The organism is Gramella sp. MAR_2010_147 (genome assembly GCF_900105135.1).
GTDB lineage: Bacteria > Bacteroidota > Bacteroidia > Flavobacteriales > Flavobacteriaceae > Christiangramia.
The window spans coordinates 1,441,783-1,672,468 of record NZ_LT629741.1 but is presented as its reverse complement, the minus strand read 5'-3'; the positions used below and the strand labels follow the sequence as shown (position 1 = coordinate 1,672,468).

186 protein-coding genes, 3 tRNA genes, 1 pseudogene and 1 riboswitch (2 of these 191 running past the window's edge) are annotated in these 230,686 nt (G+C 37.3%); of the genes and pseudogenes, 110 read left to right on the top strand and 80 right to left on the bottom strand.

What is annotated here, in order from left to right; all coding sequences use genetic code 11:
• From BLT95_RS07530 to BLT95_RS07500, 7 genes are all read right to left on the bottom strand, one after another.
• On the bottom strand, positions 1 to 85 hold the start of the coding sequence (locus tag BLT95_RS07530) for an energy transducer TonB (protein WP_089665493.1). The gene continues 293 nt to the left of window position 1, outside the view; only the first 85 of its 378 coding nucleotides appear in the window; its start codon is at positions 83 to 85; its stop codon lies beyond the left edge, outside the window.
• Between the two features lie 27 nt (positions 86 to 112).
• Positions 113 to 937, bottom strand: coding sequence for a thymidylate synthase (locus tag BLT95_RS07525; RefSeq protein WP_089665492.1), 825 nt, complete (start codon positions 935 to 937; stop codon positions 113 to 115).
• 102 nt (positions 938 to 1,039) lie between these two features.
• Positions 1,040 to 2,029 (bottom strand): YihY/virulence factor BrkB family protein, encoded by a 990-nt coding sequence (locus BLT95_RS07520; RefSeq protein WP_089665491.1) that lies wholly within the window; start codon positions 2,027 to 2,029, stop codon positions 1,040 to 1,042.
• A gap of 133 nt (positions 2,030 to 2,162) precedes the next feature.
• The gene (locus BLT95_RS07515) at positions 2,163 to 3,869 is read right to left on the bottom strand and encodes a nucleoside transporter C-terminal domain-containing protein (protein WP_089665490.1); all 1,707 of its coding nucleotides are present in this window, start codon (positions 3,867 to 3,869) and stop codon (positions 2,163 to 2,165) included.
• A gap of 6 nt (positions 3,870 to 3,875) precedes the next feature.
• Positions 3,876 to 4,502: a bifunctional nuclease family protein gene (locus BLT95_RS07510; RefSeq protein ID WP_089665489.1), complete on the bottom strand. Its 627-nt coding sequence runs from the start codon at positions 4,500 to 4,502 to the stop codon at positions 3,876 to 3,878.
• Positions 4,503 to 4,587: 85 nt separating this feature from the next.
• Complete coding sequence (locus BLT95_RS07505; RefSeq protein ID WP_089665488.1) at positions 4,588 to 5,556, bottom strand: electron transfer flavoprotein subunit alpha/FixB family protein; 969 nt, start codon at positions 5,554 to 5,556, stop codon at positions 4,588 to 4,590.
• A 53-nt stretch (positions 5,557 to 5,609) separates the two neighbouring features.
• On the bottom strand, positions 5,610 to 6,356 hold the full coding sequence (locus tag BLT95_RS07500) for an electron transfer flavoprotein subunit beta/FixA family protein (protein ID WP_089665487.1): 747 nt from the start codon (positions 6,354 to 6,356) through the stop codon (positions 5,610 to 5,612).
• 309 nt (positions 6,357 to 6,665) lie between these two features.
• On the opposite strand from BLT95_RS07500, the gene BLT95_RS07495 reads away from it, so the two are divergent.
• From BLT95_RS07495 to BLT95_RS07480, 4 genes are all read left to right on the top strand, one after another.
• Positions 6,666 to 7,643: a pyruvate dehydrogenase complex E1 component subunit beta gene (locus BLT95_RS07495; RefSeq protein ID WP_089665486.1), complete on the top strand. Its 978-nt coding sequence runs from the start codon at positions 6,666 to 6,668 to the stop codon at positions 7,641 to 7,643.
• A gap of 56 nt (positions 7,644 to 7,699) precedes the next feature.
• Entirely contained in the window at positions 7,700 to 10,195 is a 2,496-nt protein-coding gene (locus tag BLT95_RS07490; protein ID WP_172822610.1) for a DUF5686 and carboxypeptidase-like regulatory domain-containing protein, read from the top strand.
• 68 nt (positions 10,196 to 10,263) lie between these two features.
• Positions 10,264 to 10,776 carry an inorganic diphosphatase gene (locus BLT95_RS07485; RefSeq protein WP_089665484.1) on the top strand — a complete coding sequence of 171 codons (513 nt, stop codon included), beginning with the start codon at positions 10,264 to 10,266 and terminating at the stop codon, positions 10,774 to 10,776.
• A gap of 133 nt (positions 10,777 to 10,909) precedes the next feature.
• Positions 10,910 to 13,327, top strand: a complete 2,418-nt coding sequence (locus BLT95_RS07480; protein WP_089665483.1) for a sodium-translocating pyrophosphatase — start codon at positions 10,910 to 10,912, stop codon at positions 13,325 to 13,327.
• Positions 13,328 to 13,381: 54 nt separating this feature from the next.
• On the opposite strand, the gene BLT95_RS07475 is transcribed toward BLT95_RS07480, so the two are convergent.
• The gene (locus BLT95_RS07475) at positions 13,382 to 13,849 is read right to left on the bottom strand and encodes a hypothetical protein (protein ID WP_089665482.1); all 468 of its coding nucleotides are present in this window, start codon (positions 13,847 to 13,849) and stop codon (positions 13,382 to 13,384) included.
• A gap of 319 nt (positions 13,850 to 14,168) precedes the next feature.
• On the opposite strand from BLT95_RS07475, the gene BLT95_RS07470 reads away from it, so the two are divergent.
• The 4 genes from BLT95_RS07470 (at position 14,169) to BLT95_RS07455 (ending at position 18,726) form a co-directional block, all read left to right on the top strand.
• Entirely contained in the window at positions 14,169 to 14,417 is a 249-nt protein-coding gene (locus tag BLT95_RS07470; RefSeq protein ID WP_089665481.1) for a Rho termination factor N-terminal domain-containing protein, read from the top strand.
• The gene (locus tag BLT95_RS07465) at positions 14,418 to 15,194 is read left to right on the top strand and encodes a Ku protein (protein WP_089665480.1); all 777 of its coding nucleotides are present in this window, start codon (positions 14,418 to 14,420) and stop codon (positions 15,192 to 15,194) included.
• A 3-nt stretch (positions 15,195 to 15,197) separates the two neighbouring features.
• The gene (gene ligD, locus BLT95_RS07460; protein ID WP_089665479.1) at positions 15,198 to 17,606 is read left to right on the top strand and encodes a DNA ligase D; all 2,409 of its coding nucleotides are present in this window, start codon (positions 15,198 to 15,200) and stop codon (positions 17,604 to 17,606) included.
• A gap of 82 nt (positions 17,607 to 17,688) precedes the next feature.
• The gene (locus BLT95_RS07455) at positions 17,689 to 18,726 is read left to right on the top strand and encodes a phosphatase domain-containing protein (RefSeq protein WP_089665478.1); all 1,038 of its coding nucleotides are present in this window, start codon (positions 17,689 to 17,691) and stop codon (positions 18,724 to 18,726) included.
• A gap of 70 nt (positions 18,727 to 18,796) precedes the next feature.
• Here the strand turns inward: BLT95_RS07455 and BLT95_RS07450 are convergent, their stop codons facing one another.
• On the bottom strand, positions 18,797 to 19,465 hold the full coding sequence (locus tag BLT95_RS07450) for a sterol desaturase family protein (protein WP_231896342.1): 669 nt from the start codon (positions 19,463 to 19,465) through the stop codon (positions 18,797 to 18,799).
• 12 nt (positions 19,466 to 19,477) lie between these two features.
• Entirely contained in the window at positions 19,478 to 20,092 is a 615-nt protein-coding gene (locus BLT95_RS07445) for a deoxynucleoside kinase (RefSeq protein ID WP_089665476.1), read from the bottom strand.
• Between the two features lie 179 nt (positions 20,093 to 20,271).
• Between BLT95_RS07445 and BLT95_RS07440 the strand changes: the two genes are divergently transcribed.
• Positions 20,272 to 21,216, top strand: coding sequence for a DUF302 domain-containing protein (locus BLT95_RS07440; RefSeq protein WP_089665475.1), 945 nt, complete (start codon positions 20,272 to 20,274; stop codon positions 21,214 to 21,216).
• Here BLT95_RS07440 and BLT95_RS07435 read toward each other — a convergent pair.
• From BLT95_RS07435 to metK, 9 genes are all read right to left on the bottom strand, one after another.
• Entirely contained in the window at positions 21,213 to 21,566 is a 354-nt protein-coding gene (locus BLT95_RS07435) for a DUF6122 family protein (RefSeq protein ID WP_089665474.1), read from the bottom strand. The genes BLT95_RS07440 and BLT95_RS07435 overlap by 4 nt on opposite strands.
• A 6-nt stretch (positions 21,567 to 21,572) precedes the next feature.
• Positions 21,573 to 21,905 carry a DUF202 domain-containing protein gene (locus BLT95_RS07430; protein ID WP_089665473.1) on the bottom strand — a complete coding sequence of 111 codons (333 nt, stop codon included), beginning with the start codon at positions 21,903 to 21,905 and terminating at the stop codon, positions 21,573 to 21,575.
• A 2-nt stretch (positions 21,906 to 21,907) separates the two neighbouring features.
• The gene (locus BLT95_RS07425; RefSeq protein WP_089665472.1) at positions 21,908 to 23,713 is read right to left on the bottom strand and encodes an SLC13 family permease; all 1,806 of its coding nucleotides are present in this window, start codon (positions 23,711 to 23,713) and stop codon (positions 21,908 to 21,910) included.
• Between the two features lie 28 nt (positions 23,714 to 23,741).
• A complete protein-coding gene (locus tag BLT95_RS07420; protein ID WP_089665471.1) occupies positions 23,742 to 27,047 on the bottom strand; it encodes an amidohydrolase family protein in 3,306 nt (1,101 codons plus the stop codon).
• 91 nt (positions 27,048 to 27,138) lie between these two features.
• A complete protein-coding gene (locus BLT95_RS07415) occupies positions 27,139 to 28,074 on the bottom strand; it encodes a threonine/serine dehydratase (RefSeq protein WP_089666874.1) in 936 nt (311 codons plus the stop codon).
• Between the two features lie 95 nt (positions 28,075 to 28,169).
• Entirely contained in the window at positions 28,170 to 28,616 is a 447-nt protein-coding gene (locus tag BLT95_RS07410) for a universal stress protein (protein ID WP_089665470.1), read from the bottom strand.
• An 18-nt stretch (positions 28,617 to 28,634) separates the two neighbouring features.
• The gene (locus tag BLT95_RS07405) at positions 28,635 to 29,564 is read right to left on the bottom strand and encodes a glyoxylate/hydroxypyruvate reductase A (RefSeq protein ID WP_089665469.1); all 930 of its coding nucleotides are present in this window, start codon (positions 29,562 to 29,564) and stop codon (positions 28,635 to 28,637) included.
• A gap of 17 nt (positions 29,565 to 29,581) precedes the next feature.
• Positions 29,582 to 30,946: an acyl-CoA dehydrogenase family protein gene (locus tag BLT95_RS07400; protein WP_089665468.1), complete on the bottom strand. Its 1,365-nt coding sequence runs from the start codon at positions 30,944 to 30,946 to the stop codon at positions 29,582 to 29,584.
• A gap of 109 nt (positions 30,947 to 31,055) precedes the next feature.
• Positions 31,056 to 32,321: a methionine adenosyltransferase gene (gene metK, locus BLT95_RS07395; protein WP_089665467.1), complete on the bottom strand. Its 1,266-nt coding sequence runs from the start codon at positions 32,319 to 32,321 to the stop codon at positions 31,056 to 31,058.
• A 986-nt stretch (positions 32,322 to 33,307) separates the two neighbouring features.
• Here metK and BLT95_RS07385 point away from each other — a divergent pair.
• The 20 genes from BLT95_RS07385 (at position 33,308) to BLT95_RS07290 (ending at position 55,026) form a co-directional block, all read left to right on the top strand.
• On the top strand, positions 33,308 to 34,600 hold the full coding sequence (locus BLT95_RS07385) for an O-acetylhomoserine aminocarboxypropyltransferase/cysteine synthase family protein (protein WP_089665465.1): 1,293 nt from the start codon (positions 33,308 to 33,310) through the stop codon (positions 34,598 to 34,600).
• A 109-nt stretch (positions 34,601 to 34,709) separates the two neighbouring features.
• Complete coding sequence (locus BLT95_RS07380; RefSeq protein WP_089665464.1) at positions 34,710 to 35,723, top strand: alpha/beta fold hydrolase; 1,014 nt, start codon at positions 34,710 to 34,712, stop codon at positions 35,721 to 35,723.
• Entirely contained in the window at positions 35,686 to 36,756 is a 1,071-nt protein-coding gene (locus BLT95_RS07375) for an aspartate kinase (protein ID WP_089665463.1), read from the top strand. Before BLT95_RS07380 ends, BLT95_RS07375 begins: the two co-directional genes overlap by 38 nt.
• 7 nt (positions 36,757 to 36,763) lie before the next feature.
• Positions 36,764 to 37,978: an aminotransferase class I/II-fold pyridoxal phosphate-dependent enzyme gene (locus tag BLT95_RS07370; protein ID WP_089665462.1), complete on the top strand. Its 1,215-nt coding sequence runs from the start codon at positions 36,764 to 36,766 to the stop codon at positions 37,976 to 37,978.
• Positions 37,979 to 38,115: 137 nt separating this feature from the next.
• A complete protein-coding gene (locus BLT95_RS07365; protein ID WP_089665461.1) occupies positions 38,116 to 38,529 on the top strand; it encodes an Rrf2 family transcriptional regulator in 414 nt (137 codons plus the stop codon).
• 120 nt (positions 38,530 to 38,649) lie between these two features.
• The gene (locus BLT95_RS07360; protein WP_089665460.1) at positions 38,650 to 38,904 is read left to right on the top strand and encodes a DUF2061 domain-containing protein; all 255 of its coding nucleotides are present in this window, start codon (positions 38,650 to 38,652) and stop codon (positions 38,902 to 38,904) included.
• A gap of 84 nt (positions 38,905 to 38,988) precedes the next feature.
• On the top strand, positions 38,989 to 39,618 hold the full coding sequence (locus tag BLT95_RS07355; protein WP_089665459.1) for a phosphoadenosine phosphosulfate reductase family protein: 630 nt from the start codon (positions 38,989 to 38,991) through the stop codon (positions 39,616 to 39,618).
• A 10-nt stretch (positions 39,619 to 39,628) separates the two neighbouring features.
• On the top strand, positions 39,629 to 40,528 hold the full coding sequence (gene cysD / locus BLT95_RS07350; RefSeq protein WP_089665458.1) for a sulfate adenylyltransferase subunit CysD: 900 nt from the start codon (positions 39,629 to 39,631) through the stop codon (positions 40,526 to 40,528).
• Between the two features lie 12 nt (positions 40,529 to 40,540).
• A complete protein-coding gene (locus tag BLT95_RS07345) occupies positions 40,541 to 41,785 on the top strand; it encodes a GTP-binding protein (protein WP_089665457.1) in 1,245 nt (414 codons plus the stop codon).
• 343 nt (positions 41,786 to 42,128) lie between these two features.
• Entirely contained in the window at positions 42,129 to 44,222 is a 2,094-nt protein-coding gene (locus BLT95_RS07340; RefSeq protein WP_089665456.1) for a HEPN domain-containing protein, read from the top strand.
• Positions 44,215 to 45,003 (top strand): uroporphyrinogen-III C-methyltransferase, encoded by a 789-nt coding sequence (cobA, locus tag BLT95_RS07335; protein WP_172822577.1) that lies wholly within the window; start codon positions 44,215 to 44,217, stop codon positions 45,001 to 45,003. The genes BLT95_RS07340 and cobA overlap by 8 nt, the downstream gene beginning before the upstream one ends.
• A gap of 92 nt (positions 45,004 to 45,095) precedes the next feature.
• Positions 45,096 to 45,689, top strand: a complete 594-nt coding sequence (locus tag BLT95_RS07330; RefSeq protein ID WP_089665454.1) for a bifunctional precorrin-2 dehydrogenase/sirohydrochlorin ferrochelatase — start codon at positions 45,096 to 45,098, stop codon at positions 45,687 to 45,689.
• A complete protein-coding gene (locus BLT95_RS07325) occupies positions 45,682 to 46,746 on the top strand; it encodes an NAD(P)/FAD-dependent oxidoreductase (RefSeq protein ID WP_089665453.1) in 1,065 nt (354 codons plus the stop codon). The genes BLT95_RS07330 and BLT95_RS07325 overlap by 8 nt, the downstream gene beginning before the upstream one ends.
• A 143-nt stretch (positions 46,747 to 46,889) precedes the next feature.
• The gene (locus BLT95_RS07320; RefSeq protein ID WP_089665452.1) at positions 46,890 to 47,384 is read left to right on the top strand and encodes an SRPBCC domain-containing protein; all 495 of its coding nucleotides are present in this window, start codon (positions 46,890 to 46,892) and stop codon (positions 47,382 to 47,384) included.
• Between the two features lie 62 nt (positions 47,385 to 47,446).
• Positions 47,447 to 47,869: an OsmC family protein gene (locus BLT95_RS07315; RefSeq protein WP_089665451.1), complete on the top strand. Its 423-nt coding sequence runs from the start codon at positions 47,447 to 47,449 to the stop codon at positions 47,867 to 47,869.
• A gap of 76 nt (positions 47,870 to 47,945) precedes the next feature.
• Positions 47,946 to 48,052: riboswitch (SAM riboswitch) on the top strand.
• 50 nt (positions 48,053 to 48,102) lie between these two features.
• On the top strand, positions 48,103 to 49,158 hold the full coding sequence (locus BLT95_RS07310; protein ID WP_089665450.1) for a homocysteine S-methyltransferase family protein: 1,056 nt from the start codon (positions 48,103 to 48,105) through the stop codon (positions 49,156 to 49,158).
• 49 nt (positions 49,159 to 49,207) lie between these two features.
• Entirely contained in the window at positions 49,208 to 51,943 is a 2,736-nt protein-coding gene (gene metH, locus BLT95_RS07305) for a methionine synthase (protein ID WP_089665449.1), read from the top strand.
• 211 nt (positions 51,944 to 52,154) lie between these two features.
• Positions 52,155 to 53,108: a methylenetetrahydrofolate reductase [NAD(P)H] gene (gene metF / locus BLT95_RS07300; protein ID WP_089665448.1), complete on the top strand. Its 954-nt coding sequence runs from the start codon at positions 52,155 to 52,157 to the stop codon at positions 53,106 to 53,108.
• Between the two features lie 61 nt (positions 53,109 to 53,169).
• Entirely contained in the window at positions 53,170 to 54,273 is a 1,104-nt protein-coding gene (locus BLT95_RS07295) for an acyloxyacyl hydrolase (RefSeq protein ID WP_089665447.1), read from the top strand.
• A 3-nt stretch (positions 54,274 to 54,276) separates the two neighbouring features.
• Complete coding sequence (locus BLT95_RS07290; RefSeq protein WP_089665446.1) at positions 54,277 to 55,026, top strand: head GIN domain-containing protein; 750 nt, start codon at positions 54,277 to 54,279, stop codon at positions 55,024 to 55,026.
• A gap of 99 nt (positions 55,027 to 55,125) precedes the next feature.
• On the opposite strand, the gene gldA is transcribed toward BLT95_RS07290, so the two are convergent.
• A complete protein-coding gene (gene gldA / locus BLT95_RS07285; protein ID WP_089666873.1) occupies positions 55,126 to 56,043 on the bottom strand; it encodes a gliding motility-associated ABC transporter ATP-binding subunit GldA in 918 nt (305 codons plus the stop codon).
• 349 nt (positions 56,044 to 56,392) lie between these two features.
• Here gldA and BLT95_RS07280 point away from each other — a divergent pair, with 349 nt between their 5' ends.
• The 14 genes from BLT95_RS07280 (at position 56,393) to BLT95_RS07215 (ending at position 71,058) form a co-directional block, all read left to right on the top strand.
• Entirely contained in the window at positions 56,393 to 57,220 is an 828-nt protein-coding gene (locus BLT95_RS07280) for a prephenate dehydratase (RefSeq protein ID WP_089665445.1), read from the top strand.
• Entirely contained in the window at positions 57,217 to 58,362 is a 1,146-nt protein-coding gene (locus tag BLT95_RS07275) for an aminotransferase class I/II-fold pyridoxal phosphate-dependent enzyme (RefSeq protein ID WP_089665444.1), read from the top strand. Before BLT95_RS07280 ends, BLT95_RS07275 begins: the two co-directional genes overlap by 4 nt.
• Positions 58,359 to 59,243: a prephenate dehydrogenase gene (locus BLT95_RS07270; protein WP_172822576.1), complete on the top strand. Its 885-nt coding sequence runs from the start codon at positions 58,359 to 58,361 to the stop codon at positions 59,241 to 59,243. Before BLT95_RS07275 ends, BLT95_RS07270 begins: the two co-directional genes overlap by 4 nt.
• Complete coding sequence (locus BLT95_RS07265; protein ID WP_089665442.1) at positions 59,233 to 60,321, top strand: bifunctional 3-deoxy-7-phosphoheptulonate synthase/chorismate mutase type II; 1,089 nt, start codon at positions 59,233 to 59,235, stop codon at positions 60,319 to 60,321. The genes BLT95_RS07270 and BLT95_RS07265 overlap by 11 nt, the downstream gene beginning before the upstream one ends.
• 99 nt (positions 60,322 to 60,420) lie before the next feature.
• On the top strand, positions 60,421 to 61,368 hold the full coding sequence (gene rsgA, locus BLT95_RS07260) for a ribosome small subunit-dependent GTPase A (RefSeq protein ID WP_089665441.1): 948 nt from the start codon (positions 60,421 to 60,423) through the stop codon (positions 61,366 to 61,368).
• Positions 61,368 to 61,820, top strand: a complete 453-nt coding sequence (gene dtd / locus BLT95_RS07255; protein WP_089665440.1) for a D-aminoacyl-tRNA deacylase — start codon at positions 61,368 to 61,370, stop codon at positions 61,818 to 61,820. Before rsgA ends, dtd begins: the two co-directional genes overlap by 1 nt.
• A 52-nt stretch (positions 61,821 to 61,872) precedes the next feature.
• Entirely contained in the window at positions 61,873 to 63,792 is a 1,920-nt protein-coding gene (locus BLT95_RS07250) for a DUF3857 domain-containing protein (protein ID WP_089665439.1), read from the top strand.
• 3 nt (positions 63,793 to 63,795) lie between these two features.
• A complete protein-coding gene (locus BLT95_RS07245) occupies positions 63,796 to 65,850 on the top strand; it encodes a DUF3857 domain-containing protein (RefSeq protein ID WP_089665438.1) in 2,055 nt (684 codons plus the stop codon).
• The gene (locus BLT95_RS07240; RefSeq protein ID WP_089665437.1) at positions 65,816 to 66,142 is read left to right on the top strand and encodes a nucleotide pyrophosphohydrolase; all 327 of its coding nucleotides are present in this window, start codon (positions 65,816 to 65,818) and stop codon (positions 66,140 to 66,142) included. Before BLT95_RS07245 ends, BLT95_RS07240 begins: the two co-directional genes overlap by 35 nt.
• Positions 66,142 to 66,396, top strand: coding sequence for a hypothetical protein (locus BLT95_RS07235; RefSeq protein ID WP_089665436.1), 255 nt, complete (start codon positions 66,142 to 66,144; stop codon positions 66,394 to 66,396). Before BLT95_RS07240 ends, BLT95_RS07235 begins: the two co-directional genes overlap by 1 nt.
• Positions 66,397 to 66,425: 29 nt before the next feature.
• The gene (gene aroA / locus BLT95_RS07230; protein WP_089665435.1) at positions 66,426 to 67,643 is read left to right on the top strand and encodes a 3-phosphoshikimate 1-carboxyvinyltransferase; all 1,218 of its coding nucleotides are present in this window, start codon (positions 66,426 to 66,428) and stop codon (positions 67,641 to 67,643) included.
• Between the two features lie 90 nt (positions 67,644 to 67,733).
• Entirely contained in the window at positions 67,734 to 68,783 is a 1,050-nt protein-coding gene (queA, locus tag BLT95_RS07225; RefSeq protein WP_089666872.1) for a tRNA preQ1(34) S-adenosylmethionine ribosyltransferase-isomerase QueA, read from the top strand.
• A gap of 116 nt (positions 68,784 to 68,899) precedes the next feature.
• Positions 68,900 to 69,943: a 23S rRNA (adenine(2503)-C(2))-methyltransferase RlmN gene (gene rlmN / locus BLT95_RS07220; RefSeq protein ID WP_089665434.1), complete on the top strand. Its 1,044-nt coding sequence runs from the start codon at positions 68,900 to 68,902 to the stop codon at positions 69,941 to 69,943.
• Positions 69,944 to 70,080: 137 nt separating this feature from the next.
• Entirely contained in the window at positions 70,081 to 71,058 is a 978-nt protein-coding gene (locus BLT95_RS07215; RefSeq protein WP_089665433.1) for a polyprenyl synthetase family protein, read from the top strand.
• A gap of 104 nt (positions 71,059 to 71,162) precedes the next feature.
• On the opposite strand, the gene BLT95_RS07210 is transcribed toward BLT95_RS07215, so the two are convergent.
• The 5 genes from BLT95_RS07210 to BLT95_RS07190 all read right to left on the bottom strand — a co-directional run bounded on the left by BLT95_RS07210 (position 71,163) and on the right by BLT95_RS07190 (position 75,592).
• Positions 71,163 to 71,408, bottom strand: a complete 246-nt coding sequence (locus BLT95_RS07210; RefSeq protein WP_089665432.1) for a hypothetical protein — start codon at positions 71,406 to 71,408, stop codon at positions 71,163 to 71,165.
• Between the two features lie 73 nt (positions 71,409 to 71,481).
• Positions 71,482 to 71,679, bottom strand: a complete 198-nt coding sequence (locus BLT95_RS07205; protein WP_347584290.1) for a hypothetical protein — start codon at positions 71,677 to 71,679, stop codon at positions 71,482 to 71,484.
• Between the two features lie 84 nt (positions 71,680 to 71,763).
• Positions 71,764 to 72,540, bottom strand: a complete 777-nt coding sequence (locus tag BLT95_RS07200; protein WP_089665430.1) for a TIGR03915 family putative DNA repair protein — start codon at positions 72,538 to 72,540, stop codon at positions 71,764 to 71,766.
• On the bottom strand, positions 72,540 to 73,799 hold the full coding sequence (locus BLT95_RS07195; protein WP_089665429.1) for a putative DNA modification/repair radical SAM protein: 1,260 nt from the start codon (positions 73,797 to 73,799) through the stop codon (positions 72,540 to 72,542). The genes BLT95_RS07200 and BLT95_RS07195 overlap by 1 nt, the downstream gene beginning before the upstream one ends.
• 92 nt (positions 73,800 to 73,891) lie before the next feature.
• Entirely contained in the window at positions 73,892 to 75,592 is a 1,701-nt protein-coding gene (locus tag BLT95_RS07190) for a sulfatase (RefSeq protein ID WP_089665428.1), read from the bottom strand.
• A 66-nt stretch (positions 75,593 to 75,658) separates the two neighbouring features.
• Here BLT95_RS07190 and BLT95_RS07185 point away from each other — a divergent pair, with 66 nt between their 5' ends.
• The 8 genes from BLT95_RS07185 to bglX all read left to right on the top strand — a co-directional run bounded on the left by BLT95_RS07185 (position 75,659) and on the right by bglX (position 90,903).
• Positions 75,659 to 78,424, top strand: a complete 2,766-nt coding sequence (locus tag BLT95_RS07185) for a LuxR C-terminal-related transcriptional regulator (RefSeq protein WP_089665427.1) — start codon at positions 75,659 to 75,661, stop codon at positions 78,422 to 78,424.
• A 227-nt stretch (positions 78,425 to 78,651) separates the two neighbouring features.
• Positions 78,652 to 81,762 carry a SusC/RagA family TonB-linked outer membrane protein gene (locus BLT95_RS07180; RefSeq protein WP_089665426.1) on the top strand — a complete coding sequence of 1,037 codons (3,111 nt, stop codon included), beginning with the start codon at positions 78,652 to 78,654 and terminating at the stop codon, positions 81,760 to 81,762.
• Positions 81,763 to 81,788: 26 nt separating this feature from the next.
• On the top strand, positions 81,789 to 83,219 hold the full coding sequence (locus BLT95_RS07175) for a RagB/SusD family nutrient uptake outer membrane protein (protein ID WP_089665425.1): 1,431 nt from the start codon (positions 81,789 to 81,791) through the stop codon (positions 83,217 to 83,219).
• A 4-nt stretch (positions 83,220 to 83,223) separates the two neighbouring features.
• Positions 83,224 to 84,582, top strand: coding sequence for a glucoamylase family protein (locus BLT95_RS07170; RefSeq protein WP_089665424.1), 1,359 nt, complete (start codon positions 83,224 to 83,226; stop codon positions 84,580 to 84,582).
• A gap of 33 nt (positions 84,583 to 84,615) precedes the next feature.
• Entirely contained in the window at positions 84,616 to 85,992 is a 1,377-nt protein-coding gene (locus tag BLT95_RS07165) for a glucoamylase family protein (protein WP_089665423.1), read from the top strand.
• Positions 85,993 to 86,035: 43 nt separating this feature from the next.
• Positions 86,036 to 86,782 (top strand): prolyl oligopeptidase family serine peptidase, encoded by a 747-nt coding sequence (locus BLT95_RS07160; RefSeq protein WP_347584289.1) that lies wholly within the window; start codon positions 86,036 to 86,038, stop codon positions 86,780 to 86,782.
• Between the two features lie 8 nt (positions 86,783 to 86,790).
• Positions 86,791 to 88,593 carry a family 43 glycosylhydrolase gene (locus tag BLT95_RS07155; RefSeq protein ID WP_089666871.1) on the top strand — a complete coding sequence of 601 codons (1,803 nt, stop codon included), beginning with the start codon at positions 86,791 to 86,793 and terminating at the stop codon, positions 88,591 to 88,593.
• A gap of 36 nt (positions 88,594 to 88,629) precedes the next feature.
• Positions 88,630 to 90,903: a beta-glucosidase BglX gene (gene bglX / locus BLT95_RS07150; RefSeq protein WP_089665421.1), complete on the top strand. Its 2,274-nt coding sequence runs from the start codon at positions 88,630 to 88,632 to the stop codon at positions 90,901 to 90,903.
• Between the two features lie 60 nt (positions 90,904 to 90,963).
• On the opposite strand, the gene BLT95_RS07145 is transcribed toward bglX, so the two are convergent.
• From BLT95_RS07145 to BLT95_RS07135, 3 genes are read right to left on the bottom strand one after another with little or no spacing between them, the layout of a single operon-like run.
• The gene (locus BLT95_RS07145; RefSeq protein WP_089665420.1) at positions 90,964 to 93,534 is read right to left on the bottom strand and encodes a glycoside hydrolase family 2 TIM barrel-domain containing protein; all 2,571 of its coding nucleotides are present in this window, start codon (positions 93,532 to 93,534) and stop codon (positions 90,964 to 90,966) included.
• A 3-nt stretch (positions 93,535 to 93,537) separates the two neighbouring features.
• Complete coding sequence (locus BLT95_RS07140; protein WP_089665419.1) at positions 93,538 to 94,716, bottom strand: histidinol-phosphatase; 1,179 nt, start codon at positions 94,714 to 94,716, stop codon at positions 93,538 to 93,540.
• Positions 94,713 to 95,618, bottom strand: a complete 906-nt coding sequence (locus tag BLT95_RS07135; protein ID WP_089665418.1) for an alpha/beta hydrolase — start codon at positions 95,616 to 95,618, stop codon at positions 94,713 to 94,715. The genes BLT95_RS07140 and BLT95_RS07135 overlap by 4 nt, the downstream gene beginning before the upstream one ends.
• Before the next feature lie 103 nt (positions 95,619 to 95,721).
• Between BLT95_RS07135 and BLT95_RS07130 the strand changes: the two genes are divergently transcribed.
• From BLT95_RS07130 to BLT95_RS07110, 4 genes are all read left to right on the top strand, one after another.
• Positions 95,722 to 96,171 (top strand): GatB/YqeY domain-containing protein, encoded by a 450-nt coding sequence (locus tag BLT95_RS07130; protein WP_089666870.1) that lies wholly within the window; start codon positions 95,722 to 95,724, stop codon positions 96,169 to 96,171.
• Positions 96,172 to 96,243: 72 nt separating this feature from the next.
• A tRNA-Arg gene (locus BLT95_RS07125) sits at positions 96,244 to 96,317 on the top strand.
• 1,029 nt (positions 96,318 to 97,346) lie between these two features.
• Entirely contained in the window at positions 97,347 to 103,481 is a 6,135-nt protein-coding gene (locus BLT95_RS07115) for an MBG domain-containing protein (protein ID WP_089665416.1), read from the top strand.
• Positions 103,482 to 103,649: 168 nt separating this feature from the next.
• The gene (locus tag BLT95_RS07110) at positions 103,650 to 104,012 is read left to right on the top strand and encodes a hypothetical protein (RefSeq protein ID WP_089665415.1); all 363 of its coding nucleotides are present in this window, start codon (positions 103,650 to 103,652) and stop codon (positions 104,010 to 104,012) included.
• Positions 104,013 to 104,071: 59 nt separating this feature from the next.
• Here the strand turns inward: BLT95_RS07110 and BLT95_RS07105 are convergent, their stop codons facing one another.
• The 9 genes from BLT95_RS07105 to BLT95_RS07065 all read right to left on the bottom strand — a co-directional run bounded on the left by BLT95_RS07105 (position 104,072) and on the right by BLT95_RS07065 (position 115,007).
• The gene (locus BLT95_RS07105) at positions 104,072 to 105,070 is read right to left on the bottom strand and encodes a YpdA family putative bacillithiol disulfide reductase (RefSeq protein WP_089665414.1); all 999 of its coding nucleotides are present in this window, start codon (positions 105,068 to 105,070) and stop codon (positions 104,072 to 104,074) included.
• Entirely contained in the window at positions 105,057 to 105,719 is a 663-nt protein-coding gene (rpe, locus tag BLT95_RS07100) for a ribulose-phosphate 3-epimerase (protein ID WP_089665413.1), read from the bottom strand. The genes BLT95_RS07105 and rpe overlap by 14 nt, the downstream gene beginning before the upstream one ends.
• A 203-nt stretch (positions 105,720 to 105,922) precedes the next feature.
• On the bottom strand, positions 105,923 to 106,174 hold the full coding sequence (locus tag BLT95_RS14470) for a BLUF domain-containing protein (protein WP_231896427.1): 252 nt from the start codon (positions 106,172 to 106,174) through the stop codon (positions 105,923 to 105,925).
• Positions 106,175 to 106,377: 203 nt separating this feature from the next.
• Positions 106,378 to 107,241, bottom strand: coding sequence for a sigma-70 family RNA polymerase sigma factor (locus BLT95_RS07090; RefSeq protein ID WP_072552879.1), 864 nt, complete (start codon positions 107,239 to 107,241; stop codon positions 106,378 to 106,380).
• A 310-nt stretch (positions 107,242 to 107,551) separates the two neighbouring features.
• Positions 107,552 to 109,801 (bottom strand): polyribonucleotide nucleotidyltransferase, encoded by a 2,250-nt coding sequence (locus BLT95_RS07085; RefSeq protein ID WP_089665412.1) that lies wholly within the window; start codon positions 109,799 to 109,801, stop codon positions 107,552 to 107,554.
• Between the two features lie 209 nt (positions 109,802 to 110,010).
• Positions 110,011 to 110,280, bottom strand: coding sequence for a 30S ribosomal protein S15 (rpsO, locus tag BLT95_RS07080; RefSeq protein ID WP_089665411.1), 270 nt, complete (start codon positions 110,278 to 110,280; stop codon positions 110,011 to 110,013).
• Positions 110,281 to 110,391: 111 nt separating this feature from the next.
• Positions 110,392 to 111,249 carry an acetyl-CoA carboxylase, carboxyltransferase subunit beta gene (gene accD, locus BLT95_RS07075; protein ID WP_089665410.1) on the bottom strand — a complete coding sequence of 286 codons (858 nt, stop codon included), beginning with the start codon at positions 111,247 to 111,249 and terminating at the stop codon, positions 110,392 to 110,394.
• 80 nt (positions 111,250 to 111,329) lie between these two features.
• Positions 111,330 to 112,397: a class II fructose-bisphosphate aldolase gene (fbaA, locus tag BLT95_RS07070; protein ID WP_089665409.1), complete on the bottom strand. Its 1,068-nt coding sequence runs from the start codon at positions 112,395 to 112,397 to the stop codon at positions 111,330 to 111,332.
• Positions 112,398 to 112,442: 45 nt separating this feature from the next.
• Complete coding sequence (locus BLT95_RS07065) at positions 112,443 to 115,007, bottom strand: BamA/TamA family outer membrane protein (RefSeq protein WP_089665408.1); 2,565 nt, start codon at positions 115,005 to 115,007, stop codon at positions 112,443 to 112,445.
• Between the two features lie 37 nt (positions 115,008 to 115,044).
• On the opposite strand from BLT95_RS07065, the gene BLT95_RS07060 reads away from it, so the two are divergent.
• Positions 115,045 to 115,785 carry an RNA methyltransferase gene (locus BLT95_RS07060; protein ID WP_089666869.1) on the top strand — a complete coding sequence of 247 codons (741 nt, stop codon included), beginning with the start codon at positions 115,045 to 115,047 and terminating at the stop codon, positions 115,783 to 115,785.
• On the opposite strand, the gene BLT95_RS07055 is transcribed toward BLT95_RS07060, so the two are convergent.
• Together BLT95_RS07055 and ubiE are read right to left on the bottom strand one after the other, a co-directional pair.
• The gene (locus BLT95_RS07055) at positions 115,772 to 116,479 is read right to left on the bottom strand and encodes a porin family protein (RefSeq protein WP_089666868.1); all 708 of its coding nucleotides are present in this window, start codon (positions 116,477 to 116,479) and stop codon (positions 115,772 to 115,774) included. The genes BLT95_RS07060 and BLT95_RS07055 overlap by 14 nt on opposite strands.
• Before the next feature lie 4 nt (positions 116,480 to 116,483).
• Positions 116,484 to 117,212, bottom strand: a complete 729-nt coding sequence (gene ubiE / locus BLT95_RS07050; RefSeq protein ID WP_089665407.1) for a bifunctional demethylmenaquinone methyltransferase/2-methoxy-6-polyprenyl-1,4-benzoquinol methylase UbiE — start codon at positions 117,210 to 117,212, stop codon at positions 116,484 to 116,486.
• Between the two features lie 132 nt (positions 117,213 to 117,344).
• On the opposite strand from ubiE, the gene trkA reads away from it, so the two are divergent.
• The gene (gene trkA, locus BLT95_RS07045) at positions 117,345 to 118,694 is read left to right on the top strand and encodes a Trk system potassium transporter TrkA (protein WP_089665406.1); all 1,350 of its coding nucleotides are present in this window, start codon (positions 117,345 to 117,347) and stop codon (positions 118,692 to 118,694) included.
• Positions 118,694 to 120,190, top strand: a complete 1,497-nt coding sequence (locus BLT95_RS07040; RefSeq protein WP_089665405.1) for a potassium transporter TrkG — start codon at positions 118,694 to 118,696, stop codon at positions 120,188 to 120,190. Before trkA ends, BLT95_RS07040 begins: the two co-directional genes overlap by 1 nt.
• 113 nt (positions 120,191 to 120,303) lie before the next feature.
• Here BLT95_RS07040 and BLT95_RS07035 read toward each other — a convergent pair whose 3' ends face one another.
• A complete protein-coding gene (locus BLT95_RS07035) occupies positions 120,304 to 121,491 on the bottom strand; it encodes a pyridoxal phosphate-dependent aminotransferase (protein WP_089665404.1) in 1,188 nt (395 codons plus the stop codon).
• A gap of 159 nt (positions 121,492 to 121,650) precedes the next feature.
• Between BLT95_RS07035 and rsmG the strand changes: the two genes are divergently transcribed.
• Positions 121,651 to 122,280 carry a 16S rRNA (guanine(527)-N(7))-methyltransferase RsmG gene (rsmG, locus tag BLT95_RS07030; RefSeq protein WP_089665403.1) on the top strand — a complete coding sequence of 210 codons (630 nt, stop codon included), beginning with the start codon at positions 121,651 to 121,653 and terminating at the stop codon, positions 122,278 to 122,280.
• 1 nt (position 122,281) lies between these two features.
• Here rsmG and BLT95_RS07025 read toward each other — a convergent pair whose 3' ends face one another.
• The 3 genes from BLT95_RS07025 to pruA form a co-directional block, all read right to left on the bottom strand.
• Positions 122,282 to 129,706 carry a LamG-like jellyroll fold domain-containing protein gene (locus BLT95_RS07025; RefSeq protein WP_089665402.1) on the bottom strand — a complete coding sequence of 2,475 codons (7,425 nt, stop codon included), beginning with the start codon at positions 129,704 to 129,706 and terminating at the stop codon, positions 122,282 to 122,284.
• A gap of 150 nt (positions 129,707 to 129,856) precedes the next feature.
• On the bottom strand, positions 129,857 to 140,185 hold the full coding sequence (locus tag BLT95_RS07020; RefSeq protein WP_089665401.1) for a T9SS type A sorting domain-containing protein: 10,329 nt from the start codon (positions 140,183 to 140,185) through the stop codon (positions 129,857 to 129,859).
• 285 nt (positions 140,186 to 140,470) lie between these two features.
• Positions 140,471 to 142,114: an L-glutamate gamma-semialdehyde dehydrogenase gene (gene pruA, locus BLT95_RS07015; RefSeq protein WP_089665400.1), complete on the bottom strand. Its 1,644-nt coding sequence runs from the start codon at positions 142,112 to 142,114 to the stop codon at positions 140,471 to 140,473.
• Between the two features lie 140 nt (positions 142,115 to 142,254).
• Between pruA and BLT95_RS07010 the strand changes: the two genes are divergently transcribed.
• On the top strand, positions 142,255 to 142,974 hold the full coding sequence (locus BLT95_RS07010; RefSeq protein WP_089665399.1) for an NRDE family protein: 720 nt from the start codon (positions 142,255 to 142,257) through the stop codon (positions 142,972 to 142,974).
• Here the strand turns inward: BLT95_RS07010 and apaG are convergent.
• From apaG to BLT95_RS06995, 3 genes are read right to left on the bottom strand one after another with little or no spacing between them, the layout of a single operon-like run.
• Positions 142,959 to 143,345: a Co2+/Mg2+ efflux protein ApaG gene (gene apaG / locus BLT95_RS07005; RefSeq protein WP_089665398.1), complete on the bottom strand. Its 387-nt coding sequence runs from the start codon at positions 143,343 to 143,345 to the stop codon at positions 142,959 to 142,961. The two genes, BLT95_RS07010 and apaG, sit on opposite strands and share 16 nt — an antisense overlap.
• A gap of 1 nt (position 143,346) precedes the next feature.
• Positions 143,347 to 144,465 (bottom strand): DUF3667 domain-containing protein, encoded by a 1,119-nt coding sequence (locus BLT95_RS07000; protein ID WP_089665397.1) that lies wholly within the window; start codon positions 144,463 to 144,465, stop codon positions 143,347 to 143,349.
• A 12-nt stretch (positions 144,466 to 144,477) separates the two neighbouring features.
• The gene (locus tag BLT95_RS06995) at positions 144,478 to 145,731 is read right to left on the bottom strand and encodes a DUF5103 domain-containing protein (RefSeq protein WP_089665396.1); all 1,254 of its coding nucleotides are present in this window, start codon (positions 145,729 to 145,731) and stop codon (positions 144,478 to 144,480) included.
• Positions 145,732 to 145,892: 161 nt separating this feature from the next.
• Between BLT95_RS06995 and BLT95_RS06990 the strand changes: the two genes are divergently transcribed.
• From BLT95_RS06990 to BLT95_RS06955, 8 genes are all read left to right on the top strand, one after another.
• Positions 145,893 to 147,236 (top strand): Na(+)-translocating NADH-quinone reductase subunit A, encoded by a 1,344-nt coding sequence (locus tag BLT95_RS06990; RefSeq protein WP_089665395.1) that lies wholly within the window; start codon positions 145,893 to 145,895, stop codon positions 147,234 to 147,236.
• Positions 147,237 to 147,250: 14 nt separating this feature from the next.
• Positions 147,251 to 148,441 carry an NADH:ubiquinone reductase (Na(+)-transporting) subunit B gene (locus BLT95_RS06985; RefSeq protein ID WP_089665394.1) on the top strand — a complete coding sequence of 397 codons (1,191 nt, stop codon included), beginning with the start codon at positions 147,251 to 147,253 and terminating at the stop codon, positions 148,439 to 148,441.
• Between the two features lie 2 nt (positions 148,442 to 148,443).
• Complete coding sequence (locus BLT95_RS06980) at positions 148,444 to 149,187, top strand: Na(+)-translocating NADH-quinone reductase subunit C (RefSeq protein ID WP_089665393.1); 744 nt, start codon at positions 148,444 to 148,446, stop codon at positions 149,185 to 149,187.
• Between the two features lie 2 nt (positions 149,188 to 149,189).
• Positions 149,190 to 149,936 carry an NADH:ubiquinone reductase (Na(+)-transporting) subunit D gene (locus BLT95_RS06975; protein ID WP_089665392.1) on the top strand — a complete coding sequence of 249 codons (747 nt, stop codon included), beginning with the start codon at positions 149,190 to 149,192 and terminating at the stop codon, positions 149,934 to 149,936.
• Between the two features lie 27 nt (positions 149,937 to 149,963).
• Positions 149,964 to 150,578 carry an NADH:ubiquinone reductase (Na(+)-transporting) subunit E gene (gene nqrE, locus BLT95_RS06970; protein ID WP_089665391.1) on the top strand — a complete coding sequence of 205 codons (615 nt, stop codon included), beginning with the start codon at positions 149,964 to 149,966 and terminating at the stop codon, positions 150,576 to 150,578.
• Between the two features lie 15 nt (positions 150,579 to 150,593).
• Positions 150,594 to 151,880, top strand: a complete 1,287-nt coding sequence (gene nqrF / locus BLT95_RS06965; protein ID WP_089665390.1) for an NADH:ubiquinone reductase (Na(+)-transporting) subunit F — start codon at positions 150,594 to 150,596, stop codon at positions 151,878 to 151,880.
• Positions 151,881 to 152,051: 171 nt separating this feature from the next.
• A complete protein-coding gene (locus tag BLT95_RS06960; protein ID WP_089665389.1) occupies positions 152,052 to 152,408 on the top strand; it encodes a Na(+)-translocating NADH-quinone reductase subunit F in 357 nt (118 codons plus the stop codon).
• A gap of 2 nt (positions 152,409 to 152,410) precedes the next feature.
• Positions 152,411 to 153,424: an FAD:protein FMN transferase gene (locus tag BLT95_RS06955; protein WP_089665388.1), complete on the top strand. Its 1,014-nt coding sequence runs from the start codon at positions 152,411 to 152,413 to the stop codon at positions 153,422 to 153,424.
• Here the strand turns inward: BLT95_RS06955 and BLT95_RS06950 are convergent, their stop codons facing one another.
• From BLT95_RS06950 to gpmI, 6 genes are read right to left on the bottom strand one after another with little or no spacing between them, the layout of a single operon-like run.
• Positions 153,425 to 154,189 (bottom strand): class I SAM-dependent methyltransferase, encoded by a 765-nt coding sequence (locus BLT95_RS06950; protein WP_089665387.1) that lies wholly within the window; start codon positions 154,187 to 154,189, stop codon positions 153,425 to 153,427.
• A gap of 3 nt (positions 154,190 to 154,192) precedes the next feature.
• Complete coding sequence (locus BLT95_RS06945) at positions 154,193 to 154,756, bottom strand: HNH endonuclease (protein ID WP_089665386.1); 564 nt, start codon at positions 154,754 to 154,756, stop codon at positions 154,193 to 154,195.
• Complete coding sequence (gene map, locus BLT95_RS06940; protein ID WP_089665385.1) at positions 154,749 to 155,564, bottom strand: type I methionyl aminopeptidase; 816 nt, start codon at positions 155,562 to 155,564, stop codon at positions 154,749 to 154,751. Before map ends, BLT95_RS06945 begins: the two co-directional genes overlap by 8 nt.
• Positions 155,565 to 155,572: 8 nt before the next feature.
• Entirely contained in the window at positions 155,573 to 155,977 is a 405-nt protein-coding gene (locus tag BLT95_RS06935; RefSeq protein ID WP_089665384.1) for a hydrolase, read from the bottom strand.
• A gap of 52 nt (positions 155,978 to 156,029) precedes the next feature.
• A complete protein-coding gene (locus BLT95_RS06930; RefSeq protein WP_089665383.1) occupies positions 156,030 to 156,584 on the bottom strand; it encodes a thioredoxin family protein in 555 nt (184 codons plus the stop codon).
• A gap of 5 nt (positions 156,585 to 156,589) precedes the next feature.
• Positions 156,590 to 158,110: a 2,3-bisphosphoglycerate-independent phosphoglycerate mutase gene (gene gpmI, locus BLT95_RS06925; RefSeq protein ID WP_089665382.1), complete on the bottom strand. Its 1,521-nt coding sequence runs from the start codon at positions 158,108 to 158,110 to the stop codon at positions 156,590 to 156,592.
• Between the two features lie 473 nt (positions 158,111 to 158,583).
• Between gpmI and BLT95_RS06920 the strand changes: the two genes are divergently transcribed.
• The gene (locus tag BLT95_RS06920; protein WP_089665381.1) at positions 158,584 to 159,321 is read left to right on the top strand and encodes a murein L,D-transpeptidase catalytic domain family protein; all 738 of its coding nucleotides are present in this window, start codon (positions 158,584 to 158,586) and stop codon (positions 159,319 to 159,321) included.
• Here the strand turns inward: BLT95_RS06920 and BLT95_RS06915 are convergent, their stop codons facing one another.
• The 3 genes from BLT95_RS06915 to BLT95_RS06905 are packed head-to-tail and all read right to left on the bottom strand — an operon-like array spanning position 159,322 to position 161,821.
• Positions 159,322 to 160,953 carry a L,D-transpeptidase family protein gene (locus tag BLT95_RS06915; RefSeq protein WP_089665380.1) on the bottom strand — a complete coding sequence of 544 codons (1,632 nt, stop codon included), beginning with the start codon at positions 160,951 to 160,953 and terminating at the stop codon, positions 159,322 to 159,324.
• Positions 160,954 to 160,982: 29 nt separating this feature from the next.
• A complete protein-coding gene (locus BLT95_RS06910) occupies positions 160,983 to 161,267 on the bottom strand; it encodes a GNAT family N-acetyltransferase (RefSeq protein WP_089665379.1) in 285 nt (94 codons plus the stop codon).
• A 2-nt stretch (positions 161,268 to 161,269) separates the two neighbouring features.
• Positions 161,270 to 161,821 (bottom strand): ATP-dependent Clp protease proteolytic subunit, encoded by a 552-nt coding sequence (locus BLT95_RS06905; RefSeq protein ID WP_089666867.1) that lies wholly within the window; start codon positions 161,819 to 161,821, stop codon positions 161,270 to 161,272.
• Between the two features lie 47 nt (positions 161,822 to 161,868).
• On the opposite strand from BLT95_RS06905, the gene BLT95_RS06900 reads away from it, so the two are divergent.
• Together BLT95_RS06900 and BLT95_RS06895 are read left to right on the top strand one after the other, a co-directional pair.
• Entirely contained in the window at positions 161,869 to 162,321 is a 453-nt protein-coding gene (locus BLT95_RS06900) for a GNAT family N-acetyltransferase (RefSeq protein ID WP_231896426.1), read from the top strand.
• 46 nt (positions 162,322 to 162,367) lie between these two features.
• Positions 162,368 to 162,440: transfer RNA gene (locus tag BLT95_RS06895), tRNA-Gly, on the top strand.
• A 192-nt stretch (positions 162,441 to 162,632) separates the two neighbouring features.
• Here the strand turns inward: BLT95_RS06895 and rho are convergent.
• Positions 162,633 to 164,270, bottom strand: a complete 1,638-nt coding sequence (rho, locus tag BLT95_RS06890) for a transcription termination factor Rho (RefSeq protein ID WP_089665377.1) — start codon at positions 164,268 to 164,270, stop codon at positions 162,633 to 162,635.
• Positions 164,271 to 164,461: 191 nt separating this feature from the next.
• On the opposite strand from rho, the gene BLT95_RS06885 reads away from it, so the two are divergent.
• Entirely contained in the window at positions 164,462 to 164,872 is a 411-nt protein-coding gene (locus BLT95_RS06885) for a DUF4293 domain-containing protein (protein ID WP_089665376.1), read from the top strand.
• 62 nt (positions 164,873 to 164,934) lie between these two features.
• On the opposite strand, the gene BLT95_RS06880 is transcribed toward BLT95_RS06885, so the two are convergent.
• The gene (locus tag BLT95_RS06880) at positions 164,935 to 165,423 is read right to left on the bottom strand and encodes a metallophosphoesterase family protein (protein WP_089665375.1); all 489 of its coding nucleotides are present in this window, start codon (positions 165,421 to 165,423) and stop codon (positions 164,935 to 164,937) included.
• 109 nt (positions 165,424 to 165,532) lie between these two features.
• Between BLT95_RS06880 and truA the strand changes: the two genes are divergently transcribed.
• Positions 165,533 to 166,279: a tRNA pseudouridine(38-40) synthase TruA gene (truA, locus tag BLT95_RS06875; RefSeq protein WP_172822575.1), complete on the top strand. Its 747-nt coding sequence runs from the start codon at positions 165,533 to 165,535 to the stop codon at positions 166,277 to 166,279.
• A complete protein-coding gene (locus BLT95_RS06870) occupies positions 166,280 to 168,046 on the top strand; it encodes an ABC transporter ATP-binding protein (protein ID WP_089665373.1) in 1,767 nt (588 codons plus the stop codon).
• A gap of 11 nt (positions 168,047 to 168,057) precedes the next feature.
• On the opposite strand, the gene cdaA is transcribed toward BLT95_RS06870, so the two are convergent.
• Together cdaA and folP are read right to left on the bottom strand one after the other, a co-directional pair.
• On the bottom strand, positions 168,058 to 168,831 hold the full coding sequence (cdaA, locus tag BLT95_RS06865) for a diadenylate cyclase CdaA (protein WP_089665372.1): 774 nt from the start codon (positions 168,829 to 168,831) through the stop codon (positions 168,058 to 168,060).
• Positions 168,832 to 168,868: 37 nt separating this feature from the next.
• Positions 168,869 to 169,693, bottom strand: a complete 825-nt coding sequence (gene folP / locus BLT95_RS06860) for a dihydropteroate synthase (RefSeq protein WP_089665371.1) — start codon at positions 169,691 to 169,693, stop codon at positions 168,869 to 168,871.
• An 87-nt stretch (positions 169,694 to 169,780) separates the two neighbouring features.
• On the opposite strand from folP, the gene BLT95_RS06855 reads away from it, so the two are divergent.
• From BLT95_RS06855 to BLT95_RS06805, 11 genes are all read left to right on the top strand, one after another.
• A complete protein-coding gene (locus BLT95_RS06855) occupies positions 169,781 to 170,341 on the top strand; it encodes a DUF1599 domain-containing protein (protein WP_089665370.1) in 561 nt (186 codons plus the stop codon).
• A 7-nt stretch (positions 170,342 to 170,348) separates the two neighbouring features.
• Positions 170,349 to 171,443: a BT_3928 family protein gene (locus BLT95_RS06850; RefSeq protein ID WP_089665369.1), complete on the top strand. Its 1,095-nt coding sequence runs from the start codon at positions 170,349 to 170,351 to the stop codon at positions 171,441 to 171,443.
• 148 nt (positions 171,444 to 171,591) lie between these two features.
• A complete protein-coding gene (gene tpiA / locus BLT95_RS06845) occupies positions 171,592 to 172,344 on the top strand; it encodes a triose-phosphate isomerase (protein WP_089665368.1) in 753 nt (250 codons plus the stop codon).
• A 2-nt stretch (positions 172,345 to 172,346) separates the two neighbouring features.
• On the top strand, positions 172,347 to 173,180 hold the full coding sequence (gene prmA, locus BLT95_RS06840) for a 50S ribosomal protein L11 methyltransferase (protein WP_089665367.1): 834 nt from the start codon (positions 172,347 to 172,349) through the stop codon (positions 173,178 to 173,180).
• 55 nt (positions 173,181 to 173,235) lie between these two features.
• Complete coding sequence (locus BLT95_RS06835; RefSeq protein WP_089666866.1) at positions 173,236 to 173,511, top strand: ATP-dependent Clp protease adaptor ClpS; 276 nt, start codon at positions 173,236 to 173,238, stop codon at positions 173,509 to 173,511.
• A 111-nt stretch (positions 173,512 to 173,622) separates the two neighbouring features.
• Positions 173,623 to 174,456 carry a M57 family metalloprotease gene (locus tag BLT95_RS06830; RefSeq protein ID WP_089665366.1) on the top strand — a complete coding sequence of 278 codons (834 nt, stop codon included), beginning with the start codon at positions 173,623 to 173,625 and terminating at the stop codon, positions 174,454 to 174,456.
• Positions 174,457 to 174,591: 135 nt separating this feature from the next.
• Positions 174,592 to 174,665 (top strand) — tRNA-Arg (locus BLT95_RS06825).
• Positions 174,666 to 175,029: 364 nt separating this feature from the next.
• Entirely contained in the window at positions 175,030 to 176,181 is a 1,152-nt protein-coding gene (locus tag BLT95_RS06820; RefSeq protein WP_089665365.1) for a site-specific integrase, read from the top strand.
• Between the two features lie 240 nt (positions 176,182 to 176,421).
• Positions 176,422 to 177,384, top strand: coding sequence for a hypothetical protein (locus tag BLT95_RS06815; RefSeq protein ID WP_089665364.1), 963 nt, complete (start codon positions 176,422 to 176,424; stop codon positions 177,382 to 177,384).
• 150 nt (positions 177,385 to 177,534) lie between these two features.
• Positions 177,535 to 177,882: a hypothetical protein gene (locus BLT95_RS06810; RefSeq protein ID WP_089665363.1), complete on the top strand. Its 348-nt coding sequence runs from the start codon at positions 177,535 to 177,537 to the stop codon at positions 177,880 to 177,882.
• Entirely contained in the window at positions 177,872 to 178,906 is a 1,035-nt protein-coding gene (locus BLT95_RS06805) for a hypothetical protein (protein WP_089665362.1), read from the top strand. The genes BLT95_RS06810 and BLT95_RS06805 overlap by 11 nt, the downstream gene beginning before the upstream one ends.
• Positions 178,907 to 179,110: 204 nt before the next feature.
• Here BLT95_RS06805 and BLT95_RS06800 read toward each other — a convergent pair whose 3' ends face one another.
• Positions 179,111 to 182,902, bottom strand: coding sequence for an Eco57I restriction-modification methylase domain-containing protein (locus BLT95_RS06800; protein WP_089665361.1), 3,792 nt, complete (start codon positions 182,900 to 182,902; stop codon positions 179,111 to 179,113).
• 154 nt (positions 182,903 to 183,056) lie between these two features.
• Between BLT95_RS06800 and BLT95_RS06795 the strand changes: the two genes are divergently transcribed.
• From BLT95_RS06795 to BLT95_RS06755, 9 genes are all read left to right on the top strand, one after another.
• Complete coding sequence (locus BLT95_RS06795) at positions 183,057 to 183,758, top strand: hypothetical protein (protein WP_089665360.1); 702 nt, start codon at positions 183,057 to 183,059, stop codon at positions 183,756 to 183,758.
• Between the two features lie 9 nt (positions 183,759 to 183,767).
• Complete coding sequence (locus tag BLT95_RS06790) at positions 183,768 to 184,397, top strand: hypothetical protein (RefSeq protein WP_089665359.1); 630 nt, start codon at positions 183,768 to 183,770, stop codon at positions 184,395 to 184,397.
• A gap of 439 nt (positions 184,398 to 184,836) precedes the next feature.
• A complete protein-coding gene (locus BLT95_RS06785; RefSeq protein ID WP_089665358.1) occupies positions 184,837 to 185,883 on the top strand; it encodes a LacI family DNA-binding transcriptional regulator in 1,047 nt (348 codons plus the stop codon).
• Between the two features lie 224 nt (positions 185,884 to 186,107).
• A complete protein-coding gene (locus BLT95_RS06780) occupies positions 186,108 to 186,503 on the top strand; it encodes a hypothetical protein (RefSeq protein WP_089665357.1) in 396 nt (131 codons plus the stop codon).
• A gap of 172 nt (positions 186,504 to 186,675) precedes the next feature.
• Positions 186,676 to 189,723, top strand: coding sequence for a TonB-dependent receptor (locus BLT95_RS06775; protein WP_089665356.1), 3,048 nt, complete (start codon positions 186,676 to 186,678; stop codon positions 189,721 to 189,723).
• Positions 189,724 to 189,748: 25 nt separating this feature from the next.
• Positions 189,749 to 191,245 (top strand): RagB/SusD family nutrient uptake outer membrane protein, encoded by a 1,497-nt coding sequence (locus BLT95_RS06770; protein WP_231896425.1) that lies wholly within the window; start codon positions 189,749 to 189,751, stop codon positions 191,243 to 191,245.
• Positions 191,246 to 191,309: 64 nt separating this feature from the next.
• Entirely contained in the window at positions 191,310 to 192,440 is a 1,131-nt protein-coding gene (locus tag BLT95_RS06765) for a glycoside hydrolase family 130 protein (protein WP_172822574.1), read from the top strand.
• A gap of 282 nt (positions 192,441 to 192,722) precedes the next feature.
• Positions 192,723 to 194,051, top strand: a complete 1,329-nt coding sequence (locus BLT95_RS06760; protein WP_089665354.1) for a sugar porter family MFS transporter — start codon at positions 192,723 to 192,725, stop codon at positions 194,049 to 194,051.
• Between the two features lie 62 nt (positions 194,052 to 194,113).
• A complete protein-coding gene (locus tag BLT95_RS06755; protein ID WP_089665353.1) occupies positions 194,114 to 195,103 on the top strand; it encodes a type I phosphomannose isomerase catalytic subunit in 990 nt (329 codons plus the stop codon).
• Between the two features lie 26 nt (positions 195,104 to 195,129).
• Here the strand turns inward: BLT95_RS06755 and BLT95_RS06750 are convergent, their stop codons facing one another.
• Complete coding sequence (locus tag BLT95_RS06750; RefSeq protein WP_089665352.1) at positions 195,130 to 195,630, bottom strand: RidA family protein; 501 nt, start codon at positions 195,628 to 195,630, stop codon at positions 195,130 to 195,132.
• Between the two features lie 33 nt (positions 195,631 to 195,663).
• On the bottom strand, positions 195,664 to 196,038 hold the full coding sequence (locus BLT95_RS06745) for a group III truncated hemoglobin (protein WP_089665351.1): 375 nt from the start codon (positions 196,036 to 196,038) through the stop codon (positions 195,664 to 195,666).
• Between the two features lie 233 nt (positions 196,039 to 196,271).
• Between BLT95_RS06745 and BLT95_RS06740 the strand changes: the two genes are divergently transcribed.
• Positions 196,272 to 196,703 carry an SRPBCC domain-containing protein gene (locus BLT95_RS06740; RefSeq protein ID WP_089665350.1) on the top strand — a complete coding sequence of 144 codons (432 nt, stop codon included), beginning with the start codon at positions 196,272 to 196,274 and terminating at the stop codon, positions 196,701 to 196,703.
• A gap of 26 nt (positions 196,704 to 196,729) precedes the next feature.
• Here BLT95_RS06740 and BLT95_RS06735 read toward each other — a convergent pair whose 3' ends face one another.
• The 4 genes from BLT95_RS06735 to BLT95_RS06720 all read right to left on the bottom strand — a co-directional run bounded on the left by BLT95_RS06735 (position 196,730) and on the right by BLT95_RS06720 (position 202,236).
• On the bottom strand, positions 196,730 to 197,992 hold the full coding sequence (locus BLT95_RS06735; protein ID WP_089665349.1) for a sigma-70 family RNA polymerase sigma factor: 1,263 nt from the start codon (positions 197,990 to 197,992) through the stop codon (positions 196,730 to 196,732).
• Between the two features lie 3 nt (positions 197,993 to 197,995).
• Entirely contained in the window at positions 197,996 to 198,331 is a 336-nt protein-coding gene (locus tag BLT95_RS06730) for a YciI family protein (RefSeq protein ID WP_089665348.1), read from the bottom strand.
• A gap of 133 nt (positions 198,332 to 198,464) precedes the next feature.
• Positions 198,465 to 201,680, bottom strand: coding sequence for a carboxypeptidase regulatory-like domain-containing protein (locus BLT95_RS06725; protein ID WP_089665347.1), 3,216 nt, complete (start codon positions 201,678 to 201,680; stop codon positions 198,465 to 198,467).
• Between the two features lie 208 nt (positions 201,681 to 201,888).
• Positions 201,889 to 202,236, bottom strand: coding sequence for a hypothetical protein (locus BLT95_RS06720; RefSeq protein ID WP_089665346.1), 348 nt, complete (start codon positions 202,234 to 202,236; stop codon positions 201,889 to 201,891).
• Between the two features lie 180 nt (positions 202,237 to 202,416).
• On the opposite strand from BLT95_RS06720, the gene BLT95_RS06715 reads away from it, so the two are divergent.
• Both BLT95_RS06715 and BLT95_RS06710 read left to right on the top strand, forming a co-directional pair.
• Positions 202,417 to 203,070 carry a DUF2461 domain-containing protein gene (locus BLT95_RS06715; RefSeq protein ID WP_089665345.1) on the top strand — a complete coding sequence of 218 codons (654 nt, stop codon included), beginning with the start codon at positions 202,417 to 202,419 and terminating at the stop codon, positions 203,068 to 203,070.
• A gap of 9 nt (positions 203,071 to 203,079) precedes the next feature.
• Positions 203,080 to 203,595 (top strand): adenine phosphoribosyltransferase, encoded by a 516-nt coding sequence (locus tag BLT95_RS06710; RefSeq protein WP_089665344.1) that lies wholly within the window; start codon positions 203,080 to 203,082, stop codon positions 203,593 to 203,595.
• Here BLT95_RS06710 and BLT95_RS06705 read toward each other — a convergent pair.
• The 3 genes from BLT95_RS06705 to BLT95_RS06695 all read right to left on the bottom strand — a co-directional run bounded on the left by BLT95_RS06705 (position 203,592) and on the right by BLT95_RS06695 (position 206,263).
• Positions 203,592 to 203,744 (bottom strand): SsrA-binding protein, encoded by a 153-nt coding sequence (locus BLT95_RS06705; RefSeq protein ID WP_089665343.1) that lies wholly within the window; start codon positions 203,742 to 203,744, stop codon positions 203,592 to 203,594. The genes BLT95_RS06710 and BLT95_RS06705 overlap by 4 nt on opposite strands.
• A 90-nt stretch (positions 203,745 to 203,834) precedes the next feature.
• Positions 203,835 to 205,901, bottom strand: coding sequence for a M56 family metallopeptidase (locus BLT95_RS06700; protein ID WP_089665342.1), 2,067 nt, complete (start codon positions 205,899 to 205,901; stop codon positions 203,835 to 203,837).
• Positions 205,901 to 206,263 carry a BlaI/MecI/CopY family transcriptional regulator gene (locus BLT95_RS06695; RefSeq protein WP_089665341.1) on the bottom strand — a complete coding sequence of 121 codons (363 nt, stop codon included), beginning with the start codon at positions 206,261 to 206,263 and terminating at the stop codon, positions 205,901 to 205,903. The genes BLT95_RS06700 and BLT95_RS06695 overlap by 1 nt, the downstream gene beginning before the upstream one ends.
• 263 nt (positions 206,264 to 206,526) lie before the next feature.
• Between BLT95_RS06695 and BLT95_RS06690 the strand changes: the two genes are divergently transcribed.
• The 8 genes from BLT95_RS06690 (at position 206,527) to BLT95_RS06655 (ending at position 215,853) form a co-directional block, all read left to right on the top strand.
• The gene (locus tag BLT95_RS06690; RefSeq protein ID WP_089665340.1) at positions 206,527 to 207,471 is read left to right on the top strand and encodes a calcium/sodium antiporter; all 945 of its coding nucleotides are present in this window, start codon (positions 206,527 to 206,529) and stop codon (positions 207,469 to 207,471) included.
• Positions 207,472 to 207,954: 483 nt separating this feature from the next.
• Complete coding sequence (locus BLT95_RS06685) at positions 207,955 to 210,144, top strand: glutamine synthetase III (RefSeq protein WP_089665339.1); 2,190 nt, start codon at positions 207,955 to 207,957, stop codon at positions 210,142 to 210,144.
• Positions 210,145 to 210,267: 123 nt separating this feature from the next.
• A complete protein-coding gene (locus BLT95_RS06680; protein ID WP_089665338.1) occupies positions 210,268 to 211,449 on the top strand; it encodes an AIR synthase related protein in 1,182 nt (393 codons plus the stop codon).
• 91 nt (positions 211,450 to 211,540) lie between these two features.
• A complete protein-coding gene (locus tag BLT95_RS06675) occupies positions 211,541 to 212,227 on the top strand; it encodes a hypothetical protein (protein WP_157718027.1) in 687 nt (228 codons plus the stop codon).
• Positions 212,228 to 212,307: 80 nt separating this feature from the next.
• Complete coding sequence (locus tag BLT95_RS06670) at positions 212,308 to 213,006, top strand: lysoplasmalogenase family protein (RefSeq protein ID WP_157718026.1); 699 nt, start codon at positions 212,308 to 212,310, stop codon at positions 213,004 to 213,006.
• Between the two features lie 63 nt (positions 213,007 to 213,069).
• A complete protein-coding gene (prfA, locus tag BLT95_RS06665) occupies positions 213,070 to 214,146 on the top strand; it encodes a peptide chain release factor 1 (protein WP_089665335.1) in 1,077 nt (358 codons plus the stop codon).
• Positions 214,147 to 214,251: 105 nt separating this feature from the next.
• A complete protein-coding gene (gene pyrF / locus BLT95_RS06660; RefSeq protein WP_089665334.1) occupies positions 214,252 to 215,070 on the top strand; it encodes an orotidine-5'-phosphate decarboxylase in 819 nt (272 codons plus the stop codon).
• A 9-nt stretch (positions 215,071 to 215,079) separates the two neighbouring features.
• Positions 215,080 to 215,853 carry a helical backbone metal receptor gene (locus tag BLT95_RS06655; protein WP_089665333.1) on the top strand — a complete coding sequence of 258 codons (774 nt, stop codon included), beginning with the start codon at positions 215,080 to 215,082 and terminating at the stop codon, positions 215,851 to 215,853.
• Here the strand turns inward: BLT95_RS06655 and BLT95_RS06650 are convergent.
• The 3 genes from BLT95_RS06650 to purU form a co-directional block, all read right to left on the bottom strand.
• Positions 215,834 to 216,031 carry a Lacal_2735 family protein gene (locus BLT95_RS06650; RefSeq protein WP_089665332.1) on the bottom strand — a complete coding sequence of 66 codons (198 nt, stop codon included), beginning with the start codon at positions 216,029 to 216,031 and terminating at the stop codon, positions 215,834 to 215,836. The genes BLT95_RS06655 and BLT95_RS06650 overlap by 20 nt on opposite strands.
• Before the next feature lie 155 nt (positions 216,032 to 216,186).
• Complete coding sequence (locus BLT95_RS06645) at positions 216,187 to 216,891, bottom strand: DUF4197 domain-containing protein (RefSeq protein WP_089665331.1); 705 nt, start codon at positions 216,889 to 216,891, stop codon at positions 216,187 to 216,189.
• 106 nt (positions 216,892 to 216,997) lie between these two features.
• Complete coding sequence (gene purU, locus BLT95_RS06640) at positions 216,998 to 217,849, bottom strand: formyltetrahydrofolate deformylase (RefSeq protein ID WP_089665330.1); 852 nt, start codon at positions 217,847 to 217,849, stop codon at positions 216,998 to 217,000.
• Positions 217,850 to 217,991: 142 nt separating this feature from the next.
• Here purU and BLT95_RS06635 point away from each other — a divergent pair.
• Positions 217,992 to 221,446: pseudogene (locus BLT95_RS06635) on the top strand (methylmalonyl-CoA mutase family protein).
• 182 nt (positions 221,447 to 221,628) lie between these two features.
• On the opposite strand, the gene BLT95_RS06630 reads toward BLT95_RS06635, so the two are convergent.
• Positions 221,629 to 222,102 (bottom strand): helix-turn-helix domain-containing protein, encoded by a 474-nt coding sequence (locus BLT95_RS06630; RefSeq protein ID WP_089665329.1) that lies wholly within the window; start codon positions 222,100 to 222,102, stop codon positions 221,629 to 221,631.
• Between the two features lie 140 nt (positions 222,103 to 222,242).
• Positions 222,243 to 222,641 carry a hypothetical protein gene (locus tag BLT95_RS06625; protein ID WP_089665328.1) on the bottom strand — a complete coding sequence of 133 codons (399 nt, stop codon included), beginning with the start codon at positions 222,639 to 222,641 and terminating at the stop codon, positions 222,243 to 222,245.
• 114 nt (positions 222,642 to 222,755) lie between these two features.
• Between BLT95_RS06625 and BLT95_RS06620 the strand changes: the two genes are divergently transcribed.
• From BLT95_RS06620 to BLT95_RS06610, 3 genes are all read left to right on the top strand, one after another.
• Positions 222,756 to 223,208 carry an Lrp/AsnC family transcriptional regulator gene (locus BLT95_RS06620; RefSeq protein WP_089665327.1) on the top strand — a complete coding sequence of 151 codons (453 nt, stop codon included), beginning with the start codon at positions 222,756 to 222,758 and terminating at the stop codon, positions 223,206 to 223,208.
• Positions 223,209 to 223,354: 146 nt separating this feature from the next.
• The gene (locus BLT95_RS06615; protein WP_231896424.1) at positions 223,355 to 223,612 is read left to right on the top strand and encodes a DUF1328 domain-containing protein; all 258 of its coding nucleotides are present in this window, start codon (positions 223,355 to 223,357) and stop codon (positions 223,610 to 223,612) included.
• Between the two features lie 105 nt (positions 223,613 to 223,717).
• Entirely contained in the window at positions 223,718 to 225,142 is a 1,425-nt protein-coding gene (locus BLT95_RS06610) for a hypothetical protein (RefSeq protein ID WP_089665326.1), read from the top strand.
• Here the strand turns inward: BLT95_RS06610 and BLT95_RS06605 are convergent.
• Complete coding sequence (locus BLT95_RS06605; protein ID WP_089665325.1) at positions 225,139 to 226,344, bottom strand: MFS transporter; 1,206 nt, start codon at positions 226,342 to 226,344, stop codon at positions 225,139 to 225,141. The genes BLT95_RS06610 and BLT95_RS06605 overlap by 4 nt on opposite strands.
• Before the next feature lie 78 nt (positions 226,345 to 226,422).
• Between BLT95_RS06605 and BLT95_RS06600 the strand changes: the two genes are divergently transcribed.
• On the top strand, positions 226,423 to 227,043 hold the full coding sequence (locus tag BLT95_RS06600) for a DUF1684 domain-containing protein (protein ID WP_089665324.1): 621 nt from the start codon (positions 226,423 to 226,425) through the stop codon (positions 227,041 to 227,043).
• On the opposite strand, the gene BLT95_RS06595 is transcribed toward BLT95_RS06600, so the two are convergent.
• From BLT95_RS06595 to BLT95_RS06575, 5 genes are all read right to left on the bottom strand, one after another.
• Positions 227,044 to 228,132, bottom strand: a complete 1,089-nt coding sequence (locus BLT95_RS06595) for a porin (protein ID WP_089665323.1) — start codon at positions 228,130 to 228,132, stop codon at positions 227,044 to 227,046.
• 132 nt (positions 228,133 to 228,264) lie between these two features.
• Positions 228,265 to 229,491, bottom strand: a complete 1,227-nt coding sequence (amt, locus tag BLT95_RS06590) for an ammonium transporter (RefSeq protein ID WP_089665322.1) — start codon at positions 229,489 to 229,491, stop codon at positions 228,265 to 228,267.
• Positions 229,492 to 229,522: 31 nt separating this feature from the next.
• Positions 229,523 to 229,861, bottom strand: coding sequence for a P-II family nitrogen regulator (locus tag BLT95_RS06585; RefSeq protein ID WP_089665321.1), 339 nt, complete (start codon positions 229,859 to 229,861; stop codon positions 229,523 to 229,525).
• A 167-nt stretch (positions 229,862 to 230,028) separates the two neighbouring features.
• Positions 230,029 to 230,397: a fluoride efflux transporter CrcB gene (crcB, locus tag BLT95_RS06580; RefSeq protein WP_172822609.1), complete on the bottom strand. Its 369-nt coding sequence runs from the start codon at positions 230,395 to 230,397 to the stop codon at positions 230,029 to 230,031.
• Positions 230,393 to 230,686, bottom strand: partial view of a GyrI-like domain-containing protein gene (locus BLT95_RS06575; RefSeq protein ID WP_089665319.1) — the end only. 762 nt of this gene lie beyond the right edge of the window; 294 of the gene's 1,056 nt are visible here — the last part of the coding sequence; its start codon lies beyond the right edge, outside the window — the gene reads right to left on this strand; its stop codon occupies positions 230,393 to 230,395. The genes crcB and BLT95_RS06575 overlap by 5 nt, the downstream gene beginning before the upstream one ends.

Genomic DNA, 230,686 nt, shown 5'->3' with positions numbered 1-230,686 from the left:
CTGGCCAAACCGGGGAGGTTTGCTGAGCATTTGAGAGAGCTATTCCTCCAAATAAAAAACATGTGATCACTACTAACTTTTTCATAATATTTAAAAATTTTATAAGATTAAATTAGACCGCAACCCTGGCTTTTATGCCTGGATACGGATCATAATTCTCCAATATAAAATCTTCAAACTTAAAATCAAAAATATCTTTTATTTCAGGATTGATCTTCATCGTTGGAAGTGCTCTTGGCTCACGACTTAATTGAAGTTCTACCTGTTCCATATGATTGCTGTATATGTGAGCATCACCAAAAGTGTGAATAAAATCTCCCGGCTCGTATCCGCAAACCTGGGCCATCATCATAGTTAACAAAGCGTAGGAAGCAATGTTAAATGGTACGCCAAGAAATATATCGGCACTTCTTTGATAAAGCTGACAGGATAGTTTTCCATTAGCTACATAAAACTGAAAAAATGCATGGCAGGGCGGGAGTGCCGCTTTTCCGTTCGCGACATTTTCTGAAAATGAAACTGAAGTATCAGGCAAAACCGAAGGATTCCACGCAGACACTAGCATTCTTCTACTATTTGGATTATTCTTTAGCGTATTGATTATTTCCTGTATCTGATCTATTTCTTCGCTATTCCAGTTTCTCCATTGGTGACCATATACCGGACCAAGATCTCCGTTCTCATCGGCCCATTCATTCCAGATCCTTACACCATTCTCCTTTAAATAATCAATATTAGTATCACCTTTCAAAAACCATAATAATTCGTAAATAATAGATTTTAAATGTAATTTTTTAGTGGTGACCATAGGAAAACCTTCACTAAGATCAAATCTCATCTGGTACCCAAATACACTTTTAGTTCCTGTGCCGGTGCGGTCTCCTTTTTGTGCTCCGTGCTCCAATACGTGTTTAAGGAGGTCATGATACTGTTTCATTGAAAGATATTTTATTCGGAAAAACTTCAGGTTAAGTTCCAATAAAAATAACAAAACAGGTAAAATTTCAGGTCTTATTTCAGATGTATTCCAGAATAGTTATCAACTTTGTTTTAACTTATCATCACGATTTTCTACCGCACAGTGGTCGGCATGCCATGCATTGCGTTCTCCCATTGGTTTTTGAGGCCCGCTTGTGGTATCAAACCTGGTTTGATGTTCCATTTCAGAATTAATTTCAGCACCCATTAAAACGATAAATGCCGTGAGAAATAACCAAAGCATTAATATGGCCACTGCTGCAAAACTTCCGTAGAGATCATCATAACTTCCAAAATTACCCACGTACCACGAAAAGCCCATTGAGCCGGCTAACCAGAAGATCGTTCCAAGAATCGCTCCCCAGCTAACCCACCGGAATTTTGGACGTGAACGGTTCGGGGCTATTTTGTAAACCATGCTAAGTGTACTAATAAGAATTAAACCTAAAAATACCCAGCGCAGCCATGTAAACATGTCCTCCAAAGCCGGAGTAAGACCAATATTTGTTACAAGAAGAGGGAAGAAGATCACAATTAACAGGCTAATAAGACCAATTACAACTCCCGCCAGGGTAAATATTAAAGTCAACAAGTTCTTTTTAATAAGACCCCTGTCGTCAATTTCATCGTAAGCTATGTTAACCCCTTGAAATAAAGCACTGGTTCCTTTATTTGCACTCCAGATACTTACAATGATACTAACAAATAATCCCCATCCTATTTCTTTCCGGTCTTGATTAATCACGGGGTTGAGTATATCGGTTATCATACCATAAGCTTGTTCTGGCATAATAAGCGTAAGCCGCGACATTTGTTCCTGAATTTGAGCGGGATCCAGAACCAGGCTGTATATGGAAATAGCAACGACAATGGTTGGAAAAATAGACAGGAAAAAATAAAAAGCAACTCCGGCAGACACAATTTGTACATGATCTACCTTCATTTCACGCCAGACACGCTTGCCTATATCTACCCATCCCCTCAACGGAATTTGGTGTGGCCACTGGGCTTCCTCGCCACGATATAATGATTTTCTATTAGTATTACTCATCAAAAAAGGAAATAAAAATCTTCTTGCAACTCGTTCAGGATGAAAAAGATGAGCTGCAATTTAGAATTTATACCTCACCTTAAAGAAAATCAAATTAGAAAGTTTTCTAAAAAAATTCAGTGAAGTTCCAGGTTTAACCAATGATCATTCCAGCGATAGTAGCAGAAAGTAAGGAGGCTAAAGTACCTCCAATCAATGCTTTCATTCCGAATTCAGAAAGTGTTTTTCTCTGTCCGGGGGCCAGGGAGCCAATTCCCCCAATCTGGATACCAATAGACGCAAAATTGGCAAATCCGCAAAGCATATAGGTAGCCATGATCACCGATTTTTCGTAATTGAGACTCAGTGCGTTGGCTGGATTCTTAAGATCGGCTAATTGTACGTAGCCTACAAATTCACTTGCCGCAAGTTTTATCCCGAGCAGTTGCCCCATGAGCATCATGTCTTCTTTTGCAACTCCAATTAACCACATTAAAGGAGCGAAAATAATTCCTAAAATAGATTCCAGAGAGAATTTGGAATAGGGGGTATATTCAGCCATTAGACTGTTCAGAGTGGTTAAACCGCCAATGTATCCCAGGATATAGTTGATCATTGCGATGAATGCAATGAACACCAGGAGCATCGCCGCAACATTCGCGGCCAGCTTTAAACCTTCGGTAGTTCCATTTGCAATCGCATCCAGAATATTAGAACCAATTTTTTCTGAAGACACTTCTACATCAGTATTTACAGGTTCCTGCTGGGGATATAATATTTTTGAGATCACAATGGCTCCGGGCGCAGCCATTACAGAGGCTGCCAGAAGGTGTTTTGCAAATTGCAACCTTAATTCCGGATCGTCACCGCCTAGAAAACCTATGTAAGCGGCAAGTACACCGCCGGCAACAGTAGCCATTCCTCCAACCATCACCAGCAGGATCTCAGACCTTGTCATTCTCTCCAAATAAGCCTTGATCATTAAAGGAGCCTCGGTTTGTCCAAGAAAAATATTTCCGGCGACACTTAAACTTTCAGGGCCTGAAATCCCCAATAATTTAGTAAGTACCCAGGCCATTCCTTTTACAACGATTTGTATAACTCCTAAATAGAAGAGCACCGATGTTAATGCTGAAAAGAAAATAATAGTGGGTAAAACCTGAAAAAGAAAGATAAATCCAAAACTATCTACATCCATCATTCCGCCAAGCAAAAATTCACTACCAGCAGCAGTAAAATCCAGGATCAGAACAAAAATATTTCCTACAAATTCAAAAACCTTCTGTACAACGGTTATTTTCAATACACCAATGGCGAGGGTAAGCTGAGCGGCCAGACCTATACCCACAGTTTTCCAGTTGACCGCCCTTCGGTTACTGCTAAAAATAAAAGCTATTAAGATCAATGCGATCATCCCTATAATACCACGAATTAAGCTTGAAGTGCTTATCCCTGCGCTGGGAATCATCTCTTTCGCGGTTTTTGCCGGGATCACTTCTGATGCTTCTTTCTTCTGCACTTTAAGTTGATAATTTGCTTCTTTTGAAGAAATTACCATGCTGGAATCTGTAAGTTCAGAAACACGAAGATTTCGAATGGTATCTTTTGGGGTATTATAAAATAAGACGAGCAGTTTGTTTTGATATAAGTAATCGCCAGAAGCTAAAGTATCTCCAGCTTTTTCATTGAGAAAACTAAACCTGCCTTCTTTAAAATTTATTTCTTTTGCCCCGCCAAATACCTGTTCCTGGACGGGATCATCTGCTGATGTTTCTAGTTGCCAGTTTTTTGAAATTGTTTGAGAAGAAGCTGATGTAATAGAAAATACAATCAGGAATAGGCAACACCAGATTTTGTTCATTTCGGGTTATTTTCTTTTGGAAATTTCGTCCCTGATTCGGGCCGCTTTTTCATAATCTTCCTGACTTACAGCTTGGGAAAGTAGTTCTTTTAATTCTTCGAGGGACATTTTTTTATAATCTGAAGTATCGTCAGATTGTAAGGCTATTTCCTCCTTTAAAAGTTCTTCTTCAATAATTTCCTCTTCGTGCTTCTCTTCTTTTTCACGCTGTTTTTCTTCGGCTTTTAAGTAAATGCCGGCTTTATCAAGAATATTTTTATATGTGAATATTGGTGCGTCAAATCTAAGGGCCAGGGCAATAGCATCACTGGTTCTTGCATCGATAATTTCTTCAATCCCGTCTCTTTCACAAATAAGACTGGAGTAGAAAACACCATCAACCAGTTTGTGGATAATCACCTGTTTGACAATAATTTCAAATCTATCTGAAAAATTCTTAAAAAGATCGTGGGTGAGGGGTCTTGGAGGTTTTATCTCCTTCTCCAGGGCAATTGCAATTGATTGTGCTTCAAATGCTCCGATCACAATAGGCAACTTACGTTCACCCCCAACTTCGTTGAGGATCAATGCGTAAGCTCCGTTTTGTGTTTGACTATAAGATATTCCCTTTATATTCAGTCGCACTAAACTCATACTTCAGTAAAATTAAAAAGGCTGTCTAAAATAAGGACATTTACCATATTTAGACAGCCCCTTTATGGCTCGCAATTTAGGAAAATTATGCGTTTTTCTCTTTAAATTCCTTCAATTTTTCATTTAGTTTCGGCACCACTTCAAAGGCATCACCAACTACTCCGTAGTCTGCTGCTTTAAAGAATGGCGCTTCAGGATCGTTGTTGATCACAACTTTTGTTTTCGCGGCATTGATTCCTGCAAGATGCTGAATTGCTCCTGAAATACCAATGGCTATGTAAAGGTTAGAAGCAACAGGTTTTCCGGTTTGTCCAACGTGTTCACTATGCGGTCTCCACCCCATATCACTAACGGGTTTGGAGCATGCGGTGGCCGCACCAAGAATATCTGCCATTTCTTCTACCATTCCCCAGTTTTCAGGACCTTTAAGTCCACGACCACCAGATACCACGACTTCAGCGTCTGCAATTGTTACTTTATCTGTGGCCTTATCTACAGATTCTACATTTACTGAAAAATCTTCTTCTGAAAGGTTTGGGCTAAAGTCTTCAGAGGCTGCAGCTCCCTGAGATTCTTTAAGTCCATATGCATTTTTTGACAATCCAATCACTTTCACGTCGGTAGTGATTTTGGTAAAATTGAATGCTTTGTTGGTAAAAGCAGTTCTTTTTACGGTAAAAGGATCTGTACTTTCCGGAAGGGCAACTACATTGGAAGCGTAACCTGCTTCAAGCTGTACTGCCAGTAAAGGTGCAAGGTATTTGCTGTTTGCACTCTGACTAAGAACTACCACTTTACTTCCTTCTTTTTCAGCAGCCTGTTTAATAGCATCTGAATAAGCTTCAGCATTAAAGTTCTTTAGTTTATCACTTTTTACGTTAAGGACTTTATCCACTCCATAATTTCCTAATTCTGAAACATCGTCTGCGTTAAAAGCAATCGCAGTAACCGATGTTCCCATTTTCTCTGCTATTCCTTTTGCATAAGAAGCAACTTCGTAAGAAGCTTTCTTGAATTTTCCTTCTTCTGATTCTATATATACTAAAATTGACATTTTTCTTCTGATTTTAAATTTTGAAATTCTTTTTGACCTGTCAGAAACTTAAATTAGATCGCTTTCGCTTCATTGTGAAGCAGATCTATTAGCTCATCAAGATTTTCAGGATCAATAAGTTTAACGTCTCCTTTTGGAGCTGGCTTTTCAAATTTAACCGCTTCGGTTTTTACAGAAGTATCTGCAGGCTCCACCACGTTTAAAGGTTTTTTACGTGCTTGCATGATCCCTCTCATATTCGGGATGCGAAGATCACTTTCTTCTACAAGCCCTTTCTGTCCACCAATTACCAAAGGTAGAGAAGCAGTTAAGGTTTCTTTACCGCCATCGATCTCACGTACCGCTTTGGCTTTTTCACCATCAACTTCAAGACTAATACAGTTATTTATGAAATTAGCTTTAATTAGTTGCGCCAACATTCCTGGTACCATTCCACCATTATAGTCAATAGATTCACGTCCGGCAATTACAAGATCGTAACCGCCGTCTTTTGCAACTTTTGCAAGTTCTTTAGCTACCTGATATCCATCGGTTGCCGGAGTGTTCACTCTAATGGCAGTATCTGCACCAATAGCAAGAGCCTTTCTTAGAGTAGGTTCAGTTTCAGCACTACCAACATTTATAACATCTACACTTGCGCCTTGTTTTTCTTTAAACCACATCGCTCTAGTAAGACCAAATTCATCATTAGGGTTTATTACGAATTGAACACCATTCGTGTCAAATTTAGTGTCTCCTTCAGTGAAATTGATTTTCGATGTAGTGTCAGGCACGTGACTAATACATACTAAGATTTTCATATATAAGGTTCTTTATTTTTAATAAAACGTTTTCGATGACGAAGGTAAGTATTTTAAATCAAAAAAAGCTATGCGTGCATAATAAATTCAACTTAAAAGTTGCGAGATATTTTAAGTAATATTTAGTCTTTGCCTGGTTTTAATGGGAATAACTTGTGAGAAAGTCTAAAATATTGTGAATTATCCTTACTGCGTATTTTGAGCTTTTATTATTAAAGGACTTGAGAAAATTTTAATCGGCAAATATGGTATTTACCTTTATGAATTACTATTTTTGCTCTGCAGTAATAAAAAATAAGATATTACATAATGAGGACAATTCAATTTAGAGAAGCCGTTGCGGAGGCGATGAGCGAGGAAATGCGTCTGGACGACAGCATCTATTTAATGGGAGAGGAAGTTGCTGAGTATAACGGAGCTTATAAAGCTTCAAAAGGAATGCTAGATGAATTTGGTCCTGAAAGAGTTATAGATACACCTATTTCAGAACTTGGATTTTCAGGAATTGGCGTTGGTTCAGCAATGAATGGTAACAGACCTATCATTGAATTTATGACCTTCAACTTCTCGTTAGTGGGAATTGACCAGATAATAAATAATGCTGCTAAAATGCGTCAGATGAGTGGCGGGCAGTTCAATATTCCTATTGTTTTTCGTGGGCCAACTGGTTCTGCGGGTCAGTTAGGAGCCACACACTCACAGGCACTGGAAAGCTGGTTCGCCAATACTCCGGGGCTTAAAGTGATTGTTCCTTCAAATCCTTATGATGCGAAAGGTCTTTTAAAGTCGGCAATTCGCGATAACGATCCGGTTATTTTTATGGAGAGTGAGCAGATGTATGGTGATAAAGGAGAAGTGCCTGAAGATGAGTATCTAATTGAAATTGGAAAGGCAGATATTAAAAGAGAAGGTAGTGATGTAACTATCGTGTCTTTCGGAAAGATCATTAAGGAAGCATACAAAGCAGCAGAAGAACTTGCTGAAGAAGATATCTCCTGTGAGATCATAGATCTTAGAACGGTTCGTCCAATGGATCATGAAGCAATTCTTGAATCTGTTAAAAAAACAAATAGACTGGTAATCCTGGAGGAAGCATGGCCATTTGGAAATGTTGCCACAGAGATTGTTTATCAGGTACAATCTAAAGCATTTGATTACCTTGATGCGCCGATTGTAAAACTTAATACAGCCGATACGCCGGCACCATATTCACCCGGACTTCTTAAGGAATGGCTTCCAAATAGTGAAGATGTTGTTAAAGCTGTGAAAAAGGTGATGTATAAGTAACCTTAATCAACTTATCTTTGAAACTTCATCTTTACGATGAAGTTTTTTTTTATCCTATGCTGAACAAACAAGCCTACTTATTTTTCCTATTTATTGCCGGTCTTAATTTAGTTCAAGCTCAAACCAAGGTGGGTGGAGTGGTGAATGATAATACCGGAAAAACGGTGCCCTTCGCAAATGTGGTTTTTGCTAATTCTTCCAGTGGTACTACCACCAATGAAGATGGCGAATTTTACCTGCAGGACGATGGAAATTTCGATACCATCGTAGTTTCATTTATTGGTTATAAAACATTAAAAGTTCCATTAAAATCTTCAGTTAACTTAAATATGAAGATCACACTGGAAGAAGAGGCTGCTAGTCTTGATGAAGTGGTGATCTACCGAGGAAAGACTTCCAAAAAGAATAACCCCGCGATAGATATTCTGAAAAAGGTTTGGGCCAACAGGCGTTCCAATGGTGTAAATGCCTTCGATCAGTATTCGTATAAAGAATATGAAAAGCTTGAATTCGATATTAATAAAATAGATAGTACCTTAATTGAAAGCAGGATTTTTAATGGAATGGAATTCATTTTTGATTATGCAGATACCAATAGCGTGACCGGGAAAACCTACCTGCCTATGTTCATCAATGAATCCATTAATCAGGTCTATGGAGACAATCTTTTGAATGAGGAAAAAGAAGTATTGCTGGGGAATAAGAATTCAGGTTTTAGTCAGAATAGAAATCTTATAGATTATGTAAAGGATATTTATGACGACTATGATATTTATAAGAATTACATCAAATTTTTTGACAAGAGTTTTGTAAGTCCTGTTTCAACTACCGGGATAGATACCTATAATTATGTACTTTCTGATAGCGCGTATATAGATAATAAGTGGTGTTATAATATTGTCTATTATCCAAGGCGTGAAAACGAACTCACCTTTAAAGGAGATTTTTGGGTAAATGATACCACTTGGGCAGTGAAGAACATTAATCTTGAAACTACCAGAGATGTAAACATCAACTGGATCAAGCAGGTTTATATAGAACAGGATTTTAAGGTGTTGAACGATTCCATCTTTCTTATCACTAAAGATTTCTTTATGGCTGATTTTGGTCTGAATAAAAAGAAAACTTCAAGAGGGGTTTATGCTAAAAGAACTTTGCTGTTTGATGAGTATGAATTCAACAATGAGAAACCAGCTTCTTTTTATCAGCAATCGGTGTATAATCCTCAATCTGAAGCTTATAATAGAAGTGAAGAATTCTGGTCTGAAAACCGCATGGAAGAACTGAATAAAGATGAGGAAGGGATCTATGTGATGTTAGATAGTCTTACCAAAACAAAAGCATTCAATAGACTTTATGATATTGCGACCATTGCGCAATCTGGATACGTAGAGTTTGATGGATGGGATTACGGTCCTGTCTACTCAACTTTTGGATTTAATGATGTAGAAGGTGTGAGAACACGATTTGGGGGGCGAACTTATTTTGGACAAAATGACCCATGGCGAATTGAAGCTTATGGTGCTTACGGTTTTAAAGATCAGAAATTCAAGTACGGGATTTCGGGAAAGGTACTCCTGGATCCTAAATCAAGATTGATATTAACCGGCGGAAATCGAAGGGATGTAGAGCAGCTAGGGACCAGCCTTACCAATTCTACTGATGTATTAGGTAGAAGCCTGGCTTCTTCTTCGTTACTGAATGTTGGCGATAATGATAAATTGAGCTCTATTAATTTAAGTGTCTTCGCCATTGAAATGGAACCTTTAAAGAATCTAAAGGTTCGTGTGGGAGCTAACTACAGGGTATTAAAACCTGCCTCTCCAGAGTTTAGCCTCGATTACTATGTAGATGAAGAAAGAACAATAATAGATTCAGAAATCAACCAGACTGAATTATCCAGTATTATAACCTGGACACCGGGAAGAAAGGTTTCAGGCTTCGGGGTGGAGCGAAGTGTAGTGAATGACGAAGATTTTCCAACACTGTTCTTAAATTACAGTCTTGGGGTGAAAGATGTGTTCAATAGTGATTTTAATTATAAAAAGCTTCAGTTCTTTTATAACCAGCCGCTATTGGTTGGAGGGCTTGGACGTTCCAATATTAGCCTTGAAGCTGGGAAAACTTTTGATGCGATTCCACTGGGACTGCTAAGTGTGGTTCCTGGTAACCAGACCTATTTTGCGCTTTACAATACATTTCCAACACTCGATTTTTACGAATTTGTTACCGATAGCTATTCGGCAATTCATATAGACCATAACTTTAACGGAAGGTTGTTTTCAAGGATACCGCTTTTAAGAGAACTGAATCTAAGGGAGCTGGTTGGATTTAGAGCTGTGTACGGTGATATTTCTCAGGAAAGTAAAGATATAGATGCTTCCGGGCTACCATTGGTCGCGCCAGATTCCGATCCTTTTTATGAGTATAGTGTTGGTATTGGAAATATCTTTAAGGTTATGCGTTTTGATGTGCATTTCAGGGGGAATTATTTTGATAATCCCGATGCCAGATCTATGGCATTTACAATAGATTTCGGATTTCACTTTTAGTTAAGGTTTTAAAGATCAGAATTAACTATATTTGCAGCCCTTAATTTTAATGAAGAAAATAAATAAAAATGTCTGATACTTTTGACGTATTGATCGAAATCCCAAAAGGGAGTAGAAACAAGTACGAATATGATTTTGAACTTAAAAAAGTTCGTTATGACAGGATGATCTTCTCTTCGATGATGTATCCTGCAGATTATGGTTTTATTCCTAACACTTTGGCTTTGGATGAAGATCCACTTGATGTACTAGTGTTGGTTTCTGAACCTACCTTTCCAGGGATTGTTATGGAAGTAAAGCCAATTGGGGTTTTCCATATGGCTGATGAGAAGGGCCCTGATGAGAAAATTATTTGTGTGCCGGTTTCAGACCCAATCTGGAATAGATTGAACGATCTTAAAGAATTGAATGGTCATATGATCAAGGAGATAGAACATTTCTTTAAAGTTTATAAGGATCTTGAGAAGAAAAAAGTAGATACAGGAGACTTTGGTGATGCTGAAGAAGCTCGTGAGATCATAAGACAATGTGTGAAGAGATTTGAGGAATACGAAGGGGATAAATCACGCTTCGGTATATAATTCTAATTTTTTTTCTTTTATATTGATATATTAAAAGCAATAACCTTAAAAAGTTATTGCTTTTTTAATTATTGCTGAATTTACTACATTAGCGGGCATTAATAAATAATTAACAAATTAACCTAGCTACAATATGGAAGCAATAATGATTTATATGCCTGCAGTGCTGGCAATAATCGGACTCATTTATATGTGGGTCAAAAGATCCTGGGTAATGAAACAGGATTCCGGAGACGGAAAGATGAAAGAAATTTCAGCTCACATCTATGAAGGCGCACTCGCCTTTCTGAAAGCAGAATATAAATTATTGACGCTCTTTGTGATTGGTGCCAGTATAGCCCTGGCCGCTATTGCTTATTTTGTTCCCACAACACATTACCTTATTATAGTAGCATTTATCTTTGGAGCCTTCTTTTCTGCTCTTGCAGGAAATATGGGGATGAAGATTGCAACCCAAACCAATGTAAGAACTACTCAGGCCGCAAGAACCAGTTTACCGAAAGCTTTAAATGTATCTTTTGGAGGGGGAACCGTGATGGGATTAGGAGTTGCAGGTCTCGCCGTACTGGGTCTCACAGGTTTCTTTATTCTTTTCTTTAATTATTTTATGGGAGGAGAATGGACCAATACTCAACAAATGACGATCGTGCTGGAAACGCTGGCAGGTTTTTCACTGGGTGCCGAATCTATCGCGTTGTTTGCTCGTGTAGGTGGTGGAATTTACACCAAAGCAGCAGACGTTGGAGCCGATCTGGTTGGAAAGGTGGAAGCCGGAATTCCTGAAGATGATCCTCGTAATCCTGCAACGATTGCAGATAACGTTGGTGATAATGTAGGTGATGTTGCCGGGATGGGAGCCGATCTTTTTGGTAGTTATGTAGCTACCGTACTTGCAGCAATGGTTCTAGGAAATTATATCATTGAAGATATGGGAGGTGATATCACTTCTGAAGGTTTTGGAGGAATAGGCCCGATTTTATTGCCAATGGCAATTGCCGGTGCCGGGATTATCATTTCCATAATAGGAACATTATTGGTTCGTATAAAATCTAACGATGCCAAAGAATCTGAAGTTCAAAAAGCACTGAATATTGGAAACTGGGTATCGATTATTCTGGTAGCCATTGCGAGTTATTTCTTAGTTACCTGGATGTTGCCGTCAGAATCTATGACCATGGGCTTCTTTGTAGGTGGGCAGGAAGGTTTTGAAATGAAATCTATTAGTTCCCTGAATGTTTTCTACGCTTCGTTAGTGGGAATTATAGTGGGTGGAGTAATTTCTGCGGTTACTGAATATTATACCGGATTAGGTAAAAAACCAGTAATGAGTATTGTCCAGAACTCAAGTACAGGAGCTGCTACCAATATTATTGCCGGTCTTTCAACCGGGATGATCTCTACATTCTTTTCAATTTTATTGTTCGCAACAGCAATCTGGGCTTCATATGCCTTTGCAGGCTTCTACGGGGTTGCTCTGGCAGCTTCAGCAATGATGGCTACTACAGCGATGCAACTCGCTATTGATGCCTTTGGACCCATCGCAGATAATGCCGGAGGTATTGCTGAAATGAGCGAATTGCCTTCAGAGGTTAGGGAAAGAACAGATATTCTGGATTCCGTAGGTAATACCACTGCTGCAACCGGGAAAGGTTTTGCGATCGCTTCCGCAGCATTAACATCTCTGGCGCTTTTTGCAGCTTATGTAACCTTTACTGGAATAGACGGCATCAATATCTTTAAAGCGCCAGTTCTGGCGATGCTTTTTGTTGGAGGTATGGTACCCGTTGTCTTCTCTGCCCTTGCCATGAGTTCCGTTGGAAAAGCAGCTATGCAAATGGTGAGAGAGGTTAGAAGGCAGTTTAAAGATATTCCGGGAATTATGGAAGGAACCGGAAAGCCTGAATACGATAAATGTGTGGCGATCTCTACGGAAGCGGCGCTAAAGGAAATGTTATTGCCTGGAGTAATCACTATTGGTTTCCCTATTCTTATAGCGTTTCTTCCAATGGCTTTTGGATATGAAAATGTACTGATCGCTGAAATGCTTGGTGGTTATATGGCCGGTGTAACGGTGAGCGGTGTCTTATGGGCTATATTTCAAAATAACGCCGGAGGTGCGTGGGATAATGCCAAAAAATCTTTTGAAGCTGGTGTGATGATCAATGGTGAAATGACCTATAAGGGGTCTGATGCTCATAAAGCGGCTGTAACCGGCGATACGGTAGGAGATCCTTTTAAAGATACTTCAGGCCCATCAATGAATATTCTGATAAAGCTAACTTGCCTGATTGGTCTTGTGATTGCGCCAATTCTTGGTGGCCATACGGAAGGGGAAATACCGAATCAGGAAGAAACTGCGACTGTTTATACTTCTGAAAATGATTCTAAGATTATTTCCAAAGAAGTGAAAATGGAAAAAACCACAGAAAATGATTTTGTAACAGCATATGTAGTAGTGACAAGATCAGATAATGGAGAGGAAGTTACAGAAACCTTTGAATTTGAAGGAAAAGAAACCGAGGTTAGAAGCAAGGTGGATGAGATTAGATAAATTATTAAGTACCTTTTAAAAACAAGAACCTCCGCTCAAAATGCGGAGGTTTTTTTATGCAATAGGAAATTTCATTACCCCTGTGTTGTTCATGTTGATAATGTTGTGTTTAATTTTATGTTTATGGGCCAACAGAAGTTCCCTCACGCATGCGTGATTAATTTTAGAAAGATATTTTCTGTATTTTTTATAACTTTTCCACTCTCTATTATGGATATCAGCATATTTATGACTCAGTTTATATTTCAGGTAAAACTGTGTCAATTCACATTTTTTCCTTTTATAGAATGAGAGTAGTTTTGGGTCTTTTATAGGTGAGATCTCTTTTTTTAGCTGTTCAATTTTATCTTCAATGTCCTTTAAAAATTCAAGTTTCTGATGATAGATTTTCTCATAAAAAAATTTCAATATCAAACGCTTCTCATTTCCTGCGATTATCTTATAAATATAGGCGCTTTTGTAATTTAGAATCCTCAGTTTTTCCAGTAATTCCACCGTCTTTTTCTTTTCAGAAATATTCATAACTCATCCTCCTTTTTGGAAAAAATATTAATCCATTATTTGAATCATTTTTCGACTTTTAAATTTATAATACCATTTCAAAATCCGGGAAATTTTTAACCTAATTAACTCATTTTTATCAAATAAACTGGATTTGCATTTCCATCTGAAATATGAGTAGCAGTAAAATCATATAAACCCGGGACTCTGTTTCTTAACAAAGTATTAATAAGCGTTTAACCTTGTTAAAACTAACCGTTAAACTCTGGTTAATCTGTTTTTTATAGTTCTATTTAAAGTGATGAAATCGTAATTTTAGATAAATCAAAAAAACATAATTATGGCTAAAGATCACGGACCACACATTAAAAACGACGAGCAGTACGAAAAATTAAGGGATCAGGGTGTAAGTAAGGAGAAAGCAGCTCGTATAGCTAATGATCCTAATTCAGGAAAAAAAGGTGGTAAAGCGGAAAAGTATGAGGAGCGAACTAAAGAGGAGCTATACCAAAAAGCTAAAGAAGTAGGTATTGACGGTAGAAGTGATATGTCTAAGGAGGAGTTGATTAACGCCTTAAGAAACCATTAAATGAGATCAATCTGGAATGGTTCTATAAGCTTTGGACTGGTTTCTATACCGGTAAAATTATATTCCGGATCGGAAGATCGGAAATTGGATCTGGATATGCTGGATAGACGGGATAACGGTAAGATTCGCTATAAAAGAGTGAATGAAGATACAGGCAAGGAGGTAGAATGGAAAGATATTGTAAAGGGATTTAAGAAAGATGAAGGCTATGTGATCCTGGAGAAAGAAGATTTTGAAAAAGCGAACCTCAAGAAAAGCAAAACTATAGATATCGAAGAATTTATAGAGGAGAGTGAAGTAGCCGATGTGCTATTTAAAAAACCCTATTTTCTTGAACCTCAAAAAGAAGGAGGGAAGTCATATAATCTTCTTCGGGATTCTCTCGAGGAAACTGGCAAGCTTGGTGTAGCTACTTTTGTAATGAGGCAAAAAGAGCACCTTAGTCTCATAGGTGTATATAAAAAGGTACTCGTCCTGCATGTAATAAGGTTTATGGATGAAATAAGAAACCCTTCAGAACTTAAGATGTCCAAGGCAACGGTAAAAAAGAAAGAGGTGGATATGGCAGTTTCCCTGATTGAACAATACACCACCGAATTCGATTTTAAGAAATATAAGGATGTTTATAATGACCAGTTAATGAAAATTATCGAATCTAAAGCTACTGGTGAAAAATCTGAGGTGAAAGAATTTAAAAGTGACCCAACCCCGGCTAAAGATCTAATGGCGCAATTGAAGGCCAGTCTGGACAAAAAGAAAAAAGGTAAAGCCTCATAGAAAATGAGCCTCGAGGACTATATTCAGAAAAGAGACTTTAAGAATACGCCGGAGCCTGTAGGCGAAATTTCTGAAGAAAATAAACGGAGATTTGTTATTCAGCGGCATCAGGCCAGCAGGTTGCATTATGACCTCAGACTGGAAATAGATGGGGTGCTCAAAAGTTGGGCAGTTCCCAAAGGTCCGTCGATGAATCCAAAAGATAAAAGACTGGCCATTCAAACCGAGGATCACCCGATAAAATATTTGACTTTTCAGGCCAGCATTCCTAAAGGGAATTATGGAGCAGGGGAAATGCAAATTTGGGATAAGGGGATTTTTGAGTCGGCCATTTCGAAAGATCTTTCAGAACAGGTTCATACAGGAAATCTTAAAATTAAATTCTTCGGAAAAAAGTTAAAAGGCGAGTTTGCTCTGGTAAAAACAAATCGGGGAGATAAGAAGAATCAATGGCTGCTTATTAAGAAAAAAGATCAAAACGCTACAGATCTTAATTATGACGCCGAAGATCTCCTGGAAAAAGAGGCTAAAATACCGGGGAAGGTAGTAAAGCTTGAATTCAGAGATGCGGTAAAACCAATGCTGGCTTCTACCACGAAAAAGATTTTCAACGATCCCAATTGGATCTATGAGCTAAAATGGGATGGCTACCGGATTATAGCCCATGTTAATGATGGAGAAGTCACTCTTCATTCCCGAAATGGTATTTCTTATAATACCAAATTTCCGAATCTGGTAGAGGACCTGGAAAATATTCCCCATGAAGCCATTCTGGATGGTGAGGTGGTAGTGGTAGATAAAAATGGTATTCCCGATTTTCAAAAATTACAGAATTATAGTCCGAAGACTAAAGGAACTCTGAAATTTTATGTTTTTGATATGCTCTACCTAAACGGACATAGTATGCTGGATTTAAAATTAATGGAACGCAAAAGCCTTATCCCGGAGGTGCTTGAAGAAACCAATATAGCTGTCTATTGTGATCATATAGAGGGAATGGGTACTTCTTTTTATCAGAAAGCCATCGATGCGGGCATGGAAGGAGTTATGGCTAAGAAAGCTGATTCCACCTATACTCCGGGCTATAGAACTGAAAAATGGTTGAAAGTTAAAGCAAATGAGAGCCTGGAGACTATCATCTGTGGATATACAGATTCTGAAGGAGCCTTATTTGGTTCTCTGATCCTGGGAATAGTAAAAGATACTGACTTTGAATATATAGGGAACTGTGGTACCGGTTTTTCAAATAAATCCCAGCAGGAATTACTGAAGAAGATGAAGGAGCTTGAAACTACTGCTATTCCCTTCAAAGATAAACCGAATTTAAAAGGAAGAAAAGCGAATTGGATCAAACCGGAGCTGGTATGCGAAGTTACTTTTTCGGAATGGACCTCAGCCGGCAGAATGAGACACCCTGTATATAAAGGTTTGCGAGAAGACAAGCCGACCAAAGAAATAAACACTGAATTACCTCAGGAATCTCGAAAGACAAAAACCACATCATCCAATAATAGTTTGGAAGTAAACGGAAAAGACGTAAAACTAACCAATCTAGACAAAATTTACTGGCCGGATTCTGGACTTCGGAAATATGACCTTATTGATTACTATATAAAAATTTCAGATTATATATTACCCTATCTTAAGGATAGACCTCAGAATTTACATAGGCATCCAAACGGAATCGATAAAAAAGGATTTTATCAGAAAGATAATGAGGGACTTTTAGAATCCTGGGTAGAAACAGAACAGATATACTCAAAATCTGCCGATAAACAGATAAAATATCTTCTTTGCCAGAATGAAGCGACGCTTTTATACATGGCCAATCTGGGTTGTATAGAAATAAATTCCTGGAATTCCCGCATCAATAATCTGGAAAACCCGGATTATTCAGTGATTGACTTAGATCCTTCAAATGAAAATACTTTTGATGAGGTTATAGAAGTAGCCCAGGTGGCACAGGAAATTTTGAATGAAGCCAAAATAAAAGCCTATTTAAAAACTTCAGGCTCCAGTGGGCTCCATATTTATCTTCCACTTCAAGCCGGTTATTCACATGAGGAAGCTCGTGATTTCACGAAATTGATCTGTTATTTTATACAGGAAAGAACGAAAGGCCTTACGAGCATGGAACGAGCTGTAAAGAATAGAAAAGGGAAGATCTATCTGGATTATTTACAAAACCGTCGCGGTCAAACCCTGGCTTCAGCATATTGCGTACGACCCAAACCGGGAGCCCCGGTTTCAACTCCCTTAGGGTGGAAAGAACTCAAGAAAGGAATTAAAATCACAGATTTTAATATTCAGAATATGCCAGAAAGATTAGAAAAAAACGGAGACATTTTTCAGCCAGTGCTTCTCGATAAAATTGATATGGAAGAAGCTTTATCTCACCTCAATGAATTATAAATATTAAATAATTTATAAAACTTCCTACTATTTACGCGGCTTTTGAGAATATAACCTAAATTGAAAAAAACTACCAGCCTTAATGCGTAAACGTTTCAAGAAAGTTTTAGGCAGATACAAAAATCTGGATCAGGTTTATGTGTTGCCTTATAGAAGTTATGGTACTTATTCTCACTTATATATTAAAGGTCGTGTTCTGGATAACGAACCACTTCATATTGTCAAAGACCAGTCTATATGGAAGACGATAAAAAATACCTGGAAACAGTTTGATAGTTTTGAGATCCCGGATGCGGAGATGCAATTAATCCTTAGGGATAAAGTAAACCTAACAGGAAAAACAGATGATGAAGGCTACTTTCTCTTCGACAAAACAATTGATGAAAACCTGGCTGAACATGCAGATAAAGAAGGCTGGCTGGAATTTGAAGTTTATTATAAAAATGAACTTGCACCAAAAACCGAATTAATAGACAATCCTGCTATAGGCGAATTTCTCGTTCCACATGTAGATGCTGAATATGGGGTGATTAGCGACATTGATGATACGATCTTACAAACGGGGGTCACTTCGTTCTTAAAACTTCGCCTGTTAAAAAATTCGTTGCTTACCAATGCTTACGCCAGGATTCCGTTTAAAGGTGCGCCAGATCTATATCAAAAACTACATAAGGGACAATCTGGAGAATCGAAGAATCCTATATTTTATTTGAGCAATAGCCCCTGGAATTTATACGAATATTTAAAATTATTTCTGGATCATAATAGGTTTCCTAAAGGCCCCATATTACTCAGAGATTTCGTCACTCCTTTTGATAGAACCTTAAAACCCGAAAAGCCACATAAACAAAAAGAGATTACTAACATCCTTGAAACCTATCCTGATATGAAATTTATCCTCATAGGCGATAGCGGGGAACATGATGCCAGTATTTATACAGATATCGCTGCTCAGTACTCAGACAGGATACTGGCGATTTATCTTCGTAGCGTAAAGCACAAGAAACAAATGCAGCGGGTTAGGAGTTTGATTGATAATTTTGATACGGTGCCTGTTTTACTTGCGGAAAATTCAAATGAAGCTGAAAAGCATGCCAGGGAGAATGGGTTTATTCAGTAACGAGATCCAATAAAAAAATCGGTAAGCTTAATTTAGCATACCGATTTCTATTATTCTTCTAAAGTCTAATTTAACTAGGATCTATACTGGTTCCAACAGCTGCACGCTGACTATTAGGCGCTTTTCTGGGCATTGTTCTAAAGATCTGGTCCCATAGAGGAGAAGAGACTCCAAAAGCCCTGTCTGGCTCTCTGTAATGGTGTATACTATGATGATGCCATAATATTTTTAGAAAATTATCAGGAACTTTAAAGGCATGTACAGAATAATGAACTGCGAGATAGGCAGCGTATCCAATTAAGAAACCTGCTAAAAATCCGAAGACATAATCTCCTAATACGGCACGATAGATTATAAACAACACCGTTGCTATAATTAAGCTTAACAGTGGTGGCATGGCCAGTCTTGACTTATCTTTTGGATAATCATGATGAACCCCATGCATGGTATAAGAAATTTTCTGTTTTCTGGGTGTGGTTGCAGGGATGTGGTATAAATATCTATGCATCACGTACTCTATAAAAGTGAAAAAGAAAAGTCCGGCAAGAAATAAACCAATCATTGCTGGAGCTTCAAAACCTTTTTCAATAACACCATAGTAAACTAAAGCGGCAGATATAACCCCGAAAATGATAAGAGGAAGTGATATATGCGTATGTGTTAGTTTTTCAAGTATAGGGTTGTCAAACAACTTAGGAGAACCCTTATGTTTTGGTCTTTTTAATTTTGTCGATTCCATATTCATTTCATTTTAAAAAAGTCCGTGTAACTGTCCATCAATACGGTTAATAATATCTCCAAGATCTTCTGGATTGTCTACAAAGTTAATATTATCTACGTCAATAATTAGCAAATTTCCTTTATCATAATTATGTACCCATGCTTCATAACGCTCATTCAATCTACTTAAATAATCGATAGATATACTGTTCTCATAATCTCTTCCCCGGCTATGTATCTGTGCAACAAGATTTGGGATGCTGCTTCTCAGGTAAATAAGAAGATCTGGCCCCTGTACTACGCTTTCCATTAGATCAAACAAAGATTTATAATTTTCGAAATCCCTGTTGGTCATCAGGCCCATCGCATGTAAATTGGGCGCAAAAATATAAGCATCTTCATAGATTGTTCTATCCTGAATGATCTTTTTTCCACTTTCTCTAATTTGCAAAATCTGTCTAAACCTACTGTTTAAAAAATAGATTTGCAGATTAAACGACCAGCGTTCCATTTTGTTGTAGAAATCCTCGAGATATGGGTTTTCCAGTACGTCTTCAAACTGTGGTTCCCATTTATAATGTTTTGCGAGTAATCTGGTTAAAGTGGTCTTTCCTGCACCAATGTTTCCGGCGATGGCTACATGCATAATTTGATTTCTTAGGCTGAATTAAGGACTGTAAATATAAAATAATTGATTTAATAAGGGGGCAATAGAAGACAGACTGCGCACATTTTTTTAGGATGCTTAACAATTGGCAGTTAAAAAATATTAATTAATTGAATTAGAAGTTTATATAAATCTATTTTCATTGAAAATCAATGACTATGAAAAATACAATTTTAATTTTAAGTCTTATTTTTGGGTTTACTTCTTGTTCGCAAAATGATCCTCCTGAAAACTTAAGCACTGCAAATGCTAAATCTGAGAATATCGAGAATTATGGGTACCCGGTAGGTACAGGAATTGCTGATAGCGAAGTCGCTGCAGCCGGAGCCTATAATCAATTAAAGCAAAATCTGAATAAAAATGATGCTATTGGTATCGTCGCAGAAGTTGATCACTCAAAAAACGCGAACTCTGTTGGGAAAAAGTTAGATTATACTAAAATCATCTTTTTTGGAAACCCTAAGCTGGGAACCCCATTGATGCAGAAAAATCAGCTGGCAGGACTAGATTTGCCTCAAAAAGTTCTGTTCTATAGAGATGAGAATAAAAATAATATAGCATTATATAACAGTGTAGATTATTTAAGTTCTCGTCATGATCTTGAAGGCGTGCCAACTTTAAGTAAAATATCCGGAGCCCTGGAAAATCTTGTTTCTGCGGCAACAAAGTCAGAGATTAAGTACGCTGCTCATCAGGAAGTAAGTTCTGGCGAAGGAATTATCACTAAAACCAGTTCCAAAAGTTTTGATGAAACTTATAATAGTTTAAGAAATGCCTTAAGCACTAATGAGAATATTTCAATAGTTGCAGAGCTGGATCATAAAGCCAACGCAGCAAGTGTAGGCCTTGATTTGAATCCAACTAAAATCATCATTTTTGGAAACCCAAATTTAGGAACCCCTTTATTGCAAAAAGAACAAAGTATTGGGCTGGATTTACCTCAGAAAATGCTGGTTTGGGAAAATGAAGAAGGAGAAGTCTTTGTTTCGTATAATGATCCATATTTTATTGCGGAAAGACATTATATTGAGGGGTCGCAGGAAATACTTGAAACCATCAGTTCTGCTTTGAACAATCTGTCTGATACTGCTATTTCCAATTAAAAAATATCTTGAAGACAGGTAGCACATCGTGCGTGGGTCCATATACAATCCACAAAATCTGTGAACATATGAAAGAATAATCCGATACATATTAATCGGATTATTTTTTGCTTTATAAAAATCATCCCCAAAACGTAAGCGGTAATGGCAAGTTCAGAATGTAACGGATGAAATCCAATTCCGCAGCGTTCCGGGTCAAATACAGGATCTGCAAGTAGGTGATCCAGATCAACCAGCATGGTAGCTGCAAGAATTAACCAGTATTTAAGCCAGTTATTCTTATCATAGAAATAAGCGATGGCTCCAATGACTAAAAAATGAAGGGAATAATGTACTATTTGCTGGGTCACTTCTAATTATTTGGAACTTTCAGATTCTTCTGAATTATCATCTCTAAGCAGATCATTTAATCTTCTTTCTAATGCAATATATCTGGAAATTCCTACTAGAAGAAAAAGAATGCAGATAAATAATGATAGGTATCCAACCCACATCAGGCTTATTCCCTGGTATTCCTTAATTTGAAGTAAAGCCAGACCGCTAATTAGCAAATAAATTGAAGCTCTGATATAGGAGAGCAAAGTGCGTTCATTAGCAAGTTTTGTTCGCTCCAGGGCAAGATGTTCCCGAAGGAGTTTCTCGTCAATGATTCTTGTTTTAAACGGATTGTGGAGTTTTACTCTTCTCATAATCAAAAAGGAAAAAATATTGGAATTACAAAGGATGCTGCGATCCAGATGATAAAGTTAAGCGGTGTACCGAACTTTAAAAAATCTCTGAACTTATAATTTCCCGGTGCATAGACCATGGTATTTACAGGATAACTTACCGGAGTCATAAAAGTTAGGGAGCACGCGAACATGACCCCGATTAAAAAAGGTTTTTCACTTACCTGCATGGCCGCAGCAAGACTTATTACAATGGGTGTCATCAAAGCGGCCGCAGCTTTGCTGGAAAGTACATTAGTAGATAAAAATGTGAAAAGAAAAATGAGACTAAGCGTCCATCTTGGATCCAGTGAGCCTAATGATTCATAGATATGTTGAGAAATAATATCAGATCCACCAGTTTTCTCCAGGGCTTTTCCCATAGAAAGTACTCCTGCGATCATAAAGATTACTTTCCATTCTATGGCTTCGTATGCTTCCTGAGGTTTCAAGATAGTAAGCGTTACCAATAGAAGACTTCCAACCATGGCACTTATAAGAATGGAAGTTAGATTAAATGCTGCGGCACTAACAACACCAATCACGATTAGAAGAGCCGGGATGGCTTTTTTATAATCTACTTTTTTTCCCTGATATTCAGAAAGTGTGACAATTAATTTTTCTGAAGCCAGTAAAGAGATCGCTTTTTCTGATGCGAATAGCAACATCATATCGCCTTCTTTCAATACCACGTGAGAAACATCTTCGGTAATGGTTTCCTTACGATGCCTGATTGCAATTACCGAAGCGTAATAGGTGCTTCTAAAATTAAGTTGTTTTATAGATCTTCCTGCAAGTTCAGACCCGTAAGGTATCATGACCTCATAGATTTTCTTCTCTTCGCTTGGAGAGGTATTTTTAGGATTTATTTGATCATCTGGTTCTACAGCTTTAACATTCTCTTTGTCGCCAATTACCTTTAGACCTTTTCTAAGCTTAAGTTTTGAGAGATTTACCGGGTCTACAAGTATTCTAATAAGATCATTTTCTCTCAATACAGTCTCACCGTTGATTTCATACACCCGATAATGTTTTCTCTTGATCCTAAGTATTTGAACTTTAAAATCATTTACCAGTTTTGATGCTGCTATAGAAATATCTACATCATCGCTAGTACCAAGAAGTTCAATTTCAGCCATATATTTTTCCGCCTGTTTTTTAAGACCTGCTTCTTCCGGGGTATCTCTTTTAGGTAGAAGTATGGGGCCTACAATAAAAATATACGCCATTCCAATAGAAAGTAAACATAGGGCTGCAAGAGAGAATTCAAACATTCCAAAAGCTTCCGACCCTAGTTTTTCAGCATAACTGCTTACCAGGATGTTAGTAGAAGTTCCTATAAGGGTACAGGTGCCGCCAAATAATGCTGAAAAGGAAATAGGAATAAGTAATCTCGCGGGACTTATACTGGCTTCTCTACATACAAGCAATGCTACAGGAATTAAAATAGCCACTACTGCTGAATCATTGATAAATGCTGAAAGTACCGCCGAAGTAATACACAGGGAAACCAGCGCAAAGAAATAATTGATCCTTGCAATTTTAATAAGCTTTGTACTTAAGCCATCAATAAGTCCAGATTTGAAAACCGCGGCGCTTACTACAAACATACAGCCAAGCGTGATCGTCGCCGGGTGATTAAAACCAGAAAATCCTTCTTCGGGGCTTAACACCCCTGAGACGATAAATAACGCCATGATGATAATGGAAGTGGTATCTATCGAGAAATAATCGCGCACAAAGAGAATGATCCCTATGATAATTATCGCAACTGTTAGATACAATTCCATACCTTTTGGTATTATCGCATGTTATATATTAATTTCCCGTTCCATGGCAAACACAATTAGGTCTGGTAAAACTTTGCGTGCTTTCATGCCATTGAAAAGCTGAATTATATTTGTTGTTTTCCCAGTAAAAATTGGTTCGTTCTTCAGGCTCATTTCCAATTTGATGCATGGTTGTAGCGTCAAATAATCGCCCGTTTACCATCGTATAGATCACAGACTCAGAATTTCTAATGTCCTCTAGCGGATTTTTATCCAGTACAATAAGGTCTGCCAGTTTTCCTTTTTCCAGTGAACCGATCTCCTTATCCATCCCTATATACTCAGCTCCGTTAATGGTTGCTGCCTGTAAAGCTTCCATATTGGTCATCCCGCCCATTTGAAGCAACCATAATTCCCAGTGAGCACCTAGTCCCTGTAATTGTCCATGTGCGCCAAGATTTACTTTCACGCCTTCGTCTGAAAGTGCTTTGGCCGTTTCTGAAACTAAAATAGGTCCGTTTTCATATTCTTCTTCCGGTAACTTGGTTCTATGTCGCGATCTTGAATCTACCAGTTCCCGTGGAGTAAAAGTTAAAAGTCGTTCATTCTCCCAGACATTGGTTTTATCATAGAAAATATATTCTCCATTTATTCCGCCATAATTAACAATAAGCGTAGGGGTATAGCCGGTATTCGAAGCTCCCCATAAGCTTAGAACATCTTTATAAACCGGAGCCACAGGAATGTTATGTTCAATTCCGGTGTGACCGTCGACGATCATATTCATATTGTGAAAGAAGGTAGACCCGCCTTCAGGAACTACATTCATATTTAACTCTTTTGCTGCTAAAAGAACCTGTTGTCTTTGTTCCCGTCTGGGCTGATTATAACTTTTTACTGAAGTGGCTCCAAAAGCCTTGGTTCTTTGTAAAGCAGAACGTGCATCATCGATGCTATTGATTTCCGCTTTAAAATCCCCGTCAGCCCCGTAAAGAATAATTCCTGTAGAATATAATCTTGGGCCTACCATATCGCCACTTTTGATCAGTTCAGCAATTCCAAAAACGGTTTCACTTAAAGCGGAAGGATCATGTGCGGTGGTCACGCCAAATGCTAAGTTTGCATAAGATGGCCAGTGTTTTTTGGGAGTAAGTCCGTATCTAAAAGCTCCAATATGAGCATGAGCATCTACAATACCCGGCATGATCGTTTTTCCCTGAACATCATAAGTTTTAGCCGAAGAAGGAATATTCACTTCATCATTTTCTCCAATAGCCTCAATTTTATTGCCTTTTATCAGAATACTTCCGTTTTCAATCACTCTATCACCAGCCATAGTGATAATTCGTGCGTTAGTAAAGGCGACCATACCTTCAGGGACGTCTGTCTTGATTTCAAGACCAACTTTGATCCCTTTTTCGGTAACTGCGGGAATAGAATCTGGAGAATTCTTTAAGAACGTAAATCTCTTTTCAAGTTCATTTGTAAAATATTCATCGCCCAGTGTCCAGTGAATTTTCTCACTATTATTAGACCAGTGTAAATTAATTCCGGCATCTTTTGTTATTTGGGTTACAGGTAATGTTTTTGAATCTGGAGTAAGATCTATTGCCTGGCCAGTCAAGGCAAAAGGCGCTACATATGCTTTATGTAAATTGCTGAATAGGATCCATTTATTATCAGGACTAGGCAGAATTCTATTGGCATATTTTGAATTAATATGCGTTCTTTCATCTTTCCCATTCAGATCAACACTTTTAAGACTTTTAGTGATATCTCCGAAGAAATATCCGCCTGTCTGAAAGAAAATACGGGAATTATCCACATTAAAAACAGGGAAAATTCCTTCTTTAACCAGTTTTTTTACATTTTCTCCGGAAGCATTCATCGTGTAAATTCCCGGTTCTTTGGTAAAGGTCTGTCCCAGATCGCTGTTACCAGACTCTTTTGAAAAAACGATCATTTTCCCATCATTAGAATAAGAAGGATTTCTATAAATTCCTTTTTCTGAAGTAATCGTTTTTGAAGAGCCCCCAGACAAAGAAACACTTTTAATGGCACCAAGATTCTGGTCATCCCAGGTTACATAAATAATATGATTTCCATCTGGTGAAAAACTCGGTTCAAATTCAAAATCTTCTGAATTGGTGATTCGTTGAGGTTTTCCATTCGGCAGCGATTTTTTCCATAGAAAACCAACAGCGTTGAAAACCAGAGTTTTTCCGTTTGGAGAAGTAACAGCATGGCGAATTACTTTTGGATTAAATTTTTCCGAAAATACTTGATGATCGGTTTGTAAAGTTTCAGCGATTTCGATATTATTATTTACCTGAAATGGAATCTCAGAGACTTCATAACTGTCAATATCTACCTTATTTATTTTTCCATTCGCCCAGAAAACCAGTTCCTTGTTATTCGGCATCCAGCTAAAATTTGGATATACCCCAAAGATTGCCCAGGCTTCCTGCTGATCTTTGCTTAGCTTATCAAACACAGGCCACTCTTCCCCGGTTTCAAGATCATGAATAAATAATACAGATTTGGTCCTGATTCGTTTTACAAATGCAAGTTTTTTTCCGTCGGGAGAAACTTCAGGCCGGGCTGCGCCACCTGGCCCTCCAGTAATGGTAATAGTTTCACCGGTTTCGAAATCATATCGTTTAATTACATATATCTGCTTATTGGGATCTTTGTTATATTGAAAATTTCCACCAGGATACATATCCTCACTGTAAAAAAGATATTTGCCATCTGCGGTAATACTCGGCTCATTTACATCCTGCTGATCGTTCTTACGTTCAGTAATTTGCAAACCTTCTTTTGCGGCAATATGATATTGCCACATTTCTCCCGCCCCCAGAGACCGTCCTGAAGTAAAGTGTTTTCTGGCTATCAATGAATTTCCATCAGGAGTCCACACCGCGTTATTCAGTAATCTGAATTTTTCTTCCGTGATCTGTTTGGCATTTTTGCCATTGGTGTCCATTACCCAAATATTATCTCCACCACCTGCATCACTGGTGAATGATATTTTCGAGCCATCAGGGCTAAATCTGGGTTGAACTTCGTACGGAATTCCTGTTCTTAGAATCGTGGCCTTACCTCCTGAAATAGGCATTTTATATATGTCTCCCAAAAGATCAAAAACCAGTGTTTTCCCATCGGGACTTACATCAAGGTTCATCCATGTTCCCTCAGTAGTATTAAGCGTCATCGTTTTGAAATTCCAGTCTTCAGGATAGGGATTGGCAACCTCCCATTTTTCATCCTTCTTCTCATCTTTCTTCTGAGCTGATGAAAAATTGAAACTGGTAATAATAAATAAAAGGATCGTAGCCTTTAAGTATTGATGCATGATTGAGTAGTTTATAGTACTTAAATATACAGCAACTTTCTATGTGATGAAAGACAGCCTATTATTAATTTGCAAAACTACTCCCGGAGTTTTAAAATGGAAGTTTGCTTAGATCTACATTTCCACCAGAAATTATTATTCCAATATTTTTATTCCTGAATCGATGCTTTTCTTTTATTAATGCTGCAAGCGGAACAGCACTGGAGGCTTCTACTACGATCTTCATTCGTTCCCAGATCAATCTAAGTGCAGCTTTGATTTCTTCTTCAGAAACTCTAATGATTTCATCTACATTTTCAAGAATAATGGGAAAGTTTTGATCGCCTAATTGAGTTTTTAAACCATCGGCAATGGTATTTGCAGTATCATTAGTTTCAATCTTACCGCTTTGTAAAGAGCGCCAGGCATCATCGGCTTCCATAGGTTCACCGCCAATACATTTACAGTTATTCCCAAAATGCTTGACGGCGAGTGCGGTGCCAGCTATAAGTCCGCCACCTCCAACAGGACATATAATATAATCCAGATCTGGATGATCCTGAAGCAATTCTAGTGCTGCGGTTCCCTGGCCCAGGATTACATCCAGGTCATTAGATGGATGTAAAAAAGTAGCTCCTGTCTCTTCCTGTATTTTATTTGCAGTCTCTTCACGATCTTTTAAAGTAGAGGGGCACTCTGTTATTTCTCCGTTATAGTTTCTAACTGCCGCTTTTTTTACTTCAGGAGCAGAATCTGGCATGACGATGTAGGCTGGAACATTTAAACTTTTAGCGGCAAGTGAAAGTGCCTGGGCGAAATTCCCGGAAGAATGAGTCACCACTCCCTTCGCTTTTTTTTCTTCGGAAAGATTTAAGATCGCGTTGGTAGCGCCTCGCATTTTAAAAGCTCCCATCTTTTGAAAGTTCTCACACTTAAACCACAGATCTGCCTCAACTATTTTATTAATAAGTGTGGAACTTAATACAGGGGTGCGATGGATGTGCGGTTCAATTCTTTTTAAAACAGCTTCTAAATGAGATTTTTTTATTTCCAAAATTTGTGGATTTGGTGTGAAAATAAAGAACCTGTCTCAAAATTCAGCTTGAAAATAGATCCCTTTTGAGACAGATTTCTATTTATTTTTTATTCATCTATAGGAATAGCAAGCATGGGGATTTCAGCTTTTTTAATTAGCTCCATAGATACGCTCTCCTGCAATAAATTGTGTAAAAAACTATGTTTATGTGTTCCTACAATCAGTAGGTCAATATTCAGGTTTTGAGCTTCACTCATAACGGTTTCCACGGTTGACCCCTGAATTAATAAAGCATCTACTTTCACATCTTCACTTAAGAAATTTTTACAGATTTCCTGGAGATTACGATGTTCTTCGCGATACTCTTCAGCTTTAATATCTCTTATGTACTGAGGGCCAGGTTCATAGCCAATAAAATCGGGTTCTGGTTCGGCAACATGCAATACCCATACTTTCGATCCAAATTTTTGAGCCAGACTATCAGCATAAACCATAAGTTCCCCAATGCTGTCATTAAAATCTACAGCTACCATGATATTCTTAAAAGTATCCATCTGTAAAAAATTTAATTATTAATACCCTTTATCTAATTCGACCCTGTTTTTAAGAGGTTCTTCTTCTTTCATTCTTTCGTAATTATCTACAACTTGGGGTACCACAGATTCAGGTTTTGTCACACTGGCAATATGGGGGGTGATGTTTATCCTGGAATGCTCCCAGAATGGATGTTCTTCTGGTAATGGTTCTTCTCTAAAAACATCTAATGAAGCTCCGGCAAGATGGCCGTTACCTATCATCTCAATAAGGTCGTGTTCCACCAGATGTTCACCTCTGGCGACATTTATTACATAGGCACCTTCCGGTAGCATATCAAATAGGTCTGCATTCAATATATTTTCAGTGTCTTCTGTTAAAGGTAATAAACATATCAGAATTTCAGAATTTTCTAGAAACTCTTCAAGCTGTTCTCTTCCATGAAAACTTGTTATATTATCGCAGTTTTTCTCGGTTCGAGACCATCCATAAACCTTGAAAAAATTCTTGTGAAGTTTTTCTGCAACCGCATTACCAAGGACACCAAGCCCCATAATCCCGACTTTGGTATTCTGAGGTCTTTTATACTGAAATTTATCCCACTGTTTTTCTTTCTGGCATTTTACATAATGATGTAAGCCTCTTATATGGTTCATTACCTGGCTTAATACAAAATCCCCCATGTCTTCTGTGAGAGTATCATCTATTACCTTAGTGATCTTAACGCCTTCCGGTAAAGCATTGTCGCTCAAAATATGATCTACTCCTGCACCCATACTTGCAATAACCTTGAGGTTTGGATAATTTTTAAATAATCCTCTTGGATGATTCCATGTTAAAGCGAATTCTACCTCTTCGTTATCATGATCTTCAGGATATACATAAATATTCATCCCCGGATGCTGGTTCTCTAAAGCTTTTACCCAATTCTCCGGATCTCTTCCCGGACATACAATCAAAACTGACATAATTTCTCTTTTTCATTTTAGCTTACAAAGGCACTATAGCCTGTAATGGCCCTGCCTACAATAAGCGAATTAATTTCTTTGGTTCCTTCATAGCTGTAGATCGCTTCTGCATCTGCAACAAAGCGGGCTACATCATATTCTAATAATATTCCGTTACCTCCAAGTACTTCTCTAGCCCGGCTAACCACATCTCTCATACGCATGCTACAATATACTTTGGCCAGACTTGCATGTTCATCTGTGAGCAGTTCCTGGTCCTGCATTTCTGAAAGTCTGAAAACCAGGGTTTGCATCGCTGTTAGATTTGAAAGCATTTCCACTAAATGATCCTGAATTAACTGGAAAGAAGCAATAGGTCTTCCAAACTGTTCTCTTTTTTTAGTGTATTTCAAAGCACTTTCGTAAGCTCCCCTTGCACATCCAACTGCTTGCCAGGCTACTCCGGCTCTGGTCATTCTTAGAACGTTGGCAGTGTCTTTAAAGGAATTTGCATTTTGAAGCCTGTCGCCTTCCGGAATTTTGCAATCTGTTAAAGTAATAATGGCATTTTGAACAATTCTTAAGGCCATTTTATCTTTGATCTTTTCGGTTTTAAAACCTGGATTTTCTTTTCGCACCAAAAAACCTTTCACCTGATTAGAGTCAAGATCCCTGGCCCAGATAATCGTAACATCAGCAAAAGTAGCGTTACCAATCCATTTTTTCTGACCATTTAAAATCCAGTTTTCACCATCAAATTTGCAGGTGGTTTCCAGCCCGCCGGCAACTCCAGAGCCTACATTGGGTTCTGTAAGGCCAAATGCACCTATTTTTTCCATTTTCTGCATTTTTGGGAGCCATTCCTGTTTTTGCTCCTCACTTCCGCATAAATAAATAGAACCCATGGCCAGTCCGCTATGAACTCCAAAAAATGTAGAGATGGAAACATCAACCCTGGCGATCTCCTGGGCGATGATACCTTCCATTAAAAATGGCAAATTTGGGCAGCCATATCCTTCATATGGAACTCCTACAATATTCAGGTCTCTGAATTTTTCAATGATCTCAAAAGGAAACTGATCTTTCTTCCAGTATTCATTTACCAAAGGTTTAATTTCATCTTCCATGAAATTGCGAACCTTCAGCTGAATTTCGCGTTGTTTTTCGGTTAGTTTAAGATCCAGATTATAAAAATCACCATCGATGGGAGGGTGGTCATGCTGGCCTTTTTTGCGTTTCGTTTTTAACATTTTCATCAATCCGGCCAATTGACGGTCGTCCAGACTTCCTAAAGATTTCATGGCATCACCCAGATCTATTTTTTCATTGATCTTAGCTAATTGATCCATGTCAACCGACTTTAAAAGGCTGATGGTGTTTTTGACTTTTCTAAATATAGACATTGGAAAACCTCTTGGTGAATTTTAAAAATAGGAATTAATAAAGCTCACTGCTGTTAAGGTTTTCCGAAGAAATGATAAAAAAAAGCCGCTCAGTGGCGGCTTTTAAATTTTAGTTCTCGTTGATCGATATTGCTTCTTTCACTTTATCTACATAATCAAGCTTCTCCCAGGTAAATAACTCCACTTCCCTGGTGATTTTTCCTTTGTAAGGGCTTTCAAAAATTTTGGTGATCTTCCGGGGCTCTTTTCCCATATGGCCGTAAGCCGCAGTTTCCCGGTAAATAGGATTTCTAAGTTTCAACCTGTCTTCAATAGCAGCGGGACGCATATCAAAAATCTCTTTTACTTTTTCAGCAATTTGCCCGTCGCTTAAATCTGTGTTTTTCTTTCCGTAGGTATATACTGAAATAGATGTTGGCTCAACCACTCCAATTGCATACGAAACCTGAACCAGAATTTCCGGAGCTACGCCTGCAGCCACTAGATTCTTAGCAATATGCCTGGAAGCATAGGCGGCAGAACGGTCTACCTTGGATGGGTCTTTTCCTGAAAATGCTCCACCTCCATGTGCACCTTTGCCTCCATAAGTGTCCACGATGATCTTTCTACCAGTAAGTCCTGCATCACCATGAGGTCCACCTATTACAAATTTCCCGGTTGGATTAATATGATATACAATATCATCATTAAATAATTTCTGAACATAGTCTGGTAGCTGCTCTTTTACCCTCGGAATCAAAATTTCAATAATATCTTTTTTGATCTTCGCCAACATTTTTTCGTCATCTGCATCAAAATCATCATGCTGAGTAGAAACTACAATTGCCACAATTCTTTCTGGAACATTCTCATCGCTATATTCAATAGTCACCTGGCTTTTAGAATCGGGTCTCAGATATTCTATTTCCTTGCCTTCACGTCTTAATTTAGCAAGTTCAATAAGGATCTTGTGCGAAATGTCAAGCGCAAGAGGCATATAATTTTCAGTCTCGTTGGTGGCATAACCAAACATCATTCCCTGGTCGCCGGCACCCTGTTCCTCTTTTTTTCCACGATCTACCCCCTGGTAAATATCCTGGGATTGTTCATGGATTAATGAAATGACCCCACAGGAATCACCGCTAAATTTATAGGCGCCTTTAGTATAACCAATATCATTGATCACGTCGCGGGCAATATTTTGAACATCCAGATAGGTGTTGCTTCTCACTTCACCAGCAAGAACAACCTGTCCTGTAGTTACCATGGTTTCGCAGGCAACTTTAGATTCACCATCAAACGCCAGGAAATTATCCAGTAAGGCATCACTAATCTGATCTGCAATTTTATCGGGGTGGCCTTCAGAAACACTTTCTGAAGTAAATAAATAAGCCATTCAATTCCTTTTTAAGTTTATAAAAATGGAAAAATTTGACGTGAAGAGCTAATTGGAGTGTAGAAACATTCTGCTTTAGCATTTTAAAATACCTCTTTAGATATTAGGGTTGCAATCAGTCAAATCTATCCCTTTCAATATGTTGAGCACAAATGTATGAAAATTCATATCATGACAAATTGATTTAACGTCATTTTATCCTATTTGAAGTTTTAATAAGATTTGTTGAACAAGTAAAAGTTATGATTTACTAATGATCTGGGCGTTGCGCTTCGCCTTAAACAGGCTAGCGCCGGGCTTTCGCGGCTCGCTTCCCGATAAAAAAAAATCGGGAGAGCTCAAACAAACCACTCTATCCCTAACGCAAAGAAATTTTTTGAAATTAACTATACAAACCGATTTTAATTTCGAAATTCTTAAAATAATGGGCTAAATAATTATTTTTAATAATTCTTCTTCAAAAGCTTGGAAAATAAAAAAGTCCGTCGTTATCTTTGTAAACGAAGAATAAAAAAATGATCAGAACAATTTGTAATATGATGTGTATGATGCCGGAAGCCTCCGCAGCGCACACTATTGCATAAACTGAAAAAGATATATTGCAAAAAGCCGCTGCCAACCGCAGCGGCTTTTTTTATGTCTTCATTTTTAAGTTGAAATAAAAAATAGCGTCATCCTGAACTTGTTTCAGGATCTATTGAGAAACTGAATCAAGTTCAGCTTGACAAAAATTAAAGTCAGTAAATAAAATGTTAGGCTGAGTGTAGTGAAGTGTCTTAAAAATTAAACAAATGAAAACTCAAATAATAGCAAATATGATGATGTCTAATATGATGGCGATGTGTATGTATCGCATGGCAAGCTATTACCAAAACTTGAGAATATAGATCTAGTTATAAAGTTCAATTCGTAAAGTCCCCCTGGTAATAGCATATCAGGGGGACTTTTTTATTAGTAGAATTTTCATTTATAAAAATATTAGAATTATGAGCACTCAAAATTTTTCAACCAAAGCACTTCATGCAGGACATGATACCACTCAGAATGGCGGAACCAGAGCAGTTCCAATTTATCAAACAAGTTCATACGTTTTTAACGATAGTGATCACGCTGCAGATCTTTTTTCACTGGCAAAACCTGGATTTATATACACCAGGTTAAACAATCCAACCAACGACATTCTTGAACAGCGACTGGCTGCGATAGAAGGCGGAATTGGGGCTGTGGTCACTGCATCAGGAACTGCTGCAATTAATACTGCCTTATTAACCTTGCTTAAAGCGGGCGATCATATTGTAGCATCCAGCAGTTTGTATGGCGGAACATTTAATTTGCTAAAAAACACCTTACCAAGATTCGGTATCACTACCACCTTTGTAGATCCACAAAATCCTGAGAACTTCACGAAAGCGGCAAAAGAAAATACACGCGTCTTTTTTGTGGAATCTCTTGGAAACCCCAAACTGGATGTACTGGATCTTAAAGCAATCTCTAAAGAAGCGAAGGCATTTAAAGTCCCTTTTATTGTAGATAATACAGTAGCTACCCCATACCTATTGAATCCAATAGAACACGGCGCCGATATTGTGATCCATTCCTTGACGAAATATATTAACGGAAATGGAACTTCCCTGGGAGGAGCGATCATTGATGCGGGTCGGTTCGACTGGGCTAACGGGAAATTTCCGGAGTTTACAGAACCATCTCCTGGTTATCATGGCCTTGTTTATCATGAAGCACTTGAAGAAGCTGCTTTTATAGCGAAGGTTAGGATTGAAGGTCTAAGAGATCATGGTGCGGCTTTGAGTCCATTTAACGCTTTTCAGATCATTCAGGGGCTTGAAACGTTGAAGATTAGGATTAAGGAACATAGTCAGAATGCATTGGAACTAGCGAAATGGCTTCAGCAACAGGAAGAAGTGGAGTGGGTGAATTATCCGGGACTTGAAGATAATAAATACTATCAATTAGCTCAGGAATATTTACCGGAAGGACAGAGCGGACTAGTGACATTTGGAGTAAAAGGAGGATTTGAAGCAGCCAAAACAGTAGTAGATGCGTCAAAAGTATTTTCGCTACTGGCAAATATTGGCGACACGAAGTCACTAATTATTCATCCAGCCAGTACTACCCACCAGCAATTAACGGAAGACGAACAAAGATCAACCGGGGTAACACCAGATCTTATAAGATTATCAGTCGGTTTGGAAGAAGTAGGCGATCTCAAAGCAGATCTAAAAGAAGCTTTTTCTCAAATTCAAAAGAAATCATTGGTTTAAATAGACTTGTCGCATTGAGCTTGTCGAAGTGGGGTTAATATCACAATTTAATTGAAGCCTTCGACAGGCTCAGCCGGACAAAACATAAGATAAAAGAGTTTTATAAAATATGCTTGAAGAAATTAAAATAGAGAACTTTAAAAATTCTGCAGGAACAGTACAGGATATTCATTTGAGCTATCAATTCTTCGGAAAAAACTCAACAGAAGCACCTATCATTCTGGTCAATCATGCATTAACGGGAAATTCTCTTATCACGGGAAGAAAAGGCTGGTGGAAGGAACTTATTGGAGAAAACAAATGCATAGATATTAATGAATTCTGTGTACTGGCTTTTAATATTCCGGGAAACGGATTCAAAGGACATAAGGACCAGTTCTTTGAAAATTACAAAGAATTTACATTAAAAGATATTGCCGCGATTCAGGCTCTTGCACTTGAAAAATTGAATATCAGAAAGCTTTTTGCCATTATCGGGGGCAGTATTGGCGGCGCACTGGCCTGGGAACTTGCAGTGCTGAAGCCTGAACTGGCGAAACATATTATCCCAATTGCAACTGATTATAAGTCGACGGACTGGTTGGTAGCCAATTGCAGAATTCAGGATCATATTTTGAATAATTCTTCCAATCCGGTAAACGATGCCAGAATGCATGCCATGACATTTTATCGAACTCCGCAATCGCTTGCTCAAAAATTTGAGAGTAAGAGGAATTCAAAAGATCAGGTTTTTGAAGTGGAGCATTGGCTTTTACATCATGGTGAAAAACTAAGTAACCGGTTCAATTTGAAGTCTTATAAACTGATGAATCATTTGCTAACTACCATAGACATCAGCCATGGATCTGGCAATTACCTGGAAGCCGCAAGTAAAATTCAGGGAGATATTCATATAGTAACAGTTAATTCAGACCTTTTTTTCCTGGCAGAAGAAAACTGGAATACCTATGTAGAACTATCATTAATAAAAGATAATATCAATATTCATGAGATTCAATCCATACACGGCCACGATGCTTTTTTGATCGAAACAGATCAATTAAACAGATTTTTAAAACCAATTTTTCAACAAACAACAAAAAAATATGAAAACGATTCATCTCGCTCTGTTTGGGCCGGGTAAGGTAGGAAGTAAGCTGCTACAGCAACTTGCAAGTTCTGAAGAACATTTAAAGAATGCTTCCGGAATTATGATAAAAATAGTACTGGTAGCCGATTCTTCTCATGCCTTATTAAATCCCCAGGGCATTAAATCTGGCTGGAACGGTTTTAAATCAGATGCAAGGAGATATTCTTTTAAGGATATTGAAGACTATTTCAGAGAAAGCAATTTTGAAAACCTTGTTTCTATAGATACCACGGCTAGTGACGATTTTCCGCAAAACTATATCTCACTGGTAAATTCGGGGAGCCATATTATTGCAGCTAATAAAGTTGCCAACACGCTGTCCTCAGAATTTTACGAGACCTTGAGAAAGGAATTAAAGAAAAACAATAAGAAATTTATCTACGAGACCAATGTGGGAGCAGGTTTACCAATAGTTGAAACACTAAGAAATCTGCATCTTTCAGGAGAAAAAGTGACCAGGATACGCGGAGTTTTCTCAGGATCCTTGAGCTATATTTTTAATACCTATTCAGAAGAGGAAAAAGAGTTTTCTGAAGTATTAAAAGAAGCCGGAGTACTAGGGTATACAGAGCCAGATGCCCGTATAGATCTAAGCGGAAAAGACGTTGGACGAAAATTATTGATCCTGGCCAGAGAACTGGAACTACATAAAGAACTAACAGATGTAAAGATTCAGTCTTTGATTCCGAAGCAACTTAACGGTGAAACTACATTAGAGGAATTCAATAAGAAATCTAGATTACTGGATTCGCACTTTAAAAGTTATAAAGATGAAAAATCTAAAGATGAGGTGCTTAGATATATTGGAGAATTAAATGCAGTAAGTGGAGAATTAGAAGCAAAACTTATCAATGAACCAAAATCATCCGTGCTTGGACAAATAGAAGGAGCCGATAACATTTTTGAAATCTATACCGAATCTTATAATGATCTGCCTTTGGTGATTCGCGGAGCCGGAGCCGGAGCAGAGGTCACTGCAAGAGGAGTATTTGGTGATATTTTGAAAATTTCTGAACGTTTAAATTAAAATCGAGATGGAAAACCTACAAGCTATCGGGAAAGATGAAAAAGACTGTAATGGGTATTTGAAGGAGAATTTTGAGACCATTGCGGTAAGAACTCAGAGCGCCAGGACGCAGTTTCAGGAGCATTCGGTGCCCTTATATCTTACTTCAAGTTATGTTTTTGAAGATTCTGAAGATATGAGAGCAAGTTTTGCCGAGGAGAAGCAACGGAATATCTATAGCCGATTCTCAAATCCAAATACTTCTGAGTTTGTTGAGAAGATCGCGAGGATGGAAGGTGCCGAGACAGGTTTTGCTTTTGCAACCGGGATGGCCGCGGTTTTTTCAACACTGGCAGCCTTGCTGGATAGCGGGGATCACATTGTTTCAGCAAGATCGGTGTTTGGATCTACCCATGGCTTATTTACCAAATATTTTCCGAAGTGGAATATCTCGCACAGTTACTTTGATGTGAATAAGCCTGAGACGATCGAGGAGCTTATTAAACCTGAAACTAAAGTTTTGTTTGCGGAGTCCCCAACCAATCCCGGGGTGGATATTCTGGATCTGGAATATCTGGGTGAAATTGCCAGAAAATATAACTTGATTCTTATCATCGATAATTGTTTTGCCACGCCTTATCTTCAAAATCCTATAAAATTCGGAGCAGATTTAGTGATCCATTCTGCAACAAAGTTGATCGATGGCCAGGGAAGGGTACTTGGAGGAGTAACGGTTGGTAGAGAAGACCTAATAAGGGAAATTTATCTTTTTAGTAGAAATACAGGCCCGGCGCTTTCACCATTCAATGCCTGGGTGCTTTCGAAAAGTTTAGAAACCCTTGCAGTTCGGTTAGATAAGCATTGCGATAATGCCTTAAAAGTCGCTGAGTTTTTACAGGAGAATAAAAGTATTCAATTGGTGAAATATCCGTTTTTGAAGTCTCATCCTCAATATGAAGTTGCAAAAAAACAGATGAAACTGGGAGGAAATGTGGTTGCATTTGAAATCAAGGGAGGAATTAAAGCCGGCAGAAAATTTATTGATAAGCTCCAGCTTTGTACAAGATCGGCAAATTTGGGAGATACACGAACCATCGTGACGCATCCGGCCTCAACAACGCATAGCAAACTTTCTCCGGAAGAACTTAGTTCAGCTGGGATTGCAGAAGGATTGGTGCGTGTATCTGTAGGACTTGAAAATGTGGAAGATATTATTAAGGATTTAAAACAGGCTTTAGGTTGAAAATGAGAAGTTAGTTTGAGAAGTGAGAAACGAAAAGTAATAGTTGAAAGTTCGTCGCATTAAGCGCAGTCGAAATGTGAAATTTGGAATGTTAGAAGAGAAATTGAAACTTTTTTGAAATTGGTTATATTCGCTTCATGCTTTCTAAAAAGACCAAGTACGGAATTAAAGCTCTGGCATATATTGCCAGAAAAAAAGACAGGAAACCGGTTCAGGCTTCAGAAATATCTGAGAGTGAGAACATTTCGCAGAAATTCCTTGAAAGTATTCTTCTGGAGTTGCGAAAATCAGGATTTCTTGGTTCCAAAAAGGGTAAAGGCGGAGGTTACTATTTGATTAAGGAGCCAAATGAAATTAGAATGACTGCGGTAATAAGGGTTTTGGAAGGACCCATTGCGATGGTTCCTTGTGTGAGCCTTAATTATTACGAAAAATGTGATGATTGCCCTGATGAGAAGACCTGTTCAGTACATAATTTAATGATTCAGGTGAGGGATGCTTCTCTCAATGTACTTGGTGAAAATACTTTGGAGGATATTGCGTTTGTGTAGTTTTCCCGAGTGTTAAAATTTAATTTTACTTATTGAAATAATTGGCTATTAAACCTGTAGCGTTTAGTTTTGTTTAAAACCTAGTAAATCTATAGGGTAATAGTTTTTAATGAAGAAAACATGTTGATGTTACTAGATCATACGAAGCAAGGAAGTACTTATAAAAAAGATAAGCAGAGAGAAAAACCTGTTAGAAGCATCTTGAAAACTATTAGCTGGAGAATAGTTGGAACTATAGACACTATAGTGATATCATGGTTTTTAACAGATGAAATTGATACAGCTCTGGCTATTGGTTCAGTAGAATTAGTTACTAAAATGATCCTGTATTTTGGGCATGAAAGAATCTGGAACTTAATAAGTTTCGGAAAGTAATAATGAAAGTTTGAAGTTGACGAAAAATGAATAATTCCTGGCAATTTAGATCTGCAGGAGCATTCACTTAAAAAGAATAAAAAGATGAGAAAGTTTACAGCGATAGAATTAAAAAAACTGAATAGTCAGTTACGAGGGGTGGCTCCTTCAGAGATCATTCAATGGATTTTATCTTCATGTGATCAACCGGTGGTTACCACCAACTTCAGACCTTATGAGGCGGCAATTCTTCACGCATGTGTAAAAGTAGATGCTCGCATAAAAGTGATATGGTGCGATACCGGGTATAATACACCTCAAACTTATAAGCACGCGAAGTTCTTGATAGAACAATTAAATCTGAATGTAAAATTATATACGCCCAGGGAAACTGCGGCATATAGAGATGCATATTTTAATGGTATTCCTTCGGTAGATTCTCTGGAACATGAAGAATTTACAAGACAGGTAAAATTAGAGCCATTTCAGCGTGCGATGGCTCAACAGCAACCAGATGTATGGTTCACTAACCTTAGAAAAGGACAAACTAGTTTCAGGGATAGTATCGATATACTGAGCTATAGCAAAGATGGAATTTTGAAAGTAAGTCCTTTCTATCACTGGACAGATGAAAAACTTGATGGCTATTTGCGTGAACATAAGTTACCAAATGAGCCCAAGTATTTTGATCCTACCAAAGTATTAAATAATAGAGAATGTGGATTACACGCTTAAAAGTTTATAAATGAGTTCGATATTAAATCAAAATACATTAGAAAGTGAAGCTATTTACATCTTCAGGGAAGTAGTAGCTCAATTTGAAAATCCTGTCTTATTATTTTCAGGAGGAAAAGATTCAATTACCCTGGTAAGACTGGCCCAGAAAGCTTTTTATCCGGCTAGAATTCCGTTTCCCCTCTTACACATAAATACAGGCCATAATTTTCCTGAAACTATCGAATTCAGGGATAAACTGGTAAAAGAACTGGGACTTCAGCTTATTGTACGTCACGTACAGGATGATATAGATAAGGGGCGTTCCATTGAAGAAAAAGGAAAATATTCCAGTAGAAATTCTTTACAAACCAATACGCTATTGAATGCGATTGAAGAATTTAAGTTTGATGCCTGTATTGGAGGTGCCCGAAGGGATGAAGAAAAGGCCAGGGCGAAAGAAAGAATTTTTTCTATCAGAAATGATTTTGGAGAATGGGATGAAAAGAATCAGCGGCCTGAAGTTTTTGATATGCTGAATGGCAGGATTGATATTGGGCAGAATGTACGTGTATTCCCAATTTCAAACTGGACCGAGCTGGATGTTTGGAATTATATAGATTCAGAAAAAATCGAGATCCCTCCAATCTATTTCGCACATGAAAGAGAGATTTTTGAAAGGGATGGATTGATCTGGACCGCTTCAGAATATGTCTATAAAGATGATCATGAAATTACTGAAACAAAAAAGGTAAGATTCAGAACAGTGGGGGATATTACCTGTACGGCTGCCGTAGAATCTGAAGCAGATTCCGTAGAAAAGATAATTCAGGAAATACGGGAATCAGCAATCTCTGAAAGGGGAGCTCGTATTGATGATAAAAGATCTGAAGCCGCTATGGAAACCAGAAAGCAACAGGGGTATTTCTAAAAAATTAAGAAAATGGAAGTTTTAAAAATAGCAACAGCAGGAAGTGTAGACGATGGTAAGAGTACCCTCATAGGAAGACTGCTTTACGATACCAAATCCCTTACTTCAGACAAAATTGAAGCGATTGACAGGGTAAGCAAGAAGAATGGTTTGGACTATCTTGACTTTTCGCTTGCTACAGATGGATTAGTGGCAGAGCGGGAACAGGGAATCACCATAGATGTGGCGCATATTTACTTTTCTACACCAAAAAAAAGTTACATCATAGCCGATACTCCGGGTCATATTGAATATACCCGAAACATGGTAACTGGAGCATCAACATCTCAAACATCCATAATTCTTATTGACGCTAGGAAGGGAGTTATTGAGCAGACATACAGGCATTTTTTCATCAATAACCTGCTAAGGGTCAAGGAGGTAATCGTTGCAGTTAATAAAATGGATCTTGTGAATTATTCAGAAGAGGTTTTTAATGAGATAGTTCAGGATTTTGAAGATATAAGAAGTAAAAGTGATTTCAAAGATCAGAAGCTCACCTTTATTCCGGTAAGTGCTTTGTGGGGAGAAAATATAGCTGAAAGATCAACCGCAATGCCCTGGTATAAAGGACAGAATATCCTGGAACACCTGGAAAATCTTAAAGCTGAAGATTTCTCGGAAGAAAGTCAGGCAAGATTCTCCGTGCAAACAGTGATAAGACCCAAAACCGAGAAATTTCATGATTATCGTGGATATGCCGGAAAAATTTCTGGTAGTAGTTTTCGGGTAGGAGATAAAGTTACCGTGTTACCTTCTTTAACGACTTCAACAATTAAAGAAATTCATTTTTTCGAGGAGAATTTCGAAGAAGCTCCTGCCGGAAGTTCGGTAACTATTAGCCTGGCAGATGATATTAATGTTGCCAGGGGAGATATGTTGGTGAAATCCAAAGAAGTTCCTGTAGAAATAAAAGTACTGGATGCCATGGTATGTTGGATGGACAACAAGGTACTGGTTCCCGGGGCGAAATATGTATTGCAACATAATACGAATGGCATACTTGCAAAAATTGATAAAGTGGAAGGACATACAGATAGCAATTTTGGAGCTGAAGAACAAGTGTCATCATTAAATCTAAATGATATAGGAAGTGTGAAGATCAAGCTTAGTAAACCAATTTTTGCAGATAGCTATAAAAGTAATAGGGCAAATGGCAGGTTTATTTTAATAGACTCCCAAACAAATACAACTGCCGGAGTTGGATTTATAAAATAAGAATTTAAAAAAAAGTGAAACATTTCAATATGAACATTTTATCAAATATGTGTATGCGCCATTCGCCGCACACTTAGAAGCCTGTTTTATAAACTGAATTATAAAAAGTCCTTTTAAGTATAGTAGCTAAAAGGACTTTTTTCATTAATGAGAAGTTAGAAAATAGTGGGGCGTCATCCTGAATTTATTTCAGGATCTCAGCAATATAAAATCCACTTTTAGGGAGACTCTGAAACGAGTTTAGGGTGACGATTCTAAATAAAATATGTCAGGCTGAACTTATTTCAGCATCTCAGAGAAATAGAATACCAGTTTTAGTAGAAGAATTTAAATAATCAAGATCATGCAAAGTTTTAGAACCGAAATTGAAAATCCTGTTGTCGAGAAAGATATCCTGGATTTAGAAAAAAAGATCAGACTTTTCCGTGAAGGAAAGGCTGATGAAGAGAAGTTCCGAAGTCTGCGTCTGGCGCGTGGAGTTTACGGGCAGAGACAGGCAGGAGTTCAAATGGTTCGTATAAAACTACCATTTGGTAAAGTTACTTCAGAACAGTTGCACCGAATCGCGGATGTTTCCGATGAATACTCTAAAGGTAGGTTGCATATCACCACGCGACAGGATATCCAGATCCATTATGTGAGTCTGGACCGAACGCCGGAGCTTTGGGCACAGCTGGAAAAGGATGATGTTACTCTTCGAGAGGCTTGTGGAAATACTGTTAGGAATATTACCGCATCGCCAACCGCCGGGATAGATCCAAACGAGCCTTTTGATGTTTCGCCTTATGCACATGCGGCTTTCCAGTTTTTTCTTCGGAACCCGATTTGCCAGGAGATGGGGAGAAAATTCAAGATGTCTTTTTCTTCTTCAGATGAAGATACCGCGCTTAGCTATATTCATGATCTTGGTTTTATCGCCAAACTGAAGGATGGAAAACGTGGTTTTAAGGTAATGTTAGGTGGCGGACTCGGTTCGCAACCACGTCATGCCGATGAACTATACGATTTTCTCCCGGCTGAAGAAATTATTCCTTTAACCGAAGGAGTATTGAGGGTTTTTGATCGTCATGGTGAACGCTCTAAAAGATTGAAAGCGAGAATGAAGTTTCTGATTAAAGATATCGGGAAAGAAGCTTTTATGGAATTAGTGGAGGAGCAGAAAACTTCCCTTTCTCAAAAACAGCCAAAATTTGAGATTGAGAAATTCGAAGCTGCGCCACCACTACAGGATGTAGAAGTTCCTTCCGTAGAAATTGAAGATCAGAAAGATTTTCAAACCTGGAAGAATACAAATGTTACCGCACAAAAGCAGGAAGGCTTGTTCGCTGTGGGAATTCGCGTTCCGTTAGGTGATTTTTATACAGGAGGGGCAAGACAACTTGCCGACCTGGTGAAGAAATACGCTGGAAATGAAATTAGGTTGACACTAAGACAGGATATTTTGATTCGTCATGTACGTGAGGAGTTTCTGCCTTTCTTTTATTCAGAATTGAAAAAACTGGGCTATGCCGAAACTGGATATAACAAAACCGTAGATATAACTGCCTGCCCGGGAACAGATACCTGTAATCTTGGAATCGCCAGTAGTACTGGAATTGCTGATGTACTGGAAGATGTTTTAAAAGAGGAATATCCACAATTTATAAATGGAAAAGATATTACCATTAAGATCAGCGGATGTATGAATGCGTGCGGGCAACATAATATGGCTGAAATTGGATTCCAGGGAATGTCTATAAAAGTCGGTAAAACCGTTGCTCCCGCCCTTCAGGTGCTGCTTGGTGGTGGAACCTTAGGAGACGGCCAAGGAAGATTTGCAGATAAAGTGGTGAAAGTTCCCAGCAAACGTGGGCCGGAAGCTTTAAGAGTCTTGTTAAATGATTTTGAAGCAAATTCAGAAGCGGATGAGAAATTCGTCGAATATTATGATCGAAAAGAGAAAACCTATTTCTATGATCTCTTAAAGGACCTTGCAAATACCTCCAATCTCTCTGAAAATGATTTTGTGGATTGGGGCCATGAATCGCCATATATCAAGGCAGTTGGTGTGGGTGAATGTGCCGGAGTGGTAATAGATCTCATTGCGACCCTGCTTTTTGAAAGTGAAGAAAAAATTGATAACGCAAAATCTGCACTTGAAAGAAAGGACTGGGCAGATAGTATTTATCATTCTTATACTTCTATCGTGAATTCGGCTAAAGCCCTATTGATAGCAGAAGATGTGAAAACGAATACACAAGCCGGGATCATTGCCCAGTATGATGAATTGTTCGTAGAAACGGGAAAGATAGAATTATCAACTTCTTTTAAGGAATTCGTTTATCAGTTAAATGATAATGAGCCAAGTGAGGCTTTTGCAAATAAATATTTAGAAGACGCGCATCTATTTCTTAAAAGGGTGGATGCATATAGAACAAAGGAGGTACAAAATGTATAATTCACCAAAATTAACCGTAGTGGGTGCAGGACCGGGTGATCCGGAATTGATCACCGTTAAGGCTTTGAATACTTTAAAGTCGGCTAGCGTAATATTGTACGATGCGTTGATCAATCGGGACCTATTGGATTACGCCCCACAGGCAGAGCATATTTTTGTTGGAAAACGAAAGGATAAACATCGATTTCCGCAGGAAGAGATCAATAAACTGATTGTGAAATACGCTCTGGAGAGAGGCCATGTAGTACGATTAAAAGGTGGCGATCCATTTATCTTCGGAAGAGGTTCAGAAGAGATCAGTTACGCGAGAGAACACGGACTGGAAACGGCGGTAGTTTCCGGAATAACTTCTTCGATTGCAGTACCGGCTAATGTTGGCATTCCGCTTACACAAAGAGGAACTTCTGAAAGTTTTTGGGTAATAACAGGAACTACTTCCCAGAGAAAACTATCTAATGATGTTCAACTCGCGGCTCAATCTACAGCAACGGTAGTAATCCTGATGGGAATGGGAAAACTGAAAGAGATCGTAGAAGTTTTTAGAGGTTTTGGAAAGGAAGATATTCCTGTTGGGATCATTCAAAATGGAACTACGGTGAATGAAAAATCAGGTTTTGGGACCCTAAAGACGATTGAGAATATCGTTTCAGAGAAACAACTGGGAGCGCCGGCTATTATAGTAATTGGTGAGGTAGTTCGGGAAGCGAATGTATTACAAAAAGTTTTTCAAAATGTAAAAAACCTTCCGAGATCGAAATTTGTAAAAGTAGGAGCAGCTTAAATAGACATTTACGTCAAGCTGAACTTGATTCAGCTTCTATGGAGATCCTGAATCGAGTTCAGGATGACAGAACGTAAATTAAAATAGAAGAAATGGAAGAAAGAAACGAATTATACCCTGTCTTTTTAAAAGTAATTCAACTAAATATTTTAGTGGTTGGCGGCGGAAATGTGGGGCATGAGAAATTACATTTTCTTTTTAAATCCAGTCCGAATGCTAATGTTGAGCTGGTAGCAAAATGGTTTTTACCAGAAACAGAAGAACTGGCAAAAAAGCATGGCGCAAAACTTATAAAAGGCAGCTATAAAAAGAAATATTTAAAAAAGAAGCATTTCGTGATCGCTGCTACCAATGATGCTAAACTGAATAAAAAGGTACACCGTCATGCAAAGAAGAGATATTTACTGGCCAATATCGCCGATACTCCAGAACTGTGTGATTTTTACATGGGTGGTATTGTGAATAAAGGCCACGTGAAAATAGCGATTTCCACGAATGGAAAATCTCCAACCACTGCAAAACGTTTGCGACAATTCTTTGAGGAAGTGATTCCGGAGAATGTAAACCAGATGGTTGAAAACTTAAATGAATATAGAAAATCCATAAAAGGTGATTTTGAAGCCAAAGTGGAACAGATGAATACAATAACAGAATCCTTAATCGTAAAAAAAGAGAGTAATGATTAAAACAGACATCCTGATCATCGGGGCCGGGCCAACCGGATTGTTTACCGTTTTTGAAGCGGGATTATTAAAATTAAAAACACATTTAATAGATGCGCTTCCGCAACCTGGAGGGCAGTGTTCAGAAATTTATCCAAAGAAACCAATATATGATATTCCGGCTTTCCCGGAGATCCTGGCGGGAGACCTGGTAAAGAATCTTATGGAACAGATAAGACCTTTTGAGCCTGGATTTACGCTTGGGGAACGTGCCGAAACTTTGGAAAAGCTGGACGACGGTACTTTTATAGTGACCACGAATAAAGGAACTCAGCATCATGCTCCTGTAGTTGCGATTGCAGGCGGACTGGGATCTTTTGAACCTCGTAAACCGCCTATCGCCAATATTTCTGATTTTGAAGATAAAGGGGTTTCTTATTTTATTAAAGATCCTGAAGTCTATCGTGATAAAAGGGTAGTGATCGCCGGTGGTGGTGATTCCGCTCTGGACTGGGCAATTTATTTAGCAGATATAGCTTCAGAAGTTGCTTTGGTTCATAGAAGGGAAGAATTCCGTGGAGCGTTGGATTCAGTGGAAAGAGTATCAGAATTGGCTAAACTTGGCAAAATAGAAATGATCACGAATGCGGAGGTTGTTGGCCTGAGAGGAGAAGACCAACTGGAAAAAGTAGTGATACGCCATAAAGATAAAGCGAGAGGAGAAGAATTTAGAGAAGTAGATGATTTTATTCCATTATTTGGTTTATCTCCTAAACTCGGACCTATAGGTAGTTGGGGACTGGAAATTGAAAGAAATGCAATTAAAGTTGATAATTCTTATGATTACCAGACCAACATTCCAGGGGTTTACGCCATTGGTGATGTGAATACCTATAAAGGGAAACTGAAACTTATACTTTCCGGATTTCATGAAGCAGCGATCATGTGTCAGAGTGCTTATGCACGAATCTATCCGGATAAAAAATATGCGCTGAAATATACAACTGTTGGAGGTGTGGAAGGATTTGATGGATCGAAAAAAGAAGCGAAAAAGGAAGTTGTGCAAAGTATTAGTGTTTAACCTGTTATAAAATTGATTTGAGAAACTTATAGTTTTTTGCTGGTTTTTAACTTCTTATTCTCAATAACTTATGCTTTAATAACCTAATTTAGGTTGATTGTATTTTTTTGAAAAAATGCATTTTATTCAAAATTTTAAAGCAAATGGAAACATTGAAATTGGAGTTTAAAATAAACAGGGAAAAGCGGACTATTATAGTGGAAAAAGAATTCGCAGCACCCTTGGATGTGGTATGGTCTTCCTGGACACGTGCTGAAACTTTGGATAAATGGTGGGCGCCAAAACCATGGAAAGCCAAAACTAAACGGATGAATTTCAGGGAAAATGGAAGTTGGTTATACGTCATGCAGGGTCCCGAGGGTGAAGAACATTATGCCCTGGCCGAATACAAAGAAATTGTGCAGGAACAAAGGTTCGTAGGATTGGATTCATTTTGTGATGAAAACGGGCGTATTAATAAAGAATTACCAAAATCGACCTGGAAAGTGGAGTTCGAACCTGAAGGTTCTCATACACTGGTTACAATTGAAACGAAATACGAAACTAAAGAGGCGCTGGAAGCAATTTTAAATATGGGATTCCAGGAAGGTTTTACAGCCGGACTTTTACAGCTTGATGAACATCTGGAAAAGCTATAATTCTGTTAATCCGGGATTCTGATTTCAATTTAGGAATATTATCTTTGGTCAAAATTGAAAACATGAAGATCAGCTTAAAAAGAATCAACGATAATTATCTATTTGAAACTGTAAACGAGCGCGGCAATATTGTTCTTCTGGACAATAAAACTGATGAAGAGCCGAAAGGTGCCAGTCCTATGGATCTTATTCTTAGGGGTATTGCCGGTTGCAGCAGTATAGATATTGTTATGATTTTGAGAAAACAGCAACATGAGCTGGAAGACCTCAGGGTTGAGGTGGATGGATACCGTGAAGATGGTTCTATTCCCAACGTCTTTAAGAAGATTCAATTAGATTTCATTTTGAAAGGGGATATTCCAGCTGCAAAAGTCGAAAGAGCTGTTAAGTTATCTATGGACAAATACTGTTCTGTTTCAAAAATGCTGGAAAAAGCTGCTGAGATCAGTTATTCCATTCAATTAAATGGTGAGAAGGTTTTATAGAAAATTTTCTTAAATCCTTGCTGTTGGGTGTATTATAACATTATATTTGCTCTGTAAGTTCATTGTTTACTAACATTCGTTATCAAGAAAGGTTGAGGGATTAGACCCTGTGAAACCTTGGCAACCCTCCTGTAATGGGAGAAGGTGCTACGTTCTACCACGATCATTGTGGATAGATAACACAAGACTTCTTATTCGTCTTCTTTTTTTGATATCGTTTTATTTATAAAAGCATGTCAAAAATAGAAGAGTTACTCTCAAAAAAAATATTAATACTAGACGGTGCCATGGGTACCATGCTTCAGGAATATAAGTTTTCTGAAGAAGATTTCCGCGGAAAACGTTTTGCCGATTGGCCCGTTTCTCTGAAAGGAAATAATGATCTTCTTTCCATCACCCAGCCTGAGGCGATTGCGACCATTCACCGTAAATATTTTGATGCCGGAGCCGATATTGTTGAAACCAATACCTTCTCTGGAACCACTATTGCCATGGCCGATTATCAAATGGAAGAGTTGGTCTATGAATTGAATTATGAATCTGCCAGAATCGCTAAAAAGGTAGCTGAAGAAGTTACTGCTGAAAATCCTGAAAAACCACGATTTGTTGCCGGGGCTATTGGTCCTACGAACAAAACAGCCAGTATGAGTCCGGATGTGAATGATCCCGGGTATAGAGCAATTTCATTTGAAGAACTTAGAATTGCCTATAAACAACAGGCAAAAGCTCTTGTTGAAGGTGGCGTGGATGTTCTTTTGGTGGAAACAGTTTTTGATACCTTAAATGCCAAAGCAGCTCTTTTTGCAATCGAAGAACTTAAGGAAGAATTAGATGCGGATATTCCCGTAATGGTTAGCGGAACAATTACAGATGCATCAGGGAGAACACTCTCCGGGCAGACCGCGGAAGCATTCCTGATTTCTGTTTCACATATTCCATTGTTGAGTATTGGATTTAATTGTGCACTTGGAGCAAAGCAGCTGACTCCACATCTGGAAGTTCTAAATCGGTTTGCAAATTCGGGAGTTTCAGCGTATCCAAATGCAGGATTGCCAAATGCATTTGGAGAATACGATCAGGATGCGCAGGAAATGGCTGCTCAAATCAAAGAGTACCTGGAAAAAGGCCTCGTAAATATCCTTGGGGGTTGCTGCGGAACGACACCAAAACATATTAAAGCAATAGCAGAGATTACAAAGGATTACAAGCCAAGACCGATCCCTGCAAAAAACAAAGAAGAACGTCATGCTCAACTTGTTTCAGCATCTCAACAATCAACCGATTTATAAAGAATAAGAGACCCTGAATCAAGTTCAGGGTGACGAAAAATTATGAATTATGAGTACAACAGGTACAAATTCAATTAACAAGATAGACACCTCCCCACTGAGGCCGGGAGGGACCGTTAGACCTCTAAAACTATCAGGTCTGGAACCTTTGGTGATCACACCGGATAGTAATTTTATTAATGTTGGCGAACGCACCAATGTAGCCGGTTCTAAAAAATTCCTTCGACTCATTAAAGAAGAAAAGTTTGATGAAGCACTGGATGTTGCCCGGGAACAGGTAGATAATGGTGCGCAGATCATAGACATCAACATGGACGATGGCCTTATTGAAGGAAAAGAAGCCATGGTTAAATTTTTGAATTTAGTGGTAGCCGAACCTGATATCGCTAGAGTTCCAATAATGATAGACAGTTCCAAATGGGAAATTATTGAAGCCGGGCTTCAGGTAGTACAGGGGAAATGTGTGGTGAATTCCATTAGTTTAAAGGAAGGGGAAGAAGAATTTATAGAGCATGCAAAAAAAATAAAACGATACGGGGCATCGGTGATCGTGATGGCATTTGATGAGGTTGGACAGGCTGATAATTATGAACGCCGCATTGAAATTGCAAGACGTTCTTATGATATTTTGGTGAACAAAGTAAAATTTCCTCCCGAAGATATCATTTTTGATCTCAATATTTTCCCGGTTGGAACGGGGATGGATGAACATAAAAGAAATGCCATAGATTTTATTGAAGGCACCAGGTGGGTAAAAGAAAATCTTCCGTACTGTAGTGTGAGTGGCGGTGTGAGTAATGTTTCCTTTTCTTTCCGCGGAAATAATCCGGTGAGAGAAGCGATGCATTCCGTTTTTCTTTATCATGCCATCAAGGCTGGAATGAATATCGGGATCGTGAATCCATCGATGCTGGAGGTTTATGATGAGATCCCGAAAGATCTTCTGGAGCATGTGGAGGATGTTATGTTCGACAGAAGGGAAGATGCTACCGAAAGGCTACTGGATTTTGCTGAGAATGTGGTTGGTAGAAAAAAAGAAAATAAAGTTGATCTCTCCTGGAGAGAAAAGCCCTTGCAAGACAGGATCACTCATGCGTTGGTTAAAGGAATTGACGCCTATATTTTAGAAGATATAGAACAGGCCAGGCAGGAAGCGGAGCGCCCTTTGGACGTAATCGAAGGTCCGCTTATGATCGGGATGAATGTAGTGGGAGATCTTTTTGGTAGTGGAAAAATGTTTCTTCCCCAGGTAGTAAAGTCGGCTCGGGTGATGAAAAAGGCGGTAGCATATTTATTACCATATATAGAAGCAGATAAATCAAGCAAAAGACAATCGGCTGGTCGAGTTTTAATGGCAACCGTAAAAGGGGACGTACATGATATTGGTAAAAATATCGTAAGTGTTGTTCTTGGCTGTAACAATTATGAGATCATTGATTTGGGCGTAATGGTTCCACCGGAAAAGATCATTGAAACAGCCAAAAAAGAAAATGTAGATGTGATTGGTCTTAGCGGACTTATTACTCCGTCGCTGGACGAAATGGTTTTTCTGGCTAAGGAGATGGAGCGCCAGGAATTCTCTGTTCCATTGTTGATTGGTGGAGCAACTACTTCGAAGGCACATACAGCGGTAAAGATAGATCCACAATATAAGCATGCAGTGGCTCATGTAAATGATGCCTCGAGGGCGGTTACAGTGGTTGGAGATCTAATGAAAGAAAACTCGAGGGAGGAATATAAAATTGAACTTAAGGAGCAGTATGATAAGTTCAGAAAGAATTTTAGTAAAAGGAGTAAGGTTAAATCCTTTTTAAGTATTGACGAGGCGCGGGAAAATAAATTTCAGATCAACTGGGAGAAAGCTCAGGTCACAAAACCGAAAAAACCTGGAATCCAGGTTATAGAAAATTTTGAGCTGAATAAACTTACAGATTATATAGACTGGAGCCCGTTTTTTAGAAGCTGGGATCTTCATGGCCGCTATCCCGATATTCTAAAAGATGACAAAGTAGGTGAGCAGGCACAAATTCTTTTTGATGATGCTCAGGCTTTACTTCAAAGGATTCTTGATGAAAGACTTCTGAAAGCCAAAGCGGTTTATGGCTTATTTGAAGCAAATTCTATTAATCACGATGATATTGAAGTGAAACATGAAGAAGCTTCTGAGGAGAAAAGGATGGTTTTTATAACACTCCGCCAGCAATTAAAGAAGTATGCTGAAAAGCCAAATTTCGCCCTTTCAGATTTTATAGCCCCAAAAGAAAGCGGCATCCAGGATTATATGGGATGTTTTTGTGTGACCACCGGTTTTGGAACTGCTGAACTTGCCGCAGAATTTGAAAAAGATCACGATGATTATAATTCTATTATGGTAAAAGCATTAGCCGACAGGCTTGCCGAAGCTTTTGCTGAATATTTGCATAAGGAAGTGAGAACGAAGCATTGGGGGTATGCTTCCAATGAAAATTTGAGCAATGAAGAGTTAATAAAAGAGTCATATAAAGGGATTCGGCCCGCACCCGGTTATCCTGCCTGTCCCGATCATCTTGAAAAACTGAGTATTTGGGAAGTACTGAATGTGGAAGAAAATATTGGCGTGAAACTTACTGAAAGCCTGGCGATGTGGCCGGCGGCCAGTGTGAGTGGCTATTATTTTGCCAATCCTGAAGCGAGGTATTTTGGAGTTGGAAAAATAAAAGAAGATCAGGTGAAAGATTTTGCAGAAAGAAAAGGTATCGATTTCAAAAAGGCAGAAAAGTGGCTGAATCCAAATATTGCGGATTAGATAATACGTCATTCTGAATTTATTTTGAGCTTCTGAAACAAATTCAGAATGACGAGATTTTATAAAGTATATAGAAATAAATGCGTTAGGGATTGCAGCGGCATCCTTTTACCTGCATGCTGAGTTTATCGAAGCATAGCGGTAAAAGATAAAGCGAAAAGCCCGGCCTGAAAGGCAACGCCCCGATAATAAAAATAAGAATTGATTTGAAATGAAAGTTACCGAACACATCGAAAAAGCAAACGGAAAAACCTTGTTCTCTTTTGAAATAATTCCGCCGAAAAAAGGAAAAAATATCCAGGAACTTTATAATAATATAGATCCTTTAATGGATTTTAAACCACCCTTTATTGATGTGACAACTTCACGGGAGGAACATGTGTATGTAGATCGTGACGGGCTTTTTGACAGAAAGATCACGCGTATGCGTCCGGGGACCGTAGGAATTTGCGCGGCGATCAAACATAAGTACAATGTAGATACGGTGCCTCATGTGCTTTGCGGTGGATTTTCTAAAGAGGAGACGGAATACCTGCTGGTAGATTGTCATTATTTAGGGATAGAGAATGTGATGGCGCTGCGCGGGGATGCCATGAGTCACCAAAGGTATTTTGAACCTTCTAATGGAGGCCATCCATATGCCTGTGATCTGGTGAAGCAAATTACTAACCTGAACAAAGGAAAGTATCTGCACGATGTGATAGAAACTGATGATTTGGCAGATTTCTGCATAGGTGTTGCAGGTTATCCCGAAAAACATATTGAGGCACCTTCCTTAAGTTCTGATCTTAAAAGATTAAAAGAAAAAGTAGACGCAGGAGCAGACTATGTGGTTACTCAAATGTTTTTTGATAATTCCAAATATTTTGAATTTGTAGAGGAAGCTAAAAAAGCGGGTATTACAGTGCCGATAATCCCAGGACTAAAGCCCATTGCAATTTCAAAGCATTTGCAAATGTTACCACAGGTTTTTAAAATTGATCTTCCGGAAGCACTGATTTCTGAAGTTGAAAAATGTAAAAATAATAAAGAGGTAAGACAGGTTGGAATAGAATGGTGTATTAAGCAATCTAAGGAATTGATGGAAGGCGGAGCTCCGGTGTTACATTACTATTCCATGGGGAAAAGCAGCAATATTGAGCAAATCGGCAGGGCGATATTTTAATTTTTGCAAGTTGAAAAACTTCACGGCTTTTTTTTCGTAAATATGTTAGATTTGCCCTCGTATGAAAAAAGTTATCCCCTGCCTACTGTTTCTGTTGAGTTATGTTGCTCTGGCACAGGAAGAAAAACCTGAAAAATACTTCTCTCTGGATGCCCAGTACTTCTATGGGACTATTTTAGAACACAATCCAGATATTGCTCATTTAATTACCGATCATCCTGATGGTTTCCTTCTTAGCTGGAACAGGAAAACTTATGGACTGGAGAAATGGGAAAGCCGGTATAATTATCCTGATTTCGGGTATTCTTTCATTTATCAGAACATGAAAAACACCTATCTGGGGGAGAATTACTCATTATATGGTCATTTCAGCTTTTATGCTTTAAAAAGATTACTGATGTTCAGGATTGGTCAGGGTGTGGCCTATACAACAAATCCGTATGATGCAGACGAGAATTATATCAATAATGCCTACGGAACAAGATTTCTAAGTTCTACCTATTTAATGGGGAATATCCATAAGGAAAATATCATTGGAGGTCTGGGTGTGCAGGCAGGTGTGACTATTATTCACTATTCCAATGCCGATCTTGGTTCTCCAAACCACAGCACAAATACGTTTACCTTCAATGTTGGTTTGAATTACCTCCTCGATCATAAAAATCATCCTGATTTTATACCAAGGGGAGAAGAAGAAAAATATACCGAACCATTTCATTATAATTTTGCGGTGAGAAGCGGGATAAATACTGCCGGAGTCATTGGATCGCCAAAGCTTCCGTTTTTGACTTTTGCTGCGTATGCCGATAAGGTGCTGAATCATAAAAGTACCTTGCAGGGTGGTGCTGAATTGTTCTTTTCACGATCGCTGGAAGAATTTATAGAATACCAGTCGGTTGCATTTCCGCAGAAAGGAACCACGGGCGATGAGGATGCGAAAAGGGTAGGACTTTTTGTAGGTCATAAACTTACTTTTAATAAAATGTCCCTCATCACTCATTTAGGCTATTATGTTTACTATCCATATACAGATTATGTGGAGCAGGTTTATAACAGGATGGGTTTGCAAAGAGAACTGTCTGAGCACTGGTGGGCATCTGCCACGGTTAGATCTCATGGAGCGAATGCCGAAGCTGTAGAATTTTCAATTGGATACAGATTATAAGAGATGAAAAAAATACTATTCTTAATTACAATTATATGTTTTCTGAGCTGTGATTCTGAAGATACAGGAGACTGTTTTCAACAAGCAGGGGAGATCACTCAAACTGAAGTAGAAGTAGCTGATTTTACTGAGATTATGGTCTATGATAAGATCAAGCTTTTCATTGAACAGGGCACGAAACAGAAAGTAGTTATAGAAACCGGAGAAAACCTAGTGAATGAGATATCGGCTGAAGTTACTGAAGGGAGATTGATTTTAATGAATGAAAACGTATGTAACCTGTTAAGAGATTATGAGATCACGAAAATCTATGTGACGGTGCCAGAACTTACCTATTTACGTCACGCAGGTAATATTCCGTTAGAAAGCGTTGGAACATTGAATTTTGAAGATTTATGGCTGGTTTCTGAAAATCAGGCGCTGGATCCTGAAATTCATACCAACGGAGATTTTATACTGGATCTAAATGTTGAAAATTTAAGAATTACCAATGATAATTATTCTAATTATTTCATGACCGGAAAAGTGCAGAATGCAGATTTCTTCTTTGCAGCAGGCGACGGCAGGCTGGAAGCTAGAGATCTTATTGTTCAGCATTACGAAATATTTCACCGTGGTACGAATAAGCTCATCATAAATCCGCAGCAAAGCCTTAAGGGCGAAATTGTAAGTTATGGAGATATAATTTCTGTAAACCGACCTCCAGAGGTAGATGTAGAGGAGAAATTTAGGGGTAAGCTTATTTTTGAATAACTGGTCTGTGTCAAAATTTATATTTGTGTCAAGCTGAACTTGTTTCAGTTTCTTTTTATGAGATCCTGAATCAAGTTAAGGATGACACTCTAACCTTATTTAAGAATTGGTCAATTCAGTGAAGAGGCTTTCGAGATTCTTAGTCTTCTGATTGAGCTGCAGTGTTTTTAATCCATTATCATGGGCAAAATCGAAAACTGCGGGTCTCATATCCTTATCTGTGTCAAAAATAAGTTCATAAGTGAATCCGCCGGTATTTTTAGCTGAAGCCAGATAAGGTATTTTTTGAAGAGCAATTTCTTCAATTCTATAATCAAATTCTACAAAAATGATTTGATCATTCCCTTTTCTCAAATCATTCAGATTCTTATCGGCTACTATTTTCCCTTTATTGATAATAATAACACGATCACATATAGCCTCTACTTCCTGCATAATATGAGTAGAAAGAAAAACCGTTTTTCCGGCTTTTCCCTCAGAATTATTCTTCCCTATATTCTTAATAAGCGTCCTTATTTCTACCAATTGATTAGGATCAAGACCAGTGGTGGGTTCATCCAGAATCAATACTTCTGGGTCATGTAGCAAGGCAGCGGCCAGTCCAACACGCTGGCGGTAACCTTTGGAGAGTTGTTCTATTTTCTTATTTGCTTCCGGCGTAAGACCGGTAAGTTTAATCACTTCTTCAACCCGTTTTTTATCTGTTTTATAGACTGAAGCATTAAAGAGCAGATATTCTCTAACGAACATTTCAGTATATAATGGGTTGTGCTCTGGCAGATATCCTATTCGTTTTTGAATCTTAGATTTCTGATCTTCCAATTTAAGTCCGTCTACACTGGCTTCTCCACTTTCCGGGTTTAGATAGCCGGTAAGGATTTTCATTAATGTAGACTTCCCTGCGCCGTTAGGACCAAGAAATCCAACGATCTCTCCTTTTGAAATTTCAAAACTAACCTCATTCAGCGCTTTTTGGCTCCCAAAATGTTTAGATATGTTTGTTACTGTTATAGACATTGCTTCAAATTTCAAAATTAGGAATAAATAATCAGGGATGTTGCTGAAAATAATTCAAACTTTAAACGAAAATTAGTAGTGAGAAATTGTAATTCGTATTAAAACACTATCGATTTTCCGAATATGCGAAAACTCGTTATTTTGAAGGAGAAAAATTTTGAATCTAGGATTTAAAGACTAATTTAGTCACTTAATATTATAAGAAATGACAGGTTTAATTAATTGGAACGCGTTCTATTATTTTTATTTCTATACCAGGAATAGGATCGGGAATGCTATATGATTAATTAATACATCAAATTATATAAAAGTCTCGATCTAAAATCGGGACTTTTTTTATTGTATCAATATGAGTAAAAAAGTCGGAATTCAGGGTATTAAAGGTTCTTTCCATCATCTGGTGGTCATGGATTATTACCCTAACGAAGTAGCGGTGGTGGAACATATGTCCTTTCACGAGCTGGCAGAAAAGCTGGCTTCAAACGAGACCAATGAAGCGGTAATGGCTATAGAGAACAGTATTGCCGGCTCCATTTTACCAAATTATGCTCTTATAGATGAATACAATTTAAGTGTGATCGGGGAGCATTATACTCCGGTAAATATGAATCTAATGGCAGTTGAAGGGCAGGAGATTAAAGATATTAAAAAGGTGTTTTCCCATCCTATGGCTTTACTGCAATGTAAAGAGTTCTTTAAAAAGCATCCTCATATTAAGTTGATTGAAGATGCAGATACTGCTGAAGCTGCTAAAAGAATTTCAGAAGAAGGAAAGTTGAAGGTTGCTGCTGTTGCCAGTCCGGCAGCGGCGAGTATGTATGGATTGGAAATTCTGGCCAGAGAAATTCACACCATAAAAAGTAATGCCACCAGGTTTCTCGTGTTAGGTACAGAAATGCAAAAGCCAAATGGAGAGAAACTAGATAAAGCTTCCCTGAAATTTGATTTGAGCAGTGATCGCGGCAGTCTGGTTTCGGTATTGAATATTTTAAGGGACTCTTACTTAGATATGACTAAAATTCAGTCGCTCCCTATTATTGACGAACCCTGGAAATATTCATTTTTTGTGGATGTGACTTTTGAAAGAACACAGGATTTTGAAAAGGCGATCGATGTGTTGAAAATAATGACGGAAGATTTAAAAATTTTGGGAATCTATAAAAACAAATTGTCATGATAACTGCAAAAAGGCTCGATACAGTTCAGGAATACTATTTCTCGAAGAAACTTCGTGAAGTAGCCGATCTCAGAGCCAAAGGAAAACCAATTATCAATCTGGGGATTGGCAGTCCTGATCTTGCTCCACCACCTGCGGTTATAGAAGCATTGAATACTGCTCTTGAAAATAGTGCCGCCCACCAGTACCAGCCTTATAAAGGAATTACAGAATTGAGAAATGCCATTTCAGAATTTTATAAAAAATTCTATCAGCTTGATTTAGATCCCGATGCAGAAATATTGCCATTAATGGGAAGTAAGGAGGGAATCATGCATATTTCTATGACTTTCTTAAATCCTGGTGATGAGGTTTTATTACCAAATCCCGGTTATCCTACTTATAGTTCAGTTTCTAAATTACTGGAAGCGAAAGAACGCAATTATGAATTAAAACCAGAGAATAATTGGCTTCCAGATCTTGATAAATTATCGAAAGAAGACCTTAGTAAAGTAAAAATAATGTGGGTGAACTATCCGCATATGCCTACAGGATCTGTAGCACCGGACAGCTTTTTTGAAAAACTGACCAGGTTTGCTGAAGAGCATAAAATATTAGTGATAAACGATAATCCCTATAGTTTTATTCAGAATGATCATCCTAAAACCATTTTAAGAAAAGAAGGTTTAAGCGATTATGTAATGGAGTTAAATTCCTTGAGTAAAAGTTTCAATATGGCCGGTTGGAGAGTGGGGATACTTGCAGGAAGTGAAAAGAATATCAATGCTGTTTTAAAAGTAAAATCTAATATGGACAGCGGAATGTTTTACCCGGTGCAGGCCGGTGCTGTGGAAGCATTGAAATTGTCAGGTTCCTGGTTCGAAGAAATCAATAAAGTGTATACCAGAAGGAAGAAAAAGATCCTTGAGTTAATTTCAGAATTAAACTGTGAGGTGAAGGGCGATCAGGTAGGCCTTTTTTTATGGGCCAAGACTCCCAAAGAAAAGACTTCCAGTGATATTGTAGATGACTTGCTTTATAATAAGGACATTTTTATTACACCGGGATTCATTTTTGGTTCTCAGGGTGAAGGCTATGTGCGTTTTTCACTCTGCGCGACAGAGGATGATATCGATGAAGCACTGAAAAGAATTAAATTATGAAAGTTTTTGTAATAGGTATAGGCTTGATAGGTGGATCTTTTACCCTGGATCTGAAATCTGTAATGGAGAACGTTGAGGTCTATGGGATAGACGAAAATGAAGAACATCTTGCGAAAGCTTTAGAGCTTGGATTGATCGATAAAAAAGCACAATTCGAAGAACTTATTAAAGCCGACCTGGTATATATGGCAATTCCCGTAGACACCTCTTTAAATGTACTGCCCAGGGTATTAGATATAGTAAAAGAAGATTGTATGGTAATAGATGCCGGGTCTACCAAAGAAGAAATTTGCAAAATAGTTGCTGAACATCCTAAAAGACGAAATTATCTTTCTGCACATCCCATTGCCGGAACAGAATTTTCGGGGCCTACCGCTGCAGTTCGTGGTTTATTTAAGAATAAGACAAACATCATTTGTGAAGTAGAAAAAACAGCTTTCAAACTTCAGGAAAGGGCTTTGGAAATATTTAAGGCAATTGGGATGAGAATTAGATATATGGATCCTTCTTCCCACGACAGGCATATCGCCTATGTGTCGCATTTATCACACATAAGTTCTTTTATGCTTGGTAAAACGGTGCTGGAAAAAGAGAAGAATGAGAGGGATATTTTCGATCTGGCCGGTAGTGGATTTGCTTCTACAGTAAGACTGGCGAAAAGTTCTCCGGCAATGTGGACGCCCATCTTCCGTCAGAATAAGAAAAATGTTATGGAAACACTGGATGAGTATATTTTAAATTTGAAACATTTCAGAAAACTGATAGATGAAGATAATTTTGAGGAAATATTCAGTGAAATGGAAAGAACGAACCATATAAGAGAAGTATTAAACGGAATAAATAAGAACGAAGAATTTAAAATAGTAGAAAATGGAAAATAACAAAGAACTCAGAACGTGGTTGGATGATTTCGGATTGTCACATCCACTGGTTATTGCAGGTCCCTGTAGTGCCGAAACAGAGGAACAGGTTTTAACGATCGCCCACCAGTTAAAAGACAGTGATGCAACTGTGCTAAGAGCAGGAATCTGGAAGCCAAGAACCAGACCCGGAAACTTTGAAGGTGTAGGTGCACTTGGTTTAAAATGGCTTCAAAAGGCAAAGGAGGAAACAGGAATGCTTACTACTACCGAAGTGGCAAACCCAAATCATGTAGATCTTGCGTTAAAGCATGATGTAGATATTCTTTGGATAGGTGCAAGAACCACCGTGTCTCCTTTTATTGTTCAGGAAATTGCTGATGCCCTGAAAGGAACAGATAAGATCGTATTGGTGAAAAACCCGGTGAATCCAGACCTTTCGTTATGGCTTGGTGCTGTGGAAAGATTACATACTGCTAATATTTCGAAACTGGGGGTAATTCATAGAGGCTTTTCAGCCTACGAAAAAACCAAGTACAGAAACAATCCGGAATGGCAAATCCCGATTGAGCTTCAGAACAAATTTCCAGATTTGCCTTTAATCCTCGATCCATCTCACATTGCAGGTAGAAGGGATATCATCTTTGACCTTTGTCAGACTGCCCTGGATCTAAACTATGACGGACTTATGGTGGAAACACATCACACCCCGGATAAAGCCTGGAGTGATGCTGCACAGCAAATTACCCCTGAAACACTTATTAAAATGATGGAAGATCTAAAAGTTAGAAAGGAAATTTCTGGAAATGAAGAGTTTCAGAATAAATTGACCGCCCTGAGATCTAAAATCGACATTACTGATAGTCAGATTCTGGAGATTCTTTCCAAGAGAATGAAAATCGCCGAGGAGATTGGAGAGGTTAAAAAGGATAAAAACGTGGCTATTTTACAAACTAAGAGATGGAATGAAATTCTTGGTAAAATGGTGCTGGAAGGCGAGGAAAAGGGACTTAGTGAAGAGTTCGTTCTTAGAATGTTCAAAGCTATTCACCAGGAATCTATCAATCATCAGCAAAAAATTCTTGATGGGATTAGGTAATTTGAAAGCAATAGTTAGACGAAGCCGTTGTCTGGAATTATTCTTCTAAATTTGTATTGAAATTAAAAGATGACTCAGGATATGAATAATTTAGGATAAATGCAGGGAACGGTTTATAAATCTACAGGAAGCTGGTATCAGGTAAAGGCTGAAGATGGAGAGTTTTACGAATGCAGGATAAAAGGGAAATTCAGGATACAGGGAATTAAAAGTACTAATCCTGTGGCAGTAGGTGATGAGGTGAGTTTTGATCTTGAAGAAGGAGTAGAGGAGAAGACCGGGGTAATTAAAAAGATCAAGGAGCGTGAGAACTATATTATTCGAAAATCTGTCAATCTTTCCAAGCAAACACATATCATTGCTTCTAATATAGACCAGGTTTTTCTGCTGATTACGCTCAACAATCCGCCAACATTAACCACTTTTATAGATAGGTTCCTGGTTACCGCAGAAGCATACGATATCACTGCTGTATTGCTTTTCAACAAGGTAGATGCTTATTCTATTGAAGAGCTTGCCGAGGTGAAATATCTTGCAGAATTATACCGAAGTGCAGGTTACGAATGTATCGGTATTTCAGCAAAAAATGGAAAAAATGTTGATAAGGTAACTGGAAAAATGTACGGAAAAACCAGTATGATTTCCGGACATAGCGGAACAGGAAAATCAACTCTTATCAATGCTATAGAGCCTAGTCTGGATCTAAAAACATCAGAAATTTCAAAACAGCATAGCCAGGGACAACATACCACCACATTTGCTGAAATGTTCGATCTAAGCTTTGATGCACGTATTATTGATACCCCGGGTATCAAAGGCTTCGGGGTTGTGGATATGGATCGCGAAGAGATTGGAGATTATTTTCCCGAGTTTTTTGAAAGAAAACAGGATTGTAAATTTCATAATTGTCTGCATATAGAAGAACCGAAGTGTGCTATAAAAGACGCGTTGGAAGAAGGCGAAATTGCCTGGTCCAGGTACAAAAGTTATTTACAGATCATGGATGGTGAAGAAGATAATTATAGAATAGACCAATATCAAAAATAATGAGAGCAGTAATACAAAGAGTTTCAGAAGCATCTGTAACCGTAGATCATAAAGTTTGTGCGGTAATGCGTGATGGATTGTTGGTTCTCCTTGGGATTGAAGATGAAGATAATGAAGAAGATATTGACTGGCTGTGCCGGAAGATCATCAATATGCGAATTTTTAATGATGATGAAGAAGTGATGAATGAATCCCTGAAAAGTAGGGATGGTGATGCAATCATCGTGAGTCAGTTTACCTTGCATGCCAGTACCAAGAAAGGAAACCGGCCAAGTTATATCAAGGCGGCAAAGCCAGAAATTGCGGAACCGTTATATTTAAAGTTTATAGCTAAGTTTAAAGAAGAATTAGGAAAGGATGTTGGTGTAGGTCGATTTGGCACAAACATGAAAGTATCTCTTTTAAATGATGGACCGGTTACAATTATAATAGATTCTAAAGAAAAACGTTAAAAAGAGTTAATTTTTTATATATTGCAAGGAAATTCTGAATTTTCCCCCAAAAATGTACAAACTTCTTATTGTTTGTTTTCTTGGTGTTTCTTCAATCCTTTATAGCCAGGAAAATTATTCGGTCAGCGACATTGATCTAAAAATGCTCCTCGATGCCAATGCGGTAGTTCGTAAAAATGCTACGCACCTGGAAATAAATGATGTTGATGATGTTGTTATTACTACTGAAAGGGTTGTAACAGTCCTAAACGAATCAGGTGAACGCTTTATTGATGCTTATGAAAATTATGATGATGGAGTTTCAATTCTAGATCAGGAAGCCATAATTTATAGTGCTAAGGGTGAGGAAATAAAAAAAATCAGAAAAAGGGATTTTAAAGAACGCAGTAATTTTCAAAACTTTGTTCTTTTTTCTGATAATAGAATAAGTTATCTGGATTATACCCCAAGATCATATCCTTATACGGTAGCATATACCAGCAAGGTAAGAAGAGAAAGTAGTGTGTTTCTGCCGGACTGGTGGCCACTTGAAGGCTATAAGGTAAGTGTTGAAAAGTCTACCTATAAGCTTTTTAATAATGCTAAAATTCCGGTTCGTTTTTCTGAACGCAATCTGGATAGTCTGGATGTTGTATCCAGTACTTCCAATTTAGAGTTGGAGTATTCAGCAAATAATATTACTGCTATATCATACGAGCCACTTAGTCCTTCCTTTGAAAGTTTTGCCCCTAAAGTTCTTGTTGCACTTGAAGAATATGAACTTGAAGGAATTCGAGGAAAATCTACCGATTGGGAGAGTTTCGGAAAATGGCAATATGATAATTTAGTAGCCGGGAAAGCTATTTTACCAGACGCAATCGTTAGTAAAATATCTACTCTTACCCAGAGTGCAGAAACAACAGAAGAGAAAGCAAGGATCATCTATAATTATGTTCAGAATAACACTAGATATATCGCAGTAATGCTGGGGATTGGAGGATGGACGCCCTATCCAGCTTCAGAGGTTGATAGGCTGGGGTATGGAGACTGTAAAGGTTTAAGCAATTATACCAAAGCTTTGCTGGCATCCCAGGGTATAGAATCTGACTATACCGTCGTTTTTGGGAGTAAAGAAAGAAGGGATATAGATCCAGATTTCACCAAAATGCAGGGAAATCATATTATTTTAAGTATCCCTCAAGAAAATAAGGAAGATATATGGTTAGAATGTACCAGCCAGGATACACCATTCAATTATTTAGGTGATTTTGCAGATAACCGTTTTGTTTTAAAATTGAAACCTGAAGGAGGTGAAATTGTAAAAACGAAAAGATATTCTGCTGATGAAAATCTACAGACTGCAAATACATTGATAGTTCTTAACGAGGATGGTGGTTTTGAAGCCGAAGTTAAGAGGTCCAGTTATGGAGTGCCTTACGGGGATATTTACCTGATAGAAAATCAGCCGGAAAAAGAACAAAAACGATATTATAGAGAGAAGTTTTCCTATCTCCAGAATATAGATTTTGAAGAAATAAATTTCAGCAACGACAAACGAAAGATCGAGTTTATAGAAAACCTGGAATTTAACGGAGATAACTTTTGTAGGAAAGCCGGAAATAGACTTTTATTGCCCTTAAATTTTATAAAACAATTTCATTTAAATCTTGATGAAGATCAGAATAGGAAGAATAGCGTTCAAATAAGTAGAGGTAAATCTTACAGAGACACTACCAGGTTTAAAATTCCGGTAAATTATACCGTGGAGGCATTGCCCAAAAGTCAATTTCTGAAAACTGAATTTGGAGAATTGGAGTTCAACATAGATCAAAAAGAAGAGAAGGGGAGCGCTTATATTGTTGTAGATCAATACTTGAAAATTGAGGAGGGAGAATGGGCACCTGGAAAATTTGAAGAATTTAGAACCTTTCTCCAAAATATATATAACATAAGAAATCAAAAAGCAGTAATTGTATCATCCAGTAAAATTTAATTTATGCGCCCAATTAATTTAATCATCCCAATACTATTTTTATTCGTAGTTCCTTCCAATGCTCAGAATTATAAATTCGGAAAAGTTTCAGAAGAAGAAGTACTTCAAGAAGAACATCCCATAAACAAAGATGCAAATGCAGCTGTGCTCTTCAGAAGTCAAAAGGTTTATTACGAAATAAATCAGCATGAAGGCTTTAATCTTATTACAGAAGTTCATGAAAGAGTGAAAATTTATAATAAGGAAGCTTTTGATTGGGCTACGAAAGAAATAAAAAAAATTAAAAGCACATCTGATGAGGAAAGTCTAATTTATTTAAAAGGCCATACATATAATTTAGTAGACGGGGAATTGGAAGAGGAAAAGCTTAGAAATGATGAGATTTTTGAAGAAGATGAGTCCAAATATAGACGAGTGACAAAATTTACAATGCCTGCAGTTACCGAAGGTAGTGTTATTGAATATACCTATAAAATAAAGTCACCATTTATAGGGTCTATTGGAAAGACCCTATTACAATATACCATCCCTATAGATAGATTGGAGCTGGATGTTAAAATACCCGAATACTTCTTTTTTAGCAGGTATCAGAACTTAAGATCACCGCTTAGTTTTAAACTAAAGGAAAGCAAGGAAAGTTTTAAATATTCTTTTACAACCACCAACAGGCATCAATCTACCAGAAATGTACGCCATTCTACCAGTAGAAATAAAATAGAATATATGATGAATATGTATTCTATTGAAAAAAATGATATTCCAGCTTTAAAAAAAGAAACCCATATAGATGATCTTCGTAATTATGCCGCTTTTATAGACTGGGAGCTTATGCATACTAAATTCCCTAATTCTATGGTCGAGAACTTTTCCCAGGATTGGGAGGGTGTAGCTAAATCTATTTATAAAGATGTTGGAATTGACAATGAACTAAACAAGGACGGATTCTATGATAAAGAAGTTGATGAATTATTATCCGGTTTATCAGATCCTTCGATGAAGATGCAAAAGATATTTAATTACGTGAAGCAAAAAGTTAAATGGAATGATTATTTAGGATTTTTCCCGGAAAACGGAACTAGAAAAGCATTTAAAGAAGGCTCAGGAAACATAGGGGATATTAATTTACTACTTACCTCCATGTTAAAATATGCAGGTATTAATGCACATCCTGTAGTTTTAAGCACGACCTCTAATGGTATCCCATTGTTTCCTACAAGAAGTGGGTTTAATTATGTTGTTGCCGGTGTAGAGGAGTTCGATGAAATAATTTTACTTGATGCTTCAGATCCATTTTCTGCAATAGGTGAACTTCCAAAGAGAGCAAGAAACTGGCAGGGAAGAATTATTAGAGAAAATGGAACTTCCGAATGGATTAATCTAAGGCCCAATACCCGTTCCCTTGTAAAAACCCAAATAAATGTAAAAGTTAGAGAACAGTCTTTAACAGGACGATATACAAATACCTATGATGGCCTTTTTGCCAAACAATTTAGGGATAATCATTATGCTACAAGTGAAACGGACTATTTAAAGTTTGTTAAGAAAGACAATGAAGGTCTTGATATATCTGAATATGATATTCAAAATATGAAAAATATTGGTCAGAAAATTATTGAAAATTATGAATTTGAACTAACAAATTCTCTGGATGTTATAGGAGAAAAAATTTATATGACGCCTTTACTATTTGAAGCTATGACGGAGAATCCGTTTAAATCTTTAGATAGAGTTTATCCTATTTTTTTTGATTTTCCAGAAGAAAAATTGAAGTCGGTAAATATAATGGTTCCTAATGGCTATAAAGTGGTTTCTGTACCAGAGAGTAGTGTAGTTAATCTAGGGCAAGATTGGGGGCAATTCAAGTTTATTGTACAGCATAGTGGATCTATAATTAGAGTCACTTCTAAAGTTAATATCAATAAAACAGCTTTTGCTCCTTCAGAATATGAGTTCCTCAAAAAGTTTTACGATAATATTATTAAAAAACAGGGGGAAGCTATAGTTTTGGAGAAAGATATAGAAGATGGACTTGAAGAACGCGCAGAAAGCGGTAGATAATTGGATTAAAGAGCATGGGGTTCGTTATTTCAATGAACTTACAAATATGGCTCAGCTTACAGAAGAAACCGGTGAAGTGGCCAGGATTATTGCTCGTAGATATGGCGAGCAAAGTGAAAAGGAGAGCGATAAGAGTAAAGATCTTGGAGAAGAGCTGGCAGATGTGGTCTTTGTAGTACTTTGTTTAGCAAATCAAACAGGTGTGGATCTTCAGGAAGCTTTTGACAGGAAGCTGGATATCAAAACAAAAAGGGACAAAGACAGGCATAAAAACAACGAAAAGCTGAAATAATGAAATTTAAGTCAATGGTGTCTCAACGCCTTTTCTGGAAATCGGTTTTTTGGCTAGGTCTTTCGTTTCTTGTATTATATAATGTGATCACCATATTTTTTGAATATGGAGAATTCGCGTTTCTAAGATTTTTTGAAGAAAGAACAGCAGACGGTAAGTTATTAAGGTTTGTTATAGGTCAGCTCCTGGCAGCTTTTTTATATGGCTTTATTTTAGCCTTCGGGCAGTTTCGTGGGAAAGAAAAGAAAGATTAATTTAGTGTTTTACATATTTATCTTTTGAAATGACTTTATCCCTTTATAATCTAAATAAAAATCTTGTTGCAGATCTAAAGATCACCGGCTCAAAAAGTGAATCTAATAGGTTGTTGATCTTACAGGCTCTTTATCCCAGAATTCAAATAGAAAACCTTTCTAATAGTGATGATACTGTAGTGCTAAAGAAGGCATTGGAGAAAGGTTCTGGCGTTATAGATATTCATCATGCCGGTACCGCCATGCGTTTTCTAACGGCATATTTCGCAGCAAAAGAAGGATGTGAGGTAGAAATTACCGGTAGTAAGCGAATGAAAGAAAGGCCTGTTAGGTTACTGGTAGATGCCCTTCAAAGAATGGGTGCAGATATTCAGTATAAAAAAGAAGTTGGCTATCCTCCATTGCTTATAAAAGGAAGAAAACTAAACGTTAGTTCAGTGAAGCTTCAGGCGAACGTTAGTAGCCAGTATGTTTCAGCGCTTATGCTCATATGTGCGTCCCTTGAAAACGGACTCGAAATTATACTTGAAGGTCAAATAACATCCACGCCCTATATTTTAATGACGCTGGAAATTCTTCAACATGCCGGGATTAAAGGAAATTTCAAAGAGGATCGTATTTTTATTGAACCAGTAAAAGAGTTAAATGCTTCTACTATTGCAGTAGAATCAGATTGGAGCTCGGCTTCCTATTTTTTTAGTATTGCAGCAATTGCTGAAACCGCCGAAATAAAATTGTCTAATTACCGAAAAACCAGCAGACAGGGTGATTCCTGTCTGGTAGAGATATATAAACATTTTGGAGTTCAAACTGAATTTCAGGATAACAGTGTGATTCTTAGAAAACAAAAAGGCACAACATCTGTAAGAATCTCAGAAGATCTTAGAAATTCTCCAGATATTGCGCAAACTATTGCAGTCACTTGTCTTGCACTGGGTCTTGAATGTAAGTTGGAGGGTCTACACACCTTAAAGATCAAAGAAACAGATAGGCTCCAGGCCTTAAAGAATGAAATGGAGAAGTTTGGTGCTGAGGTCGAGATCACTAATGACAGCATTCATCTGTTGCCTTGTAATTCACTTAAAGAGAACGTTGAGGTAGAAACCTATAATGATCATCGTATGGCAATGGCATTTGCCCCGCTGGCACAAAAAGTTCCTCTTTCTATTTTGGATGCAGAGGTAGTTTCAAAATCATATCCAGATTTTTGGAACGATCTTGAAAATTTGAGCTTTGAGATGCAATAAATTATTTTATTCCCAAATAAACACTCATTTACTTGACAACCCCTATCTTGAGATTGTATATTTGCAGCTTTTAAAACAGGAACTATGGGAATGAAACTTTCGAATTTCAATTTTGAACTGCCTTCAGAACTTTTGGCTGAATATCCGTCTGAAAATCGCGACGAAGCGAAACTGATGGTTCTAAACCGAAAAGAGCAGACAATTGAGCATAAAAAATTTAAAGATTTAATAGATTATTTTGAACCGGAAGATGTAATGGTTCTTAATAATACCAAAGTTTTTCCTGCAAGATTATACGGTAATAAAGAGAAAACCGGAGCTAGAATTGAAGTTTTCTTATTGAGAGAGTTAAATCCTGAAACTAAATTATGGGATGTTCTTGTAGATCCTGCAAGAAAGATTAGAATTGGAAATAAATTATACTTTGGTGAAGACGAAAGTCTTGTGGCTGAAGTAATTGATAATACAACTTCCAGAGGAAGAACTTTAAGATTTTTATATGATGGATCTTATAGTGATTTTAGAAAGAAGCTTAAAGAATTAGGTCAAACTCCGCTTCCAAAATACATAAAAAGAGAAGTAGAGGCTTCAGATGAAGAGAGGTACCAAACTATCTATGCTAAGAATGAAGGGGCAGTTGCAGCGCCAACGGCAGGGCTTCATTTCTCAAAACACCTTTTAAAGAGATTAGAGATCAAAGGGATAGATTTTGCTGAGGTTACTTTGCATGTGGGGCTTGGAACATTCAGCCCGGTAGAGGTAGAAGACCTTTCAAAACATAAAATGGATAGTGAAGAGGCTTTTATCACGAAAGATGCTACCGAGGTAATAAACAATGCGAAGACCGAAAAACGTAAGGTTTGTGCAGTTGGGACTACAGTAATGAGAGTACTGGAAAGTGCTGTTTCATCAGATCAAACTTTGAATGAGTTTGGTGGATGGACAAATAAATTCATTTTTCCTCCATACGATTTTAATATCGCGAATTGTATGATCACAAATTTCCATACGCCAAAATCCACGCTGTTAATGATGGTTTCTGCATTTGCAGGTCATGATTTTATGAAGAAAGCTTATGAGGAAGCTGTAAAAGAAAAGTACAGGTTTTACACTTATGGTGATGCAATGCTGATTATTTAATTTGTATTTAAAAATATGAAAGGCCATAAATCGAATTTTCGGTTTATGGCCTTTTTTGTAAGCTATTGATATTTAAAAGACTGAAGCATTCAGTTTTAACTTCGTAATTTAGCAGCGTGAAGGAAAAGAAGAAAGACATACGGGCATTAACAAAAGAGCAACTTCAGAAATTTTTTGTTTCTGAAGGAGATAAATCTTTCCGCGGAAGTCAGGTGTATGAGTGGTTGTGGAATAAAGCGGCGCATTCTTTTGATGATATGACAAATATTTCGAAGGAAACCAGACAAATGCTGAAGGATAATTTCGTGATCAATCATATACGGGTAGATCGTATGCAGCGCAGTAGCGATGGAACCATCAAAAACGCGGTAAAACTCCATGATGCGCTCACAGTTGAGTCTGTTCTAATTCCTACCAAATCAAGGACTACTGCCTGCGTTTCATCACAGGTTGGTTGCAGTCTGGATTGCCAGTTTTGTGCGACGGCAAAATTGAAAAGAATGCGTAATCTTAATCCTGATGAGATTTATGATCAGGTTGTCGCCATCGATAATGAAAGCCGGTTATATTTTGATCGTCCACTTTCAAATATCGTATTTATGGGGATGGGAGAGCCTTTAATGAATTATAATAATGTAATGAAGGCGGTAGATAAGATCACTTCTCCGGAAGGTCTTGGGATGTCTCCAAAGCGTATTACTATTTCTACTTCTGGAGTACCAAAAATGATCAAAAAACTAGCTGATGATGAAGCTAAGATCAAGCTGGCGGTTTCTTTACATTCGGCAAGAAATGAAGTGAGAACCCAAATTATGCCTTTCAATGAAACTTTTCCTTTGGAAGATCTTAGGGAAGCTCTGGAATATTGGTATGCTAAAACAAAGAGCAGGATCACCTATGAGTATATTGTATGGAAAGATATCAATGATACCCGGGAAGATGCCCAGGCTCTTGTTAGATTTTGTAAATATGTGCCATGCAAGGTGAATCTTATTGAATATAATCCTATAGATGATGGGAACTTTCAACAGGCAACTTCTCTGGCAACCAATATGTACCAGGATATGCTGGAACGAAATGGTATAACTGTCACCGTGAGAAGATCAAGAGGTAAGGATATTGATGCAGCCTGCGGGCAACTAGCTAATAAATCTGCCTGAAATTATTCTTAGGATCTTCTAGACCATTGCTCGTATTTCCTGGAATACGAGGTCTTAATTGAAAATGCTTAATATTGATATTCATAACTTTTCTATAAGGTTTTCCTTCCGTTTAAATATGTATATTTACGGCCCTTATGAAGGTTATTTCCCAAATAAAACTTCCCGTGGAGAAAGAAATGGAGCTTTTCGAGAAAAAGTTCTTCGAATCCATGTCTTCAAAAGTTGCGCTTCTAAATCGTATTACACATTACATCGTAAATCGTAAGGGAAAACAAATGCGACCTATGTTCGTTTTTCTTGTTGCCAAAATGGTCTCAGAGGGGAGCGTGAATGAAAGAACTTATCGAGGAGCTTCTGTTATAGAACTTATTCATACGGCAACTCTTGTTCATGATGATGTGGTAGATGATTCTAATCGAAGAAGAGGCTTTTTTAGTATAAATGCTCTATGGAAAAACAAGATCGCTGTATTGGTTGGGGATTATCTGCTTTCCAAGGGACTTTTACTTTCAATTGATAACAATGATTTTGATCTTCTGAAGATCATATCGGTTGCGGTTAAAGAAATGAGCGAAGGAGAACTTCTTCAGATTGAAAAAGCCAGAAGGCTTGATATTACTGAAGCGGTTTATTATGATATTATTAGACAGAAAACGGCGACTTTAATTGCTGCCTGTTGTAGTTTGGGAGCAGCTTCTGTTAAACCTGAAAGCAATGAGATTGCCAAAATGAGAAGATTTGGCGAATTAATAGGAATGGCATTTCAGATCAAAGATGACCTTTTTGATTATGGAACTCAAAAAATTGGTAAGCCAACAGGGATAGATATTAAGGAACAGAAAATGACCTTGCCTCTAATTTATGTACTAAATAATGTATCTCAAAAAGAGAGGGACTGGATAATTAATTCAGTTAAAAATCATAATAAAGATAAAACGCGGGTAAGGGAAGTTATAAATTTTGTGAGAGACAAAGGAGGTTTGGATTATGCCGTTCGCAGAATGAAAGAATTTCAACGTGAAGCCTTATTGATCTTAGAAGATTATCCAGATTCTACCTACAAAGAAAGTTTGGAACTTATGGTAAATTATGTAATAGAAAGAAAGAAATAGAAAGAAGCTGTCTCAAAAACTTCTTTTCTGTCAGGCTGAATTTATTTCAAAATGACAGTCCTTATAATTTTGAGACAACTTCCTTTATTGGATGTTTATCCTAATTAAGCAGCATCGTCTGTAGCCTCTTCACCATTGACGTCATCGGTCTCGTGAATTTCTTCATCGATTTCCTTTTCAACTTTTTCGGCTCCTTTTTTAATTTTCTCTCCTGCTTCTTTGGCTCCGGCTTCGATATCTTCGCCTATTGCTTCAGCAGCTTCTTCGGTCTTTTCTTGTGTAGTCTCACGACAAGAATAAATAGAAAGGCTGAAAATAACAGCCATAATTAAAATTACTGACTTTTTCATTGTTATAAATTTTAGATTAATTAAAAAAAGCCATTCAGGAGAATGGCTTTAATTTTATTAAGAAAGAAAATGATTACATATCATCATCTGCGTTCATATCGTCAGTTCCTTCTACTTCTTCTTCCATTTCGTTTCCTGCTTCTTCAGCAGCGTTTTCTACTTCTTGTCCAGCTTCTTCAGCAGACTCCTCGATGTCGTTACCCATTTCTTCTACGGCATCTTCGGTTTTTTCTTCAGTAGTTTCTCTACAAGAGTAGATTGAAAGAGACATTGTTGCAACAGCAAATAGTAAGAATAATTTTTTCATTGTTAAAATGTTTAATTAGTTGAAGAAGCAAAGTTAAACAAATTTTAATTATGCAAAAGGACTCTTTTCACTTAAATATTTCCAGTATCTTTTTGGTACGTGTTGAACGTGAAGCCGCATATTTACTCGGCTTTTGATATTTGCAGCCTCAAAATATTCCTTCCATAATTTCTGAAAATAAATTTCTCCAGTCTCAAAATATTCTGGATTTCCTCCTGAAATGCCCATATCCTCAGGTAATTCTAAAGATACACATTCGGTTTTTGAAAGGTTGTAATAGACACCAAATTTCCTTTTAATATCATAGATCAACCATTTTTGATCTGCATATCTATTTTTGAAGTGTGGGGTTATAATAGGAAGAACATTAAAATCTGGTTCTATGACTGCAAAATATATATCATCTTTTGTTAATCTAAATCTTACAAAAGCTTCCATTCGGTGTTTTTCTCTTCCTACCTGTTTAGCGACATTTTCTATATACAAAACAACTGGGTTGGAATAGTCTGAATCTACTTTGATATTCTCTGAGAAAATATATTGTATCATCTTAAAGAGTTTAATTTCAATTCCTTCTAACTCACTCAAAAATGCCCAATTAAGTCTTCTTAATCCGTTTGAAGAAACTTTAGTTCTTAAGCCTTTTAAAACCCGTTTTGCCTTAAGGTCTTCTGTAATTACATTTTCGGTTTCACTAAATAATTGCTTTTGATCTTCCCCTTCAGGAATAATCTCTACTACATTTATTTTTTGTTTATAGGCAATAAACACACAGGTGAGAAAACCATTATAGCTTCCATCATACTTTAAAACTTTCTCTATCATTAAAACAGGCTTAATTGATTGCTTATATCTTTCCTGAATTTGCTTTGGGAGTTTTGAAGTATAATCGATTTTAAATGCTCACTGGAGAGATCTCGTAATTCCTTTTCCCGGGCATCACATATAATAAAATATTTAGCGCGATTATAAGCGATCCCTATTTTCTTGAGATGCTCCCAGTTGAGTTTTCTAAATTTTCTAGCGTTCATAATTTTATTTACAGATTTTAATCCAATACCGGGGATACGCATTAAGAGCTGCTTATCTATACAATTAATATCAACTGGAAATAAATGCCTGTTTCGTAGCGCCCAGCTGAGTTTTGGATCTATGTCCATATCTAAGAACTGAAAATTATCGTTCAATAATTCACGGATGTCAAACCCGTAAAAGCGCATGAGCCAGTCTGTTTGATAAAGTCTGTTTTCACGTAGCATGGGTACAGCAGAGGTTAACGCTGGAAGCCTTGGGTCATTGCTTATTGGTACATATCCTGAATAATATACTCGTTTCATATTGTAATTTTTATAAAAGAAAGCAGAAGAGTACATAATATCACGGTCGCTTTCACCAGTTGCGCCTACGATCATTTGGGTGCTTTGACCTGCCGGAGCATATTTAGGTGTACTTTTTATTAATTTTGATTCATTCTTATATTGAATGATTTCATTTTTTACCTTTTTCATCGGCTTTATGAAGTCTTCATGATTCTTTTCAGGAGCGAGTAACTTTAATCCAGATTTTGTTGGAATTTCGATATTTACACTCAATCTGTCTGCATATAATCCAGCTTCATGCATTAATTCATCGCTTGCACCCGGGATACTTTTAAGGTGAATATATCCGTTGAAATTTTCTTCCAGTCTTAATTTCTTTGCTACACTTATAAGCCGTTCCATCGTATGATCGGGGCTTTTAAAAATTCCTGAACTTAGAAATAGTCCCTCTATATAATTACGCCTGTAAAAACTAATGGTAAGATCTACTACTTCCTGAACTTTAAAGGCCGCCCTTTTTATATCGTTACTTCTTCTGGTTACGCAGTATGCACAATCGAAAATACAATGATTGGTTAATAATATTTTTAAGAGTGAGACACATCTTCCATCCTGGGTATATGAATGGCAGATTCCCATACCTGAAGAATCTCCAAGTCCTTTATTATTGTTTTTTCTCTTGCTTCCACTGCTGGAACAGGAAACATCATATTTTGCGGCATCGGCTAATATGCCAAGTTTCTCTTTTATACGATCAAAATTCATAAAATTGGAAATTTTCCAAATTTAGGAAAAATTCCAATTTTATGAATGTGTAATTCTTGAAAAGTATTAACGCAAATGGAATATAAAGACCATTAATCCACCTCGATCGATTTCTCTTTGGGATAAGTTTCTGGATTCTCACCTGCCAGACGTGCAAAATTTCTATAAGCCTGGTCGACTTTTTCCTTTGGAGTGGTTTGAAATTCTTCTTCAGTAACTTCATACTTATCCTGAAGAGATTTCAATTTGCTATGAAGGTTTTCCTGAATTTTAGCGTAGCCAGGGGCGTTATATAAGTTGTTATTCTCTTTTGGATCTTTTCTTAGATCGTATAATTCCCAGGTATCAATATCATCATAGAAATGAATGAGTTTATAGCGATCTGTTCTTACCCCATAGTGACGCTTAACCATGTGAAATGCCGGAAAGTCATAGTAATGATAATAGACCGCATCTCTAAATTCACCTTTCTTAGAATTATCAGTTAATAGAGGTTTAAGAGACTTGCCTTGCATAGCTTCAGGAATTTTAGCCCCGGCAAAATCTAAAAAGGTTGGTGCGAAATCTAAATTCTGGGTAAGGGCATCAATAGTAGTTCCTTTTTTTATAGCTTTTGGATATTGGATTAATAATGGCATGGCCAATGATTCTTCATACATGAAACGTTTGTCAAAAAAACCTTTTTCTCCTAAATAAAATCCCTGATCTGTAGTATATACAATAATTGTATTTTCGGTAAGCCCCTGTTCTTCCAGATAGTCAAGGATCTTTCCCACGCCTTCATCTACAGCTTTCACAGTTCCCATATAGTCTCTTAGGTATCGTTGACCTTTCCATTTTGCAAGTTCCCTTCCGCTTAAATTTGCATCATGAAAAGCATCATTCTTAGGCCTGTAAGCATTGTTCCAGGCCGTACGTTGTTCTTTAGACATTCTTTTGAAATCTGAAGTCCATGGGTTATGTCTAAGAGAATCACTTCCTTTAGAGATTGTCATCTTGAGGTCATGGCCTTCATACATATCTTCGTAGATCGTTTGAAGTTGCTCTTTTGCGGCAATCTGGTTCTCATGCTTAGAGAAGTAGGAATCAGGTAGTGGGAATGTAATAGAGTCATACGTATTAATATGTCTAATTGGTGGCATCCAGTTTCTATGCGGAGCTTTATGATGAACCATTAGGAAAAAAGGTTCATCTTTATTTCTCTTTTTCTCCATAAACTCTATTCCCATATCGGTAATAATATCGGTAGCGTATCCATTTACGATGGTCGTATCGTTATCATGAATAAATTCGGGATTATAGTAATTACCCTGGTCGTTAAGAACATTCCAATAATCAAAACCCTGGGGTCTTCCATGCAAATGCCACTTACCCACAATTGCTGTTTGATATCCAGCTTTTTTCAAGAATTTAGGAAGCGTAGGCTGGGATCCGTCAAAAACTTCACCGTTCATTCTAAAACCATTTATATGGCTAAATTTACCAGTGAGAATAACCGCCCGGCTCGGTCCACAAATAGAATTGGTGCAAAAGTTGTTTAAAAACTTAGCACCATTATTTGCGATTCGGTCAATATTTGGGGTGGGCGCTTTTTGGCTTACCGGGTGTCCATATGCACTTATGGCCTGAGCCGCATGATCATCGGTCATGATAAAGACTATATTGGGCCTTTTGGTTTGTGATTGATCTTCTTTTGGTTCGTTTGTATTTTTATCATTACAACTGCTAAATATTATTGGCAGCATTAGACTGAAAACAAAAAAATACTTTGTCAAAATGGGATAGATTTGCATCGAGTTTTATTTTGAGGCTCAAATTACGAAAGTTTTCGTTCAAAATTATTACTTTTCACCTGCTCAATGACTGCACAAACCTATGTACAGGAAAAAAAAATATCTTCTCAATTACCTGATATTGTTAGCATTGCTAATAAATTATACTTATTCACAAGAACTTGTTCCACCTATACAAAATTATTCACCCGCTCAATACTCGGGGCTAGCCAGAACTGGGATATTGCTCTGGATGAAAAGGGAGTGATTTATAGTGCCAACAATCAAGGCTTGTTGGTTTTTGATGGTCTGAGCTGGGAACTATTTCCTTTAGAAAGTCAATCTATCATCAGGTCTGTTTATCCTCACAAGGATCGGGTTTACACTGGTTCTTATCAGGAATTTGGTTACTGGGAGCGAACAGAAAATGGAAGTATGAGCTACACTTCCCTTAGTCCCCTGATGGATGATTTCAATTTACAGAGTGATGAATTCTGGGAAATAATTTCAATAGGTGATGTGGTCTATTTCAGATCCTTTGGTGCTGTTTATAAATATGAAAATAATAAAATTAGCAAGGTAGAAGAGGTGGTTTCAACAGCTCTTGGAGTATTCAAAAATGAACTGATACTTGCACAAAGAAAAAGAGGTTTACTGGTTTTTGATGGAGAGAAGAAAACCAGCCCCTTAGAGGGTGATCTTAGCCTTATTGAAAATATTAATGTTATTGACCTCATGTCTAAAGGAGACACCCTTTTCATCGCAGAAAAAGAGGCCTTGTATATTTATGAGAATAAAGAAATTAGAAGATTTGGAAATAGTGAGCTGAATAAAATATTACAGGAATCAGAACTCAATCATATCATTTCTGTTTCAGATGATGAAATAGTCCTGGGAACTATTAAAAATGGGATCATTCAATATAATCTTACTAGTGGAAAGCTTCAGATCCTTAACCGAAGTTCAGGTCTACAGAATAATACCATTCTGGGATTAGCTTATTCCAGGGGTAGACTCTGGCTGGCACTAGATAAAGGGGTGGATATGATAGATCTGAAAACTCCCATTACATTTTACACCGATAATACAGGAGAATTAGGTGCGGTCTACGATATACAGAGATATCGTGGGAGTTATTATCTGGCAAGTAATACAGGGGTTTATAGTTTTTTGGATGGAAAATTAGAACTTATTGATAATGCTGAAGATCATACCTGGAATTTGGAGGTAATAGATGGTATTTTATATGCGAATCATAATACTGGTATTTATAAAATTGTAGATGATCAATTTATTTCCATTGAGTCCAGGACCGGAAGTTTTAGCATTAAAAAAGTAATCGGACAGGAGGGCACATTACTTATCGCTAATTATACTGGCATTAGTTTGTATGATAGAGAGCGTAATAATATTCGCGAATTGGAGTCCATTAATTTCCCGGTAAAAGAATTCATTCAGCAAGATAATTCAACCATATGGGCGGCACATCCTTATGAAGGTATTTACAAGATTACACACGATAATTTTGAAAATTTGAGTATTAATAAAGTCCCTGCCTTAGGAGGGAAAGCAAACTTCAACCCTAAACTTTATGAATTAAATAAACAAATTATCATTTATGTAAATGAGAAGTGGTTCAAGTACAATCCATTCAAGAATGATTTTGAAAATTTTAATGAACTTAACAAGTATAATGATTCACAACTGATTTTTGAAGATAAAGCCGAGTACGTTTTTGCTAATTCTGAGGAAGGATCTATTAAAATAACAGATCTAAAGGAGAAAGAATATACGGTCCCTTCCCGGAGATTAAACAATAGACTGGTTAGATCTAATGAAAATTTCATCAAAGAAAATGATTCTATATTCTATATTACCTTAAATGATGGATTTGCCAGGTTAAATCTTAATCGGTTAAAAGAAGAGGAAACAAATCAATGGGTGAGCAAACCATATATAAAAGAATTTTCAGATGATCAGCAGCGATATTCATTAACCGGCTCTCCAATTATTCCTTTTAAAAATTCGCGAAATATACTACTTAGAGCCGCAATGCCCTTTTCAGATGCTACAGAATTGCAGTATGACCTGGAGGGAGAAGAAGTTTTGAGGGGATCGTTTGAGGATGGTATCATTAACCTGAGAAATCTTAAGCATGGTGAATATAAATTGAGATTAACGGCAAAGGGGAATAATAAAAATATGATGACCACCGAGGAATTGTCTTTTAGCATCGCTCCTCCCTGGTACTTATCTGGTTTAATGAAAACGATTTACGTGCTTTTATTTATAGGTATAATATTATTTATCTACTGGTTAAATAAGCAAAAGCTAAAAAAGCATCAGTTACAGCTAGAGGAAAAATTTGAGAAAGAGCATTCCGAAAGATTGAATAGAATTGAAAAAGAACGTTTAATGAATGAGATAGATCTCAAGAGAAAGGAATTGGCCAATACCACTATGATGGCCGCCAAGAAGAATGAGGTATTAATGGAAATTCAGGGAGAGCTCAATAAGGATAGGAGTAAATTTTCAAATCAGTTTCGGTTAAAACATATCATGAATAAGATTAATAGTGCGGTAAAAAGTAAAGATGAATGGAAGGTATTTGAAACAAATTTTAATGAAGTTCATGAAGACTTTTTTAAAGATGTACTGGACCGTTACCCAAAACTCACCAGTAAAGATTTGAAACTCTGCTCATATCTTAAAATGAATTTAAGCTCAAAAGAAATTGCTCCTTTAATGGGGATATCTGTGCGTGGTGTAGAGGTTCATAGATATAGATTAAGAAAAAAAATGAAGCTTGAAGGTGATGTGAATTTGACAAAATTTTTAATAAAGAACTTTTAGATTCTGAATAAAAAGTGAAAATAATTCACAAATTATACTACAACAATAATACGTCATAGTTAAAATATTTTGTTAATATATTACTTCATTAATGATGTAATTACTTGAATAATAGGGTTTTATTAATTAAATTAGTTTGATGTAGTAGTTGTGTACTACAACGTTTGCGTTAAGAATGCGTTACAGCGTATCTTTCTATTACAAATCAAGCAAAATACCCAACGAGTATGAAAGTAAAACTATTCTTCGCCTGCGTGATCTTTTTAGTCTTTTCAGGATTATCGCACGCTCAACAAACTAAAACCATTAGCGGTACCGTAACAGGTGCCGATCAGGTTCCTTTGCCGGGAGCAGAAGTTAAAGTGAACGGTAAGGAGATTTATGATGTGACAGATTTTGACGGAAATTTCACTTTAGAAAATGTTGAAGTTGGTGATGTCTTTAGGGTAACCTTCTTAGGATTCGCTCCTGCAGAATTTGACGTTACCAGTAGTGCTAGTTATTCTGTAGTTCTACAGGAAGATGCTGGCCAATTGGATGAAGTGCTAGTAGTAGGATACGGTAGTCAAAGCCGTGCCGATATAACTGGTGCGATCGCATCGGTAAAATCAGAAGATATTGTAAAACAGCCTGCTTTAACCGCTACACAAGCCGTTCAGGGTAAAGTTGCTGGTGTAAATATTATAGCAAATGATGCGCCTGGATCAACACCAACCGTATTGGTTAGAGGTCTTGGAACTGCTGAAGGTGGTAGAGACCCTTTTTATGTAGTAGATGGTCAACCTGTTCAGGATATTGCTAATATTAGTCCTAACGATATAGAATCTATAGAATTTTTAAAGGGTGCATCTTATGCCAACATTTATGGTATTAGAGCCGCGAATGGAGTTATCTTAATTACTACTAAAAGAGGTAAGGGGAAACCATCTTTCAGTTTTGATACTTATTATGGTATACGTACTGTTTTAAATCAGGTTGAAATGGCTAACGGTTCTCAATATATAGAGTATTTTAACGAAGAGAGTGCAGCATCGGGAGGCTTTCAGCTTCAGCAAAATCAACCATTTGAAACTGACTGGTATGAAGAGCTTTTACAAAACGGTACTATTACCAATAACAGTTTTTCAGTTTCAGGAGCAGGTGAAAATATAGACTACTTTTTAAGCTACAACTTTTATGATGAAGAAGGAATCCTGGAAGAGAGCAATTATAGTAGAGGTACCATAAGAAATAATAATACTTATCATCTATTTGATGATAGATTTAGAATAACTCAGAACTTGAATATCAGTTATACAAATGAGTCACCTAAACCATTTGGAGCATTTAGCAATGCCTACAGGCAATCACCTTTAGTTCCTGTTTTTTATCCTAATGGAAGATTTGGACAATCTTACGTGAATCAGTCTACAGGGATTGTAAATTATTTGGGAGAGGAAGGTGAATCTATTGGTAGATTGAATCCTCACGGAAATCCGGTTGCAGATGTCTTTTATGCTGATAATGAAATTAACACTACAACACTCCAGGGACAGATTACGGCTGAATTAGATCTAACAGATTATTTGACCTTTACAACAAGGTTTGGAGCTACTCAATTTTATTATAAGAGTTATCAATACAATCCTATTAGAGAAAGATGGCTAAATGCCGATCCAAGAAGAACCTTAGAGCAATTTCAGGAAGGAAGAATTGATGTGGATGGAGATGGCTCCATATCTACAGAATTTGCAAATAACTCATATACAGTTCGTGATGAAAATTTCTTCCGATGGAATTTGGAAGGCTTTCTAACATTTGAAAAATCATTTGGAAAGCATGATGTAGATGCAACTGTAGGTATAAGCCGCGAAAATTTTGGAGGTAGAGAATTTGTGGAAGCCCAGGCTTTTGATGTGTTTGAAGAAAGACGTTTCCGGGAAATAAGCAGAAGAACGGCAAATTTCTTTGACAATACTGCGAGTCAGGAATTTAATCAATCTACCAATCTACAATCTTATTTTGCCAGGGCCGAATATAATTTCGACCAGAAGTATTATCTGAGAGCCGTGGTAAGACGTGATGGTTCCAGTAACTTTATTACAGGAGATAACTATTTTGCTACTTTTCCGGCCTTTAGTGTGGGGTGGACCATTACAAATGAAGAATTCTTAAATGATAGTGACGTACTTAATTACTTTAAATTATTCGCCGGATGGGGTGAAATAGGAAACGCCAATGTACCTATAAATATTCAGCAGGTAAATTCTGGTGATGGAAGTAGGAATACAAATTATGTATTTGGACCGTCCCAATCTCTAATATTAGGTGCTGCTTTTGGTAGCCCGGTAGAAACTTTAGAATGGGAAACCACGGAAGAACTGGAACTAGGTTTTGATTATGGTCTTTTTGATAGAAAGTTAACAGGAACTGTGGCGTACTATGAGAGAACAAATACAAACGCTATTATTGAAGTAACTCCGCTTTTAAACTCTGCAGCAGAAGGTAACTTCCTTGCTCAGGCAGCTGAAGTAGTTAACGAAGGATTTGAATTTCTTGCTAACTGGAGTGATAATGTAAATGATGATCTTAGTTATAATATAGGAGTGAATTTTTCTACTAATGAAAACACGGTTCAAAATGTACGTGAAGCATTTGACGGTCAAACAGGTGGTAGCTTAGGAAATGGGCAGATCACCAAAAGACTTAAAGAAGGAGAGCCATTATTTGCATGGTGGATGTATGAGGCTGATGGCGTATGGCAGACTCAGGATGAGATAGATAATAATGCATCTGTGGGTAACGCCGCTCCGGGACATCTACGTTATGTAGATCAAAATAATGACGGAGTTATTGACGATAGAGACAAGAAATATTTTGGATCTTATATTCCTACTTATAATTATGGAGTAAGATTTGGAGTGAATTATAAGAATTTCGATTTAAGCGTTGATGGTTATGGTGTAGGAGGTAATAAGGTGTACAATGGGCTTAAGAATACCAGATTAGGAGGAGAAAATATCACTGCAGATACTTTTAATCAAAGATGGACAGGACCAGGGTCTACCAATTCAGCTCCTGGAGCAGATAGGGATGCTATTGCCTCTTCATATTATCTGGAAGATGGAGATTTTTTCAGAATAAATAACATGACGGTTGGATACACTTTAGCAGATATGTCTATTGTTAACAGTGCAAGAATCTATTTTACTGTACAAAACGCTTTTATGTTCACTGATTACTCAGGATTTACTCCAGAATTAAATCAGAATGGAAACCCGAAACAGACAACGGGTATAGAGCTTTCTGCTTACCCGACCACTCGTACATTTCTTGTAGGAGCGAACTTTAAATTGTAATTATAAAAAGATAAAAAACAAAGGATATGAAACTAAAAAATATAATTCATTTACTCCTGTTTTCGCTTTTCATCGTTTCCTGTGATGAAGACTTCGTGGAGGATGTAGAGATCGTAGATCCTACTGCTGAAGAAAGAGGAGAATTTAATGTACCGGTAGATTTCGTGAACGGAATATATGGTAGACATACAGATTTTGCCTATGCATTCTCTTATTTAGGTCTGACTGAAATTACTTCAGATAATGCAGATAAAGGAAGTGCGCCAACAGATACCGGTACAGATAAACACTTATTAGATGGTTTAACCCATACCACTTCAACACCATCTGTTAGAGCTATGTGGACGCAATGGTATAAAACAGTAGGTAGAGCAACGCTTTCTATAGAATTTACCGAAGAGTTTTATTCTCAAAATCCAGATCCAGATAACATTCAGAATAGACTTATAGGAGAAGCGAAATTTTTAAGAGCCTTAAATTATTTCTGGTTGGTAAGATCTTTTGGACCTGTTCCATTACAACACGTAAGTCTAGTGGATAGAGCTCCTGTTGAAGAGGTTTATGCTTATATAGAACAGGACCTTACTGATGCTATTCAACTTTTGCCAGCTAAAAGTCAGTATCCTGCTGCAGACCTTGGGAGAGCAACAAGTGGAGCTGCACAGGCTTTATTAGCTAAAGTATATTTATATCAGGAAAAGTGGCAGGCTGCAGCCGATGCGGCGAATAATGTTATCACTTCAGGGGAATATGGACTTGAAGATGATTATGCAACGCTCTGGAGAGAATCAACAGAAAATGGTGTAGAATCAATTTTTGAATTACAGGGTAGAGGAGAGATCCCGGCACATGGAATTCAACAATACTCTTCAACCCAGGGTGCTCGTGGACCTAGTGGATGGGGCTGGGGATTTAATACTCCTACTGAAGATTTAGTAAATGCGTTCGATTCAGAAGAAGATGAGGTTAGAAAAAATGCAACGATCGTTTTCGCTGGTGAAACACTTTGGGATGGAAGAGTAGTAGATCCTGCTGTAGAGAATCCAAGGTATAATGAAAAAGCATATTCAAGTGCAAATGCAGGAGCTGGTGACGGTGATAAAAATATAAGGGTACTTAGATATGCTGAAATTCTTCTGATTTATGCTGAAGCTCTTAATGAACTGGGGCAAACAGCTACAGCGACAGATTTTCTTAATATGGTTCGTGAACGTGTTGATATTGCTCCAAAAACAGGATTAAGTCAGGAAGCTTTGAGACAGGCTATTTGGAAAGAACGTCGTCTGGAACTTGCTTTTGAACATGATCGTTGGTTTGACCTAATTAGAACGGGGCAGGCAGCACAGCAAATGACAGAGCATGGGAAGCCATTTCAAACCGGTAAACATGAGTTATTCCCAATTCCAAATGATCAATTGATTCAAACTCCAGAAATGGAACAGAATCCAGGCTGGTAAATTTATGATAGCACAGCTCAGGACATTAAGTTTATTACTGTTTTTATTAGCTATAGTAGGTTGTAGTAGTGATTCGGGTACCGAAGTGGTGCCCGAACAACCTGAGCCTGAAACTGAGAAACCAGAAGTAGAAGAGCCTGAAGAAGTAGTTTCTCTTTCTGATACAGAGTTACTAGACCTGGTTCAGGAGCAAACCTTTAAATATTTCTGGGATTTTGCGGAGTCTAACAGTGGAATGGCGAGAGAAAGGTCACAAGATGATGCCTATGGAGGTCAGGGTTCAGATATTGTTACCACTGGAGGAACAGGTTTTGGCCTGGCATCATTCCCAACGGCTGTTGAACGTGGCTGGATTAGCCGTGAAGAAGCTACCACTCGATTAAATAAAATCCTGGATTTTCTGGAAACCGTACCAACCTACCATGGAGCCTTTTCTCACTGGTATTTAGGAAGTACTGCTCAAACCAGACCTTTTAGTGACCTGGATAATGGAGGGGATCTTGTAGAAACAGCATTCCTAATGCAGGGATTACTTATATGTAGGGAATACTTTGAAGATGAGAATATAGATTCCAGAATTACTCAAATATTTGAAAATATAGAATGGGATTGGTATACTCAGGGCGAAAATGTGCTTTACTGGCACTGGTCTCCAAATAATCAATTTGCCATTAATTTAAAGATCAAAGGATGGAATGAAGCTTTGATTGTATATGTGCTTGCAGCTTCATCTCCTACCTATCCAATTTCAAAGGATGTATATATTCAGGGCTGGGCATCTAATGGAAATATTATAACCAGTAGATCTCATTACAGCATAAATATGCCTTTAGGTCCATCTTATGGAGGACCATTATTTTTTAGTCATTATTCATTTATAGGATTAGATCCTAGAAATTTGCAAGACGAGTATGCGAATTACTGGCAACAAAATGAAGCTCATAGTTTGATAAACTATAATTACTGTGTAGATAATCCAAAGAATTTTAAGGGATACGGGTCTAATTCCTGGGGTTTGACCGCTTCTGATAGTAGAACAGGATATGCGGCACATAGCCCTACCAATGATTTAGGAGTGATAACTCCCACCGCCGCATTATCCTCTTTTCCTTATACGCCTGAAGAGTCTATGGCAGCGATGCGATATTTTTATGAAGAACAGGGTGATATTCTGTGGGGAGACCTGGGATTTTATGATGCTTTTTCAGAGGAATATAACTGGGTTGCCGATGGCTATCTGGCAATAGACCAGGGACCAATCGTCGCCATGATAGAGAATTATCGAACTCAACTTCCATGGAATCTTTTTATGGCCAGTCCCGAAATTAAAAACGGCCTCGAAAAACTGGGGTTCTCTTATTAGATTTAAACTAAACAATACTCAAGAATCATCTAAATGATAAATAGATATTTATTAATACTATTTGGAATTTTTCTACTTACATCCTGTAAGAATGATCAGAAAGATTCTAAAAATACCGATGCCAGAAAGTCTTCTGAAAAAGAACAAATTTCAGAAGAAGCTTTATTGGACACCGTTCAAAAACAAACATTAAAATATTTCTGGGACTACGCTGAACCAAATAGTGGAATGGCCAGGGAAAGATTTCATCCCGATGGTGATTATCCAAAAGATGATGCCCATGTAGTGACTACAGGAGGTTCAGGATTTGGTCTCATGGCAATTGTCGCTGGAGTGGAGAGAGATTTTATCTCTAGAGATTCTGCAGTAGCGAGGTTAGATAAAATTGCAGATTTTCTGGATTCTACACCAAGATTTCATGGTGCATGGTCCCACTGGCTTAATGGTGAAACGGGAGAAGTTCAGGCATTCGGAGAAAAAGATAATGGTGGCGACATTGTAGAAACCTCCTTTTTAGCACAGGGATTTCTCGTGGTTAGAGAATATCTGAAAAATGGTTCAGAAGAGGAAAAAGCAGTCGCAGCTAAGTATGATAAACTATGGAAAGGTATAGAATGGAATTGGTATACAAATAATAAAAATGGTATTTACTGGCACTGGTCACCTGTTTATGAATGGGAAATGGATTTTAAGATAGAAGGCTATAATGAATGTCTAATTACTTATGTACTGGCAGCATCTTCTCCAGATCACGCTATCGCTCTTGAAGTTTATCATAATGGATGGGCCCGTGGTGGAAATATCACTACAAATACAAAAGCTTATGGTTTACCTTTAATATTGAAACATAATACCCGGGGAGATAAAGCTGGGCCACTTTTCTGGGCTCATTATTCCTATTTAGGCTTAAACCCGAAGGGCTTATCAGATAAATATGCGAATTACTGGGATCTTAATGTAAATCATACGCTGATTAACTATGAATATGCGCAAGAGAATCCAAAGAACTTTAAAACCTATAGTCCAGAATCATGGGGTCTAACCGCCAGTTATACCCGAAATGGAGATGATGGAATTGGATATACCGCGCATTCTCCAGACACCGATAAAGGTGTCGTGTCTCCAACTGCCGCTATAAGCTCTATCCCTTATACTCCTCAAAAATCTTTAGCGGCCATGAGGTACTTCTATACAGATCTAAACGATCTTGTTTGGGGACCTGCCGGATTTTACGATGCGTTTAGCCTGGAAGGTGAAGAATGGGTTGCGCCAAGATACCTTGCCATAGATCAGGGACCAATGATAGTAATGATAGAAAACTATCGTTCTGGGCTTATCTGGGATCTATTTATGGGTGCCCCGGAAGTACAAAAAGGACTCGAAAACTTAGGATTTACATATGAAAAATAGATTGAAATATTTACTGATAACTTTTGGGTCGATATTGTTATTGTTGCCTCTAACATTAGAGGCTCAGACAAAAGGAGATTTTAAAAAGGAACATTTCATTTCTGAAAATGATACGCTGAATTATAGAATTCTTTATCCAGATAATTTTTCTGAAGAAGAAAACTACCCGGTTGTACTTGTTTTGCATGGAGCAGGAGAAAGAGGAGATGATAATGAAGCTCAGCTGGTTCATGGCAGTGATCTTTTTCTGAAAGCAGAAATTCGTAAAGAATTTCCAGCGATCGTAATTTTTCCGCAAGCACCTAAAGATGATTATTGGGCCAAAGTGGAGGTGAAAAGAGATACCGTACCCTTCCAATTCGATTTTAAAAATAAAGAAAAACCTACTGCGTCTTTAAATCTTGTAATGAAATTAATGGATTCGCTGGTCGCTAAGAAATTTGTTAATGATAAAAAGGTTTATGTAGGAGGACTTTCTATGGGAGGTATGGGAACTTACGAGATCCTATATAAAAAACCTGAAATGTTTGCGGCAGCATTTGCCATATGTGGCGGGGCCAATCCAGAGATCGCTTCAGAATATCAGCAAGGGTTAAATATCTGGATCTTTCATGGTGAAAAAGACGATATAGTGCCTCCTGGTCTATCAAAAGATATGGCAAGAGTTATAAATCATCATGGAGGTAACGCAAAACTGTCTCTATACCCTAATGATAATCACAATAGCTGGGATTCAGCATTTTCTGAACCTCACTTGTTGCCATGGTTGTTCTCAAATCAAAAGCAATAAAAAGTACAATGAAATATTTCAAGATACTCATATTATCCATCTCACTTTTCAGTATAACCGCTCATGCGCAGGAAGCGGTACCTCAAACCTATATTAATCCTCTGGATATAGATTATACATACATGGTCTATAATTCGAGCAAGAATATTTCATATCGCTCTGGAGCAGATCCTGCTGTGATCGAGTATCGTGGGGAATACTTTATGTTCGTTACCAGATCTTTTGGCTACTGGCATTCTAAAGATTTGATCAACTGGGAATTTATTAAACCTGAAAAATGGTTTTTTGAAGGTTCTAATGCGCCAACAGCATTTAATTACAAAGATTCCCTGGTTTATTTTGCAGGTGACCCTGCCGGGTATGGAAGTATACTTTATACCGATGATCCAAAAAGTGGAAAATGGACTCCTACCGCTTCAATTTCTAATAATATCCAGGATTCAGAATTATTTATCGACGATGATGGCGAAACTTATCTTTATTGGGGCTCTTCTAACGTACATCCATTAAAAGTAAAAATGCTTAATAAGGATGATCGTTTTCTGGAAACCGGGGTTCAAAAAGAACTTATCAATCTAGTAGAGGAGGAGCACGGCTGGGAACGATTTGGTGAAAATAATTTCCATCCAACTTTGAAAGAAGGATATATGGAAGGTGCTTCCATGACAAAGCACAATGGTAAATACTATTTGCAATATGCTGCGCCGGGAACCCAGTTCAATGTATATGCAGATGCTGCCTATGTGGGAGAAACGCCGCTTGGGCCGTTTAAATACATGAAAAATAACCCCATGAGTTTTAAACCTGGCGGTTTTACCAATGGTGCCGGTCACGGGGTAACGATGAAACAAACCAATGGACAGTACTGGCATTTTGCGACGATGGCCTTAGCATCTAATTCTCACTGGGAACGCCGTTTAGCCATGTTCCCTACTTATTTTGATGATGAAGGATTGATGTACACCAATACCAGTTATGGCGATTATCCGCTTTATGGTCCAGATCATCCAACCAAAGCCGGACAGCATAGCGGCTGGATGTTATTATCTTATAAGGGAAAAACTACCGTATCCTCTTCTCAAATGCAGGTTAGAAAAAGTACTTCTACCGATGGGGAATTTGATATTACTCAAATGCCACTGAAGAAAAATACTGAGGGTGAAATTACTTCTGAAGTTTTAACCGATGAAAGTCCTAAGTCATTCTGGGTTGCTGAAGCCAATGATGAGAAACAATGGATTGAAATTGAAATGCTCGAACCCGGAAATATTTATGCTTTTCAACTGAATTTCCACGATGAGGAGTCAGGAATATATACTCGAACTGAAGGTTTAAGGCATCGCTTTACGCTGGAGGTATCAGAAGATGGAAATAATTGGGAACCTGTGGTAGACCGAAGCAAAAGCTATGAAGATGCACCCAATGCCTATATCACCCTAAATCAACCAGTAAAAGCTAAATACGTTCGTTATAATAATATAAGCGTTCCCGGAAAAAATTTAGCATTATCTGAAATCAGGGTGTTTGGTAAAGGTTTAGGCAAGAAGCCCGTTAAAGTCAAAGGATTTGAAGTTTCACGTGAAGATGATCGTAGAAATGCGTCTTTTTCCTGGCAGCCGGTAAAGGGTGCACAGGGTTACAATATTCGCTGGGGAATCGCTCCAGATAAACTATATCATTCCTGGTTGATCTACGATGAAAATGAGCTTTTTATGCGCAACCTGGATCGTGATACCCAGTATTACTTTAGTATTGAGTCTTTCAATGAAAATGGTATTTCAGAAAGAACGGAGACGATATTAGTCAAATAAATCGAACAACTAAATAAATAACCAAAAGAAAAGAAAATGAAGAGAACGTATTTATCGATATTCTGTATAGCTTTTATGGGAATTTCATTCCTATCGGCGCAGGAAAAGATTCCGCAGGTAGAAGAGTTGCTTGCTAAGATGACGCTCGAGGAAAAAATAGGGCAATTGAACTTACTAACTCCCGGTGGCGGTATTGCTACAGGTTCTGTAGTAAGTGAAGATGTAGAAACTAAGATTAAAGCAGGGAATGTTGGTGGCGTATTTGGAGTGTCAAGTCCGGAGAAAGTAAGACAGGCACAGGATATTGCAGTAAAATCTTCGCGTTTGGGGATCCCTCTTTTAATTGGTTCAGATATTATTCACGGTTATAAGACCACCTATCCTATTCCATTAGGATTATCTTCCAGCTGGGATATGGAGTTGATCAAAGAAGGAGCACAGATAGCGGCAAAAGAAGCCACGGCAGACGGGATTAACTGGAACTTTTCACCAATGGTAGATATTGCCAGAGATCCTCGATGGGGTCGAATTGCTGAAGGTGCCGGGGAAGATCCATATTTGGGATCTCAGGTAGCAAAAGCGATGGTGCAAGGTTACCAGGGAGAAGATCTTACCCAGCCAAACACAATGATGTCTACCGTTAAACATATGGCACTCTATGGTGCAGCTGAAGCTGGAAGGGATTATAATTCGGTAGATATGAGCCGTTTAAAAATGTTCAATGAATATTTTCCTCCTTATAAGGCTGCCGTAGATGCAGGTGTTGGAAGTGTGATGACCTCTTTTAATGATATTGATGGAATTCCCGCTTCAGGAAATAAATGGCTTCTAACCGATCTTTTAAGAGAAAGATGGGGCTTTGACGGCTTTGTGGTTTCAGATTATACTTCAGTAAACGAAATGATCGCGCATGGATTGGGTGATCTTCAGGCGGTGTCGGCATTGGCAATTAATGCTGGTTTGGATATGGATATGGTTGGGGAAGGATTCCTTACCACTTTGAAGAAATCTGTTGATGAAGGTAAAGTTTCAGAAGAAACTATCACGATAGCAGCACGGCGAATTCTTGAAGCTAAGCATAAGCTAGGATTGCTTGACGATCCTTATCGCTATTCAGATGAAAGCAGACCGGAAAAGGATATTCTTACTGAAGAGAACAGAAGTTTTGCAAGAAAAGCTGCCACAAGATCATTCGTACTTTTAAAGAAGCACGAAAATACTTTGCCGCTTGCCAAAAATGCAAATATAGCTTTGATTGGTCCACTGGCAGATAATAAGAATAATATGCTTGGTACCTGGGCACCAACGGGGAATCCGCAATTATCGATACCCATTCTGGAAGGTCTTAAGAATGTAGCACCTAATGCTAAAATTACCTATTCAAAAGGAGCAAACATTTCTGATGATTCAACATTTGCAAAAAAAGTAAATGTTTTTGGGGAACGAATAATGATCTCTGAAGAATCTTCGGAAACACTTCTTGATAATGCGATGGAAGTTGCAGATGCTGCAGACATTATTGTTGCCGTGGTTGGTGAAGCGACTGAAATGAGCGGGGAAGCAGCTAGTAGAACAGATATCACGATTCCAGATTCTCAGAAAAAATTAATAAGGGAACTTTCCAGTACAGGAAAACCAGTGGTACTTGTTTTAATGAGCGGTAGGCCTTTAGATATTTCAGAAGAAATGAATCTTCCTGTGAGTATTTTACAGATATGGCATCCCGGAGTGGAGGCAGGAAATGCAGTTGGAGATGTTTTATTCGGAAATTATAATCCTTCCGGAAAACTGACCAATAGCTGGCCTAGAAGCGTAGGGCAGGTGCCTGTTCATTATCGTATGAAAACTACGGGAAGACCTGGACCTGAGAGTGGTGAGTTTCAGAAATTTAAGACCAATTATCTTGATTCACCAAATTCGCCATTACTGGCCTTTGGATACGGTCTTAGTTATACCACTTTCGAGTATAGCGATGTAAAAGCGAGTTCAGGCGAACTAACTGCAAATGGTAGTATTCAACTAACCGCCACGGTTACTAATACCGGTGATTTTGGTGGCGAGGAGATCGTGCAGCTTTATACTCACGACAAAGTGCGGAGTATCACTCCTCCAGGTAAAGAATTAAAAGCTTTTAAAAAGATCATGCTGAAAAAAGGAGAGTCGCAAGCTGTAACTTTCGAAATAAGCGCAGCAGATCTTAAATTCTATAATTCAGATTTGAAATACGTTGCTGAACCGGGTGAGTTTGAATTTTTTATCGCAGGATCTTCAGATGCTGACTTTAAAGGTTCTTTTACCTTAAAAAAATAAAACTTAGTTTTAGTTTGTTTAGCCCCGGTTGTAAACTTTTACTCCGGGGCTTTACTTTTACTATAGTTTTTCCAGCTTTATTCCTGAAAGGATGGTATTGCCATTCTTTGGTTGAAACTCCACATTTATTTCATTTTCAGAATCCATGGTGTAATTGAGTTCTACAGCACGAAGAGCCCCGTAATCCCTGGCGAGGTTTAAATTTTCTTCAACCAAAGTGCCGTTGATCCTTATATCGAACATTCTAAGTTTTTCGGAAGCATTAGAAGCATCAGACCCAAGATTGTAGATATTCTCTCTTGAAGCTCCCCGATTGGGTTCAGTAAAAAGAAGAGAGATTCTGTACTTCCCATCTGGCACATCAAATTTGTAATTTTTGATATCCTCTCTCATCGTCTGAAATAAAGGTTCGTTTGTGGTGGCTTTAATATTTGAAGCACTTCCCTGAAATTTTGTTTCTGACTGTTGATAGGAATGACCACCTACGTACCCAAAAGAATTTTGGATGTAGGGTTGATCATTTATCCAGATTTCGCCGGTTTTTTCATCTGTAAAATCACTGTGGCTTCCCACATTAATAGTAAGCGGCTGATGTTTGATATTCTCAATAAGGTTCTCCCTGAATTGAACCTGAATTATTCTGGAATGTTCTGAATTTCCGGCTGTGGCTTTAAGTTGATGTATATTTTCTGATAAGTTTAGCTGAAATTCAGCAATATTATCTATGACTTCAGAACTTTTCCTAAGCGTATCGTTCACAGTCAACTCAACCTTTTCAGAATTTGCAAAAACTTTGATAAGTACCGGCTGATCTTTTTTGATGATCCTGTTCTCAAAATTCTTTCCGGCGATATAAACAAAATCTTCATTTGTCAAACTTGCTTTATAATAATAGTAGACGTCCTTAGGTTCACGATCAAAATTCACCAAACCTTTCTGATTGATGAACGGTCGGCTGTCCTGTCTCCCGGAAGAACCAAAATCAGCAAAATTCCATGCTGCCATGCCCAGCATATAATCTCTTTCCATGATCTGGTTGAGATAACTTACGTGACTTTTCAATTGGTAAGCCTCGCTATAATCCCAGGGTTTTGGATCGTTCGTTTGTATTCTTGAGTCACTTCCCGGGCCATATTCTGAAATTAATAGAGGTCTGTTTGGATAATTTTTATGTTGATTATCCAGAAATCTTCCAAGATTCTCAAGTCCCTGGGTGTACCATCCAAAATAAAGGTTCCATCCAATCACATCAGGGATATCTGCAATTCCCGAAGTATTATAGATGTCATTTTCATGCAAAGCCATAACGCTAAGTCTGGTAGTATCCAGTTTTTTGGTTTCAGCCTCTAGTTTTTTAGCAAGTTCAACACTAGTAGCAATTTTCGCTTTTTTATCGGCCTCGCTCATATCGCCAGTAAAAACCAGCCTGATAAAGATCTCGTTCATATAACCCCAAAAGACAATGGAAGGATGATTATATAGTTGCAGGATTTGCTCCCGCTGCATTTCTATCGAATTCTTATGATATGCTTTAGAATCGGTTACATCATTAATTACGGGTATCTCTGTCCAAACGAGCAATCCAAGCTCATCACAGATACGGTAAACATCAGGATCCTGCGGATAGTGGGCCGTTCTAATAAAATTGGCGCCCATGTCTTTGATCATTTGATAGTCCTTTCGATGAATTGAATTGGGAACAGCATTTCCCATATTTTCAAAATCCTGATGCCGGTTGGCTCCAATTAATTTTATAGGTTTCCCATTCAGAAAAAAACCTTTTTCAGGATCGGCTTTAAACCAGCGACAGCCAAAATTTGAAGTATAGGAATCCAGGATTTCTCCCGATCGGGAATCTATAAGATCAGCTTTTAAATTATAAAGATTAGGTTCTTCTGGTGACCATAACTCAGGATTCATGATTTCAAAATCAAGGGAGAGTTCTTCAGCTTTTAAGGAATGCTCTCTACTTGAAACTGGATTACCGGATGGATCTGTGATCTCAACTTGAAGTTTTAAGTCCTCATGATAGTTTTCAACCTTAGTATCAAAAACTACTTTTGCCAGTTCTTCGCTTACTGCAGGGGTTTTGATTGGGAAATTCCCTGCAGATTCACCTTCCAGCTGAAAATGACTTTTTCCTGTTACAATTAATTCGACATCACGATAAATTCCGCCGTAAAAATTAAAATCGGCTTCCAACGGAGGGATATCTGCATGATGAGCGTTGTCTAGCTCAATCCTTATTTCATTTTCGTTTTCATATTTTAGATAATCTGACAGTTCAAATATAAAACCTGTATAACCTCCAATATGTTCGCCAGCGAGCTGGTTATTTACAAAAACTTTAGTCACCTGGTTTGCTCCTTCAAATTTTATAAAAACATTCTTCTCCTTATAATCCTGAGGTATGAATAGTTTCTTCTTGTAAGTTCCTTTTCCCCTGAAATAAGCTCCATCATTAAAGGCATCCTCGGCGTTCCAGGTATGCGGGATATTTACTGTTTCAGGGTTTTCAGAATTTTCCAGCTGAAACTCCCAACCAGAATTGATGGTTTTTACTACTCTCTGTGCCTGGGTCTTAAACCCGATTAGGAATATGATTATCAGTAGATAATTGAAAAATTTCATATGTTATTTTTTTGAAACAGGTTGTGTCCACGCAACTTCTGTATCTCCTACTTTGTACGGGTTTTTCTTTTTCTTGTCTGAAATGATCTTTGCTCTTACAAACAGAACATCTTCTGGAATTGTAAAAGACGCATTGGTTGTTGTGGTGGATTTGAGAATTTCACTTTTGGTAGATCCTTTCCTAACTCCAATAAATTGAATTTCATAATTTATACCTTCTTCTGATTTTATTCCAATTGAAAGTTCATTGCCATTGAATTCAAGTTTTGATAATTCAATTCCCGTACTGGCGTAAAAATCTCCAGCTTCCAGAGCATTGATGATCGCATTTGGACTAAGTTCTCGAGATCTAACTTCTACCCAGCCTCGGCCCGCGTTACTCCATTTGGATTCGAATTTATGATAATGATGACTGTCATCGGTGGCAATTCCCAGTAATAGAGGTTTTCCCATGGCATGGTAGGCGATATTCACCTTATCCCACATTGTTTCTGTACTATCATGAATACTGTCGCCATAATTGTTCACGTATGGATGACCATTGAAAACTTCAAAAAAGCGTTCACCGTTAAGTTGTTTAATGTCTTCTGCGGTGATGGCATAGGTGAAATTTGGGTGATTTAAATGTTGGAGCACAGGTTGGCCGATTTCCTTTTCCTGTGCTTTAATGGCATCAAGATTATTCTGAATAAGTTCAACGATCGTCGCACCTTCTTTAGGTTCTATAACATGCTCAATATTGATCGCTCCCATATGCACTGCCTTATCATCGAGATATGACGTGACTTCTTCGGCTTTAAAGATCATGAATTGCTCTGGTTCTTCAAAGAGTGGGCGAAATTCTGACAATGTTTTAAGTTTTACTTTTAAGCCATCTGAATTTTTCTCAAATTTCGTCCAGTCATCTCCATACTTATTTATGTAATTTTTAAACGCATTCTGGTAAAGAGAATCAGGCGAAATAGCTTTCCATTTATCCCCTTCAGCAATAATATTATGATCTGATAATGCCACAAATTGATAATCATGATCTTTATACCATTGCATGATCATTTCTGGAAACTCATCACCATCACTCCAGTAAGAGTGGGTATGCAGGTTTCCTTTATACCATTCGCTTTTTTGAGCTGTAACGGCAGAAACCAGAAGGATTAGTAGAATTGGTAATAGGGATTTTTTCATTTGTAAATATGGGATTGAATCTTATTATTTTTGAAAACTACGCTACTAAGAAAATCGAACACCTGTGGAAGTTCATTAAAAGGCATTCCTGAAATTTCATGTCTGGCACCTTCATATGAATAAAAGAGGTAAGAAGTTCCCAGATTATGAAGTTTCTCAACAATGCTTTTAGAACCGTCTAATATTAAATATCCAGGTTTGCTATTTTCACAATAATGGTGGGGAGCAGTTGCGTAGGGAACCAGATTGTCATCAGTTCCATGAAAAAAGATCCCTGGAACGGCCTGCTTTTCATTTAAGTATCTTACATCTACAATAGCACCGGCAAGGGACATCACTGCTGAAAATTTAATTTCAGCATATTTTTCAGGATTCTCAAACATTAAATCGGGATTATAAACAGCATTTAGCACTGCTTCAGCACCGGCGCTACTTCCACCAACGATTATTTTATCTGAATTGATATTGAACTTTTCAGCATGATCTTTCATGAATTTAACCACATCCATAAAATCTTCCGCAGCAAATTGAAAGGTCTTTAATTTTCCTGAAGCTTCAAAATCACACCCAAAACCATTTTCCTTTCCTTTTCTAATAAGTCGGTAAGAAATAAGTCCAACCGTATACCCTTTTGAAGCTGCTATTTTTGCAAATTTCACCTCCTGATGATTTTTAGGGCTTCCACCAGAAAATCCACCCCCATGCATAAAAAGGATTAGAGGTCTCTTTTTTTCAGAATTGACAGGCTGATAAATGTCAATTATAAGTTGCTCACTCTCCTTTTCTGCATAAATTTCGGTTTTAACATCTGCTACTTTGTACAGGCTATCTATATATTTTTCCTGAGCTTCAATACTTTGAAAACTTAAAATGAGCATGCAGAAGTATAAAATTCTTTTCATGGTATTGATTTATTAGAAACCTTGAATATACTCAATTTTGAAGGGATAATAAATGGTAAATTCAACAAGAAAATTTTATCTTCGCACCAATAATTTCAAGATTATGAGTTTACAGGAAAAAGTGATGGTTGAAATGAAGGCTGCGATGAAAGCCAAGGATAGTATGAAGCTTGAAGCTTTAAGGGCTGTAAAGGGAGCTATCTTATTAGCAAATACTGAATCTTCGTCTAAGGATGGTTTATCTGAAGAGGAAGAGAATAAAATTCTGCAAAAACTTGTAAAACAACGTAAGGATAGTGCCCAGATTTATAAGGAGCAGGGTAGAGAAGATCTTGCGGAACCTGAATTGGCACAGGCTGAAGTTATAGAGCAATTTCTGCCAGAACAAATGAGCGAAGCTGAAGTTGAAGCTGAAGTTGAAAAGATCATCGCTGATACCGGAGCTTCTGGAATGCAGGATATGGGAAAAGTAATGGGTATGGCTACTGGAAAGCTAGCTGGAAAGGCTGATGGTAAGACAATTTCCATGATCGTGAAAAAGAAATTGAGTTAGGTTAAAAGTGAATAGTGAAAAGTTTCAAGAAAGGTTTTTAGGAACGATTTAATTTTCTGATAACTGAATAACGGCCCCGTGGCGCAACTGAATAGCGCATCAGATTTCGGCTCTGAGGGTTGCAGGTTTGAATCCTGCCGGGGTCACGAATAAATAGTTCAATAAGAAAAAACGCCAAGCTCGCTTGAGCGTTTTTTTGTTTGAATTATTTTCAAAGCGTAGCTTTACTGTATATGTGCAGCAAATCCTCACGGTTAAACTGATTAAAAAAATAAAACGAATTAAAACTCTTACGAAAAAAGCCGTAAAGCAATTAGCATTACGGCTTTTTTATTTAAAAATGCCAGACCAGATAAGCAAACCGACCCTACTCAGTTTTTTTATCTATTTCGGTCTGGCATGGTATGTAAATTTATTTTAGCCTATCCATTACAAATGGATTTAAAGCTATTATTTTTTTAATAGAATTTTTATGGTTTCCCATAGTCAGAATGTTTTGATGAAAAAATCACCGGAAGGCGAAAATATGGAATTAGTAGTGTTTTAGGCTATTTTGAACAATAGTTTTTCATGATTCCATTAAATTTTAAGTAGGTTCGCTCAAATTTTAGTTAGTATAAAAATAAGGGAAAACCCCTATAAATTAACTTTTTTATCATCTCTAATTTTAATCTACCAATAAGAACCAATAGATTATGATACAGGATTATAGTAATATTTACCGGAATATAGTTTTAGGTTTAAGTGTAGTGCTTGCAGTATATGTAGTATTTAAATACCTGACCTAAACTTTTTAATTATTAAAAATTTTCAAAGCACCTACTCTATGCATTAGAATTTAATTTTAATGCAGGAGTTTCTCTTGTTTATTGTTGAACGTAAATAATGTTTATTTGCAGGTAAGCGTTATAAAAGAGCTATCACTTCTTTACAGATCTATTAATAGGATAGATTTTTATAAAAAAAATTCTTTATTTGCTGGTAACTAGGTTTTTATGTTTTTCGTCGTTAATATTTAGCATCTCTTCGAAAAACAAAATTTCTTCATACAACGACTTATAAAATTCTGTTAATTTGATCCTACTATTGTGTTTTGGATTGCGCCCTAGATTTCTGAAGCACAAAAAGATACCTTCCCCAAAGGTTTAGATTAGTTCACAATTAATTTACATGATATGATTGCACTATTACTCAAGTTTAATAGGCTAACACGCCTATTGCTTTTACTAATGTTTTTAACGCTGCCGGCAGTTTCGGTGGTGGGGCAGACGGAATCTGGCCAGGGGCAGAGTGAAACTGCTGCATCGACGGCCACCGTAACAACCGATAAGGATGACTATGCTCCGGGGGAGTATGTTATTATCACAGGAACCGGTTGGGAACCCGGAGAACGGGTTGATTTTACTTTTGTAGAAACTCCGAAGCCGGAGTCCTGTGTCAATTCCCACGATAATTTTGCTATTGCAGATGCTAGTGGTAATATCCGTTATGAAGGGTTCTTGATTAAGGTAAATCATATCGGAGTTCATTTTGTGCTGACGGCAACCGGTCTTAGTTCTGCGAGGATTGCAAAAACAGAGTTTACTGATGCCAATGTTAGAGTTAGGACTTCCTCTGGTTCAATCACTTTGTTTGCTAAATTGACTAATAATTTGGATTGTTCGGGATTGGGAATAAACTCTAATGGTACTGCAAATACAGGAAATAATTATTCTATTGCAGTTGCGAGTACCCCCAATGTTCAATCTGTTCAACTAACTGCTCCTGCTACAAATTCACTTGGTGAGGTTTTTAATGAGTGGTCATCCAATACGGATTTTTCCATTGATCTTAATAATCCAAGAATAATTTGTGTTCGTGGTAACGTAAGTAATGGCTCAGTTACTTATACAGCTAATTATATTGCTTGTGCGTCCCCATCTATTACAACCTCTCCAATATCTAAAACCCTAACATATGGCGACGCTGACCCTACTTTTTCAGTAACCGCATCTGGAGATGGCTTAAGCTACCAATGGCAATTCAATACGACAGCTGTTCCTGGCACTTGGAATAATGTGGGTACTAATTCAAATATTTATACCGTCCCATCACCGACTGTAAGTTTCAGTGATCGGACCTACAGAGTAGTGATCACAGGTTCTTGTGGAACGGTGACTAGTACGCCGGTTGGGTTGACAGTGAATAAAGCAACACCAACAGCTACTCTGGCGGTATCAAATTCACCACAAACCTATACAGGCTCCGGCCAATCAGCGACAGTTAGTATTTCAGCTAGTTCTGTCCTAGGTACTGTTACCAACATCCTTACAGGTGGTTCAGCATCACAGACCAATGCCAATACTTATGCGGTCACGGCTAACTTTGTTCCTAACGATGCAGCTAATTATAATACCCTTACAGCTCTTCCAACTGGAAACTTTACTATTGTCAAGGCAGCATCCTTTACCACAGTAACAATAACCGGTGCTCCGTTCGCTTATACAGGCTCAGCGATCACTCCGGCTTCTGTCACCGTAACAGGTGCAGGTGGCTTAAATTTATCTCCTGATGCTGATTATACAGACAATGTGAATGCCGGAACAGCTAGTGCGAGTTACAGTTATGCAGAAAGTGCTAATTATCTTGCTTCAAATGACATCAAGACCTTTGCTATTGGTAAAGCTGATGCTACGGTAACTGTTGTAGGAACTACTGTTATCTATGACGGAACAGCTTATGGAGCTTCAGGAACAGCAGTTGGAGTAGAAGGAGAAACTTTAGCCGGGCTTGACCTTGGTGCAAGCTTCACCAATGTACCAGGAGGCACCGCTAACTGGGTCTTCACAGACCAGACCGGAAACTACGAAGACGAATCAGGATCAGTTGAGATCGTGATCAATAAAGCAGATGCTACGGTAACAGTTGCAGGTACTACCGAAACTTATGACGGAACAGCTTATGGAGCTTCAGGAACAGCAACCGGAGTAGAAGGAGAAACTTTAGCCGGGCTTGACCTTGGTGCGAGCTTCACCAATGTACCAGGCGGCACCGCCAACTGGGTATTCACAGACCAGACCGGAAACTATGAAAACGAATCAGGATCAGTAGAGATCGTGATCAATAAAGCAGATGCTACGGTAACAGTTGCAGGAACTACGGTTACCTATGATGGAACAGCACACGGGGCGAGCGGTACAGCAGTTGGAGTAGAAGGAGAACCTTTAGCCGGGCTTGATCTTGGCGCAAGCTTCACCAATGTACCAGGCGGCACCGCCAACTGGGTCTTCACAGACCAGACCGGAAACTACGAAAACGAATCAGGATCAGTAGAGATTGTGATCAATAAGGCTGATGCTACGGTAATAGTCGCAGGTACTACGGTTACCTATGATGGAACAGTACACGGGGCGAGCGGTACAGCAGTTGGAGTAGAAGGAGAACCTTTAGCCGGGCTTGACCTTGGCGCAAGCTTCACCAATGTACCAGGGGGTACTGCAAACTGGACCTTCACAGACCAGACCGGAAACTATGAAAACGAATCAGGATCAGTAGAGATCGTGATCAATAAAGCAGATGCTACGGTAACAGTTGCAGGAACTACGGTTACCTATGATGGAACAGCACACGGGGCGAGCGGTACAGCAGTTGGAGTAGAAGGAGAACCTTTAGCCGGGCTTGATCTTGGCGCAAGCTTCACCAATGTACCAGGCGGCACTGCCAACTGGGTATTCACAGACCAGACCGGAAACTATGAAAACGAATCAGGATCAGTAGAGATCGTGATCAATAAGGCTGATGCTACGGTAACAGTTGCAGGTACTACGGTTACCTATGATGGAACAGTACACGGGGCGAGCGGTACAGCAGTTGGAGTAGAAGGAGAACCTTTAGCCGGGCTTGACCTTGGCGCAAGCTTCACCAATGTACCAGGGGGTACTGCAAACTGGACCTTCACAGACCAGACCGGAAACTACGAAGACGAATCAGGATCAGTAGAGATCGTGATCAATAAAGCAGATGCTACGGTAACAGTTGCAGGAACTACGGTTACCTATGATGGAACAGCACACGGGGCGAGCGGTACAGCAACCGGAGTAGAAGGAGAACCTTTAGCCGGATTGGATCTTGGCGCAAGCTTCACCAATGTACCAGGGGGTACTGCAAACTGGACCTTCACAGACCAGACCGGAAATTATGAAAACGAATCAGGATCAGTAGAGATCGTGATCAATAAGGCAGATGCTACGGTAACTGTTGCAGGAACTACCGAAACTTATGACGGAACAGCTTATGGAGCTACCGGCGCAGCAACCGGAGTAGAAGGAGAACCTTTAGCCGGATTGGATCTTGGGGCAAGTTTCACCAATGTACCAGGGGGTACCGCTAACTGGATCTTCACAGACCAGACCGGAAACTATGAAAACGAATCAGGATCAGTAGAGATCGTGATCAATAAGGCAGATGCTACGGTAACTGTTGCAGGAACTACCGAAACTTATGACGGAACAGCTTATGGAGCTATCGGCGCAGCAACCGGAGTAGAAGGAGAACCTTTAGCCGGATTGGATCTTGGCGCAAGCTTCACCAATGTACCAGGGGGTACTGCCAACTGGGTATTCACTGACCAGACCGGAAACTACGAGAACGAATCAGGATCAGTAGAGATTGTGATCAATAAAGCAGATGCTACGGTAACAGTTGCAGGAACTACGGTTACCTATGATGGAACAGCACACGGGGCGAGCGGTACAGCAGTTGGAGTAGAAGGAGAACCTTTAGCCGGATTGGATCTTGGCGCAAGCTTCACCAATGTACCAGGCGGCACCGCCAACTGGGTCTTCACAGACCAGACCGGAAACTACGAAAACGAATCAGGATCAGTAGAGATTGTGATCAATAAGGCTGATGCTACGGTAATAGTCGCAGGTACTACTGTTACCTATGATGGAACAGTACACGGGGCGAGCGGTACAGCAGTTGGAGTAGAAGGAGAACCTTTAGTCGGATTGGATCTTGGCGCAAGCTTCACCAATGTACCAGGGGGTACTGCAAACTGGACCTTCACAGACCAGACCGGAAACTATGAAAACGAATCAGGATCAGTAGAGATCGTGATCAATAAAGCAGATGCTACGGTAACAGTTGCAGGAACTACGGTTACCTATGATGGAACAGCACACGGGGCGAGCGGTACAGCAACCGGAGTAGAAGGAGAACCTTTAGCCGGGCTTGACCTTGGCGCAAGCTTCACTAATGTACCAGGGGGTACTGCAAACTGGGTATTCACAGACCAGACCGGAAACTACGAAGACGAATCAGGATCAGTAGAGATTGTGATCAATAAAGCCGATGCTACGGTAACTGTTGCAGGTACTACGGTTACCTATGATGGAACAGCACACGGGGCGAGCGGTACAGCAACCGGAGTAGAAGGAGAACCTTTAGCCGGGCTTGACCTTGGCGCAAGCTTCACTAATGTACCAGGGGGTACTGCAAACTGGGTATTCACAGACCAGACCGGAAACTATGAAAACGAATCAGGATCAGTAGAGATCGTGATCAATAAAGCAGATGCTACGGTAACTGTTGCAGGAACTACGGTTACCTATGATGGAACAGCACACGGGGCGAGCGGCACAGCAGTTGGAGTAGAAGGAGAACCTTTAGCCGGATTGGATCTTGGTGCGAGCTTCACCAATGTACCAGGGGGTACTGCCAACTGGGTCTTCACAGACCAGACCGGAAACTACGAAGACGAATCAGGATCAGTAGAGATCGTGATCAATAAAGCCGATGCTACGGTAACTGTTGCAGGAACTACGGTTACCTATGATGGAACAGCACACGGGGCGAGCGGTACAGCAACCGGAGTAGAAGGAGAAACTTTAGCCGGATTGGACCTTGGAGCAAGCTTCACCAATGTGCCAGGCGGCACCGCCAACTGGGTATTCACAGACCAGACCGGAAACTATGAAGACGAATCAGGATCAGTAGAGATCGTGATCAATAAAAGACAGCTTACTGTAACGGCAATAGATAATTCAAAATTCTGCGGTCAAGTTAATCCTAATTTAGCAGTATCGTATTCAGGATTTGCCAATGGGGAGAATGAAAATGTCTTAAATACTAAGCCAAGTGCTTCAACATCTGCTGATGTAAATAGTACCAATAGTAGTTATATAATTAAAGCCTCTGGAGGTGTAGATAATAATTACAACTTTACTTATGTAGATGGTACTTTAACCGTAAATGGAGTAATCATCGATGCAAGCGCAAGTAGTAATCCAATTCAATTAGGAACTACAGCTACTTTATCAGCTCAGGTAACACCGGCTGTAGCAGGGGTGAGTGTAACATTTATATTATCTGAATATAACAATACAAATACAGGAACATTTGCACAGTCTTATACTGCCACAACCGGATCCAATGGTATAGCTACGGTAGACGTTGCTAATCTTCCTTCTGATGTTTATAAAGTGACAGCAGTTGCCGGAGGTGGATGTTCAGAATCTGAAGCTTACTTACCTGTTTACGATCCTAATGGAGGTTTTGTAACAGGAGGTGGATGGATCCAATCCCCAGGAACAGCGATGGAATCTGGAGCAACTGGTAAAGCAAACTTCGGTTTTAATGCGAAATATAAGAATGGTAAAAACAATATGACTGAAGTTGATGGTAATACAAACTTCCAATTCCAGGCAGGGGATTTACATCTTAAGAGTATTTCTCACGATAATATGTCACTGGTAATTTCAGGAGCAAAAGCAACCTACCGTGGGGTTGGTACTGTTAATGGAGCAAGTACACATAAATTCCTGTTGATCGCGATTGACGGTGATGTTTCCGGAGGAGGTGGTACTGATAAGTTTAGAATTAGGATTTGGAAGCATAACTCTCCAGAAATTCTATATGATAATCAGTGGATTTCTGATGAAAACTCTAATGATGCCACAATATTAGGTGGTGGTTCCATCGTGATCCATAAACCCAAAGGAAATAATAAAACGATGGAAACTACCGGGAAACCTGACGCTAAATATGTGATGCCAGAGGTTCCACAACAATTGAGAACTTTGGAGGTTGCTCCAAATCCGATGAGTGAGTATTGCGATATTAGATTCAGCTTAAAAGCAAAATTAAAAGCAGACGTTCTTATATTTGATATAAACGGTAGACAGTTGCGAAGCTTACATTCATCAATAGTTAATGAGAATGAGATGATTCAGATTAGATTTGAAAGACAAAATCTTCCTAGTGGAGTATACATTTGTAAATTGATTACCGGTGATGGTCACAGTTATGAAAGGCAAATTGTAATCAAGTAATTCAAGCAATAATTTTAAAGAAGAAGGCGCTGTTTACAGCGCCTTTCTTTTTGGATGTATGTTATATAAATTTTGTTTTTTTTAAGCCTTAGCGTTAAATCTTACATAAATACTTTCTTTAACTGGACTTAACCGGTAATTTAGTCATCCTAATAAATTTTAATATCTATGGCAGCTTATTTTAATTCTAATCAACTTAGAACATCTTTGCATGAAGTTGTAAAGATGTATATTAAAGAATGTAAAGATTGTGATGTATTACCACAGGACTGTATTGATCTTCTTAGACATAATTTTTTAGCTGAATTTGTGATTTACAATAAGGCTAATAATACTATAGAGATTGGGATGAATAAATCTGACGATTTTGATGGATATCCTGAAATTGAGATCTATACTTTTCCTCTGGAGGATATTGGGAAAAAAGTAGATCACTCTTTTAAAAATAATAATGAGGATCTTGAGTTCTACGGAAAATTAATAGGTAGGAGAAAAGGAATAGGATCTAATTCTGTTGTATTAATGGAATAAGCGAATTCTTCACTCCCCGGAAAAAGCAATTTTAAATTTTTAAAATTGCTTTTTTTTTGCTAATTATTCACTATTGTTTTCTGCCTTTTATCGAGCTGCTGCATGATCATTTTGGCATGTACTCTTGAATTTTCTATAAACCATTTATGGGTTTCTACTCCACCACAAATAACACCAGCCAGAAAAATACCTGCAATATTGGTCTCCATAGTATCTTCATTATATTCTGGAATTTTTCTACCATCGTTAGAAAGCTTAATTCCAATATCCTGAAGAAAACCAAAGTTAGGACGATAGCCTGTCATTAAGAGTACAAAATCATTTTCAAGTATTTCCTCATCTTCTGCAGTTTGTAATACCACCTCATTCTCTCTAATTTCCTTCAGTGAGGCATTAAAATAGGCTTTTATGCTACCCTCTTTAATTCGGTTTATAATATCTGGTCGTACCCAATATTTTACTCGTTCCCCAATTTCGGGATTTCTCACTATCATAGTTACATCACCACCTTTTCTATAAATTTCTAAGGCAGCATCTACAGCTGAATTACTTGCGCCAACCACCACAGTCTTCTGGGTGGAATAATAATGCGGATCATTATAATAATGAGAAACCTTCGGAAGCTTTTCTCCTGGAATACCTAGATTATTGGGAATATCGTAAAAACCGGTAGCAACTACTACATTCTCAGTTATATATTCTCCCTTAGTAGTCTGGACAATATGTGTATGATCAGCTTTAGTTTTTACCGAGGTAACTTTTTCAAATAAATGGATGTTGATCTTATTAGAAGTTGCAATTCTTCTGTAGTATTCCAGTGCCTCTCTTTTAGTAGGTTTGGGATTATTGCTGATAAAAGGTATGTTGTCGAGTTCCAGCTTTTCAGAAGTGGAAAAGAATGTCATATTGGTAGGGTAGTGGTAAAGCGAATTTACCAGGCATCCTTTCTCCAGGATAATATAGGATATTCCCTTCTTTTTAGCTTCCAGGGCACAGGCAATACCAATAGGGCCGCCACCAATAATTACAACTTGATACTTATTTTCAGGAATTTGCAATTTCTTTTAGGTTTTTAATGGTTTGAGGCTGGTCTTCAGCTTTAAAAACAAAGCTTCCGGCTACCAGTACATCTGCACCTGCTTTCGCAAGTTGAGCTGCGTTTTGATCGGTTACACCACCATCAATTTCAATAAGGGTGCTGGCATTGTTCATAGTAATAATTTCTTTCAGGCGTTGCACTTTATTAAAGGTATTTTCAATAAAACTCTGACCTCCAAAACCAGGATTAACACTCATTACACAAACTAAGTCGATGTCTTTGATTACATCTTTCAGTAAATCTACATTTGTATGCGGATTTATAGCGACGCCGGCTTTCATACCTTCAGCTTTTATAGCCTGCAGGGTTCTATGTAAATGTGTGCATGCTTCATAATGAACAGTAAGGATGTTAGCTCCCAATTCAGCAAATTCTTTAATATATCTATCTGGATCAACGATCATCAAGTGAACATCGATGGTTTTTTTAGCATGTTTAGAAATTGCTTTAAGAACCGGCATTCCAAAAGATATATTTGGAACAAATACCCCATCCATGATATCTATGTGAAACCAGTCGGCTTCACTTTTATTGATCATTTCTACATCACGTTGAAGATTTCCGAAGTCTGATGCTAATACAGAAGGCGCAATAAGTTTGTTGCTCATTTTATTTTGTTGTGTTTGGTGTAAAAATAGGAAGAAAAAGATGGTTTTACTCCTATATGATAAATGCTTTTAAAATGTTCGAAACAGCTCTTTGTAGTGGTTCATCCAGCACTTCAATATATTTTTCGTAGTTATTGAGTCTAGCGCTATTATACCTGGTGTCCTCTGAAATAAAATCAGATTTATAACCATCAAATGCTTCCTTATGAATGCGCTTCTGGAAAAGCTTGATGATATTGTGGTGCCTGGAATCTTTCTCGATTTTTTTTGTACAACTCGTTAATATCCTCTTTTCTACCTTCAATAATCTGGAAAAAATTGCCTTCAGAAAATAATAAAAGTCCGGTAATATTATTTTCATTGTTACTCTTTTCAGAAGAGGCCAATATATTTTTTATTTCTTGGTCATTCAGATTTCTTATTGCTGTACTCACATAGCTGATCGCGTATCTCATAAACAGATAAGTTGTTTCGTCTAAAAATATTTAGGGTTTTGTATAAAAATAAAGAACTTGATGTTAAAATGTCAATTTTTGTTCACGAATAAAAAGAAAAAACCCCGGTCATCACTCCGGGGTCTTCATCAATCAAAAAACGAACAGTTATTTTCATAATGGGTCATCACTCCCATCACTAAACTGTTGTTGCTTTAAATATCCTAGCCAAGATACGTTTTTAAAATTTTACTTCTAGACGTATGCTTTAATCTTCTAATGGCTTTTTCTTTAATTTGGCGTACTCTTTCTCTTGTAAGATCAAAAGTCTCGCCAATTTCTTCCAATGTCATTGGATGTTGATCTCCCAGTCCAAAGTAAAGTCTGATCACATCAGCTTCACGCGGAGTAAGAGTTTCTAATGCACGCTCAATCTCAGTTCTTAGAGATTCGTGCAATAACTCCTTATCTGGATTAGGTGATTCACCAGAACGAAGTACATCGTAAAGGTTTGAATCTTCTCCTTCTACCAATGGAGCATCCATAGATACGTGACGCCCGGAATTCTTCATAGATTCCTTAACGTCATTAATAGTCATGTCAAGTTCTTTCGCAATTTCTTCAGCACTTGGCGGACGCTCATGTGACTGCTCTAAAAAGGCAAAAGTCTTATTAATCTTATTTATTGAACCAATTTTGTTCAATGGTAAACGAACAATTCTTGACTGTTCTGCCAATGCCTGTAGGATACTTTGACGAATCCACCATACAGCATAGGATATAAATTTAAAACCACGGGTTTCGTCGAAACGTTTCGCAGCTTTAATAAGCCCTAAATTTCCTTCATTAATAAGGTCAGGAAGGGTTAATCCCTGATTTTGATACTGTTTTGCTACAGAAACCACAAAACGAAGGTTCGCTTTAGTAAGTTTCTCTAATGCACGGTTATCACCCGCTTTAATTCTTTGTGCCAATTCTACCTCTTCATCAGCGGTGATCAGGTCTACTTTTCCAATTTCTTGCAAATACTTGTCTAACGAAGCGGTTTCACGATTGGTAACCTGCTTCGTAATCTTCAGTTGTCTCATCTATCTTCTACTTGGATTTTAATTGTGCATAGCTCTTGTACATAGTTATACGTAAGAAGTACTCTTAATGTTACAAAAATTAATTTTTATTTTATTTGGGCGTTGCGCTTCGCGCCGGGCTTTACGCTTCAAGTCTTCGCTCCTTATAGTCGCTGTAGGCTTTCCGCTGCAATCCCTAACGCAAAAAAACAGATTTAATAAAAATCAAATTTTTAAAGATAGTCGTAAAGAAGTATTCAAAATTTCAGGAAATAAATAAAAATAAAAAAGCCCGAACAAGTCGGGCTTTTCAAATTTATTCAGGAGAAAATTACTCTTTATCTTCTCTTGGTTTTCTATCGTCACGACGATTATCACGGTTACGATTATCTCTGCCACCGCGATTATCACGGGAACCACGACTGTCGCGATTATCGTTTCTTGGAGCTCTCTCCTTATAACCTTCAGGTTTTGGCATTAAAGCTTTTCTAGAAACCTTATCTTTTCTGGTTTTAGGATCCAAACCAAAGTATTTTACGTCCAGTTTATCTCCCATGTTAAGAACGTCGTTTACATCGTTGGTACGTTCCCATGCAAGTTCAGAAATGTGAAGTAAAACTTCGTTACCTGGAGCATCCAGATATTCTACTACAGCACCAAAATCAAGGATCTTGATCACCTTCACTTCGTATACGCTTCCTTTTTCAGGCTTAAATGTAATCGAGTCTATCTTCGCAAGAACTTTATCAATTCCTTCCTGCTGAGTTCCAAGAATTTCAACAATACCCTCTTCTGTAACAGGATCTTCATTGATCACGATCTCAGTTTTGGTTTCTTTTTGAAGTTCCTGAATAACTTTTCCTCCAGGTCCAATTAAGGCACCAATAAATTCGTTAGGAATTCTTCTGGTGATGATCTTAGGAGAATGAGCTTTTACATTCTCATTTGAGGTAGGAATTGTTTCAGTAAGTTTTTCAAGAATATGAAGTCTGCCTTCACGTGCTTGTTTTAATGCAGCCACAAGGATCTCGTAAGAAAGTCCTTTAACCTTGATGTCCATCTGGCAGGCAGTGATACCATCTTCGGTTCCTGTTACTTTAAAGTCCATATCACCTAGGTGATCTTCGTCTCCAAGAATATCAGAAAGTACTGCGTAGTCGTCACCTTCAGAAATTAATCCCATAGCAATACCAGAAACTGGCTTTTTAAGCTTAACACCTGCATCCATAAGGGACATTGTTCCTGCACAAACTGTAGCCATAGAAGAAGAACCGTTAGATTCCAGAACTTCAGATACTACACGTACTGTATAAGGACAATCTGCAGGGATCATTCCCTTAAGTGCTCTTTGAGCAAGGTTACCATGCCCGATCTCTCTTCTTGAAGTACCTCTAATTGGGTAAGCTTCTCCGGTTGAGAAAGGAGGGAAGTTATAATGTAAGTAAAAAGTTTCTTCACCCTGTTGCGTTGGAAGATCTACCTGGTTCGCTTCTCTTGAAGTACCCAAAGTCACTGTTGCTAATGCCTGAGTTTCTCCACGAGTAAAGATGGCCGATCCATGAGTTGAAGGAAGGTAATCTACCTCACACCAGATAGGTCTGATTTCATCTGTCTTTCTACCATCAAGTCTAATTCCTTCTTTAAGTGTTAGATCACGAACAGCCTTTTTCTGCGCATCGTTGAAGTATCCGGAAATCATCTTTCCTTTTTCTTCCAATTCCTCTTCCGAGAACATAGCCTTTACTTCCTCTTTTAATTCAGAAAAAGCTGCACTTCTTTCTTTTTTGCTGGTACCGCTTTTTGCGATATCATATGATTTTTGGTAAGTGGCATCAAGAATTTTCTTCTCGATAGCCTCATCAGTTGCTGCTACTTCATACTCGCGGGTTTCTTTTTTTCCGAAAGCTTCAGCAAGTTTTACCTGAGCTTCACACTGAACTTTAATAGCTTCATGAGCAAATTTAATTGCTTCAGCCATTTCTTCTTCAGAACATTCGTCAAATTGTCCTTCAACCATCATTACAGAATCTGCAGAAGCTCCAACCATGATATCCATGTCTGCTTCAGCAAGTTTCTCTCTGCTTGGGTTTAGTACAAATTCTCCATTAATTCTGGCTACTCTAGCTTCAGAAATAGGAGTTTCAAAAGGAATATCAGATAACTGAATAGCGGCTGATGCGGCTAAACCTGCTAATGCATCTGGCATAACATCGTCATCATGCGACATTAGCTGGATCATTACCTGAGTTTCGAACTTATAATCTTTTGGGAATAGTGGACGCAATACGCGGTCTACTAATCGCATTACCAGAATTTCTTCGCTACTTGGTCTTGCTTCTCTTTTGAAGTAACCTCCAGGGAAAAGACCTGCCGCAGCAAATTTTTCACGGTAATCTAATGTTAATGGAAAGAAATCCATTGTTGTAGGCTTGTATGAAGATACTACCGTACAAAGTAACATGGCGTTACCCATTTGAACAACAACCGACCCGTGAGCCTGTTTTGCCAGTTTTCCGGTTTCGAGAGAAATGGTTCTACCATCTCCTAAATCGATAACCTCTTTAAATGTTTTTGGAATCATAATAATTTTTGAATTCTTGATCTGAATAACTTCAACCAGATCATTTTGTTAAACAAAGGTCTCCGCCATCCGGACGGCCGGGTTGTGTTGTGTGTAGTTGTTGTAGACCAATGAAAAACTACCCCTCTGGGCGACAATTTTTTTAAAACCTGAATTTTAACCAGGCCAATCTAATATATAAAAAAAGGGGGCACAAAGCCCCCTGAAAATTATTTTCTTAATCCTAGTTCCTTCACAATGGCACGATACCTCATGATATCTTTTTTCATCAAGTAGTCTAGCAGACTTCTCCTTTTACCAACCAATCTTACAAGAGAACGTTCTGTGTTATAATCTTTACGATTTGTTTTCAGGTGTTCTGATAGGTGAGCAATTCTGTGAGTGAACAATGCGATCTGTCCTTCAGCAGACCCGGTATCGTTCTTTCCTTTACCGTGCTTTGCGAAGATCTCTTCTTTTTTCTCTTTTGCTAAATACATTCCAATATTATTTAAATGATTTTTATGTATGGACAGTTTTTCTGTCAGGCGGCAAAGATACTATTAATTTAAAAATTACCTATCTAAACCTAAATTTTTATTTAAGTGCTTCTAAGCTCTTACCGGTTGATTTTGAATAAGATCGAGGTAAAGGTTTATTTTGTCCTTCAATTCAGATCGCTTCGTGATGAAATCTAAAAAGCCTTTTTCTTTTAAGAATTCTGAGGTTTGAAAATCTTTTGGGAGATCTTTTCCTGTAGTGTCTTTTACAACACGAGGGCCTGCGAAACCAATCAAAGCTCCTGGTTCAGAGATGTTGATATCTCCCAACATAGCAAAAGATGCGGTTGTTCCACCTGTAGTTGGATCTGTAGCTAAAGAAATGTACGGTATTTTAGCATCTGCCAGCTGAGCTAGTTTTACTGAGGTTTTAGCAAGCTGCATCAAAGAAAGCGCTGCTTCCTGCATTCTTGCTCCTCCAGATTTAGAGATGATCATGAATGGAAGCTTGTTTTTGAGTGCATAATCTGCAGCACGGGCAATTTTTTCGCCAACAACAGATCCCATACTTCCGCCAACAAATTTAAAATCCATGCAGGCGATTACTAAATCTTTACCTTTAGATTTACCTACGGCACAACGAACAGCATCTTTCAAACCTGTTTTTTCCTGGGCAGCTTTTAATCTATCAGTATATTTCTTAGTGTCCTCAAAATCCAGAGGATCTTTTGAGGTCATGCCTTTGTCAAGCTCCTTGTATTTGTTGTCATCAAAAAGGATCTTGAAATATTCATTGCTTCCAATTCTTACATGGTATCCATCCTCCGGACTTACATAAAAATTACTTTCTAATTGTTCAGCATCAACAATCTTTCCTGTAGGGGATTTATACCATAAGCCTTTAGGGACATCTTTTTTATGTTCTGTAGGTGTCTGGATTCCTTTTTGTGTTCTTTTAAACCAAGCCATTTCGTTCAATTTTTAACTGCCGATTCTCAATTTTATGGCAATAAAAAACAGCCTCTTAATAAAAAGGCTGTTAGTTTGTTTTATAATGTATTAACATTGTTTAAGTCCTCAAATGCTTTCTTAAGACGAGTTTTGAATGTAAGCTCTCCTTCACGAAGCCATTTACGAGGATCATAATATTTCTTATTAGGAACATCCTCACCATCAGGATTTCCAATTTGAGTAGCAAGATAGTCTTTCTTGTCACCCATGTAATCTCTAATGCCTTCCAGAAATGCATATTGAAGATCGGTGTCTATATTCATTTTAATTACACCGTAACTAATTCCTTCACGAATTTCTTCAACAGTAGATCCACTTCCGCCATGAAAAACAAAGTCAATATGGTTTTCTTCAACATTGTATTTCTTGGTAATGTATTCCTGGGAATTCTTCAGGATTTTCGGAGTTAACTTAACGTTTCCAGGTTTGTAAACACCGTGAACGTTTCCAAATGCTGCAGCAATAGTAAATTGATCACTTACCTTACTTAATTCTTCATAAGCGTAGGCCACTTCTTCTGGCTGTGTATATAATTTTGAAGAATCTACATCGGTATTGTCAACACCATCTTCTTCACCACCCGTAATTCCTAGTTCAATTTCAAGAGTCATTCCCATTTTGGACATTCTCTTCAAATATTTCTTACAGATCTCCATATTTTCTTCCAATGATTCTTCTGAAAGATCGATCATATGGGAGCTGTATAATGGCTTTCCAAATTGCTCGTAATGCTTTTCACTTGCATCAAGCAATCCATCAATCCATGGGAGTAATTTTTTTGCACAGTGATCTGTATGCATAATTACCGTAGCTCCGTAGACCTTCGCCATCTCATGAACATGTTTAGCTCCGGCAACACCTCCGGCAATCGCAGCCTTTTCCTTGTCATTTGAAAGTCCTTTTCCAGCATTAAACTGAGCTCCGCCATTAGAAAATTGAATGATGACCGGAGAGTTTAATTCAGCTGCTGTCTCGAGTACAGCATTAATACTGCTCGAGCCAATTACATTTACCGCTGGTAAAGCAAAACCTTTCTTTTTTGCATAATTAAAAATTTCCTGAACCTCTTTTCCTGTGGCTACGCCTGGTTTAATATTGTGACTCATAACTTTTTATTGATTAGGCTTACAAAAATAAGAAAATAAACTGGCTTAAAAAGGATAATTAATACCTACGTTGTAAACCGCATGATTAAAATTGTACTCCTGGAACCATCGTTCTCCCTCGGGTTTCGCGGGATCGTGTGTTTTAAAGCCAACATCAAACCTTAATACGAAAAAATTAAAGTCATATCTCAGACCAAATCCGCTCCCTACAGCAAGTTCTTTTAAATCCTGTAAACCTTCAAAAACAAATTCTTCTGCAGTATTTGAATCTAAAACATTCCAGATATTTCCAACATCTACAAATAAAGCGCCTTTAAAATCTTCAATTAATCCAAATCGATATTCCCCGTTAAAAGCAAGTTTTAGATTGGCTTCATTGAATTCCAGTATGCTTCCGCTACTACCTGGACCAAGATCATAAGCCTGCCATGCCCTATTATCATTTGGTCCACCGGCAAAAAAAGTTTTTGTAATAGGAATGTTATTTGAATTCCCGTAAGGAATCGCGATACCTCCAAACGCTCTTGTCGCGAATACACGGTCTTTACCTAAATCCCAATGCTTGATAAAATCAATTTCAGTCTTAACGTACTGAGAATAGGCAACTCCAACAACTTTGTTGTTTCCCTGATCATTTTTCTCATAATTAAGCACGCCAGATAATGCTGAAAGTACGTTACCCGCAGTTTCAATTTTAAAACGGAAACGAGAAAATTCTTTATCGTAAAGGCTCTCCCTTGTATTCCATAAATAGGTAAATGCTGAAGCAAATATCAGGTTGTTCTCGGTAAGTCTTATTTTGCGTTCAGAAATATCCAGCACATTGAAGAAATCTTCTTCAGTTAATCCTGTATTAGGAAAATCATCAGAAACTACATAATTGATAAATTCATCTGCCTCATTAGGAATCTCAAGGGTGGGATCTGTAGATGGGTTATTAAATTCAAAATTACTGGACTGGGCAATATTATTTAATTCATCAAAAGAATTGCGGTATACATTAAAGTAATTTTCAGTATTTAAGTTTCTAACATATTGAATATTTAAAAGATCAAAGCTATTTGAAAGCTTTTTAGAGGGTTTCCAGGCGTAATTTAAAATGCCAGAAAAAGTTTGTTTATCTAATCCAATATTTCGCTGGGTACTAAATCCAAGACTCATATTAGTGAAAGGAGACATGTATTTCGGAATGATTTTTTCCGTATTAACAGGCAGAAATATTCTTGGTAAACTTAATTTCATATCCGCACCTACCTCTGTAATATCAAAAAATCGGTTATCGTTGTTGCTTCCTGCGGCATCTGTAGAAGAAGCAATACTTCCCCTGCCTGAAAACTCTAAATTTTCAAGCCCTCCAAAAATATTTCGAATTAGAAACGAACCCCCGAATCCAATTCCAAACTCCTGAATGTTACTTTGCGAAACATCAAAATCAAAACCCAATGAATATTTTGGCAATGGCGTGAGAAAAATATTGGTTACCAGGTCTGTTGCCGTGCTGTCTTCAGGATCTAGGGTGTATTGAATGTCTGGATATTTAAAAACTCTAAGGGCATTCAATCTGTTATAAGTTCTGGTTCTATCAGTGTCCTTATAAATATTTCCAGGCTTTATAAAAACTGCATCACCTATAGCTTCCGGTTTATAACGCATTTCGTCAAAGCTGTAAAGTGAGTAACCCTCATAGTTCGCGCTGTCTGATATTACTTCATTTCTTATTGAATACGAATAATCTGTGAAAATATTAACCTTACTAATCTTGTGGATTTTAAATGGAACCCTGGAAACGCTATCACCAATATTATTTCTCTGATTCTTAATGATAAGGGTAGTATTTACCTTATGATTAGTATCTACTGTGTCGGCATCAAAACTTATATATTCCTGATCAAAATTGTAGACACCGTTATTTCTGAATAACTGAGAAAGTCGATCCCTTTCATCATTAAAGTCAAGCGTGTTATACTGTAAACCCGGTATTATTTCGCTTTCTGTCTTATGCATTTCATATAGGGAGTCTAAAGCTTTAGAAGTAATATCAGTATTTATTGAATCTATTATATAAGCTTTGTTGGGATTTACGTAGTATTCTATTCTTGCTCGTTTTTCTTTATTTTCAAGAGGAATGATCTTACTTTCTAATTCAACATTGAACCATCCGTTATTCCAATACCATGACTTTAACCGGTTTTCAGATTTTTGGGTAGCTTCCTTACTAACAATCACTGGAGCTTCTCCAGTTCTTTTTAACCACTGATTGAACTCTACTTTCGAGCGTAAGTATCGGTCAAATTGCTTTTTAGAGAGAAGGTTAATTAGTTTTCTTCGCTTTTTCTCATTCTCTAAAAATTTTTCTGAAAGAATACTATCAATATTTGGTCTTGCAAGATTATAAACATGAAGACTTAATGGAAAGTTGAGAATTCTTGTATTTGGTTCTTGATAGAGTTGACTGTATATCCTGGAGTCTTTTACCTCTTCACCATCGCTGAAAATTTCATTTTTTACCAGCAGATTTTGATCGGCATCCAGTCTTTTGACGGCATTGCAGCTAATTATTAGGACAGAAGTTAAAAAAAATAATAATATTTTTGCGAAAAGCCGTTTCAAACATAGACGTTTAGTGGCTCAAAAATACATTTTTTTAATGCTTAGCAAAAGCCAGATTAAGTTAATAAAAAGTCTTTCTCAAAAAAAGTTTAGAAATAAGCATAAACTCTTTGTGGTGGAAGGTTTGAAAGGAGTGAAGGAATTTTTAGATTCTGATTTTAAACTAGTATCACTCTATTTCACTGAAGAACAGTTTGAAGTTGCTGACAGATTTTTAAATAAAATAGATCAAAAGGATTTAAAGAAAATAAGTTTTCTAAAGACTCCTCAAAATGCACTGGCTGTTTTTGAAATTCCGAGAAATGAAGAAAACCAGTCAAAAGGTTTAACTCTGGTGTTGGATGGGATTAGGGATCCTGGGAATTTAGGAACGATCATAAGGTTGTGTGATTGGTTTGGTATTGAAAACCTTATTTGTTCTCCAGATACAGTAGATTGTTTTAATCCAAAAGTTGTACAGGCTAGTATGGGCTCTTTAACTAGGGTGAGCATTTCTTACAATGACTTATTGCCTTTTCTGAAAAAAAACAGCCATATGCCAGTTTTTGGGACTATGCTGGATGGAGAGAATATATATTCAGCAAAATTGCCTGAAGAGGCTTTTTTGGTTATGGGTAATGAGGCAAACGGTATTTCTCAAGAAATTCAAAATTTAATTTCAAAAAAGATAACAATTCCTCAATTCGGTAACATACGTGAGACCGAAAGCCTGAATGTGGCCACTGCAACCTCAATAATTTTAAGTGAATTCAGAAGAAATTCCGCTATTGAAAAGTAAAGTTTATAAATATAGCTCTTGAAGACATTTTGTCTACATTACCCGTGTATAAACTATTTGGATCTTCATCTCTAATAAGTTCATCATTTATAGCAAATACACCGCGAATTGATGGTGATAATTTAAAATAGTATAAGTACAGGTCAATTCCGAAGCCTATTTCGTAATAATAGGAATTGGTAGTCATACGAAACTGTCCTGCGCTATTATCATCCGGATTATTTTCATTACTACTTAAGTTAATCGAAGTGGATACCCCCCCAACTACAAAAGGTCTAAAATTATTGAGCCTGTTGGCATTGAATTTAACCAGTAAAGGAATATGAACGTAAGTGGAGCTAATTTCTCTGTAAGTGTTTGCATCAGCTCTTAATGCTTGAAAGCCTCGGGTGTTAAAATTAACACCAGGTTCAATTCTTAAATCAATATTGTTGTTCAGTTTTAAATTTCCAATTAGACCCACATTAAACCCAATTCTTTTCTCAACAACAAAATCTTGTCCAGTAACGGGACTAGGATTGTAATTTTCGTAGTCAAAATTAAAGTCATAACTGTTTAAACCTAGAAAATAACCCCAGGACCAGCGTTGTTGATCAAAATTTTGCTGATTTAGTACGCGTTCTCCGGAGAATATTTGAGCTTGGGAGGTATTATAAAATAGAGCAATAAGAATTATCGCAATTAATTTTTTCATGGTATTACTTTGAAGCAATGTATATTGTTGAAACGCCAAATGTTTGAGGCAAATCTTCTACATCTATAAACCCAACTTTTAGTAAAATATTGTTGAAAGCATCGCCATAAGGAAAATTAGCTGCACTTTCACTAAGGTAGGAATATGCATCCTTGTCTTTTGAAAATATTTTTCCGATAACAGGTAGTATTAGATTAGAATATAAACGATAACCTTGTTTGTAGGGAAATTTTGTTGGTACCGAAGTTTCCAATACTACGAAAATACCCCCGGGTTTCAAAACTCTATGAATTTCTTCAAGACCTTTTTCAAGATTTTCGAAATTTCTGACTCCAAAGGCGACGGTAATAGCATCAAAAGAATTTTTTTCAAAAGGAAGGTTTTCTGAATCTCCCTGGATCATCTCGATTTGGGAATCGAGTCCTTTTTCCGAGATCTTCTTACGACCCACATCTAGCATGCCTTGAGAGAGATCTAAACCCACAATGCGTTTAGCTCCTGTGTTTACCATTTGTATAGCAAGGTCACCTGTGCCAGTTGCAATATCTAGAATACTCTCCGGGTTTGTAGCCGCTATAGTAGCAACTACTTTTTTTCTCCATTTCACATCCGTTCCTAAAGAGATCACACGGTTCAGCCCATCATAATTGCCTGATATGTTATCAAACATTTGCTCTACCTGCTTCTTTTTTGTGAGTTTGGAATCCTTGTAAGGCGTAACCTTTTTACTCATAGAAAAAATTTGGGTCAAAGATAACCCATATGCTTAAAATACCTTGCTAATCAATAAAATTTTATCTTTAAGATCTGATTTTTCGTTTCTTTAAAATAGCTTAACTTTGCCAGCACAATTTGAAGCTGTTATATGAAAATAATTATCGCCGGCGCAGGTGAAGTAGGATTTCATTTAGCTAAATTACTTTCCTTTGAATCTCAGGATATCACGCTAATTGACCCCAATAGAGATAATCTTGCTTATGCAGATACTCATTTGGATATTAGAACGGTTAAAGGTGATGCGAGTTCCATTAGAATTCTTAAAGAAGCCCAGGTAAAACATACAGATATGGTAATAAGTGTAACTTCTAGCGAGGCTACCAATATTACTGTTTGCGTACTGGCTAAACAACTTGGAGCTAAAAGGACTATTGCGAGAATTTCAAATACTGAATATCTTGAAAATCAGGGAGAATTAGGGTTTACAAGATTCGGTATAGATGAATTGATTTCTCCTGAGGCTTTGGCATCTCGAGAGATTGAATTACTGCTGAATCAATCTGCTTTTAATGATAGCTATGAATTTGAGGAAGGAGCGTTGACGATGATTGGCGTTAGTTTATCCCGGACCGCTACTTTTGTGGGGAAGACTGTCAAAGAAGCGGCTAAGATTTTTCCTGAATTAAATTTTGTTCCAATTGCTATTCAGAGATTTGGCACTCAATATACCCTAATTCCAAGGGGTGATACTCAGTTTAAAGATGGTGATCAGGTCTATTTTGTTACGCTGAAGAATGGTGTAGAAGAGCTTTACAAACTTACAGGAAAAATTAAGCAGGATATTAAGAATGTGATGGTTCTTGGAGGTAGTAAAATTGGTAGAAAAACAGCTCAGGATTTATGCCGGAATAATTTTAAAGTTAAACTGGTTGAGAAGGATAGAGATAAGGCATATGAACTTGCAGATGAACTCCCCAATACATTAATTATTAATGGAGATGGAAGAAATGTCGAGCTGCTTGAAGAAGAGAATATTCATGATATGGACGCTTTCATTGCGGTAACGGGAAATTCTGAAACTAATATAATGTCCTGTCTGGTAGCGAAATCTAAAAGCGTTAAAAAGACAATCTCTCTTGTTGAAAATATGGATTATTTTCAACTAAGCCATTCCATTGGGATAGACACTCTAATTAATAAAAAGCTTTTAGCTGCAAATAATATTTTTCGATTTGTTAGGAAAGGAGAGGTTGTAGCAATGACCAAATTGAACAATATGAATGCCGAGTTACTGGAGTTTATAGTGAAACCAAAATCACAGGTTAGTGATAAAAAGATAAAAGATCTTGATTTTCCAAGATCAGCCATCATAGGAGGTATTATTAGAGATGGAGAAGGTCTTATTGCCCTGGGTGATTTTCTAATTAAACCCGGTGACAGGATCGTTGTATGTTGTCTTCCCAGATCTATCAATAAAGTTGAAAAACTATTCTTATAATGCCCAAACTGAATTATAAAATAATTCTTCATGTCATGGGATTGCTGCTGCTATGTAATGGCGGCTTTATGCTTCTGGCAACTTTGGTTAGCTGGTTTTATCAGGATGGAGTAACCCTTGAAATTTCCACAGCGGCACTAGTAACTCTCTTTATTGGTACTTTATTAATGTTCACAACCAGAGGGCATAGTAAAGAGGTGAAAATTAGGGAAGGGTATATAATTGTAACATTTGGTTGGATCTTTATGGCCTTAAGCGGGTCACTTCCTTATCTCATTAGTGAGGCTATTCCAGGTTTTACAAATGCTTTTTTTGAAACAATGTCCGGGTATACTACTACCGGCGCCTCCATTTTAAACGATATAGAAGCTATTCCGAAGGGAATTCTATTCTGGAGGAGTCTAACTCATTGGATAGGGGGAATGGGGATTATAGTATTAGCAATTGCTATTCTTCCGTTATTGGGAATAGGAGGAATGCAGTTGTTTACGGCAGAGTCTCCCGGCCCCAGTGCAGATAAATTAAAACCGCGGATCACAGATACAGCCAAGCGACTTTGGTTGATCTATGTGTCTTATACCCTGGCGGAAACAATTTTATTGTGGGCTGCAGGAATGACTTTTTTTGATGCTATAAATCATGCGTTCAGTACTCTCTCCACTGGAGGTTTTTCTACTAAAAATGCCAGTTTAGCATTTTGGAATGATAATCCTTTAATACAATATATCATCATTTTATTTATGCTTCTGGCAGGAAGTAACTTTGTTTTGAGTTATTTCTCCTTTAAAGGAAGAATAAGTAAGGTTCTTCATGATGATGAATTTAAGTGGTATATATTTTTTATTTTTGGTTTTACAGCAATTTCAGCATTGATCGTTTATTTTCAGGCAGATGTTAGTATCTCATCTATAGACCATCCTATGGTTTGGGGAGAAGGAGAAAGTGCATTCAGGCATTCACTATTTCAGGTTCTAACTGTGATTACAACTACAGGATTTGTCTCAGCCGATTATACCATGTGGACACCATTTCTTACCATATTATATTTCGGACTTTTCTTTCTTGGTGGTTCTGCAGGATCAACAGCAGGTGGTGTGAAGGTAATGCGCCATATTATTATGATTAAAAACGGGATTATTGAATTCAAAAGAACTTTACATCCCAATGCGATTTTACCGGTTAGATTTAATGGAAAATCTATTAGTAAAGAGATCGTTTTCAATATTCTTGGATTCTTTATCCTATATATGCTCTCGTTTATTATAGGTGCAGTTGTACTAGCGTCTTTGGGTCTCGATTTTGAAACGGCCATTGGTGGAGCAGCTTCTTCTCTGGGGAATATTGGTCCGGCATTTGGCGGATTGAGCCCTGTTAATAATTTTGATATGTTGCCCGATTTCGGAAAATGGTGGACTGCATTTTTGATGTTAATTGGTAGACTTGAATTATTTACCGTATTAATCATCCTGACTCCTTTTTTCTGGAGAAATAGATAGTTTATTTTTTAAGCTCCATGGAGCTTATCTTCAATATTACATATTTTCTAAAAAAGCAAAGAAACCGGCTCAGTGGCCGGTTTCTTTGCTTAAATATATTCTATATTATACTTTTATGATAAAGCTTTTTTGATTCTGGATAGGGCTTCGGTAATTTGATCTTCACTTGCTGCATAAGAAATCCTTATACAATCGGGGTTGCCAAAAGCATCTCCGGTGACCGTGGCTACATTTGCTTCCTCTAGTATAAAAAGACTGAAATGTGTAGCATTCTTTATTTCATGTCCTTTAATAGTTTTTCCGAAGAAAGATGATACATTAGGGAAAACATAAAACGCACCTTCAGGTTCAGTAGTGACAAAACCATCAATATTATTCAAAAGATCTATAATTAATTTTCTTCGATTTTTGAAAGTATCGATCATGTGACTAATCTTACTTACCGGTGCATCCAAAGCTGTAATTACGGCACGTTGAGCAATACAATTAGCTCCACTGGTTATTTGCCCCTGCATTTTATTACAGGCCCTGGCAATATAAGAAGGAGCACCAATATACCCAATTCTCCAGCCGGTCATGGCAAAGGCTTTTGAAACTCCATTTACCGTTACGGTTCTGTTATACATATCTTCAAAACCGGCCATAGATGCGTGATCTCCAACAAAATTTATATGTTCGTAAATTTCGTCGCTTACCACAATAATATCTGGATATTTTTTAAGAACATCTGCAAGCGCTCTAAGTTCTTCTTTGCTATACACCATTCCGCTTGGGTTGCAAGGGGAACTATACCAGATCATTTTTGTTTTAGGTGTAATTGCAGCTTCTAGTTGCTCTGGAGTAATTTTGAAATCTGTTTCTACACTGGTAGGAACCTCAACGGGAACACCTTCAGCCAGCTTTACAATTTCAGCATAACTTACCCAGTAAGGGCATGGGAGTAGCACTTCATCTCCAGGATTAAGTACAACCATAGCAACATTCGCCAGAGATTGCTTGGCTCCTGTGGAAACTACAATTTGTGATCTATCATACTCCAGATCATTGTCTCTCTTAAATTTATTAATAATCGCATCCTTTAATTCTACATAACCATCTACGGGTGTGTAGGAGTTGTAATTTTCATTAATAGCCTGTATGGCTGCTTCTTTAATGAAATCTGGTGTATTAAAATCGGGTTCCCCAAGGCTTAGACCAATAATGTCTTTTCCTTCAGCTTTTAATTCACGCGCCTTCGCAGCCATTGCGAGAGTTTGGGAGGTTGCCATTGAGTTAATGCGATCTGATAATTTTTCTTGCATGATTTTAAATTTTAATTCTTAATGCAACTGTTTCTTTTGCGCGTGATTCTCAGGTAAACTAAGAATAGTTTCAAAGTTAAAATTTTAAAATTTCCACCAATCTGATTTTGAAAAAAAATAGCAATAAAAAATAACTACTTTTGCAGAAAATAAAAGACCTTGGAACTACTTAGAAAATATTTTCCTGAATTAACTGAAGATCAGATCTCAAAATTTGAAAAATTAGAGAACTTATATAAAGATTGGAATTTAAAGATCAACGTCGTTTCCAGAAAAGATATCGATGAGCTTTATCTTCGGCATGTCCTGCATTCATTGGGAATTACGAAGGTTCAGAGGTTTAAACCTAATTCTAAAATTCTTGATGTTGGAACGGGAGGTGGATTTCCCGGAATTCCTCTGGCTATTATGTACCCTGATAGCATATTTCATTTAGTAGATTCTATTGGAAAGAAAATCAAGGTGGTAGATGAAGTTGCTGAAGGACTTGGTTTGAAAAATGTCACATCTTTTAATCAAAGAGTAGAAGAGCTAAATGGAAATTATGATTTCATCGTTAGCAGGGCTGTGGCTGTGATGCCATCTTTCGTGAGATGGGTTAAAGGTAAAATTGCCAAAGAGAGTAACCATGAGTTAAAAAATGGAATTCTCTATTTAAAGGGTGGTGAATTAACTGAAGAACTCAAAGATTATCGCACAGCAAAAATCTTTGAGCTTTCCAATTATTTTGAGGAAGAATTTTTTGAAACCAAAAAAGTAGTTTACCTGCCTATGAAATATAGGGGTTAATCTATTTCGTGATAATTACTTTTCTTGAATATGTATTCTCACCGGAATATATTCTAACAATATAGACGGCTGAACTTAATTTCTGGTTTATACTTAGTAAAATAGCTCTTTCAGTAGGTACTTCCTTGAAGGTTTTTATTAACTGTCCTGAAATGCTGTATAATTCAACAAAATCAACATTCATTAAATCTGGATTTAGAACCGCAATTTCGTCGGTATCCCTTAAGTAACTTAGATCCAGAATCGGTGAGTCTATTAGATCAGGGTTTTCCTTTATCGGTTCTTCAGTGACTGGTTTTTGAAATACAATCTCAAAACGTTCATTAAACGATCCAACCTCTTCCGCTGTTGTCGTGTAATTGTCTTTTACCAGATCAAAATAAGCATCATTCAGTTTATCCTTCAAATAAATATTGAATTCGGATTTAATATTCTCTAAACTATCCAGTTTAATAGTATACTCACCAGCTTCTGATATTTTTAACCCGATTGGTAATACCTGGTTCAGATTAAAATCTGGAACCGCCTGAATTACAAATTCAGTTTCTTCAATCATCCAATACATATCCTCTACATTATTTTCGAAAAGAGGAGCGTCGTAACCAAGATCAAAACCGCTGGAGCTATTCACATCTGCTGTTACTAAGATCTGCCTGTGATATCCTTTTGGTGACTCAAATTTCAGCCTGATTTTATATCTACTATCTTTTTTATATTGTTCCTGTTCTTTTTTAGGATTTACTTTTTCCTGGCTATGGAATTGAGAATCATCGGTTGATTCTGGAACAAATGCTCTGTATTTGTTCTTATACGTAATCTCTTTTGGAGAAGAAACTCCAGTGGAACTTATAAAAAATGCCTGTCCTACAGGAATATATCTTCCTGGTGGCGCTTTTGCACTTTTCTCCCCGGTAGGATTGATACGGGAATCTACAGATGATGCTGAAGCAATTCCTCCTGATAAATTGTATACTGCATATCCTCCAACATATTCCTCTAAATAGTGAGAGTTTACGGCGCCAAAGTGATCCCAGAAATATAAACTTCCATTAAAGCCACCAAGGTTATCTCCAATAAACTCCAGAGCATCAATGGCCGATGGATAAGGATTCCCTGTGAGTAAATTTTGATCAGAGGCACCAATGGAAACCTTAATATCTCCATTGTTCGGTTTTCCACGAAAAGTATAGTTTTGGCGGTTGCTTACAGGAACATAGCCGGTAGTTCCTTTCATGCTAAAACCAATACCTGCTTCTAGTGCTTCCGATTCTCCAAACTGATGCCATTCGCTATAGTCATTTGCTGTCCCTTTAAAAGTATAAAGCCAGTAAGAACTTATTCTTTTATTTCCAGAATAATTACCATCAGCCCAGTGAAATTGATAGCTAAAGCTTAAACTCTGGGGCTCGTCTGGATTGGTGCCATCCATTAAAACACTGTCGATAGTATAACCAGAATTATTTGCAGAACTGATTAATGAAACTGGCGATGTCCAATAATTATAATTGAAGCTATTGGCAGTACCTTGTTGATCTATATCAATATAACCTGTACTGGCTTCATCTAAAATACTTCCTGTAGTCTGAACTAATTGAGAATTTCCTTCCAGGTTTATTGTTCCATCTAATTTGAGATATTTTGTAACAGTAAGTCCCTGGCCAGTCTGATTATCAACGTTTCCATCGATTTTTAGTTCCTGTGTTTTAGATAGCAATCCTAAAACATAAATATCCTGGGCAGATGAATTGATATTGTGTGAAGTTTCAACAATATTCCAGTTAATTCTATCACCATTAACTCCAATTCCATTGGGGACATCCCACCATTTCTCCTGCTCATTCCCAATGTTAGTATCCCAGGTGGATCTTTCTCTCCAGCTTCCTGTTGCTTCTGAAATATATGGAAGTGGCGCTGATAGCTTTTGATCTGTTATTATGTTTCTCATTTCACCATTCACTGGTGAAGAAGAAATATCTAAGGTTAATCCATTCAATGTTTCTAAAGGATCTAACCTGTAATATCCCTTCAAATTTGCCCATGGGAGATTACCAGGAACGTTCATAGGAAGTACCTGCCCTTTGGTAAGCGTTCCATTTTGAGTTAATTTTTGGTTCATCATAAACTGAAGTTGCTCCTTTGTAAGGGCAACATTCCATACTCGAAATTCTTCCATCCAGCCTGAATAGAAATTTTTTGGGCTGTTCGGGCTTGTAGAATCGTAAAGAGCTCCTAATAAGAATGGTGCGGTAGTGGTTGTTGGATTGGAGCCAGAGGCATTTCCAACATCAATTCCATCAACATATAATCTGGCAGTACCATTATATATTACCGCAATATGGTACCATCTATCTGTTCCAATTTTGTTTCCTGTACTAAGAGTTTTACCATTCCATTTAAAACTTGGAGAACCATTATTGATAATTAATTCATAACCTGCAGAACTGGAAGTTTTATCTTTTTTACTAATCACAGTTTGTACTCCTGAGGTAGACTCTGGTTTAATCCATATTTCCAAACTAAAACTTCCTGATGTTAATCCGTAAGAATCATTAAAAGTTATATGATCATCTACCCCGTCAAAATCTAATTTTGAACATTCTCCTACGATACTTATTTCTACCGTATCAAACCTGGCACAGGACCCATCTTCATTGGCAATTGTCCAGATTAAAGTATAGATTCCCTGATTTCCTGTAAAGGTAGTTTTAGGATTAGTGTCATCTGTAAATTGACCACCTGTTGGAGAAACTGAGGTGTCGATTGTCCATTTTCCGATTCCAGATTCTGGAGTATTGGCGTTTAATGTTGTGCTAAGTATTCCACAACCTAATTCCTGAGGTTCACCTGCAATTGGAACAGAAAGTTCCGGAGCATCCACTAGAGTTATAGATTCAATTTCCTGACAACCGTTAGCGTCTATTACAGTAACGGTGTATTCTCCTGGAGCAAGATCAACAGCAGTACTAGTGGTTTGCTCATTAGGATCATTCCATAGGTATTGATACGCAGGACCAGATTCAAAAGGTGTTCCTCCTGTAGCCGATACGGTGGCTTCACCAGTATCACCAAAACATTCAATCTCTTCGGAAATCGAAGGTGTGACCTCGATTGGATTTGTGGGAGCCACAATAGTTACTTGATCCGTTTGAAAAACTTCTCCCTGAGAGTCTCTTACCCACGCGATATAATCACCTGCAGGTAAATCTTGAAATCTTCTTTCAGATTGAAAACCGGCTGTGCTGCTAGTAATACTATAATCATATGGGAATGCACCTCCTGAGACTTCAATTTCAATAACACCCGTGTTGGTTCCATTACAAAGAATTTCATTAGGAGTAGCAACAGCGAAGAGCGGTGTTGTTACTTCGTTGCTATCGTCACTACCGAAACACTTGGGTTTATTACTGGTTCCACATTTTTTATTTTTATTATTTTGAAATGTGAGATACACACTATCAATAGTTATTTCATCTCCGCAAACCCAATTTTCTAACTCGAAAAGCCTGGCTTGATCTGGAATAGTCTCATTACAATAGAAAGTTCCAACTTCTGTAATTCCCTGGGGTGAACTGTTTAAAAATCTATTTTCCTTTACAAAAGCCAATTCAATATATAAACTATATCTATCAGGCCCTTCATCTAATGAAAGATATAAGTATTTTGGACCTACATTAAGGCAGTCTGCAGATCCAATCTGGTTACCATTTGCATCGCCAACATAAAAGTCATTTACCCGTAAATCATTAGAACCACAGTCATTTGCAAAGCAGGTTCCAATAAATTGCTCGATAATAATCAATTTGGACTCCCCTTGACTATCGGTCACCGTTAAATTAACTTCTTTTAACCCTCCTGTGCTATAGCTAATTCTATGTTCTGTAGAACCATTCGAGGTGTTTGCACTTGCTGGACTTGCACCAGATCCAAAATCCCAACTATAGGTATAAGGTCCTATACCACCAGTAGCAGTGTCGTCGAGAACTTTATAATAAGATTTTCTAATATCGCCAGCTCCGCCCTCACATATAGATCTTGCAGATATTGTAGCCTCAATAGTATCTATGATGGTGATATCTTTACTTATACTACAGCCATTTATATCTGTAACGGTAACAGTGTATTCACCAGCTTCCAGGTTATTAGCAGTTTTAGTAGTTTGAATAACTGTGGTGCTACCACTAACTACCCAACTATAAGTATATCCCGGTGTCCCTCCTGTAGGATTTGCGGTGGCACTCCCCGTTGCCGTACCTGCTCCAGATGTTCTAGTAGTTGTAATGGTTGCAGAAATTTTTGTCGCGGGTTGGTTAACAGTGATATTTCCTAGATTTACTTCACATGCAGTTTGGGAATTATCACGTATTAATATATCATACGTGTCTGCAGCTAAATTCGTAAAATTTGGATCAAGTTGCCACGTAGTTCCATTATCTATACTGTATTCAAATCCCGCAGTTCCCCCTGAAGCGTTTGAAATACTGATAGTTCCATCAGAACCTTCAAAGCACTTTACATCTGTTTTAGAAAGAGTTCCAGATAAAACTTCAGGTTCTGTTATAGTGGTTTCAATTTGCAATGAACAATTATTAGCATCCTTTACAAAAATGGTGTAATCACCAGCGGGTAGATTGTTAAATGTTGTTTCAGATTGAAAATTAGTGTTATCTATTGAGTATAGGTATGGTGCAGTACCGCCAGTCATTGTACCTACTGTGATCGAGCCATCGCTTCCGTCGAAACATGTTGTAGCAGTACTTGTAGGAGCTGTCATAGACAGCGTTTCCGGTTGCTCAATTTCAACTTGTGTTGTAATCTCACAGTTATTTAAATCCTTAACAGTCACAGAATAGTTTCCTGCAGGCAGGTTAGAAATGGAGCTTTCGGTACTAATTTCTGCATTATTTGCATCTTTCCATGAGTAATAATAAGGTTGAACCCCTCCGGTTACATTTGCGACTACTTCCCCGGTTTCAAATCCGTTGCATAAAACATCTGTTTTGGATAACCCAACTGTTAATTCATCAATTTCAACAGTTTGGATTAATTGAGAAGTGTTGCCGTATTCATCCTGGAAGATCCAGGTTATTTCATAAACTCCGGTAGTAGAATAAGTGGTGGGATTTGTAGTTGTTCCTGTTACCTCACCAGAACAATTATCAATTGCAATAGGAGCCTCCACGGTGTATTCACAACCCCATAAAATATCTTCAACTTCAGGTTGTACAGGTGCTTCAGTATCTTCAACAATAACTATTTGATCAACACTTTCAGCAATATTTCCATTATCATCTTCTACATTCCAGGTAATTACGGTACTTCCCGTTGGATAAGGATCGTTCAATGACAAGCCATCAGATCTTGTGCCAACAGGGGCAGGTGTGGAACAGTTGTCTGTGGCAGTTGCTGGTGTTATATTTAAACTTGCCTCACAACTTCCGGTGTCATTTGTAGTATCTATATCTGCACTGGCGGTGATCAATGGTTTAACGTTATCTGTAACATTTACAATTTGTGTGTCTGTAGCAGTGTTTCCAGCATCATCAGTAACTGTCCATGTTACCGTTGTCTGTCCTAACGGAAAATCTGTTGGAGCATCATTTTCTACCAATGCTACATTGCAATTGTCAGCAGTCGTGGCTGTTCCTAAAGTAACTCCATATGCATTACAATCTGCAGCGTCTGTATTTGCCTCAACATCTACGGGAGCTGTAATTGTTGGATTTGTATTATCTGTAACGGTTATAATTTGAGTATCTGTTGCTGTATTTCCAGCATCATCGGTTACCGTCCATGTAACCGTTGTCTGTCCTAAAGGAAAATCTGTTGGGGCATCGTTTACTACTGATGCAACATTGCAATTGTCAGCAGTTGCAGCGGTTCCCAAAGTAACGCCAGATGCATTGCAATCTACAGAATCTGTATCTGTCTGAATATTTGCAGGTGCTGTAATTGTTGGGTTTGTATTATCTGTAACGTTTACAATTTGTGTATCTGTCGCTGTATTACCTGCATCATCGGTTATCGTCCATGTTACCGTTGTTTGTCCTAACGGAAAATCTGTTGGGGCATCGTTTACTACCGATGCAACGTTGCAATTGTCAGCAGTTGTAGCGGTTCCCAAAGTAACGCCAGATGCATTACAATCTACAGAATCTGTATCTGTCTGAATATCTGCAGGTGCGGTAATTGTTGGGTTTGTATTGTCTGTAACGTTTACAATTTGTGTATCTGTCGCTGTATTCCCTGCATCATCGGTTACCGTCCATGTTACCGTTGTTTGTCCTAAAGGAAAGTCTGTTGGAGCATCGCTTACTACCGATGCAACGTTGCAATTATCAGAAGTTGTAGCGGTTCCTAAATTAAGGCTGGAAGCATTGCAATCGCTAGAATCAGTATCGGCTTGAATATCCGAGGGAGCTGTAATCGTTGGATCTGAATTATCTATTACAGTTACGAGAGCTTCTGCAGAGGCAGAATTAGACTCTATATCTGTTACTGTTAAAACCACCGTATTTTGCCCAATATCTGAACAATCAAAATTAGAAATATCAAGGGAGTAACTGTCTATTTCGCTATTATCTGTAGATCCATCATCCACATCTAGTGGTTGAATTGAAGCCTGTCCATTAGAATCAAGTTCAATACTGATATCCTTCGTTCTCACTGTAGGAGGCTCGTTATCCTGTACAGTAACAGTAGCATTTGCAGTGCTCCAATTAGAATAAATATCGGTTACTGTAAGGGTAATATTATTGGAGCCTAAATTTGTGAAATTAAAGGCAGAGCGATCTATAGATAATAAATCTATAGAACAATTGTCCCAGGACCCATTGTCAATTTCTTCTGGAGATATCACAATTTGACCAGCAGAGTCCAGAAACACTGTAATATCTTTGGCTCTCGCAACGGGAGCCATACTATCATTAATTCTAATATCTAAATCTAGTGAAACAGATCTTCCAAAAATATCTGATGCGGTTATGGTTACCGTATTATTCCCTACGTTGGAGCAATCAAAAGTTTCCTGGCTAAAAATAATTTCCGAGATTATATTCAGACCTAGGCCATCAAAAATGCTTAAATCCAGATCTGATTTGTTTAGGGTAATTTCTCCATTGTCATTCAGTTCTAAATCCAGATTACTTGAATAAGCATGTTTGATTTCTATGTTAGAATTGAAATCAATTAACTCTGATAAAGATCTTTTCTCGTTACGTATAGAATTTAATTTTGGGTAATGAGAGAAAGCAACTTCAAATGTAGAATTGCTTATTTTAATTTTATCGAAATAATCTCTGTTATCAACCTCTGTACCGGTTATAATAAAACCATATGCCTCACTACCTTTTAGAGAAGAAATAGTGAAGAATAGAAGTATAATTAAAAGCACATGATGGATTCGGGGTCCAAAAGTAGTTTTATACATAGGCTACCAATCTAGATTTTCATCGGTAAAAATACATATAAAATCGATAAATGGTGTGAAAATTATAATAAATCTCTTAATAAGACACTTTGAATCAAGTGTCTAGAAGAAAATTTCCTGTATATATGAGATTCATTTCTGTAAACAATACTATTTAATCACCACTTTCTTATTGGAAATACCATTCTCGCTAAATACCTTTATAATATATACACCAGAGCGCACGGGTCGCATTCCAAGTAAAATTTCTTCTTCGGTGGGTAAATCGTCGTATTGTTGAATTAGTTTACCGCCCATGTCAAAGATCATAACTTTAGAAACATCTAGAAGATCAAAATTGCTGATTTTCACCTGCTTGCTAAAGGTACTGTAGCTTATACCAACGAGACCATCAATTATTGGCAGATCTTCAGGATCTACTATATCGTCTGGATCTGGTACTACAGGATCCTGAGCTTTCTCCTTAAAGAATACGATTTCGAACCTATCATTAATCTCTCCTGCAATTTCTGTAGATCCAATATAATCTGTAGCCAGAATATCATGAACGGTATCTAAAACTTTATCCTTTAAATAAAGTTCTTTGTCTGAAGGCCAATTTTCGGTCTTGTCAATCTTTATAACAAATTCGCCTCCTTCTTTAGATTTAATAGCAAATGGCAGAATCTGCTCTACATCAAAATTAGGAACTCCTTGTATAACGTATGGCTTTTCATCGAAGTACCAGTACATATCTTCAGGGTTGTTCTCAATCATTGGCGCATCATAACCTAGATCGAATCCATTAGTAGTATTCTCGTCCATAGTTACAAGAATCTGTCTATAATATTTTTTAGGAGATTCATACCTGAGTCTGATTTTCATCCTGGTGTCATCGGCAACTTCTAATTTTTGATTTTTGGTTTGCCCTTTTACTAAATCATCTTCATGTTGTAAGAAAATAGAAGGGTCTGAAGATTCGGTAGCAAAAACTCTTTGGGTATTCTTAAAGATGATATCACCTCCAAAAGTGTTAGTTCCAACTGGCGCGGCCGTTATAAAAAATCCCTGGGCAACTGGAATATATTGTTCTGGGAGTACCCCGGTGTTTTCGTCATCTGTAACATTGATACGCCAGTCATTGGATATAGCTTCAGCAGAGCCAGATAGGTTATAACTAGCATATCCTCCTACGTATTCCGCTAAAATATGTGTTGCACCTGCAAAATGATCCCAGTAATAGATCGTTCCATTGAATACGTTTTCATTATTTGGATTTTGACCATTATTACTGCCACTTCCTACATCTCTCAAATTATCTCTAATAAATTCATGAGCATCAATGGCAGATGCAAAAGGATTTCCAATCAGGAAATCTCTCCCGTTAACTACGTTAAGGTCGGTAGAAGGGATATTTCCATTGTTCGGTTTTCCGCGGAATACATAATTTTGAGTAGCGGAGAGACCTACGCTTCCAGTTGTTCCTTTCATTGAATAGCCGGCTCCCACTATTTCTAAAAAGTCTGATCCAAGATGTAACCAGTCTGAATAATCATCGTTTCTACCGCCTCTAAAATCCCAAATCCACTCATTACTTATGGTAATTGGATTTGTTTTTGCCCCATCAGCAGAAAAATAACCGTTTCTGAAATTAATTGGCTGGGGAGTATTTGGGTTAGAACCATCTAATAAAACCTGGTTAAGCATAAACCCGGAGTTATTATTAGTTCCCTGATTGCTAAACGGACTACTCCAATAATTATAATTAAAGCTACTCATTCTACCTTGCTGATCAATTTCAGCCCAACCACCACTTGTATTATCTAAGATACTGCCGTGATCCTGCAGTAATTGTGATTCATCAACCAGATCCATATTACCATCAAGTAATAAATAATGTGTTAGTCTAACAGGAACATTCCCATTGATGGTCAGTAATTTATTCGGAGTTTCAGATAGAATCCCGAGCATTGTTATTCTCTTACTATCTGCGGTAATATTGTGATTCACCCTTGCAATGTTCCATTCTATAGGGGTACTGTTATAACTGCTATTTGGATAATCCCAAACGGCTGGTCTTGCCCAGGTATTTACGCTAGCCCAAGTGCCATCTGTTCCAGAACAGTACGGAGTGGGGGAAGTGTTTTCCTGGTTCGTGGTTATATTAACTAATCTTCCCGGTACTTTATTAATAGAATGGTCTGGTGTATACCCATTTATAGGTTTTAATGTATCGTCAATTATAAAGCATGGAACATTATCTGGATCAGGAATTTCGGAATATAATCTATAATAGCCGGCGAGATCACCCCAGGTTTGATCATAGAACCTGTCTCCATCCTGATCTAAGTTATGGGTGCCATCAGTATAATAACTACTAAATCCATCTGCAATAACCAGGTTAGGTACGACTTCCCCTTCAATTAATGTATTTGAATCTGCAGCAGCATTTAGTTTGATACGCTGATTCATCATAAACCTGATTTCTTTAAGGTTTGGTTCGGAATTACCGTCCCAAATCCTTAATTCATCGATCCAACCAGAGAAATGGTTAGAGGTAGTTTTAGTATTTGCATCATACCTTGCTCCAATTGTCGTGTTATTAATACCAGGAGTATTTACCGTAATTGAACCTGAAGCTATTCCATCTACCCACAGTTGACCAGTATTCGAAACGGCTATATGATACCATCTGCCGTTTTTAGAAACCTTTGATCCAAGATTATCCATACTGATTTCGAATCCAGGACTGCTAAAAATAACACCGGTATTTGCATCTGTATTTCCACCACCATCAATAGATCTGTCAAATGGCCTTATCCATGCTTCTATAAAATAATTTCCGTTGTAACTGTTTCCGAGATCAATATAATCGTTATCACCATCAAAATCCAGAGTGGTACAATCAACGAGAATAACGTTATTCGGATTTTCAACAGGCGGGCAACCTGAGTTATCTATAAGAATGCCATTTTCATCCACAGCCGTTGGAATAAGAATCCATTTAAAATTATAATCTCCTAAACTTTCTGCGCTGAATATTGCGTTTGGATTTTCCATTGGATCCAGGGTGCTTTCAGAATCCTGATTGATGATAGTGAATCCTGTAGTAACTTCATTTCCGACGAGATCCTCGACTTTCCATCGACCAACATATCCATCTAAGGTTGGATATTCTGTAATTGTTTTGGCTTGATAATCAGCAGTGACAGAAGCGTTCAGTTGGACATCCAGGCTACCGCAACTTCCAACCACAGTTTCTACGTTTGTAGTATACCTGTCAAAAGCCCATACTCTTATGGTTTCAAAATTATCTACACTCTGGCATTCGTCACCATTACTATCTAAAATAATCCTGGTCTGTACCTCGAAATCATTCCAGCCGATCTTCTTGGGAACAAAGTCTACTACTGCCTGATTAACGGCGCCAATTTCCTCCAGATAATTATCAGGATCGTTTAGATCGTCATCATAATACCATTGGAGCAATATATCTTGTGGGCCTTCCGGCACCTGTATATTATCCACGGCCCAAACATCACCATCTATAGTACCTTCATATCTCCATCGCAATCTCAAATTGCTCATTCCTATATATGCACCAAGATCTATCACCATCTTATTCAAAGGTCTTGTGGCTGGTGTACCATCACCAAAATTATCATAGTTGCCACTGGTGGCAGTGCCTATGGTGTCAAAAAGGACAGTTTGATAAGTACTACCTCCATTTGTAGAGATCTCTACGGTTATTTTTGCACCCTCAGTAAGATTATAAGCCTGATCCCAGGTAAGGATCGCTTCATCAAGGCCACCTAATGAAAAAATTGGTGTTTCGAAATTAGAATCATTATTCCCGGTGACTAACGCAAAGCCTTTGTTCCCGGCATTACTTGAAAATGTCCTGAAATTAACCATATAACCATTCCCGGGGCCTTGCTGATCTATAGGATATAATTCTGCAGTATAAACCTTCTCATTGGGTTCAGTATTCCCATGCGGATTCATTCGTAACCAGTGGTTGGCACGGCCATTATTAGCACTGGATTCGAAATTATATACCGTGCCATCTGCATCTTCGAAAATCCAGGTATTGCTATTGTCTAGAGCAGCATTGTCAAAAGCTCCACCATCAAATTTACCTCCGGTTGAACTGTAACCGGTTTCTGAACTTAAAGTAATTGTATCCCCTATACAAATAACATCTTTGTCAACTTCTACGGGTGCAGGTTTGATATCTGCCTCAATTACGCTTACCATAGCCGTGGCCGAATAAATATCAGGGCCACATGAATTACCTTCAATCCTAACCCGGAATGCGGTCGTTTCATTGAGCACCACACTTTCAATCTCTGATGGATCTATACTGTTAGTTTGAGTATCTATCGTTTGCCAGCTGTTGGCCGATACTCCGCGATACTCCCAGTGAAGGATCTGTCCAATGTTACCGGTCAGGTTTAATGCACTTCCATAGCCTGGTGCCGGATTCTCACAGGTAAGGAAAAGTCTGTCATTATTTGCAGCCCATAATAATTCTCCACCTACGGGAACCAAGTCTATATTAACAGATATCTCATTAGAATAGACGGTTGCACATACTCCATTACTAACCATAACCCGGTAAGAGGTTGGTTGTGTAATTCCGGAGAATGTATAATTAGCATCTGGAGCTGTTTCATTAATTACTGTCCAGTCTGCATCTCCTTCGGCTTTAAATTCCCATTGTACTATATTGCCTGTAAACCCAGTAAGATCGAGAGAACCGGATGGTTCTGCTTCGCAAACAGTATCTGGACCAGCGAGTGTACCAGGAATAGGTGGTGTATCCACGTTAATGGTATACTCAGCAAAATTTGTACAGGTATTTTCATTTTCAGCGGTTACCGTATAGGTAGTATTTGCTGTCGGGCTAAAATTCTGAACCGCGCCCACAACAGGATTGGATGGGTCCTCTGAAGAGATCCAGGTAAAGGTGGTATTCGGACCATTAGAATTAGAGTCTGTAGCTGTTAAGGTAATTGTATCTCCTTCGCAAATAATGTCATCGCCTGAATTTGTAATACTCAACACTGGAATATTATAAATATTGACGGTGATTTGAGTTTTAGGTCCCTCGCAGTCATTAGTATTTGTTTGACTCACCCAATAGGATAATTCACCTGCGGCAGTAATTTGAGGTGTTGGAGCCTCCGTCAATGCCAAATCTGGATCGCCGGGTCCATACCAGTTTATTGTGCCGCCTGAATCTGCAGTCGCAAATAAAGGAACAGCAGAATCTCCTACGCAGTATCCTACATATAATTCTGCAGAACTTAAGGTCGGAGCTGCCGGCAGCTCATGCACGGTAACCGTAATATTAGTCATTGGACTTTCGCAAAAACTATCTTTTTGGGTAACATAATATGAAGTAGTGCCAAAAACAGATGTATCCGGGGTTGGTGCTTCGGTTAGCTCAACCATATTAGCATCATACCAAGTGAGGTTAGAGCCAGTTGCAGTAAGTGGAGTTGCGGTATCTCCAAGGCAATACTCTATATTTTCTACTGTTGGAGCATCAGGCAGCGGATCTACATCCAGATTAAATGAGTTGGATATGGCCTCTGGACAGTTAAAATTGTTTGAACTTCCGTCAATACGTATGGCATAGGACGCCTGATCTGCTGAAGTGATATTATTAATGGTCAAAATGCCTTCATATAGCTGTAGACCCGCTAGTTCCGGATGATCAGAAATTTCATCTGAGGTTGGAGGTCTTTGGGTAAGTGACGTTTCCATGTTGGATTGATTTTGTGGTTCTACAGGAGTTCCATCGGCATAGATCCATTCAAAAAGAAGCGGAGCACCATTAGCATGTACCACAAATACAAAATCGACAGTGGCATTTGTATCGTTACAAACTCGAACATCTTCTGCTGGCTCAATAATTACAATATCTTCATCGACATTTAAACTTACTACTTCAGAGGTTACCTGTGTGGAAAGTGTAGGAGTACAGGCATTGGTGCCGGCAATGGAAACGTAGTAGTCGCCGTCATCAGAAGAGGTAGCTACCGGTAAAGATAGAATTGATGTATTTGCTCCTGAAATGGCAATATCATCGGTCTCGGTAGAACTGAAATCTGGAGTTCCTTGAACCTTATACCATTGATAACTCAAATTATCCCCAGAGGCAACCACTGAAAATTCTGCATCTTGAGTGGAGCAGATACCCAGATTAAATGGTTCCGAGGTAATAAGTACTTCTTCATAGATACTTATATCCAGAGTTGCAACTTCTTCAGTACAACCTCCATAGGCCGGTATGGTATAACTAATAGTATAGTCTCCGGCGGAATTTGCAGATGGTGTAAAAGAACCATTAGATGAGTTGATCGAAAGTCCATTTGATGAGAAGGTACCCCCGGTATAATTTCCTGAACCAGTTAGTATAGGAGTATAAGGATTTGAATCTTTGGTGCAGAACTCCACCTGATCATTGGTAAAAGAAAGTGTTGCATCTGGATTAGGAGCAACGGTAATTGTAGCGGACCCAGTAATAGTATTTGAACAATCTGGAATATCTGTATAAGCAATAGATGCTAGGCTATAAGTGAAATCTGTATCAGTATCTGAGGTGGCAAATAAGGCTCCAGAATCATAAATAGCTTCGCCAGCAGCATCTAGAGCAATAGTAATAGGATTGCTGTTGTCGCCATTTAATATTACGTTAACGTTTGTATTTGGTGTACCGTTAAAAAATGAGAGAGGAGCTGATTCACCATCGCAAATATTGGTGCTTCCGCTAACATCTACGGTTGGGGTAGGTCTTATTTCTAGTGTGGCAACGCTGGATGTAACCGGTTGACAGGTATAGTCTCCAGAGCCGGTTATTTCAACATAATAGTCGCCTGAGTCATCTGGAGAACCTGGATTAAAGGGCAAACTAGCCGCATTCATATTTGCAAGCGGAGTGCCAGATCCGGGATTTCCTTTATACCACTGGTAGTTAAATGAACCATCTAAAGGATTTCCTCCGGTAGTGGCATTTACATCTAAACTTATAATTTCTCCCTCGCAGGCAATGGTGTTTACAGGTTGAGATTCTATATCGATATCCTGGTCTACTGTTAACTGTACAGTATTAGAAGTTACAGGTGCACAGGAGGCAGAATTATTCACCATAACATAATAATCACCTTCATCATCAATTTTTAAAATATCACTAAGGCTTAAAGTTGCAGAATCACCTCCGGGACTTATTGCATTTCCGTTACCATCATACCACTGGTAAGTGAGAGCTTGTCCAGAAGCGTTAACTGTAAAACTTATATCATCGCCTTCACAGGCTCTGGTGCTTACTGGTTGACTGGTAATTAAAGTTTCATCATTTATGGTAACCGTGGTTGATGCCTCCACTGCAGGACATTCTCCCGAGGCCGGGGTGGTATAGATAATAGTATATACTCCGGGAGCGCTTGAACTTGGATTTACACCCCCGGCATTGTCAATCGCAAGTCCTGCTGGCTGGTTAAATGTGCCTCCGGCAAATGCATTTGTACCGGTAAGATTTACCGGTTGCACGGAGGTTTGAGTTATACAAAATGGCCCGTTATAGCTAATAGTAGCTGTTGGTGGTTGGGTGACAGTTACCGTGGTGCTATCCGTAAGACTACTTACAGTACAGTTTGGAGCAGTGAGGTATTGGATGCTTCTAAGATTATAGGTGGTATTCGCGGTTAAAGCAGCCGTGGTTATAGTGGCCGTCCCACTTGAGGGTATATCAATGGTTTGATCTGAACCGTTACCTCTCCTGTATGTGACCCGGGTGTCTGGGGTCCCGGAAAAATTAAGGGTTGAGGTTTGCCCGGAACATATAGGTGAATTAGATGAGATCGTTACTGCAGGTACAGGCCTGAAAAAGACCGTCATTTGATCTACTCCCTGAGAAGAACAGTTATTATTTCCAGCCGGACTTTCTGTAGTTACGGTAAAGGTTACCTGTCCGTTGGCAATATCTGTGCTAGAAGGGGTGTAATTATAGTTAAAGTTATTCTCTTTCCCTTTAGGAATATTTTGAACAGAATTTGTTCCGGTGCTGGTTAGACTCTGAATTTTAAGTTTAGAGTTGCCCGTACCAAATCCTATATTACCGCTTAGATTAAGAGTATTGGTAGAAGAACATACGATTTGGTCTGCTCCCAGATCGGCATATGCGAAATTATCGATATTAATTTGATTGTATGATCTTCTGGTGCTTGGACCACAAGCGTTTACAGCTTCTACATCTACCGTGATGCCATTTCCATATGGAGTATTAGAGGCTATATTAATTGTAATTTCATGAGTGCCTGCTCCGTTGGTAATAGTAAAACCTGCGGGCAAGATCCAGTTATAAGTATTTCCTGAAACCGGGGTCACCCAGAATTTATAACCGGAAACCGGTGGGCATATGGATGTACTGGGTAGATCTGTAGAGATAGCACCTGGCTGGCTGGGCGCATTATTCGATGAATTTACAGAAAAAGTCTTTGCTGCGCTGGATCCACAGGAATTAACGGCAATTACCGAAATTGTATTGTTAGGACTGGTAGTTCCGGGTGTATTTAATGTTAAGGTCCTTGTACCCTGACCGTTAGTTATATTCCAACCGCTAGGCACGCTCCAGGTATAGGTGGTAGCATTGGTTACCGCCGGAATGGTATATTGAATTCCTGTAGAATTAGCACAAACCTTAGCCGGACCGCTAATATTAGTACTGGCAGGGATCACCGGGGCTGGATTATTAATACTTACGGTTAAGGATTGCGAATTGCTATCTCCGCAGGAATTTTTAGCGATGACAGATAATGTTCCTCCGCTGCTACCGGTATTTATGGTAATTGAATTTCCAGTTTGAACACCGGTTATGGATAATCCTCCGGTTGCGGTCCAGGAATAGCTGGTGGCGTTAGCTATTGCCGGTATAGAATAAACATGTCCATTGGTATTTGCACAAACCCCGGTAGGGCCGGCAATAGCTCCGGTCATTACGGGTGTTGGATCACTAATGCTAATAGTCAAAGATGATGGGTTGGTACTGGTACCACAATCGTTGCTGGCTCTTACCGTAATCTGACCTGATCCTGAGGCTCCAGCCGTAACATTAAGTTCAGGTAAGGTGGTCGTTAGGTTCGGAGCTGAAAATCCCGAAGGAAGTGTCCAGATATACTGGGTTGCACCAGATACAGGAACAATTGTATATTTTTTAGAAATCCCGGGACAAATAGTGGCATCGCCGGTAATAGTTCCGGGTGTTGCCGGAGTCTCGTTCTTGACAGTTACCGCTAGTGTTCGCGGAGAACTCTGCCCACAGCTATTGCTTGCTATTACACTTATATTTCCATTATTTCCAGTTGCTCCAGAGGTGATATTCAGAGTAGGCGTGTTTGTGGTTACACTGGTAGTGCCTCCATTCCATCCATTAGGTAATGTCCATATATATTCACTGGCGTTAGAAACGGCAGTAATGGAATATGTTTCTGCTAATCCTGGACAAACTGCAGTGTTGCCAGTTATGGTTCCCGGTGTATTTGGAATTCCTGGAGCTGCATTAACTGCCAGAATACGCGGACTGCTGGTACCACAATCATTTTTCGCGGCTACCGTAATATCGCCACTGGTAGTTCCCGTGGTTACCGTTATCGAGTTCGTTGTACTGCTTCCAGACCAGCCAGATGGTAAGGTCCATATATACTCAGATGCTGTAGCGTCATTAGTGACAGTATATGTTTTAGACCCTCCCGGGCAAAATGGATCACTATCACTAATAGTAATTGTGGAAGGTTGGGCGGGTGTGCCGGCCTTAACAGATATTGCAATAATATTACTTTCCACAATATCATTACCGGGATTAGCATCCAGATCATCTGCACAGACCCTGTAATTTGTCATTCGTAATTCTACATTATCTCCGTCATTAAATTGATCCCAGGAGAAGGAGGAAGAGGTTCCCTCTTCAACATTGTTAACCCTCCAACTGAAAACTGGGCTGCTTCCCTGATTTTCTAAATCTGCCGTAAAGTTTATTTGCTCCCCGGGACAGATTTCTGTTTTATTGGAGCTTATTTCAGCAGTTGCATTGCTTACGTTGTTTACAGTTATGGTTGGTGAGTTATTACTATAATAAATTTCTTCTTCGGATGTGCCTTCACAAAATGTTATTTGGAGTCTGTATCTGGAGTTGTTCGGTATTGGAGTAGTTGGGCCGGGTCGATAATTAGTTAAGCTATTCGATGTTTCCCCAGTAATATCAGTCCAAGCACCGGCTCCTACCTGGTATTCCCATTGATAAGTCTCATTAGTGCCGCCATTTAGATTAACATTTGATGTAAATGAGATAGTTTCATCAGAGCATATATTGTTAGATCCTTGAAGCGTAATAGTGGCTGTAGCCGGACTGGTTGGTACATCCAGACACTGCCCCCAGATGAGAGCTGGTAGAAATATCAGGAGCAATAAGAATTTTACATGTAATTTTATCCCCATAGTAACTACGGATTAATACAACACTAAATATGTAGGATTTACTGGTGGGGCAGCTTAAAAGTGGGGCGGTAATTCTCTATAAGCACAATACGTTGATTGCAAGTGAAATAGCTCATAAATTTAACGGAAAATAATCAATAAAACCTAATTAATCGTTAAACTTCTATAATTCTCGTTGAAATCAATATTTAGATCATCACATTTGGCATGTGGTTGACAATGAATTGTTAGAAATAAAAAAGCCATCTCGAAAGATGGCTTTTAATAATTGTATGAGCATTTAGATTATTCTCCTAAAAATGGGTATCTGTAATCTGTGGCCGGAACAAATGTTTCTTTGATCAACCTTACTGAGATCCATCTCATTAGATTCATTTTAGATCCAGCTTTATCATTAGTACCACTTGATCTGGCTCCACCAAATGGTTGTTGGCCAACGACTGCACCAGTTGGCTTGTCATTGATATAGAAATTACCGGCTGCATTCTGCAGTAAATCTGTAGCCTGAGCTGCTGCATAGCGGTCTCCAGATATGATAGCTCCTGTTAATGCGTAAATGCTCGTATTATCTACGGTTTCACAAATATCAACCCACTTCTTTTCGTCAAAGTTCTTATCATCATATAGATAAATGGTCACCACGGGTCCGAATAATTCGGTTTCCATAGTCGTGTAATGCGGATCTGTAGTAAGTATCACAGTAGGTTCAATAAAGTAACCTTTAGATTTATCATAATTACCGCCCACTACGATTTCTGCATTTTTATCTTTCTTGGCTTTGTCTATATAACTGGCCAATTTATCAAAAGAGCCCTCATGAATAACCGCATTGATAAAATTAGTCATGTCTTCTGGAGATCCCATTTTAAAGGACTCAACATCTTCTTTTACAAAATCTTTGATTTCAGGCCAAAGACTTTTAGGTAGGTAAACACGGGATGCAGCGCTACATTTTTGCCCCTGATATTCAAAAGCTCCTCTGGAAATTGCCGTTGCAACTTGTTTTGCTTTAGCAGTTGGATGCGCCAGAATGAAGTCTTTTCCTCCTGTTTCTCCAACAATTCTTGGGTAGGTTTTATATTTCCTGATGTTGCTTCCAATTTTCTCCCAAATTCCTTTGAATACATCAGTACTTCCAGTAAAGTGAATTCCGGCAAAATCTGGACTTGCTAATACGGTATCAGTGATCATTTCAGGATCGCCATTGATCATGTTGATCACACCATCAGGCACACCTGCTTCTTTAAACACTTCCATAAGAACCTGGGCCGAAAGCATCTGGCTGTCGCTTGGTTTCCAAACGGCAACATTTCCCATTAAAGCAGCACTGGAAGGTAAATTTCCTGCGATTGCTGTAAAGTTAAAAGGTGTTATTGCATATACAAATCCCTCAAGAGGCCTGTATTCTACACGATTCCATACACCTTCTGAAGATTCTGGCTGTTCGTTATATAACTGAGCCATGTATTCTACGTTGAAACGAAGGAAATCACAAATTTCGCAAGCTGAATCAATTTCAGCCTGATAAATATTCTTTGACTGACCTATCATTGTAGCCGCATTCATCTTTTGTCTGTATGGTCCGGCAATAAGATCAGCAGCTTTTAGAAATATGGCCGCTCTTTGTTCCCACTCCAGTTTAGACCACTTTTTTCTTGCTTCCAAAGCTGTTTCAATAGCTTTTTCCACATGTTTTTTCTTGGCAAGATGGTAAGTTCCTACCTCATGTTTATGATCGTGCGGGGGATTGATAGTTTTTGTGTCTCCTGTTTTGATCGCGTCAGATCCAATGTATAAAGGTACCTCAGTTTTGGCGTTGTAAAGATCTTTGTAAGTAAGTAACACTTCTTCTCTTTCCGGGGTTCCTGGTGCGTAACTTTTAACTGGTTCGTTAACTGCCACGGGAACGTGAAAAAATCCTTTTCCCATAATATTATTTTTGCTTTTTTTCGATTGTTTTTTAATTGCGCTAAAGGTAAAAAAATAAAGCGGTTTAGAAGAAGAAGTATATGCACTTCACGAAAGCTTAACTTTTTTTGTAATTTTCCTTAAAAATTTGATATTTAAACATGTGTACGATCACTTTAGTTCCACATCCAGGCTCTATGGATGGTTTTATTTTAACTTCGAACAGAGATGAAGCAGTAAGCAGAAACACGCTTGCTCCAGAGGAGGAAATTTACAGGGGAAAAAAGCTTTTTTTTCCTAAGGACGAGAAGGCTGGAGGAACCTGGATAGGAGTAAGTGAAAATCTACGCTGCGTTTGTCTTATTAATGGAGCTGAAAAGCCTCACGTTAGAAAACCGGAGTATAGAAAAAGCAGGGGCGTGGTTGTAAAGGATTTTTTAGCTAAAAATAATTTGAAGAGCTTATTCAAAGAATATGATCTGAAGAATATAGAGCCTTTTACAATGATCGTTGTAGACTGGCATAACGGGCTCGCTTTTTATGAATTCATTTGGAATGGAACAGCAAGAAAGCTTACCAGACTCTCTATGAAAGAACATATATGGTCTTCATCACCACTCTATTCAGAGCACATGAAATCTAAACGAATTAAATGGTTTAAAAACCTGAAAGAGACTAAAGGCCTTTCTTCTGAAAGTTTACTTGACTTTCATCATAATGCTGGAGAAGGAGATAAGGAGTTTAATCTTATTATTGATCGAGGTTTTTTAAAAACACAAAGTATAACCCAGGTGCAGAATACGTCTAGCGAATTAAGATTTTTGTATGAAAGTCTTGTAAAGAAAGAGAAGACTAAGAACTATCTTCAGTTTAATGCATAGGGAGCGCAAAGTTTAAAGGAGGGTATATTTACTATAAAAGTTTTAGAGTTACTGAAATTAAGCATATTATAGTGACCTTTCATAGCACCAAACGGCCCGGTTAATACACATCCGCTTTGATAGCTGTGAATCTCCCCAGGTTGTAGAACAGGTTGTTTGCCAATTACACCCTCACCGCAAACTGTTTGCGTTTCATTAAGTGCATCTTTTATTTCCCAGAACCTGGATTCCAGTTGAACTGCATCATTACTTTGATTCTCTATGATGATTTTATAACCAAAGGCAAACTGTATTCTATACTCTTTGTAGAACATCCCTTCGAAATGAGTTTCGACTGAAATTTTTATGCCTTTTGTTACCTGCTGAACCATCTTAGAAAATTGAAAAAGAAACAATTATAGCTATAATCGCAGCTATTATAGCTAATGTAAAGAATATTATGTTTAATAATATGAACTTTAAAATCGTTTTAACACGGCCTTGCCCATAAAAATTTCGCATGGACTTATATAAATAGAATATAAATACAGTATTAGCAAGAGTAAAAGCCCAGTTAGTTTTAAGTAAATAATCTATTGAATAAGCAATTATATAAAGAACAAAGAGTGTGGTTTGCACATGAAATGCAAAAACTAGATGTTCCATGTAGTTAAAAGGACGGCGCAGGTAAAGAAGCCATATAAATAACGCGAAAACAGGTAGGTAAAAGAATATGATAAAAGGTAGTTTACTAACGAAATAATCGGCAAAAATTTTGGGGTTACTATAAATTAGATTAAACTTAACGGCTTTTTCATAAAGCCAGTAGTTCCAGTTGGTTTGCTCATATTGAAGTTCAGTCATTGCCACTTCCGGGGAGATCTCTCTTGTGGTTTTATAATAGCGATAAAAAATAGTAAACTTGGTAGTGTTGCGATTAACGTAATTTTTGTCATCCAGCTCTTTTTGGGTGACGTATACATCTTCATAGGATTCCCGAAGTTCTTTTGCCTTCCCAGGAATATTTTGTATTAGTGAATCTAACTTTATGTTATTCTCTTTTAATGCCGGGATTTCATTAAGCTCAGATTGTAATAAGGTGTCTTTCTGGATTTTAGCAATCTCGTTTTGAAAATTTTCGTCCTGTTCCTCCAGGTTAACACCATCGAAATTTTCAGATATTCCGGCAATAAGAAAGAATATGATAGACGCGCTGAGGTAGAAACGGAAGGGATTTGCATAGCGCATTCTTTTTCCGATTACATAGTCTTTGGATATTTGACCAGGTTTGAAGAGTAACACCCGTAAGGTTCTTTGCAGTCGTGAGTCATACGAAAAAAGACCGGAAAAGAATTCCACAATAAAATCGCTAAAATTTAATTTCCTGGTGCTGTTCTTTTGTCCGCAATTAGGGCAAAAATGATCGCTTCTTTCAAGTGGGAGTTTACAATTCAGGCAGGTTTCTCCTCGATATTTGTATAGTGAATCCTTTGGTAGGTTTTTCTCCAACATTGGAAATAATAATTAGTTTCGAATATTTCGGGAATTAGCATATCCAACACCTATTAGCCTATCGTACCTGGCACCTGGAGGGCTGTAGTATACCATAATGGTATAGGTGTTTTCGGTCTCATCAAAATTTCCACTTATAAAACCGTCATCAATACTACCGTCTTTGTTTAAAAGCACATATTTATAATTGTAAAAACCCTGTTTAAAAAGTCTGGCTCCCTCGTAATAACCGGTCTCTTCATTGTAAGTCATCAACGTGCTCTTGTCTAATTCAAAATTATTGAATCCCCCATACATATGTATTTCACCACCTTCAATAATATCGTAATTCTTCAAACGAAAATGCATCCAGACATACTCTGCTTCGATATCTGAATTTTGTGCCTGAATATTTCTAATTACAAATCCTCCATTAATGTCAGGATTATAGGTGTAGGGTTCATTTTTCCTTGTGAAATCCAGAAAAAGGTAATGGTGATAGAGCTCACCTAATTCTACACTGGCAATATCTGAAGTGGTTACTCTTATTTCTTTATTATCAAATTGCAGAAATTCATTACCTCCCCAGAATGAAGATTCGCTATCGTATCTATAAATAAGTTCGTTCGCAATGGTGTATTGAGGTTTTAAATGGGTAATAGCAAGTTTTTGATTGAAATTTTGAATCACACTCACTTTTACATTCATATCGGGATTCTTTAAAAGTAGATCGGGGGAATTCACACTGAAATTTACTACCTGTTTCTCGTCTATGAAGTTGAGGTCTCTTGATCTTTTAATTTCAGCACTAACCTGAGCTATGGGTTCATATACCATAAATTTCCTGGAGAATAGAAGCTCACGGCTGGAATTGAAAACTTTCAAAAGATAATTACCAGAAACCTTTAGCTGTTTTACATTATTGTTAGGTATAGATAATTCGTAATGCGTAAAAGGTTGAAGTGTATTTAGTGCGTTTGTATACTGCGTGATTCTAACATCGTCAAAGCCCTCCATATATTCATTCTTAGAAAGCTGGCTGGGAGTCCAGTCAAAATTATAATGTTCTATAGTGTAGTAATAATCAGCTTCATCACCTATAATATCGTCAAAACGGAGGCTAATTTTACTGCCAAATCTAATAATTGGATTTCCTGTATTTTCAACAGAGTCACCTTTAAAAATAATAGTCCTTATAAAGGTAGGGGGAGGGGTCTCTTCAGCGATCTGGCAAAAGCCTGTAATAGGAGTTGCTGTTAAAAACAAGATGAATAGAAAAACTTTCATAAAATATAATAATAAACAAAGTTAATAGAAATAAGCTTTTTCCGTGAATTTATTTTAACAGTTGATGAAAGTAAAATTCTTGTAATTGTTGGGAGAAATGGAGTGAAAATTCTTAAATTTGCCCGACTTTAAACTAAAAATTTTAACATACACTCCATCCTATGTCAAAAGACATTCGAATTAAAAGAGGATTATCTCTACGATTAGAAGGGGAGGCGGATAAAGAGCTTGTCAAGGCTCCACGATCTAAGACTTACGCGATCAAACCGCCAGATTTTCACACTGTTGTACCTAAAATGGTTGTTAAAGAAGGAGCAAAACTTCTTGCCGGTGATGAGATTTTCTATTCAAAATATACAGATCAAGTTCGCTTTACAACACCTGTAAGTGGTATTCTTAAAGAAATCAAAAGAGGGGATAAGAGAAAGATCCTTGAAGTGATTATCGAGGCAGACGCTGATGATGCTTACCGTGATTTTGGTAAAATGAATGCATCCAGTGCTGATGCTAAAGATGTAAAGGAGCGAATTCTTGAAAGCGGTTGTGGTGCCTTTATCTATCAGCGACCTTATGATATTGTTGCCGATCCTAAAGACACTCCAAAAGCTATTTTTATTTCAGCCGTAACTACGGCACCTCTTGCAGCCGATAAAGGTTTTATCATTAAAGATAAAGTAGAGGCTTTTCAGGAAGGTATTAATGCTTTGAAGAAATTAACTCCGGGAAAAGTTCATCTTTCAGTAGATGATAGTTCAGCTGAGTATTTGAAAAATATTCAGGGTGTTGAATTGCATCATGTAAAAGGAGAGCATCCTGCAGGAAATGTGGGTGTTCAAATTCATAAGATAGATCCACTTAACAGAGGGGAACGTATCTGGACTGTTGGAGTTGAAGACGTTGCTATTATCGGTGATGTTTTTCTAACTGGTGAGTATCGTGCAAATCGTACAGTTGCCGTAACAGGAAGTGAAGCAAAAGACAGAAAATATTATCAAACTGTTATTGGAGCAAATGTTTCAGACCTGATTGGTCAGGCTCCAGATAGTGTTCGAATAATATCTGGAGACGTGCTAACCGGAACTCAGCTTTCCAATAACCAGTATCTCGGATTTTTTGAGAATGAAGTAACATTGATTCCTGAAGGAGATAATTACCGAATGTTTGGTTGGTTGCCGTTCACCTATAATCATATTCACTCTAACTCAAAAACTTCTTTATCCTGGTTGTTTCCAAAAAGAAAGTTTACGCCTACCACCAATCTTAATGGTGAAGAGCGTGCTCTTGTAGTAACCGGAGAAATGGAAGAAGTGCTGCCAATGGATGTGTACCCTATGCAGCTTATCAAAGCTTGTATGGCCGGTGATATTGAAAAAATGGAAAACCTGGGGATTTACGAAGTAGCTCCGGAAGATTTTGCATTGGTTGAATATGTAAATACATCGAAAATCGAGATTCAGGAAGTAATTAGACTAGGTCTGGATTTAATGATCACCGAAGTAGGTTAAAAAGCTGAAGAACTATGGAATGGATTAGACAAAGATTAGATAAAATCAAGGAGCCTTTTAGCAAAGGACAAAAACTGGAAAAATATGCTCCAGCAGTGAATGCGCTGGATACTTTCCTTTTTACTCCTAATCATACAACAAAAAAAGGAGCGCACATTCGTGATGCGGTAGATCTTAAAAGAACCATGATTACTGTGGTGCTTGCTCTTGTTCCGGCACTTATCTTCGGAATGTGGAATGGAGGATATCAGTATCTACATCAGTTACCAGAATATGCAGATGGTGTTCCCTTTATAGATGCCTTTTTGGAAGGAGCTCTAAAGATAATCCCTATGATCGCAGTTTCATACGGAGTTGGTTTAGGTATTGAATTCGCCTTTGCGATATTCAGAGGTCATGAAGTTAACGAGGGTTATTTAGTAACCGGATTGCTTATTCCTATGATCATGCCTATAGATATTCCGCTTTGGATGGTAGGTTTGTCAGTAGTATTTGCGGTACTTATTGGTAAGGAAGCTTTTGGAGGAACCGGAATGAATATTCTGAATCCTGCACTTACAGCTCGTGCTTTTGCCTTTTTCGCGTATCCTACTTTCATGTCTGGAAATTCGGTATGGGTTAGTAATGCTTACGAGGTTGATGCGGTTTCAGGTGAAACCATCTTAGGTAGTCTTGCTTCGGGGAATGAGGTTTCTTATTCTGCTATGGATATGTTCTCAGGGATGATTCCTGGATCTATTGCCGAGACATCAGTAATATGTATTCTTGCGGGAGCCTTACTTCTAGTGCTGACAAAAGTAGGTAGCTGGAGAATTATATTGAGTGCCTTTATAGGTGCTGCGCTTATGGGACTTATATTTAATGCACTTCCGTCTATGGGACTTGAAGGGAATGCATTAACAAACTTTCCTTGGTACTTACACTTGATAGTTGGTGGACTTGCTTTTGGTATTGTTTTTATGGCAACCGATCCTGTTTCCGCAGCTCAGACGATGAAGGGGAAATGGATCTACGGATTCCTGGTTGGGTTCTTATCAGTAATGATTCGTGTGTTCAATCCGGCCTATCCTGAAGGAGTGATGTTGGGAATTCTATTAATGAATGTATTCGCTCCAACGATAGATCATTATGTGGTACAGGCTAATGTGAACAGAAGAAAGAAAAGACTTAAGAATGCTAATCCTCAGGTAGAAACAGCAGTTTAGTTATGGAAGAGAAATCAGTAAATAAAACAAACAGTAACGGCTATACATTTATGTTCGCCGTGATCCTTGTGGTGGTGGTAGCTTCGGTACTTGCTTTTACAGCGACTTCTTTGCAGCCAACACAACGTGAAAACGTGCGTCAGGAAAAGATGCAAAATATTCTTGCGACCGTAGGAATTGAAACAGATCGCCCGGGAGCTGAAAAATTATACAACCAGTATATAGTTGAAGAACTTGCGTTAGATCAGAATGGTGAAGTAGACGAGTCTAAGAATGCTTTTGAGGTAGATTTAGCGAAAGAATTGAAGAAACCGGTAGAAGAGCAGACTTTCCCGCTTTACATCGCGGAAGTTGAGGGTAAGAAATATTATGTACTTCCTTTAAGAGGTAACGGATTATGGAACGCGATCTTTGGTTACATATCTTTAAAAGATGATGTAAATACTATAAAAGGAGCAACTTTTGATCACCTTGGAGAAACTCCTGGTCTTGGTGCTGAGATTACTAAAGAATGGTTCAAAAAATCATTTGAGGAAGAGAAGATCTTTGACGATAGCGGCAACCTGGTAGGTGTTTCTGTAGTAAAAGGAAATATAGATGCTTCAGATAAGGAAGATAATAAAGTAGATGCGATTTCTGGAGCAACGATTACCGGAGATGGAGTATCTAATATGATCTCAGAAAGGTTAAAGCGTTATTTGCCTTTTTTCGAAAAGCAAACAGATATTAAAGTAGCAATAAAATAATTATGGCTAAAGAAACAAAATTCAACTCTGCTAAAGAGGAAGAGAAGAAACAGGAGATGATCCTTTTTCTTTCAGATTCTGAAGAAAAAGAGCATTTTCTGTCTAAAGGAAATAGAAAGTTATTATCAGATCCTATGGATGATAATAACCCAATTACGGTACAGGTTTTAGGTATTTGTTCTGCACTGGCAATTACGGTACAGTTAGAACCGGCAGTTGTTATGGCAATCGCTGTAATGGCAGTAATGGCTTTCAGTAACATGATCATTTCTATGTTGCGTAACCTTATTCCAAGCCGAATTAGAATTATCGTTCAGCTTGTAGTAGTGGCCTCTCTGGTAATTTTAGTAGATCAGGTTCTAAAGGCTTATGCTTATGATGTAAGTAAACAGCTCTCTGTATTTATTGGTCTTATTATTACCAACTGTATTGTAATGGGACGTCTGGAGGCTTTTGCTCTTGGAAATGGTGTTTACAAATCTTTCCTTGATGGTATAGGTAATGCAGCGGGATATGGATTGATTTTGATAATCGTGGCATTTTTCAGAGAGCTTTTAGGTTCCGGGAAATTATTCGGATTTGAAGTGCTGGGTCACAAAGGAGCTACACTTGCTGAATCTACCGGTCTTTATGCTCTAGGTTATGAGAACAACGGATTAATGTTGTTGTCACCAATGGCTCTTATCGTAGTGGGAGTTATTATCTGGGTGCAGCGTGCAAGAAACCGCAAATTAATTGAAGCAAACTAATAGCTGAACAGCAAAAAAGTATAGAAAATGGAATTAGTTAATCTATTTGTAAGAAGTATTTTCATTGAAAATATGATATTCGCCTACTTCCTGGGAATGTGTTCCTACCTGGCGGTATCAAAAACTGTAAAGACAGCTGTTGGTTTAGGTGCTGCAGTAATATTTGTATTGGTAGTTACTGTACCAATTAACTTTTTACTTGACAATTACCTTTTGAAGCCCGGAGCCCTTAGCTGGTTAGGTGCTGAATATGCGAACGTAGATCTTAGCTTCCTGAGCTTTATCATGTTTATTGCGGTAATCGCATCTATGGTGCAGCTGGTAGAAATGATCGTTGAGAAATTCGCTCCTGCACTTTACGGTGCTTTAGGTATTTTCCTCCCTCTTATTGCGGTAAACTGTGCGATCCTTGGTGGGTCATTGTTTATGCAGCAAAAAGATTTTGGTGGTATTTCTGAAGCGGTAACTTACGGTTTGGGAAGTGGTATTGGATGGTTCCTTGCAATTCTAGCGATTGCGGCCATTAGAGAAAAAATTGCATACTCAAATGTGCCTGCTCCATTAAAAGGTCTTGGTATTACTTTTATCATTACCGGATTAATGGCATTAGGTTTTATGAGTTTCATGGGAATTAAATTATAATCGAAAAGAAAGATTATGACAGTTATAATAGCGAGTGTAGTAGTTTTTTTAGTACTGATATTGTTATTGGTATCCATCCTTTTGGGAGCCAAGGCAAAACTGACCCCATCCGGTCCGGTAACTATCAATGTTAATAATGAAAAAGATATCGAAGTAGGTTCTGGTGGAACTTTGCTTTCAACTCTTGGAGATAATAAATTATTTCTTCCTTCTGCCTGTGGTGGAGGTGGAACCTGTATCCAGTGTAAGTGTATCGTACAGGACGGTGGTGGTGCAATTCTTCCTACCGAAGAGCCGCATTTTACCAGAAAAGAGATTGCAGACGGCTGGAGACTTGGTTGCCAGGTGAAGGTAAAGCAGGATATGAAAATTACCATTCCTGAAGAAGTATTCGGAATTAAGAAATGGGATGCTACCGTTGTTAGAAATTATAACGTTGCCTCATTTATTAAGGAATTTGTTGTTGAAATTCCTGAAGTGATGGACTACAAGGCCGGTGGTTATATTCAAATTGAAATTCCTAAAACGGAAGTGAAGTTTGAAGATATGGATATTACTGCTCACCCTGAAGAGCATGAAACTCCGGATAAATTTAAGGCTGAGTGGGATAAATTCAAATTATGGCCACTGGTTATGAAAAACCCTGAAGTAGTGGAAAGAGCTTATTCTATGGCTTCTTACCCTGCAGAAGGTCGTGAGATCATGTTGAATGTACGTATTGCAACTCCGCCTTTTGATAGAGCAAAAGATGGGTGGATGGATGTTAATCCTGGTGTTGCGTCTTCTTATATCTTCAGCCTGAAAAAAGGAGATAAAGTAGTTATTTCAGGACCTTATGGTGAGTTCTTCATTAATGAGAGTGATGCTGAAATGCTATACGTAGGTGGTGGAGCTGGAATGGCACCAATGAGATCACACTTATATCATTTATTCAGAACACTTAAAACCGGTAGAAAAGTAACTTACTGGTACGGTGGTAGATCTAAGCGTGAATTATTCTATTCTGAACACTTTAGAGCTTTAGAAAGAGACTTCCCGAACTTTAAATTTTACCTGGCCCTTTCTGAGCCAGCTGAAGAAGATAACTGGAAAGTAAAATCCAGTCTTGATGATGAAGGTGATGGATTTGTAGGATTTATTCACCAGGTGGTAATAGATAACTATTTATCACATCACGAAGAACCGGAAGAAATTGAATTATATTTCTGTGGACCTCCATTGATGAACAAAGCAGTTCAGAAAATGGGTGAGGATTTCGGGATACCACCAGAGAATATCAGATTTGATGACTTTGGAGGATAATAATTACAATCCCGCTTCGGCGGGATTTTTTATTTAATTATTTTTTTTCAGTATTTATGATGAGTCATCCTGAACTGGTTTCAGGATCTCATAAATATTAGCTTAAGAAGCTGAAACAACTTCAGCTTGACGAAAACCTTTTTTCATTCAGCAAATCTTTATATTTAGCTTATGCCAAAATTAGATGAACAGGAATTGCATAATCTCGCAATGAATATCGTGGGGAAAGATCTTGAAGATAACGGTTATGAATTTCTGGGGGTGAATAGCAAGTTAAAAAGAAACCCGCAGTTTGTCGCTTTGAAGGATACCAAGCTGCATTTTGTAATTGTTAGGGCGATATTATATCCCGATGATCCAGCTGCTTTTGATCCTGCCTTTATGAAGGATATTAAAGAACATGCTGAAAAATTTAATGCACGTACATTTTACGCTGGAGTAGGACTGGCCAATTCAGCAGATTATGATAAACCCATTACCAGTGATGAAGATTATATTGTAAATTATTCTGGTTGGAAGGAATTTTAGTTATGAAAAGATCTATTTTTTTATTTTTTGCTTCTGTGGTTTTAATATCATGTAATTCAGATACTGCTGTTAATAGTCATGACTACTCTGGGGAAGCACTTGGAACTACCTATATGGTACGTTATTTTTCAGAAGAAAATCTAAAATTTGAAAGATCTCTAGATAGTATTCTTGAAGATATCAATTCTTCGATGAGCACATATATTACGAAGTCTGATATTTCCAGAATTAATAGGGGAGATACCACGGTGAAAGTAGATCATCATTTTGTGGAGGTGTTTAATGCTTCAGAAAAGATATTCAAACAAACTGACGGTTTCTTTGATCCTACGGTGGGAGTTCTAGTCAATGCTTATGGTTTTGGTCCCGGAAAACCGCTTAAAAAGATAGATAGTGTAAAACTTGATTCTTTGAAAAGTCTTGTAGGTTTTGATAAAATTGAAATAAAGAATGATAGAACTGTAAATAAGAAAAACCCGTTTATTTACCTCGATTTTAATGCGATTGCCAAGGGGTATACAATAGACGTGATTGCAGATTATCTGGAAGCTAAAAATGTTGAGAATTACCTTATCGAACTTGGAGGGGAACTAAGAGCAAGGGGAAAGAATCTCGACAGTGATTCAGAATGGATCGTTGGTATCGATGATCCAAATCAAGTGGGAGGAAATCGTAAATTACAGGCGAAAGTAAAACTTTCTAATGCCGCTATGGCAACTTCGGGAAATTACAGGAAGTACAGAACCGATTCCCTCACCGGACAGAAATTCGTGCATACGATCAATCCGTTATCAGGTAAAGCAGAGAGGAGTAATTTATTAAGTGCTTCTGTGATCGCTGAGAATTGTATGCTTGCAGATGGTTACGCTACGGCTTTTATGGCACTGGGACTGGAAAAAAGTAAAGCGGTACTCGAAGAACTTGAGAATGTAGAAGTCTACATCTTATATTCTTCTGAAGATGGTAAAATGAAAGTTTATCGGTCTCCGGGTTTTGAAAAGAACCTGGTTGAATAATTATTTATAACAAACGGGAATTATTTCCCCTTTAGCCAGGCGATATTTGTCAATTTCGGTCTCGCTTAATTCTAAAGTGTAATTTGCTTCTTCCACTTTAAAGCCAATCGCTCTTAATTTATCGAAGAAATCTCTTCCGTAGACCCGAACATGATCATACTGTCCAAAGATCTTAGCACGTTCTTTAGGATCTGTTATTGAATCATCCTGAAAAGTTTCAGCTCTATCCAATTCCTGCGGAATTTGCAGAATAGCGGTTCCACCAGGTTTCAGGATTCGATAAAGTTCATTCATGGCCTTTGTATCATCCGGTATATGTTCCAGCACGTGGTTACATAAAATAAAGTCGAAACTCTTATCTTCAAAAGGAAGATCACAAATATCAGCTTTCACATCTGCTAAAGGCGAATTGAGATCGGTAGTGGTATAATCAAGATTTGATAATTTCCTGAAACGTTTATAAAAAGCCTGTTCAGGAGCAAAATGCAATACCTTTAAATTCTTATTGAAAAATTCTGTCTCATTTTTCAGATAAAGCCATAGAAGCCTGTGCCTTTCTAATGAAAGGGTAGAAGGGGAAAGTACATTTTCCCGCTGATTTTCGTAACCATAAGGCAAAAACTTTTTGAAACTACTCCCATCAATGGGATCGGTATATAGAGAGCCTTTAAGATAGATCTTTAAAAACGGCCTTACCAGGTAACTAATTCTAATAAGAAAAGGCCTGGGAACTTTATTTAAGGCCAGTTTAAAAAGATTACTCATTCTCTATACTTCAATATCTCCCCAGTTTTCACCCGATTTGATACGATACAACTGCATCTCTGATACTCCAAATTGCTTTGCAAGTACTCTTATGCGGGTTTTCCTGTCAGGATCTAAAAGTTTTTTCTTTAGGATAACAGCCTGTGCGTAGGTTAATTTTGAATAAGAGGTTACTTTTCTAAGTTTCCTGTTTTTCTTATTTTCTTTAACCTTAGGACTGTTATATTGATGCTGGACCCATTCGTCTTTGGTGGCCCATGCCAGATTAGAAACGCGATTATCGTTTTTCACGAAATTTTTGTGAATAACGTATTGATCACCTTCTTTTTTCTCTAAAAACAGTTCAGCAATAATACGATGAATGTAATACGTCTTATGTTTTCCATTCTTCAATTTTACCGCGAAGTTTAAATATCCACCTACTCTTCCGCCTTTCATTAAGTCTCCTTCGGGATTTTTCAGATAACTGATCATTCTTCCGAAATTTGAGACTTTGTAGATAAAGCGGTCTTCCCAGGAATCTTTGTGTAGGGTTTTCCAGATTTCCTGTCTGTAACTTTTAATCATAAACTTTTGCTCTAAATTCGTCTTCTTCTGTTGTTTTAATTTTTAAAGATTCATAAATATATTTAAATGTAGATAGTAATTCCGGTTTCCCGTCAACCAGGGCTACATCATGCTCAAAATGAGCACTGGCTTTATTATCAGCGGTTAAGATAGTCCAACCATCTGGTAATTGCTTTATTCTTTTAGTTCCTAAATTTATCATTGGTTCTATGGCAACTACCATCCCTTCAACAAATTTCTTTCCTCTGCCTCTTTTACCGTAATTAGGCATTTCCGGATCTTCATGCATGGTTTTCCCCAATCCATGACCCACGAGTTCTCTAACAACTCCATAGCCATGATCTTCTGTATATTTTTGAATAGCATAACCTACATCTCCAACGCGATTTCCAGCTTTAAATTCTCTTATACCTACATAAAGTGATTCTTTAGTTACTTCAAGAAGCTTTTTAACTTCTGGAGCAACTTCTCCAACTTCAAAAGTATAGGCATGATCCCCATAGAAACCATTTTTAATAGCTCCACAGTCTATAGATATGATATCGCCTTCTTTAAGTGGATTATTATTAGGTATTCCATGTACTACCTGAGCATTTGGACTCATGCATAGTGAGTTTGGGAAGTCGTATAAGCCTAAGAAACCTGGGATTGCATTTTGATCTCGTATAAATTCTTCAGCCATTTTATCCAGTTGTAAGGTAGTTACTCCAGGTTTAATTTCAGGAGCAAGCATGCCTAGGGTTTTAGACACAACAAGTGCACTCTCACGCATTAATTCTATCTCTTCTCTGGATTTTGGTATAATCATATAGTTTTTTAAAATCTTCCGAATAACCCGGATCTTTTCTTTTTGTTTTCTTTCTGCGGGCGATTTTCGATACTAAGTTTTTGGAAAATTTCTCCCCAACCTTTCATCCCGCCAAGGTTACGGTCATCAATAAAAATATCTGCCAGTATCTTTCTGCTTATTGTGCCATCAAATTCTTCTTCCGGATAACTCTTATTTACCGCATAAAATTTAAGTCCGTTCTTTTTGCAAAATTCAACGGCTTCTTCAAGTCTTTCATTATTGCGATAGGTCCAAAGAATAAGTCGATGACCTTCCTCCTGTAATTTTTTCAGAGATTCGAAGGCAAAAAGCAAAGGTTTTCCAATTTCAGGAAATCTGTTCTCCACGATAGTACCATCAAAATCAACTGCTATGGTAAGAGAATTAGGCATAAAGCAAAATTACTTAATATTTTTTGATTTGAATATTGTTGAAGACTCTAAGTTAGTCTGCGTAAGAATCTTTGTATTCTTTCCCGCTAACGATCTTTGCAATATCTTCTTCGATGCTCTCCTCTTGTGAATATTCAACAAATCTATTCACTTCTTTACCTTCTTTATAGAAAATTATCGTTGGTACATGATGTACGTTCAACTCTTCCTCAATTTTGGATGGGGTTGTTTTATTGTAATCAACCGCAACCATATCTATATTCTTATAATCATACCCTGCGTTATCAAGAATCTTTATAAGTTTTGGAATTTCTCTTTTACTATCGCCACACCAGGTTCCCATGAGTACCTTGATCTCATAATCGGCCAGATTTTCATCAATTGTAGACATGGCTTCTGGCTTAGGTGAAAATTTTTCATAGCGAGGAGCAAACCAGGATGAGAATGGTTTTTGTTGTAAATCATTTTTTGTAAACTCTCCTAAAAGCATGTCTTCTTGAGTATTTTCAGAATCTGGAACATCTTTTTCTACTTCTGAATTAGATTTACTCACGGTATTTCCACAACTTAATGTGATAATTGCGAGTAGTATTAAAAATTTATTCATAAAAATTAAATTAATGGATCTTCGGTCATAAGATCAGGTTGTGTAATACCCATAAGCTTTAAAATAGTCGGAGCGATATTCCCTAACTTACCATCTTTTATTGCTTTTACGTCTTTATCCATCAAAATTAATGGAACGGGATTCGTGGTATGGGCTGTATTTGGACTGCCATCAGGATTTTTCATTACTTCGCTATTGCCGTGATCAGCAATTAGAATGACCGAATAATTATGGTCGTAGGCCAGTTCTGCTACCTCCTTTGCACATGTATCAACGGTCTCACATGCTTTGACCGCCGCATCAAAATCACCTGTGTGTCCAACCATATCGGGATTGGCAAAATTCAAACAAATAAAATCAGCAGACTCTTTATCAATTTCGTGAACGATCTTATCTTTAATTTCAAAAGCACTCATTTCGGGTTGCAGATCATACGTTGCAACTTTTGGAGAATTGCACATAATCCTTTTTTCTCCCCCAAATGGCTCTTCCCTGCCACCAGAAAAGAAAAAGGTAACATGTGGGTATTTTTCAGTTTCAGCAATTCTTATCTGCTTTTTCCCCTCATATTCCAGTACTTCTCCTAGTGTAGCTTTAATGTTAGATTTCTTATATATAACATTAACATTCTTAAATCTATCATCATACTTGGTCATTGTGACATAGTACAATGCCAGTTTTTTCATATCATATTCCGGGAAATCATCCTGGGAAAGTGCTTGTGTTAATTGTCTGCCTCTATCTGTTCTAAAGTTAAAATAGATAACCACCTCCTTTTCTCTAAGCTGTGCAACTGGATTACCATTAGTATCTGTAATAACAATTGGCTTGATAAATTCATCGCTTACGTTATTATCATAACTTTCCTGGATGGCATTTACTGCATCTGTAGATTTTTGACCTGCACCCTTTACAATAAGATCGTATGCCTGTTTTACACGTTCCCATCTTCTATCACGATCCATCGCATAATATCTTCCGATAACCGAGGCGAGCTTTGAATTTGTTTGTGTAAGGTGAGGCATAAGTTCTTCAATAAAACCTTTACCGGAATGAGGGTCAACATCCCGACCATCAGTAAATGCGTGAACATATTTCTCTTTAACACCTAACTTTTCTGCAGCAGATAATAATCCTTTTAGGTGATTAATATGCGAGTGAACGCCACCATCACTTAAAAGACCCATAAAATGAATGGGTTTATTGTTTTTAACTGCATAGGAGAAAGCTTCTTCTAAAACCGGCTCGTCTATAAGAGTATCTTTTTCTACGGCCATATTTATTTTCACCAGGTCCTGATAGACAATACGGCCTGCACCAAGGTTCATGTGTCCAACCTCACTGTTTCCCATCTGACCTTCTGGTAGGCCAACGTTCATTCCGTCAGTTCTAAGACTTGCATGTGGGAATTTTTTATCGAGCAAAGAATCCATAAAAGGTGTTTTTGCCTTCGCAATTGCCGAAACTTCCTCGTTTTGAGTAATGCCCCAGCCATCCAATATCATTAACAGAACTTTCTTATTCATCTCTTTCCGTAGTTTGGGGGCTAAAGATAAAAACATTTCAATGTAATGCCTTGGCTACTGGGTATAATGTTTTATTAAAACTAGCGGGCAAACACGAAGTTGTCTTTATATGGCAATTTTCATTTTATTAGGTTATAAGTGAGTATTTCAATTTCATTTTCTAATCCTAAAACCTATAACTTTTCTAAGAGAAATAATGATCTAACTATCCGGTTTAGAGATGTTAACTAATTTTTCCAATAATTCAGACGGAGATAGCTTAAAAATTTAACATTTAAATTAATTATTAAAGTAATAATTAGAAAATATTCTCGTTTTATTGAAACATTCAATTTTAGTTCTAACCAGTTTAAAATTAGTGTGATAAAAGTCCTGAATGTTAAAAAAAGTGATTTTTTCAAATTCTTTTAAAATATTCGTATGTTGGCAGGACTTTTGGTTTTCATTAACAAAAAAATAGAAAAGGATATTATATGAAGTACAGAATTCTTACCGTTGTTGGCGTATTAATCTTCTCGTTCGCTTTTAGTAGTACTGCCAAAATTAAAAGTAACAATGAATCCAGAATAGCAACGGAACTACCTGTTGATCTTAAAATAAAAAAATCTTTCGAAGAAAAAGTTGCAACACTATATGAAGCTTTTTCAGTGAATAATGCGACAATGCCTAATTTACCTGTATTCGAAAAAGCAATTAGTGGCTATACTAAGCTTGATGAAGCGGGAAATGTTTCCAATCCTCTACTAACTGTAATAGACTTTAATCTTTCTTCAAAAAAGAAAAGAATGTGGATTCTTAACATGGATACCAAAGAGGTAGTTTTTAATACCTATGTTGCACATGGTAAAAATACAGGGGTTGAGTTTGCAAAGAATTTTTCTAATACGGTTAGCTCTCATCAAAGCTCCCTTGGGTTCTATGTTACCGGGGAAACTTATTATGGTAAGAATGGATTATCCCTTTTTATAGATGGTATGGAGAAAGGATTCAACTCCAGGGCTCGTGAACGCTATGTGGTTATTCATGGTGCAGATTATGCTGAACCGGAATTTATCAATAGATATGGAAGGCTGGGTAGAAGTTATGGGTGCCCTGCAGTACCAAATAAGATAGCGAAAGAGCTTATACATAAGATCAAAGGAAAGTCAGTAGTTTATATTCACAAAAGTGACGAAGATTATCTACAAAAATCTAGCTACCTAAACGGCTAATCAGGTTTTTGGTTTTAATAGATCCCAAACTTTATTATCAAGATCGTAGATATCATCAATAAATTTGATGGTATCTTTTTTTTGGTATGCAGTCCAATAGAAATGGTGGACATTCACCGGTTGTTTCACCGGGATTTCAGTTGTTTTTCCAGATTTTAAAATAGCTTCTATTTTATTGTCATCGTACTTTTCCCGATCATTCAAGAGATATTTCGCAAGACCAAGCGCATCCTGCACCCGAACACATCCCGAGCTTTGTGCCCTGGCATTATTCTCGAACAAATTTCTGGATGGGGTATCGTGCAAATAGATCATATATTCATTTGGGTAAATGATCTTTACAATTCCCAAAGGATTTGACGGACCCGCGGGCTGCCTGTAAGTATAGGATCTCGCTTTGGAAGAGTTCCAGTCTACTGTGGAGGGGTCTATAGCGGTCCCTTCGCTGTCATAAATCTTAATATTTTTTTTCTGAAAATATCCTATATCTCTTTTTGCACCGGGAATAACATCATTCTTTTTAATAGTGGGAGGGATCGTCCAGGTAGGATTGTAAATGATATAGCGAACCTTATCTGAAAATACCGGGGTTTTTCGCACTTCTGTACCCACCATTGTCTTGTGGGTTCTTATGGTGTCTCCATTTTTTACAACACTCAGTTCGTAATTGGGAATGTTTATGATAATATAGTGTTCCCCCAGATCCCTTGGATACCATCTCCATCTTTCCATGTTCACCAGAATTTGATGCAGACGATCTTCTTCGGTATAATTTAAGTTTTTTATGGTAGAAGCTCCAAGGAGCGCATCAATTTGCAAGTCATGATCTTTCTGAAATGACATCAATGCATTCTGTATGCTGTCATTAAACCGGGTATTGCTGGAGTCAATAACACCTTTATAATATCCAAGTTCAGAAAGTCTTTTCGTTACTGAGAAAATACGATCATCAGAATCGCCGGGCCTAATCAGTTTTCCTGGTTTTATTGTAGTGGCTGATGTATTTCGCCAGTCGGTCTTTTTAAATTCTTTTAATGCTTTTTTTAGACCCTGGTAAACAATATGGTCTGGTTTTATGGATTCCAGGCTTTCAGTAATACTTTTTTCAGAAATAGCAGTTTCTAATAATTTTTTAGAATCTATTTTATTTAGAGGAGTTCCCCATATCTCATAAATCTCTTTAGGGTTCAGTTTTCCGTTTGCAAGGTCTTTGGAAAGCCTCAAAAAAGAATCGGTAAGAAGAATTTCAAGAAAATTATTTTCTTCTTCGGAATTTGTATCAAGTGAACTTAATAATTTTTGAAGGGTTTCGCCATGATAGTCTTCAAAAAACAATCCGTCTTCTTCAATATTTTCTATATTTCTGAAAAGGTCTTCGCGCAGTTCCCTTTGGTTCCATATTGGTTGAAAATCATTCTCTTTATAAAAATCTGATACTTCAGATAATTGATAAAGTTGATCTATACCGGTTTCAGAATCCGCAAAAAAATCTTCAATATCATCATCCTCAGTAAGAAAAGTTGTTTCTGCAAGGTCGTTTCGTTCTTCGATTCCGGTTTCTTCCTCATTGTTTTTACAAGAGAAGAGAAGGAGCAGGGATATGAAGGCAAATTTAAATACGGGGCTGCGCATAAAAAATTTTAATAGAAAATGTTCAAACCTTAGGAGGCTCGAACATCTTCATAAGATTTATTCATATCGAACTGAACTTCAGCAAAAGGACAGAGGGGGTCTATTTTCAAATTATGCTGACGGGCAAATTCAACACTCTCCTTTATGAGACTGGATCCAATTCCCTGGTTTTCCATTTCTCGTTTCACTTCAGTATGATCTATAGTAAGAATATTATTCTCATTCTTGCGATAGGTGAGTTCTGCAATGAGGCCTTTCTCATTTTCAATATAGAACATCCCGCGGCTATTGCTCTCTTTATGCTTTATTTCCATAATTATTTTTTATAGATACCATCTACAATTCCATACTCCATAGACTCTTGCGCATCCATCCAGTAATCACGATTAAAATCCTTTAAAACCTTTTCAACCGTCTGCCCGCAATTTTCGGCAAGAATTTCAGCACTTAAATGCTTTGTTTTTAATATTTCGTTTGCTGCGATCTCAATATTAGAAGCCTGTCCGCGTGCTCCGCCACTTGGTTGATGGATCATTACTTTCGCGTGGGGTTGAATAAATCTTCTCCCTTTTTTTCCTGCCGAAAGGAGTATAGATCCCATAGAAGCAGCCAGTCCTGTGCAAATAGTTGAAACAGGAGATTCAAGGCTCATAATAGTATCATAAATAGCAAATCCATCTGTTACGTAACCACCCGGACTATTTATAAAAAGTTCAATTTCACCTTCGCCTTCAAGATCCAGATATTCAAGCCTGTCAATTACATATTTGGCAGTTTTATCACTTACCTCGCCCCACATGTAGATCTTTCTTTTTTCTAATAATTTATTATCAATTAAATCCTGAATCTTTCCGGTTTTATTTTTCATGAAATCCATTTATGCTTATTTGTTTAGTTGTAAGTGTAGCTAAAAATATGACTATTTTAGCAGAAAACAGGATCATGGAACTGGCATTTAACAAGATTTTAAAAGAAGATTTTCAGCAGGTTTTACCTTTCCTTAAAAAACTGCATGAACACCCACCTGAAGAAGAATTGCTTAAAAGCCGACTGTTGGAAATGTTCGATCAAAATTATGAATGTTTTGGAATATATATGAATAAAAATTTGATTGGAGTCTTTGGTTTATGGTTTATGACGAGACATTATGCTGGTAGAGCCTGTGAGGTAGATCATGTTTATATTGAAGAGCAGTATCAGGGCAAAGGATTAGGTAGATCTTTAATGGAATTTATTCATCAATATGCTGAATCTAAGAACTGTGAAACGATGGAATTGAATAGTTATGTTGAAAATTTTGGATCTCATAAATTTTATATGAACCTGGGATATATTATTAGAGGATATCATTTTTTAAAAAAGCTGTAAAATTTTTGGTTTTTGGAATTGTTTCAGATTATATTTGCAGCCACAGGCGGGAGTAGCTCAGTTGGTAGAGCGTCAGCCTTCCAAGCTGAATGTCGCCGGTTCGAACCCGGTCTCCCGCTCTAAAAGCTTCATCGAAAGGTGAAGCTTTTTTTATTTCTGAAATTTAGAGTTCTGTCAGGCTGAACTTATCTCAGCCTCTCATAATCTAGAAGTTGCTAAAAATAGATCAATAAGATGTTACCTGAATTTATTGCATTAAAAAAGCCGAAAGTTCTACTTTCGGCTTTCATAAGTAGGGTTTAACAGTGTTTTTAACCGTTCATGGAGATTAAAAACTCTTCGTTATTTCTAGTATTCCTGATTTTATCATTGATGAATTCCATTGCTTCAATAGGATTCATATCTGCAAGATATTTTCTTAGTACCCACATACGCTGTATCGTGGTGTCATCCAGAAGAAGATCGTCTCTACGTGTACTTGAAGAAACTAGATCTATAGCCGGGAATATTCTTCGGTTAGATATTCTTCTGTCTAACTGAAGTTCCATGTTACCGGTTCCTTTAAATTCTTCGAAGATTACTTCGTCCATCTTAGAACCAGTTTCAGTAAGTGCAGTAGCTATTATAGATAGAGAACCACCGTTTTCTATATTTCGCGCCGCACCAAAGAATCTTTTAGGTTTGTGAAGTGCATTCGCATCTACACCACCACTTAGTACTTTACCACTTGCTGGTTGTACGGTATTGTAAGCTCTTGCAAGTCTCGTAATGGAATCCAAAAGGATAACCACATCGTGACCGCATTCTACCAAACGCTTCGCTTTTTCAAGAACGATATTGGCAACTCTTACATGTTCATGCGCTTCCTTGTCGAAAGTAGAAGCAACCACTTCTCCTTTTACATTACGCTGCATATCGGTTACCTCTTCAGGTCTTTCGTCGATAAGCAGAACAATTTGATAAACTTCAGGATGGTTCGCCGCAATTGCATTGGCGATATCCTTAAGTAACATTGTTTTACCGGTTTTAGGCTGGGAAACGATCATTCCACGCTGTCCTTTTCCAATAGGAGCAAAAAGATCCATCACTCTTGTAGAAATTGAACTCTGCTTTTCAGCAAGGTTGAATTTATCCTTAGGGAATAATGGGGTAAGGTGTTCGAAAGAAACACGGTCTCTTACTACCTGTGGATCAAGACCATTTATTTTATTGATCTTTATAAGAGGAAAATATTTCTCACCTTCTTTAGGTGGCCTGATTTGCCCTTGTACGGTATCTCCGGTTTTAAGTCCGAATAACCTTATTTGAGATTGAGATACATAAATATCATCTGGAGATGTTAGATAGTTGTAGTCTGAAGATCTCAGGAAACCATAGTTATCCTGCATGATATCCAGTACTCCTTCACTTTCTATGATCGCATCGAACTCATAATCTGGTTCGCGGTAACGGTTTCTGTTATCACGATTCCCATTATTTTTTTTGTGATCGTTACGATTGTCGCTGCGATTAGCATTCCTGTTATCGTTACGATTATCGTTTCTGTTATCACTTCGGTTGTCGTTTCTTCCGCGATTCTCCTTTTTAGGATTAGAACTTCTGTCCCGATCATTTTTTGGAGAAGGGGTATTCCTTTTATCTTCTTTTTGAGAAGGAGGGGCGTCTTTTCCTGAAGGTTTAGCGTGAGAAGGTTTTTGATTAGATACCGGTCTGGCTGGTTTTTTGTCACTGCCAACTTTCGCTGGTCTTTTAGCTTTTTCCTTGACTGGAGCTTCTTTTTCGTCGGTAAGAACTTCTTTCACTTTAGAAGGATTTGATGCCTGGTAATCCAGAATCTGATACACCAAATCTAGTTTTTTCAAGGTCTTGTACTTAGGAACGTTAAGCGTTTGAGCAATTTCCTTAAGTTCAGGAAGCTTTTTAGCTTTTAATTCTGAAATTTCAAACATGAATGCGTTTAAATAATTTTTTTTGGATTGATTTTAAAACTTCTCGAGGAAGAATAAAAAGTTTTGGAGACTTAAGTAACCAACGTTGAATGGGTTACGAAATGTTCCTGCAATAATACAACTTTATTTTAAACTTTTACACAGGAATTCTAAAAAGAATCTTTTATTTTTGTGCCGCAATAGCAACAAATATGCTTCAAAGAATACAAACTGTTTACTTATTACTGGCAGCAATAACAATGGCTGGGCTTATATTTGTATTTTCACTCTGGACAAATTCTGCAGGGGAAGAAGTATATGCTCAGGACGAGTTAATTGCGTTTGGAATGTTTCTTGGGTCGGCAGCTATTTCTTTAGTAAGCATTTTTATGTTTAAAAATAGAAAGCTTCAGTTTGTACTGGGGCGCCTAAATATAATATTAAATCTTTTTTTACTAGGAGTGTTTGTTTATTGGTCTCTAACTTTACCTGGAGAAATGGATATTTCAGAGAAGGGTATTGGGATGTTTCTTCCTATTATTTCTATCGTTTTTATTGTTTTGGCCAATAAGGCCATCAAAAAGGACGAAGATCTCGTAAAATCTGTTGACCGATTACGATAAGCCTATCATCTTAGTAGTATTAGTGCGTGAAAAACCCGAAGTGAAATCTTCGGGTTTTTTGATTATTCCAGTTCAATAACTTCAAGATCGCTAATTTCCTTTCCGTCTATTTTAAATCTTAACATGGTTCTCTTTTTATGAAATCCCTGTTTGCCAGCAGCACCAGGGTTCATGTGAAGTAATTTGAGATTTTTATCATTCATCACCTTTAAAATATGTGAGTGACCCGATATGAATATCTTTGGAGGATTTTTTTTAATATCTTCTTTCACAGGCGGGGAATATCTTCCCGGATATCCACCAATATGTGTGATCCAGACATCAACATCTTCACACATAAACCTGTTGTTTAGCGGAAATTCCTTTCTAATGGTCGCATTATCAATATTTCCATAAACCCCTTTTATAGGTTTAATAGCTGCTAATTGATCGGTTACTTCAAGCGAACCTATATCACCTGCATGCCAAATTTCATCAGCTTGTGCCGCGTAATGGAGAATCCTGTCATCCATATGTCCATGAGTATCGCTAAGAAGAAGGATATTTTTCAAATCGTAAAACTTTTAAATTTCGTTTAACAAAGGATGCGGCTTTAAAGACTTTTTCCTTGCTATAATTGCCTTATCTTTGCATTTCGCAAATATAAAAATAAAGCGGAGCTTGCGGTACTTTATAGAACTCTCATATTTTGGAAAAGCCTATCATGGTTGGCAAAATCAGCCAAACTCTATTAGTGTTCAGGAGCTTCTGGAAAATAATATAAGCAAAATATTAGGTTCCTATATTCAGATTGTCGGAGCTGGAAGAACAGATGCAGGGGTTCATGCAAAACAAATGTTTGCTCATTTTGATCATCAGGATGCTATAGATGCTGATCTTTTAAAGTATAAGCTGAATTCTATGCTTCCTAAGGATATAGCAATTTCAGAAATATTCCGGGTAAAAGAAGATGCTCATGCTCGCTTTGATGCGGTTTCCAGAAGTTATGAATACCACATCATTCAGGAAAAAGACCCGTTTAATAAGGATTCAGCCTGGTTTTTGAAACATGATCTTGATGTTGAGAAAATGAATATGGCCGCTGCCATTTTAAAAGACTATACTAATTTTAAGTGTTTTTCTAAAAGCAGAACCGATGTAAGAACTTATAATTGTAGAATAGATGAGGCTGAATGGAGGTTAGAAGGTAAGAAGTTAGTTTTTCATATTACCGCAGACAGGTTTCTAAGAAATATGGTGAGGGCTGTGGTAGGTACCCTGGTAGAAATTGGTCAGAAAAAACACAGTGTGTCTTATATGCACGAGGTAATTAAAAGTGAAGATAGAGGGATGGCTGGAACTTCTGTGCCGGCACATGGATTGTACTTAACCGGGATCATATATCCTGATAAAATAAGATTTAACTAGATGGCATCAAAAACTGGGAATGCGTTCGATATGGATTTGTTTAAGCGTTTGCTTAAATATACAAATCCCTATAAACGAATATTTTATTTCGTGGGAGTCGCCGCAATTCTGGTATCGTTATTTGCAGTTTTAAGACCAATCATTCTACAGGAAACAGTAGATGAGGCTTTAATTCCTGCCGACTTTGATAGTCTTATTTATTATGTGAGTTTAATGATGGGCGTCCTGGTCCTGGAAGTCCTGTTTCAATTCTGTTTTATATACTATGCCAACTGGCTCGGGCAGGAAGTTGTACGTGATATTCGTGTGAAGCTTTTCAAGCATATGCTTGGATTTAGAATGAAATATTACGATAAATCTGCTGTTGGTAGATTGGTGACCAGGGCGGTGAGTGATATTGAGACGATTGCCAGCATCTTTAGCCAGGGATTGTTTATGATCATCAGTGATCTCCTTAAGATGCTGGTGGTTATAGGAGTGATGTTCTATAAAAGCTGGGAGCTAACATTGTTGGTACTAACAGTGCTTCCTTTTATAATCTATGCAACCCGTGTTTTTCAGAAGAAAATGAAACTGGCTTTTGAAGAGGTGCGTACTCAGGTAGCAAATCTAAATACGTTTGTTCAGGAGCGAATTACAGGGATGAAGATCGTTCAGCTTTTTACCAGAGAAAAAACTGAATCTGCCAATTTTAAGGAGATTAATAATAAACATAGAAAAGCCTGGGTAAAAACCGTTTGGTATAACTCCATTTTCTTTCCTATTGCTGAAATGTCTACGTCTATTACGATTGGTTTGATCGTTTGGTTCGGAGGTTTAAGAGTGGTTGCTGGTGATGAGATGTCTTTAGGTGTCATTGTGGCTTTTATTGAACTTTCCCAGATGCTATTCAGGCCACTTAGGCAAATCGCAGATAAATTCAATACCCTTCAAATGGGAATGGTTGCAGCAAATCGCGTATTTGATATTCTGGATACCGAAGCGAATATAGAAGACAACGGAAGTTTGGAAATTGGCAATCTAAGAGGCGAGATAGAATTCAAGAATGTGCGCTTTAGCTATGTGGATGATGAAGAGGTTTTAAAAGGGATATCGTTTAAAGTAATTCCGGGAGAAACCGTAGCGATCGTGGGAGCTACCGGAGCAGGGAAATCTACCATTATCAACTTACTTAGCCGTTTCTATGAAATTAATAGCGGCTCCATTTTAGTAGATAATATCGATATTAAGGATATTCAACTTAGATCTTTGAGAGCTCAAATAGCGGTTGTGCTGCAGAACGTATTTCTTTTTGCAGATACTATTATGAATAATATCAACCTGGATAATCCTGATATTTCTGATGAAGATGTGATTAAGGCTGCAAAGCAGATAGGGATTCATGAATTTATTACCTCTCTTCCTAATGGCTATTATTATAATGTAAAAGAAAGGGGAGCGATGCTTTCTTCAGGGCAGCGACAGTTGATCTCATTTTTGAGAGCTTATGTAAGTAATCCAAGCATTCTGGTGTTGGATGAGGCAACATCTTCAGTCGATTCTTACAGTGAGCAACTTATTCAGGATGCGACAGATAAGATCACAGAAGGTAGAACATCTATAGTAATTGCTCACCGTCTAGCAACCATCAAAAAAGCTGATAAGATCATTGTAATGGACCAGGGACAAATCGTTGAAATTGGTGGTCACAAAGAATTGCTTAAGAAGACCGACGGTTATTATAGAAAGTTATACGAAGTCCAGTTTAAAGAGGAAGAGGCGATTTAAAAACAAATCTTTTAACTAAGATCTTCTTTGATCCTGTCTTTTAATTCTTCCATTGTTTCAAACATCACGAACTGTCCGTCTTTTATATAAGAAGTCTGCCCGGTTTCTTCGCTTACAACCAGTGCCAAAGCATCGGTTTTTTCTGTGATTCCAACGGCGGCACGATGTCTTAATCCAAACCTTAGCGGAATAGATCTATCGTTTGAAACCGGCAAAATTACCCGGGTCGCGGTGATCTTATTTTCTTCGATCACCATAGCTCCATCATGTAACGGACTGTTTTTGAAGAAAATGGATTCAAGAATTGGTTGATTCAGTTCTATCTTCATTTTATCCCCGGTATTCTTGACAAAATCCAGTTTGTTGCTTTTTTGTATTACCATAAGCGCTCCCGTATAGGTTTTTCCCATAGTTTCGCATGCGTCTACAATTGCATCAACATTAATTTTTGAATCGAAATCATCCCTGCTGAACTTAAAACTTTTAAAAAATCTACCTTTCTGGGTGAAGTTCGTAGAGCCTATCATTAACAGGAACTTTCTAATTTCTTGCTGAAATACGACGATTAAAGCAAATACTCCAACACCTACAAATTCGCCAAGCACACTGCTCAGTAATTCCATTTGAAGCAACTGGGTAAGTAGCCAGACGAGGTAAATAACAACGATACCAATAAAAATATTAACAGCTACCGTGCCTCTTACCAGTTTATAAACATAGTAAAGCAGAAGGGCTACAAAAACAATATCCAGGATATCGAGAATTCGAAGATCTATGATGTCCAAATTGCGGGGGTTTTATGTAAAAATAGAAAATCTAAAATTAGTTTATCAATTCACGGGTTAATTTGATGCATTCCACGGCTTCTTTCACATCATGGACCCGTAAAATATTGGCTCCTTTCAATAAAGCTGCAGTATTAAGGATGCTGGTTCCATTTAGAGCATCATCTGCTGAAATATCTAGTTTCTTCCAGATCATACTTTTTCTTGAAACTCCAATCAGTAAAGGTAGTTCCAGATTGCTGAAAAGCTCAAGTTTTGATAAAAGCTCAAAATTCTGTGCTATATTTTTTGCGAAACCGAAGCCCGGATCAATAATAATATCATGAATACCTAAGTCTCTTGCTGCTCTAATTCTTTCTGAAAAATAGAAAAGAACTTCTGAAGCCAGATCTTTATACTGGTTTTGATCTTTCATGTTTTGCGGCGTTCCCTTCATATGCATCATAATATAAGGAACCTGATGTTTGGCAATAATAGAAAGCATTTGATCATCCAGTTTTCCTGCAGAAATATCATTGATGATCGCAGCTCCGGCTTCGATGCTTTTTTCGGCAACTTTAGCTCTAAAAGTATCAATGGAAATCAGGGCTTTCGGGAATTCTTTCAAAATAAGTTCAATTGCCGGAAGCATTCGGCTTAATTCCTCTTCAACCGAAATATCGTTAGCACCAGGTCTCGAACTGTAAGCACCCAGATCCAGAAAAGTAGCTCCCTCTTCCAGCATTTTTTCTGCGGTGAAAAGGATCTCTTTTTCAGTATTAGACCTGCTTCCGCTGTAAAAAGAATCGGGAGTGATATTTATAATTCCCATTACTTTTGGCTGTGAAAGATCGAGGAGTTTGCCTTTACAATTGATAAACATGGGATTCTTTAGGTTTTTTGGTGGCCTGGAAATATCTTTGACTATCTGAAATATTTGCCCGAAATTTACGGAAATTACATCTACTTCATGCAGGATACCTCAAAACAATACGATGCAGTAATTGAAGGCTGCCGCAGTTTGTTTCTAAATAAAATGAAAGATTACGGCTGTGCCTGGAGAATTTTAAGACTGCCGTCGCTAACCGATCAAATCTTTATCAAAGCCCAGCGCATCCGTCAGTTGCAGGAAAGTGAAGTGCGAAAAGTAGACGAAGATGAAAAATCTGAATTTATCGGGATCATCAATTATTCGGTCATGGCGCTTATTCAGTTGGAAAGAGGAATTGCGCTTCAACCTGATCTTAATCCTGAAGAAGCTATCAAGTTGTACGATGAAAAGATTTCTGAAACAAAAGAATTGATGATGAATAAAAATCACGACTACGGGGAAGCCTGGCGTGATATGAGAATTAGCTCTCTAACAGATCTAATTATTCAGAAATTATTACGGGTAAAACAGATTGAAGACAATAAAGGGAAAACCCTCGTAAGTGAAGGGATAGACGCCAATTACCAGGATATGATCAATTATTCGGTTTTTGCGATGATTCATTTTAGCGAAGCCGAAGAGAAATCTATTATTAAATAAAATACCAATGAAAGCAATTGTTAGCATCGCCAGGATTTTGGTGGGAGTTCTTTTTATTTTTTCAGGATTTATAAAACTGAATGACCCTGTTGGTTTCTCTTATAAACTGCAGGAATATTTTAGCGAACCGGTGCTGGATATTCCATTTTTAATTCCTTTTGCATTAGTAATTGCCATTTTAATTGTTGTCTTTGAGCTTGTACTGGGAATTATGCTGCTCATTGGATATGCTCCGAAGTTTACAGGATGGAGTCTGTTGGTGATGATCGTTTTCTTTACATTTCTTACTTTTTATTCGGCTTACTTTAATAAAGTGACAGACTGTGGATGCTTTGGAGATGCCATCCCGCTCACGCCCTGGGAGTCTTTTTATAAAGATATAATACTGTTGTTTTTGATCTTAATTATCTTTTTCAATCAGAAATATATCAATCCTATTTTTCCGGTGAAATATCATAAATGGGTTATTTTTGCTTCGTTTATGGCTTGTTTTGCATTTTGCTATCATGTTTTAATGCATCTTCCTGTTTTCGATTTCAGACCTTACAGCATCGGGAATAATATTCCGGAAAAAATGAAACTGCCGGAGGGTGCGGCGATGGCAGAAGTGACTTACAGCTGGAAATTCAAAGTAGATGGAGAGGAGAAAGTAATTAAGAATAATGGTGCTTATCCTCAGATTGATGGTGAATTTATCGGTGTGGAAACCACACAAACGGGGGAGAATGCCATTGCTCCTATACATGATTTCGTAATTGAAGGGAAGGAAGGGGATATTACAGATGAAGTGCTATCTGCAAATAAGGTTTTGTTGATAGTAGCTTATAATCTTCGTTCTACCGAAAGAGATGGGTACGAGGCTGTAAAATCTTTAAGCGAAAATGCTAAGCAAAAGGGGTATCGGGTAATAGGTCTTACCGCTTCAGGAGAAGAATTCCAGAATGAATTAATAAAAGAATACAATCTGGATTTTGATTTTTATCAAACCGATGAGACAGCTTTAAAAACAATTGTTCGCTCTAACCCGGGATTTCTTACTCTTGAGAAAGGAACAATCACTCAGAAAAAACACTGGTTCGACGCTTCTGATATCAAATTGTAAAATTTTAAGGGAAGTCATTGAAAAGTCGCTAAAAATTCAAGGTTTTGCTTCGGTTTAAGATACAGTGAGTCTTCCTTTACTTATATTTGTTATTGTTGCTGAAATCTCCTGATTTCAGTAAAAAACTATCGAACCAAAACATAAAATTATGAGAGACAATATAGTTGCCGGAAACTGGAAAATGAATAATGATCTTGCAGAAACTGAAGAACTTTTAAGTAAGTTAAAACTTCAGATGGTTAGGGATCCAAAGGCTACAGTGATGGTAGCTCCTTCTTTCACAAATCTTTATCCAGCTTTCCAGGCTCTTAAAGATACTCCGGTTATAGTTGCTGCGCAAAATATGCATGAAAGCGAAAAAGGAGCTTTTACCGGCGAAGTCTCTGCCAGCATGTTGAAAAGTATAGGGATTACAACCGTAATTATTGGTCACAGTGAGCGAAGAGCTCATTTCGATGAAACCCATGATATTCTTGCCAAAAAAGTACAGGCCGCAATAGATAATGAAATGAAGGTGATCTTTTGTTTTGGCGAAGAGCTGGAAGATCGAAAAAGCGAAAAGCATTTTGATCTTGTAGAAAAGCAATTAAAGGAAAGTCTTTTTCAGTTACCACAGAGCGCCTGGAAAAATATCATTCTGGCATACGAACCAGTTTGGGCAATTGGAACAGGTGAAACTGCTAGCCCGGAACAGGCTCAGGAAATGCATAAACATGTACGAGAGCTTTTAAATAAAAATGTAGGGAAAGAAGTGGCAGATAATACTTCTATTCTTTACGGCGGAAGTGTGAAACCTAATAATGCAAAAGAGATCTTTGCGAAAGAAGATGTAGATGGGGGGCTTATTGGAGGAGCAAGTTTAAATGCAGTAGATTTTGTAGAGATCGTTAATTCATTTTAAAAATGGCAGGGAATTACTTTGAATTTCAGTTTAAGATAGAACCGGTACAGCCGGCCTCTGAAATTCTTATCGCTGAATTAGGCTATCTTGGTTTTGAGAGTTTTGTAGAGAACGACGATGGTATCACAGCTTATATTCCCGAAGAGGAATACGAAGAGGATATTCTGGCCAATGTACATATTTTGCAATCTGAAGATTTCAAGATCAGTTATGATCAAAAAGAAATAGAGCGGGTAAATTGGAATGAGGAATGGGAAAAGAATTTCACCCCCATTTTGGTTGATGATCATTGTAGTGTTAGAGCACCTTTTCACGAAAAACTGGATGTAGATTTTGATATTGTTATCGAGCCCAAGATGTCTTTTGGAACAGGACACCATGCGACTACCCATATGATGATCCAGCATATCCTTAAAAATGAGTGGGAAGGGAAAAGTGTTTTGGATATGGGATGCGGCACCGGGGTTCTGGCTATTCTGGCGGCTATGAAAGGCGCAAGAACTATAGATGCTATAGATATTGATAATTGGTGTTATTTGAACACCCTGGAGAATATTAGCAGAAATGACTGTGAACATATTAATGTGGAAGAAGGAGGAGCAGAGTTGCTAGAGGGTCGTGAATATGATATTATTCTCGCTAATATAAACAGAAATATCCTTTTACGGGATATACCAGTATATGGAAAGAACCTGAAAGAAAACGGGCAGCTTTTTCTTAGTGGCTTTTATGCTGGAGACCTTCCTGCTATAAAAAAAGCTTGTGCGGAAATTGGTTTGAATTTTATCGAAAATTTTGAAAGAAACGATTGGATAGCCGCAAAATTTTCACGCTAAGGTTTTTGATCATTATTTGTATCTTTAACGCATGTTGAAAGAGAAATTTTTGAAGATGAGCACCAAAGAAGAATTATTAGAAAAGGTCGAAGTAAAGACCAAAGAGAAAAAAGAAAACGAGATTGTATTATACAATGATGATTATAATACATTTGACCATGTTATTGATACTTTAATCGATGCCTGTGAACATACTCCTGAGCAGGCGGAACAGTGTTCAATTCTTGTTCATTATAAGGGAAAATGTACTGTAAAAACCGGACCTTATAAAGAATTGAAACCACGTTGCTCTAAATTATTAGATGCCGGTCTCAGTGCGGAAATCGTATAAATACGCACTCATAAATAAGAAAAATCTTACATTTTAACATTCTATACCCTGGAAATTTCAAAGATTTTTCTAGCTTGTGCTCATAAGTGCCCCAAAAATTAAAACCTACTTATGAAAACAATTAAACTACTTACGCTATTAATAGCGATTTCTGTATTTACTTCTTGTGAGAAAGATCAGGTATCTGAATCTGTAGCTGAAACTGCTGAAAAACCTTCTGATGGTATATCAAAGCAGGTTCGGGATAAAGTTGCCGATCTTCATTTTAATTCCAAACATGTCGAAAAAAACAAAATGTTACTACCCGATGGTAGTTTTACTGAAAATTATCTGATTGAAGGTGATATTGCAATGACAGCTGAACAAATGCAAACCATGTCATCTGTATCGGTTACAGATAAGCAATACCGAACTTACAACCTGGTAAGCACTCCAAGAACAGTTAATGTAATTGGTTACACTGGTGGTTCGCAAGCTTTAACTACAAAGCAAAGAACTGCATTGCAGTGGACGATTGATAACTACAATGCCTTAAACCTGGGAATTACGTTCACAGTTACTTTTGGAACCAATTATACACCTTATGATATCGTAGTGTATCAAAACCAAAATGGACAAGCAGGTGGAGTCGCAGGTTTTCCAAGCAACGGAAACCCTTATAAGTATGTGCAAATCTTTTCAGGAATGGAAGCATACAGTACAAACACCAATGAACATGTAATAACTCACGAAATTGGACATTCGGTTGGACTGCGTCATACAGACTGGTTTAGTCGTGAAAGCTGTGGACAGAGTGGAGAAAGTGCTGATCCTGATGGAGCAGTTCATATTCCTGGAACCCCAACCGGATATGACGCTACTTCTGTAATGCTTGCTTGCTTTGGAGCTAATGAAGATGGCGAATTTGGAGCAAACGATGAAACAGCCCTTAATTACTTATACTAACTAAACAAACCGGGTACTTATATAAAAGGCGGCTTGTCCGCCTTTTTTAATTAATTTTTCTAAAAATGGTTTTTCCTTTTCTAAAAAGGATATATATTTGCACCCGCTTAGCAAGACAGCAAAGCAATATTTTAAGGCCTCGTGGCGCAACTGAATAGCGCATCTGATTACGGCTCAGAAGGTTCCAGGTTTGAATCCTGGCGAGGTCACAAAATAAGTCTAACTTTGACTAACAAAGTCCTTAAAACCTCACTAATAGTGGGGTTTTTTTATTTATAACCTTACCCAAATTTGGTCATATTTAGACAAATTCATTAGCCCTATAGTTAGCCCTCTTTTTTTTACAAACGAAATTTGTGAAATTATAAAGTAGAGTTAACTCTCTTTTAGTCTTGAAACTTGTGGTACTTCATGGAAAGTAAATGGGAGAATTCTAAATTTTAACATTCTTCGGGAACTCCTATTCCCATTGGGATTTCTTTGATCTTTGTAAAAAATCATAAAATTTTATTGTGAAGAAATTTTGGTTCGGAGGTATTATACAATGTGAACTAAAATTAAAAATAATTCACAATGAAAAATTCATGGTCAGTAAAAACAATTTTAAGGAAGGACAAAGAAAAGAAAGACGGAACTTTTCCACTTAATTATTTAATTATTATCAATAGTAAATCTGTTCGTCTTCCTGTGGGGGAGTCACTAAAAAAAACTGAATGGGACGATAATAATAATTGCCCTCGAAAAAAAGGAAAGCTTGTTGATTTGAAAAATATACTAGAAAAACGAAAACAACAATTTAACGATTTTTTTATAGAGCAGGAATTAGCTGGGAAACCATTAAATATTACTCAAGCAAAATTGTTTTACCACGGTGAGAAAGACAAAGACTTTTATTGCCTTTTCGATAAATTTTGCGAAAGGAAATTTAAAACCATTAAACCGGGAACTCAGTATCATTATAAGCTATTTAAAAAACAGTTGAAAGAGTATCAGCCCTGTTTAAGTTTAATTGAAATCAATTATAAGTTTATAACTGAATTTCTTCATTATTTATCCTCTGATAAAAAGGTAGGTGCAAGTGGAATAGCAACAAGGCGGAAGATATTTTGTACTATCCTTGAGGAATTTGTGAGATTAGAATTGATAAAAAGTAATCCATGCAAGAGGATAAAAAAACCGAAGGAGAATGTAAGGGAAGAGTTTTTAACTAAAAAGGAACTGAATGCCTTCGCGACTGTTAACCTGAATATAGGTAAGCTTTCAAACGGTTTGAATCATACCAGAGATTTATTTTTATTTGGATGCTTTACAGGCTTAAGATATTCTGATTTGATAAACCTTAGGAAAGATCAAATCATTGGAGGGAGAATTGAGGTTGAAATGCAAAAAACGGGTAAGAAGGTCAAAATACCTTTAAATAAAGAAGCTAAGGAGATTATAAATAAATTTAAGAGCATTAAATCAGGTAATAGGGTATTTCCCTTCCGATGTAACGTATCAGTCAATAGAGATCTTAAATTTATTGCGCGAAGAGCTCATATTAATAAGCGAGTATCCTTTCATACGGCTAGACATACTTTTGGATCGATGTTAGCAAGTAATAATGTTCAGCCTTTTTATATAATGAAATTGATGGGGCATTCGGATATGAGAATGACAGCAAGATATGTGAATTCTAAAACTTCCATGCTCGAAGAAGCTATGAAAGCAGTAAATTTCCGTTAAATTTGAATTTAATTAATCAGATAGAGATGAAATAAGGTTTGTGAAAAACATATCATAGAGAAGCGTTAGCTTTTACTTGTCCCTTAAAAACCGCCAATTTTTAGAATACCGACAGTTGTAATAGTTGAACGCTCACGCTACGGCGTGGGCTGTTCCTATTTGTCGGATGAGTGCTTGGCGGTACTTTAAGGGCGTAGGATTCAGTTCCACGCTTTTTTTGTTACCTAAAAATAACCTCAGATGAAAAAAAAGATATTTATTGTATTCGTATTTATAATTTCAACGCTATGTCAGGGTCAAATTAAAAATCTTGATACTCTCCTTATTTTGTCCAAATTACACGTTGGAGAAGTGAGGGAAAACTTAAGATATGATTGGACTTTATTTGCACCAGAGGAAATCGTAGAGGATAAGATGGTTAAATCTGAATACAAATTTAGTTTCAACGATCGAAAATATGACCAGATAATTGGAAAAGTATATGTCGTGGATCACGAGTATAATTTAGAATATTCACAGACTTATTTGCTGTTCAATAATAGCTACTTATATGAAGATTTTAGAGAGAGTTTAAAGTATCATAGTTTCAGGTTTAAAACTAAAAAAGGTAGTAGGGAAATATATGACAACGGCTATTCAACAATTTTTCTTCAAAAAGGATTTATTCAGGGTTCTAAAAAATTTAATTACCTGCTTCAAATTTCAGAATTCAAGGAAAGGTTATTTAATCAGATAGTTAAAGAAAAAGAGCCGGATATAGCAATGGATCAACAAACTAAAAATGCCTTGGATCAAATTTTAAATGGAAGAAAAGATGATACCGATAAATTAACGGGAAAAGAATCAACCAAAATTTATTACGGAAGTAATGAAGATGCCAATCGAGAAGAAGATAAATATTATGGTCATGGCACAGGAATGAATGGTGATGGGAATTACCGACTAGGAGGGCGGAGTGCGGTTAAAAAATTAAAATTGAATAATAATTGTTCAGAATGGGGGATTGTAGTGGTGAAAATTGAAGTAAACCGGAATGGTGAAGTTATAAAAGCTGAACCAGGTGTAAAAGGAACGACAAATAATTCACCATGCTTAAATGAGGAGGCGAAATTGATGGCAATGAAAGTCCGATTTAATACAGATTATAATGCACCATCAAAACAAATAGGTACAATTATTATGCATTTTAACCCGGAAGATTAAAATTTAACATATCTATCTAAGTGTCTGATAATGATAATCTTGAAACCGCTTTTAAAGGCGGTTTTTTTATTTGTGATAAACTTTAACACTTTTTGCCGAACAGAAAAAAGACTTGGAGTTATTAGATAAGAAAATAATAAATCTAATATCATGAAACAATCACATTTAAAAATTGATGATCGGTTTGAAAAATTAGCTGTTTATCAGCTGAGAAAAATTAAACAAATGGAAAAAGAGCAGGAAAAGTTAAGGATTGAACAATTAACCTTTCTAAATGACCTCAGAACAGAAATAATAGAAGAAGTTAAAAATAAAAAATCAATGGATGATATTTTAAGCCCTAAGCAGGTGGCCAAAGAATATCAAGTAAGTCGCAAAACTTTTGACCGAATGGTTAATAATGGATTGCAAGTTTTACAAAGTCATTTTGGTGCTAGTGTAAGGGTAAAAAGGGAGAATTTGGAGAACTTTTTAAACGATAAATATCATGTTAGATAAATTTAAAGCAAAAGGCTCGATACCTTCTTACAGGCTGGATGAATTCTGTATAGTGCAGTATGCTGGAAAAGATAGATTTACAGGTGGTAGAGTTGAACTAGTCTCCATACCGAATATGAATAAGACTGAATATTTAGAGGGTAGAATATTTGAGAGCTCTATAGGCTATGATATCAAAATTGAAGGAAACCTAAGAAAATGGATGTACGGTGCTAAATGCCCCGTGAAGGATTTGCATTATAATGATTATTGTAACTGCATTAAATTAATAGCGAAAAGACTTGGAGTTGCTGAAGAGCATATCTGGAATTTAGAGTTTACTTATTTGGAAATGGGAGGCAATATTAAATTACCACGGAATTATGAAAAATTCATTCCCTGTTTAATTTCCTTTCCAGAGCTTAATTTAGACCGTTGGAAAGAATCTACTGTTTATTTTAGTGGAGCTAAATACAGCATTATATTTTATGATAAACTCAAGGAACTAAGAGATAAAAAAATGATATCTGGAAAAGTCGCCAATAAACTTATTAAAAAGCTTTTTATTTTGAGGTTTGAAATCAGAATTGCGGCTAAATCAGGTTATAGGAAAAATGAGCAAATTCAAAATTTTGGAGCGCTCAAGGAGAATTGGAACAATCTTCTAAAAGACTGGATTGAAACATTTAAAAAAGCTAAAGCAATAGATTTATTTTCTGATTCAGTCGAAGTGCCGGGAGGAACATTAACGAAGGCTGAGACCGCTAAATATTTTGTTTTCCTATTAATTAATGAAATTGGAGTAGATAGAGGGCTCTACCTTTTTAAACATTTCATGAAAGATAGAAAGTATCAAGCTGTGGATTATATCCAGAGTTTATTTAGGGATTTTAAATCGGGTGAGGAATGGGATTATTATAACAACATTTTAAAAGAGGTAGATAGAAAAGCAGAAAGAATGAAAAAAGGGTTTCATAACTCGTCCTATAATAATAAGAAGACTACTCCTAGAATAGGATATATAATAGAGGGTCGTAACATATAAAGTAAAACAAGTAGAAGAATCTAATACAAGTAAAATTAATAGGGCAAATTTAAAAATCGCACAAGAGATACAAGTACTTTCTTAAACAAGGTCTTACTTGTATCTCTTTTTTCATTTCAATGATGTTTTAACTACTTATTATCAATAATTAATATTTCCTTAAACTACAAAATGAAAGCCCATAAGAGTTGCTCAAAATTAAGTTTAGGAACTATAATTCTCGATAACTTCAATTTCACTCTCATTAAAATCAAATAAATCATAAACCATTTTATTTATTTTTTCTTCGAGGTAAAAACTATCGAAGTTGGAATTTTCCTTTTTTAAATTTAAAATTTGATCTACAATTTCCCCTATTTCATCTTCTGTTTTTTGATCAGGTACAGGTATAGGGACCTGTTCTAGGAAGGCTTTCTTATATCTAATTTTGCCTACAAGCTCTCCGCCCATATAAAAGGTGTTAAACAAGAAAGTAATGGCCTTAGAATTAAGTAAGGCAGTTAGATATTTTAGATTATTTCCAGAAATAAAAAAAGCTGTTGCTTCAGGGTAAAAGCCTTCTTCATCGTAATAAAATTGTGGCTCACTTACTATTTCAGAAAATATAATTTTTGGTTTAAGAAATTCCTTATAGTAGGTAATAGTATCTTGCGTTTCATACCATTTATGAGATGTTTTTTTTCTTGTTTTTTCAATTTCACCCTCTTCATTAATAAACTTTTCTCCAGTTTGCTTTATTTTCGGTTGAAACGACTTTAGATATTCCTCAATTATTGGGTAACTCTCAATATTAATATTACGAGCTGGGAAAGTAGTAATAGCACTTAAAGTAGGGTTGTTGTAAAAATATCGTCTTATATCTCTTCCTCTTAAAAGTGGTTTTATTAATTGTATATTATTAGGATCATCTTCTAGTAATTTTTTGGCTATATCATTAGATAAAATGAAAGCATCGTTTAATCCTGTAAGGAATCCCCGATAAAATTCAATGTTCCATTTTGATAATTTTCTACCCTTATTTTCTGCCTTTAATTTGAGCTCATAAAGATAATTTGGAATAATATTCCAAATGTCCTTACTTACCCTAACTGGTTGAATTTTATTTTCATTTATGAAATCTGAGAACTCTTCGGATGAAACATTTTGATTAAAAAAGTTATTAGGAAAACGAACTGCGGCTAAATTAGACTTAAACTCATTCTTTGAGAAAGAAATAATATTTGTATGAACAATAGCGCTTTCAAATATTAAGTTCTGGCCAAAATCAATAAGTTTAAATGGATTAGTTTGCTTTACTAAATATTCTCGCATATTCTTACCGTAATTGGCTCTCATCCATTTGTTTGAAATTATGAGGGTAGATATTCCATTGTTTTTTAAAATTTTATGAGACAATTCAATAAATAATGAATAGATGTCTCCAGATGATGTGAAGGATTTGAAATTCTTCGAAACCTGTTTAAGTTCTGGTGCTTTGCTAATTGAGAAATAAGGAGGATTCCCTATTATAGCATCAAATCCTATATACTCACCATCATCATTAAGAACTTCAGGAAATTCAAATCTCCACTCGAAAGCTTCCTCGAATACTTTATTGCTAATAATTTCGTTGACCTTTTTTTCTTGAGAAGCAATTAATTTTTTGAGCCTTTTCGTTTCAATATTTATCTTTTTTTTATCCATTTTGGTGCCGAATAAATCAATATTTGCTGTCTGCAAATTGATTAGTTGACCTCGATATCGAGCCAGGTCTTTATTTTCTTTGATATTGGTGTAGAACGTTGATTTAAAATCACCTTTTATTTTTTTTATCAGTGATTTCATTTCTCTTTTTTGTTCCTTGCTCTTAGCATTCATGTATGTCTTAACGGCACTCTTATATTCAGCAATACTAATTTCACTTTTTCGAAGTGTAGCCTGGAGGTCTGCGCCTAATTTAAATCTGCTTATAAGTGAATTACCACATTTTATATTGATATCAATATTTGGTAATGTCTCTAGTTCATTCGGAGTTTTATAATAGGCGTGCTTTAATAATTCAATCCAGAGTCTTAGTCGACATATTTTAACGGAATTTTGATTAATATCTACTCCGAATAAACAATTCTCAATTATGTTTTGTTTTTCATGAAAAAGTGCTTCCTGTACACGTTGGCTTTCCTTATTTAAAGGATTGTATTCGAAAAATTCACCATCTTCATCGGTAATTATCAATTCATCGTTGATAACTTCAAATTGATATTCTTTGAGACGATTTCCATTTCTATCTTGCAAAATTCTCAAATCATTTTTTATTGCTATTATTTCATTTAATGCAGATACAAGAAAGTGACCAGATCCTACGGCAGGATCGCATAATTTTAAATTATTGGTTATCTCATTGGCTTCCTTTCGGTCATCAATTTTGTTGTATAATTCATCAAGGTTTTTGCAATTCCAGTTTTTGACATTATTGAATCTTTGAAGTATAGCTTTACGAATTGTCTCCTTACACATATACATGGTGATAAAACCAGGTGTGAAAAATGATCCGTCCTTGTATCCGTTTATTTTTTCAAAAATTAATCCTAATACTGATGCATTAATTAATGTTTTATTTTCTTCTTGTATTTCTTCTGAACCTTCACTACTGAAGTCATAGGCATCTAAAAATTTGAATAAATATTCTAACGTATTTAGCTCTCCTATCTGTTTTTTGCCGTTTTTATTTTTTAGCACAGTAGATGAATAAACAGGAATTGTCTTATCATCACTTAAATTACTTATAAGTAGGGTAGCATGTTCGATACCAGTTGGTTCAAATAATGAACTATTCAGATATGGGATTTTTTCAAATAATTGTTTAACATCTTGATTCCGATCAGATTGTTCCTTCGCTAAAACTTGGAAGAATAATGTATTTAGATCGTCATAATTATGAACCTTTGAAATATTTAAAAACAAATATGAATCATCACCATTATGATAAGAGCTAAGTTGAGCTTCTAGTAGCTTAAGAAACAAAATACGATTGATCCAAGTGATGGTTAATTCTAGTGAAACATTAAATAAACGTTCTTCCTTAGAGTTGCCAAAATGACTTGGATTATTTAACCTACTTAGTTTATCAAGGCTATCAATTTGGATAATTGAATTTTCAATTAAGGAGCCCGTATTTCTATCTCCTTCTTTTTTTCGTTGGATCAGTTTATTACTTCCCTTTTTAATTTCCGATAATCCGATAATGTGTAGTAGTTCTCCATAAAACCTTTGGTCTAAACTATTACTATCATTTATAAAGGGGAGTTTAAGAAGATGCTCAGGGGATAAAAGTTTAAAGAGAGCAATGAGTTTGTTATCGTCCTTTGGATTATTATTTCGAAGAGGTTTTTCATAGTTACGAATATCAAAAAAAGTGAATTCGATATCACTTTTTAAACTGTCGATAAAGGGTTCCGCAATCTCCTTATAAAAAAACTCTGTGGTTTTCCCTGCTAATCTTTCATCTTCAAAATCGGTGAATTGTTTAACAAGAGATTTACTTTGGGCAAAATGCTTTTCAAAAATATTGGCATCAAAAATGAACCATTCATTAATATTAGTCGCAATTAAATACTTAATTTCTAAATTTTTATGCGTAATCCGTTCTCTTAAATAATAAAGGATCAATTCTTGAAATGCCTTAACATTCAATTTATGCTTGGTAAGCATTTCAGAACGATTTGTTGGCTTCTTTGCTTCAATTATTACTCCTACTGAACTATTAGCTTTTTTATCATTATGAATTACTAAATCATTTCTACCTTTCGTATTTATGAAATGGTTGGGATCATAGTATGTTTTTTTGAGAAAATCAGAAATAAGGTTTTTATGAAACTCCTCAGACTCTACGTCATTAGTCCTATCTAATAATTGAGTAAGGTTGGTTTTAAAAACTTCAATTGATGAGCGGTTAGGTTTTACTTTAAGATATGCTTTATTGAGAGCCTTACGTGGTTTTAAGAATTTTAGTTCCATTAAAGTCGGATAGTTTTGCTCCGTGAAGTTAATTATTTAATCTAAAAAATTGAACTTTCACGGTTGAGAGTAAATAAAAATATTGAATTCAAAACTTATTGTATATTGGTTGAGTGTTTAGATACCTGTATAAAAAGACCTTCTGACTAATAGCATGGCCAATTTTTATCTGAAATTTAATAGTGAGGATGATAGTATTGATTTCAATAATGCTGTTTCTATCTATGATTTAGGAGAAATACTAAAATCCCTTTTTTCAGCTATTTCTGCAAAGAAAAAGGATAATATAGTTTTATCTCAAGTTACAGATAATTGCTACCAAGTAGGATTTGCTACCACTAATAAATTCTTAGAGAAAAGAGTGGAAGATTTAGGACAGGAAATAATTGAAAAAAGAGATTTAGAACTATCTCCTTCAAAATTAAAATTCAAAAAAGCGGTTGCTAAACCAATGAAGGAAAAGTGGTATTTAGAAATTTTAAATTCTGATAAACAACCTGTAGTAACACTTCCATATGGTTTTGAGGAAAAATCAATTGAGTATTATTTTAGCAATAAGAGTTATGAAGGTTTCATAACCGAAATAGGAGATAAGGAATTAAATCCAAGTAATTTACATATCTACATTTCAGGTGAGAAAAATTTCAAAATATTTATCGAACAGGACCAACATGATGAGCTTGCTAAATACTATCGAAGGGCTAAGGTTAGAGTAAAAGTGAGACTCAAAAAATCCCTTACATCAGAGAGAATATTAAGTGCAAAATTAATATCATTTAAAGCTAAGGCAGATAAAAATTTCCCCTACAATATTGATGAAATAGACTTAAGTGAATTAAACTTTATTTACGAATAAATTATTTTAATGGGACTAATCAATTGGCAGAGAATTCTACTTGATACGAGTGTATTGATTAGGGTTCTGGATTTTAAAAAAAATGGTAAACCAGCGAATGAATTTGCCAATTCTCTTGTAGAGTTTTTGTCAAATACAGAAGCTCAGGTAAGCGATAATAAAAAGGCCAAAAGGCGATACTATATTTCCTCTATCAGTATCGCAGAAATTATTGATTCTACCCAGCCGTCTAGTTCCGAGAAAACTAAGCTCATAATTCAGGCTCTAAATGCAAATAACGTCCAAGTTATTGATTTTGATGAAGATGTGGCTAATATTTTTAGCCTAGAGTTTGTGGAAAAATTAGGGGTGAATTATGCGAAAGATATTTTATCAAAATGGGGAGAAATTAATTCTAAGGTCAATAGAGAGATACTGACTAAAGATTTAATGATTTTAGCTTCAGGAATTTATAATGATGTCGATGCCTACTTGTGTGTAGATAAAGGTATGTACAAACTTGGGAGAGAGGTTAATTTAGAAATGGTTTATGTGAAAAAGGAATTTTTCAATTTTAATGATAAATATTTCTTTGAGTTCTATAAACAAAAATGTGATACCGAACTGAAAGTTTCATCTTCATCATTAAAGGAAATCTAACAAATAATATCTTCCCAAAATTAGCCCTATAATTAGCCCTTGAATTAAAAAGGGAATTATAAACACTAGTAAATGCTGGTAATTTTGAATTAAGTTGTTACCCTGGCGAGGTCACAAAATAAATCCGCAGACACCGAAATAATAGTGTTTTGCGGATTTTTTATTTTGGTTTGTTCCGCCCATAGAGTAGCACTTGATTGAAAATTTAATACTCTAGAATCTACCTCTTAAACATATTTTACTGTGGTGTGGCTGAAATTATATGCTGAAATTCAGTATTAATATATCACAAGGTCTTATCAATAGATTTAAAAAATTTTGACTTATAACCATTGTTTTAATAGATTTGAGGCCAAACTCTTCATTGGCTTTTATTATTGGTCCCTTCAAAAGCTTCTGAATATGTATACATATTCCATATTTTATAATCTAAATTAAAATGAAAAAAAAACGAAAAATATCTATTAAGGATATTTCTGAGGAGCTAGGGATCTCAACTACAACTATTTCTTTTATAATCAACAATAAAGCTGAGAATAGGATTAGTAAAAAAGTTATTAAAAGGGTAGAAGATTATATCCAGGAGGTTGGTTATATACCTAACTCCAGTGCTCAAACTCTAAGGACGGGAAAAACTAAAACAATAGTTTTTATGGCTGAAGATATTTCTGATCCGTTTTTTTCTGCTATAGCAAAAGAAATGGAAGGAATTGCATTTGAAAATGGATATAAGATTATTTACTGTAGTACTGAAAATAATAAAGAGAGAGCAATAGAATTATTAAATCTCTTTAAAGAAAGGCAAGTTGATGCTTTTATTATAACACCTCCAGAAGGCTTTAGAGAAGAATTAGAAGTTCTTATTAATGAAAGAAAACAGGTCGTAATGGTGTTTGATAGATATTATGATGATTTAGATCATAATTATGTAGTTCTTGATAATATAGAAGGCTCTAAACAAGCAACAAGTTATTTGTTCGAAACCGGATTTAACAATGTGGGCTTCATAGGGCTTAAATCTGACATATCTCCAACACTTGAAAGGCTTGAGGGCTATAGGCAGGGGGTTAAAGCCAAGGGAAAGAACGAATTTTCGGTTTTAATTCCCTTTGATAAGGTGAAGACCGGAACCGGAAAGGAAATGATACGTGAGTTTTTGAAAAAGAATCCTCAAATTGATTCTTTGCTCTTTGCTACCAACAGTCTTGCAATTAGTGGACTTAAAGTGTTGAAAGAAGAATCGCTTAATATTCCTAAGGATGTCTCGGTGATTACTTTTGATGATCGTGATTTATTCGAGCTTTATTCCCCATCAATTAGTGTCGTCTCCCAACCAGTGAGTAAATTGGCAGATGAACTTATTAAAGGAACCTTAAATTTACTGAAATCAGAATATAAAGAAACTGTTAAATTTCAGAAAGTCTTAAAGGGCCACTTGATAAAGAGGGATTCTTCCCAGCTTACTCCTGAAGATAGTTCAATCTAAGGTCTATAATTTTATTTCCTTTTTAAAAAATTAGGTTTCTTCGGACCTAATAGTTTGGTAAATAGAATCATGATATATATATTAGCCACTTAGTAAAACGATTTACTAAAACGTTTTACTAAATATTGTCTTTCGATATAGGTTTATATTATAACGATATAGTACGACCAGGATTCATAGGAAGATATAGATATTAACTAAGCTAGTGTTTAACATTTATTAACATGTCCTTTAATTTCCAGGTTCTTTATTCTTCACTTACTCTATTGCTATTTGGAGGATTATTATCCGGAATTTTCCAAGCTTTAAATCTTAAAGTTTTTGGAGATAAGTTATCTGGCTATTACCTGAATATTCTCGACCAAAGTGTTAAACAATTTGATCTTTTACACACTTTCCTGGAAATAGTAAATCTTGAAGAAAAGCAAATTGACTATCTAACCAAATTAAAATTACCAGATATTAAAAAAGCGAGGATAGAGCTGATTGCTCCTTTGAGGGACCATGAAGGTTGTACGGTTTCCTTCCTCGCTAAAGCCAATACCTTGCTGCCTCTGGAGTTATTTCAGATGAGTTATGATGAAAGAATAAGATTTAAAGAAATGTGTTCAAGTCTTTAGATTCTTTACCAGTTAATCTCTTAAGAAAAAGCACAGAGGGATCTCGATTATGAGAAATATTAAGTTTTAGGTTTTCAGATTAATCTGATAGTTCTAAGGCGAATGTAAATTTTTTATCAATGAATAAAATAACAAAAATCAACTTTATTATTAATCTTATGAAAGGTTTATTATGATGAAAAACAACTTGATTTTTAGTCTATTGATGATATGGGCTATATGTACGGGAGGTGCGGTGTATGCACAAACGGTTACAGGAGTGATTACCGATGCTAGTGGCGCTTTGCCAGGAGTTTCGGTTGTAGAGAAGGGAACCTCTAATGGTGCAGTTACCGATTTTAACGGAGAATATTCTATTGAAGTTTCAAATAACGATGCAGTGCTGGTTTATTCGTTTGTGGGATATCAGTCTTTTGAAACAACAATTGACGGGCGCACCAGAATAGATGTAACACTGAAGGAGGACATAGCTGAGCTGGATGAACTCGTAGTGGTAGGTTATAAATCCCAGAAAGAATCAACTATTACTGGAGCGGTTTCATCAGTGGATGTTGGGAAGTTGGAAACCAGAAGGGTTTCTGAAGTGACTCAGGCTCTTCAAGGTCAGGTTGCTGGTGTGAATATTACCCAGAGTACCGGTGCTCCAGGAGACGAAGTTCAAGTAAGAATTAGGGGGAATGGTACTATTGGAAACAATAATCCACTTTATATTATAGATGGTATACCCAGTCGCGAGATATCTTTTCTTAATCCGGCCGACATCCAGTCAATGACCGTGCTTAAAGATGCGGCAGCAGCTTCTATCTATGGGTCACGGGCAGCAGGAGGTGTTATCGTTATAAAAACTAAAGAAGGTAAGCAAGGTGGACAGTTTAAAGTAAATTATTTTGGAGGGATTCAAAAGGTAATTAATCTTCCTACTATGCTTAATACTGATCAATACATGCAAACTGTTGAGCAGGCCTGGGATAATGCAGGTTATGAAGGAGTAAATCCTTATACTGAGGATATCGGTCGGTCAGATTTTGGTGATGTAGATTACCTGGATGAATTGTTTGAATTAGGGCGAACCCATAACTTAAATATTTCGGCTTCAGGTGGAAATGAAAAGACAAATTACTTGATTTCCGGAGGTTATTTCAGTCAGGACGGAACTGTAGTATATGACAATGATAAGTTCAGAAAATTGAATTTCCGTTCTAATATAAGTTCTCGGGTATTGGATAGAGTTATGATTGGTGCAAATGTTCAGATGTCTTATAATACTCAGGATAGAATATCTTCCAGTGGGGATGCACCAGGAATAATAAGACATGCGTTTTTACGTCCACCTAATATTCCTGTATTCAAAGATCCATCAGATCCAACTTATTCGGAAGAAGATCCTTTCACAGACCTTCCCTTTTACCAAGGACCCGATAGTTATGAGAGTAGCAAATATGAATATAGTCAGAATCCAATTGCTCTAGCATATTTTACAGACGATGAAACTTCAACCTTTAAGACTTTCGGAAGCGTTTTTGCTGAGTATGATATTTTAAAAGATAAGTCACTTAGATTTAAAACGAATTTTGGAGCAGATCTCAACTTTTTCCATTCAAAAGCATTTAACCAGAACTTTGGAGATGATGATGGGAACGGAGCTGCAATAGACCAGGGTCTTGGAAGACAGAATCGTCCAAGTTCACTATCTGAGTCTAGAGGGCAGGACTTTACCATAACTTGGAACAATAGTCTTCATTTTGATAAGGAATTCGATAAACATTCAATAAGTGTACTTTTAGGGACAGAATTTATTGTTAACGAATCTGCTAACCTTAGCGCTTCAAGGTTGAGATATGATTTCACCGACCCTAATTTCAGGTATATAGATTTTGGAGGAACAGAGCGTGACCTTTGGAATGGCGGTCTTGCTGAAGAGTGGGCACTATTTTCATACTTTGCCTCAACTACCTATGTTTATGATGACAGGTATATGCTAACAGCCAATCTAAGAGCAGATGCTTCCTCTCGTTTTGCTGAAGAAAATAAATGGGGTTATTTCCCGTCTCTTTCTACAGGTTGGATGATCACTGAAGAAGAATTTATGCAAGATACTGACTGGCTTTCAGAATTAAAGCTTCGAGGAAGCTGGGGGCAATTGGGTAACCAGGAAATTCCTAACTATGCCTATCTTACGCTTTATAGAAGAGATGCAGACAGGTACTTAATTAGCAGATATGGTAATCCTGACCTGAAATGGGAAACTACAACTCAGGCTAACGTGGGGGTTGATTTTGGTTTTTTTAAAAACAGGTTATATGGTAGCGCAGATTATTTCAAGAAAAATACATCTGATATTTTGTTGCCTATTTCCCTACCACAGTTTGTTGGAGATGTATCACCAACTTTTCTAAATGCAGGAGAGGTTGAGAATAGTGGTTTTGAATTTGCTCTTTCTTACAGGAATTTCGATAATCCATTACAGTTCGAGATAAGTGCGAATATGGCGACTCTTAAAAACGAAGTGCAATCATTACACCCAAATCTTCCTTATATTAATGGAAGAGTTACAAGAACACAGGCCGGGCATCCTTTGAATGCTTATTACGGTTTTGTACAGGAAGGGATCTATCAGAACCAAGCCGAGGTAAGTGAACATTTATCAGGGACTGCAAATCCACCGCAACAACCGGGGGATATCAAATTCAGGGATCTGGACGGGAATGGGATCATTAATGATAATGACCGCGATTTTATTGGGAATCCTAATCCTAAGTTAACCTACGGTATGAACTTTAACCTCAATTACAAGGCTGTCGATTTAAGTTTATTATTTCAAGGTGTGAATGGTGTAGATAGGTACAATGATCTTAAGAAGATTATCGATTATGATACAAGACCGTTCAATTACACTGATCGAGTATTGGGCGCCTGGGACGGAGAAGGTTCTACAAACACTATCCCAAGAGTGAGCTTTAGCGATAACGGAAGCAGTAAGGTGTCTGATATCTTTGTGGAAGATGCTTCTTATCTTCGACTTAAGAATATTGAATTGGGTTACAGCCTTGATTCCGATAAATTATCGGGTCTAGGAAATATAAGGTTCTACGTTTCAGGACAGAATCTATTGACATTTACAGATTACTCAGGACTTGACCCAGAATCTACAGACCTTATAGATTTTGGAACATACCCGCAGTCTTTAACCGTATTATTTGGTGTAAATGCAAGCTTCTAAATCACTTTAATTAGAAACAAAAAAAATGAATACAATGAAACATATTCCTAATATATTAATAATCGCTTCAGCCGTATTTATTACGGGCTGTGATTCCTATTTGGATAAGGAGCCAATTGGTCTTATCACACAAGATCAGATCAATGCTGAACCAACTGTATCTTCGATTACATCCAGTGTTAACTCAACCTATCAAACCCTTTCAAGTACCCTGAATATTATTGGGGAGTGGAACTGGGATGGTGCTACGGTATTGAGAGACGACTTTATCCTTCAGGATATTGCTTCCGGAGATATGGAGAAAAAGTGGAATCCTGACGGGGATCAGGCCTGGATGGACCAGATTGCTGCATTTAACTTTACTTCAATGAATGGTGCCTTTAATGGGCAGTGGAGTTACAATTATGAAGGTATAGCTCGCGCCAATCAGGCAATAAATATCCTGGAACAGGATGAAGTGATAGCTAGTACAGACCTGGATGCAGCTACCAGAGACAGGCTTCTTGGAGAATCTTACTTCCTTAGAGCTTTTTATTATTTTGATTTGGTGAATAACTTTGGAGATGTTCCTTTATTGACTGAACCATTAGCTAATTTCTCCGAAGCTTATGAGGTTACAGCCAGAACACCAAAAGAAGAGGTTATAGAGTTTATAAAATCTGACCTTGAAATGTCTGTTTCAATGCTACCTCAACAGAAATATTCAAGTGTTTCAGAGCCCTGGAGAGTTTCTATTGGAGCTGCTAAATCTATGCAGGCAAAAGTAGCTTTATATGATGGGGACTGGAATAGTGTAATTTCTTATGTGGATGAACTACAGTCCTGGGGATTTTATTCTCTCAATGAAAGTTATTTCGATTCTTTTGATGTGACAAAGGAATTCACAGAAGACGAAGTGATTTTTGCATATGATCATCAGCAGGGTGTGAATCCGAGTAAGGGTAATGGCCTTGCCGCATTAATGGGATGGGGGTTTGTTGCTCCGTCAGATGATTTCATTGCTTCTTTTGAAAACAACGATCCTAGGTTAGGTTATACTGTAGATGTAGAGGCCCAGGAAGTACATAAGCTTTTGGGCTCTACCGATGGTAGTTTTAAAGGAAATGCGGATTCTCCAGGAAACAAAATCTATATAAGGTATGCAGATGTATTGTTATGGAGAGCAGAAGCGTTAATTCAGCTTGGACAGATAGAAGAAGGACTTGCAATAGTAGATCAAATTCGTGAGAGAGCCAGAAATACTCAGGCCGTAAACGGAAGTGAGACTCCCGCAGATGCTCTTCCTCCATATTCCGGACAAGGTTTGTCACAAAATGAAGCATTGGCTGCACTTATTCACGAGAGAAGAGTGGAATTAGGTTTCGAATCTCAAAGATTTATGGACCTTAAGAGATGGGAGCTCGCAAACGAAGTTCTTACCAATTTAGGTAAGAATTTTCAGGACTTCAATTATCTATACCCAATTCCACAGGGAGAGATAGATAAATCTGGAGGACAAATATCTCAGAATCCAGGATACTAAATAATAAAAGGATCTGGCTACCTATGGGAGGAGCCGGATAAATCAAAAAATATAACTATAAGATATGAAAAAATTAAGCTTACTAAATATCGCCTTGTTCTATGTGTTTTGCTTGAGTGGCATTCAAATGATTGGGCAGGAAACCAATGAAAAAGGTTGGATGATGGGTCCATTTCAGCGATTTACCGAGGAAAAACCGATCATTTCAAAAGACACTCTTTCTACCTTCAACGATCCTATGACAGGTAGAGTGGTGAATTGGGAATCTATGGCCACCTTTAACCCTGCAGCCATTGTAAAGGACGGTAAGATAAATGTGTTTTACAGAGCTGAAGAGCGAGTAGGAGAGGATGGGATAGGAACCCATACTTCTAGACTTGGGCTTGCTCAGTCTGAAGATGGTGTGAATTATACTAGAAAGGAAAAGCCTGTTTTTTATCCTGATAATGACGATCAAAAAAAATATGAATGGACGGGAGGAACAGAAGATCCTCGAATTGTAGAAACAGAAGATGGTAAATATGTGTTAACCTATACTCAATGGAATAGGGATATTCCACGTCTAGCAGTTGCAACTTCAGACGATCTCAAAAATTGGGAAAAACAAGGGCCTGCCTTTGCAGAATATAAAGACGGTAAGTACAATGATATGGAAAGCAAGTCTGGTGCCATAGTTAGTAAACTTAACCAAGAAGGAAAACTGGTTGCAACTAAGATCAACGGGAAATACTGGATGTATTTTGGAGTTCCTCACATCTGGTTGGCAAGTTCTACAGACCTTGTAAATTGGGAACCGGTAGAAGATTATGAAGGAAACATTTCTCCTGTGCTTAGTCCTCGTCCAGGTTATTTCGATTCATGGTTAGTTGAAGCCGGACCACCTCCAGTTCTTACCGAAGATGGAATCGTGGTGCTATATAATGCGGGAAACTCAAAGAATATTGGAGTAGAAGAGCTCGGAAATCGGATCTATACAGGAGGTCAGGCTTTGTACGATGCTGAGGAACCATGGAAGATCCTTGATCGTAGTGATAAACCATTCATTAAACCCGAATTAGATTTTGAGAAGTCAGGGCAATATAAAGATGGAACTACCTTTATCGAAGGTCTAGTATATTTTAACAATGCTTGGTACCTGTATTACGGTACTGCAGATAGTATGGTAGGAGTAGTTAAATCTGAAGATAGAGATTAAAATATCACAATTATTTATAAGGCTTGTTTAAACCTGAAGTTCGAATACGGACTGTCCTTTAAAGATGAACCCTATTTGGGTTTAAACATGCCCTTCTTTAACCATGAATTTCTAAAGATCACAGAAAAAAGAACCTTTAAAAAGTCTTTTTTTATAGTCTTTTACATTTTATTTCTGAATCATTTTTCATAATGATCCAGGCGTATCGTGTTTATTTGTAGTTGTTTATAATCTAATTATGCAAGATTAAATTAAAGCTCAAATTAAAAAAGCCTTTAAGTAATGAACAAAAGATTATTATATTATTCCATTACTGTGGCAATGGCCGGATTTCTATTTGGTTTTGACACAGTGGTTATCTCAGGTGCAAACCTTCCAATTAAGGAACTCTGGGACACTTCTGGCTGGTTTCATGGGACTTTTATCATGTCTATGGCGCTTTGGGGAACTGTAATTGGAGCTTTAATAGCGGGAATACCTACCGATAAATTTGGAAGAAAGAATACGCTCATAGGTATAGGGATACTCTATTTTATTTCGGCCATTGGTTCGGGACTCGCTCCGGATCCATACAGCTTTTCCTTTTTCCGCTTTATAGGAGGTCTTGGAGTGGGAATTTCGTCTATTGCAGCACCCACCTATATTTCAGAAATTTCGAACCCAAAGAATCGGGGTACTCTCGGTTCTTTATATCAGTTTAATATTGTTTTCGGTATCCTGATCGCATACTTGAGTAATTACCTTCTTGAAGGTGTAGGTGGCGATAATGACTGGCGATGGATGCTGGGAGTGGAGGCTATTCCAGCATTGATCTATACCGTTTTGGTATTGGGGGTGCCTAAGAGTCCACGTTGGTTATACCTTCATCAGAATAAGGCAGATGAAGCCCTAAAGGTTTTGGTGAAGACTAGTTCTATTAAAGCTGCTGAAATTACTCTTAAGGATATGGAAAACGACCAGGAGCGAAGTAAGAGTAGCAGTTCCCAATTGTTTTCAAAGAAATACAGCTTTCCATTGACCCTGGCATTTTTAATTGCATTTTTTAACCAGCTATCCGGAATCAATTTCATATTGTATTATGCACCCGAGATTCTCGAAAAAGCGGGGTTTGGTACAGAAGATTCTCTTTTCAGCTCCATAGCTATAGGTGTTGTTAATCTTCTCTTTACATTGCTAGGGGTTTATCTAATCGATCGCACAGGAAGAAAGAGTCTTATGTATATAGGCTCAATTGGATATATAATCAGTCTTGCCATGGTGAGTTACTTATTTCTGAGTGATTCGGCTGCCATATCAAAATTAGTGTTTATTCTAATGTTCATTGGAAGCCATGCGATAGGCCAGGGCGCAGTGATCTGGGTGTTTATTTCGGAAATATTCCCGAATAAAGTTAGAGCCTATGGTCAGGCGTGGGGAAGTGGAACCCATTGGGTTTTTGCAGCGCTTGTGACACTGTTTGGGTCAGTTTTACTTGATGTGCTGCAACCATGGATGCTTTTTGTGATTTTTGCAGGGTTAATGGGATTACAATTACTTTTTGTTCATTTCATGATGCCCGAAACCAAAGGTAAATCACTGGAAGAAATAGAAGCATCGTTTAAGAATCGGTAGTCAGAATTACCTGGACTATCTTTCATGTTATAATTTGAATAATTGACGGTAAAAAGATTGAAATGAAATCGAATAAAGAATTTATCCCTTACGGAATTAAATTTAAACCCATTTTAAAAGATAAAATCTGGGGAGGTTCGAAATTGAAGGATTTTCTAGGCAAGTCGGCTTCTGCTCAAGCAGGTGAAAGTTGGGAAATCTCGACTGTAAAAGGTGATATTTCTGAGGTGAATAATGGAGTATATAAAGGTTTAAAGTTTGTCGAATTACTTGAGGTTTTTCAAAATGAAATTTTAGGGAAGTACGTAGTTGATAAATTTGGCGGTAATTTTCCATTACTGATCAAATATATTGATGCTTCTAAAAACTTATCCGTTCAGGTACATCCAGGGGATGAAATGGCTAGGAAAAAGCATAACTCCTATGGAAAAACCGAAATGTGGTATATTATGCAAGCTGATCCTGGTTCTATGATAAACGTTGGATGGAAGAATAAAATAAGTCCTGAAGAATATAGTGAAAGCTTGAAAAAAGGGACTATAACAGATCATCTCAATTTCATTAAAGTAGATCGAGGAGATACTTTCTTTATTAAGGCTGGGAAAGTTCATGCCATTGGAGAAGGGGTTATGTTAGCTGAAATTCAACAAACTTCAGATGTAACATATAGAGTCTATGACTGGGATAGAGTGGATGAAAATGGTACTTCACGAGAACTACATATAGAGTCAGCAGGTCAGGCTATGAATTTTAATCTTAAGGATGATTATACCGTGGATTACGAGCCAGTGAAAAATGAGTCTATCAATCTAGTAGACTGTGAATTTTTTACAACGAATATTATCGAAGTACATAGTAAGGCGGTAAAAGATTATTCATTGTTAGATTCCTTTGTTATTTTTATGAACGTTTCAGGAACGGCGAAAATCGATGTTGACGGTAAGGAAGAAGTAATTGAATATGGAGAATCAATCTTAATACCTGCAATGGCAAATTCAGTTATTATTCAAGGTGAGAAAGCTAAACTTTTAGAGATTTTAATATCTAATTAAATACCAGGCTTTCAGTTTGAGTTTTTTTATTCTTCCAGTTCAACGATGACCTCAATTTCCAAAGCGATGTTAGAAGGTAGGGAACAATGACCTACTGCAGCCCGGGCATGTTTTCCTTTTTCACCAAAGACTTCTACCATAAGGTCTGAAAATCCATTGATCACCTTGGGCTGATCGTAAAAATCTTGAGTAGAATTTACCATTCCGCGTACTTTTACAAATTGTTTGATATTACTTAAATCGCCACATGCCTCCTTAAGCGTGGCAATAATTTCAATTCCTGTTTGGCGAGCAGCCTCATAGCCTTCCTGGATCGTGATGTCTTTACCTAACTTTCCTTTCTTACTACTACCATCTCCAGATAAAAAAAGGAGGTTCCCTGCTTTACGCCATTTTACGAAGTTGGCTGAAGGTTTTGTTACTTCAGGTAATTCAATTTCCAGCTGTGAGAGTCTTTGTTCCGGAGTTTGAGCTTTTAGAGATAGGGTGAAAAAAAGGAGCAGCGAACAAGTGACAAGAATTTTCATAATCTGTTATTTTATGGTTTATAAGCTCTCCCTTTAGGAGTGCTTTTCGATTTTAAATTTCATTAACTCAGCAATTTGATGCCCTCTTTGGATAGCCATCCCTGCTTTTTCTCCTTTAAAGTTCGATTTAATACTTTGTTCCCAAAGGCTTAGCCAGCGATCAAAATGTTCAGGTTTTAAAGTTTCTTTCCTGTTTAATTCAATATGCCTTAGCATAGGATTTCCTTTATATTTTGTTTTTCCAAGCAGACTGGTTTCCCAAAAATCATACATCACCGGAATATGAACGTTCCAATCTAGTTTTACTATCTGTGTGAAAAGATGGCCAATTAATTCATCTTTAATTACCAATTTATAGAATTCATCAACTAGTAATTCTATGTCTTTTCTATTTTGAATATCTTTCAAAGTTGTAGTGTTTTTTCAAATTTAAGGATACTAAAGATAGGTATAGTTAGAACTTATGATATAAACACTTTATTAGAATCTCAGCAGAAATCTAATATGTGCATTTTTAAAAATGCTTATGGGTATTCTTTTTAATATGAATTGAAATTCAAAAAGAAAAAATCTAGTTTTTGTCCTAATTCCCGTTCTTCATTTGTTATAGGGTTAAAGAGTATTAATTAATAGGAATCAAAATGGAAATTAAACACAATTTAACGATCAAAACCTCACCTGAAACTATTTTCAAAGCGGTATCTACTGAAAAAGGAATTACAGGATGGTGGTGTAAAGATGCTAAGGTGGGTGAGGCTGAAGGAGAAAAGTCTCTTTTAAAATTCAACAAACAAGGTACTATTGTACCTATGGGATTTGAAACAATACGCCTTGATTCAAACAAAAAAGTAGTTTGGGAGTGTATAGATAATCCCAACCCAGCATGGATTGGGACTAAATTAACTACTGAAATTTCTAAGACTGAAGACGGAGCTGAAGTTATTTTCTCCCATTCTGAATTTGATGAAAAATGGAAAGGCCAGGAGCCTTTTGAGATGACCAAACAGGGTTGGCGGCATTTTATGGATAGTCTTGTTTCTTATTGTGAGATCGGAGAAGGGCAGGCCTGGTAAAATGATAAGCTCACTCTCTTTAAAAATCAGGAAGAGAGTGAGTTTTTGCATTCTAAAATTTTGCTGTTTATGTGGCTGTTTTCTGCTGCTGACGGATTTAATTTCTGAGCTTTTTCAAGAAATTTAATTGCCTCATTATAATTTCCTAGTTTCATATGGAAAATTCCCTGGGTAGCTGGAAGTAAATGATAATTCTTAAGTTCCTTTTCTTCGGCGAGATCCTTTAGCATTTTAAGGGATGCCTTATAGCCTTTAAACTTGCTTTCGATGATTGCAAGGTTAAGTTTTATGATGGCATTCGGTTTAAAATTTTCCAGAAGGCGATATAATTTCTGAATACTTTTCCAGTTGGTACTTTCAAAACTATTAGCAGAACAATGCTCGGCAGCGATACAAGCTTCTATATGATAAGAAGAAAGCGAAGAATCGCCGAGGGAAGATCTTAGATGGGCCATTCCTATTTCTATCATTTCCATATTCCATAGATCACGATTTTGATCTTCGAAGAGTACAATGCCACCGTGATCATCTATCCTGGCTTCAAATCTGGCAATATGGAAACACATCAATGCCAGTAATGCTGATGTTCTTCTATTCTCTCTAAAATGGGTGCTGAGTAATTTTGTTAATCTTACCGCTTCCAGACAAAGATCTTTTTTAATAATATCGTCCCCTACGCTGGAATTATAGCCTTCGTTGAAAAGTAAGTAGAGAGTGAGTAAGACCGTTTCAAGTCTGCTTTCCAGTTCTTTTCCTTCGGGAATTTCAAATAACAGATTGGATTCTCTAATAGTGTTCTTTGCCCGGTATAACCTCTTGTTAATGGCAGGTTCATTGGAGAGTAAGGCATTCGCTACCTCTTTTACTCCAAATCCGCAAAGTGTTTTCAGAATAAGCGAAATTTGCGATTCTGTATTTAAATCGGGATGGCAACAGGTGAAGATCATTCTTAACTGGCTATCCTGGATTTCATTTTCAAAAAAAATGGTTCCAATTTCCTCTGGGCTGTACTCATTCTGCATCTTCTGCAGATGATGTTCCCGTTTCATCTTGTTGCGTTTAAGTTCATTGAGAACCTTTCTTTTAGCCACCAGCATTAACCATCCTTCAGGGTTTTCTGGTACTCCATTTTTGCTCCAGTCATCCAGGGCCGAGATCAGGGTGTCCTGAACAATATCTTCTGCCAGCTGTATATGGGCAGCTCCAAATATTCTGGTTAAAATGGCGACCAGTTTTCCGTATTCCGTACGAAAAAGATGCGCTACAATATGATCGGTTTTAGAAGACAAATTTTACATTTTTGGAGAAGCGATAGGTCTTACTTCAATAGTGTAAAGATCAAGAAAGGGTGATTTTCTGGCTAGTTTAATTGCTTCTTCCTGATCTTTAGCATGTACTTTAAAGTAACCGGCTATAATTTCTTTGGCTTCCAGAAATGGTCCGTCGGTGATTACTTCAGCATTCTTGGAGCCAAGAAACGCTCCTTTGTCTTCCAGTCTTTGACCACCAAGGTATTGCTCGCCCATTTCATTGATCCAATTGGTGCAATGATCCATGGTCTTCTGGAGTTCATCTGGTGAAAGATGGTTCATTCCGTCTCCTTTTAACAATAATAGAAATTCCTGCATGTTGTTTTATTTTATGACAAATGAGATTTTAAAATTAGGACAATTTATTTTCGAAAAAAATCAATACCTATAGAATAAAAAAAAGCAGCCTCATTTCTGAAGCTGCTTTCAAATTTTTTAGTGGATTGTTAAACTAGAAAATATAACGCAATCCAACCTGTGCCTGCCATCTTGATTGAAGACTGAAGTCATTGGCAAAGGTTCTGTTTTGATTTCCAAATGTGTAAACGGGAGTATTATCCTCTCCAACACTAACACCAATTGGCTGATCGTTTACAGGAATTTCAATAACTCCCCAATCTGAATTTAACAGGTTTCCGAAATTAAGGATATCAAGACTTAACTGAATTGTATTTGTCTTTTCGCCTACCTGGAAGTTATAATCCTGAAGAACTTTTACATCCCAGCGTCCTCTCCATGGGCTAAGAATTCCGTATTTTTCGGCATAATCGCCACGATTGTCATTTAAGTATTCGTCCTGCTGAATAAACTGCTCAAAAGCCTGTCTCTGAGATTCCTGTTCTGCAAGCGTCCCTGTGAAGGTATACTGCTGAAGTTCGTTTTGTGTAGGAATATAAATAAGATCATTCAATACAGACCCGTCATTATTGATATCTCCTGAATACGTATAAGAGAATCTACCTCCCTGTGCATACTCATAAAATGCTCCAATAGAAGTTCTCCAACGATTGTCTTTTCCGTAGTTGAATTCTTTATTCAATTGTCCAACAATTCTATGCTTATCACCATATCTTGAAGGAGTGCTTACTGCTCTGTTCACATTTCCCAGTGCTGGATTTCTATCGTAGGCATCACTAGAGATCTCTGCATCCAGAGAACTTGCATCTTCAGATTTTAAGTAGTTGTAAGCAATACTTGCGTAGAAATCTTTTTCAAAACTTTTTGCCAGCTTTACAGACCAGTTAAAAGAATATCCAACATCTGTATTGGTAAATACGTAAGCATTTGTAATTCCACCAAATTCATTTACAGCTCTGTCACTATCAAGATAAACAGGACGACTGTCTACTCCATTTAAAGTTCCTGAAGGTGTAGAAAGACCATAGTTTCTAACCATTTGAGCGTTGATGTCTTTTGTGTAGATAAGGTCGGTTGTGGCAACTAGTCCGTTTTCAAATCTATAATCGGCACCTAAGCTGTTTCTCCAAACTTGCGGGAATTGAAAATCTGGCGCTGTGGTCTGGTAGAAATAGAATGCAGGGTTGGCAACCTGGTTACCAATCCATACAAATGGTAGTCTACCGGTAAAGATCCCTGTTCCACCACGTAGTTGTAATTTATTATTACCCATAACATCCCAGTTGAAACCAAGTCTTGGAGACCACAAAAGATCGTTAGAAGGTAAATCAAGACTGTTAAGTTTTACCTCGTCGCCATTTTCATCGAAGTAAGTAATTCCTGGCTGGTAATCTCCATCAGGAAACGTTCCACCTGCAAGACGATCTATATTTTCCTGGATCTTTTCTTCAGTATCAAAATAAAGTGGTTTATCCACTCGAAGTCCATAAGTAAAAGTGAAATCATCATTGATTTTCCATCTATCCTGGGCATAAAAGGCCAGCTGACCAACATTTGTTTCAGCTAACGCCCAGCTATCATTTGCATTTCTAGAGTCGAATGTATTTTGAGCACTGTTAAGCGCTGCAGCAATAGTTCCATTATTAATTGCATCTTCAAAAGAAGAACCTGGATTATTAGGATCTATTCTAACGCTGGTAAATGCATCAAAGAAGGTGCTAATAGGGCCTGTTCCCTGATCTGCGTTTCCAGCATAATCATAAGCTCCAAGGTTAAAGGAGTTGTCGAAATCAAATCTTTCAAAACTACCTCCAAAAGTGAATGTGTGATTACCAGCAACAAGATTTAAGTTGTTAGTGATCTGGTACACGTGCTGTTCAAGTCTGTTATTTATAGAAAAAGGTTCATGACCTGCAACAATATATCTTACACCATTTTTCTGAATATTGATAGGCGGTGCAGGAGCAGAAAAAGGATCACGGCTATCGTCAAAAAATGTATAACCAGCCTGGAATTTATTAGAAATATTATTTCCGAAGTTAGAGTTAAGCTCTACTAACCATGAATCAATTTTATTGTTAATGGTATACCCTGAATTTCTAAACTGAAGGGTGGTAAGGTCTGGTCCTCTTCGACCTATAGCTTCAGGATTTGCTGGAAGGTCTCTTGAAGCATCCAGGAAGTTGTAAATAAAAGCCAAACGATGCTTCTGGTTGATGTTCCAGTCCAATTTCAAAATTCCCTTTGTAGAGCCAGTCTCATGGGTATAACCTTCATAAGCACCGGTTTCATAACCTAAAGAAGATAACTGATTGGATACATAATCAAGATCTTCGGCCGATACTCGGGAAACGTTAGATCCTGTTAATCCAGGTCTGCTGGCAACAAAATTAGATCCAAGATCTTCCCTGTCATCTTTTTCAAAATTCGCGAAAACAAATAATTTATCCTTTATAATCGGAGCTCCGATACTAACTCCATACTGAGCCTGTTTAAGATCTGGAACAATAATATCGTCACCGCCAACTTTGTCTCCGGTCATATCCTCATTACGATAGAAACCATACACAGTTCCTTCAATTTCATTGGTACCACTCTTGGTAACAGCATTTACAGAAGCACCTGTAAAACCAGCCTGGGTTACATCATAAGGAGCAGTAGAAACCTGGATCTGGTCTATTGCATCTAAAGAAACAGGTTGTGCATTTGTTTGGCCTCCTGGAGTCGCAGCATCGAGTCCAAAAGGATTATTGAAAATAGAACCGTCAAGACTAAAATTGTTAAACTGGTCGTTTCTACCTCCAAAAGATCCATTGCTGGAAGCTGTTGGCTCTAAACGGTAAAAATCTGAAGCTGATCTGGAGATCGTAGGTAAGGTTTTTAATTCTTTTCTACCAATATTCGTTTCAGCTCCGGTACGATCGCTATTAATAATCTGGTTTTTGGTTCCGGTGATCACTACAGCATCAAGCTGTGTTGCATCAGAAATCATTTCAATGGTTACATTGTAGGTTTGACCAAGATTCAACTCTACTCCTTCAATTACAGAAGTTTTGAAGCCAACGTAGCTTACAGAGATTTTATAAGGTCCACCAACTCTAAGGTTTAAAAGGTTGAAGCCTCCGTCAAAATTAGTGACCGCTCCATAGGTCGTTCCTGTTGGTGTGTGTACAGCCGTAACATTTGCTCCGGGTAGAGGAGTATCTCCTTCATAGAAGACATCTCCACTAATCTCAGCAGTAGTAACCTGAGCCAGGGTGGGAACAATGTTAAAAATTGCCAGTGTGAATAGCAGTAATAATCGTTTCATGTTTTTTGGTGTTGTGTTAAATTTTTGCAAAAGTAATATTTCCTTTTCAGCTGTCATACCATTGAGGCCAATTTTATTATCTAAATTCGATTATTTAAGTGATTGATAATTAGAAATATAGATGATTTAACTAAAAAGAGGTTTAACCAATTTGCAAAAAAGAAACCCTGCCGTTTCTGGCAGGGTTCTAACGTTTAATCCAAAAAAGCTAATCACTAAAAGCACTTTTATTAGAAAACTTAGGTTTGCGATCTTTAATATGAATACCCTTTAGAGAGTCTGGAATGTTAGTTTCTTTTAGTCCGAGACTTAACATATGCTCTATGGTATTTTCCTTTACACAATTTTCAACATCTCCCAACGGTATACGATAACATGATTTCCTTATATACATCTTGTTGCCGTCAAATAATTTGGAAGTGATGTCTACATCTACCAGTTTACCGTTCATCCTACTTGATAGGTAATAATTGAATTTAATTTTCTCTTTTTCTCTTAACGGCGAACCATTTATTTTAGGGATCTCCATATGATCACCCAGTCTTTTGTATTTCATTTTGGCTGATTTTATATCCTAAATATACTTGAAAGCAGAAAAAAATATTAACGCTATCCTTTTTAATTTGAATTCAATTAGTTGATAATCAACAGGTTTTTTGCTTCCTTTTATTGTTGCGAGAAATAAAAGACATGATAGTCTTTTCTTCTATTCAGTTTAATATCTTTAAAATAAAAAATGGACTTCAAGACGTTATTTAATTTCCTTCGTGAACTTAATAAGAACAACAATAAGGAATGGATGGATGAACACAGGAAGGAGTATTATGAGGTAAGAGATTTTTATATAGCCTGGTTAAATCAATTGGATATTAAACTTGCAAAAATTGATTCCAACTATGCGCCTACTACTGGAAAACAGGCAATTAATAGAATTAACAATAATCTATTATTTCATCCAAACAAACCTGTTTATAAAGATCACTTTGGAGCTGGTCTGGACAAAGAAAAAGGAAAAGGAGATTTTTATATTCACATTGGAATAAAGGAAAGTTTCGTAGCAGGTGGGATTTACAAACCAAAGAAGGACAGGCTTGATAATATTAGAGCTGCGATAGATTATAATGGAGAAGAATTTAAAAAGATACTGAACAAAACTTCGTTTAAAGAGACTTTTGGAGGCTTGATGGATGCTGAAAAATTAAAAACTTCGCCTAAAGGATTTTCTAAAGATCATGAACATATAGAGCTTTTAAGAAATAAGAGCTTCGCGGTAATGCATTCGCTTACCCAGAAGGAAATTTTGAAAGATGATTTTCAGGAGAAACTCATTGATATCTATATGGAAATGCTACCTTTCAGAAATTACTTAAATAATGCGGTGAGTGTTTAAAAATCGTTGATGGAATTAAAATCTTATGTTCGGGAAATTCCAGATTTCCCAAAAAAAGGAGTTAGTTATAAAGATATTACCCCACTTTTATTAGATCCTGAAGCCATGGGGCTGGCAGTAAAATTGTTTATGGATAAGCTGCCTCATGGAAAAATTGATAAAGTGGTTGGGATAGAATCTCGTGGCTTTTTCTTTGCTACATTACTAGCCGAAAAATTGAAGGCTGGTTTTATACCCGTTCGTAAGCCGGGGAAACTTCCGCACAAAACTCATAAAGAAAATTATGATCTGGAATATGGAAGTGACTCTTTAGAGATACATGAAGATGCGATTAAAAAGGGAGAGAAAGTTTTACTGCATGATGATGTGCTTGCTACTGGAGGAACAGCGGCTGCTACCTGTAAATTAATTGAAAAGTGTGGCGGAGAAATTGTTCAATGTAACTTTCTGGTTGAATTAGAGTTTCTGAAAGGAATTGATAAACTTGAAAACTATTATGTTTCCTCCCTTATTAAATACTCCTAGTCGAGGGAATTTTTTGTAACCCATAACTTCCAGCCTATAAGGGCCATTTGTAACTTACTTGCTTTTTGGAGATCAAGTCCTTTTTTAGAATAGCTTGGTAATATTTTTTTATTAAGCCTTGCTATGGCTTTAAAGATCTGCTTTTTCATTTTAGTTGGTTTATATCAAAGATAAACAAAGAATAAAAAAACCTGCCATTATAAATAAAGACAGGTTTTTTAAGAGATTAAGCTCTATATTTATTTTGAAGCAGAAATTAATAATCCGCCTCCTTCTTTAAGACCAAATAGAATATCCGGAACTCCGTTTATATCGCTGTAATTTGACTGTACCATGCGATCTTGTTTATGAAACTTCACTTGGATATTGGTGATAAGTCCCTCCTTATTTCGTTCTATATTCATAAGATTTAGCGTATACCCGGTCTTATTCTCCACCTCGCTTTTTAGAGCTTTAATTTGATCATCATTAAAAGACTTTCTTATTAAGAAAGTGGAATCATTATTCTCTCCGTGATACTTCTTAGTTCGTATTTTAATAATTCCATTTTTTCCTTTTTCACCGTACTCTTTAATAGCATTATCTCCTTTTAAAACCATGATAGATGCAATTTCTTCAGGATCAATCAGGTCAACGAATTCCTTGTTTTGAATTTCATCATCCACCATATAAAGAGGTTTGCCATCCTGAGAAATAATTCTAACTTTTGAATTGGGGGAATTAATAACAGGCATATCTCCGGCTGATTGAAATTCTATTGAACTGGAATCTTTCGTTCTAAACTCATAGTGAGTATCGTTATTGGAACGTGAACCAGTTCCAGTCTTCCTAATCACATATATATTGTCTGAATTTGGTGCTTTTCTGGTTTTGCGAACCCTTACATTATCATCGTATGCTATGTTGGTAGAATAGCCACTTCCAGAAGTATAAGCTATTATGTGATCTGTTTTGCTCTTACTGGAATTTATATTCATGAAATTGGGCTTGCCTAAATTTCCAACCATAATATATTTCCCATTGAATTTTCCCTGCTGCTTAAGATCTTTCATTTCCCTATTGAAATTTCTGATAACTTCAGCATCCGGGATGATGATTACACCGTTTTTAGCATCTTCTCCATATTGGTTCACCGCCTCATCACCAACTAGAATTTCAATTCCTGAATTCAGGCCTATATACTTATTCTTCAATTTTGAAGCTTTGAATTTTTCGCCATTAAGAATATAAAGCGGGTCATTCCCGAGATCAGAAAAACCGTTGCCGCGATTCCTCGTTGCAGTAGTCCAGGTTATTTCTGGACTTTCATGAATTTCAATTTCAGTTTCAGGAGCTTCTGCTTTTTCATTAATTTCAATTTCTTCTTCAATCTCCATTTCTTCAGGAGCTTCTGATTTTTCCGTTTTTTCAGAATTTGCCTGGTTCCCCTGTTCTGTAACTACCTGTGCTTCGGTATTTACATTGAACAATAGCATAAAAGCAAGCAATAAGGGCATTACAAAGCTTACTTTCCATGCAGGACTTTGTGTTGATGATTTTTTGTTTAACATAAGAATTCGTTTTTTGATAAATGATTGATAAAAATGATTAGTAAGTGCCGGCTTTAGATCGGCTGTTGAAACTTTTACCAGGGCACGCTGGTATTCTTTAATTTCAGCTTTATTATCTACAGTTTCGCGATCTGCTATAAATTCAAGGTTTTGCTCAACCAACTTTTTATAAAGCCAGGCGAATGGATTAAACCATAGAATGCAGCATAAAAGATTTACGATGAGGACGTCTACTGAATGTAACTGCCGGGCGTGTACTTTTTCATGTTCTAGAATCAACTCTAATTCTTTTACAGAGTGCTTTTCTGGATTAAATATTATGTAATTGAAAAATGAGAATGGCAGTTGATTTTCTGAGTTTTCCAGATACCTTAATCCTGAATTTTTATAAAAAGAATGCGTTAAAATTATTTTTAAAACTGCACGAAGCTGCAGGCCAAGTCTTAGAATAAAGAACCCGGTAATTACTATATATATAATACCTGTGATCTGCCACCAGTCCGTAGAATTTTGGATAGGAGTGTATGAAATCTCTGTAGCTTCGGCTAAAAAATCATAAGACGCTGTATTTGCCTGAATGTAGACTTTCCTGGTAAAATAGATGGCTGGCAGGATAAAAGAGATGGTCAAACCGGCCAGAAGATATTTTCTGTTCAATTGAAAAGAGGTTTCCTTTTGAAGCAGGAGCAAATAGCACAGGAAAAAGATACCGAGAAGGGCAGAGGCTTTAAATAGATATATTAAAAAACTTTCCATTATTTCTTCTCATTTTCTATAATGTCCAGGATCTCACGCAATTCTTCAGCACTAATTTTTTCTTCTTTTGCGAAATAAGAAACCACGTTCTTAAAAGAATTATCAAAAAAACGTTTGGTAGCCATATTCATGAATTGCTTTCTGTAATTTTCTTTGGTTACCACCGGGAAGTACTGATGTGTTTTTCCGTAGGCTTTATGAGATACATAGCCTTTTTCTTCCAGGTTCCTGATAATGGTAGAAACAGTATTGTAATGTAATTTCTGGTCTTTCAGCTCCGGTAAAACTTCTTTCACAAAAGCCTTTTCAAGATTCCAGAGAACCCTCATGATCTCTTCTTCTTTATTTGTTAGTTTCTCCATTGAATGATGATTTGCTATTTATATTTCCTAATTAATCACTCTTATTAAAGTACAGTTCTCCTGAGCATTTTTCTGCAGCCTTTGAGACTCCAGGTCAGGACTTTGATCATTTTTTATAGCTGACTTCAAGTTTGAAATTCTGAGGTGGTTTTCCTCCGTCATCAAATATAACGAAAAATCTAGTTTAAAAACTATAAAAGTAGTTGTTTTTTAATTAGGTTCATTTCTGAGGCATTTCTGCTATCTTCGCCAAAAATGGAATTATGAGCATCGTATATCTGCTAATTGGCTTTGTTTTGCTGGTGATAGGTGGGGAGTTTCTGGTAAGATCTTCAGTAGCACTTTCTTTGAAATTGAATATTTCCAGAATGGTAATCGGGTTAACAGTTGTGTCTTTTGCGACCTCTGCTCCAGAGCTACTGGTAAGTCTGCAGGCCGCGATCGATGGTTTTTCAGATATCTCCCTTGGAAATGTAATAGGATCTAACATTGCAAATATTGGTTTGGTACTGGGCTTGACAGCGATGGTATCTCCTCTAATGGTAGACAGGGATTTCTACAGGATAAACTGGCCCGTAATGATGGTCTTTTCTATTATTCTGTACTTTTTTCTTTTAAGTAACAATGAATTGTCAAGAATTGAGGGTGGCGCTTTATTACTTGGTCTTGCTGCCTATCTTTTTATCCTTATTAAACGTTCCCGAAGAAAAGATAAGGTTGTAGCGGAAGAGGTGGATGAATCCCTACGTCATGTACGAGGCTTCAAAATGACGATCTGGCTTTTAATTGGAATTTTCGCGCTCTGGGGTGGTTCTGAACTTTTGGTAAAAGGAGCTGTTGATCTTGCTACCCAGCTTGGGATTAGTGAGCGAGTGGTATCAGTTACCATAATCGCTGTTGGAACCAGTGTCCCTGAACTTGCAGCTTCCCTTATTGCAGCGATAAAAAAGGAGAAAGCGATCTCATTAGGTAACTTAATAGGCTCTAATATTTTTAATATTGCCTCTGTACTTGGATTAACAGCTATTATTAAACCTATAGCAATTCAGTCTTCAGAAATCCTTTCTAATGATATGTTCTGGATGTTGGGAATCGCATTTGTTTTATTACCAATGCTTCTGATTCCGAAATTTTCAGAAATGGGTAGAAAAGAAGGTTTTGCACTTATTTTAGGATATTCGGTTTTTATTATTCTTACTATTCTATAATATTAAAGCGCTTAAACTGAATCTACCGATATTTTTCTGAAACTGATCTTTAGAATTTGTGGTTTGCAGCTACATTGGTTTTTTAAAATCAGAAACCTTTATATTATTACCGATAGCGTTGCATACAAGCGATTTGTAGAAATTCTTCCATAATTCTTCAGATAACGATTAAAATTTTCCTGAAAATTCTACTTTATTTAAGCAACAGTTTGGTATTTAAATCCAGAATGATACCTGGATAAATGCATTAGTATATATCAATCAGTATCTTCTTTTTAATAATTTCAGAAAATTAGTTGTCAGTATTTTATGTGATTCTTGAATTTGAAGATTTTTTGAGGGATGATTTTTATAACTCATAAAAATCAGGGGTTATTTTTGAGAAAATGTTATTTATTTCTTATAGCACCCCTATTTTTTATATGTTAACGATAAATTTATTTACATTTGTGGCTTAAATTTTAAAAATTTAATCCATAATATATGTCAACTTTACGATTTCAAGCTTTAAAAGAAACCTTAAACAGGAAGCCTGTCAAGATTAATGAGCCTGCAAGAAGATCTGAGATCTTCTCAATGAATGTATTTAATGAAACTGTAATGAGACAGTTTCTCACCAAAGAGGCTTATGATAATGTGACGGAAGCCATGCGTACGGGAAAGAAAATTGACCGTAATGTAGCAGACCATATTTCTACCGGAATGAAAGAATGGGCCATCTCCAAGGGAGTTACTCATTATACTCACTGGTTTCAACCACTTACTGGTACTACTGCAGAAAAGCATGATTCTTTCTTTGAGCCTTTAACAGAAGGTCTTGCAATCGAAAAATTTGGAGGTGGGCAATTAGTACAGCAGGAACCTGATGCATCAAGTTTCCCAAGCGGGGGTATTAGAAATACTTTTGAAGCTCGTGGTTATACTGCATGGGACCCAACTTCTCCTGCATTTATCTGGGGGACTACACTTTGTATTCCTACGATATTTGTATCATATACAGGAGAAGCACTGGATAATAAAACGCCATTGCTTAGAGCGCTTCAGGCTGTTGATAATGCAGCCACGAATGTTGCAAAATATTTTGATAAAAATGTAAAGAAAGTGAATGCTACCCTGGGATGGGAACAGGAATATTTTCTTATAGACTCTGCGCTTGTAGCTTCAAGACCTGATATTACTCTTACAGGTAGAACTCTTCTTGGGCATTCTCCTGCGAAAGGACAGCAATTAGATGATCATTATTTTGGGTCTATTCCTTCAAGAGCAATTGCTTTTATGATGGATCTTGAGATCGAATGTATGAAATTAGGGATTCCGGTAAAGACACGCCATAATGAGGTGGCTCCAAATCAGTTCGAACTGGCACCTATTTTTGAAGAGGCAAACCTTGCGGTAGATCACAATTCCTTAATTATGGATGTGATGAAGAAAGTTGGTGAAAGACACAATTTAAGTGTGTTGATGCACGAAAAGCCATTTGCAGGAATTAACGGAAGTGGTAAACATAACAACTGGTCTTTAGCAACAGATACGGGTACAAATTTGCTTTCCCCGGGTTCAACTCCAATGAAAAACCTGCAGTTTCTTACCTTCTTTATTAATACCATTAAAGCGGTTTATGACAACGAAGAATTATTGAGGGCTTGTATCGCCAGTGCATCTAACGATCATCGTTTAGGAGCGAATGAAGCTCCGCCGGCAATTATTTCGGTTTTCATTGGTTCACAGTTAACTAAAGTACTGGATGAACTTGAGAAAGTAACCGATGGTAAGCTGTCACCTCAGGAAAAAACAGATCTCAAATTGAATGTAGTGGGTAAAATCCCGGAAATTCTTAGAGATAACACAGATAGAAACCGTACTTCTTCTTTTGCTTTTACAGGAAACAAATTTGAATTTCGTGCGGTAGGTTCTCTTGCCAATTGCGCAAACGCGATGACTGTCTTAAACAGTATCGTTGCAAAGCAGTTGAAAGAATTTAAAGTTGAGGTAGATAAGTTGATCAAGGATAAAAAAATGAAGAAGGATGATGCCATCTTCAATGTTCTTAGAGAATACATTAAAAAATCCAAAAAGATCCGTTTTGAAGGGGACGGTTACGGTGAAGCCTGGGAAAAAGAAGCTAAAAAGCGTGGTTTAAGCAATAACAGAACTACTCCACAAGCTCTTAAGGCTCAGGTTAGCAAAAAGGCTTTCAAGCTTTATGAAGATCTTAAGGTGATGAACAAGGTGGAGATCGAAGCTCGCCATGAGATAGAACTTGAAGAATATGCTATGAGAATCCAGATTGAAGGTCGTATCCTTGGAGATATCGCCAGAAATCACATAATTCCTACAGCGATTCGTTACCAGAATATTCTTATAAAGAATGTGCGAGGTCTAAAAGAGATCTATGGTAATGAATATACAAGACACTCCAAAGAGCAACTGGAGATCATCGAAAGTATTTCAGCACATATTGCCAGTATCAATTCTAATGTGAATGCGATGATAGAGGCGAGAAAAGTTGCCAACAAGCTTGAAGATGACGCAGAGAAAAGAGCCTTTGCTTACTGTGATGATGTGAAACCTTACTTTGAAGAAATAAGATATCACTGTGATAAATTAGAATTATTAGTAGATGATGAACTTTGGCCTCTGGCTAAATACAGGGAATTATTGTTTACTAAATAAATAACTGTTAAACTACTGTTGATGAAAGCCACGCCCAAAAGCGTGGCTTTTTTCTTTAAAATCTCATGAATCTTTATCAAAACTGTTTAAACTAATTATCTTTGAAATCTCTAAGAAAAAGTCATGAGCAAAGAAGTAAGTAAGCGATATTCAGGAAGAGGCGTTTCTGCCGGAAAAGAAGATGTGCATAATGCTATTAAGAATGTAGATAAAGGCTTGTTCCCGAAGGCGTTCTGTAAGATCGTGCCAGATCATTTAACCGGGAGTGAAGACCACTGTCTAATAATGCATGCAGATGGCGCCGGGACCAAATCTTCTTTAGCTTACATGTACTGGAGAGAAACCGGTGACCTGTCAGTTTGGAAAGGAATAGCTCAGGATGCGCTTATTATGAATATAGATGACCTGCTTTGCGTGGGTGCAACAGATAATATCCTGCTTTCCTCTACAATCGGAAGAAATAAGAACCTTATACCGGGCGATGTAATCTCGGCAATTATTAATGGAACGGAAGAATTGATTGCAGAATTAAAAGATTTTGGGGTTGAAATTCATTCTACCGGAGGTGAAACTGCCGATGTTGGCGATCTGGTTAGAACTATTATTGTAGATTCTACAGTTACCGCTAGGATGCCTAAAAATAAGGTGATTAATAATGCAAATATCAAACCCGGGAATGTTATAGTTGGACTGTCTTCTTCAGGCAAGGCTAGTTATGAAAAAGAATATAACGGCGGAATGGGAAGCAATGGCTTAACCTCTGCTCGTCACGATGTCTTCTCTAAAATTCTTGCTGAAAAATATCCTGAAAGTTTTGATAGTTCAATTCCTGAAGATTTGGTTTACTCCGGAACTAAAGGGCTTACCGATGCAGTTGAAGACAGTCCTGTAGATGCAGGTAAACTCGTGCTTTCTCCAACCAGAACCTATGCGCCTGTCATCAGGAAAATCTTAAACGATATTGGAAGTGATAAGATTGACGGAATGGTGCATTGCAGTGGTGGTGCTCAAACAAAAATCCTTCATTTTATTGATGAAAATCATATTATTAAGGATAATCTTTTTGACACACCTCCATTGTTTAAATTAATTCAGAAGGAAAGTAAAACCGACTGGAAAGAAATGTATCAGGTGTTTAATATGGGGCACCGTATGGAACTATATGTTGATGAAAGTTTGGCCGGCGAAATTATTGAAATTTCAAAATCTTTTGATGTAGATGCAAAAATCATTGGCCGGGTAGAAGCTTCAGAAAATAAACAGTTAACTATAAAAAGCAAACACGGAAATTTCGAGTATAAATAATTAAATTACAATTGGTTAATTTAAAATTAACCTTTGTTTCTCCTGTTTTGTGCATAAAACAGATAAATTTATCCGCTGGTAATTCAATAAAATGAAATTTTGGTTAGTTCTATTGATGAGTTTTCTCATCATTGTCAATTTCCTGGCAATATATTATTTAGATCACTTGGTAGATAGGTGGTTTAGATTTGGAACAACCTTTATTTTCCTGGCGATTTATCTTTTCAAATATTTCTCCAAATATCGATTGTTACTCATTTTTGTTCTGCTGGCAATTTGTGATGGGCTATTGGTTTATTACGAAGTCCCTCTTTTTAAGAAAATAATATATACTGTTAGAATTCTTGCCTACCTTAATTTAATCCTCTTTGTGGCGCCATCCCTTTCAAAGCTTAAATTGAATCTGTTTACAATAGTAGTAGCAGTTTTTATAGTTCTTATAGATGTATATCTTCTTCATGAAATGGCGAAAACCCTTCCCGGGTCTGATCAAAATTCTATATTTTTATTACTCTTTTATTCATTGGGAATAATCTCTCTCGCTATTGTGGCAACCAGTTTATCGTATCTTAACAGGTATGCAAATAAAGTAGCTTTTTACCTGGTGATCGTTTCTTTTGGATTTATACTCTCTGATATATTTTTTTATAATGCCTATTACTTAGGATTTAAGGAGTTTTATTATTTGGATAGATTGGCGAATATTATAGGGATTGCATTTCTACTGGCTTTTTCTGTGAATCAAGCAGCTGCTCTCAAAAATCCCAATAGTCCATAATTTTGTAAACCGGTTTTTCCAGACTTTAAAACTTATTTTTCATAGATTACGTACATCTTTTTTCAACCAAATAAATTAATATGTTATCCAAATCTTACCTATCAGCTATCACTGCGATACTGCTAATAGTCAATTTTTATATTATATATACGTATGGCCTTGAATATAGCAGATGGGCGCGGCTGGCAAGTACTTCAATATTTTTAATTCTCTTAATTTCAAAAAACAGTTATAGTAAGAGAATGCTGGCAGCGTTTCTATTTTTAATCCTATCAGATATTGGCTTATTCTTTTATGAGATGCCGGTTGCCAATGCAACTACATTTCTCATGCGTATTACAGCATATTTGCTACTGGTATTTGTTGTAGTGCCAGAACTTAAAAAGCTAAAGACCAATATATTTCAAAAACTGCTTTTTTTAGTGGTATTCATCCTGAATCTTGGAATGCTTTACTTACTGGTAGATATGGTTCCGGCAGGTTATGTGTACCCTTATTTAGATATGCTTTTTTATGCCTACGGTATAACCATGATCACGATGGTGATTGCTGCTATTTCATACAGTAACAGGTATTCAGATAAGACTTCGTTTTTTTTCACAGCGGCGACTTTATGCCTGGTGTTTTCAGATATCACCTCATTTATCGCCTATTATCTGGAGTTTAATGAGTTTTATTTTCCCGATAGATTTTTCTATATTCTGGGAATCGCAGGCCTTGTGAAATTTACCTCCTTTGCCCGGAATCATGAGGCGGTTGCAGAATTAGAAAGCCTTTAAAGCTTTCATTCAAATTTCAGGCAAATTATCGTAAATTTGCTATCCTAAATTCAGTGATAATATATGATTGAGAGACTTAATATCGTAAAACAGCGGTTTGATGAGGTGAATGATTTAATTATTCAGCCAGATGTAATATCAGACCAGAAGCGATATATTGAATTAAATAAGGAGTACAAAGACCTTCGGGCTTTGATGGACGAGCGCGAAAAATATATCAGCATCACCAATAATATTCAGGAAGCTGAAGAGATCATCTCAGACGGCAGCGATGCCGAGATGACTGAAATGGCCAAACTACAACTAGACGAGGCCAAAGGTCAACTACCAGGACTTGAGGAAAAGATTAGAATGATGCTTATTCCTAAAGACCCGGAAGACGGTAAAAACGTGGTCATGGAAATTCGAGCTGGTACGGGTGGTGATGAGGCCAGTATTTTTGCAGGCGACCTTTATCGTATGTATACTAAATATGTGGAAAGCAGAGGCTGGAGTCATAATATCGTTGATTTTAGTGAAGGAACCAGTGGAGGATTCAAGGAAATGATCTTTGAAGTTTCTGGGGAAGATGTATACGGAACTATGAAATTTGAAGCAGGTGTTCACCGAGTTCAACGAGTGCCACAAACCGAAACTCAGGGGCGTGTACATACTTCAGCAGCAACGGTGATGGTATTGCCGGAAGCAGAAGAATTTGACGTGCAAATAGATCCAAAAGAGGTGCGAATAGACTATTTCTGTTCTTCAGGGCCAGGTGGTCAGTCGGTAAATACAACCTATTCAGCAGTTAGATTAACCCATGAACCAACAGGTCTGGTTGCACAGTGTCAGGATCAAAAATCCCAGCATAAGAATAAAGAAAAAGCATTCAGGGTGCTTCGTTCCAGATTATATGAAATGGAACTTGCCAAGAAAATGGAAGCCGATGCCGCTAAGAGAAACTCGATGGTTTCCAGTGGTGACCGTAGTGCGAAAATTAGAACTTATAATTATGCACAAAGCCGTGTAACAGATCACAGAATAAATCTAACATTGTACGATCTTTCTAACATTATTAACGGGGATATTCAGAAGATCATAGATGAGCTACAGTTAGCTGAAAACACTGAAAAGCTGAAGGAGAATTCAGATATTCTTTAATTTAAGTGAGAAGTTTTCTACAATGATTTTAGATGTAAGACCATAATTTTATTTTCTGATAACTGATAACTGATAACTGATAACTGATAACTGATAACTGATAGCATGACATCACAGGAACTGACGGAACAGATCTTTAAGAAAAAATCATTTTTATGTATAGGTTTGGATACCGATCTTGAAAAAATCCCGACCTACCTACTTTCAGAAAAAGATCCTGTATTCAGTTTTAATAAAGCGATCATTGATGCGACACACCAATATTGTGTGGCCTACAAGCCAAATATTGCATTTTATGAAGCTCTTGGTGTTGATGGATGGAAAGCACTTAAAAAAACCATAGAATATCTGCATTCTGAATATCCAGATCTATATACCATCGCTGATGCTAAACGGGGAGATATTGGAAACACCTCAAAAATGTATGCGAAGGCTTTTTTCGAAGATCTGGGATTCGATTCCATCACGGTAGCACCCTACATGGGAAAAGATTCTATAGAACCATTTCTAGAATTCACTAATAAGCATACCATTTTACTTGCTTTAACTTCTAATGAAGGAGCTTTTGATTTTCAAACATTAGAAACAGGCGATAAAGAACTTTATAAAAGAGTTATTGAAACTTCAAAAAACTGGCAGAATTCTGAAAACCTGATGTATGTGGTAGGAGCTACGAAGGCAGAATATCTGGCAGATATTAGAAAAATTATTCCTGAGAACTTTTTACTTGTTCCGGGAGTTGGAGCGCAGGGAGGAAGTTTGGAAGAGGTATGTAAATATGGCCTCACTAAAAATGCTGGACTTTTAGTTAATTCTTCCCGTAAGATCATATACGCTTCAGATTCTTCAAACTTTGCTGAAATTGCCGGAGCTAAGGCAGAAGCTATGCAGAACCAGATGGCAGCAGAGCTCGAAAAATTATAATACTTCATTATGAAAATTCAGGATCAGTTAGGAAGAAAAATTGAACTGAAAGGAATCCCTAAAAGAATAATTTCACTTGTTCCAAGTCAAACTGAACTGCTTGTAGACCTTGGTTTGGAAAATTCTATTGTTGGAATAACTCATTTTTGTGTTCACCCTGCATATTTAAAAGATATTAAGACAAGTGTTGGCGGAACCAAAAAAGTTAATCTTAGAAAAGTTAAAGAACTAAAGCCCGATATTATCTTTTGTAATAAAGAAGAAAATACAAAAGAGATGGTAGAAGAACTTGGAAAGATTGCACCGGTACATGTTTCTGACGTTGCGAATCTGGAAGATGCCTACGATTTAATGACGGATTATGGAAAAATTTTTAATTGTACGGAATTATCGAAAACCATGGTAGCCGGTATCCGTAAAAAAGTTTCGGAATTAGAGAAACTGAGAAACAATAGTACCGATAAAAGAGTTGCTTACTTTATTTGGAAAGACCCGTTAATGGTAGCCGGGAATGGAACGTTCATAAATGAAATGTTGAAGTTGAATAACTTCAGGAATGTATATACAGATGAAAGATATCCAGAAACTAATCTGGAAGAACTAAAATCGCTGGATGCAGATATCTGTTTATTATCTTCAGAACCTTTTCCTTTTCAGGAAGAGCATAAAGCAAAGTTCAAAGAATTTGCCAAAGAGGTCAAGATCGTAGATGGGGAGTACTTTAGTTGGTATGGTAGCCGTTTACTAAAGGCAATAGATTATTTCAAGCAAATTCACTCCTAGTTTCCACCAGGCTGCAGTTCATTCTTCTTAATTCAGCGAGAATTTTTCTTGCCCTGGAATTCAACTGATCACTTTTTTCTTTATTTATGGGTGCTATCTTATAAGAGCGATGCATCAGCCTTGAGTATTTTTCACAAAGGCGTTCTTCTCTTGATTTATTTTCAAAAATTCTAAACATAGTTTAATCTAATCTTTCGTCATTAATCATTTCTCCAAGTGGCAAAGCTATGAAGCAACTATCTTATAGAGTAATAATATACAGTTAAGCTTTGTTTAATAAACTGCATAAACTAGATAAAAACTGTTAAAAAATTATGGAAAGTAAGAAAAGTCTTATTTATCCTGAAGCGCAAACACTTTTCTTAAAAGATCTGTAGTTCTGGCAGAAAGGGTATTTCTGATATCTTTTTCTTCCTTTGCGATCATTAGGAATACACCATTTAATGCTTGATTAGTGACATAATCTGGAAGATCTGGATTAACATTTGAAGTGATTGGGAGTGCATTATATTTTTGAATAATTTTCTGCCATACCTGTGTAGCACCAACTTTATTTAAAGAGTTGCCTATTATAGGATTGAACCTTGTGTATAATTCTTGTTGTGTCCTGCCAGAAAGATATTGGGTGGCAGCATCTTCAGGGCCTAAGAGAATATTTCGAGCGTCTGTAAAGCTAATCCCGGTTACAGCATCAGCAAAGACAGGTATTGCTTCACTTACGGCATCTTCTGCGGCCCTGTTTAAAACTTTTAGACCTTCATCGGCCAGAGCATCCAGGCCAACATCACGTAGTGTTTTATCTACTTTTTGCAATTCTGGTGGAAGTCCAATTCTAACTAGTTCATTACTAAAAAAACCATTTTCCTTAGCCAGACTGGTAACTTCTTTATCTATTCCAAACTGGAGTGCTTGCTTTAAACCTGAACTAATTTCAGCATTGCTTACACCATATTCCTGCGGTAATTGAGAGGCAATTTGCTGTAATTCAGCGCATGAAGTTAAAATAAGAATACTGGCAAAAGCGATGATCTTTTTCATTATGAGTAGTTTCTTCAAATATAGCCGCTAAGGATATAAGTCTTCCCTGCAAAAAGTTATAATAATATTAAAATGGTGATATCAAAGCCTTATTTAGATGGTATCATTAGGTAAAAACAACTGTCCTGTTATTGTAAACCAGTGTTTTTCTTTCTAAGTGAAGTTTGATAGCCCGTGCAAGTACTATTTTTTCCAGATCCCTACCTTTTAAGATAAGATCTTTTACTGAATGGCTGTGGGAAATTCGGGTAATATCCTGCTCAATGATTGGTCCGGCATCCAAATTTTCTGTCACATAATGACTGGTTGCTCCAATGATCTTTACCCCTCGTTTATAGGCAAAATGATATGGCTTTGCACCTGCAAAAGCTGGCAGAAAAGAATGATGAATATTAATAATCTTGTTAGCAAAGCTCTTGATCATGTTTTCAGAGATAATTTGCATATAACGGGCAAGAACGATAAAATCTATATTTTCCTTTTTCAGCAATTCCAGTTGTTGGTTTTCAGCTTTATCCTTTTTACCCTTTATCACTGGAATATGGAAAAACGGGATATTAAAACTTTTAGCTACGGGTTCCAGATCTTTGTGATTGCTTATGATCAAAGGAATGGTTACGTTGAGTTCACCGGACCTATACCTTCCTAGAATGTCAAATAAACAATGGTCATATTTTGAAACGAAAATGGCCATTCTTAGCTTTGATTCAGCCCCAAATAAATGCCAGGACATTTTATAGGGATCACCTAAATTTTCTTTAAAACTCATTTTAAAATCATCAACCTTAATTTCAACCTTAAATTCACATTCAAGACGCATAAAAAAGGTCTGATTTTCTAAATCTACATATTGGTCTATATAGATTATATTACCTTTACGTTGGTGAAAGAAGGAAGTGACGGCGGCAATAATCCCGGAAATATCCGGGCAATGGATAAGCAATGTAAGTTTAGGCATTCAAAGCATTTTGGCTAATTAAAATTAAACATTTCCAGTTAGTTAGATTTGGAATCGAATAATATTATACTATTCTTAAAGAAGGGGGCTAACTTTTACAATTTTCGTAAATTGCAGCTCCAAAAAATACTTAGAATTAGAGATGGAACAACAAAAGCCCTATAAACCTAAAAATAAAATAAGAATTGTAACCGCAGCTTCCCTGTTTGACGGGCATGATGCAGCGATTAACATCATGCGACGTATTATTCAGGCTACCGGTGTTGAGGTAATTCACCTCGGGCATGATCGTAGCGTGGAAGAAGTTGTGAATTGCGCAATTCAGGAAGATGCTCAAGCCATTGCGATGACTTCTTATCAAGGAGGGCATACAGAGTATTTTAAATATATGTATGATCTGCTGAATGAAAAAGGTGCAGGACATATCAAGATCTTTGGAGGTGGAGGAGGAGTAATCCTTCCTGAAGAGATCAAAGAATTAATGAATTATGGGATAGATCGTATTTATGCGCCAGATGATGGAAGAGAAATGGGGCTGCAGGGTATGATCAATGACATGATCAAAAGGGTTGATACTGAAGTTCCAGATTTGAATGATTCAGATAAGGTGGTGAAGAATCTGAAGAAAAAGGATGTCAATACGATTTCAAGACTCATTTCACTTGCTGAAAACAGACATGAGGAGTTTGATAAATTTTTTGATAAGAACTCTTTTGATGTTCAAAAAACTCCTGTTTTAGGAATTACAGGTACCGGTGGGTCTGGGAAATCGAGTCTGGTAGATGAACTTGTTCGTCGTTTTTTGATGGATTTTCCAGACAAGCATATCGGGATAGTTTCTGTAGATCCTTCTAAGAAAAAAACCGGAGGAGCTCTTCTAGGAGATAGAATTAGAATGAACTCTATCAATCACGAACGTGTTTACATGCGTTCTTTGGCAACAAGACAGGCAAATCTTGCACTGTCCAAGCATGTAGCTGAAGCAGTTGATGTATTAAAAGCTTCAGGTTTTGATCTTATTATTCTGGAAACTTCAGGAATTGGACAGAGTGATACAGAAATTCTGGATCATTCAGATGTTTCTTTATATGTGATGACTCCTGAATTTGGTGCGGCGACTCAGTTGGAAAAGATCGATATGCTTGATTTTGCCGATCTGGTTGCGATCAATAAATTCGATAAACGAGGAGCTCAGGATGCATTGAGAGATGTAAAAAAACAGTATCAGCGAAATCACCAATTATGGCATTCAGATGCTGAAACACTTCCTGTTTTTGGAACTATCGCATCACAGTTCAATGATCCAGGAATGAACACGCTTTACAAAAGCATTATGGATGAGGTGGAAGAAAAGACCAAATCTGGACTTTCTTCTACTTTTGAAATTTCGAAAGAAATGAGTGAAAAGATCTTTGTGATCCCACCAAAACGAACTCGTTATCTTTCTGAAATTGCTGAAAATAATAGAGGTTATGATGAAAAAGCGAATTCTCAGGTAGATGTTGCCCAAAGACTTTATGGAATTTATAAGACCATAGAAACGGTTGCCGGAATCAAAACTGAATTTGGGGAAGATCAACAAAAATATTTAGGAAAGAATGGGATTGATCAGGACGAGATCTATGAAATTGCTGAAGATTCTCAGAGCGATTTTCTAAAATTGCTCTTTGCTGAATTTGATAAAACCAAGATGGATCTAGACCCTTATAATTGGGAAATGATCCTTGCCTGGAACGATAAAGTGACAAAATACAGAGAACCTGTCTATAGTTTTAAGGTTCGGGATAAAGAGATAAAGATAGATACTCATACAGAGTCACTGTCTCACACTCAAATTCCAAAAGTAGCATTACCAAAATATAAAGCCTGGGGGATATTCTTTTATGGTGTCTTCAGGAAAATGTACCGGGCGAATTCCCATATACGGCGGGATTATATCCTTTTAAAAGAACCGGGGAAGACCCAACCAGAATGTTTGCTGGCGAAGGAGGACCGGAGAGAACTAACAGACGTTTTCATTATGTAAGTAAAGGGCTGCCGGCAAAACGACTCTCTACAGCTTTTGATTCGGTTACACTTTACGGGAATGATCCAGATCACCGACCTGATATTTACGGTAAAATTGGAAATTCGGGCGTTTCTATTTGCTGCCTGGATGATGCTAAAAAGTTGTATTCAGGATTTGATCTGGCAGATGCCATGACATCGGTAAGTATGACCATCAACGGTCCTGCGCCTATGTTACTTGGTTTCTTTATGAATGCAGCCATAGATCAGAATTGTGAGAAGTATATCAAAGAAAACGGACTTTATGATAAAGTTGAAGCAAAGCTAAAAGAACTTTATGATGATAATAATATAGATCGTCCTTCTTATAAAGGAGAGCTGCCGGAAGGAAATGATGGACTTGGGCTCATGCTTTTAGGTTTGACTGGAGATCAGATCTTGCCAAAAGATGTTTATGAAAAGATCAAGATTGAAACCATCAATGTAGTTCGTGGAACCGTGCAGGCTGATATTCTAAAAGAAGATCAGGCACAAAACACCTGTATCTTCTCTACTGAATTTGCCTTAAGGTTAATGGGGGATGTTCAGGAATATTTCATTGAAGAAAAAGTAAGAAACTTTTATTCCGTATCCATTTCAGGATATCATATTGCCGAAGCTGGAGCGAATCCTATTACCCAGCTGGCGTTTACTTTAGCAAACGGATTTACCTACGTGGAATATTATTTAAGCCGTGGAATGGATATCAATAAATTTGGTCCAAATTTATCATTCTTCTTCTCCAATGGTGTAGATCCTGAATATGCGGTAATAGGTCGTGTAGCCAGAAGAATCTGGTCTAAAGCACTGAAGCATAAATATGGGGCGAATTCAAGAGCCCAAATGTTGAAATATCATATACAGACTTCAGGTAGATCGCTTCATGCACAGGAGATCGATTTTAATGATATTAGAACCACGCTTCAGGCACTGTATGCAATCTATGATAACTGTAATTCATTACATACCAATGCGTACGATGAGGCTATTACAACTCCTACAGAAGCTTCTGTAAGAAGAGCAATGGCAATTCAGTTAATAATTAATAAGGAATTAGGACTTACTAAAAATGAGAATCCTATCCAGGGATCTTTTATTATCGAAGAACTTACAGATCTTGTAGAAGAAGCGGTGCTTACAGAATTTGATAGAATTACCGAAAGAGGGGGAGTGCTTGGAGCTATGGAAACTATGTATCAACGTGGGAAGATCCAGGAAGAAAGCCTGTATTATGAAACATTAAAACATAATGGTGATTATCCAATTATTGGGGTAAATACTTTTCTAAGTTCTACTGGTTCCCCAACGGTGACTCCGGGTGAGGTGATTAGAGCTACCGAAGAAGAAAAAGAACATCAGATTAAAACTTTGGAAACCTTACATAAAGCGAAGGAATCTAAAGCGGATGCAACTCTGGAGAAGATCAAAAAGGCAGCGGTAAATAATGAGAATCTTTTCGAAGAATTAATGGAAGCTACGAAGGTTTGTTCCTTAGGTCAGATTACTTATGCCTTATTCGAAGTAGGTGGGCAGTATAGAAGAAATATGTAAGCTGATCGCCATTTTTTCTTGAGTCGGCGTAAAAAAATATGCGAATCGCTTATTCCGCTGAACTAAGTGAAAGCGGAACTTATTGCATTAAAAACCAAATCTCATAGATTTTAAAAATCTGTGAGGTTTTTTATTTATAGTCGGAAAATTTGATGCAGAACGGAAAATCAGAAACAACAATTCTATTTCCCAATTTTTCTTTTTAGACGTTGAATTGCCCGGTAGACGGTCATATCTGAAACCTTATAGTTCTTTGCTATTTTTGATATTGGGATCCCTTTTGTATGACTCACTAAAGCTGAATAGGTTTGATCTTTCGTTAACTTACTTGATTTAAGATCATTTTCAAACTTCCTTTCTTTGGAAATTATATGGGTTTTGCTCCAGTAAAGATTGTCTGGATGCAGATTATCTCTGTTACCGTCCCTATAAGTGGCATAATGCCGTCCCTCGGGCATGGGATCACCAAAAGTTTCCAGGATTAATTTTGGGACAGAGTAATGAGAATAATTAAAATAGACCTTTTTCATTAGAGCTCCGGTCTTTCCTTTATGGTCTTTAATATTCAAAGATTTTCCTTTGTATTTTATTTCAGACCCATCTAATTTGATCTGTAAATCTTTAAACTTTGGGTGTCGCTTCCAATGATCACTCATTCTTTATCAATTTTATAGGGTAATTTTTTGAATAAGCTACAAATAGCTTCAGTAAAGGTAAGTAAAAATTAGCTATAGCCCTTATAGCTAGGTAACTCGGCTTATTTTTAGTCTTAGGAGTATAATATAATTGGGAAAACTTAGAGGGTAAGTTTCCAGATACGTTGAAGCTTTCTAAATTTTTGAATTTCTTTTCTAAGAATTCTTACAAATTCACGGCCATTGCTATTGGTAATTTCAAGCTTTTCGCAGTTTCTGTAGAGCCTGTCGGTTAAATTTCCTACTGCATTGATATACTGCATCCTGGCTTCTTGGAAAAATTCATTTTCTGCTTTAACAATATTAGGTATTAGAGAGTTAGACTGCCTAATTATATCTCCTGTAAAATATACATATTTGTCTTCCTTACCCTGTTCATTTAAAACGGCAAGATCTGGAACAAGATAATCTGAGATGTGTCTGGAAATTTGCATGATCTCTTTTGCCTTTATATATAAGGCCTGACGAGGAGTTTCAGAATTTGTGTATAAATAAGACATACAGCTGCAAATTTCTTCTAAATTACTATTCGGAAAGCATACATGTCTTTAAATTTATTAGGTATTGTTATATTTATCTTTAAATTTAAAATAAAATAAATCAATTTACTTTAAATGAATCTGGATAAATTAAACTGGGCAATTCTTGAAGAATTGCAGAAAAATGCGCGAAGTTCTTTTTCCGAAATAGGAAGGAAAGTAGGTCTTACTTCGCCTGCGGTAGCAGAACGAGTTAAGAAAATGGAAGATGCCGGTGTGATAAGCTCCTATAAAGTAAATCTTTCCCACCAAAAAACCGGTTATCAATTAAGAGCCATTATTACACTAAGAGCTTTTACAGGAAGGTTAAAAGCGTTTTTAGAAACCGTGAAAACCTTTAAGGAGGTAATTAATTGCTATCGAATTACCGGCAATGAGAATATTATTATGGAGGTAATTCTTTATGATCAGGTGCACCTTGAAAAACTTATAGATAAACTTATAACTTATGGAGAAACCAGAACTCATATAATACTTTCTAATGTGGTAGAGGACGCTCCGGTTAAACAGCGTCTTGGCGAATATTAATTGAAGTAAATAAGATTCTTAATAGTACGAGGTAATTTTCTGTCTTATGAAAACTTGTTAAAATCTTCAGTTTTTGATCTTAATATTAACACCTGCTTATCAAGTAATTTTTTTTTAGTTAAAATGATTCTAATTGTAATTTTATTATGAGTAGTGCGACTAACCTATACTTAAATTTGTATCAAATAGAAAGCAATAAACAAGTTATGAAAAGCAAAACAATATTATTTTTGGTACTCGCATTGATCACAGGTGTTGTAGGATTTACCGGATTATCATTTAATGGTATAGAGGTGGTGCGTGTGTTATTCCTTATTTTTGCAGATTTGCTTGTGATTTCACTGTTGGCGAAACTATTTTTTCCGAACAAGCCAAAAATGAAATACCAACCTGTAAATAAATAAAAATTTAAATAAATAGTCTTTTATTAAACCTGATGTTAATACATCGGGTTTTTTTATGGAATAATTAATGATGCAATACTTATATTTAAGCCTATTATATAAATTATGAAAAGAATATTATTAGCAATTTTTGCTGTTTTTACCTTCTCAAATTTAATCGCGCAGGAATATAGAATTATAAAAGGCGGGGTTACAGATTCTCTTCCAATTCCATCTTCAGGAACGGATACATATGCCATTTATACTCCATCAGATTATACCCCCGAGAAAGAATGGCCAGTTATATTTGTTTTTGATCCAAAGGGTCGAGGGGCAACCACCGCAAATCTATTTAGGGCAGCTGCTGAAGATCAGAAATACCTTATCGCTTCTTCCAATATAAAATTAAAATCCAGACCAGTGGATAGTATTATTAAAACGGCTACCGCCATGATGAATGCCGTTTTAAATACTTTTCCAATAGATGGAGAACTGGTATATACTGCTGGAATGGGAGAAGGAGCTCAGGTAGGTTCTGCCTTGCCATTACTATATAATCAAATGGCCGGAGTTTTGGCTGTAGGGAATTCTTTTGTTAATAGTAATTACCTTAATAGAAATAATCCTTACATGTTTATAGGGATGGTTGGAGATAAGGATTATATGGTTTATGAAATGGAGAGTTATTTAAAGTTTTATGATGACCTTGATTTCCCGACAGATGTTTACTATTTCGACGGGAAAGAAGATCAATGGCCTAACTCTGCTGTAATTTCCAATGCGTTGTCTGGTTTTACGTTGGAGGCGATTAAAAAGGGTGCGAGAGCCAGAGACGAGCAGTTTATACAGAAGCTTTACGAAAATGAAATAGGTTATGTCGAGTCATTGAGAAGAACACGTAATTACTATACAGCTTTTGAAAAATTGGAAAGGATGGAAGAGAAATATGAAGACTTAGGCTTTGAGGATGATATAGAAGAAATAAAAAAAGGAATTAAACAAATAGACGGGTTTAGATCTCAAAGAAGAGAGTTTAGAGCCGCTGTAGCTTTTGAAAAAGAACAGCAGGCAGAATATGATTATTTATTGAGAAACGATATAATGACGGTCAATTTTCAGAATGTTGGCTGGTGGGCGTATCAAGTAGATGAACTGGAAAAACTCAAGAATAGCCAGAATGATGCAAAAAAGAATATGGCTCATAGGCTTTTGAGTTATCTGGACTTTGTTTCCAGGCGTGAGTATGAGAATATCATAAATTCAAAGAACCCCATCGACAGTAAAATATTTATTAGTGTACTAAGAACTGCTATCAACAAGACCGATCCCGAAGCTTATCTTAAAATCATTTCTCTGGCCGGGAGTGATGGAGATCATGAAACTGCCTTATTATACCTGGAAGATCTCTTAAAAACCGGATATTCAGACATGGAATCCCTTTATAGTATTGAAGGAGCTCTGGATTTGAAATTTTCTTCGGAATACAATGAAATTGTGAGGAAATATCTGGGAGACTCTAAATTTTATAATGAAAAAACAGAGGAGAATTAAAAGGATTCCTTTTTCAGAAGATTTATTAGGATTAATAAAAGCGTACACGCGATTACTGATAAAGCGAGCATGGTATACCACGTAATCTCAAATCCAAATTTATTTATAAGCTGCATCCCTGAGTTATGCCCAAAAATATGGCTTACCGAAAAAGCGATGCTATAGAGCGCCATATAAGAGCCCCTCTTCTTGCCGTCAGATCTACTCAGGGCAAAACTATTGGAAAACGGAAATGCGATCATTTCTCCAAGAGTTACCAGTAGCATTCCTACAATTAAAATCCCTGTCCAACCTGTTAAGTTAATTACCAGAAAACTTAGTCCCGTTAATACGGTCCCGAATATTACATAGGCAATAGCAGAATGTCTTCTATTTTCCATGAATTTTATGAGTGGCATTTCAAATAGGAAGATCGTTAACCCATTAAGCCCTAATAAAAGGCCAATTTCAAATTCGCTAAGTTGATGGTAGTCTGCATAAAATAAGGGGATGGTAGAGAAATATTGAAGAAAAATAAAACCAAATAACATCATGGCCAGGATAAAGATAAGATAAAGCTTATCACTCATGGCAGATTTTGCCTGTATTACAATATCTTCTTTTTCTGCTATTGCCTTTTTTGGATGTAAGAGTTTAAGTAGTAGAATACCGGCGGCTAAACAAGTAAGTCCATCTATCCAAAATAGTCCGCTATATCCGGCAGTTGCGATTATAAATCCGCCAACAGCTGGTCCGGCCGAGAAACCAAGGTTAATTGCAAGTCTTATTAATGTCAAAGACCTGGTTCTGTTTTGCGGTTTACTATATGCGTTGATTGCTACAAAAACTGCAGGTCTAAAAATATCTGCAACACACATTACCAGGTAAATACCAATGCAAATAGACCAGAATGTTGATGGGAACTGTAGTAAGACAAATAAAACAGAAGATAAAATCAGGCTAATTGCCATAGTTCTATAATGACCAATTTTATCTGTAAGCTTGCCTCCAAGCCAGGAACCTGTAACCGATCCCAGGCCAAAGAAGGTGAGTATCCAGCCAACTTCTTCCAGGCTAAAGCCTCTGCTCTTTGTTAGGTACAGGGAAAGGAACGGGATCACCATTGTTCCAGCCCTGTTTATTAAAGTGATGATTGACAAAAGCCAGATCTCTCTTCTTAATCCTCCAAAAGATTCAAAATACGATCTAAATAATTTCTGCATAGTAGGTGATATGCTCCAAAATTAAATTAAATTTTTGCTGTATTAATCATTAATTTTGAATGTTTGAAAACATAACCCATGACTAGAATTAGAATAATCAGTTTTTGCCTTTTCTTTTTATTATTAAGTCTCAATAATTTAGTGGCGCAGCAAACTGATCTTATAGCCAGTGCGGAAGAATTTCAGAAAGAGCTGAATAAAGAATATGCAGATCCTGAAGAATCTCCTTTAGAAGAAAAAGACTTGAAAGAATTTAACGGACTTGAGTTTTTTGAGGTCAATTCAGAATATATAGTAAAGGCTGATTTTGTAAGAACCCCTGCAGAATCGCCATTTGCTATGAAAACCAGTACAGAAAGGATGCCTGTGTATGTTAAATACGGAGAATTATATTTCACTTATAAAGGTAAAGACTTTAAACTGAACTTATATCAGAACCAGGAACTAACCCAGGATCCTGAATATTTTGATTACCTGTTCCTGCCTTTTACAGATCTCACTAATGGTGAAAGTACTTACGCAGGAGGGAGGTATATAGATTTTAGGATACCAGAATCCAGGGAAGTTTATATAGATTTTAATAAGGCTTATAATCCCTATTGTGCCTACAGCGGCAAATATTCCTGTCCTATCCCACCCAAAGAGAATGATCTTGATGTAGAAATATTTGCCGGCGTAAAGGCATTTAAAGGTCATTGATTAAAATGCATAAATCGCTGCAAGTACAAATGACGATAAATTATCTGTAGCTTGTAGGTCCTTGTCTAAGAAGACTTCTTCAGAGATACTATCAAGTCTCAGTTCTGGCTTAATAATTAAGCCACCAACATTATAACTTGCGGTTAATGTAAAGTCCAGAGATCTTACATCTGCTCCATAAGCAGGACCACCTTCTTCCAGTTCTTTAAAATATTCTGCTCTTAATCCTAGTCCAAAACTTTCAGAAAAGGCAAGTTGCGGATACAGTGCCGCTCCATAAAAGCCTATTCCTTCTGTATCTTGATAGGTCCCGTTAAATCCTAAATAAAAGCTTTCTGTAAGATCCCAACCGGTAGTAAGATCAATCTGAAACAAAGCATCGTCTGAAAGTGATTGTTCGCCATAAATGAAATTAAGATAAGCATTTCCATAAGCATTGGAGTATCCTAATTGGGCGCCAAGAGAATATTTTCCAATAGGATTGAATTCAGTGTAGTCTGTTGGGTTCATAACAGCCAGCATTCCCGTCCAGTTATCGTCAAAGCTGAAATCTGCCTTTAATCCCGTATGAGAAAAGGGTCCGTAGGAGAACATATATGAAGTAGAATAGTTGAAATTTGCAACGGGTGAGATTACTTCATAGCCCAAAAATGTATTCCAGTTTCCTAAAGTAAATTTTAGAGCATCGTTTACTTTATAATAGGCATAAAGCTGGTTTACAATATTTGTGGAAGGCTGAGAAAGAAACACAGCATCTTCTCCTCGTGGTCCAAAAACCAGGTCGGCCACAAACCCAACTTTATCTCCTTCATAACCCAATATTACATTAGCCATCCCGATAGCGAATCCAGGATCGTTGGCAAACGATGAGGCAGGAGCAGCAGGAGTAAAGGAAACCTCGTCGCCCCCTACTAGTTCTACAGCCTTATTTAAACCATTGAAATTGGTTCTAAAGTAGGCATCTATACTACCATTTATAGTGAATTTTGGTGATTCCTCTTCTTCTTGTGCAATGAGGGAAGAAGTAGAGAGCGCTATAGGTAATAAAAACAGAAATTTTACTAATTTTGATGATGTAATTGCTTTCATAATGATATTGATTAATTTGATTTAACTCATAGTGTTGTGACTCGGTTGATCTATTGATCATGAATTATAAGTGGTTATTTTATACGGAGCGTTTGGAGGAACGCTCCGTTTTTTATTTAGCCAATTTTGTTCTTAGTGTTGATTTAAGCCGAAATCGGGATACGCATCCATGCCATGCTCATGCATGTCAAGACCTTCGGTTTCTTCTTTGGCTGATACCCTGATTCCAATAGTGATTTTTAGGACATAGAAAATAATAAAAGATCCAACAATACAAATCGCGGCATAACAAGCTACTCCAATAAGCTGAGTGATAAACTGGTCGAATCCTGCCATATTTCCGAAAATACCAACAGCGAGTGTTCCCCAAATTCCGCATATTAAGTGAACAGCAACAGCGCCCACAGGGTCATCCAGTCTTATTCTATCTATTAGAGCAACCCCGAGTACGATGATCACTCCTGCGACTGCACCAATTAGAATGGCATCTGTTGGAGACATTTGATCTGCACCTGCTGTTATACCTACAAGTCCACCCAAAATTCCGTTTAAGAACATGGTGATGTCATAATTTTTATAAAGCGTTGTGGAGAATATAAACGAGGCTACCCCGCCAGCAGCAGCGGCTAAGCATGTTGTTACCAGTGTTAATGAAGTTAATTCAGGATCTGCTGAAAGTACAGATCCACCGTTGAATCCAAACCAGCCTAACCAGAGTATGATCACACCGGCAGTAGCAAATGGCATATTATGCCCGGGAAAAGCACCAATCTTACCATCTTTAAATTTTCCTATTCTGGCACCCAAAAGCCAGATGGCAACCAGTGCTGCCCATCCACCAACAGAGTGAACAAGTGTAGAGCCCGCGAAATCATAGAATCCCATTTCATCAAGAAATCCACCACCCCATTTCCAGGAGCCCGCAATAGGATAAATAATTCCAACATATAATATTACAAATACCATAAAGCTGTTTAGCTTGATCCTTTCGGCAACAGCACCAGAAACGATGGTTGCTGCGGTGGCTGCGAACATTCCCTGAAAGAGAAAATCTGTCCAGTAGGTATAACCTTCGCTATAAGCGAGGTCAAGACTTCCATCTGCCAGGGGACTGCTTAGTCCAAATCCTGCGAAGCCTAAAAATCCATTGAATTCTCCGGGGTACATTAGATTGAATCCTAAAAGACAGTACAGGAGAAGTCCCATGGTAATAATAAAGAGGTTCTTGAATAATATATTAATCGTATTCTTTTGTCTCGTTAAACCTATTTCTAATAATGCGAAACCGAGGTGCATGAAAAACACCAGGCCGGTACAGATCATCATCCATACGTTATTTATAGTTAATAGTCCTTCCATAATTTCTTAATCGTTAGTATTCTTTAATTATTTATTCAAGGGATTCCCCACCTTTTTCTTTGGTTCTAATACGGTAAGCTTCCTCTACCGGTAAGACAAAGATCTTTCCGTCACCAACTTTGCCGGTATAAGCAGTTTTTAGCAGCGTATCTATGGTTTTTTCTACGAAAGAATCGGTGACAACTATAGACAGGTATCTACGTTGAATATCTGCAGTGCTATAACTAACACCACGATAAACATGACCTACTTTCTCATTACCCACTCCAGTTACATCCCAATAACTAAAAAAGGTGACCCCTATGGCATGAAGGGCTTCTTTGGTTTCATCGAATTCTGATTTTCGAATGATTGCTTCAATTTTTTTCATAATTAAGTATTGATAAGTGATCAAATTTAATAAAATGAATGAGTTAACCTGTATTTCGAAAGGGGGCTAGGGTGATTTTTATGAAATAAAAAATAAACACCCCTATTATTTTAGGGGTGTTTATTCAAAATATAAATTTTTAAGAATTTAGTATTGTAATTTGTCGGCTAGAAGAGCTTTGAAATTAAAATTCCGGCAAGAACTGCCAGAATTCCCAAAATAATACTTCCAAAAAAGTAAATGGAAAAACTTAAATAATCTCCAGATTTAATTAAGGAATAATTCTCGAAAGAGAATGTAGAGAATGTAGTGAAGCCCCCGCAAAAACCAATGCCTAGCAGGAGGTTAAGAGGGTTGTTAAGTGTGTTGGACTTTAAAGCCCAACCCAAAATTATACCGAGTAATAAACTTCCAACTATATTTACCAGAAAGGTGCCGTAGGGTATAAGTGACGAGGCATTTAGATATTTACTTAAGATATATCTTAAACTGCTGCCTAATCCACCTCCAATAAATACAAGAAGAAGATTTTTAATCATTTCGATTTTCAATTACCTGTTCCAGAGGGATATATATATTGGTAATCCATTCTGCGGGATTTGCATTGTCCTTTGGGCCTGTTATGTACACTTCAAAGGCTTTGGCATTTTCAGCAGCCTTTAAACCATTCTTCTGAAGATAGGCATAAGAAGAATCCCATGCTTCTTTAAGATTCTTATAATCTCCTTTAAGAGTAGTTTTTAAGGTTCTTTGATTAGGCATGAATCCATTTAAGATACTGCTTTCAGTTGTGGTAACCACTTCGCTAGGTGTGAAATAAGCAGC

What these genes read in the sequence shown, in the direction of transcription:
- BLT95_RS07525 (WP_089665492.1), bottom strand. Translation starts at nt 937, where the DNA reads ATGAAACAGTATCATGACCTCCTTAAACACGTATTGGAGCACGGAGCA.
- BLT95_RS07520 (WP_089665491.1), bottom strand. Translation starts at nt 2,029, where the DNA reads ATGAGTAATACTAATAGAAAATCATTATATCGTGGCGAGGAAGCCCAG.
- BLT95_RS07515 (WP_089665490.1), bottom strand. Translation starts at nt 3,869, where the DNA reads ATGAACAAAATCTGGTGTTGCCTATTCCTGATTGTATTTTCTATTACA.
- BLT95_RS07510 (WP_089665489.1), bottom strand. Translation starts at nt 4,502, where the DNA reads ATGAGTTTAGTGCGACTGAATATAAAGGGAATATCTTATAGTCAAACA.
- BLT95_RS07505 (WP_089665488.1), bottom strand. Translation starts at nt 5,556, where the DNA reads ATGTCAATTTTAGTATATATAGAATCAGAAGAAGGAAAATTCAAGAAA.
- BLT95_RS07500 (WP_089665487.1), bottom strand. Translation starts at nt 6,356, where the DNA reads ATGAAAATCTTAGTATGTATTAGTCACGTGCCTGACACTACATCGAAA.
- BLT95_RS07495 (WP_089665486.1), top strand. Translation starts at nt 6,666, where the DNA reads ATGAGGACAATTCAATTTAGAGAAGCCGTTGCGGAGGCGATGAGCGAG.
- BLT95_RS07490 (WP_172822610.1), top strand. Translation starts at nt 7,700, where the DNA reads ATGCTGAACAAACAAGCCTACTTATTTTTCCTATTTATTGCCGGTCTT.
- BLT95_RS07485 (WP_089665484.1), top strand. Translation starts at nt 10,264, where the DNA reads ATGTCTGATACTTTTGACGTATTGATCGAAATCCCAAAAGGGAGTAGA.
- BLT95_RS07480 (WP_089665483.1), top strand. Translation starts at nt 10,910, where the DNA reads ATGGAAGCAATAATGATTTATATGCCTGCAGTGCTGGCAATAATCGGA.
- BLT95_RS07475 (WP_089665482.1), bottom strand. Translation starts at nt 13,849, where the DNA reads ATGAATATTTCTGAAAAGAAAAAGACGGTGGAATTACTGGAAAAACTG.
- BLT95_RS07470 (WP_089665481.1), top strand. Translation starts at nt 14,169, where the DNA reads ATGGCTAAAGATCACGGACCACACATTAAAAACGACGAGCAGTACGAA.
- BLT95_RS07465 (WP_089665480.1), top strand. Translation starts at nt 14,418, where the DNA reads ATGAGATCAATCTGGAATGGTTCTATAAGCTTTGGACTGGTTTCTATA.
- ligD (WP_089665479.1), top strand. Translation starts at nt 15,198, where the DNA reads ATGAGCCTCGAGGACTATATTCAGAAAAGAGACTTTAAGAATACGCCG.
- BLT95_RS07455 (WP_089665478.1), top strand. Translation starts at nt 17,689, where the DNA reads ATGCGTAAACGTTTCAAGAAAGTTTTAGGCAGATACAAAAATCTGGAT.
- BLT95_RS07450 (WP_231896342.1), bottom strand. Translation starts at nt 19,465, where the DNA reads ATGGAATCGACAAAATTAAAAAGACCAAAACATAAGGGTTCTCCTAAG.
- BLT95_RS07445 (WP_089665476.1), bottom strand. Translation starts at nt 20,092, where the DNA reads ATGCATGTAGCCATCGCCGGAAACATTGGTGCAGGAAAGACCACTTTA.
- BLT95_RS07440 (WP_089665475.1), top strand. Translation starts at nt 20,272, where the DNA reads ATGAAAAATACAATTTTAATTTTAAGTCTTATTTTTGGGTTTACTTCT.
- BLT95_RS07430 (WP_089665473.1), bottom strand. Translation starts at nt 21,905, where the DNA reads ATGAGAAGAGTAAAACTCCACAATCCGTTTAAAACAAGAATCATTGAC.
- BLT95_RS07425 (WP_089665472.1), bottom strand. Translation starts at nt 23,713, where the DNA reads ATGGAATTGTATCTAACAGTTGCGATAATTATCATAGGGATCATTCTC.
- BLT95_RS07420 (WP_089665471.1), bottom strand. Translation starts at nt 27,047, where the DNA reads ATGCATCAATACTTAAAGGCTACGATCCTTTTATTTATTATTACCAGT.
- BLT95_RS07410 (WP_089665470.1), bottom strand. Translation starts at nt 28,616, where the DNA reads ATGGATACTTTTAAGAATATCATGGTAGCTGTAGATTTTAATGACAGC.
- BLT95_RS07405 (WP_089665469.1), bottom strand. Translation starts at nt 29,564, where the DNA reads ATGTCAGTTTTGATTGTATGTCCGGGAAGAGATCCGGAGAATTGGGTA.
- BLT95_RS07400 (WP_089665468.1), bottom strand. Translation starts at nt 30,946, where the DNA reads ATGTCTATATTTAGAAAAGTCAAAAACACCATCAGCCTTTTAAAGTCG.
- metK (WP_089665467.1), bottom strand. Translation starts at nt 32,321, where the DNA reads ATGGCTTATTTATTTACTTCAGAAAGTGTTTCTGAAGGCCACCCCGAT.
- BLT95_RS07385 (WP_089665465.1), top strand. Translation starts at nt 33,308, where the DNA reads ATGAGCACTCAAAATTTTTCAACCAAAGCACTTCATGCAGGACATGAT.
- BLT95_RS07380 (WP_089665464.1), top strand. Translation starts at nt 34,710, where the DNA reads ATGCTTGAAGAAATTAAAATAGAGAACTTTAAAAATTCTGCAGGAACA.
- BLT95_RS07375 (WP_089665463.1), top strand. Translation starts at nt 35,686, where the DNA reads ATGAAAACGATTCATCTCGCTCTGTTTGGGCCGGGTAAGGTAGGAAGT.
- BLT95_RS07370 (WP_089665462.1), top strand. Translation starts at nt 36,764, where the DNA reads ATGGAAAACCTACAAGCTATCGGGAAAGATGAAAAAGACTGTAATGGG.
- BLT95_RS07365 (WP_089665461.1), top strand. Translation starts at nt 38,116, where the DNA reads ATGCTTTCTAAAAAGACCAAGTACGGAATTAAAGCTCTGGCATATATT.
- BLT95_RS07360 (WP_089665460.1), top strand. Translation starts at nt 38,650, where the DNA reads ATGTTGATGTTACTAGATCATACGAAGCAAGGAAGTACTTATAAAAAA.
- BLT95_RS07355 (WP_089665459.1), top strand. Translation starts at nt 38,989, where the DNA reads ATGAGAAAGTTTACAGCGATAGAATTAAAAAAACTGAATAGTCAGTTA.
- cysD (WP_089665458.1), top strand. Translation starts at nt 39,629, where the DNA reads ATGAGTTCGATATTAAATCAAAATACATTAGAAAGTGAAGCTATTTAC.
- BLT95_RS07345 (WP_089665457.1), top strand. Translation starts at nt 40,541, where the DNA reads ATGGAAGTTTTAAAAATAGCAACAGCAGGAAGTGTAGACGATGGTAAG.
- BLT95_RS07340 (WP_089665456.1), top strand. Translation starts at nt 42,129, where the DNA reads ATGCAAAGTTTTAGAACCGAAATTGAAAATCCTGTTGTCGAGAAAGAT.
- cobA (WP_172822577.1), top strand. Translation starts at nt 44,215, where the DNA reads ATGTATAATTCACCAAAATTAACCGTAGTGGGTGCAGGACCGGGTGAT.
- BLT95_RS07330 (WP_089665454.1), top strand. Translation starts at nt 45,096, where the DNA reads ATGGAAGAAAGAAACGAATTATACCCTGTCTTTTTAAAAGTAATTCAA.
- BLT95_RS07325 (WP_089665453.1), top strand. Translation starts at nt 45,682, where the DNA reads ATGATTAAAACAGACATCCTGATCATCGGGGCCGGGCCAACCGGATTG.
- BLT95_RS07320 (WP_089665452.1), top strand. Translation starts at nt 46,890, where the DNA reads ATGGAAACATTGAAATTGGAGTTTAAAATAAACAGGGAAAAGCGGACT.
- BLT95_RS07315 (WP_089665451.1), top strand. Translation starts at nt 47,447, where the DNA reads ATGAAGATCAGCTTAAAAAGAATCAACGATAATTATCTATTTGAAACT.
- BLT95_RS07310 (WP_089665450.1), top strand. Translation starts at nt 48,103, where the DNA reads ATGTCAAAAATAGAAGAGTTACTCTCAAAAAAAATATTAATACTAGAC.
- metH (WP_089665449.1), top strand. Translation starts at nt 49,208, where the DNA reads ATGAGTACAACAGGTACAAATTCAATTAACAAGATAGACACCTCCCCA.
- metF (WP_089665448.1), top strand. Translation starts at nt 52,155, where the DNA reads ATGAAAGTTACCGAACACATCGAAAAAGCAAACGGAAAAACCTTGTTC.
- BLT95_RS07295 (WP_089665447.1), top strand. Translation starts at nt 53,170, where the DNA reads ATGAAAAAAGTTATCCCCTGCCTACTGTTTCTGTTGAGTTATGTTGCT.
- BLT95_RS07290 (WP_089665446.1), top strand. Translation starts at nt 54,277, where the DNA reads ATGAAAAAAATACTATTCTTAATTACAATTATATGTTTTCTGAGCTGT.
- gldA (WP_089666873.1), bottom strand. Translation starts at nt 56,043, where the DNA reads ATGTCTATAACAGTAACAAACATATCTAAACATTTTGGGAGCCAAAAA.
- BLT95_RS07280 (WP_089665445.1), top strand. Translation starts at nt 56,393, where the DNA reads ATGAGTAAAAAAGTCGGAATTCAGGGTATTAAAGGTTCTTTCCATCAT.
- BLT95_RS07275 (WP_089665444.1), top strand. Translation starts at nt 57,217, where the DNA reads ATGATAACTGCAAAAAGGCTCGATACAGTTCAGGAATACTATTTCTCG.
- BLT95_RS07270 (WP_172822576.1), top strand. Translation starts at nt 58,359, where the DNA reads ATGAAAGTTTTTGTAATAGGTATAGGCTTGATAGGTGGATCTTTTACC.
- BLT95_RS07265 (WP_089665442.1), top strand. Translation starts at nt 59,233, where the DNA reads ATGGAAAATAACAAAGAACTCAGAACGTGGTTGGATGATTTCGGATTG.
- rsgA (WP_089665441.1), top strand. Translation starts at nt 60,421, where the DNA reads ATGCAGGGAACGGTTTATAAATCTACAGGAAGCTGGTATCAGGTAAAG.
- dtd (WP_089665440.1), top strand. Translation starts at nt 61,368, where the DNA reads ATGAGAGCAGTAATACAAAGAGTTTCAGAAGCATCTGTAACCGTAGAT.
- BLT95_RS07250 (WP_089665439.1), top strand. Translation starts at nt 61,873, where the DNA reads ATGTACAAACTTCTTATTGTTTGTTTTCTTGGTGTTTCTTCAATCCTT.
- BLT95_RS07245 (WP_089665438.1), top strand. Translation starts at nt 63,796, where the DNA reads ATGCGCCCAATTAATTTAATCATCCCAATACTATTTTTATTCGTAGTT.
- BLT95_RS07240 (WP_089665437.1), top strand. Translation starts at nt 65,816, where the DNA reads ATGGACTTGAAGAACGCGCAGAAAGCGGTAGATAATTGGATTAAAGAG.
- BLT95_RS07235 (WP_089665436.1), top strand. Translation starts at nt 66,142, where the DNA reads ATGAAATTTAAGTCAATGGTGTCTCAACGCCTTTTCTGGAAATCGGTT.
- aroA (WP_089665435.1), top strand. Translation starts at nt 66,426, where the DNA reads ATGACTTTATCCCTTTATAATCTAAATAAAAATCTTGTTGCAGATCTA.
- queA (WP_089666872.1), top strand. Translation starts at nt 67,734, where the DNA reads ATGAAACTTTCGAATTTCAATTTTGAACTGCCTTCAGAACTTTTGGCT.
- BLT95_RS07215 (WP_089665433.1), top strand. Translation starts at nt 70,081, where the DNA reads ATGAAGGTTATTTCCCAAATAAAACTTCCCGTGGAGAAAGAAATGGAG.
- BLT95_RS07210 (WP_089665432.1), bottom strand. Translation starts at nt 71,408, where the DNA reads ATGAAAAAGTCAGTAATTTTAATTATGGCTGTTATTTTCAGCCTTTCT.
- BLT95_RS07205 (WP_347584290.1), bottom strand. Translation starts at nt 71,679, where the DNA reads ATGTCTCTTTCAATCTACTCTTGTAGAGAAACTACTGAAGAAAAAACC.
- BLT95_RS07200 (WP_089665430.1), bottom strand. Translation starts at nt 72,540, where the DNA reads ATGATAGAGAAAGTTTTAAAGTATGATGGAAGCTATAATGGTTTTCTC.
- BLT95_RS07195 (WP_089665429.1), bottom strand. Translation starts at nt 73,799, where the DNA reads ATGAATTTTGATCGTATAAAAGAGAAACTTGGCATATTAGCCGATGCC.
- BLT95_RS07190 (WP_089665428.1), bottom strand. Translation starts at nt 75,592, where the DNA reads ATGCAAATCTATCCCATTTTGACAAAGTATTTTTTTGTTTTCAGTCTA.
- BLT95_RS07185 (WP_089665427.1), top strand. Translation starts at nt 75,659, where the DNA reads ATGACTGCACAAACCTATGTACAGGAAAAAAAAATATCTTCTCAATTA.
- BLT95_RS07180 (WP_089665426.1), top strand. Translation starts at nt 78,652, where the DNA reads ATGAAAGTAAAACTATTCTTCGCCTGCGTGATCTTTTTAGTCTTTTCA.
- BLT95_RS07175 (WP_089665425.1), top strand. Translation starts at nt 81,789, where the DNA reads ATGAAACTAAAAAATATAATTCATTTACTCCTGTTTTCGCTTTTCATC.
- BLT95_RS07170 (WP_089665424.1), top strand. Translation starts at nt 83,224, where the DNA reads ATGATAGCACAGCTCAGGACATTAAGTTTATTACTGTTTTTATTAGCT.
- BLT95_RS07165 (WP_089665423.1), top strand. Translation starts at nt 84,616, where the DNA reads ATGATAAATAGATATTTATTAATACTATTTGGAATTTTTCTACTTACA.
- BLT95_RS07155 (WP_089666871.1), top strand. Translation starts at nt 86,791, where the DNA reads ATGAAATATTTCAAGATACTCATATTATCCATCTCACTTTTCAGTATA.
- bglX (WP_089665421.1), top strand. Translation starts at nt 88,630, where the DNA reads ATGAAGAGAACGTATTTATCGATATTCTGTATAGCTTTTATGGGAATT.
- BLT95_RS07145 (WP_089665420.1), bottom strand. Translation starts at nt 93,534, where the DNA reads ATGAAATTTTTCAATTATCTACTGATAATCATATTCCTAATCGGGTTT.
- BLT95_RS07140 (WP_089665419.1), bottom strand. Translation starts at nt 94,716, where the DNA reads ATGAAAAAATCCCTATTACCAATTCTACTAATCCTTCTGGTTTCTGCC.
- BLT95_RS07135 (WP_089665418.1), bottom strand. Translation starts at nt 95,618, where the DNA reads ATGAAAAGAATTTTATACTTCTGCATGCTCATTTTAAGTTTTCAAAGT.
- BLT95_RS07130 (WP_089666870.1), top strand. Translation starts at nt 95,722, where the DNA reads ATGAGTTTACAGGAAAAAGTGATGGTTGAAATGAAGGCTGCGATGAAA.
- BLT95_RS07115 (WP_089665416.1), top strand. Translation starts at nt 97,347, where the DNA reads ATGATTGCACTATTACTCAAGTTTAATAGGCTAACACGCCTATTGCTT.
- BLT95_RS07110 (WP_089665415.1), top strand. Translation starts at nt 103,650, where the DNA reads ATGGCAGCTTATTTTAATTCTAATCAACTTAGAACATCTTTGCATGAA.
- rpe (WP_089665413.1), bottom strand. Translation starts at nt 105,719, where the DNA reads ATGAGCAACAAACTTATTGCGCCTTCTGTATTAGCATCAGACTTCGGA.
- BLT95_RS14470 (WP_231896427.1), bottom strand. Translation starts at nt 106,174, where the DNA reads ATGAGATACGCGATCAGCTATGTGAGTACAGCAATAAGAAATCTGAAT.
- BLT95_RS07090 (WP_072552879.1), bottom strand. Translation starts at nt 107,241, where the DNA reads ATGAGACAACTGAAGATTACGAAGCAGGTTACCAATCGTGAAACCGCT.
- BLT95_RS07085 (WP_089665412.1), bottom strand. Translation starts at nt 109,801, where the DNA reads ATGATTCCAAAAACATTTAAAGAGGTTATCGATTTAGGAGATGGTAGA.
- rpsO (WP_089665411.1), bottom strand. Translation starts at nt 110,280, where the DNA reads ATGTATTTAGCAAAAGAGAAAAAAGAAGAGATCTTCGCAAAGCACGGT.
- accD (WP_089665410.1), bottom strand. Translation starts at nt 111,249, where the DNA reads ATGGCTTGGTTTAAAAGAACACAAAAAGGAATCCAGACACCTACAGAA.
- fbaA (WP_089665409.1), bottom strand. Translation starts at nt 112,397, where the DNA reads ATGAGTCACAATATTAAACCAGGCGTAGCCACAGGAAAAGAGGTTCAG.
- BLT95_RS07060 (WP_089666869.1), top strand. Translation starts at nt 115,045, where the DNA reads ATGCTTAGCAAAAGCCAGATTAAGTTAATAAAAAGTCTTTCTCAAAAA.
- BLT95_RS07055 (WP_089666868.1), bottom strand. Translation starts at nt 116,479, where the DNA reads ATGAAAAAATTAATTGCGATAATTCTTATTGCTCTATTTTATAATACC.
- ubiE (WP_089665407.1), bottom strand. Translation starts at nt 117,212, where the DNA reads ATGAGTAAAAAGGTTACGCCTTACAAGGATTCCAAACTCACAAAAAAG.
- trkA (WP_089665406.1), top strand. Translation starts at nt 117,345, where the DNA reads ATGAAAATAATTATCGCCGGCGCAGGTGAAGTAGGATTTCATTTAGCT.
- BLT95_RS07040 (WP_089665405.1), top strand. Translation starts at nt 118,694, where the DNA reads ATGCCCAAACTGAATTATAAAATAATTCTTCATGTCATGGGATTGCTG.
- BLT95_RS07035 (WP_089665404.1), bottom strand. Translation starts at nt 121,491, where the DNA reads ATGCAAGAAAAATTATCAGATCGCATTAACTCAATGGCAACCTCCCAA.
- BLT95_RS07025 (WP_089665402.1), bottom strand. Translation starts at nt 129,706, where the DNA reads ATGTATAAAACTACTTTTGGACCCCGAATCCATCATGTGCTTTTAATT.
- BLT95_RS07020 (WP_089665401.1), bottom strand. Translation starts at nt 140,185, where the DNA reads ATGGGGATAAAATTACATGTAAAATTCTTATTGCTCCTGATATTTCTA.
- pruA (WP_089665400.1), bottom strand. Translation starts at nt 142,114, where the DNA reads ATGGGAAAAGGATTTTTTCACGTTCCCGTGGCAGTTAACGAACCAGTT.
- BLT95_RS07010 (WP_089665399.1), top strand. Translation starts at nt 142,255, where the DNA reads ATGTGTACGATCACTTTAGTTCCACATCCAGGCTCTATGGATGGTTTT.
- apaG (WP_089665398.1), bottom strand. Translation starts at nt 143,345, where the DNA reads ATGGTTCAGCAGGTAACAAAAGGCATAAAAATTTCAGTCGAAACTCAT.
- BLT95_RS07000 (WP_089665397.1), bottom strand. Translation starts at nt 144,465, where the DNA reads ATGTTGGAGAAAAACCTACCAAAGGATTCACTATACAAATATCGAGGA.
- BLT95_RS06995 (WP_089665396.1), bottom strand. Translation starts at nt 145,731, where the DNA reads ATGAAAGTTTTTCTATTCATCTTGTTTTTAACAGCAACTCCTATTACA.
- BLT95_RS06990 (WP_089665395.1), top strand. Translation starts at nt 145,893, where the DNA reads ATGTCAAAAGACATTCGAATTAAAAGAGGATTATCTCTACGATTAGAA.
- BLT95_RS06985 (WP_089665394.1), top strand. Translation starts at nt 147,251, where the DNA reads ATGGAATGGATTAGACAAAGATTAGATAAAATCAAGGAGCCTTTTAGC.
- BLT95_RS06980 (WP_089665393.1), top strand. Translation starts at nt 148,444, where the DNA reads ATGGAAGAGAAATCAGTAAATAAAACAAACAGTAACGGCTATACATTT.
- BLT95_RS06975 (WP_089665392.1), top strand. Translation starts at nt 149,190, where the DNA reads ATGGCTAAAGAAACAAAATTCAACTCTGCTAAAGAGGAAGAGAAGAAA.
- nqrE (WP_089665391.1), top strand. Translation starts at nt 149,964, where the DNA reads ATGGAATTAGTTAATCTATTTGTAAGAAGTATTTTCATTGAAAATATG.
- nqrF (WP_089665390.1), top strand. Translation starts at nt 150,594, where the DNA reads ATGACAGTTATAATAGCGAGTGTAGTAGTTTTTTTAGTACTGATATTG.
- BLT95_RS06960 (WP_089665389.1), top strand. Translation starts at nt 152,052, where the DNA reads ATGCCAAAATTAGATGAACAGGAATTGCATAATCTCGCAATGAATATC.
- BLT95_RS06955 (WP_089665388.1), top strand. Translation starts at nt 152,411, where the DNA reads ATGAAAAGATCTATTTTTTTATTTTTTGCTTCTGTGGTTTTAATATCA.
- BLT95_RS06950 (WP_089665387.1), bottom strand. Translation starts at nt 154,189, where the DNA reads ATGAGTAATCTTTTTAAACTGGCCTTAAATAAAGTTCCCAGGCCTTTT.
- BLT95_RS06945 (WP_089665386.1), bottom strand. Translation starts at nt 154,756, where the DNA reads ATGATTAAAAGTTACAGACAGGAAATCTGGAAAACCCTACACAAAGAT.
- map (WP_089665385.1), bottom strand. Translation starts at nt 155,564, where the DNA reads ATGATTATACCAAAATCCAGAGAAGAGATAGAATTAATGCGTGAGAGT.
- BLT95_RS06935 (WP_089665384.1), bottom strand. Translation starts at nt 155,977, where the DNA reads ATGCCTAATTCTCTTACCATAGCAGTTGATTTTGATGGTACTATCGTG.
- BLT95_RS06930 (WP_089665383.1), bottom strand. Translation starts at nt 156,584, where the DNA reads ATGAATAAATTTTTAATACTACTCGCAATTATCACATTAAGTTGTGGA.
- gpmI (WP_089665382.1), bottom strand. Translation starts at nt 158,110, where the DNA reads ATGAATAAGAAAGTTCTGTTAATGATATTGGATGGCTGGGGCATTACT.
- BLT95_RS06920 (WP_089665381.1), top strand. Translation starts at nt 158,584, where the DNA reads ATGAAGTACAGAATTCTTACCGTTGTTGGCGTATTAATCTTCTCGTTC.
- BLT95_RS06915 (WP_089665380.1), bottom strand. Translation starts at nt 160,953, where the DNA reads ATGCGCAGCCCCGTATTTAAATTTGCCTTCATATCCCTGCTCCTTCTC.
- BLT95_RS06910 (WP_089665379.1), bottom strand. Translation starts at nt 161,267, where the DNA reads ATGGAAATAAAGCATAAAGAGAGCAATAGCCGCGGGATGTTCTATATT.
- BLT95_RS06905 (WP_089666867.1), bottom strand. Translation starts at nt 161,821, where the DNA reads ATGAAAAATAAAACCGGAAAGATTCAGGATTTAATTGATAATAAATTA.
- BLT95_RS06900 (WP_231896426.1), top strand. Translation starts at nt 161,869, where the DNA reads ATGACTATTTTAGCAGAAAACAGGATCATGGAACTGGCATTTAACAAG.
- rho (WP_089665377.1), bottom strand. Translation starts at nt 164,270, where the DNA reads ATGTTTGAAATTTCAGAATTAAAAGCTAAAAAGCTTCCTGAACTTAAG.
- BLT95_RS06885 (WP_089665376.1), top strand. Translation starts at nt 164,462, where the DNA reads ATGCTTCAAAGAATACAAACTGTTTACTTATTACTGGCAGCAATAACA.
- BLT95_RS06870 (WP_089665373.1), top strand. Translation starts at nt 166,280, where the DNA reads ATGGCATCAAAAACTGGGAATGCGTTCGATATGGATTTGTTTAAGCGT.
- folP (WP_089665371.1), bottom strand. Translation starts at nt 169,693, where the DNA reads ATGTTTATCAATTGTAAAGGCAAACTCCTCGATCTTTCACAGCCAAAA.
- BLT95_RS06855 (WP_089665370.1), top strand. Translation starts at nt 169,781, where the DNA reads ATGCAGGATACCTCAAAACAATACGATGCAGTAATTGAAGGCTGCCGC.
- BLT95_RS06850 (WP_089665369.1), top strand. Translation starts at nt 170,349, where the DNA reads ATGAAAGCAATTGTTAGCATCGCCAGGATTTTGGTGGGAGTTCTTTTT.
- tpiA (WP_089665368.1), top strand. Translation starts at nt 171,592, where the DNA reads ATGAGAGACAATATAGTTGCCGGAAACTGGAAAATGAATAATGATCTT.
- prmA (WP_089665367.1), top strand. Translation starts at nt 172,347, where the DNA reads ATGGCAGGGAATTACTTTGAATTTCAGTTTAAGATAGAACCGGTACAG.
- BLT95_RS06835 (WP_089666866.1), top strand. Translation starts at nt 173,236, where the DNA reads ATGAGCACCAAAGAAGAATTATTAGAAAAGGTCGAAGTAAAGACCAAA.
- BLT95_RS06830 (WP_089665366.1), top strand. Translation starts at nt 173,623, where the DNA reads ATGAAAACAATTAAACTACTTACGCTATTAATAGCGATTTCTGTATTT.
- BLT95_RS06820 (WP_089665365.1), top strand. Translation starts at nt 175,030, where the DNA reads ATGAAAAATTCATGGTCAGTAAAAACAATTTTAAGGAAGGACAAAGAA.
- BLT95_RS06815 (WP_089665364.1), top strand. Translation starts at nt 176,422, where the DNA reads ATGAAAAAAAAGATATTTATTGTATTCGTATTTATAATTTCAACGCTA.
- BLT95_RS06810 (WP_089665363.1), top strand. Translation starts at nt 177,535, where the DNA reads ATGAAACAATCACATTTAAAAATTGATGATCGGTTTGAAAAATTAGCT.
- BLT95_RS06805 (WP_089665362.1), top strand. Translation starts at nt 177,872, where the DNA reads ATGTTAGATAAATTTAAAGCAAAAGGCTCGATACCTTCTTACAGGCTG.
- BLT95_RS06800 (WP_089665361.1), bottom strand. Translation starts at nt 182,902, where the DNA reads ATGGAACTAAAATTCTTAAAACCACGTAAGGCTCTCAATAAAGCATAT.
- BLT95_RS06795 (WP_089665360.1), top strand. Translation starts at nt 183,057, where the DNA reads ATGGCCAATTTTTATCTGAAATTTAATAGTGAGGATGATAGTATTGAT.
- BLT95_RS06790 (WP_089665359.1), top strand. Translation starts at nt 183,768, where the DNA reads ATGGGACTAATCAATTGGCAGAGAATTCTACTTGATACGAGTGTATTG.
- BLT95_RS06785 (WP_089665358.1), top strand. Translation starts at nt 184,837, where the DNA reads ATGAAAAAAAAACGAAAAATATCTATTAAGGATATTTCTGAGGAGCTA.
- BLT95_RS06780 (WP_089665357.1), top strand. Translation starts at nt 186,108, where the DNA reads ATGTCCTTTAATTTCCAGGTTCTTTATTCTTCACTTACTCTATTGCTA.
- BLT95_RS06775 (WP_089665356.1), top strand. Translation starts at nt 186,676, where the DNA reads ATGATGAAAAACAACTTGATTTTTAGTCTATTGATGATATGGGCTATA.
- BLT95_RS06770 (WP_231896425.1), top strand. Translation starts at nt 189,749, where the DNA reads ATGAATACAATGAAACATATTCCTAATATATTAATAATCGCTTCAGCC.
- BLT95_RS06765 (WP_172822574.1), top strand. Translation starts at nt 191,310, where the DNA reads ATGAAAAAATTAAGCTTACTAAATATCGCCTTGTTCTATGTGTTTTGC.
- BLT95_RS06760 (WP_089665354.1), top strand. Translation starts at nt 192,723, where the DNA reads ATGAACAAAAGATTATTATATTATTCCATTACTGTGGCAATGGCCGGA.
- BLT95_RS06755 (WP_089665353.1), top strand. Translation starts at nt 194,114, where the DNA reads ATGAAATCGAATAAAGAATTTATCCCTTACGGAATTAAATTTAAACCC.
- BLT95_RS06750 (WP_089665352.1), bottom strand. Translation starts at nt 195,630, where the DNA reads ATGAAAATTCTTGTCACTTGTTCGCTGCTCCTTTTTTTCACCCTATCT.
- BLT95_RS06740 (WP_089665350.1), top strand. Translation starts at nt 196,272, where the DNA reads ATGGAAATTAAACACAATTTAACGATCAAAACCTCACCTGAAACTATT.
- BLT95_RS06730 (WP_089665348.1), bottom strand. Translation starts at nt 198,331, where the DNA reads ATGCAGGAATTTCTATTATTGTTAAAAGGAGACGGAATGAACCATCTT.
- BLT95_RS06725 (WP_089665347.1), bottom strand. Translation starts at nt 201,680, where the DNA reads ATGAAACGATTATTACTGCTATTCACACTGGCAATTTTTAACATTGTT.
- BLT95_RS06720 (WP_089665346.1), bottom strand. Translation starts at nt 202,236, where the DNA reads ATGAAATACAAAAGACTGGGTGATCATATGGAGATCCCTAAAATAAAT.
- BLT95_RS06715 (WP_089665345.1), top strand. Translation starts at nt 202,417, where the DNA reads ATGGACTTCAAGACGTTATTTAATTTCCTTCGTGAACTTAATAAGAAC.
- BLT95_RS06710 (WP_089665344.1), top strand. Translation starts at nt 203,080, where the DNA reads ATGGAATTAAAATCTTATGTTCGGGAAATTCCAGATTTCCCAAAAAAA.
- BLT95_RS06705 (WP_089665343.1), bottom strand. Translation starts at nt 203,744, where the DNA reads ATGAAAAAGCAGATCTTTAAAGCCATAGCAAGGCTTAATAAAAAAATA.
- BLT95_RS06700 (WP_089665342.1), bottom strand. Translation starts at nt 205,901, where the DNA reads ATGGAAAGTTTTTTAATATATCTATTTAAAGCCTCTGCCCTTCTCGGT.
- BLT95_RS06695 (WP_089665341.1), bottom strand. Translation starts at nt 206,263, where the DNA reads ATGGAGAAACTAACAAATAAAGAAGAAGAGATCATGAGGGTTCTCTGG.
- BLT95_RS06690 (WP_089665340.1), top strand. Translation starts at nt 206,527, where the DNA reads ATGAGCATCGTATATCTGCTAATTGGCTTTGTTTTGCTGGTGATAGGT.
- BLT95_RS06685 (WP_089665339.1), top strand. Translation starts at nt 207,955, where the DNA reads ATGTCAACTTTACGATTTCAAGCTTTAAAAGAAACCTTAAACAGGAAG.
- BLT95_RS06680 (WP_089665338.1), top strand. Translation starts at nt 210,268, where the DNA reads ATGAGCAAAGAAGTAAGTAAGCGATATTCAGGAAGAGGCGTTTCTGCC.
- BLT95_RS06675 (WP_157718027.1), top strand. Translation starts at nt 211,541, where the DNA reads ATGAAATTTTGGTTAGTTCTATTGATGAGTTTTCTCATCATTGTCAAT.
- BLT95_RS06670 (WP_157718026.1), top strand. Translation starts at nt 212,308, where the DNA reads ATGTTATCCAAATCTTACCTATCAGCTATCACTGCGATACTGCTAATA.
- prfA (WP_089665335.1), top strand. Translation starts at nt 213,070, where the DNA reads ATGATTGAGAGACTTAATATCGTAAAACAGCGGTTTGATGAGGTGAAT.
- pyrF (WP_089665334.1), top strand. Translation starts at nt 214,252, where the DNA reads ATGACATCACAGGAACTGACGGAACAGATCTTTAAGAAAAAATCATTT.
- BLT95_RS06655 (WP_089665333.1), top strand. Translation starts at nt 215,080, where the DNA reads ATGAAAATTCAGGATCAGTTAGGAAGAAAAATTGAACTGAAAGGAATC.
- BLT95_RS06650 (WP_089665332.1), bottom strand. Translation starts at nt 216,031, where the DNA reads ATGTTTAGAATTTTTGAAAATAAATCAAGAGAAGAACGCCTTTGTGAA.
- BLT95_RS06645 (WP_089665331.1), bottom strand. Translation starts at nt 216,891, where the DNA reads ATGAAAAAGATCATCGCTTTTGCCAGTATTCTTATTTTAACTTCATGC.
- purU (WP_089665330.1), bottom strand. Translation starts at nt 217,849, where the DNA reads ATGCCTAAACTTACATTGCTTATCCATTGCCCGGATATTTCCGGGATT.
- BLT95_RS06630 (WP_089665329.1), bottom strand. Translation starts at nt 222,102, where the DNA reads ATGAGTGATCATTGGAAGCGACACCCAAAGTTTAAAGATTTACAGATC.
- BLT95_RS06625 (WP_089665328.1), bottom strand. Translation starts at nt 222,641, where the DNA reads ATGTCTTATTTATACACAAATTCTGAAACTCCTCGTCAGGCCTTATAT.
- BLT95_RS06620 (WP_089665327.1), top strand. Translation starts at nt 222,756, where the DNA reads ATGAATCTGGATAAATTAAACTGGGCAATTCTTGAAGAATTGCAGAAA.
- BLT95_RS06615 (WP_231896424.1), top strand. Translation starts at nt 223,355, where the DNA reads ATGAGTAGTGCGACTAACCTATACTTAAATTTGTATCAAATAGAAAGC.
- BLT95_RS06610 (WP_089665326.1), top strand. Translation starts at nt 223,718, where the DNA reads ATGAAAAGAATATTATTAGCAATTTTTGCTGTTTTTACCTTCTCAAAT.
- BLT95_RS06605 (WP_089665325.1), bottom strand. Translation starts at nt 226,344, where the DNA reads ATGCAGAAATTATTTAGATCGTATTTTGAATCTTTTGGAGGATTAAGA.
- BLT95_RS06600 (WP_089665324.1), top strand. Translation starts at nt 226,423, where the DNA reads ATGACTAGAATTAGAATAATCAGTTTTTGCCTTTTCTTTTTATTATTA.
- BLT95_RS06595 (WP_089665323.1), bottom strand. Translation starts at nt 228,132, where the DNA reads ATGAAAGCAATTACATCATCAAAATTAGTAAAATTTCTGTTTTTATTA.
- amt (WP_089665322.1), bottom strand. Translation starts at nt 229,491, where the DNA reads ATGGAAGGACTATTAACTATAAATAACGTATGGATGATGATCTGTACC.
- BLT95_RS06585 (WP_089665321.1), bottom strand. Translation starts at nt 229,861, where the DNA reads ATGAAAAAAATTGAAGCAATCATTCGAAAATCAGAATTCGATGAAACC.